This is a genomic window from Chryseobacterium tructae, from assembly GCF_030409875.1.
Taxonomy (GTDB): Bacteria; Bacteroidota; Bacteroidia; order Flavobacteriales; family Weeksellaceae; genus Chryseobacterium; species Chryseobacterium tructae.
The window spans coordinates 1,672,474-1,903,159 of sequence record NZ_JAUFQR010000001.1; the positions used below are offsets into that span (position 1 = coordinate 1,672,474).

General features: G+C 36.2%; 220 protein-coding genes, 20 pseudogenes and 1 riboswitch (2 of these 241 running past the window's edge). Of the genes and pseudogenes, 124 read left to right on the forward strand and 116 right to left on the reverse strand.

Going from position 1 to position 230,686, the window contains the following annotated elements; all coding sequences use genetic code 11:
- From QWZ06_RS08140 to QWZ06_RS08155, 4 genes are all read right to left on the reverse strand, one after another.
- Nucleotides 1-238, reverse strand: the 5' end (the start) of a protein-coding gene (locus tag QWZ06_RS08140; RefSeq protein WP_290297089.1) for a hypothetical protein. Its footprint begins 323 nt before the window's first position; the window shows 238 of its 561 coding nt (coding positions 1-238); its start codon is at nucleotides 236-238; its stop codon lies beyond the left edge, outside the window.
- Nucleotides 239-619: 381 nt separating this feature from the next.
- Nucleotides 620-1,315: a LytR/AlgR family response regulator transcription factor gene (locus tag QWZ06_RS08145; protein WP_290297090.1), complete on the reverse strand. Its 696-nt coding sequence runs from the start codon at nucleotides 1,313-1,315 to the stop codon at nucleotides 620-622.
- Complete coding sequence (locus QWZ06_RS08150; RefSeq protein ID WP_290297092.1) at nucleotides 1,308-2,369, reverse strand: sensor histidine kinase; 1,062 nt, start codon at nucleotides 2,367-2,369, stop codon at nucleotides 1,308-1,310. The genes QWZ06_RS08145 and QWZ06_RS08150 overlap by 8 nt, the downstream gene beginning before the upstream one ends.
- Entirely contained in the window at nucleotides 2,344-2,505 is a 162-nt protein-coding gene (locus QWZ06_RS08155) for a hypothetical protein (protein WP_290297094.1), read from the reverse strand. The genes QWZ06_RS08150 and QWZ06_RS08155 overlap by 26 nt, the downstream gene beginning before the upstream one ends.
- 49 nt (nucleotides 2,506-2,554) lie before the next feature.
- Between QWZ06_RS08155 and QWZ06_RS08160 the strand changes: the two genes are divergently transcribed.
- The gene (locus QWZ06_RS08160; protein WP_290297096.1) at nucleotides 2,555-3,673 is read left to right on the forward strand and encodes an acyltransferase family protein; all 1,119 of its coding nucleotides are present in this window, start codon (nucleotides 2,555-2,557) and stop codon (nucleotides 3,671-3,673) included.
- 359 nt (nucleotides 3,674-4,032) lie between these two features.
- Here QWZ06_RS08160 and QWZ06_RS08165 read toward each other — a convergent pair whose 3' ends face one another.
- From QWZ06_RS08165 to QWZ06_RS08185, 5 genes are all read right to left on the reverse strand, one after another.
- Nucleotides 4,033-5,070 (reverse strand): serine hydrolase domain-containing protein, encoded by a 1,038-nt coding sequence (locus QWZ06_RS08165; protein ID WP_290297098.1) that lies wholly within the window; start codon nucleotides 5,068-5,070, stop codon nucleotides 4,033-4,035.
- Nucleotides 5,071-5,074: 4 nt separating this feature from the next.
- Nucleotides 5,075-5,461 carry a serine hydrolase gene (locus QWZ06_RS08170; protein WP_290297100.1) on the reverse strand — a complete coding sequence of 129 codons (387 nt, stop codon included), beginning with the start codon at nucleotides 5,459-5,461 and terminating at the stop codon, nucleotides 5,075-5,077.
- Nucleotides 5,368-5,970: a serine hydrolase gene (locus tag QWZ06_RS08175; RefSeq protein ID WP_290297101.1), complete on the reverse strand. Its 603-nt coding sequence runs from the start codon at nucleotides 5,968-5,970 to the stop codon at nucleotides 5,368-5,370. The genes QWZ06_RS08170 and QWZ06_RS08175 overlap by 94 nt, the downstream gene beginning before the upstream one ends.
- Nucleotides 5,971-6,149: 179 nt before the next feature.
- Entirely contained in the window at nucleotides 6,150-7,124 is a 975-nt protein-coding gene (locus QWZ06_RS08180) for an aldo/keto reductase (RefSeq protein ID WP_290297103.1), read from the reverse strand.
- Nucleotides 7,125-7,199: 75 nt separating this feature from the next.
- Complete coding sequence (locus QWZ06_RS08185) at nucleotides 7,200-7,757, reverse strand: Crp/Fnr family transcriptional regulator (protein ID WP_290297104.1); 558 nt, start codon at nucleotides 7,755-7,757, stop codon at nucleotides 7,200-7,202.
- A 497-nt stretch (nucleotides 7,758-8,254) separates the two neighbouring features.
- Between QWZ06_RS08185 and QWZ06_RS08190 the strand changes: the two genes are divergently transcribed.
- The 7 genes from QWZ06_RS08190 (at nucleotide 8,255) to QWZ06_RS08220 (ending at nucleotide 16,667) form a co-directional block, all read left to right on the forward strand.
- Nucleotides 8,255-9,574 carry a hypothetical protein gene (locus QWZ06_RS08190; protein WP_290297106.1) on the forward strand — a complete coding sequence of 440 codons (1,320 nt, stop codon included), beginning with the start codon at nucleotides 8,255-8,257 and terminating at the stop codon, nucleotides 9,572-9,574.
- A gap of 792 nt (nucleotides 9,575-10,366) precedes the next feature.
- Entirely contained in the window at nucleotides 10,367-11,212 is an 846-nt protein-coding gene (locus QWZ06_RS08195) for an RteC domain-containing protein (RefSeq protein ID WP_290297108.1), read from the forward strand.
- A 250-nt stretch (nucleotides 11,213-11,462) separates the two neighbouring features.
- Nucleotides 11,463-11,819 (forward strand): helix-turn-helix domain-containing protein, encoded by a 357-nt coding sequence (locus QWZ06_RS08200; protein WP_290297111.1) that lies wholly within the window; start codon nucleotides 11,463-11,465, stop codon nucleotides 11,817-11,819.
- A 13-nt stretch (nucleotides 11,820-11,832) separates the two neighbouring features.
- The gene (locus tag QWZ06_RS08205; RefSeq protein ID WP_290297113.1) at nucleotides 11,833-12,123 is read left to right on the forward strand and encodes a helix-turn-helix domain-containing protein; all 291 of its coding nucleotides are present in this window, start codon (nucleotides 11,833-11,835) and stop codon (nucleotides 12,121-12,123) included.
- Between the two features lie 99 nt (nucleotides 12,124-12,222).
- A complete protein-coding gene (locus QWZ06_RS08210) occupies nucleotides 12,223-13,698 on the forward strand; it encodes a DUF3945 domain-containing protein (RefSeq protein WP_290297115.1) in 1,476 nt (491 codons plus the stop codon).
- 6 nt (nucleotides 13,699-13,704) lie between these two features.
- Nucleotides 13,705-15,789, forward strand: coding sequence for a type IA DNA topoisomerase (locus QWZ06_RS08215; protein WP_290297117.1), 2,085 nt, complete (start codon nucleotides 13,705-13,707; stop codon nucleotides 15,787-15,789).
- A complete protein-coding gene (locus tag QWZ06_RS08220) occupies nucleotides 15,789-16,667 on the forward strand; it encodes an ORF6N domain-containing protein (protein ID WP_290297119.1) in 879 nt (292 codons plus the stop codon). Before QWZ06_RS08215 ends, QWZ06_RS08220 begins: the two co-directional genes overlap by 1 nt.
- Before the next feature lie 30 nt (nucleotides 16,668-16,697).
- Here QWZ06_RS08220 and QWZ06_RS08225 read toward each other — a convergent pair whose 3' ends face one another.
- The 4 genes from QWZ06_RS08225 to QWZ06_RS08240 form a co-directional block, all read right to left on the reverse strand.
- On the reverse strand, nucleotides 16,698-16,874 hold the full coding sequence (locus tag QWZ06_RS08225) for a BF3379 family histone-like protein (protein WP_290297121.1): 177 nt from the start codon (nucleotides 16,872-16,874) through the stop codon (nucleotides 16,698-16,700).
- 62 nt (nucleotides 16,875-16,936) lie between these two features.
- A complete protein-coding gene (locus tag QWZ06_RS08230; protein WP_290297122.1) occupies nucleotides 16,937-17,503 on the reverse strand; it encodes a Swt1 family HEPN domain-containing protein in 567 nt (188 codons plus the stop codon).
- A gap of 17 nt (nucleotides 17,504-17,520) precedes the next feature.
- A complete protein-coding gene (locus QWZ06_RS08235) occupies nucleotides 17,521-17,694 on the reverse strand; it encodes a hypothetical protein (protein WP_290297123.1) in 174 nt (57 codons plus the stop codon).
- An 82-nt stretch (nucleotides 17,695-17,776) separates the two neighbouring features.
- Nucleotides 17,777-19,300 carry an AAA family ATPase gene (locus QWZ06_RS08240; protein WP_290297125.1) on the reverse strand — a complete coding sequence of 508 codons (1,524 nt, stop codon included), beginning with the start codon at nucleotides 19,298-19,300 and terminating at the stop codon, nucleotides 17,777-17,779.
- A 241-nt stretch (nucleotides 19,301-19,541) separates the two neighbouring features.
- Between QWZ06_RS08240 and QWZ06_RS08245 the strand changes: the two genes are divergently transcribed.
- On the forward strand, nucleotides 19,542-19,979 hold the full coding sequence (locus QWZ06_RS08245; protein WP_290297127.1) for a DUF1896 domain-containing protein: 438 nt from the start codon (nucleotides 19,542-19,544) through the stop codon (nucleotides 19,977-19,979).
- Nucleotides 19,966-25,367, forward strand: a pseudogene (locus QWZ06_RS08250) (helicase-like domain-containing protein). Before QWZ06_RS08245 ends, QWZ06_RS08250 begins: the two are co-directional and overlap by 14 nt.
- 7 nt (nucleotides 25,368-25,374) lie before the next feature.
- Here QWZ06_RS08250 and QWZ06_RS08255 read toward each other — a convergent pair.
- The 8 genes and pseudogenes from QWZ06_RS08255 to QWZ06_RS08295 form a co-directional block, all read right to left on the reverse strand.
- A complete protein-coding gene (locus tag QWZ06_RS08255) occupies nucleotides 25,375-26,214 on the reverse strand; it encodes an RteC domain-containing protein (protein ID WP_290297129.1) in 840 nt (279 codons plus the stop codon).
- Between the two features lie 72 nt (nucleotides 26,215-26,286).
- The gene (locus QWZ06_RS08260) at nucleotides 26,287-27,081 is read right to left on the reverse strand and encodes a patatin-like phospholipase family protein (RefSeq protein WP_290297131.1); all 795 of its coding nucleotides are present in this window, start codon (nucleotides 27,079-27,081) and stop codon (nucleotides 26,287-26,289) included.
- A gap of 92 nt (nucleotides 27,082-27,173) precedes the next feature.
- On the reverse strand, nucleotides 27,174-27,425 hold the full coding sequence (locus QWZ06_RS08265; RefSeq protein WP_290297133.1) for a hypothetical protein: 252 nt from the start codon (nucleotides 27,423-27,425) through the stop codon (nucleotides 27,174-27,176).
- 45 nt (nucleotides 27,426-27,470) lie between these two features.
- Nucleotides 27,471-28,118 carry a hypothetical protein gene (locus tag QWZ06_RS08270; protein WP_290297134.1) on the reverse strand — a complete coding sequence of 216 codons (648 nt, stop codon included), beginning with the start codon at nucleotides 28,116-28,118 and terminating at the stop codon, nucleotides 27,471-27,473.
- A 73-nt stretch (nucleotides 28,119-28,191) separates the two neighbouring features.
- On the reverse strand, nucleotides 28,192-28,437 hold the full coding sequence (locus tag QWZ06_RS08275) for a transporter suffix domain-containing protein (protein WP_290297135.1): 246 nt from the start codon (nucleotides 28,435-28,437) through the stop codon (nucleotides 28,192-28,194).
- An 11-nt stretch (nucleotides 28,438-28,448) separates the two neighbouring features.
- Complete coding sequence (locus QWZ06_RS08280) at nucleotides 28,449-29,759, reverse strand: TolC family protein (protein ID WP_290297136.1); 1,311 nt, start codon at nucleotides 29,757-29,759, stop codon at nucleotides 28,449-28,451.
- A pseudogene (locus QWZ06_RS27760) lies at nucleotides 29,759-32,838 on the reverse strand (efflux RND transporter permease subunit). The gene QWZ06_RS08280 and the pseudogene QWZ06_RS27760 overlap by 1 nt, the downstream one beginning before the upstream one ends.
- An 18-nt stretch (nucleotides 32,839-32,856) precedes the next feature.
- The gene (locus QWZ06_RS08295; RefSeq protein WP_290297139.1) at nucleotides 32,857-33,882 is read right to left on the reverse strand and encodes an efflux RND transporter periplasmic adaptor subunit; all 1,026 of its coding nucleotides are present in this window, start codon (nucleotides 33,880-33,882) and stop codon (nucleotides 32,857-32,859) included.
- 157 nt (nucleotides 33,883-34,039) lie between these two features.
- Here QWZ06_RS08295 and QWZ06_RS08300 point away from each other — a divergent pair, with 157 nt between their 5' ends.
- On the forward strand, nucleotides 34,040-34,327 hold the full coding sequence (locus tag QWZ06_RS08300; RefSeq protein ID WP_290297140.1) for a cupin domain-containing protein: 288 nt from the start codon (nucleotides 34,040-34,042) through the stop codon (nucleotides 34,325-34,327).
- Nucleotides 34,328-34,335: 8 nt separating this feature from the next.
- The gene (locus QWZ06_RS08305; protein ID WP_290297141.1) at nucleotides 34,336-34,911 is read left to right on the forward strand and encodes a helix-turn-helix domain-containing protein; all 576 of its coding nucleotides are present in this window, start codon (nucleotides 34,336-34,338) and stop codon (nucleotides 34,909-34,911) included.
- Nucleotides 34,912-34,928: 17 nt separating this feature from the next.
- On the opposite strand, the gene mobC is transcribed toward QWZ06_RS08305, so the two are convergent.
- Nucleotides 34,929-36,929 carry a conjugal transfer protein MobC gene (mobC, locus tag QWZ06_RS08310; protein WP_290297142.1) on the reverse strand — a complete coding sequence of 667 codons (2,001 nt, stop codon included), beginning with the start codon at nucleotides 36,927-36,929 and terminating at the stop codon, nucleotides 34,929-34,931.
- Between the two features lie 90 nt (nucleotides 36,930-37,019).
- Between mobC and QWZ06_RS08315 the strand changes: the two genes are divergently transcribed.
- The 3 genes from QWZ06_RS08315 to QWZ06_RS08325 all read left to right on the forward strand — a co-directional run bounded on the left by QWZ06_RS08315 (nucleotide 37,020) and on the right by QWZ06_RS08325 (nucleotide 38,738).
- Nucleotides 37,020-37,664, forward strand: coding sequence for a Crp/Fnr family transcriptional regulator (locus tag QWZ06_RS08315; RefSeq protein WP_353959945.1), 645 nt, complete (start codon nucleotides 37,020-37,022; stop codon nucleotides 37,662-37,664).
- Between the two features lie 64 nt (nucleotides 37,665-37,728).
- Nucleotides 37,729-38,568, forward strand: a complete 840-nt coding sequence (locus QWZ06_RS08320; protein ID WP_290297145.1) for an NAD-dependent epimerase/dehydratase family protein — start codon at nucleotides 37,729-37,731, stop codon at nucleotides 38,566-38,568.
- A gap of 14 nt (nucleotides 38,569-38,582) precedes the next feature.
- Nucleotides 38,583-38,738, forward strand: a complete 156-nt coding sequence (locus tag QWZ06_RS08325) for a hypothetical protein (RefSeq protein WP_290297147.1) — start codon at nucleotides 38,583-38,585, stop codon at nucleotides 38,736-38,738.
- A 68-nt stretch (nucleotides 38,739-38,806) separates the two neighbouring features.
- Here the strand turns inward: QWZ06_RS08325 and mobB are convergent, their stop codons facing one another.
- Together mobB and mobA are read right to left on the reverse strand one after the other, a co-directional pair.
- A complete protein-coding gene (gene mobB / locus QWZ06_RS08330) occupies nucleotides 38,807-40,090 on the reverse strand; it encodes a conjugal transfer protein MobB (RefSeq protein ID WP_290297148.1) in 1,284 nt (427 codons plus the stop codon).
- An 8-nt stretch (nucleotides 40,091-40,098) separates the two neighbouring features.
- Nucleotides 40,099-40,530: a conjugal transfer protein MobA gene (gene mobA, locus QWZ06_RS08335; protein ID WP_290297150.1), complete on the reverse strand. Its 432-nt coding sequence runs from the start codon at nucleotides 40,528-40,530 to the stop codon at nucleotides 40,099-40,101.
- Nucleotides 40,531-41,230: 700 nt separating this feature from the next.
- Between mobA and QWZ06_RS08340 the strand changes: the two genes are divergently transcribed.
- From QWZ06_RS08340 to QWZ06_RS08460, 24 genes and pseudogenes are all read left to right on the forward strand, one after another.
- On the forward strand, nucleotides 41,231-41,998 hold the full coding sequence (locus tag QWZ06_RS08340; RefSeq protein ID WP_290297152.1) for a ParA family protein: 768 nt from the start codon (nucleotides 41,231-41,233) through the stop codon (nucleotides 41,996-41,998).
- Nucleotides 41,999-42,010: 12 nt separating this feature from the next.
- Nucleotides 42,011-42,412: a DUF3408 domain-containing protein gene (locus QWZ06_RS08345; protein ID WP_290297154.1), complete on the forward strand. Its 402-nt coding sequence runs from the start codon at nucleotides 42,011-42,013 to the stop codon at nucleotides 42,410-42,412.
- A complete protein-coding gene (locus tag QWZ06_RS08350; protein WP_290297156.1) occupies nucleotides 42,409-42,720 on the forward strand; it encodes a DUF3408 domain-containing protein in 312 nt (103 codons plus the stop codon). Before QWZ06_RS08345 ends, QWZ06_RS08350 begins: the two co-directional genes overlap by 4 nt.
- Nucleotides 42,721-42,732: 12 nt before the next feature.
- Complete coding sequence (locus QWZ06_RS08355; protein WP_290297157.1) at nucleotides 42,733-43,368, forward strand: conjugal transfer protein TraD; 636 nt, start codon at nucleotides 42,733-42,735, stop codon at nucleotides 43,366-43,368.
- Between the two features lie 156 nt (nucleotides 43,369-43,524).
- Nucleotides 43,525-44,223: a hypothetical protein gene (locus QWZ06_RS08360; RefSeq protein WP_290297158.1), complete on the forward strand. Its 699-nt coding sequence runs from the start codon at nucleotides 43,525-43,527 to the stop codon at nucleotides 44,221-44,223.
- A 12-nt stretch (nucleotides 44,224-44,235) separates the two neighbouring features.
- The gene (locus tag QWZ06_RS08365; protein ID WP_290297159.1) at nucleotides 44,236-45,750 is read left to right on the forward strand and encodes a hypothetical protein; all 1,515 of its coding nucleotides are present in this window, start codon (nucleotides 44,236-44,238) and stop codon (nucleotides 45,748-45,750) included.
- A gap of 329 nt (nucleotides 45,751-46,079) precedes the next feature.
- Complete coding sequence (locus tag QWZ06_RS08370) at nucleotides 46,080-46,283, forward strand: helix-turn-helix transcriptional regulator (protein WP_290297161.1); 204 nt, start codon at nucleotides 46,080-46,082, stop codon at nucleotides 46,281-46,283.
- Between the two features lie 74 nt (nucleotides 46,284-46,357).
- On the forward strand, nucleotides 46,358-48,055 hold the full coding sequence (locus tag QWZ06_RS08375) for a restriction endonuclease subunit S (protein ID WP_290297163.1): 1,698 nt from the start codon (nucleotides 46,358-46,360) through the stop codon (nucleotides 48,053-48,055).
- Nucleotides 48,042-49,556, forward strand: a complete 1,515-nt coding sequence (locus QWZ06_RS08380; protein ID WP_290297164.1) for an AAA family ATPase — start codon at nucleotides 48,042-48,044, stop codon at nucleotides 49,554-49,556. The genes QWZ06_RS08375 and QWZ06_RS08380 overlap by 14 nt, the downstream gene beginning before the upstream one ends.
- Nucleotides 49,553-50,365, forward strand: coding sequence for an HNH endonuclease family protein (locus tag QWZ06_RS08385; protein WP_290297166.1), 813 nt, complete (start codon nucleotides 49,553-49,555; stop codon nucleotides 50,363-50,365). Before QWZ06_RS08380 ends, QWZ06_RS08385 begins: the two co-directional genes overlap by 4 nt.
- Before the next feature lie 4 nt (nucleotides 50,366-50,369).
- On the forward strand, nucleotides 50,370-51,827 hold the full coding sequence (locus tag QWZ06_RS08390) for a type I restriction-modification system subunit M (RefSeq protein WP_290297167.1): 1,458 nt from the start codon (nucleotides 50,370-50,372) through the stop codon (nucleotides 51,825-51,827).
- Nucleotides 51,828-51,845: 18 nt separating this feature from the next.
- Nucleotides 51,846-55,919 (forward strand): leucine-rich repeat domain-containing protein, encoded by a 4,074-nt coding sequence (locus QWZ06_RS08395; RefSeq protein WP_290297169.1) that lies wholly within the window; start codon nucleotides 51,846-51,848, stop codon nucleotides 55,917-55,919.
- A gap of 270 nt (nucleotides 55,920-56,189) precedes the next feature.
- Nucleotides 56,190-56,495: a DUF4134 domain-containing protein gene (locus tag QWZ06_RS08400; RefSeq protein WP_026706465.1), complete on the forward strand. Its 306-nt coding sequence runs from the start codon at nucleotides 56,190-56,192 to the stop codon at nucleotides 56,493-56,495.
- Between the two features lie 11 nt (nucleotides 56,496-56,506).
- Nucleotides 56,507-56,837 (forward strand): annotated as a pseudogene (locus QWZ06_RS08405) (DUF4133 domain-containing protein).
- Nucleotides 56,834-59,336 (forward strand): annotated as a pseudogene (locus QWZ06_RS08410) (TraG family conjugative transposon ATPase). The pseudogenes QWZ06_RS08405 and QWZ06_RS08410 overlap by 4 nt, the downstream one beginning before the upstream one ends.
- 27 nt (nucleotides 59,337-59,363) lie before the next feature.
- A complete protein-coding gene (locus QWZ06_RS08415; RefSeq protein ID WP_290297175.1) occupies nucleotides 59,364-59,996 on the forward strand; it encodes a DUF4141 domain-containing protein in 633 nt (210 codons plus the stop codon).
- A gap of 2 nt (nucleotides 59,997-59,998) precedes the next feature.
- Nucleotides 59,999-60,993: pseudogene (gene traJ, locus QWZ06_RS08420) on the forward strand (conjugative transposon protein TraJ).
- 22 nt (nucleotides 60,994-61,015) lie between these two features.
- Nucleotides 61,016-61,639, forward strand: a complete 624-nt coding sequence (traK, locus tag QWZ06_RS08425) for a conjugative transposon protein TraK (RefSeq protein ID WP_290297176.1) — start codon at nucleotides 61,016-61,018, stop codon at nucleotides 61,637-61,639.
- A gap of 11 nt (nucleotides 61,640-61,650) precedes the next feature.
- Nucleotides 61,651-62,079 (forward strand): hypothetical protein, encoded by a 429-nt coding sequence (locus QWZ06_RS08430; protein ID WP_290297178.1) that lies wholly within the window; start codon nucleotides 61,651-61,653, stop codon nucleotides 62,077-62,079.
- 284 nt (nucleotides 62,080-62,363) lie between these two features.
- Nucleotides 62,364-63,688: pseudogene (gene traM, locus QWZ06_RS08435) on the forward strand (conjugative transposon protein TraM).
- Nucleotides 63,689-63,711: 23 nt separating this feature from the next.
- On the forward strand, nucleotides 63,712-64,611 hold the full coding sequence (traN, locus tag QWZ06_RS08440; RefSeq protein WP_290297180.1) for a conjugative transposon protein TraN: 900 nt from the start codon (nucleotides 63,712-63,714) through the stop codon (nucleotides 64,609-64,611).
- 20 nt (nucleotides 64,612-64,631) lie between these two features.
- A pseudogene (locus tag QWZ06_RS08445) lies at nucleotides 64,632-65,191 on the forward strand (conjugal transfer protein TraO).
- A gap of 11 nt (nucleotides 65,192-65,202) precedes the next feature.
- Nucleotides 65,203-65,652 (forward strand): DUF3872 domain-containing protein, encoded by a 450-nt coding sequence (locus QWZ06_RS08455; RefSeq protein WP_290297184.1) that lies wholly within the window; start codon nucleotides 65,203-65,205, stop codon nucleotides 65,650-65,652.
- A 118-nt stretch (nucleotides 65,653-65,770) separates the two neighbouring features.
- Nucleotides 65,771-66,058, forward strand: coding sequence for a molybdenum ABC transporter permease (locus QWZ06_RS08460; protein WP_290297185.1), 288 nt, complete (start codon nucleotides 65,771-65,773; stop codon nucleotides 66,056-66,058).
- A gap of 88 nt (nucleotides 66,059-66,146) precedes the next feature.
- On the opposite strand, the gene QWZ06_RS08465 is transcribed toward QWZ06_RS08460, so the two are convergent.
- Both QWZ06_RS08465 and QWZ06_RS08470 read right to left on the reverse strand, forming a co-directional pair.
- Complete coding sequence (locus QWZ06_RS08465) at nucleotides 66,147-66,680, reverse strand: dihydrofolate reductase family protein (RefSeq protein ID WP_290297187.1); 534 nt, start codon at nucleotides 66,678-66,680, stop codon at nucleotides 66,147-66,149.
- Nucleotides 66,681-66,752: 72 nt separating this feature from the next.
- On the reverse strand, nucleotides 66,753-67,487 hold the full coding sequence (locus tag QWZ06_RS08470) for a helix-turn-helix transcriptional regulator (protein ID WP_290297189.1): 735 nt from the start codon (nucleotides 67,485-67,487) through the stop codon (nucleotides 66,753-66,755).
- A 190-nt stretch (nucleotides 67,488-67,677) separates the two neighbouring features.
- Between QWZ06_RS08470 and QWZ06_RS08475 the strand changes: the two genes are divergently transcribed.
- Nucleotides 67,678-67,989 (forward strand): helix-turn-helix domain-containing protein, encoded by a 312-nt coding sequence (locus tag QWZ06_RS08475; protein ID WP_290297191.1) that lies wholly within the window; start codon nucleotides 67,678-67,680, stop codon nucleotides 67,987-67,989.
- On the forward strand, nucleotides 67,970-68,272 hold the full coding sequence (locus QWZ06_RS08480; protein ID WP_290297193.1) for a helix-turn-helix domain-containing protein: 303 nt from the start codon (nucleotides 67,970-67,972) through the stop codon (nucleotides 68,270-68,272). The genes QWZ06_RS08475 and QWZ06_RS08480 overlap by 20 nt, the downstream gene beginning before the upstream one ends.
- On the opposite strand, the gene QWZ06_RS08485 is transcribed toward QWZ06_RS08480, so the two are convergent.
- Entirely contained in the window at nucleotides 68,256-68,993 is a 738-nt protein-coding gene (locus QWZ06_RS08485; protein ID WP_290297195.1) for a YoaK family protein, read from the reverse strand. The two genes, QWZ06_RS08480 and QWZ06_RS08485, sit on opposite strands and share 17 nt — an antisense overlap.
- A 307-nt stretch (nucleotides 68,994-69,300) precedes the next feature.
- Here QWZ06_RS08485 and QWZ06_RS08490 point away from each other — a divergent pair, with 307 nt between their 5' ends.
- Together QWZ06_RS08490 and QWZ06_RS08495 are read left to right on the forward strand one after the other, a co-directional pair.
- On the forward strand, nucleotides 69,301-69,579 hold the full coding sequence (locus QWZ06_RS08490) for a hypothetical protein (RefSeq protein WP_290297197.1): 279 nt from the start codon (nucleotides 69,301-69,303) through the stop codon (nucleotides 69,577-69,579).
- Nucleotides 69,576-70,013 carry a response regulator gene (locus QWZ06_RS08495; protein WP_290297199.1) on the forward strand — a complete coding sequence of 146 codons (438 nt, stop codon included), beginning with the start codon at nucleotides 69,576-69,578 and terminating at the stop codon, nucleotides 70,011-70,013. The genes QWZ06_RS08490 and QWZ06_RS08495 overlap by 4 nt, the downstream gene beginning before the upstream one ends.
- Nucleotides 70,014-70,289: 276 nt before the next feature.
- Here QWZ06_RS08495 and QWZ06_RS08500 read toward each other — a convergent pair whose 3' ends face one another.
- The 12 genes and pseudogenes from QWZ06_RS08500 to QWZ06_RS08555 form a co-directional block, all read right to left on the reverse strand.
- On the reverse strand, nucleotides 70,290-71,096 hold the full coding sequence (locus QWZ06_RS08500) for a PRTRC system ThiF family protein (RefSeq protein ID WP_290297201.1): 807 nt from the start codon (nucleotides 71,094-71,096) through the stop codon (nucleotides 70,290-70,292).
- Entirely contained in the window at nucleotides 71,093-71,806 is a 714-nt protein-coding gene (locus QWZ06_RS08505; RefSeq protein ID WP_290297203.1) for a PRTRC system protein B, read from the reverse strand. Before QWZ06_RS08505 ends, QWZ06_RS08500 begins: the two co-directional genes overlap by 4 nt.
- A gap of 10 nt (nucleotides 71,807-71,816) precedes the next feature.
- Nucleotides 71,817-72,971 carry a hypothetical protein gene (locus QWZ06_RS08510; RefSeq protein WP_290297204.1) on the reverse strand — a complete coding sequence of 385 codons (1,155 nt, stop codon included), beginning with the start codon at nucleotides 72,969-72,971 and terminating at the stop codon, nucleotides 71,817-71,819.
- 17 nt (nucleotides 72,972-72,988) lie between these two features.
- A complete protein-coding gene (locus tag QWZ06_RS08515) occupies nucleotides 72,989-73,207 on the reverse strand; it encodes a PRTRC system protein C (protein ID WP_290297206.1) in 219 nt (72 codons plus the stop codon).
- Nucleotides 73,208-73,230: 23 nt separating this feature from the next.
- A complete protein-coding gene (locus QWZ06_RS08520; protein ID WP_290297207.1) occupies nucleotides 73,231-73,833 on the reverse strand; it encodes a PRTRC system protein E in 603 nt (200 codons plus the stop codon).
- Between the two features lie 12 nt (nucleotides 73,834-73,845).
- Entirely contained in the window at nucleotides 73,846-74,040 is a 195-nt protein-coding gene (locus tag QWZ06_RS08525) for a hypothetical protein (protein ID WP_290297210.1), read from the reverse strand.
- Nucleotides 74,041-74,050: 10 nt separating this feature from the next.
- Nucleotides 74,051-74,389 (reverse strand): molybdenum ABC transporter ATP-binding protein, encoded by a 339-nt coding sequence (locus QWZ06_RS08530; protein WP_290297212.1) that lies wholly within the window; start codon nucleotides 74,387-74,389, stop codon nucleotides 74,051-74,053.
- 11 nt (nucleotides 74,390-74,400) lie between these two features.
- Nucleotides 74,401-74,883 carry a DUF1281 family ferredoxin-like fold protein gene (locus tag QWZ06_RS08535; RefSeq protein ID WP_290297214.1) on the reverse strand — a complete coding sequence of 161 codons (483 nt, stop codon included), beginning with the start codon at nucleotides 74,881-74,883 and terminating at the stop codon, nucleotides 74,401-74,403.
- 24 nt (nucleotides 74,884-74,907) lie between these two features.
- A complete protein-coding gene (locus QWZ06_RS08540; RefSeq protein WP_290297217.1) occupies nucleotides 74,908-75,291 on the reverse strand; it encodes a hypothetical protein in 384 nt (127 codons plus the stop codon).
- A 52-nt stretch (nucleotides 75,292-75,343) separates the two neighbouring features.
- Nucleotides 75,344-76,416: pseudogene (locus tag QWZ06_RS08545) on the reverse strand (DUF932 domain-containing protein).
- Nucleotides 76,417-76,458: 42 nt separating this feature from the next.
- A pseudogene (locus QWZ06_RS08550) lies at nucleotides 76,459-76,850 on the reverse strand (single-stranded DNA-binding protein).
- 685 nt (nucleotides 76,851-77,535) lie between these two features.
- Nucleotides 77,536-78,761: pseudogene (locus tag QWZ06_RS08555) on the reverse strand (site-specific integrase); the annotation flags it as partial.
- Nucleotides 78,762-79,599: 838 nt separating this feature from the next.
- Between QWZ06_RS08555 and QWZ06_RS08560 the strand changes: the two are divergent.
- From QWZ06_RS08560 to QWZ06_RS08570, 3 genes are all read left to right on the forward strand, one after another.
- Nucleotides 79,600-80,031, forward strand: a complete 432-nt coding sequence (locus QWZ06_RS08560) for a transposase (protein WP_290297219.1) — start codon at nucleotides 79,600-79,602, stop codon at nucleotides 80,029-80,031.
- Nucleotides 80,032-80,085: 54 nt separating this feature from the next.
- Entirely contained in the window at nucleotides 80,086-80,364 is a 279-nt protein-coding gene (locus QWZ06_RS08565) for a helix-turn-helix domain-containing protein (RefSeq protein ID WP_290297221.1), read from the forward strand.
- Between the two features lie 432 nt (nucleotides 80,365-80,796).
- Nucleotides 80,797-81,345 carry a hypothetical protein gene (locus QWZ06_RS08570; RefSeq protein ID WP_290297223.1) on the forward strand — a complete coding sequence of 183 codons (549 nt, stop codon included), beginning with the start codon at nucleotides 80,797-80,799 and terminating at the stop codon, nucleotides 81,343-81,345.
- Between the two features lie 100 nt (nucleotides 81,346-81,445).
- On the opposite strand, the gene QWZ06_RS08575 is transcribed toward QWZ06_RS08570, so the two are convergent.
- The 6 genes from QWZ06_RS08575 to QWZ06_RS08600 all read right to left on the reverse strand — a co-directional run bounded on the left by QWZ06_RS08575 (nucleotide 81,446) and on the right by QWZ06_RS08600 (nucleotide 86,226).
- A complete protein-coding gene (locus QWZ06_RS08575; RefSeq protein ID WP_290297225.1) occupies nucleotides 81,446-82,144 on the reverse strand; it encodes a RagB/SusD family nutrient uptake outer membrane protein in 699 nt (232 codons plus the stop codon).
- Nucleotides 82,144-82,911 carry a RagB/SusD family nutrient uptake outer membrane protein gene (locus QWZ06_RS08580; protein ID WP_290297227.1) on the reverse strand — a complete coding sequence of 256 codons (768 nt, stop codon included), beginning with the start codon at nucleotides 82,909-82,911 and terminating at the stop codon, nucleotides 82,144-82,146. The genes QWZ06_RS08575 and QWZ06_RS08580 overlap by 1 nt, the downstream gene beginning before the upstream one ends.
- An 8-nt stretch (nucleotides 82,912-82,919) precedes the next feature.
- Nucleotides 82,920-83,201 carry a hypothetical protein gene (locus QWZ06_RS08585; RefSeq protein WP_290297230.1) on the reverse strand — a complete coding sequence of 94 codons (282 nt, stop codon included), beginning with the start codon at nucleotides 83,199-83,201 and terminating at the stop codon, nucleotides 82,920-82,922.
- Nucleotides 83,192-84,070: a TonB-dependent receptor domain-containing protein gene (locus QWZ06_RS08590; RefSeq protein WP_353960007.1), complete on the reverse strand. Its 879-nt coding sequence runs from the start codon at nucleotides 84,068-84,070 to the stop codon at nucleotides 83,192-83,194. The genes QWZ06_RS08585 and QWZ06_RS08590 overlap by 10 nt, the downstream gene beginning before the upstream one ends.
- Entirely contained in the window at nucleotides 84,019-85,869 is a 1,851-nt protein-coding gene (locus QWZ06_RS08595) for a SusC/RagA family TonB-linked outer membrane protein (protein ID WP_290297233.1), read from the reverse strand. Before QWZ06_RS08595 ends, QWZ06_RS08590 begins: the two co-directional genes overlap by 52 nt.
- A 201-nt stretch (nucleotides 85,870-86,070) precedes the next feature.
- Nucleotides 86,071-86,226 carry a hypothetical protein gene (locus QWZ06_RS08600; protein WP_290297235.1) on the reverse strand — a complete coding sequence of 52 codons (156 nt, stop codon included), beginning with the start codon at nucleotides 86,224-86,226 and terminating at the stop codon, nucleotides 86,071-86,073.
- A 476-nt stretch (nucleotides 86,227-86,702) separates the two neighbouring features.
- On the opposite strand from QWZ06_RS08600, the gene QWZ06_RS08605 reads away from it, so the two are divergent.
- On the forward strand, nucleotides 86,703-88,259 hold the full coding sequence (locus tag QWZ06_RS08605; RefSeq protein WP_290297237.1) for an amidohydrolase family protein: 1,557 nt from the start codon (nucleotides 86,703-86,705) through the stop codon (nucleotides 88,257-88,259).
- Between the two features lie 192 nt (nucleotides 88,260-88,451).
- Here the strand turns inward: QWZ06_RS08605 and QWZ06_RS08610 are convergent, their stop codons facing one another.
- Together QWZ06_RS08610 and QWZ06_RS08615 are read right to left on the reverse strand one after the other, a co-directional pair.
- Nucleotides 88,452-89,276, reverse strand: coding sequence for a serine hydrolase (locus QWZ06_RS08610; RefSeq protein WP_290297239.1), 825 nt, complete (start codon nucleotides 89,274-89,276; stop codon nucleotides 88,452-88,454).
- The gene (locus QWZ06_RS08615) at nucleotides 89,249-90,019 is read right to left on the reverse strand and encodes a serine hydrolase domain-containing protein (protein ID WP_290297240.1); all 771 of its coding nucleotides are present in this window, start codon (nucleotides 90,017-90,019) and stop codon (nucleotides 89,249-89,251) included. The genes QWZ06_RS08610 and QWZ06_RS08615 overlap by 28 nt, the downstream gene beginning before the upstream one ends.
- Before the next feature lie 231 nt (nucleotides 90,020-90,250).
- Here QWZ06_RS08615 and QWZ06_RS08620 point away from each other — a divergent pair, with 231 nt between their 5' ends.
- The 4 genes and pseudogenes from QWZ06_RS08620 to QWZ06_RS08635 all read left to right on the forward strand — a co-directional run bounded on the left by QWZ06_RS08620 (nucleotide 90,251) and on the right by QWZ06_RS08635 (nucleotide 93,774).
- Complete coding sequence (locus tag QWZ06_RS08620; RefSeq protein ID WP_290297241.1) at nucleotides 90,251-90,646, forward strand: YybH family protein; 396 nt, start codon at nucleotides 90,251-90,253, stop codon at nucleotides 90,644-90,646.
- Nucleotides 90,647-90,888: 242 nt separating this feature from the next.
- A pseudogene (locus tag QWZ06_RS08625) lies at nucleotides 90,889-91,822 on the forward strand (NAD-dependent epimerase/dehydratase family protein).
- An 84-nt stretch (nucleotides 91,823-91,906) separates the two neighbouring features.
- Nucleotides 91,907-92,818 (forward strand): helix-turn-helix domain-containing protein, encoded by a 912-nt coding sequence (locus QWZ06_RS08630; protein ID WP_290297244.1) that lies wholly within the window; start codon nucleotides 91,907-91,909, stop codon nucleotides 92,816-92,818.
- A gap of 260 nt (nucleotides 92,819-93,078) precedes the next feature.
- The gene (locus QWZ06_RS08635) at nucleotides 93,079-93,774 is read left to right on the forward strand and encodes a type 1 glutamine amidotransferase domain-containing protein (RefSeq protein WP_290297246.1); all 696 of its coding nucleotides are present in this window, start codon (nucleotides 93,079-93,081) and stop codon (nucleotides 93,772-93,774) included.
- A gap of 221 nt (nucleotides 93,775-93,995) precedes the next feature.
- Here the strand turns inward: QWZ06_RS08635 and QWZ06_RS08640 are convergent, their stop codons facing one another.
- The 11 genes and pseudogenes from QWZ06_RS08640 to QWZ06_RS08695 form a co-directional block, all read right to left on the reverse strand.
- The gene (locus QWZ06_RS08640; RefSeq protein ID WP_290297248.1) at nucleotides 93,996-94,643 is read right to left on the reverse strand and encodes an epoxyqueuosine reductase QueH; all 648 of its coding nucleotides are present in this window, start codon (nucleotides 94,641-94,643) and stop codon (nucleotides 93,996-93,998) included.
- Nucleotides 94,644-94,651: 8 nt separating this feature from the next.
- Nucleotides 94,652-95,434, reverse strand: coding sequence for an enoyl-CoA hydratase/isomerase family protein (locus QWZ06_RS08645; protein ID WP_290297250.1), 783 nt, complete (start codon nucleotides 95,432-95,434; stop codon nucleotides 94,652-94,654).
- Nucleotides 95,435-95,478: 44 nt separating this feature from the next.
- The gene (gene mmsB, locus QWZ06_RS08650; RefSeq protein ID WP_290297251.1) at nucleotides 95,479-96,453 is read right to left on the reverse strand and encodes a 3-hydroxyisobutyrate dehydrogenase; all 975 of its coding nucleotides are present in this window, start codon (nucleotides 96,451-96,453) and stop codon (nucleotides 95,479-95,481) included.
- Nucleotides 96,443-97,548: pseudogene (locus tag QWZ06_RS08655) on the reverse strand (enoyl-CoA hydratase/isomerase family protein). Before QWZ06_RS08655 ends, mmsB begins: the two are co-directional and overlap by 11 nt.
- A gap of 16 nt (nucleotides 97,549-97,564) precedes the next feature.
- The gene (locus tag QWZ06_RS08665; protein ID WP_290297255.1) at nucleotides 97,565-98,398 is read right to left on the reverse strand and encodes an acyl-CoA dehydrogenase family protein; all 834 of its coding nucleotides are present in this window, start codon (nucleotides 98,396-98,398) and stop codon (nucleotides 97,565-97,567) included.
- Complete coding sequence (locus QWZ06_RS08670; protein ID WP_290297256.1) at nucleotides 98,368-98,724, reverse strand: acyl-CoA dehydrogenase family protein; 357 nt, start codon at nucleotides 98,722-98,724, stop codon at nucleotides 98,368-98,370. The genes QWZ06_RS08665 and QWZ06_RS08670 overlap by 31 nt, the downstream gene beginning before the upstream one ends.
- A 90-nt stretch (nucleotides 98,725-98,814) precedes the next feature.
- Complete coding sequence (locus tag QWZ06_RS08675; protein WP_290297257.1) at nucleotides 98,815-100,311, reverse strand: CoA-acylating methylmalonate-semialdehyde dehydrogenase; 1,497 nt, start codon at nucleotides 100,309-100,311, stop codon at nucleotides 98,815-98,817.
- Nucleotides 100,312-100,386: 75 nt separating this feature from the next.
- Nucleotides 100,387-101,837: pseudogene (locus QWZ06_RS08680) on the reverse strand (bifunctional 2-methylcitrate dehydratase/aconitate hydratase).
- A 34-nt stretch (nucleotides 101,838-101,871) separates the two neighbouring features.
- Nucleotides 101,872-103,026: a bifunctional 2-methylcitrate synthase/citrate synthase gene (gene prpC / locus QWZ06_RS08685; RefSeq protein ID WP_290297259.1), complete on the reverse strand. Its 1,155-nt coding sequence runs from the start codon at nucleotides 103,024-103,026 to the stop codon at nucleotides 101,872-101,874.
- On the reverse strand, nucleotides 103,013-103,921 hold the full coding sequence (gene prpB / locus QWZ06_RS08690) for a methylisocitrate lyase (protein WP_290297260.1): 909 nt from the start codon (nucleotides 103,919-103,921) through the stop codon (nucleotides 103,013-103,015). Before prpB ends, prpC begins: the two co-directional genes overlap by 14 nt.
- A gap of 445 nt (nucleotides 103,922-104,366) precedes the next feature.
- Nucleotides 104,367-104,560, reverse strand: a riboswitch (cobalamin riboswitch).
- Nucleotides 104,561-104,889: 329 nt separating this feature from the next.
- Complete coding sequence (locus tag QWZ06_RS08695; RefSeq protein WP_290297261.1) at nucleotides 104,890-105,888, reverse strand: helix-turn-helix domain-containing protein; 999 nt, start codon at nucleotides 105,886-105,888, stop codon at nucleotides 104,890-104,892.
- A gap of 180 nt (nucleotides 105,889-106,068) precedes the next feature.
- On the opposite strand from QWZ06_RS08695, the gene QWZ06_RS08700 reads away from it, so the two are divergent.
- The 3 genes from QWZ06_RS08700 (at nucleotide 106,069) to QWZ06_RS08710 (ending at nucleotide 107,592) form a co-directional block, all read left to right on the forward strand.
- The gene (locus QWZ06_RS08700; RefSeq protein ID WP_290297262.1) at nucleotides 106,069-106,248 is read left to right on the forward strand and encodes a hypothetical protein; all 180 of its coding nucleotides are present in this window, start codon (nucleotides 106,069-106,071) and stop codon (nucleotides 106,246-106,248) included.
- A gap of 61 nt (nucleotides 106,249-106,309) precedes the next feature.
- Nucleotides 106,310-107,026, forward strand: coding sequence for a DUF6796 family protein (locus QWZ06_RS08705; RefSeq protein WP_290297263.1), 717 nt, complete (start codon nucleotides 106,310-106,312; stop codon nucleotides 107,024-107,026).
- Between the two features lie 296 nt (nucleotides 107,027-107,322).
- Nucleotides 107,323-107,592 (forward strand): hypothetical protein, encoded by a 270-nt coding sequence (locus QWZ06_RS08710; RefSeq protein WP_290297264.1) that lies wholly within the window; start codon nucleotides 107,323-107,325, stop codon nucleotides 107,590-107,592.
- Between the two features lie 131 nt (nucleotides 107,593-107,723).
- Here QWZ06_RS08710 and QWZ06_RS08715 read toward each other — a convergent pair whose 3' ends face one another.
- The 4 genes from QWZ06_RS08715 to QWZ06_RS08730 form a co-directional block, all read right to left on the reverse strand.
- Nucleotides 107,724-108,254 (reverse strand): RidA family protein, encoded by a 531-nt coding sequence (locus QWZ06_RS08715; RefSeq protein ID WP_290297265.1) that lies wholly within the window; start codon nucleotides 108,252-108,254, stop codon nucleotides 107,724-107,726.
- 115 nt (nucleotides 108,255-108,369) lie between these two features.
- Nucleotides 108,370-109,332 carry a zinc-binding dehydrogenase gene (locus QWZ06_RS08720; protein WP_290297266.1) on the reverse strand — a complete coding sequence of 321 codons (963 nt, stop codon included), beginning with the start codon at nucleotides 109,330-109,332 and terminating at the stop codon, nucleotides 108,370-108,372.
- Nucleotides 109,333-109,360: 28 nt separating this feature from the next.
- Nucleotides 109,361-110,104, reverse strand: a complete 744-nt coding sequence (locus tag QWZ06_RS08725) for an alpha/beta fold hydrolase (protein WP_290297267.1) — start codon at nucleotides 110,102-110,104, stop codon at nucleotides 109,361-109,363.
- Nucleotides 110,089-110,337 carry a hypothetical protein gene (locus QWZ06_RS08730; protein ID WP_290297268.1) on the reverse strand — a complete coding sequence of 83 codons (249 nt, stop codon included), beginning with the start codon at nucleotides 110,335-110,337 and terminating at the stop codon, nucleotides 110,089-110,091. The genes QWZ06_RS08725 and QWZ06_RS08730 overlap by 16 nt, the downstream gene beginning before the upstream one ends.
- Before the next feature lie 95 nt (nucleotides 110,338-110,432).
- Here QWZ06_RS08730 and QWZ06_RS08735 point away from each other — a divergent pair, with 95 nt between their 5' ends.
- From QWZ06_RS08735 to QWZ06_RS08760, 6 genes are all read left to right on the forward strand, one after another.
- Nucleotides 110,433-111,290, forward strand: a complete 858-nt coding sequence (locus QWZ06_RS08735) for a LysR family transcriptional regulator (RefSeq protein ID WP_290297269.1) — start codon at nucleotides 110,433-110,435, stop codon at nucleotides 111,288-111,290.
- Between the two features lie 31 nt (nucleotides 111,291-111,321).
- Complete coding sequence (locus tag QWZ06_RS08740; RefSeq protein ID WP_290297270.1) at nucleotides 111,322-111,543, forward strand: hypothetical protein; 222 nt, start codon at nucleotides 111,322-111,324, stop codon at nucleotides 111,541-111,543.
- Nucleotides 111,489-112,220 (forward strand): helix-turn-helix domain-containing protein, encoded by a 732-nt coding sequence (locus tag QWZ06_RS08745; protein ID WP_290297272.1) that lies wholly within the window; start codon nucleotides 111,489-111,491, stop codon nucleotides 112,218-112,220. Before QWZ06_RS08740 ends, QWZ06_RS08745 begins: the two co-directional genes overlap by 55 nt.
- Nucleotides 112,221-112,286: 66 nt before the next feature.
- Nucleotides 112,287-113,138 (forward strand): SDR family oxidoreductase, encoded by an 852-nt coding sequence (locus QWZ06_RS08750; protein WP_290297274.1) that lies wholly within the window; start codon nucleotides 112,287-112,289, stop codon nucleotides 113,136-113,138.
- A 103-nt stretch (nucleotides 113,139-113,241) separates the two neighbouring features.
- Complete coding sequence (locus tag QWZ06_RS08755; RefSeq protein WP_290297276.1) at nucleotides 113,242-114,102, forward strand: DUF4240 domain-containing protein; 861 nt, start codon at nucleotides 113,242-113,244, stop codon at nucleotides 114,100-114,102.
- Between the two features lie 229 nt (nucleotides 114,103-114,331).
- A complete protein-coding gene (locus tag QWZ06_RS08760) occupies nucleotides 114,332-115,288 on the forward strand; it encodes an MBL fold metallo-hydrolase (RefSeq protein WP_290297282.1) in 957 nt (318 codons plus the stop codon).
- Between the two features lie 118 nt (nucleotides 115,289-115,406).
- On the opposite strand, the gene QWZ06_RS08765 is transcribed toward QWZ06_RS08760, so the two are convergent.
- Nucleotides 115,407-115,751: a winged helix-turn-helix transcriptional regulator gene (locus QWZ06_RS08765; protein ID WP_290297284.1), complete on the reverse strand. Its 345-nt coding sequence runs from the start codon at nucleotides 115,749-115,751 to the stop codon at nucleotides 115,407-115,409.
- Between the two features lie 217 nt (nucleotides 115,752-115,968).
- On the reverse strand, nucleotides 115,969-116,526 hold the full coding sequence (locus QWZ06_RS08770) for a hypothetical protein (protein ID WP_290297285.1): 558 nt from the start codon (nucleotides 116,524-116,526) through the stop codon (nucleotides 115,969-115,971).
- A gap of 577 nt (nucleotides 116,527-117,103) precedes the next feature.
- Here QWZ06_RS08770 and QWZ06_RS08775 point away from each other — a divergent pair.
- The 19 genes and pseudogenes from QWZ06_RS08775 (at nucleotide 117,104) to QWZ06_RS08860 (ending at nucleotide 137,924) form a co-directional block, all read left to right on the forward strand.
- Nucleotides 117,104-118,279, forward strand: a complete 1,176-nt coding sequence (locus QWZ06_RS08775; RefSeq protein ID WP_290297286.1) for an autotransporter outer membrane beta-barrel domain-containing protein — start codon at nucleotides 117,104-117,106, stop codon at nucleotides 118,277-118,279.
- A 19-nt stretch (nucleotides 118,280-118,298) separates the two neighbouring features.
- Nucleotides 118,299-120,293: an RCC1 domain-containing protein gene (locus tag QWZ06_RS08780; RefSeq protein ID WP_290297288.1), complete on the forward strand. Its 1,995-nt coding sequence runs from the start codon at nucleotides 118,299-118,301 to the stop codon at nucleotides 120,291-120,293.
- A 71-nt stretch (nucleotides 120,294-120,364) separates the two neighbouring features.
- Nucleotides 120,365-120,805: an RCC1 domain-containing protein gene (locus tag QWZ06_RS08785; protein WP_290297290.1), complete on the forward strand. Its 441-nt coding sequence runs from the start codon at nucleotides 120,365-120,367 to the stop codon at nucleotides 120,803-120,805.
- A gap of 11 nt (nucleotides 120,806-120,816) precedes the next feature.
- On the forward strand, nucleotides 120,817-121,719 hold the full coding sequence (locus tag QWZ06_RS08790) for a T9SS type A sorting domain-containing protein (RefSeq protein ID WP_290297291.1): 903 nt from the start codon (nucleotides 120,817-120,819) through the stop codon (nucleotides 121,717-121,719).
- A gap of 469 nt (nucleotides 121,720-122,188) precedes the next feature.
- Nucleotides 122,189-123,211: an RCC1 domain-containing protein gene (locus tag QWZ06_RS08795; protein ID WP_290297293.1), complete on the forward strand. Its 1,023-nt coding sequence runs from the start codon at nucleotides 122,189-122,191 to the stop codon at nucleotides 123,209-123,211.
- On the forward strand, nucleotides 123,196-124,905 hold the full coding sequence (locus QWZ06_RS08800; RefSeq protein WP_290297294.1) for a T9SS type A sorting domain-containing protein: 1,710 nt from the start codon (nucleotides 123,196-123,198) through the stop codon (nucleotides 124,903-124,905). Before QWZ06_RS08795 ends, QWZ06_RS08800 begins: the two co-directional genes overlap by 16 nt.
- Nucleotides 124,906-125,443: 538 nt before the next feature.
- Nucleotides 125,444-126,625, forward strand: coding sequence for a hypothetical protein (locus QWZ06_RS08805; RefSeq protein WP_290297295.1), 1,182 nt, complete (start codon nucleotides 125,444-125,446; stop codon nucleotides 126,623-126,625).
- A 20-nt stretch (nucleotides 126,626-126,645) separates the two neighbouring features.
- Nucleotides 126,646-129,078: an RCC1 domain-containing protein gene (locus tag QWZ06_RS08810; protein WP_290297296.1), complete on the forward strand. Its 2,433-nt coding sequence runs from the start codon at nucleotides 126,646-126,648 to the stop codon at nucleotides 129,076-129,078.
- Nucleotides 129,027-129,785, forward strand: a pseudogene (locus tag QWZ06_RS28155) (fibronectin type III domain-containing protein); the annotation flags it as partial. The gene QWZ06_RS08810 and the pseudogene QWZ06_RS28155, both read left to right, overlap by 52 nt.
- Before the next feature lie 74 nt (nucleotides 129,786-129,859).
- Nucleotides 129,860-129,991, forward strand: a pseudogene (locus QWZ06_RS27775) (hypothetical protein); the annotation flags it as partial.
- A gap of 21 nt (nucleotides 129,992-130,012) precedes the next feature.
- Nucleotides 130,013-131,179 carry a T9SS type A sorting domain-containing protein gene (locus QWZ06_RS08820; protein WP_290297299.1) on the forward strand — a complete coding sequence of 389 codons (1,167 nt, stop codon included), beginning with the start codon at nucleotides 130,013-130,015 and terminating at the stop codon, nucleotides 131,177-131,179.
- Nucleotides 131,180-131,313: 134 nt separating this feature from the next.
- The gene (locus tag QWZ06_RS08825; protein ID WP_290297301.1) at nucleotides 131,314-131,724 is read left to right on the forward strand and encodes a 5-fold beta-flower protein; all 411 of its coding nucleotides are present in this window, start codon (nucleotides 131,314-131,316) and stop codon (nucleotides 131,722-131,724) included.
- A gap of 249 nt (nucleotides 131,725-131,973) precedes the next feature.
- On the forward strand, nucleotides 131,974-132,729 hold the full coding sequence (locus QWZ06_RS08830) for a LytR/AlgR family response regulator transcription factor (protein ID WP_290297302.1): 756 nt from the start codon (nucleotides 131,974-131,976) through the stop codon (nucleotides 132,727-132,729).
- A 5-nt stretch (nucleotides 132,730-132,734) separates the two neighbouring features.
- Nucleotides 132,735-133,544, forward strand: coding sequence for a sensor histidine kinase (locus tag QWZ06_RS08835; RefSeq protein WP_290297303.1), 810 nt, complete (start codon nucleotides 132,735-132,737; stop codon nucleotides 133,542-133,544).
- A gap of 367 nt (nucleotides 133,545-133,911) precedes the next feature.
- Complete coding sequence (locus QWZ06_RS08840) at nucleotides 133,912-134,526, forward strand: porin family protein (RefSeq protein WP_290297305.1); 615 nt, start codon at nucleotides 133,912-133,914, stop codon at nucleotides 134,524-134,526.
- Between the two features lie 123 nt (nucleotides 134,527-134,649).
- Complete coding sequence (locus QWZ06_RS08845; protein ID WP_290297307.1) at nucleotides 134,650-135,759, forward strand: alpha/beta hydrolase family protein; 1,110 nt, start codon at nucleotides 134,650-134,652, stop codon at nucleotides 135,757-135,759.
- Nucleotides 135,760-135,789: 30 nt separating this feature from the next.
- A pseudogene (locus tag QWZ06_RS08850) lies at nucleotides 135,790-136,766 on the forward strand (D-cysteine desulfhydrase family protein).
- 30 nt (nucleotides 136,767-136,796) lie between these two features.
- Nucleotides 136,797-137,267, forward strand: a complete 471-nt coding sequence (locus tag QWZ06_RS08855; protein WP_290297308.1) for a GNAT family N-acetyltransferase — start codon at nucleotides 136,797-136,799, stop codon at nucleotides 137,265-137,267.
- A 24-nt stretch (nucleotides 137,268-137,291) separates the two neighbouring features.
- Nucleotides 137,292-137,924, forward strand: coding sequence for a hypothetical protein (locus tag QWZ06_RS08860; RefSeq protein WP_290297309.1), 633 nt, complete (start codon nucleotides 137,292-137,294; stop codon nucleotides 137,922-137,924).
- Nucleotides 137,925-138,064: 140 nt separating this feature from the next.
- Here QWZ06_RS08860 and QWZ06_RS08865 read toward each other — a convergent pair whose 3' ends face one another.
- Both QWZ06_RS08865 and QWZ06_RS08870 read right to left on the reverse strand, forming a co-directional pair.
- Nucleotides 138,065-138,553 carry a GNAT family N-acetyltransferase gene (locus QWZ06_RS08865; RefSeq protein ID WP_290297311.1) on the reverse strand — a complete coding sequence of 163 codons (489 nt, stop codon included), beginning with the start codon at nucleotides 138,551-138,553 and terminating at the stop codon, nucleotides 138,065-138,067.
- A gap of 144 nt (nucleotides 138,554-138,697) precedes the next feature.
- The gene (locus QWZ06_RS08870; protein ID WP_290297313.1) at nucleotides 138,698-139,378 is read right to left on the reverse strand and encodes a hypothetical protein; all 681 of its coding nucleotides are present in this window, start codon (nucleotides 139,376-139,378) and stop codon (nucleotides 138,698-138,700) included.
- 223 nt (nucleotides 139,379-139,601) lie between these two features.
- Between QWZ06_RS08870 and QWZ06_RS08875 the strand changes: the two genes are divergently transcribed.
- The gene (locus QWZ06_RS08875; RefSeq protein ID WP_290297315.1) at nucleotides 139,602-140,054 is read left to right on the forward strand and encodes a hypothetical protein; all 453 of its coding nucleotides are present in this window, start codon (nucleotides 139,602-139,604) and stop codon (nucleotides 140,052-140,054) included.
- 333 nt (nucleotides 140,055-140,387) lie between these two features.
- On the opposite strand, the gene QWZ06_RS08880 is transcribed toward QWZ06_RS08875, so the two are convergent.
- The 13 genes from QWZ06_RS08880 to QWZ06_RS08940 form a co-directional block, all read right to left on the reverse strand.
- The gene (locus QWZ06_RS08880) at nucleotides 140,388-140,870 is read right to left on the reverse strand and encodes a hypothetical protein (RefSeq protein WP_290297316.1); all 483 of its coding nucleotides are present in this window, start codon (nucleotides 140,868-140,870) and stop codon (nucleotides 140,388-140,390) included.
- 508 nt (nucleotides 140,871-141,378) lie between these two features.
- Nucleotides 141,379-142,365: a hypothetical protein gene (locus QWZ06_RS08885; protein ID WP_290297318.1), complete on the reverse strand. Its 987-nt coding sequence runs from the start codon at nucleotides 142,363-142,365 to the stop codon at nucleotides 141,379-141,381.
- Entirely contained in the window at nucleotides 142,358-143,575 is a 1,218-nt protein-coding gene (locus QWZ06_RS08890; RefSeq protein ID WP_290297319.1) for a hypothetical protein, read from the reverse strand. The genes QWZ06_RS08885 and QWZ06_RS08890 overlap by 8 nt, the downstream gene beginning before the upstream one ends.
- A complete protein-coding gene (locus QWZ06_RS08895; protein WP_290297320.1) occupies nucleotides 143,557-143,949 on the reverse strand; it encodes a hypothetical protein in 393 nt (130 codons plus the stop codon). The genes QWZ06_RS08890 and QWZ06_RS08895 overlap by 19 nt, the downstream gene beginning before the upstream one ends.
- A gap of 10 nt (nucleotides 143,950-143,959) precedes the next feature.
- Complete coding sequence (locus tag QWZ06_RS08900) at nucleotides 143,960-144,088, reverse strand: hypothetical protein (protein ID WP_290297321.1); 129 nt, start codon at nucleotides 144,086-144,088, stop codon at nucleotides 143,960-143,962.
- Nucleotides 144,075-144,947 (reverse strand): hypothetical protein, encoded by an 873-nt coding sequence (locus tag QWZ06_RS08905; protein ID WP_290297323.1) that lies wholly within the window; start codon nucleotides 144,945-144,947, stop codon nucleotides 144,075-144,077. Before QWZ06_RS08905 ends, QWZ06_RS08900 begins: the two co-directional genes overlap by 14 nt.
- A 19-nt stretch (nucleotides 144,948-144,966) precedes the next feature.
- Nucleotides 144,967-145,581: a hypothetical protein gene (locus QWZ06_RS08910; protein ID WP_290297326.1), complete on the reverse strand. Its 615-nt coding sequence runs from the start codon at nucleotides 145,579-145,581 to the stop codon at nucleotides 144,967-144,969.
- The gene (locus QWZ06_RS08915; RefSeq protein WP_290297327.1) at nucleotides 145,566-147,068 is read right to left on the reverse strand and encodes a hypothetical protein; all 1,503 of its coding nucleotides are present in this window, start codon (nucleotides 147,066-147,068) and stop codon (nucleotides 145,566-145,568) included. The genes QWZ06_RS08910 and QWZ06_RS08915 overlap by 16 nt, the downstream gene beginning before the upstream one ends.
- A 20-nt stretch (nucleotides 147,069-147,088) precedes the next feature.
- A complete protein-coding gene (locus QWZ06_RS08920) occupies nucleotides 147,089-147,664 on the reverse strand; it encodes a hypothetical protein (protein ID WP_290297329.1) in 576 nt (191 codons plus the stop codon).
- A 90-nt stretch (nucleotides 147,665-147,754) separates the two neighbouring features.
- Nucleotides 147,755-149,323 (reverse strand): PAAR-like protein, encoded by a 1,569-nt coding sequence (locus tag QWZ06_RS08925; RefSeq protein WP_290297331.1) that lies wholly within the window; start codon nucleotides 149,321-149,323, stop codon nucleotides 147,755-147,757.
- Nucleotides 149,324-149,415: 92 nt separating this feature from the next.
- Entirely contained in the window at nucleotides 149,416-151,299 is a 1,884-nt protein-coding gene (locus QWZ06_RS08930; RefSeq protein WP_290297332.1) for a type VI secretion system Vgr family protein, read from the reverse strand.
- A gap of 319 nt (nucleotides 151,300-151,618) precedes the next feature.
- Nucleotides 151,619-151,957 carry a hypothetical protein gene (locus QWZ06_RS08935; RefSeq protein ID WP_290297334.1) on the reverse strand — a complete coding sequence of 113 codons (339 nt, stop codon included), beginning with the start codon at nucleotides 151,955-151,957 and terminating at the stop codon, nucleotides 151,619-151,621.
- A 25-nt stretch (nucleotides 151,958-151,982) separates the two neighbouring features.
- Nucleotides 151,983-152,129, reverse strand: a complete 147-nt coding sequence (locus QWZ06_RS08940) for a hypothetical protein (RefSeq protein ID WP_290297335.1) — start codon at nucleotides 152,127-152,129, stop codon at nucleotides 151,983-151,985.
- 238 nt (nucleotides 152,130-152,367) lie between these two features.
- Here QWZ06_RS08940 and QWZ06_RS08945 point away from each other — a divergent pair, with 238 nt between their 5' ends.
- On the forward strand, nucleotides 152,368-152,934 hold the full coding sequence (locus tag QWZ06_RS08945) for an REP-associated tyrosine transposase (protein WP_290297337.1): 567 nt from the start codon (nucleotides 152,368-152,370) through the stop codon (nucleotides 152,932-152,934).
- 574 nt (nucleotides 152,935-153,508) lie between these two features.
- Here the strand turns inward: QWZ06_RS08945 and QWZ06_RS08950 are convergent.
- The 12 genes from QWZ06_RS08950 to QWZ06_RS09005 all read right to left on the reverse strand — a co-directional run bounded on the left by QWZ06_RS08950 (nucleotide 153,509) and on the right by QWZ06_RS09005 (nucleotide 167,515).
- Nucleotides 153,509-153,979, reverse strand: a complete 471-nt coding sequence (locus tag QWZ06_RS08950; RefSeq protein ID WP_290297339.1) for a hypothetical protein — start codon at nucleotides 153,977-153,979, stop codon at nucleotides 153,509-153,511.
- A gap of 119 nt (nucleotides 153,980-154,098) precedes the next feature.
- On the reverse strand, nucleotides 154,099-155,163 hold the full coding sequence (locus tag QWZ06_RS08955) for a serine hydrolase domain-containing protein (RefSeq protein WP_290297341.1): 1,065 nt from the start codon (nucleotides 155,161-155,163) through the stop codon (nucleotides 154,099-154,101).
- A gap of 38 nt (nucleotides 155,164-155,201) precedes the next feature.
- Complete coding sequence (locus QWZ06_RS08960; protein WP_353960008.1) at nucleotides 155,202-156,167, reverse strand: alpha/beta hydrolase; 966 nt, start codon at nucleotides 156,165-156,167, stop codon at nucleotides 155,202-155,204.
- 284 nt (nucleotides 156,168-156,451) lie between these two features.
- Complete coding sequence (locus tag QWZ06_RS08965; protein ID WP_290297343.1) at nucleotides 156,452-158,848, reverse strand: TonB-dependent receptor plug domain-containing protein; 2,397 nt, start codon at nucleotides 158,846-158,848, stop codon at nucleotides 156,452-156,454.
- A 209-nt stretch (nucleotides 158,849-159,057) separates the two neighbouring features.
- Complete coding sequence (locus QWZ06_RS08970; RefSeq protein WP_290297345.1) at nucleotides 159,058-159,642, reverse strand: YdeI/OmpD-associated family protein; 585 nt, start codon at nucleotides 159,640-159,642, stop codon at nucleotides 159,058-159,060.
- Between the two features lie 125 nt (nucleotides 159,643-159,767).
- Nucleotides 159,768-160,292, reverse strand: coding sequence for an AAA family ATPase (locus tag QWZ06_RS08975; RefSeq protein WP_290297347.1), 525 nt, complete (start codon nucleotides 160,290-160,292; stop codon nucleotides 159,768-159,770).
- A gap of 155 nt (nucleotides 160,293-160,447) precedes the next feature.
- Nucleotides 160,448-161,236, reverse strand: coding sequence for a PhzF family phenazine biosynthesis protein (locus QWZ06_RS08980; RefSeq protein ID WP_290297349.1), 789 nt, complete (start codon nucleotides 161,234-161,236; stop codon nucleotides 160,448-160,450).
- A 57-nt stretch (nucleotides 161,237-161,293) separates the two neighbouring features.
- Nucleotides 161,294-161,620, reverse strand: coding sequence for a hypothetical protein (locus tag QWZ06_RS08985; RefSeq protein ID WP_290297351.1), 327 nt, complete (start codon nucleotides 161,618-161,620; stop codon nucleotides 161,294-161,296).
- Between the two features lie 493 nt (nucleotides 161,621-162,113).
- Nucleotides 162,114-162,824, reverse strand: coding sequence for a 6-phosphogluconolactonase (gene pgl, locus QWZ06_RS08990; protein WP_290297354.1), 711 nt, complete (start codon nucleotides 162,822-162,824; stop codon nucleotides 162,114-162,116).
- A gap of 18 nt (nucleotides 162,825-162,842) precedes the next feature.
- Nucleotides 162,843-164,324 carry a glucose-6-phosphate dehydrogenase gene (gene zwf, locus QWZ06_RS08995; protein ID WP_290297355.1) on the reverse strand — a complete coding sequence of 494 codons (1,482 nt, stop codon included), beginning with the start codon at nucleotides 164,322-164,324 and terminating at the stop codon, nucleotides 162,843-162,845.
- Nucleotides 164,325-164,333: 9 nt separating this feature from the next.
- Nucleotides 164,334-165,752, reverse strand: coding sequence for an NADP-dependent phosphogluconate dehydrogenase (gnd, locus tag QWZ06_RS09000; RefSeq protein ID WP_290297357.1), 1,419 nt, complete (start codon nucleotides 165,750-165,752; stop codon nucleotides 164,334-164,336).
- Nucleotides 165,753-166,117: 365 nt separating this feature from the next.
- Complete coding sequence (locus QWZ06_RS09005) at nucleotides 166,118-167,515, reverse strand: phage tail-like protein (RefSeq protein WP_290297359.1); 1,398 nt, start codon at nucleotides 167,513-167,515, stop codon at nucleotides 166,118-166,120.
- 517 nt (nucleotides 167,516-168,032) lie between these two features.
- Between QWZ06_RS09005 and QWZ06_RS09010 the strand changes: the two genes are divergently transcribed.
- Complete coding sequence (locus tag QWZ06_RS09010; protein WP_290297360.1) at nucleotides 168,033-168,479, forward strand: nuclear transport factor 2 family protein; 447 nt, start codon at nucleotides 168,033-168,035, stop codon at nucleotides 168,477-168,479.
- 164 nt (nucleotides 168,480-168,643) lie between these two features.
- Here QWZ06_RS09010 and QWZ06_RS09015 read toward each other — a convergent pair whose 3' ends face one another.
- Both QWZ06_RS09015 and QWZ06_RS09020 read right to left on the reverse strand, forming a co-directional pair.
- Nucleotides 168,644-168,976, reverse strand: a complete 333-nt coding sequence (locus QWZ06_RS09015) for a hypothetical protein (RefSeq protein WP_290297361.1) — start codon at nucleotides 168,974-168,976, stop codon at nucleotides 168,644-168,646.
- A gap of 466 nt (nucleotides 168,977-169,442) precedes the next feature.
- The gene (locus QWZ06_RS09020; RefSeq protein WP_290297363.1) at nucleotides 169,443-170,093 is read right to left on the reverse strand and encodes a hypothetical protein; all 651 of its coding nucleotides are present in this window, start codon (nucleotides 170,091-170,093) and stop codon (nucleotides 169,443-169,445) included.
- A gap of 245 nt (nucleotides 170,094-170,338) precedes the next feature.
- Here QWZ06_RS09020 and QWZ06_RS09025 point away from each other — a divergent pair, with 245 nt between their 5' ends.
- From QWZ06_RS09025 to QWZ06_RS09055, 7 genes are all read left to right on the forward strand, one after another.
- Nucleotides 170,339-170,920 (forward strand): Crp/Fnr family transcriptional regulator, encoded by a 582-nt coding sequence (locus QWZ06_RS09025; protein WP_290297365.1) that lies wholly within the window; start codon nucleotides 170,339-170,341, stop codon nucleotides 170,918-170,920.
- Nucleotides 170,921-170,995: 75 nt separating this feature from the next.
- The gene (locus QWZ06_RS09030) at nucleotides 170,996-171,532 is read left to right on the forward strand and encodes a YceI family protein (protein ID WP_290297366.1); all 537 of its coding nucleotides are present in this window, start codon (nucleotides 170,996-170,998) and stop codon (nucleotides 171,530-171,532) included.
- Between the two features lie 11 nt (nucleotides 171,533-171,543).
- The gene (locus QWZ06_RS09035; protein WP_290297369.1) at nucleotides 171,544-171,762 is read left to right on the forward strand and encodes a tautomerase family protein; all 219 of its coding nucleotides are present in this window, start codon (nucleotides 171,544-171,546) and stop codon (nucleotides 171,760-171,762) included.
- A 4-nt stretch (nucleotides 171,763-171,766) separates the two neighbouring features.
- The gene (locus QWZ06_RS09040) at nucleotides 171,767-172,489 is read left to right on the forward strand and encodes an SDR family NAD(P)-dependent oxidoreductase (RefSeq protein ID WP_290297371.1); all 723 of its coding nucleotides are present in this window, start codon (nucleotides 171,767-171,769) and stop codon (nucleotides 172,487-172,489) included.
- Nucleotides 172,490-172,572: 83 nt separating this feature from the next.
- Nucleotides 172,573-173,295, forward strand: a complete 723-nt coding sequence (locus tag QWZ06_RS09045; protein WP_290297373.1) for a nuclear transport factor 2 family protein — start codon at nucleotides 172,573-172,575, stop codon at nucleotides 173,293-173,295.
- Nucleotides 173,296-173,306: 11 nt separating this feature from the next.
- Nucleotides 173,307-174,386, forward strand: a complete 1,080-nt coding sequence (locus tag QWZ06_RS09050) for an NAD(P)H-dependent flavin oxidoreductase (RefSeq protein WP_290297375.1) — start codon at nucleotides 173,307-173,309, stop codon at nucleotides 174,384-174,386.
- A gap of 66 nt (nucleotides 174,387-174,452) precedes the next feature.
- Complete coding sequence (locus QWZ06_RS09055; RefSeq protein ID WP_290301319.1) at nucleotides 174,453-174,746, forward strand: nuclear transport factor 2 family protein; 294 nt, start codon at nucleotides 174,453-174,455, stop codon at nucleotides 174,744-174,746.
- 83 nt (nucleotides 174,747-174,829) lie between these two features.
- On the opposite strand, the gene QWZ06_RS09060 is transcribed toward QWZ06_RS09055, so the two are convergent.
- The 6 genes and pseudogenes from QWZ06_RS09060 to QWZ06_RS09095 form a co-directional block, all read right to left on the reverse strand.
- Complete coding sequence (locus tag QWZ06_RS09060) at nucleotides 174,830-175,270, reverse strand: hypothetical protein (protein WP_290297378.1); 441 nt, start codon at nucleotides 175,268-175,270, stop codon at nucleotides 174,830-174,832.
- A gap of 44 nt (nucleotides 175,271-175,314) precedes the next feature.
- Complete coding sequence (locus QWZ06_RS09065; protein ID WP_290297380.1) at nucleotides 175,315-175,479, reverse strand: hypothetical protein; 165 nt, start codon at nucleotides 175,477-175,479, stop codon at nucleotides 175,315-175,317.
- A gap of 72 nt (nucleotides 175,480-175,551) precedes the next feature.
- Entirely contained in the window at nucleotides 175,552-176,421 is an 870-nt protein-coding gene (locus QWZ06_RS09070) for an AraC family transcriptional regulator (RefSeq protein WP_290297382.1), read from the reverse strand.
- 224 nt (nucleotides 176,422-176,645) lie between these two features.
- Nucleotides 176,646-177,202 (reverse strand): annotated as a pseudogene (locus QWZ06_RS09080) (cysteine hydrolase family protein).
- Nucleotides 177,203-177,212: 10 nt separating this feature from the next.
- Nucleotides 177,213-178,498, reverse strand: a pseudogene (locus QWZ06_RS09090) (MFS transporter).
- A 58-nt stretch (nucleotides 178,499-178,556) separates the two neighbouring features.
- Nucleotides 178,557-179,171, reverse strand: a complete 615-nt coding sequence (locus QWZ06_RS09095) for a TetR/AcrR family transcriptional regulator (RefSeq protein ID WP_290297391.1) — start codon at nucleotides 179,169-179,171, stop codon at nucleotides 178,557-178,559.
- A 224-nt stretch (nucleotides 179,172-179,395) separates the two neighbouring features.
- On the opposite strand from QWZ06_RS09095, the gene QWZ06_RS09100 reads away from it, so the two are divergent.
- From QWZ06_RS09100 to QWZ06_RS09135, 8 genes are all read left to right on the forward strand, one after another.
- Nucleotides 179,396-179,785: a SpoIIAA family protein gene (locus tag QWZ06_RS09100; RefSeq protein WP_290297393.1), complete on the forward strand. Its 390-nt coding sequence runs from the start codon at nucleotides 179,396-179,398 to the stop codon at nucleotides 179,783-179,785.
- A 121-nt stretch (nucleotides 179,786-179,906) separates the two neighbouring features.
- Nucleotides 179,907-180,125, forward strand: coding sequence for a DUF4287 domain-containing protein (locus tag QWZ06_RS09105; RefSeq protein WP_290297395.1), 219 nt, complete (start codon nucleotides 179,907-179,909; stop codon nucleotides 180,123-180,125).
- A gap of 166 nt (nucleotides 180,126-180,291) precedes the next feature.
- Nucleotides 180,292-180,975 (forward strand): hypothetical protein, encoded by a 684-nt coding sequence (locus QWZ06_RS09110; RefSeq protein ID WP_290297396.1) that lies wholly within the window; start codon nucleotides 180,292-180,294, stop codon nucleotides 180,973-180,975.
- Between the two features lie 216 nt (nucleotides 180,976-181,191).
- Nucleotides 181,192-182,496, forward strand: coding sequence for a serine hydrolase domain-containing protein (locus QWZ06_RS09115; protein WP_290297398.1), 1,305 nt, complete (start codon nucleotides 181,192-181,194; stop codon nucleotides 182,494-182,496).
- Nucleotides 182,497-183,129: 633 nt separating this feature from the next.
- Complete coding sequence (locus QWZ06_RS09120; protein WP_290297399.1) at nucleotides 183,130-183,966, forward strand: helix-turn-helix domain-containing protein; 837 nt, start codon at nucleotides 183,130-183,132, stop codon at nucleotides 183,964-183,966.
- Nucleotides 183,967-184,117: 151 nt separating this feature from the next.
- Nucleotides 184,118-185,578: a serine hydrolase domain-containing protein gene (locus tag QWZ06_RS09125; RefSeq protein ID WP_290297401.1), complete on the forward strand. Its 1,461-nt coding sequence runs from the start codon at nucleotides 184,118-184,120 to the stop codon at nucleotides 185,576-185,578.
- Nucleotides 185,579-185,621: 43 nt separating this feature from the next.
- Nucleotides 185,622-186,320 (forward strand): Z-ring associated ZapG family protein, encoded by a 699-nt coding sequence (locus tag QWZ06_RS09130; RefSeq protein WP_290297403.1) that lies wholly within the window; start codon nucleotides 185,622-185,624, stop codon nucleotides 186,318-186,320.
- Between the two features lie 6 nt (nucleotides 186,321-186,326).
- Nucleotides 186,327-187,040, forward strand: coding sequence for a DUF1266 domain-containing protein (locus QWZ06_RS09135; RefSeq protein ID WP_290297405.1), 714 nt, complete (start codon nucleotides 186,327-186,329; stop codon nucleotides 187,038-187,040).
- Between the two features lie 161 nt (nucleotides 187,041-187,201).
- On the opposite strand, the gene QWZ06_RS09140 is transcribed toward QWZ06_RS09135, so the two are convergent.
- The gene (locus QWZ06_RS09140) at nucleotides 187,202-187,741 is read right to left on the reverse strand and encodes a DUF3575 domain-containing protein (RefSeq protein ID WP_290297407.1); all 540 of its coding nucleotides are present in this window, start codon (nucleotides 187,739-187,741) and stop codon (nucleotides 187,202-187,204) included.
- 89 nt (nucleotides 187,742-187,830) lie between these two features.
- Entirely contained in the window at nucleotides 187,831-188,673 is an 843-nt protein-coding gene (locus tag QWZ06_RS09145; RefSeq protein ID WP_290297409.1) for a helix-turn-helix domain-containing protein, read from the reverse strand.
- A 709-nt stretch (nucleotides 188,674-189,382) separates the two neighbouring features.
- On the opposite strand from QWZ06_RS09145, the gene QWZ06_RS09150 reads away from it, so the two are divergent.
- Nucleotides 189,383-190,384: an alpha/beta hydrolase gene (locus QWZ06_RS09150; protein ID WP_290297411.1), complete on the forward strand. Its 1,002-nt coding sequence runs from the start codon at nucleotides 189,383-189,385 to the stop codon at nucleotides 190,382-190,384.
- Between the two features lie 384 nt (nucleotides 190,385-190,768).
- On the opposite strand, the gene QWZ06_RS09155 is transcribed toward QWZ06_RS09150, so the two are convergent.
- Nucleotides 190,769-191,716, reverse strand: a complete 948-nt coding sequence (locus QWZ06_RS09155; RefSeq protein WP_290297413.1) for a beta-1,6-N-acetylglucosaminyltransferase — start codon at nucleotides 191,714-191,716, stop codon at nucleotides 190,769-190,771.
- 434 nt (nucleotides 191,717-192,150) lie between these two features.
- On the opposite strand from QWZ06_RS09155, the gene QWZ06_RS09160 reads away from it, so the two are divergent.
- From QWZ06_RS09160 to QWZ06_RS09195, 8 genes are all read left to right on the forward strand, one after another.
- The gene (locus QWZ06_RS09160; RefSeq protein ID WP_290301320.1) at nucleotides 192,151-193,269 is read left to right on the forward strand and encodes a DEAD/DEAH box helicase; all 1,119 of its coding nucleotides are present in this window, start codon (nucleotides 192,151-192,153) and stop codon (nucleotides 193,267-193,269) included.
- 49 nt (nucleotides 193,270-193,318) lie between these two features.
- The gene (locus QWZ06_RS09165) at nucleotides 193,319-193,513 is read left to right on the forward strand and encodes a cold-shock protein (protein ID WP_290297415.1); all 195 of its coding nucleotides are present in this window, start codon (nucleotides 193,319-193,321) and stop codon (nucleotides 193,511-193,513) included.
- 241 nt (nucleotides 193,514-193,754) lie between these two features.
- On the forward strand, nucleotides 193,755-194,213 hold the full coding sequence (locus tag QWZ06_RS09170; RefSeq protein WP_290297416.1) for a MaoC family dehydratase: 459 nt from the start codon (nucleotides 193,755-193,757) through the stop codon (nucleotides 194,211-194,213).
- 232 nt (nucleotides 194,214-194,445) lie between these two features.
- Nucleotides 194,446-195,360, forward strand: coding sequence for a hypothetical protein (locus QWZ06_RS09175; RefSeq protein ID WP_290297417.1), 915 nt, complete (start codon nucleotides 194,446-194,448; stop codon nucleotides 195,358-195,360).
- 315 nt (nucleotides 195,361-195,675) lie between these two features.
- On the forward strand, nucleotides 195,676-196,158 hold the full coding sequence (locus QWZ06_RS09180) for a nuclear transport factor 2 family protein (protein WP_290297419.1): 483 nt from the start codon (nucleotides 195,676-195,678) through the stop codon (nucleotides 196,156-196,158).
- A gap of 245 nt (nucleotides 196,159-196,403) precedes the next feature.
- Nucleotides 196,404-196,766: a hypothetical protein gene (locus QWZ06_RS09185; RefSeq protein ID WP_290297421.1), complete on the forward strand. Its 363-nt coding sequence runs from the start codon at nucleotides 196,404-196,406 to the stop codon at nucleotides 196,764-196,766.
- Nucleotides 196,767-197,153: 387 nt separating this feature from the next.
- The gene (locus QWZ06_RS09190) at nucleotides 197,154-198,158 is read left to right on the forward strand and encodes a serine hydrolase domain-containing protein (RefSeq protein WP_290297422.1); all 1,005 of its coding nucleotides are present in this window, start codon (nucleotides 197,154-197,156) and stop codon (nucleotides 198,156-198,158) included.
- Nucleotides 198,159-198,444: 286 nt separating this feature from the next.
- Complete coding sequence (locus QWZ06_RS09195) at nucleotides 198,445-199,362, forward strand: patatin-like phospholipase family protein (RefSeq protein WP_290297424.1); 918 nt, start codon at nucleotides 198,445-198,447, stop codon at nucleotides 199,360-199,362.
- A 68-nt stretch (nucleotides 199,363-199,430) separates the two neighbouring features.
- Here the strand turns inward: QWZ06_RS09195 and QWZ06_RS09200 are convergent, their stop codons facing one another.
- The 6 genes from QWZ06_RS09200 to QWZ06_RS09225 form a co-directional block, all read right to left on the reverse strand.
- Complete coding sequence (locus QWZ06_RS09200) at nucleotides 199,431-199,793, reverse strand: hypothetical protein (protein ID WP_290297426.1); 363 nt, start codon at nucleotides 199,791-199,793, stop codon at nucleotides 199,431-199,433.
- A 132-nt stretch (nucleotides 199,794-199,925) separates the two neighbouring features.
- Nucleotides 199,926-200,921, reverse strand: coding sequence for a lysozyme inhibitor LprI family protein (locus QWZ06_RS09205; protein ID WP_290297428.1), 996 nt, complete (start codon nucleotides 200,919-200,921; stop codon nucleotides 199,926-199,928).
- A 144-nt stretch (nucleotides 200,922-201,065) separates the two neighbouring features.
- Entirely contained in the window at nucleotides 201,066-201,677 is a 612-nt protein-coding gene (locus tag QWZ06_RS09210; protein ID WP_290297430.1) for a hypothetical protein, read from the reverse strand.
- Between the two features lie 37 nt (nucleotides 201,678-201,714).
- Nucleotides 201,715-202,515, reverse strand: a complete 801-nt coding sequence (locus QWZ06_RS09215; protein ID WP_290297432.1) for an FRG domain-containing protein — start codon at nucleotides 202,513-202,515, stop codon at nucleotides 201,715-201,717.
- Nucleotides 202,516-202,565: 50 nt separating this feature from the next.
- Complete coding sequence (locus QWZ06_RS09220) at nucleotides 202,566-203,051, reverse strand: GNAT family N-acetyltransferase (protein WP_290297434.1); 486 nt, start codon at nucleotides 203,049-203,051, stop codon at nucleotides 202,566-202,568.
- 305 nt (nucleotides 203,052-203,356) lie between these two features.
- Nucleotides 203,357-203,590 (reverse strand): helix-turn-helix domain-containing protein, encoded by a 234-nt coding sequence (locus QWZ06_RS09225; RefSeq protein WP_290297436.1) that lies wholly within the window; start codon nucleotides 203,588-203,590, stop codon nucleotides 203,357-203,359.
- Between the two features lie 91 nt (nucleotides 203,591-203,681).
- Here QWZ06_RS09225 and QWZ06_RS09230 point away from each other — a divergent pair, with 91 nt between their 5' ends.
- Entirely contained in the window at nucleotides 203,682-204,221 is a 540-nt protein-coding gene (locus QWZ06_RS09230; protein ID WP_290297437.1) for a hypothetical protein, read from the forward strand.
- 482 nt (nucleotides 204,222-204,703) lie between these two features.
- Here QWZ06_RS09230 and QWZ06_RS09235 read toward each other — a convergent pair whose 3' ends face one another.
- Nucleotides 204,704-205,795 (reverse strand): phage tail-like protein, encoded by a 1,092-nt coding sequence (locus QWZ06_RS09235; RefSeq protein ID WP_290297439.1) that lies wholly within the window; start codon nucleotides 205,793-205,795, stop codon nucleotides 204,704-204,706.
- A complete protein-coding gene (locus QWZ06_RS09240) occupies nucleotides 205,792-205,920 on the reverse strand; it encodes a hypothetical protein (RefSeq protein WP_290297440.1) in 129 nt (42 codons plus the stop codon). The genes QWZ06_RS09235 and QWZ06_RS09240 overlap by 4 nt, the downstream gene beginning before the upstream one ends.
- A 684-nt stretch (nucleotides 205,921-206,604) precedes the next feature.
- On the opposite strand from QWZ06_RS09240, the pseudogene QWZ06_RS09245 reads away from it, so the two are divergent.
- Both QWZ06_RS09245 and QWZ06_RS09250 read left to right on the forward strand, forming a co-directional pair.
- Nucleotides 206,605-207,116: pseudogene (locus tag QWZ06_RS09245) on the forward strand (GNAT family N-acetyltransferase); the annotation flags it as partial.
- A 114-nt stretch (nucleotides 207,117-207,230) separates the two neighbouring features.
- A pseudogene (locus QWZ06_RS09250) lies at nucleotides 207,231-207,575 on the forward strand (GNAT family N-acetyltransferase); the annotation flags it as partial.
- Here QWZ06_RS09250 and QWZ06_RS09255 read toward each other — a convergent pair.
- The 3 genes from QWZ06_RS09255 to QWZ06_RS09265 form a co-directional block, all read right to left on the reverse strand.
- Nucleotides 207,567-208,424 carry a LysR family transcriptional regulator gene (locus QWZ06_RS09255; RefSeq protein WP_290297441.1) on the reverse strand — a complete coding sequence of 286 codons (858 nt, stop codon included), beginning with the start codon at nucleotides 208,422-208,424 and terminating at the stop codon, nucleotides 207,567-207,569. The pseudogene QWZ06_RS09250 and the gene QWZ06_RS09255 sit on opposite strands and share 9 nt — an antisense overlap.
- A 169-nt stretch (nucleotides 208,425-208,593) precedes the next feature.
- Nucleotides 208,594-209,340, reverse strand: a complete 747-nt coding sequence (locus QWZ06_RS09260) for a copper chaperone (protein WP_290297445.1) — start codon at nucleotides 209,338-209,340, stop codon at nucleotides 208,594-208,596.
- A 2-nt stretch (nucleotides 209,341-209,342) separates the two neighbouring features.
- A complete protein-coding gene (locus QWZ06_RS09265) occupies nucleotides 209,343-210,881 on the reverse strand; it encodes a tyrosinase family protein (RefSeq protein WP_290297447.1) in 1,539 nt (512 codons plus the stop codon).
- A 338-nt stretch (nucleotides 210,882-211,219) separates the two neighbouring features.
- Between QWZ06_RS09265 and QWZ06_RS09270 the strand changes: the two genes are divergently transcribed.
- The 5 genes from QWZ06_RS09270 (at nucleotide 211,220) to QWZ06_RS09290 (ending at nucleotide 217,192) form a co-directional block, all read left to right on the forward strand.
- On the forward strand, nucleotides 211,220-211,894 hold the full coding sequence (locus tag QWZ06_RS09270) for a hypothetical protein (RefSeq protein WP_290297448.1): 675 nt from the start codon (nucleotides 211,220-211,222) through the stop codon (nucleotides 211,892-211,894).
- Nucleotides 211,895-212,342: 448 nt separating this feature from the next.
- Nucleotides 212,343-213,878, forward strand: coding sequence for a PIG-L family deacetylase (locus QWZ06_RS09275; RefSeq protein ID WP_290297449.1), 1,536 nt, complete (start codon nucleotides 212,343-212,345; stop codon nucleotides 213,876-213,878).
- Nucleotides 213,875-214,846: a hypothetical protein gene (locus QWZ06_RS09280; RefSeq protein ID WP_290297451.1), complete on the forward strand. Its 972-nt coding sequence runs from the start codon at nucleotides 213,875-213,877 to the stop codon at nucleotides 214,844-214,846. The genes QWZ06_RS09275 and QWZ06_RS09280 overlap by 4 nt, the downstream gene beginning before the upstream one ends.
- A gap of 100 nt (nucleotides 214,847-214,946) precedes the next feature.
- Entirely contained in the window at nucleotides 214,947-216,638 is a 1,692-nt protein-coding gene (locus QWZ06_RS09285; protein ID WP_290297452.1) for a sodium:solute symporter family protein, read from the forward strand.
- Nucleotides 216,639-216,673: 35 nt separating this feature from the next.
- Nucleotides 216,674-217,192 (forward strand): DUF2911 domain-containing protein, encoded by a 519-nt coding sequence (locus QWZ06_RS09290; RefSeq protein WP_290297453.1) that lies wholly within the window; start codon nucleotides 216,674-216,676, stop codon nucleotides 217,190-217,192.
- 353 nt (nucleotides 217,193-217,545) lie between these two features.
- Here the strand turns inward: QWZ06_RS09290 and QWZ06_RS09295 are convergent, their stop codons facing one another.
- Nucleotides 217,546-218,844 (reverse strand): alpha/beta hydrolase family protein, encoded by a 1,299-nt coding sequence (locus tag QWZ06_RS09295; protein ID WP_290297454.1) that lies wholly within the window; start codon nucleotides 218,842-218,844, stop codon nucleotides 217,546-217,548.
- A 320-nt stretch (nucleotides 218,845-219,164) separates the two neighbouring features.
- Here QWZ06_RS09295 and QWZ06_RS09300 point away from each other — a divergent pair, with 320 nt between their 5' ends.
- From QWZ06_RS09300 to QWZ06_RS09345, 10 genes are all read left to right on the forward strand, one after another.
- Nucleotides 219,165-219,581, forward strand: coding sequence for a hypothetical protein (locus tag QWZ06_RS09300; RefSeq protein WP_290297456.1), 417 nt, complete (start codon nucleotides 219,165-219,167; stop codon nucleotides 219,579-219,581).
- 14 nt (nucleotides 219,582-219,595) lie between these two features.
- Nucleotides 219,596-220,678, forward strand: a complete 1,083-nt coding sequence (locus QWZ06_RS09305; protein WP_290297458.1) for a tetratricopeptide repeat protein — start codon at nucleotides 219,596-219,598, stop codon at nucleotides 220,676-220,678.
- Between the two features lie 333 nt (nucleotides 220,679-221,011).
- Nucleotides 221,012-221,542, forward strand: a complete 531-nt coding sequence (locus tag QWZ06_RS09310) for a phage tail-like protein (protein ID WP_290297460.1) — start codon at nucleotides 221,012-221,014, stop codon at nucleotides 221,540-221,542.
- Complete coding sequence (locus QWZ06_RS09315; RefSeq protein ID WP_290297462.1) at nucleotides 221,542-222,141, forward strand: phage tail-like protein; 600 nt, start codon at nucleotides 221,542-221,544, stop codon at nucleotides 222,139-222,141. Before QWZ06_RS09310 ends, QWZ06_RS09315 begins: the two co-directional genes overlap by 1 nt.
- 570 nt (nucleotides 222,142-222,711) lie before the next feature.
- Complete coding sequence (locus QWZ06_RS09320) at nucleotides 222,712-223,446, forward strand: hypothetical protein (protein WP_290297463.1); 735 nt, start codon at nucleotides 222,712-222,714, stop codon at nucleotides 223,444-223,446.
- 631 nt (nucleotides 223,447-224,077) lie between these two features.
- Nucleotides 224,078-224,497 carry a transposase gene (locus tag QWZ06_RS09325; protein ID WP_290297464.1) on the forward strand — a complete coding sequence of 140 codons (420 nt, stop codon included), beginning with the start codon at nucleotides 224,078-224,080 and terminating at the stop codon, nucleotides 224,495-224,497.
- 21 nt (nucleotides 224,498-224,518) lie between these two features.
- Nucleotides 224,519-224,872, forward strand: a complete 354-nt coding sequence (locus QWZ06_RS09330) for a helix-turn-helix domain-containing protein (protein WP_290297465.1) — start codon at nucleotides 224,519-224,521, stop codon at nucleotides 224,870-224,872.
- An 866-nt stretch (nucleotides 224,873-225,738) separates the two neighbouring features.
- On the forward strand, nucleotides 225,739-226,698 hold the full coding sequence (locus tag QWZ06_RS09335) for a tetratricopeptide repeat protein (protein WP_290297466.1): 960 nt from the start codon (nucleotides 225,739-225,741) through the stop codon (nucleotides 226,696-226,698).
- A 227-nt stretch (nucleotides 226,699-226,925) separates the two neighbouring features.
- Complete coding sequence (locus QWZ06_RS09340) at nucleotides 226,926-227,738, forward strand: hypothetical protein (RefSeq protein ID WP_290297467.1); 813 nt, start codon at nucleotides 226,926-226,928, stop codon at nucleotides 227,736-227,738.
- A gap of 119 nt (nucleotides 227,739-227,857) precedes the next feature.
- On the forward strand, nucleotides 227,858-228,772 hold the full coding sequence (locus QWZ06_RS09345; protein ID WP_290297469.1) for a hypothetical protein: 915 nt from the start codon (nucleotides 227,858-227,860) through the stop codon (nucleotides 228,770-228,772).
- Between the two features lie 411 nt (nucleotides 228,773-229,183).
- On the opposite strand, the gene QWZ06_RS09350 is transcribed toward QWZ06_RS09345, so the two are convergent.
- Entirely contained in the window at nucleotides 229,184-230,146 is a 963-nt protein-coding gene (locus tag QWZ06_RS09350; RefSeq protein WP_290297471.1) for an alpha/beta fold hydrolase, read from the reverse strand.
- Between the two features lie 132 nt (nucleotides 230,147-230,278).
- Nucleotides 230,279-230,686: the 3' portion of a LytR/AlgR family response regulator transcription factor gene (locus QWZ06_RS09355; protein WP_290297473.1), read on the reverse strand. Its footprint extends 300 nt past the window's final position; the window shows 408 of its 708 coding nt (coding positions 301-708); the start codon falls outside the window, past its right edge — the gene reads right to left on this strand; the stop codon is at nucleotides 230,279-230,281.

The following is a 230,686-nucleotide window of genomic DNA, read 5'->3' on the forward strand; positions in this document are numbered from 1 at the left end:
TGAGTTTATAAAGCCCTGAAACGTCTCCGTTCAGATTTTGAAATGAAAAAGCTCGGATTGTATTCAGGTTGCTGGTGTTCAGATCCTGATAATTGACTGTATACTTGTCTTCTTTTTTATATAAACCAACAGAGTTGTCTTTACCGATTTCCACCAAACTTTCATTTTTCAACACTTTAATCTGAGAGAAAACCGAAATACCGAACATACATGTAATAAGTAGAATTATTTTTCTCATGGAATGAATTTTAATGTTTTATAAATTGGTGCACATAAATTTACAAATAAAACGGCTAAAAAGCAATTTTATTCCTTCTGACAAAAGTAATACTTTTTTTTAACATCTATAAGAAATGGCTAGATAGGGAAAGGTTTTTATTGGTGCTTTTAATTGATTTAAAATCAGTTGTTTAATTCGTTTTTATTGAAAATATTTCTACTTCCATTGATTATATATTCAACGCATAGGAATGATGTAATATATTGAAAAACAGATGCAAAATAACTAATATGAAAAAATGACCTTCAAAAAAAGTAAATAAATGTTAAAATGATAATTTGGAAGATGGAAATTGAGAATAATACATAATAAATCCATTCATAAGGTGTTAATAAACAGTTATAATAGTTTATTTTTTGAGAACAGAGATATGAAATTTTCAAATTCTTGCCTGTAACTTCTTCCCACGGGAATCTGATGAGTTCCTAAATGAATCTCATGATTGTTGAAAGCTGTTACAAAGGATGTATTGATGATAAAGGATCTGTGGATTCTTATAAAACCTTTTGAGGTAAGAAGCAGTTCCAGGTCTGTGATCTTACTTTTTGAAATGAAGTCTTTGTTGTCAGATAAAGTTATTTTGATGTCATTTCCTTGGCTTTCCATGTAAATGATGTCTGAAAGAGGTAGTTTTCGATGCATTCCCTCGATTTTAAGAATGATAAAATCATCTTTTGAATCTGTGACATTCCTTAATATCCGTTCTACAGATTTGAAAAAGCGGTCAAAGGTGATGGGTTTCAGAAGATAATCTACAGCTTCAAGTTCAAATCCTTCAACGGCAAACTCTCTGTAAGCGGTCGTGAAAATAGTCTTAGGTTTTTGAGAAAGTGATTTCAAAAAATCGATTCCACTGAAATGAGGCATCTGAATATCAAGAAACATCAGGTCTATGGGCTGATTTTGAAGGAGTTTGTAGGCTTCAAGAGCATTTTCTGCCTTCCCGATCAATTTTAAATGATCGATTTTGGAAATATGATTTTCCAGCAATGCTGCAGCTAAAGGTTCGTCATCTACAATGATACAGTTAATCATATTGTGAAGGAGTCGTTATTTCAACATTAAAAATATTGTTTTTCCGGGAAATAAGGAAGGTGAAATTTCCTTGATAATGATGCTCCAGCTGTTGTCTGATATTCTGAAGCCCAATTCCTGTTTCATGATGAACGACAGGAGTGATGAAGGTATTTTCAATTTTGAAAACAGAGCTTTTTTCATTGGATTCTAGTTCTATCTTTATTTCTGTTGGGCCAGAATTTTTCCCCGCACCATGTTTAAAGGCATTTTCCACTAAGGTAAGATAGAGGAGTGGTGGAATGAAATTGGAAGATTTTAATGCGGTTTTCTTGGTTATTTTTAATCTTTCATCAGAATAACGAAGGCTTTCTAAGGCAATATAATTATCAATAATACTAAGTTCATCTGCCACAGAAACCCATTTTTTTTGCCCTTTGTACAGAATATAGTCCAGAATATCTGAAAGCTGACTGATGGATTGGGAGGTTTTATCGGAATTACTAATGGAAAGAGAATAGATATTATTCAGAGTATTGAACAAGAAATGGGGATTAAGCTGTGCTTTAAGGGATTTCAGTTCCAGTTCGGTTTTTTCCTTTTGCAGTCTTATGCTATTTTCTTTTTCATTTTTATAGCGCATAAAAAACATCATTGAGATAAAGATAAAAGCTCCGCTGATCATTGGGAATGTATAATGGAACAAAAGATACTGGATGTCTGTGAAAATGCTGATCAGGCTATCTTTTGTTTCATGGGTGAAAAAAGGTTCTGCAATGTGAACAATAAAGATCCTGTTGACTACCGAAATACAATACAAGCTTAGAATAAGATAGATTGAAAACTCAACATACTTTTTTCGGTCAAAAAAATATCGAATCAGGAAATAGTAGATAAAATTAGCGCCCAAAATCTGAAAAATCCAGTGGCAGAAATTATAAATCACAGACTGATTAAACATCTCACCACTATAGTCTCCATAAGTTTTGACGGTTCCAAACAAAAATAAAGCGATCCAGAAAAACAGCTGGAAGTATAGATTTTGTCGATTATAAGTGAAAGGTTTGATTGTCATTATTATCAAAAATATAAAAACTTAGGATAAAGCTGGCAGAATTGATGTGAAATCCGATACAATGAGGGTAGATAACGTCATTGAAATTGTAAACAACATGTTTTGTCATTGGGATCTGAATTTCTGTTTTCTGCATTACTTGTTTAAATGAAGTCTTGTTTTTATCAAAATTTGTATAAAAAAATATGACAACAGAGCGTTCGGAAAGGCTTTATGGATTAGATCATTTGAGATCATTAGCTATTATACTGGTTTTATTGTTCCACTACCGGGCATTTCAACATCCGGAGTGGATTGAAATAATGGGGAAATTTGGCTGGACAGGAGTTGATCTTTTCTTTGTGCTAAGCGGTTTTTTGATTTCAGGCCAATTGTTTAAGGAAATGCAAACTAAAAGAACAATACGTTTGAAGACATTTTATATCAAACGTTTCTTTCGGATCATTCCTGCCTATTTCTTTACACTTTTTCTGTATTTTACAGTACCTTTTTTCAGAGAACGGGAAGCTTTACCACCGTTATGGAAATTCATAACCTTTACGCAAAATTATGGTTTAAATGTGATTGATCAGGGTACATTTTCTCACGCATGGTCATTGTGTATTGAAGAACAATTTTACCTTATTCTCCCTTTGTTTCTTTTGTTGATACTGCCTTCTAAATTATTTAAATATTTACCCGGTCTGATGGTACTATTCATTGTGTTTTCAATCACCATGAGGCTGATAATATGGAATACATCTATTGTCGGAATGGAAACTAATTCTCTGGAATTCTGGCGTACATGGTATATGACAATATATTACCCCACTCATACAAGATTGGATGGCCTTGTAATGGGTGTTTTAATCAGCTATTGTATGCAATATTCTTCTGGTTTTAAAAGAAAGGTTCATCAGAATGGGAACGGCCTTTTTCTGGTAGGCATAGTGTTATTGGGCATTACTTTTTGGATTTGTAATGAACAGGCTTCGGAAATGGCTTCTGTATGGGGATTTACATTGGTAGCAATAAGTTATGGCTGTATTCTGATGTCTGCAATTTCTACATCTTCATTCCTTTCAAAATGGAAATCTTATATTACGGCTGAACTGGCGGCTTTATCTTATGCCGTTTATCTTTCTCACAAGGGAGTAATCCACATGATTCAGACCCTTTTTGAACAATTTAATCTTGAAACTTCAGATATGGGATGCCTGATTGTCTGTTTAATGGGATGCCTTATAAGTGCTTTGCTGTACAGGTTTTTTATTGAAAAGCCTTTTGCTAATATGAAAGACAGGCTTTTAAAAACAAGAGAATAGAGTAGCTTTTACTTTATGGGTTGGCTGAGATCTTCTTTGGCTGGAGCAAGTTGGTCTCTTCCCCTTTCAAATCCTTGTATAAACAAATAGAAAATCGAAGAAAAAACAATAATAATGACAACTACAGACCATAAGATTTTCTGAAGTGTAGATATTTTTAATCTAAATACACATAGGATAACCAGAGCTATTGCTATAAAAACAAGTAAGAATATTCCCATTTGTTTAAATATATATTGAAAAGATACAAAAAAGCATGCGAAAATATTTTGTAAGAGGAATAAATTGATCAACCAATAATAAGAGACAGCTTCTTTTGGGGCTGCCTCTTAGTATTGATGAGTGTTATTTCTAAAAAATTACTTGGACGTAATACTTTTCAATACTACATTTTTAATAGCTGCTTCCTGAAAGCTCCAATGCTCACTGTTTTTAGGCATTTGGTTCTCAAGAATGATTAAACTTGTATCTGTGGATGGGAAATATGTATTAAGACAGGTAAATCCATCTCCAAGTCCTGTGACAGCATAATAATCAAGCCCGGATTCCTTGATGAATCTGATATTATATCCAAATCCCATACTTTCTTTCCCAAAAACATTGTGTTGAGAAGAAGTAGAGGGTGTGAGGATAAGCTTTTGAAATTGAGGTGAAAGGAGTTTTCCCTTAAATAGAGCCTGATCCCATTTTGCAAGATCTTCTACTGTAGAAACCACTCCGGCTGCGGGGGTAATCTTATCATTTAAAAATGAATGATCTACTTTTTCAAACTGATTATTCTCGCTTCTATAACCCGGAACGAGCGCTTGATTATTGTTGTTATTGTAAACGAATGTTCTCTCCATTTTCAACCTTTTAAATAGAGAATTGGCAAGCTCTGTAAAGCTCTTACCTGTTGTATTCTGGAGAATTTCTCCTAAAAGCGTGTAAGAAAGATTTCCATATTTAAACTGTGATCCTGCTTTAAAAGCGACCGGTTTTTCAATATCTGTAATACCATGAGTATGATTTAAAAGATGATGGATCGTTACAGTATCTGCCCAGGACTGAGTAAGTGAAGGAAGGTATTTTTTAATAGGAGTCTGAAGGTCAAGTTTTCCCTGTTCCGCAGTTTGTAATATGAGAACAGCAGTGATTTGTTTGGAATTGGACATGATTTCAAATTGGTCATCGGTTTTTAAAGCGATCTTTTTTTCAAAATCTTTATATCCATTGGCCTTTAGAAATGTTGCTTTTCCATGTTGAGAAACCAAAACTACTCCGTTGAAGTTCAATGGGGTAGATGCTGTTATGATACTATCAATTTTTCTTCCATAAGAAGGCATTTTTTGTGCATTTACAGAAACAGACAGTAATGTAGAAATAGCAAGCGGCAAGAATAATTTTGTTTTGATCACGGATTTATTTTTTGTAGTAATCATATGCTGCCTTGGCAATGTCTGCAATAATCGCTTCTGAATTTTCAAAAGTTTCGTAGGTATCATGTACAAAAACAGCAATATATACTCTCTTTTTACCGGAGAGTTCAATAATTCCATAATCATTAATGGCTCCGGTCATTCCCTCTTTATTAGTGAATGAGGTTCCGGTACGATGAGCTACTTTAACATCTTTAGGCAGCTTACCTTTAAGTCTTTTGAGTCCGGCCACATTATTCAACATGGCTGTATAGAGCCATTGTGTATGTTCTTTGTTCAGTATTTTTCCGGTATAGAACTGCTCCAGTAATCTGATGGCTTCATTAGGAGTAATGGTATTGATAAATTGTGAGTCCCAGTCCTTATGCATCCCTTCTTCATCGTTCTTAATGACAACATCTTTACTATTAATGAAATTTGCAGATATTCAGGGCCTCCAATCAGTCTGATCAAAATGTCTGTCAGATTATTATCACTATATACAACCATCCAATGAATGCATTCTTCCAGGCTGAGTTCCCTATTTCCTTCCGGATATTTTTCTTTAAACGGACTGTGGGTATCCTCCAGAAGTTCTTCTTTTTTAATGTAAATTTTTTGTTGCAAAGAAAGTTCTCCCCTTTCTACTTTGTGAAGAATAGCCAAAGCCACAGGGAATTTAAAGGTGCTTAACATAGGAAGTGGCTTATTGCCGTTGATTTGGGTTACTTCATTTTTGGGAGTTCCCACTGTTAAGATTGATACTCCTACATCAGCCTTTTTATGAGCAAGAATGGCTTCAATTGCCTTTTTTAATTCTGGATTGGTATTGTTTTGTGAAAAAAGCGGAAGGCTTAAGAATAGAATGAATAGGGTAAGAATGATTTTCTCTGACTTCATTTTGTGATGATTATTTGAACAGGTTTTTGGTTTCCAAATATATGTATTTCCGCTATCTCTTTTTCAATTTGAGTTCAATATTTTTCATTCGTCAGAAAAATGCCATCTGAGGTAAATCAAATGGCATTTTAAATATATTCTCTGTTTTTCAGATGCGTTTTTTGAGTCGAGTGGCTTTATTACAATGTACTCAGTTTACCCAGATCTTCATCTCTGCGGTTACCATATATCTGAATTGTAGAAAGTTCATTTTCAATGCTGCTAAATTCTTCATGAGTAAGAACAATATCTGCTGCACCAAGATTCTCTTTAAGCCGATCTTTATTTTTAGATCCTGGAATAGGAACAATAAAGTCGTATTTATGGAGCATCCAGGCTAATGAAATTTGAGCAGGAGTAGCATTTTTGTTGAAAGCGAATTCCTGTAATAGACTCAATAAAGGTTGGTTGGCTAGGATATTTTCTTTTTTGTAACGGGTAATGACACGCCTTGCATCAAATCCTGTAAATGGAGTGTCTGCATTTATTTTTCCTGATAAAAAACCTCCTGCCAAGGGTGAAAACGGAACAAATCCGATGTTTAACTCCTGACATAAAGGAATAACTTCTTTTTCAAACATTCTTTCCATGATAGAATACTCACTTTGTATGGCTGTGAGAGGAGTAACAGCATGGGCTCGCTTTATCTCATCAGGAGTAGCCTGAGATTGTCCCCAGCCAAGAATTTTTCCCTCCTGGATAAAATCACCCATAATTCCGGCAATATCTTCAACCGGAATATCTTTGTTTACCCTGTGCTGATAATACAGGTCAAGATGATCTGTATTTAAATTTCTTAATGAATTTTCTAGTCGGGTTTGGATGTCACGCTTTAATTCTTTTGCTCCTGTTGTCCAGGCTTCTCTGATCAGAAATTTACTTGCTATTACGGTGTCATGACGGACTTCCCTTAATGCTTTACCAATCAGTTCTTCATTGGCTCCGGCAGCATATATTTCTGCCGTATCAAAGAATGTACAGCCTAGATCGAAGGCCTGTTGAATCAATTGAATAGATTCTTCTCTTGTAGGAGGAGCTCCGTATCCCATGCTTAGCCCCATACAACCATATCCCATGGCAGAAACTTGCATATTTCCTAATTTTCTTGATTTCATTTTCTTTTGTTTTGAATTGATAAGACAAAATTCTTCAAAAGAAAACTTGAACTGTTTACCATTTGGTAAAAAGCGTTAATGGATATTTCGTCGTATTCTGCTCAGGGACTGTTGAGTAATTCCAAGATAGGATGCAATATAGGATAATGGGATGCGGTTAACCAGTGTTGGGTATTTCTCCATAAACTCAAGATAGCGGGTCGTGGCATCCTGAGATACAAGCGGAGAAACCCGTTCTAGTTTTTGTACCAATGCTTTATTGTGTATTTTTTGAATAATCTCATTCCAGTTTATAATCGTATTGGAAATTTCTTCCCAATCTTTTACTGAAAATGTAAGAAGTTTACAATCTGTTGCAGCCTGGATGTATTCTGTAGAAGGTACATTTCTCAAGTTCATTAGTAAATGATTCTCCTCCAAAAAGATCTTGGTGATTTCATCTCCTTTATTGTTGTAATAACAGACTCTGAAAATACCATCAATGAGGAATCCTACTTCCCGAAGTACTTTACCTGCTTCAGCAAAATAATCATCTTTGTGAAGTTCAGCTATTTTTCCTTTGCCTGAAATAAAGTCAATCTGTTGTTGGTTCAGGTTTCCAAAACGGAGGATATATTCTATGAATTCATTCATGATGAAAAGGTATAAAAAAGTTTTTCTTTGCGGTTTACCATTTGGTAATTTTTATATTTAGATAGATTGTGATCTGATATTTTTTAACTTAATGGATGGCTTTTATCGGATGTCAAAAAAGAATGTTTTTTGTTAATTAAAGATACCTTTTGTTGAGGGATGAGCAGTAAAAACGGGTACTACATTATTTGTTACTAAATTTATTTCTTTTATTGTTCTAAATAAAATCAATGTGTTAATGTATTGATTATTAATTGTTTTGTTGTTTTGTATTTTAGGTGAGGGATATTTGTAGGATGTATTTTTTCTGTAGGATGTGTCTGTTTTGTTATTTTCGTTAAACTTTCTCAGAAAGATGTAGTATTGATTCATTTTACGATTTAATTTTTATTTGTAATTAATTTATGACAGACCTTAGATTCCCGAAGAGTGGATATTTTATAGTAAGTATATTCTGCTTCTTTTTTTTAAATAGTTGTACGGGAGGTAATCTGTCTATGACCAATTTTGATTATCCATTGCTTCATAAAAATGAAGTGTTGCGTCTTGCCGGTAATTATGGGGAATGTATGTTGCTGAATGAAGAATACCTTCAAAAGGCCCAACAAGAAGGCTATAGTGATGGAGAAGCTCTTTGTTACATTAATATGTCTAATATATCTGTAAGTATTGGGAACTATAAGAAAGGCCTTGTATTTTTGAAGAAAGCAGAGGTCATCCTTCAAAATTCAAAAAATGAAGCTCTGAAAGCTAAGCTTTATCAGGAGTACGGCCAATTGAGTAAAGTAACCGGATTGTATAAGAATGCCTTGGGGTTTAATTCAAAAGCATTGTATTATACCAGTAAATGTCCATTAGAGGATAAGAGAAAGTATTTTTTAAACAGAGTATTTTCAAACAGGGGTGATTTTTTATATGAAACAGGAAGCAAAGATTCTGCACTGATCTATTTTCACAAAGCAAGAAACGTGATCAATACTCCTCTGATAAATTGTTTAATTGCCAAACATCATTTGCTGCATACTGCACTTATTGATTCTTCTAAATTATATGTTGACAGATCACTAGAGCTTGTAAAAATGGATACCATCCATTTAAATGCACAAACAGGAATGGTATATAGGGTCGCTGGAGACTACTATAAAACACAAGGTAACTATGCTGAAGCGCAAGTTTTTTATCAAAAGGCGCTTGATGTCTTTTTAGAGACCAAACGCGCATATAATATTCCATTTATTTATCAGTCTATAGCAGAGACCTACAAAGGAATGGAAAATAAGGAGAAGGAAACTGAATATGAAAATAAGTATCTGGATGCAAAAACAAAACTCTCTAGAGATCAGAATGAAACGGTGAATCTTTTGATAGATAAAGTGCTGACAGAAAAAGAAAATGATGTTGAGGTCTTTAAGCTCAAATTGTTTGCGAGTTCAGCAGTCTTGATATTGATCATTGTAATTGGGTTTGTTTTGAAATATAGAACAATGAAAAATAAAAAAAGCCAGCTACGAGAAGAGACTACTATTCTGAAAAGTAAGACTGAGCTCTTAGCCAGCGAAACAGAAGTTCTTGCCAGTAAAGTGAATGAAAGTTTTAGTGACCTTGTTCAGTTGGCGAAAAGAAATGATTCTGCTTTTCTTACCCGTTTTCAGGAAGTGTATCCGGATTTCATAGAAAAACTATTGGATATTAATGAAGACTTATCAAGCGCTGATCTTCATTTGTGTGCGATGATTAAACTTAATTTCAGTTCAAAAGAGATTGCCACATATATGTCTATCCTTCATAAGTCTGCCCAGCAAAGAAATACAGGTTGAGAAAAAAACTTAATGTTCCCAGCGACCAGGATCTTTATGTTTTCTTTCAAGGATTAGACTCTTAATATATTATAAGTAATAAGTAATAAAGCCGTCTTAAATTTTGAAAGATGATTATTGTTATCGCTATCCTTTTAAGGATAGCTTTTATTTTTTATAAAATGCTGTGGTTCTAATATAAAGATGTGAAAAAGTGCTTAAAAGGTTACCGTCTTTTCTTTAAAACTGGCAGAGAGTGGGGGGCATTAGATATCACAAAGCGATGAGGCAAGTTTGGTATGAAACGGAAGGTGCTGGGATAAAAAGAAACCTTTCCGTCTATTTTTTGTTCACTTCACATTCAAGATATATCAACATTTGACCGTTCATTTTTATTCTGATTGATGATGAAGTATTGTGTTTAGTAGATTATTTTCTATGTTTTTGCAAGAATTTATGTGCTTTTTTGTGTTATGATATAAGATATTTGTTGAAATTTTCACTTATGGATGAATATTAATTAAATCTCTGTGGGTGTTTTTATTTTTTTTTATAAAAAGATTAGTTAAGTTGAAAGCAGCTTATAAAGAGTAGCTTATAAAAAAGGAAATCGTTTTCGGTAACGATTTAGTAATGGTGCTAATTGCATACATTCTCATTCATTTTCCTTGTAACAACATTACAAATGTAGAAAAATCTTTCCCAAGTTGGGAAGAACTTGGGAAAGATTCTCATTTTTAATAACAAAGTTTGTGATTTAAATCAGGAAAACCAGATTTTAAAATCTGGTGCTTCCAGTAAAAAATACGGACTATGAAATACTCTTTACAAAATATCATTTTAGAGATACACAAGAAAGAAGATAAGGTTTCATCACAAAACAAAAGTCTGATTGATGAGGCACATGAAATGATGTTATATCTCCAAGACTTATTGCTTTCAGTCAAAAAGTTAATTGCTGAAGAGAAATTTAAAAATGACGTAGAGGAGATTACTTTCTTTCGCAATACAAAACCGCAGATACTCGGGAAATTGATTTACTATAATAAGGTTTATCGTACCGAAACGGCCTGTCCAGTTAGTAATGGTAAAATGTATAACAGCTACTTTTCTAAACAGTTGACTAATCTGAAGCGGGAGTATATTGAGCATATATGTAATTCCGATTTCTATAGGTATTACCGCTCGGGAAGAACAGATCGTGATAACTCATATTTTAAACGAGGCAATATAAACTATCACGATGGATTAAACAGCATTGTATTCGAAATGGATCCATCTTTTTCAACATTTTTCGACTATAAAGTTTCTAGAATTATTGCGAATGAATTACTCTATTCGTACCTGCTTACAAAAATCAATCCCGATGAAAACCCTGATCTGATTTTGCAAAACTCGGAAAGTTACAAAGATATATTCTGGACGGACAGTAAAAATTCTCTTGTTGAGCTAATTTATGCCCTCCATGCTTCAGGGGCTATTTCACACGGCAAGATTGGTATCCGAAAAATAAGCCTAATGTTCCAAATACTTTTCCGGATCCCATTAAATGATCTACATCATGCTTTCCATCGAATGAAAACAAGGGCAGGTTCCCGAACGGCATTTTTAGACCAACTCAAAATATCCCTCGAAGAATATATGGATAAAGACCTTTAGCTGTTTCAATACAGTAATTTAAAAGCAGTACTCAAAACGTACTGCTTTTTCTTTGCCCATATATGCCAATTGGCAAATGTTGATAAAACTCCCTCTCAACATATCTACAATACATTTAAATCCTTATGAAACAAGGGTTTTTCCTGTTTGCAAAAAAAATTCAAAAAACTGCCAAACCAATTGGCAAGGCTTGGCAGACAAACACTGCCACCTTTCACAATTTTGCATAGTGAACTTTAAATGCTGTGCAATGAAAATTATAACCATTGAAGAAGAAGCGTGGCAACAGCTAAACAGCCGTATCAATGCCATTGCCGACTACCTGAAAAGACAGGAAGATGAAAGCTATGATGACCTGTGGCTCAATAACCACGAGGTATGCCAATATCTGCACATCAGCGAGAAAACATTGTGGCGTATGCGTACCAAAGGCGAAGTAGCTTATTCAAAAATCTACGGTCAGTATTTCTACACCATTGGAGCAATTAAGAATATGCTTAATACTAATGCCATACAGAGCAGTGATGAGTTTGTACAGGAGCTAATGGCAAAAGGCAAAAGCTATATCGAAAAAGGTAGAAAGCTAAAGACCACTAAAAACCCTTAAAAGTATTTTTCCTATGAATATTGACAGAATGGAATTTTTGGCGTGGATGGAACGCCTGATGGGTCGCCTCGATATGTTGGGTGATAACATAGATGGTTTACAAAAGAAACGTAATAGTATCGACGGCGAAGAATTGTTGGATAATCAGGATTTGTTGCAAATGCTAAAAATCAGTAACCGTTCCCTGCAACGGTATCGCTCCATCGGTAAACTGCCCTATTATACTATTAGCGGTAAACTGTATTACAAGCTGTCCGATGTGCATCAGTTCATAAGGGAAAGTTTCAACCCTCCTACAAAATGAACGCCAATAAGTGACAAACACTGCCTTTGAATGCCACTTCGGGCAATGCGGTGAATGCTTCCTTTACATTGGGCGGTGAACTTTTAAAATTTTGAGACTATGAGTGAAGAAACCACAAACAAACAGGAAATGCCAGAACAATTATCGGACATATTATTGGTGCTGGACAAAGAAAAAATGAAAATCCAAGCCGTAAAGAGTATTGATGAGAATGGGAAAATGGAAACCGTTGAACCCACGAAGAAAAACCAAAATCAGTTTATGCGTGTAGACAAGAGTGGCGATTTCTTTTCCAACTTCTTCTCCAATTTTTTTAGCCAGTTAAAGAACCCTACTAATTTTTCATTTTTCAAAGTGCCTGCACCTATCGCCGTTGAGAAAGCACAGGAAATGCAGAAGCAGGTAGATAAACCAACTCCCGAAGGCGAAAAAGTAATGAAAGAACACGAGGTAAAAACGGGACCTCAACAGGATATAAAACAAGAAAATCAAAAAAATATGGAAACAGCACAGACAACGCCGGATGTAAGCGAATACCGCTACAAACCGGAGCAGATTGATTGGGACACAATGACCAATCTCGGATTAAGCAAGGAATACCTTGAAAAGAGAAACCTGCTTGACCCTTTACTGAAAGGTTATAAAACTAATGAACTCTTACCAATTGGTGTTAACCTGGGCGGTACTATTCTCCGTACAGATGCCCGCCTGTCATTGCAGCAAGCCGAAGACGGAAAAGTTGTGGTGGGAATACACGGCATCAGAAAAGAGCCTAATCTACATTTTGAATTTTTTGGACACAAATTCACGGATGAAGACAAGAAAAACCTGCTCGAAACACGTAATATGGGGCGTGTAGTTGATTTGAAAAACACCAAAACAGGCGAACTAATGCCATCCATTATCAGTATAGACAGGCTGACAAACGATGTAATTGCACTGCGAACGGATTTTATAAAAATTCCCGATGAAATTAAGGGAGTGAAATTGGACGATGCCCAAAAGCAAACATTAATAGAGGGTAAACCGCTAAAGTTAGAGGGAATGATTTCCACGAAAGGAACTGAATTTTCAGCAATGGTACAGTTCAATGCAGACAAGCGTTATGTTGAGTTTCTGTTTGACCGCAATAATTCCAACAGGCATACCCAAAGCAACGGTAAAATCCAAAACAATGGACAAAGTAACCAGCAAAGCCAGCCACAGGAAGCTCCAAAAACATTCAGAGGCAAGGAACTGACCGATGAGCAGCACAAGGATTTCAAAGCTGGGCAGACGGTTTACATTGACGGATTGAGGGATAAAAAAGGGCAACCGTATCAAGGTTATATCACTTTCAACAAGGAAACAGGAAAAACCGACTTTGCCTTTCCAAGCCAGGTTAAGGCACAGGCAAAACCTGCCGAAACAAATAAAACGCAAGTTGCCGTCAATTCGGAGGGAAAGACCAACGAAGCGACCAAAAATATCAACGAGGCTTTGAAGTCCGGACAGCAAACACCTAAAAACAAACAACAGCAGGAACAACAAGAAAAGCCTAAAGCACCTGCAAAGTCCAAACGCAGAAAAATGTAGTAAAATATGAAAACAATAATTGCAGAAAAACCAAGCGTAGCAAGGGAAATAGCCGGACTTGTGGGAGCATCTGATAAAAAGGAAGGCTACCTGACAGGTAACGGCTATTTTGTTACGTGGGCATTCGGTCATTTAATAGGATTGGGAATGCCCGAAGATTACGGTATTACGGGATTTGACAAAGCATCATTGCCGATACTCCCCAACCCGTTTTTACTGACCGTCCGGAAAGTAAAAAAAGACAAAGGCTATACCGCTGATGCAGGTGCGTTGAAGCAACTGAAAATAATAGACCAGCTTTTCAACCGTAGCGATAGCATTATTGTAGCTACCGATGCAGGACGTGAGGGCGAACTCATCTTTCGCTATATATATGAACACCTCAAATGCAAGAAACCATTTGAACGGCTTTGGATAAGCTCGCTTACCGAAAAAGCCATCAAGCAAGGCTTTGACAACCTAAAAGACGGGGCAGCATTTGACGGGTTGTATCGGGCAGCACAAGGCAGAAGCCGTGCCGATTGGTTGGTGGGCATCAATGCTACACAGGCATTAAGCATTGCCGCAAGTAACGGGGTTTACTCGCTCGGCAGGGTGCAAACGCCCACACTGGCTTTGATATGCAGGCGTTATCTCGAAAACAAAAACTTCTCGGTAAAGAAATATTGGCAGATACAGTTGTTGCATCACAAAGCAGGTATTGATTTTAAAAGCCTTTCCAAAACCAAATGGGAAGACCAAAAACTCGCCGATGATACATTGAAAGCCATTCAGCGAAGCGATACGGCTACAATTACATCAGTAGAAACCAAGAACGTTACAGAACAACCGCCTTTGTTGTTTGACCTTACCGGATTGCAAAAGGAAGCCAACAAAAAGTTGAATTTGTCTGCCGAAGAAACCCTAAACATTGCCCAAAGCCTTTACGAAAAGAAGTTTATAACTTACCCACGCACAGGGAGTAAATACATTCCCGAAGATGTATGGGCAGAAATTCCCAATCTCGTGAGAGCATTGCAGGATAGAGAAACCTGTAAGCAAGCCGTAGCCAAAGTAAAATGGGGTCGTTTCAACAAACGTATCGTGAACGACCTGCGTGTTACCGACCATCACGGTTTGCTGATTACGGATAAAATACCGTCTGCCCTTAACGCTAAGGAAAATGCGGTTTATGATATGATTGCCTTTCGGTTGCTCGAAGCTATTTCACAAGCCTGTATCAAGGAGATAACCGATATTGCTATACAGGCATTGCATTACGATTTTATGGCAAAAGGCTGTAAGATTATGGAAGCAGGCTGGCGTTCCATTAAAGGGAGTTTCTCGGATGATGATACCGAACCTATACAGGATTTGCTCGAACTGAAAAAGGGTGATGAACTCAAAATTAAGGAAGCCACCGTTTTGGAAAAGCAAACCAAACCGCCTGTGCTTTATACCGAAGCAGGGCTTTTGTCGGCTATGGAAAGTGCCGGAAAGGAAATCGAAAACGAAGAGGAACGTAAAGCCCTGCAAAATATTGGTATTGGTACGCCTGCAACAAGGGCGGCGATTATCGAAACCTTGTTTACCCGAAATTATATCCAAAGGGATAAGAAATCCTTAATCCCGACTGAAAAAGGATTGCAGGTATATGAACTCGTAAAAGACCGCAAAATTGCAGATGTGGCAATGACCGCTGAATGGGAATTGGCATTACAGAAAATAGAAAACAATGAAGCCGATGCCGGAGCATTTCAAAAGGAAATGGAAATCTATGCTTCATCTATTACCAATGAACTATTGCAAACTTCCATTGCCAACGGCAACCTGCCCAAACTTAACTGCCCGAAATGTAAAAGCCAGCAACTCATTATCCGTGATAAGATAGTGAAGTGCCCTGATGAAGTTTGTAGTTGGGTACAGTTTCGCAATGTGTGTGGCGTACAAATTGGGATAGCCGATATTGAAAGCCTTGTCAATAAAAGAAAAACTTCGCTCATCAAAGGAATGAAAAGCAAGGCAGGAAAGAAGTTCGATGCCTATATCGTATTGAATGAGCAAGCCGATAGTTCCTTTGAATTTGAGCAAAGCAAAAATTACAAGAAGTAATGGAAAATAAACCTAACATTAGTACAACGGAAATCAGAAATCTGATTTATTCCATACGTGGCAAGCAAGTAATGCTGGATAGCGACCTCGCTTCCTTATATCAAGTGGAAACAAAGAACCTCAACAAAGCTGTAAAAAGAAATATTGAAAGGTTTCCGGCTTCTTTTTGCTTTCAACTTAATGAAGAGGAAGCCAGCAACTTGAGGTTCCAATTTGGAACCTCAAGTTTGAACTACGGTGGAAGACGTTATCTGCCCTACGTTTTTACCGAACAAGGAGTCGCAATGGCTTCAGCCATACTCCGTTCAGATATTGCCGTCAAAATAAGTGTTGAAATTATGGAAGCTTTTGTAGAAATGCGGCGTATGCTTATCAGCAATGCTTCTTTGTTTCACAGGTTGGATAAAATAGAGCTGAAGCAACTGGAAGCCGACCAAAAATTTGAAGAATTATTTAAGGCATTGGAAAGCGATAAGCTCCACAGCGAAAAAGGTATTTTCTATAACGGGCAGGTTTTTGATGCCTATACGTTTGTTTCCGATATTATCCGAAGTGCCGGAAGCTCCATTATCCTGCTTGATAATTATGTGGACGATACGGTACTTACTTTATTGGGCAAACGCAATACAAATGTAACTGCCACCATCTATACCAAATCTATAAGCAATCAATTACGGCTGGATTTGCAACGGTATAACAGCCAATATCCTCCCATTGAGGTTGAGGTTTTCTCCGATGCCCACGACCGATTTTTGATTATTGACGATACGGAGCTTTACCACATCGGGGCATCACTCAAAGACCTGGGCAAAAAATGGTTTGCCTTTTCGAGAATGGATATTGAAGTCGGCAGTATGCTTCAGATACTTAATAAATAGCAAACCCTCCAAATTTGGAGGGTTTTATCATTATGCTTTACAAGCTTCTAAAGATGATTTTCTAAATTCTTTCAACAGTTTTTCTAACTCTAAAGAAGTTTTACGAGCTCTTGTTCCTGCGGCTTTGTTTCCTTTTTCTGCCTGTAATTCTGCATCTGCTTTTAATGTTTCAAAGCTAGCATTGATTTTTTCGATTAGTTCGTTCATTATGATAATGGATTAAAATTTCTGATCAAAAGTATAAAATAAGTTTTAATGCTTTTATTAAGTTATACCTGTAATTGTGCTGTTATACTTTTATAGTAAACCTTCAGAGCATCACGTTCATCTTTCCCAACATAGCTATTATGTGCTACTAAACAGCGAATTTTATATAGTTCATCAATCATTACATTTAACCAATGTTCATTTTTCTTCGGGAAATATTTGCCAAATATCGCCCAGTTCCCTACTATAATTTTGCCCAACTCTATAAAATCACAATAAAATAGATCATTGCCTCCACGCAATGGCAGATACTTGCTTTCCTGTTCACTTTTCTTTAGCTTGTCTATCGTTTCCTGCACTTTTTTAGGGATAGTAACGGCTTCCGTTTTCATAATCTCCTCAATAAATATTCTCAGCGAATTTTCTATGCAGTAGAGATACAGGTACACCTCCGACATTTCCTTTCCCCTTTGCTGGATATCCTCGGGCAACAAATTCAAATGTCCGAAGTTGACACTCTGCTGTATTTCTTCAATAGAGTCCAATAAAGTATCTTCATCTGCAATTAATGCATAGAAGATTTCATTGATGTATTTCCGGCGTTCGGCATATCCACCTTTAGCCTGCATTTCCCTTCTGAATTCTTTCAGCGATGCACAAATTTAAATTCTTTGGATTGATTTTTTTTAAACTTTGCAGTCTGGTTCAGTTCATTCTTCAATCCCCTATATTCTTTCTCCTGTTCTTCGCTAATGGTCACATCTGTCGATGCACCGGAAACCAAAATCTTTAATCTTTCGACTTTTTCTATATAATTCATTTCTTAAAAATAGTACATTTTAATATTAACTTATCGTCAACTTCCACCGAGCATTTCAAATAGAGTTATTCGTTTGATACTATCAGAATATTGGTCCAAACAGCTGATGGAGTTGCGGATGGTTTGCAGGGCAATAGTTCTGAGCATAATACTCTGCAAGTTTTATTTTGATATAATTTTCATCTCTGTTTGTGTAGTTTGCTATGCGCTCAATGTAATAATCTATCCTTATTTTCGCTGCTTTTCGTGGATTTGCAGGGTATTGACGTCCACGGTTTTGCTCATCAATAATGATTTGAGCAATATCAAAGACTTCATTAAAAATATCCCTTAATGGTTGGGCATGGTTGTGTGGCTGGTCGTTCAATAATGTAACAAGCCCCAATTCGGGCGTGATAGGCAAAAATTTTATCCTTGCCTGATTGGCGACATAAAGATTAAGTAGTTCCTGCTGGCTTCCACTCCTGTTTGCATCGGCCTGTATAGCCTGTATATCTGGCAATGCGTCAGCATCTAGAAAGGCATATACGCCTGTATTCTGTGGTATCAGGTAATTTGAACATGAAATGGTAAACCGTAGTGTTTGCGGCCATCCTCCAACGGGAAGTATCTTGATAATTGGTCTGCGGTGCTGCACCAATGTGCCAAAATAGTAATTCAGAAGTTGTTCAATGATATATTTGGCATAGTCATCCTCTACGAAAAGAACCAAATCCGGTTGTACCTCTTCCTGTATGGCCATATTTTGAAGTGCCAGAGCTGGATAACAGTCGTACTCTACATTTACGTGCCCATTTGTGGGGTTGCGTTCCAGATAAATAAGCTTTGATGCCTTCTTGATAAGACTGCTGGAATGTGTAGATAATATAACCGTAAGATTTTTTTGAACGGCCATTTTTTGAAGAAATGTAAGAAAGCTGACCTGTACCTTTGGATGTAAAGCAAGCTCTATCTCATCAATCAATATCAGGGAGTCGTCCGCAATGTTTTCCAACTGGAATAAAGCATTTAATATCAAAAGTTCTCCAAGGCTGAAATTCTTTTCGGTGTAATATTGATTTTGGTGCCCTACACTTTTGGCAGGCAAAAGAAAACCGTAATTTGCCCGGCCATTTCCTCTTCCTTTACCATCCAGTTTCTTTCTTCTTAGCTCAGTGTATTTAGTGGTGTGAAAGATTTCATTCATTGATGCTTTGTAGAATGTCGGAGCGGCCTGAATGCCCCTGGTATTCAATTCTTCATTCTGCACATAAAAGCGTTCTACATTGGACGATACCAGAAAAGCATTGGTGTAGCCCATAGTATTTAACAAGGAGGCTTTTCGTTTTGGAGTAGGAGCCCATCTTGTATTTCTGTAAGTATATTCCACAAAGGAACCATTGTTCTCATACCTTATTTTGGAATTTCTAAAGCTATCAAATTGATTATTGCTGCTCGATTTGAAATGTCTTTGAAATGCATAAGAGTCGGTTAGTCTCTGTAAACAAGCTAATAACGTCGTTTTACCGGATCCATTCACTCCAGTAAGAACATGAATGCCACTTCTCGGGATATTAAATTCCAATCTGGTTATACTTTTTAGGTTTTCAATAATAATTTTTCCCATTCAATGTGTGATAAGTATTTTATGGTTAGTAGTCAATATTTTTTCGCAGTTTCATCTTATACTCAAATAGCAAACAAAAGGATATCATGATTTTTTTCAAAAATACAAATTAAATCCTTTGATAATAGTTTGTTTTACGCCAAGTATCGCCTCTCAAAGCCAAATCCTACCACTTCTATAAAGGCTCTTTGCTACCACTCTAATTTTAGGTTTTACACAAAATTCTAAACAAAATTATAGTATGGTTACACAGCAAAAAGACCTGTCGTATTTCAGATTACGACTACAAGAATTATTAAACACGAGCTTTCCCGAAAAAGCCACCGACCAAAAGTTTATAGACCAGCGTTCTTCGTGGGCTTCAAATGCCTATGAGGGTGCTTTTCGTTCGGGAAACACCATTGAGCAATGCAACGAAATAGCCAATTACATTCTGTTTGAACATCTGTACTTCTCGAAATTCGATACAGTTTTTCAAGTAGTCTGCAATGAGTTTGACACCATAATGGCAGATGAGGAACTGCGACCGTTTGCCCTTAAAATGTTCCCCGTTTGTGAGGCTATTTTCTCCAGTTATGAACTAACTGATGATTTCGCTTATAACACAGCGTATGACCTGCTCTATACCGAACTGACCGGAACCATCGCAATATGGATCGAGGAAAATGGACTTCAGTAAAAAGCAACATCTCCAACAGAACATTGATGCCCTGCGAATTGCTTTTAAACTTGAAAAGGAGAACCGACAAGCCACCGTAGGCGAAAGACTGCTAATGATGCAATACAGCGGATTTGGCGGTCTTAAATTCGTTCTGAACCCCATAGAGAACGAAATAGACATCAATAATTGGAGAAAAACGGAACACGACCTTTTCCTGCCCACTCAGGAACTCCACCAGCTTCTTAAAGAAAATTCTGGGAACGATAAGCAATACCGCAGGTATGTAGACAGTATGAAAAGCTCCGTACTTACTGCTTTTTACACACCGCCACAGGTCATAGATGCGATTTCCGCAACCTTGCGTGAAAGCGGTCTTACCATTAAAAATTTCCTCGAACCCTCCGCAGGTATCGGCTCATTTGTACAATCCTTTTCTGAAAATCAGCAACCCAATGTTACCGCCTATGAAAAGGATCTACTGACAGGCAAAATACTAAAACAACTCTATCCCGAAAGCAAAGTACGTGTAAGCGGTTTTGAGGAAATACCCGAAAAAGAACAAAATAGCTATGATGTAATTGCAAGTAACATTCCTTTTGGAGATACCTCCATATTTGACCTATCTTATTCCCGAAGCAAGGACAGTGCAAAAGTTCAGGCAGCCAGAAGCATTCATAATTACTTTTTTTTGAAAGGAACTGATATGCTTCGCGATGGTGGCTTGCTAGCCTACATCACTTCACAAGGAATTCTGAACAGCCAAAAAAATGAGCCCATACGCAGGGCACTGATGCAGGAAAACGATTTGGTCTCAGTTGTTCGGCTCCCTAATAATCTATTTACGGAATACGCTGGTACAGAAGTCGGCAGCGATCTGATTATCCTGCAAAAGAACAAGGCAAAGCAAGGCTTAACTGAAAGAGAAGAATTATTTTGCCAAAGCAAACCAACCGAATACAACACACCTGGCAATGCTTTATTAAAGGAAAGTACGAGGATTGTACATACCGACAGTAAATTAGATACCGACCCTTACGGGCAGCCTGCCTTAATTTATACACATAAAGACGGTGTTGCCGGAATAGCCAAAGACCTTAAAGGAATGCTTTCTGATGATTTTGGAATGTATCTGAATTTGGGGCAGTATCGTGGCGAACGTAATGATGAGCCAGTGATACGAATTCCGGTTGCGCCAAAGGTTACAACTCCGGTTGACGAAACTGTAAATATACGACGGGAATTAAAGCCCTTATCCATTTCAGTAACAAATGGAAACAGTCCGCAGGAATTGAAGCAGCTAAGTATTTTCGACCTGTTTACAGATATTGCTGAACCTTTGGCGGTTGTTTCTTCACCCAAAAGAACGACGAAAAAGCAAAGCACTAACAAAAGAAGAGGTGCAATTGGTCGCCAGACCGACCTGTTTACAGCAATGCAACAGCCTTATTTGCCTCCTGTTACCAATAAGGCAAGTAATAAAGATACGGCATCCAACGGACAAAAACAGGAAATCATCGGTGATCTGTTTTCAAACATCAAGGGGAATGAGCTGACTGATAGGCCAGCAATTCCCGCCACCATTCCTGAACCTGCTCCGTATGGTGGCGAACCGAAATCGTTCCACCGCAACGATTGCCTTGTGGCGGATAAGGATTGGGTTGGCCACCTGCAAGATGTAGATACATCAGGCGGTACGCCAGTTTTCCACCCTTTGCAATTACCACCTCTGCAAAAAGCAAGAGCCGAAGCGTATATTGCTGTACGTGATATTTATCAACAGCTTTACACCAAAGAAGCTGAACTTCATATAGAACATAAGGAAGAAAGGCAAACACTGAACCGCCTATATGACGACTTTGTAAAAAGGTATGGCAACCTCAACAGTGCCGATAATATCAAGCTCATTAAAACAGACAGTGCAGGCAAAGAAGTCCCTTATTTGGAGCGTGTAATTGGTGGCGTGGTACACAAAGCCGATATATTCAGCCATCCTGTAACTTTCTCTACCGTAACGATAGCAACAGACAATCCCGAAGAAGCATTGGCCGCATCGCTGAACAAATATGGCGGTGTGGATTTGGGCTATATGTCCGAAATAAGCAGTATGCCCGATGATGCTTTGAAAGAAGCTTTACACGGTCGTATTTACTATAATCCGGTGCAAAAGGAATACGAAATAGCAGAACGCTGGGTTGCAGGTAACGTTGTAGAGAAAGCCCAAGATGTAAGAACCTACATTGAGAACAATCCCGATGATAACCAGGCCAAAGCAAGCCTTACCGTTTGGAGGAAGCAAGACCAAGACGCATCGAATTTGAGGAACTGGATTTTAATCTTGGTGAACGCTGGATACCAACTGGCATTTACGCCCGGTTCGCTTCGCATATTTTTGATACTGAGGTACGTATCCATTATTCTGAAAGTTCCGACGACTTTTCAGTCACCTGTAATCAGGGAAATCAAAATATATGGGAAAAATATGCGGTAAAGTCCGAGAGCCGGACATTTGACGGTATTGCCCTGCTCAAACACGCATTGGTAAATACCACACCTGACATCACAAAAAAAGTAATGATTGGCGATCAGGAAGTGAAGGTACGGGATATGGAAGCCATACAGATGGCGAATACGAAGATTGATGAAATGCGTACCGGATTTAGCGAATGGCTTCACGCTCAAAACGATGAATTTAAAAGAAGGCTTACCGACCAATACAACGACACCTTTAACTGTTTTGTAAGACCAAATTACGATGGGTCACATCAGGACTTTCCGGGACTGGACCGTAAGGCATTAGGTATACAAGATTTGTACTCCAGCCAAAAGGACACTGTTTGGATGATAAAATTGAATAACGGTGCCATCTGCGACCACGAAGTAGGTGCGGGAAAAACATTGGTAATGTGTACCGCAGCGCATGAAATGAAGCGTTTGGGATTAGCGCACAAACCGATGATCATCGGGCTGAAAAGCAATGTACATGAAATTGCTGAAGCCTACCGCACCGCCTATCCACATGCAAAAATTTTGTTTCCGGGCAAAGAAGATTTTACGCCCCAAAAACGGCTAAGAATTTTTGGGGATATAAAAAATAACGATTGGGATTGCGTGATACTTACACATGACCAATTTGGGATGATACCACAGTCGCCCGAAATACAAAAAGAAATCTTAGAAATAGAACTGGACAGCGTAGAGCGTAACCTCGATGCCCTGCAATCGCAAGGCAAGGAAGTTACCAGAGGTATGCTTGCCGGAGTAATCAAGCGGAAAGAAAACCTTGAAGTAAAGCTCAAAACCCTTGAGCACGATATTAAAAACCGCAAAGATGATGTGGTGGACTTTAAAAAGATGGGCATTGACCATCTTTTTGTAGATGAGAGCCACCAATTTAAAAATCTGATGTTCAATACAAGGCATACTCGGGTTGCCGGATTGGGCAATGTGGACGGAAGCTTGAAGGCAATGAACCTGCTCTTTGGCATCCGTACCATTCAGGACCGCACTGGTGCGGATATGGGCGCAACCTTTCTTTCGGGCACGACGATCAGCAACTCATTAACGGAATTGTATCTCCTGTTCAAATACCTGCGGCCAAAAGCAATGGAAAAACAGGGTATCCATTCTTTCGATGCCTGGGCAGCTATCTATGCAAGAAAAACGACCGATTATGAATTTTCAGTGGCTAATAATATCGTCGCAAAAGAGCGCTTCCGATACTTTATCAAAGTGCCGGAACTTGCTCAATTCTATTCAGAAATTACAGATTACAGAACGGCAAAAGATATAGGCATTGACCGCCCAAATAAAAATGAAGTATTGTATAACATACCGCCTACACCAGATCAGGCTGTATTTATCCAAAAGCTGATGGAGTTTGCCAAAACCGGGAATGCAGAACTTTTGGGAAGAGCTCCCTTATCTCAAAGCGAAGAAAAGGCAAAGATGCTTATTGCTACGGATTATGCCCGCAAGATGTCGCTTGATATGCGAATGGTAAGCGGCAGATATGAAGACCATCCTGATAACAAGGCTTCACATTGTGCGACAAATATTGCTAAATATTACAACCAATATAATGCGCAGAAAGGAACGCAGTTTGTTTTCTCTGATCTGGGAACCTACAAGCCGGGCGAATGGAATGTCTACTCAGAAATCAAGCGCAAGCTTGTGGAAGACCACGGCATACCTGCGCACGAAGTCCGCTTTATTCAGGAAGCTAAAACCGATAAGCAGCGTAAGGAACTTATTCAAGGGATGAACGAGGGCAAGGTCCGCGTGCTGTTCGGCTCAACAAGTATGCTGGGTACAGGCGTAAATGCTCAAAAAAGAGCCGTTGCCGTTCATCATTTAGATACGCCGTGGAGACCGAGCGACCTTGCTCAAAGGGATGGCAGAGCCGTTCGTAAGGGCAATGAGATTGCAAAATTCTTTGCTAATAATAAAGTAGATGTCATCATCTATGCGGTAGAAAAATCATTGGATAGCTATAAATTCAACCTGCTGTACAATAAGCAGCTATTTATTGACCAGTTGAAAACCAACAATCTTGGCAAACGTACTATTGATGAAGGCAGTATGGACGAAAAATCGGGAATGAACTTTTCAGAATATGTAGCCATCCTGTCGGGAAATACAGAGCTATTGGATAAGGCCAAACTGGAAAAGCAGATTGCGGGGCTGGAAAGTGAAAAACAAGCTTTTAACCGCTCCAAGTTCAGCGCAAAGTACAAACTGCAAGACTTTACAGAATTACTGGATAGTGCCCAATCAAGGTTAGGCCGGATCAACCTTGATTGGGAAAATTTACAAGGTCGCTTACAAAAGCATTCTGATGGTACAATTGCAAACCCCGTCCAATTGAGCGGTCTACCACTGAATGCCGATGTTAAACAAATTGGTAAAAAGCTGAACCAACTTGCCGATAAAGCCCGTACCGGAGGCCAATATGAGGAAATTGGCAGCATTTATGGATTTAATCTATTGGTAAAAACCGAAGTGACTGAAAAAGAAGGAGTAGATATTCGGGTAAACCGTTTTCTGGTACAGGGCGAAGGAAATATCAAATACAACTATAACAATGGACTAATGGCGAAAGATCCGGAAACCGCATCGATGAATTTTTTAAAGGCTTTGGAAAAACTCCCTGGTTATGTGAAACAAGAACAGGAGAAAATTTCTGAACTGAAGAAAGACCTGCCTATTCTTCAAGAAGTGGTCAATGGTACCTGGACTAAGGAAAGCCGGTTAGGTGAACTCAAAACAGAACTGGCAGCCGTAGAAAGAAAGATACAATTATCTATCGCTCCCCAGTTGAAGACACAAGCAGATAATCAAAATGAAATTAAACCTCCAGAATTAAATGCTTCAATAACAAAGAACAGAACTATTAAAAATACATTTTAACCAAATATCATATATTTTCTGATCTATCATCTTGTTCATCCATTTTTTTGCTTAAACCATCTCGAAGAGAGTCTAAAAACTTAGTTTTATTGATTTTTCTGTTTCGTAACTCTAGATAAGTGTGATAAAAATCTCCAAGATCTATATTTAACATCCTTGAAAATGCTCTTGATATCTGTTTAATATCAGCATGCCCGTGATCTAATACTCCTTGCGCTTGCAAAGCATAAATAAGCTCAACCAGCGCTGCCTTACTTCCTGTCCAATTCAGAGATTGTTGTGGATTTTTTGTAGTTAATATGTTCGAAAGTCTAAAAATCCTATCTTCAATATATAGTTGAATAAGATCATTTGCTAAAATTTTTGCAACTTTATAGTCATGGCTAGTACTAAAGCTATGGTCTGTCTCAAAATAGTAAGTATCTAAGCTAAGTTTTATGTCATATTTCCCTCTCAAAAAATATTTATCATCTAGATAAGTGCTATTTGTTTTATAATATCTGTAAAATTCAAGATTATTATCAAAATATCGCTTTAATTTGGTAATCTCATTTTTTAAGTATTTTCTCGTTGCTTTTTCTCCGCCACAAGGTATTTTAGCTTCGATTTTATAAATACCATTGTAATAAATCAACTTGGCAACAAACTGCGGTTTTATCTTCTTAAAAAAACAGATTTCTTCATTCGTATCCTTAAAACCTCGGTCGATGATAAACTCTTTTACCTCATTCAGTTTTTTTTTGGCAATTTCGATTGCATCTTCCGCGAATAACATTGTTTTATCGCATGATAAATCATTTAGGTGATCATTTAGCTGCTGTAATTTGTCATAACAGTATTTTTTCATCTATTATATTGTTGCCCTTTATGAGTTATGAAATTAGATTTAACTTCTGCCAAGAGGTAATGGTTCACTAAATCATGGCATTGATCTGTTATTATGCTCCATTAAAGAAAGTAAATCATTTTGAAATTTTTTGGCATGTTCATATCCTATTTGATATATTTCATCCATATGTTTTGTGTCAAAAGTAGAAAACTTTCGAAGTTCTCCAGGCTGTATAAAAACGTCACAGTAATTTGCTCCGTCTTTATCTATTTTTGAAGTTATTATTCGGATAATCCTATCTACAATTTCACCATATCCCAATGGCCCCTTAGTAAGCTCAATAGAATTCACATTCACACCGACACTCTTTCCACACGTTGCATTTATATGCTCACTAGGAAAATTATTGAGTATCCCCCCGTCGCATAATATTGTGTCATTGTGATAATTGACTGGAATAAAAACCATCGGAAAACAACATGAAGATTTAATTGCAAAACTTAGTGAACCTTGATTGAATACTAAAGACCGGGCATTACTAAGATCAGTAACGGAAACATATAATGGTACTTTGAGTTGCTCAAAGCTGTCATGAGGGATATACTTCGTGATAATCCTTTCAAATATATCTGGACTGAATAGCCCTCCACTACCTCGGAACAAATCTGAGTAGTTGAAAAAGTTTTCTGTTTTTGCAAATTTGAAAATCTCAACAGGAGTGTAGCCTTCAGCAATAAATGCACCGATAAGTGCACCTGCACTTGCACCTGAAATAGCATCAAATGAGATTCCTAACTCTTCCATATATTGGAGAACACCGAGGTGAGCTATCCCTCTAAACCCACCTCCCGAAAGCGTAATCCCAATTTTATTATTTACTATCATTATTCAATTGCCTTTCCTACTTTAGATTATAATTATTCGACATTATTGAGTCGCTAGCTCATAATTTGTCTGAAAAATATTAACTTGATGAGTTACATTATAAATATCTTATACTCCCTACTAGGTCTGGATGGAACTAACATTGTCTTAATCCACGAGGGATCTAATGCCTTGCCTTCATAATCTAGAAAAGAGTTCGTAATTATTCTCGCCAAATCTTCTGGATTGCCGCCAATTAATGGCTTACCCTCGAAATATAGTTCGTTATGTAGCTGAAAAAAAATATCTACAATCTGCTCTACCGAACAGTTAATTTTTATTTTTTGTGAATTTACTTCATCCATAATCTTTTATTTTTTTTGTTAATCAGAACTTATACTAGCGTTCTATCATCTTTTTTGATTGCTCAAATTCGTACGAAACCCTAAAGCGATATTGGTACCTCCAAGCTTACTTCCAAATACATGAGATCGCCTTAGAGCGTTGAAATGTTGTAATTCGATATAAGCGACAAACCTTTTATTAACACGATATGATGCAAAACCACCCAATCGATAAGTTTCATAAGCTTTTGTTTTCGACTGCGTATTAATACTGGCAATACTTCCTTGAACCTCTGTAAAGGGGCTTGTAAGCCACAAAACACCAAACCCCGCAAAACCTCCAATTTCAAATCTATCTCTAATACCTTTATTCAATCCGATATCTGTGAACGCCCCGATTAAAGATCGATTACCTTTGTTTACAATGGAAAATCCATCGACCGACCTAGTATTTGTAAAACTGTAGAGTGATATCTCATATACTGCTCTGAAGAATATATTCTTGTTGTACCGATATTGGAAGCCAGTCATCGTTCTTATACCAATGTTACTATGCTTCATAAAATCTGAACGTGGGATACTTATACCAAATGAAGTAGTAATCTCTATTTTATCTCTATAGCTGTTACTTATGGTGTCTTGAGAAAATACATGGTTGCTAAAAAAGAACAAAAAAACAATTGATATCAAACACCTATTATTAGATGGGATCATTTTCCCAATAATTTAAATTATCATGTACATTCATGTAGTATATAGCCATTTATATTGTTAAATATTTTTATCTCTATGGGTTATTAGTTTTCTTACTGAATAGGCTTTTGAACCACTGCTTTATTTTACCCCAATATTCTTTTCCTAGGAGGGCTATAGCTGAGAGGAAAAATACCTCGCCAACAATAACGACCGTAGTTGTCACAATTGCCTTATTGGGAATGTCAGTAAACGGCAGTATAGGTGCGCCAATCCAGCATATGATCGTGATGGCAAAAAATATAAAACCAAGTGTCTTTTTAAAATTGCTTTTTTCCATTGTTATATAATTTATCTTCCTGTTTCTCTTAGATAGATGTATCTGGCAACCAGAAATCCTGTATAGGCTTCTGTATGTTTATCTCTGCTCTGTTGTAATAGCGACTGGGCATCAATAAGATCGCTTAAGATGCTCAGACCATTTTGGTATTGATCTTTGTTTATCCGCACATTTTCCTCGGCTGTCTCTATGGCCTGTTTAGCCAATAATATCTTGTTGTAATTTTCATTTAATTTGTTCCAATAACTCTGGAACATGACAAGAAGCTTTTGATCAGTATCTGTTTTCTCGTATTCTGCCCTGTCTATCTGAGTTTGCTTTTTACGGAGATTGTAAGAACCTCCCCACCAGTCTGAAATGGGAAGTGATAAAGTTGCGTGAACCATAGTAGACGGATTTGTATTTTTGAAAATATCATTGTACTGGTAATAGCCAGCCCCAACACCAAAGTATGGAAGCAATTTACCACGTTCTATTTTCTTTTCCAGTTGTTTCGCTTCAATGTTTTTACTTAGGAGCTTATGCATATTCGTATTTGTTACGGCCTGGTTATGATCCACAAGGAGAGTAACGGGATTGGAAATATACTCTTGATCCTTTGTTTCAATTTCGAATTGACCGCCATCTACGTTCATTAATTGTGCAAGCTGAATTTTTAATAAGCTGATGCTGTTTTCTAGCTCCACACCACTTGTCTTTATCTCATTTTGTTTTAACTGTACCTGTAGTAGATCATTCCTATTTGTTACACCTGCATCTACAGCAACTTTCACGTCGCTAAATAGATTATCGGCTAGATTTTTCATTACGTCAATAGTTTTGCGTTTCTCATATAGGGATACTAATGTCCAATAGTATTGCTCTACACTTACCAGTATATTTTTTTTAGCTTCCTGAGTCTGATATTTACTGACATCTTCGCCTAACTCAGCTAATTTATTTCCATAATAAATTTGTCCTCCTGTAAAAACGGGTTGTTCCAAAGATATACCTAGCATATATCCATTTCTCTTGTCCCTTACATTAGGCATCCCAGGAAAACTTGAACCAAGCATGTTTATCATTTCTGCAGATTCTTTACCAATCATCCCTTCCTTTAGATGATATCCAAATCCAAATGCATTAACTTTTGGAAAATAGCTGGTAAAGGCTTCTTTTTTAGTTAACGATGCTTCCTCCATTGATAAGCGGTCAGCTTTTAGAGCATTGTTATTCTTTAACGTGAGTTCCTTGCATTGCTCTAGCGTGTAGTTTGTCTGTGCTGATGCACCACTTGTAACCAAAAGGAAAAGAGCAAAAAATATATAGTGAACAGATTTCATTATTTTACGATGTTAGTATCCTGTTTTCTGTATACGAGCCAATAAGAGACAGGCAGGATTGTTAATATAAAGACCATAGAGAACAGTGCTCCAAAACAGATGATAGCTGCCATTGGCCCCCAAAGTGGGCTTCCAACAACCAACATTGTAATTACGCCAACCGATGCTGCCACTGAAGTAAGAACGATTGGTCTCATTCTTCTTCTTCCAGCTTCCAATGCAGCTTCTTTTACGCTCATCTTTTCAGTTTTTCTAAGCTTATCAGCGTAGTCAAAAAGGATAATTCCATTTCTCATTACAATACCAATAAGACATACAAATCCTAGGACAGAGGTCATTCCGAATTCAAATCCGGTTACCCATATTCCGAATGCTGCACCGAAAAAGCAAAGAATTGTAGATGCCAGCGTCAGGTTCGCCAGACTGATCTTCTTGTAGTGGAAAACAAGTACAAAATAGATGATGAATACGGCTATTAGAAGAGCAAGAAGCGTTTGTGGTATCGACTCTTCATTTGATTCTGAAACACCGCCATATTTAACGTCAATATTTTTATACTCCTTATTCTTGAGAAGAGAATCAACCTTATTACTTACACTAGGAAATATATCATTTGGATTTACATTTCTTTTCAGATCTGCAAGTACAGAGATGGTATAAATGCCATTGCGGGTATTTATTTGTCCATCTCTCCATGCAGGTGAAACTTCGGACACTTGATTTAGCGGAACGGATACCCCGGCCATGTTTGGTACGTAAATATTACCCACACGATTAAGTTCCCGTAAACTGTCTATTTCGCCTCTTAGGGTGACATTCATCTTGTAGTCATTCTCCCAAACATTTGTTATATCAATTCCTTTATTAATAACGCCAAGTTCTTGAGCGACAGAATTGTTGGAGATTCCTTGACGGTTGGCAAGCTGTTGGTCTATATTTATCTGTACCGACGACGATGGGTTTTCTACATCGTTATGCACCCAAAGGAATTCATCCATTTTAGATAAATCACGGATTAGCTCCTTAGACATCGACTTTAATGTGGCTGCATCAGCACCTGTCAATCGTACATCTATAGGATAGCGTACCACTTCATTATCGAGCTGCTTGAAGAATACATAAGCTCTTGGAAAATGAAAGGCATATTTGTCCGCATATTCATTCAGTAGTTCTTCAGTAGCTTTATTTGATTTGGTGTTTACAATAAATTGAGCATAATTTTTAGAAGGCATATTTGGTGAATAACCTGAATGGAAACGTGGCGAGCTTGCTCCTATAAAAGAAGTAATCGATAAAACGCGATCATCCTTTTTTAGGATTTTTTCCAGACTGTCAGCCACTTTTTCGGTTTGAACCAATGAATTTCCGTGTGGAAGATAAATTTCGACTGCAAACAGATCCCGTTCTGCAATTGGCATCATTCTCATCTTCGCATTGCCCAGCATCAACATAGCCAACACCACAGAAGTTATTAATATGGACATCGTTAGCACCGGACGTTTAAAGAATACGGGAAGTATCTTATCATAGCCCAACTGGATCCTGTCAAGAAAACTTTTCTTAGTGTCTTTCTTATCTTTATGCAGACCCTTTTTTATCAGTATATACTGCATAAAGGGAATAATAAACAACGCTACGGCAAGAGAAACAAAGAGTGTAATTGTCAACGTCCACGGGTAGGAGAACATAAAATCTCTATTCGGCCCCTTCAGCGTGATAAGAAAAGGAAAAAATGTAACACTAATGATAAGCGTTGCTGAAACAAGCGATTTAAAGTACTCTCCTGCACCTGCAATAGATGCATGCCAACGGGACATTCCTTCGTCGAGATGCTCTATATAACTGTCGACAATAACGATACAGTCATCTACAATCAAACCTAGTACAACAATAAGTGCGGCAAACGTAACAACGTTTAATTCAAACCTGCTGCATACATAATCCCCAATGAAATAAAAATCGTGATGGGAATAGAGGTAGCTGCCACTGCAGCAACACGTACCGGCATAAAAAATACAGTAACAAGTACAACCGAAATTATGGCGATGAGCATCTCTACCAGAAACTCGTCCACAGATTTTTGTACAACCTTTGATTGATCGACAATGGTACTGATCTTAACATCGGCAGGAAGTTTGGCTCCCTCCTCTAAAAGAATTGAGTTTAATTCGTTGCCGAAACGAGTAATATCGTTTCCGGTCTGCATCTCCACAGACATCAATAGGCACTTTTTCCCGTTATTCTTAATAAAATCGTCAGGTGCAGGATATTCTCTGACAACATTGGCTATATCCTTTAAGCGAAGAATGTCCGTCTGTCCATCGCCCCTTATAATCTGGTTAGCAATGTTCTGCTCGGTCTGATTTGCGGTGTTAAGATAGATTGGAATGGACATATCTCCATTATCTATATCGCCTGCATATCCTTTCAGTCCCTGTGTATAGAGTACTTCTCCGATTTGCTGAGCTTGGATGCCATTCTTTGCCATTTTTTCCTTATCCAGATAGATGGCAATCCTTTCTTTTTGCTGGCCTGATTTTGTCAATTTTGAAACTTCGGGTACCTGTCTTAGTCTGGATTCTATTTGTTCCATATAGCCTTCAAGCTGTCGATAGGTCTTACTTTCAGACTCGACTGAAAACAGTAAAGCTGAAGTTTCGCCAAAATCTGAATCTACTATCAATGCCAATACCTCAGGAGGCAGTTCCTGTTTTAGTTCGTTTAATCCATGTCTTATTTTTGCCCAGACTTCATCCTTGTTTTTTACATTATCATTCAGCGTAATATAAACGTAAACAATGCCGTCTTTGGATTGTGAATAGGTAGCCTTTCTTTTTACTTCTTTATATTTGAAAAGATGTTCTTCCAAAGGCTTGGTAAGCTGTTTTGCAACCTGTTCTGAATTTGCTCCAGGGTATATTCCTGCAATAATTCCCTGATTAATAGTTACGGTTGGATATTCTTGTTTGGGCATATAGAGCAGCCCGCCAATTCCTGCGATTAGAAGTAGTGCTGTTACCAAAAACACGACTTTATGGTAACGCATAGCCCATGCTACCGCTTTAATATTATTTGCCATTTCTTTTAGTTCAAATTTTTATTTAACGATAACTTTAGATCCTTCAAAGATTTTCTGAAAACCTTCGGTAACAATTCGGTCTCCTTCTCCAAGCCCCTCTAGTACGACAACTCCATCAGAAGTCAGCTCGCCTATTTTTACTGATTGTTTTAATACAGTATTGTCTTTATTAACCTTCCAGACATATCGTTCATTCCTTGCTGAAATTTGAATTACAGAAATTGGAAGTGAGTAGCCTGTTACGTTATCGGACTTAAATGTTATGTTACAGTCCATTCCTGGAAGCAATTCGTCTTTTCCATTTAAAATATCCACTTTAACCGTGTAGGCTCTGGAATATGGATTGGCAACAACTCCCTTTTCAACAATTTTTCCAGTATAACTCTTATCTGAAGTCTTTACATAGACATTTGCATCATCCCCGATTTTCAACTCTTTTATATCATTCTCTGGAATGGAAACTTTAACCCGTATTTTATCTACTTTAAGTACGGTGAAAACTGGCATTCCGGCAGCTACATTCGCACCTAAATCAATAACTTTGGTTCCGATTACGCCACTGTAAGGAGCATAGAGGTTACAGTCTTCTACATCTTTTAGAGCAAGCGACTCCGCAGCTTCTGCTTGTTCGAGAAGCGATTGAGCCTCAATAATCTTGATCTCAGGTAAGCTCTTATTATCATAAATAATCTTAAGTCTCTGATAAGCATCCTTAGCTTGCTTTTTCTGGGATTTTGCAACCTCATAGGCCTTTTGATACCGGGCTCTGTCTAAAGTTGCAATGAGTTGACCTGCGTGGACCTTGCTTCCTTCCGAAACAAGTATTTGCTTCACATTTCCAGCAACCTGAAAACTAAGTTGGGTTAGTGCAGATTCTTCGACTGAACCGATATATTTTCTTTGTCCGTCAATATCATTTAAGGCAATCAATACTGCCTTTACTGGAATCTGCTGTTCAGTTTGGGTTTCCTTTTCTTTGTTCTTACAGCCTGTAACGAAAAGAAGGATAAGAGAGGCGATTACTAAGTAGTTTCTAATTTTCATACCGATTAATTCAATATTTTAACATTGCAAAGTTGCGATGTATGGTATACATTAAAAAGGTCATACATTCCTAATATATAGTCACATGGTACGATTTTTGGAATAATGGACGGTTAAATTGATTTTTTTTGGTTTATTTGTCTTAAAAGATGATGTGATGATAAAAAATAAAACAATTTACACACTAGAAGTATCGCATTTGAATTCGGCGGATGACAACCTGAAGAATGATTTCGCAATATCAGATACAAGTGAGGATATTATTGGTATCACCCTCGAACATCCAGTAAAGATTAATTCCTTACTTGTTGGTATATGTACAAAAGGGAGAGGTTCTATAAGCGTGAACTTGAAAGCAATACCTCTGTCTGAAAGAGATGTAATAGCACTCTCACCGGGAACTATTGTCCAATACGACCCAGAAGAAATAAGTAGTGATTTTTGATGAAATATATGTTAATCTCACTTGAGTTTGTATCTGCGTTCGATGCTTCATACCTTTATCCTGATGCACGGCAGAATTCCTATTTCAGAGCAGATATTGAAGAGTATAAAATATTGATGAAACTCTATGATAATTTGTTTGAAAAATATAATCATGGGGACAGTTTGTTTAGAAGGCAGATTATACAACATACCCTATTGTCCGGGATGTATGAGTTTGCCCTGATCGAAAAGAACCATACCTCACTAGATACCGAAAACCTGACAAAAAAAGAAAGGTTGGTCTGGGAGTTCTATCAGCTTTTGTTTAAACACTACAGATATGAAAAAGATACTTTGTTTTATGCAGAAAAGTTGCTGTTATCAACCAAGTACCTATCTACCATCATAAAACAGCAGACTGGAAATACGGTCAACGAGTGGGTGTTTGAGTACATCATTGCGGAAGCAAAGGCTCTTATCAAGTCCTCAAAAATAACTATTAAAGAATTGGCAGAGTATTTTAACTATGCTGATGCAACTTCTTTTGGGAAATTCTTTAAAAAGCAGGTCGGTATGACGCCTAATGAATACCGACATTCTTAATAGGAAAAGAAATTTATCTACAAATCTGTAATTAAATGCTGTAAATCAGGATCATTTTTAATACGTTCAATTTCATTTTCAACTATATTAACTATGTCTAACTTTATTTGACGGTAATTTTTCTCAATCTGCTGTTTCATTCTATCTTCACCAGCTTCATTTACAAAGGATAATATTTCCGGTATATTTTTGTAGGCTTTGGTTTCGGCAGCTACCTTTGCATTATCTACTACAATTTCAGCGTGGAATATCTTTTGTTCGATACGCTCATCAAAGTTATCGGAAACAGAACCTACAAACATACCTTGTGTGAGTGTTGAGATTTTAGAAGCTGGTATAAGACTATCTAATTGTGTCGATATTGAAGTTGAGGTGTCATTCCTGTTGATTGATAAACTTTGACGTTTCTGCAATACTTTCCCGAAGCGTTCTGAAAGGCTTTTTGCTGTTTCGCCAACTACCTGACCACTGAAAATGTTACCAACGGTATTTTGTATAACCTTTGCTTCCTTATCTCCATAATCTCTTATCAATTGCGAATAATCCTGAAAGCCCAGACAAACCGCAACTTTATTACTTCTCGCAGTTGCGATAAGATTATCCAATCCTCTAAAATAAATAGTAGGAAGTTCATCAATGATAACTGAACTTTTTAATTGCCCCTTTTTGTTGATAAGCTTCACAATTCTTGAATTGTACAAGCCTAATGCTGCGGAATAAATATTTTGACGATCGGGATTATTGCCAACGCATAAAATCTTCGGTTCTTTTGGGTTATTTATATCGAGCGAAAAATCATCTCCTGTCATTACCCAATATAATTGTGGGCTAATCATTCTCGATAAGGGAATTTTAGCTGAAGCAATTTGACCCTGTAATTGGTCTTGTGCACCACTTTGCCAGGCATCCATAAATGGTGATAGATAGTTTTCTAAATCGGGATAGGAAGTTAAAATTGTGAATACGTCCGAATACTTTTTATTCAGCAATTCAATAGCGTGAGGAAAAGTGCAATACTTCCCGTTTTCGTATATTTTTAGATACCATATTATAGCTGCCAATAGGATAATTGGGCTTTCCACGAAGAAATCGCCCTGTTTCTGTATCCACGACCTATTAAGGTTAAGCATTATGGTATAAGCCGCTTCGTAAGCATCGCTGATGTCGGTCATAAAATCAGGGTTAAGAGGATTGCAACGGTGGCTCTTGCGTGGGTCGTCGAAGTTTATTACATAAAATTTAGGTTGAATTTTATATTTGTCCCGATGCTTCAGTAAATGATTATAGGCAATGGTAGAAAGGTCGTCAAACTTAAAATCGTAGATGTACATACTAAATCCTTTCTCAATTTGCTGCTTGATGTAATTGTTTACAACGGCATAGGATTTACCGGAACCGGGAGTTCCTAAAACTATCGTTGCCCGAAAAGGATTAACAATATTAACCCAACCGTCATTCCATTTATTCTTGTAATAAAACTTGGTAGGTAGATTGACAGAGTACTCGTTCTCCATCAATTTGGTTTCCTGTTGGAAACTTTCGTTTTCATTATTGAAAACATCATCCATCAAGTTGGTGCGTAATAAACGGCTGATCCATACACCCGCCATCATCAGAGCAATATATCCCAAAGCAAGCGTGAGGATATAAAAGAATGTACCAATGAGGGGTGTTAGCTTCAATAAGAATGTGTTCAGAAAGAACAGTACAAATCCAATTCCCAAAGCCACATAAATTTTAGTCCAGGTTATTTTTTCATTCTTCACGCCTTTGGTTCCCAGACAGCTTAATGCCAACAATACTATTGCAAATACTTTGGTGTAAAGTGTATGTGAAAACAGACCGGCAGTTCGTTGAAAATTGCTCAATATCTTATTGATGACTTCTAACGTCCAGCCACGTTCTATAAAGAAACTGTAGCAGAACCAATAGAGGTGCATCAATACTATAATGATACTTACTGCTCGCATAAAAGCCATAATCTTGGCTAAGCCTCTTAAATCGTCTTCTCCCTGCATTATTTTAAGTTTTAATGTTCGTGCGTGAATTTATGGGCTGTATAGCGTGGCTATAAGAATGTGGTAGTGTTTGGCTGTGAGAGGCGGTGTTTGGCTAAGTTCAATGAAAATATAAGTAATCCTTTTGTTGCAGAACAACTCGTTTTTTATCTTTGCAAGATGCACAATCAGCTTATTCAACTTATCACACAAAATGCAACTCTTTCAGATTTAGAAAGAGATTTATGCATTGGATATTTTGAACCAGTAATGTTTCCTAAAAACCGTATTCTTGAAGAAGAAGGAAAAATACCGGCATACCTATATTTTGTGGTTTCGGGCTTTGTACGTCTGTTCCATTACAATGAAAATGGTGATGAAGTGACAACGCATATTAATTGTCCGCCGGGCTTCATTACTTCCTATGATAACTTTGTTAATCAGAAAAAATCTGATGAAAACCTAGAATGCATTACAGAATGTGAACTTCTTCGGATTAAAAAAGCTGATCTTGATTTGCTTGTACAACAAAGCTCTGCATTTAAAGATTTTAGCATTTTGGTATTTCAGCGATCGTTGTCATACAATGAAAAACGTTCCAAGGAACTTGCAACGCTGACAGCAGAAAAACGTTATTTAAAACTAATGGAAGAATATCCAGAAGTGCTTCATAATGTCCCGATGCAGTACATCGCCTCTTTTCTCGGGATGAACCCAAAAAGTCTGAGCCGTATCCGCAAACAGATTATTAAGTAACATTTGTGAAGTGGTTTTGAATGAGCAAGGCTGAACTTTGCCCTATCATTTAAAATCAAAAGATATGACAAATAAGGAATTAGTATTGGTATCGGGAGCCAATGGACATTTGGGAAATAATCTTGTAAGGTTACTAATTAAAAAAGGATTTCAGGTTCGGGCATCTGTTCGCAATATTAACAGCAAAGAATGTTTCAAGGGATTGGATTGCGAAGTTGTACAAGCAGATATCACAGACAAAGCTTCATTTGTAAGAGCTTTGCAGGGAGTGGATACGTTTTATGCTGTAGGTGCCGCTTTCAAGTTGTGGGCGAAAGATCCCAAAAAAGAAATCTATGATGTGAATATACAGGGTACCAGATTTACAATTGAAGCCGCAGCTGATGCTGGTGTTAAGAAGATTGTTTATGTGAGTTCTATTGCCGCTTTAGATTATACTAATCTGCCTACGAAAGAAAGTAATGGATACAACCCTGACCGAAGAGATATGTACTACAATTCTAAAAATGATGGTGAAAAGCTTGCTTTTCAACGGGCTAAAGAATTGGGGATTGCACTGGTATCCGTGATGCCCGGAGCTATGATTGGTAGTGAAGCTTTTCTTCCTTTGAATGTTTCGTATGGTGTTTTAAGATTGATACTGAACAAGCAAATTCCGATGGACACAAAAATTACGTTGAATTGGGTGGATGTGAAAGATGTGGCAGAAGGCTGTTATCTGGCAGCACAAAAAGGTCGCTCGGGAGAACGTTATATTCTTGCCAACGAAAAGTGTATGACTATTACAGATACAACAAAGCTGGCCCAAGAACTCTACCCCGAACTAAAACTGAAAGTACCTGGTTCTGTTCCTAAATTCGTACTATATGCAATTGCAGGCCTGATGGAATTTCGGCAAAGTTAAGCGGGAAGCCACCTGTGCTAACCACCAAGGAAATTGCTATGTTCTCTGGTTTGCAACAGGATTTTGATATTTCTAAATCAAGAAATGAATTGGGATTTAATCCAAAAGATGGCAAAGAAGCAGTAAAAGAAGCAATGGATTATTTGATAAAAAATAAGTTTTTACTTTAAATGCATATTGATAGCAAATGATTTAATGAGGTATCCTAATCGCTAAATATCTGATTAGGATATCTTTATTAATGACCTCTTTTCCGTTTACGTTTCTTCTTCATTTTGTTGGTAAAATCCTGTTCCTCATAATCCTCGCCCTGTGCTTCGGGTAGCAAGCCGCCCAATGCTTCAATTAAACCGTCTTCGTGTTTGTGTGTAGTTAAGAAGTCGAACAAATGGTGTGGTTGCTCCGCAGGAAGATCCGCATCATCTGAGGTGGATATTTTTGGCTTTTGTATGGCAGGTTCTTTTATATCCGGTTTGATGTTATTGTTCCAATAATCATTAAAGGTATTCGCAGAAAGTTCCTTGCTTAAACGTGAACCCTTCCAGACTGATTTAGAATTGTGATCTATAAAAGTTATTCCGTAAATACGCCCAGCTTCATTTCTACGCACCACCACGTTAATGCCCTGTTCGCCTAACTGCTTTTTAAAAGCCTGCTCATCACTTGTTGATTTCAGGGCAATGGTAACTGCGGATTGTAAAGTTTTTTGGGTTGGATTGGCTTTCAAAGCCTCTTTGCTTTTTGAAAAATGCAGTTCCAAAGTTGGTAGCCCTGCGTTCTTTCCGAATAAGGAAGCCTTGAAAGGATGTCCGGCTCTTTCTCCCTTTTCGTTTAAAGGAATATACAGTAATCCCTGCTTCATCTTTCCCTGCAATTCGCCCTCCACTTTTTCGGTGGTAACATTGAACAGGGAAAGCAAAGCATTGTATTCTCCCAAAGTTTGGTATTGATAATAGTTCGGCAGGTGTCGTACTACCGAAGCGATTTGGCTTTTCACATCTCCAGCCCGATAATCCACTGGAAGGAATACCTTATCATTTTGTTTATGTTCCTTGTCCGTGGCTGGTATCAATCCGTGTTTCCTTTCAAGTTCACGGCATACATTCATAGACCGCATTTTTTCGAACTTGTCAGAAATTTTTTTGCCCTCTTCGTCCACGCAAACCGATACGATGTGGATATGACTACGGTCAATATCGGTATGTTTGAATACCACAAAAGGCTGTTCGCCGTAACCCATTTCCCTCATATATTCTTCCGCCATTTCCCTAAACTTGTCATCACTTACCTTGTCTTTCGGGTCGGGATTGAGCGAAATATGCAACGTATGCTTTTCTGTATTGCGGTTGGCTATCAGGTATGGAGCAAAAGATTGAGCTAATTGAGCAACGGAATAATGACCATTAGCGGTTTCAATCATTTTATTGGCAAACAAAATCTGTCCGTTTTCATTCTCCACTTTGAGCTGATTGTACGCCAATGCACCGTATAAATTTCCGCTTCTGCCAATTTTCGCTATCATTTCTAAGGCTATTTTTTCAGATACTTTGCTTCAAATTCCTCACTTATCTGAATGATTTTTTGGCATAACACCGCCATTTCAGCCGTCTGTTTTTCCAATTTGTAGAGAAATGCTGCTGCCTTTTTCTCGGAAAAATGACGGTACAACAGCTTCACAATCTGATTGTAATTCACGCCTACGGAACGGAACTGGCTGTGAAAAGAAGTCAGCCGCATATAAAAATCAACCGTTCCTTTGTCAATTTTGACCGATTTCATTTCCTTATTGAACAGCAGGGAAATGATAAACTTTGCTTTATTGGGCATTCCCGATGCTTCAAAAAGCGATAAAAGTTTGGCATTTTCTTCGTCTGTAAGACGGAAAACGTGGCGGTGGATGCTTGGGTCGGTTTTAGGTCTCCGTCCGCCCTTATTCTGTTTTTTGTTACTGTTGTCGTTCATCACTAATCCATTTTTAATCCACACAAAACTTCGACTTCGGAGAGTGTTTTTTAGCCCCCTGCTAAGGGCAAGTTGTTTTGAGGCACTAACTCGGTTTCGAGTGCCTCAAAACACAACTTGCCGTGTTCTGATGAACACAATAATCCGCCCTGCGGGACGGATTGATTTTAACAGGGAAAAACGGATCGATGCCGTTCCCGTTACCCTCCGATTTGTGAAAAGACTTTTGCATAAATCCGTTAATAAAAATCATTTTACAAAGTAAAGCCCTGTTCACAAAAGTGTTGCTATATACTAACCGGACAAACACTGCCTTTGAACGCCAAACACTGCCACACATCAAGAAGCGGATAAATCAATCGCTTTATTTGCCGTATAATTTTAGTGCAGGCAGTAAAAAATGTATTTCAACAAGGAAGAAAATCGGGTCTGCAAAAAGGTAGTTTGGAATAAAAGCATAAGGTTTTAAAAGCATAAAACTATAAAAGTGTAAAAGCATAAAAGCGGTAAGGCAATTTACCTCTTGCAAGGTTTACCACTTGCCTAAGAATATACCTGATAAGGCAAAAACGAAAGCAAATAACTGTGCAGGAAAACACCCAAAAGGGAAAGCAGGAATATGGGATTGAGGTAATGTTCAGGTAAACAAATATGCAATCCCGCAAAACAAATAAAATGTGTAACAATAAATTTTTAAATAATGGAAACAACAAAGAGAACTTTAAAAATCAGCTTCTCCACCCAAAAGGGCGGTGTGGGAAAATCGACAATGACCACCTTGCTGGCAAGTGTGCTTCATTACCGTTTAGGGTTTAATGTGCTGGTAATGGATTGCGACTTTCCGCAACATAGCCTGACCAATATGCGTGAACGGGATAAGAGAACCATAATGCAGAACGACTACCACAAAAAAGCTGCAATGAAACAGTTCCAAGCCATCAACAAAAAGGCTTACCCTATTATCAAATGCAAGGCTGAAACGGCTCTGGACAAAGCATCGGAATATACAAACCAATCGGCGGTTGTGCCGGATGTGGTTTTCTTCGACCTGCCGGGAACAGCCAATACCAAAGGTGTTCTGACTACTTTAAAAAAAATGGATTTTATCTTTTCGCCCATTACTGCCGACCGTTTGGTAGTGGAGAGTACATTGGGCTTTACCAAAGCTTTTCTCGGGCTTCCCCAAACGGATGATGGCAATGCGGAACAAGAGATTTGGCTGTTCTGGAACCAAGTGGATGGTAGGGAAAAAACAGGTTTGTATGATGCCTATCAAAGTGTAATCAAAGAACTCAACCTGCCCATAATGGAAACAAGGATAATGGACAGCAAGCGTTTTCGTAAGGAAACAGACGATACGGGCAATTATGTATTCCGTTCAAGTTTACTACCTGCCGAACCACAGCTAATGAAAGCAACCAAAATGGATTTGTTTGTTGAGGAATTTTTAAAAATCGTTCATCTGTAAAAAACGCAAATTATGGCATCTGATAACAAAAACAACGATTTTAAAAAGCCAGATGTTGATGAGGATTACCTTATGAACATTATAAGCGGCGATGAGCTTGCTACTCCGTCAGCCAATAAGCAGCAGGATATTCCAAAGGAAACCAAGCCAAGAGAAAAAGCCCGCAACAGTTCATCAAATAAAGTGGATTATGAGGAAACATTTCTGGTCAATCGGTTTCCGTCAGGGCGTAATGGCAAGGTAGTTTACATACGTCCTGAATACCACGAAAGATTGCTTCGCATTGTGCAACTGACAAGGGAAGAGCGAACAACGCTCTATTCTTATATTGACAATATCCTTGAACAACATTTTAAAGATTACGGGGACGATATTACCCATTATTTCAATGAACATTTTAAACCTATTTTATGATGAAAAAAGCAAAGAAAAATAAGAATGCAGTTGCCCAAAGCAACCATTCTGAAAGTGTAAACGAAAAAGTTCAGGTAACTTATGAAAACGCATTTCTGCAAATGAATAAAACACAGAAACGAGGCAATAAAAGCATATACCTAAGCCCTGAACATCACGAGCGTTTAACCCGTATTGTACAGATTATAGGCGATGATAAAATGCCCTTGTTTGCCTATCTCAATAATGTCCTTGACCATCATTTCAGGGTATTTGAGAATATGATTACAAAGGAGTTTAACGAAAAAAACAAATCTCCATTTGAATAATTATCTGATGTTATGGAAATAGTAATTGTGATATGCCTGCTGATAGTTATTGCCCTGCTTTTGCAGGACAAGATTGTCATTAAAAGAAAGTCGGAACAAAAGCCGATGCAGAAAAAAGTTAATCCAAATCTGCCCGATATTATGGGTCAGCCCAAGCCTGTAAGAAGCCTTTCAGTGCCAAACACTGCCAATGAAAGCCAAATAGAGGAACGGGAGATAAATCCCGATAATTTAGACATAGAATACGACGAAAATGAAAACGTCGGTGTTCAAATTCCGCAGGAAGAGCTGGACGAAGTTTTTAGCAATATGCCTGATTTTGAAGAAGAGGAAGAAGAATGGAACAGGTACGGAATATCTGGTAGCGATGACAGTCTTGCCCAAGGGGTTACCTACGACGAACTAAGCTCCATAGAGGCTTTGCTCCAAAAAGAAAATTTGGAACAGGCTCAAAAGGAAACCGCGGTGGCGATAGTTCAAAGATTACAGGGTACTGAATTATTCAGCCTATTAGAAAATTCCATTGAGGGTGCATCCCGAAGAATAGCCGAGCTTTTGGATAGCACGCTTGCTACAGAAACGGATGCTGGTTCTTCCACTTTGCGGAAAAATGATTTGAATGACTTTGACATTGGGGAGTTTGTCTGAAGGGCAACTCCCCTTTATTGTTTAATGATTAATATAGAATATTATGGAAAGGAAATTACCCACAATACTTATTGAAGGAACAGAGTTCATCATTGATGTAAACAGATTAGAATTTCGGGAGAAAGCTGATGAAAGAAACATTTGTCACTTCATTTGATGAAAGATATTGAGGGAGGGTATCAATTTAGCTATGGACTGCAAAGCAAGAATACACCCAACATCTGGACGGATGAAAAGAGTATTACAGTAAAAATACCCGAACTGGTGGAGCTTGATCCTCTTGGAATGTCAACTAAGTACAAAATTCCTTTAGAACAGTTGAGAGGCAAGACAGACTTTGAGATTATGGTTAACCAGTACGCCTTTGATAGGCGTATGGAGAAAGGTCAACTTCCTACCATAGATATAGCCGGTGAAATTTTCCAAGTGGAGTTGGATAAAGATAAACTTATTCCCAAAGCTGATCCGTTTGCACATGGCATCGATATACCATCATTTGGAAATCCAGACCACATTATTGGAGATTACACCTTTGCTTATGATCCTATAAAAAGGGAAATCGTAGAGCTGGACTATCTGAAAATTTTGGAATTGCCGAAGGATTTAATAGCAATCAATCTGCCTTATGCTTTTCGGCTTGATCCGATCGGATGGAATATAAACCTTAACAGAGACCCTAAATGGGGATTGAAGACAATAGATTTTAAAATGGAACATCAATCACCGAAAATACCTTGGGAAAAGACAGACCTGCCTGAAATCATAAAGGAAAACCTCGAAGAGTTAAGAAAAAAACAAGCAGAACAAAAGAAGAATATCCCTCAACAGCCTACAAAAAAAGGAAGAAGGATGTAAATGTGATGAACAATGGGAAGAGAACTGCCGGAAATTGAAATCAAGGGAACTGCATTTATTGTCGATGTTCTCAAAGAAGAGTTAAGGGAAAAAGCCAACCCTGAAAATGCGATGCGAATAAAGCTCATGCACTACGCAGGTGAAAGAGGCTACTCGTTTCATTATGATCTGAATAAAAAGAATTTCCCTGACATTGACCGGATAATTGAATTTGGTTTACCTCAAGGTACGCCCGAGATCAGGATACCGGAACTAAAGAGCATGGATGCAGTGGGCATGGCTAAAAAATATAACGTTAGTCTAGAAGCGGTGAAAGCAAAGGGAGACTTTGAACTGTCGATAAAGCCGGGAAGTTTACACGATCTGCGTCTGAATAAAGGCATATTGCCGACACTTGATATTGCAGGTCATACATTCTATGTTGATCTACAGATGAACAAACTACGGCCAAAGGACGACTTTAAATCCAAAGGCATCAACTTCACGGAAATAAAAGACTATTATGACCGTGATAGACGGGCATTTGTCATTCCATATAATCCTACTACCCGCGAATTTCAACAAGACGATGTTTCAGCACTGACTGAACTGCCCAAAGATATTATTATTGTGCAGTTCCCCGGTCAGTATGATTTGGATATAGTGGGATGGGATAAAAAGCATGGAAACAGCCTTACCACCCAATACCTGAAGCAAATGCACTTTGAAGCCAGAACCCTGCCCTGGGCGGAAACCAATCTGATAGAACATATAAAGCGCAATGTTTCGGAACAGCTATTGCCAAAAGACGAATATGTCGTTAATGAGCCAAAGGATCATCTTTATAGAATAGCCACTGATACAGAAAGGAAACTTCCAATATATAAGATAGACGGCGTAGAATTTATTGTGGATGTCAATCAGTTGGAATTGCGTGGAAAAGACAACCCGAAAAATGTGATTTCTATAAGGGATATGGAAGAACTGCCAACAGAAGGCTATAAATTTTGGTTCAGCCCAAAGAGCAAAGGTCTGACAAAATACTCTGAATGGGAAGCAAAATATATTGAAATACCCGATTTTGTGAAACTTGATCCGATAGGCATGGCAAAGAAACACAACATTTCCGAAGATCGGATAGTGCAAATGGACGATTTCATATTAATGGTCAATCAAGATGCGTTTGATAAAATTGCCAATAGAAGGATTTTACCAACCATAGATATCGCAGGGCATACCTTTTACATCGACTTGTTAAACGATAGGTTACAACCTAAAGACGATGTTTGGTCACGGGGCATCATTTTTTCAGAACTCAATTATTATCATTCGCACAAAGACAACACCTTTACCATTCCTTACAACCAAAGAACACATACCTTTCAGGAAGTGAGCCTCAATGTAAAGGAAATTCCCGAAGACCTTATTGTAATACAAATTCCCGGCAAGCGTACTCTTGATCCCATTGGACAGAATAAGGCAGGGAACTTAAATAATTCGGACTTTCTAAAAAAGAGGGAGTGCATCTGCAACATGAAGCCAAAGTAATACCTTGGCATCAGACCCGATTTGCGGAAACCATCAAGCGTAATTATACGCAGCAGATAAAACCAGAGCAAAAACCTATCATTAGTCAACCACAGGAAAAAGAAACAATAAGTAAAAGAAAAGGTCGTAGAATGTAACTATGAAAGAAACGACTTCGACCTAGCGAAAACGTAATTTGGGGAATTTGATATCGGGGGAGTTTGCGTGAGCAAGCTCCCTTCTTGTTTCGCTAAGAGTTTCTTGAAATACTCTCAAAATTTATCTGACCTACTTTGTTTGTATTGTTTATAATATTAAATTCGCACTGTATGCTCATTAAATAGCACTATATGAAAATCAACAGACTAAAGGTTATATTGGTCGAACAATCTAAGACTAGTAAATGGCTAGCCAAAGAGCTGGGTAAAAGTGAAAGCACTGTGTCAAGATGGTGCACTAATGAAATACAACCGTCTGTTGAAACATTAGCTCAAATTGCACAGCTTTTAAAAGTGGATATTAAAGAGTTTTTAAACTCAACAGAGCTAAGTTAACTATTACCTCAAATTGATGTCTGGGGTAAAATGTATCAAATTTATAAAGACAAATCTTTTGGAAAGATTTAAAAATGAAAGAACAACAAGAAAAATATAATTTACCTGAAGGTTGGGCATGGACTACTATAGGAGAAATAGCATTACTATCTAGTGGAGGTACGCCAGATAGAGGGAATCACAGCTATTATAATGGTGATATTCCTTGGGTAAAATCTGGCGAATTGAATCATGGTACAATAATTAAAACTGAAGAGACAATAACCCAAGAAGCGATTGAAAATTCTAGTGCTAAAATAGTTCCTTCAGGAACATTACTAATCGCTTTATATGGATCAACAGTAGGAAAATTAGCATTCTTAGGAATAGATGCTACAACAAATCAAGCTGTTGCTGCTCTAAAAACAACAAGTAGCTTTGAAAGTAAATATCTATATTATTATTTGTTACATAATAGAGAGAGGCTTTTACAGAAAAGAGTTGGTGGAGCACAGCCTAATATTAGCCAAAAGATACTACAAGTATTTCCTATTCCTATATCTACTTTAAAAGAACAACGAGTAATAATTCAACAAATAGAATCATTATTTAGTAAGCTTGATGATGCTGAAAAGGGATTAAAAAAAGCAATTGACAGCTTGAAAATTTATAGACAGGCAGTCTTGAAAAATGCCATTGAAGGTGTATTGACTAAGAATTGGAGGCAGGATTTATCTATGGATGCTCATCAGGAATTGACAAATATAAAGAGAAAGAGAAAAGAGAAATATGATGCGGAGATAGAAAACAAAAAAAGGAAAAAGATCAAAATTGATTTTGAATTTGATTATAAAAGAGATGATGAAATTTATAGTTGGGCAATATCTAGTTTAGATAATTTAGTTAATATGAATGCCAGAATTGGTTGGCGAGGATTGACAAAGAAGGAGTATACTAATGAAGGAGCTCTTTTTCTTTCCGTCCACTCTTTAAATTATGGGAAAAATGTTGTTTTTAAAGATGCGAATTTTGTTTCAATCGAGCGATATGAAGAAAGTTCAGAGATACAATTGAAAATAAATGATATTTTACTATGCAAAGATGGGGCTGGTATTGGTAAAGTAGGAATTATTAAAAAGCTGCCTGGTAAAGCCACTGTAAACTCTTCATTATTAGTCATAGATTCAAGAGAGGTCTTCAATCCAGATTTTTTATATTATTTCTTTCTCGGTCCTAATATGCAACGTTTGGTGAATGAAAAAATATCTGGAAGTGCTATTCCGCATCTATTTCAAAAAGACATAAAGAAATTCAAATTAAAGGTTCCTCCTATATTAGAACAAGATAAGATTGTCGAAATATTAGAATCGAGATTTACTTTAGTTGATAATTTAGAAAAATCCGCACAAAATGTTTTGAAGGAAATTATTGCGCTTAGACATTCAATTCTAAAAAAGGCATTTGAGGGTAGACTTGTTAACTATATTTCAAATGGATCCATAGAAGATTTGTTGAAAGATATACAAGAAGAAAAAAGATTATATCTTGAAAAGCAAAAAGAAATAAATCTTAACAAACCAAAAGAAAAGAAAAAAATGGAAGAGAAAAAATCCATACTTGAAATTTTGAAAGAATCTAATACACCAATATCTGCTCAAGAGTTGTGGGAAAAATCAACGAGCGATGGAGATATTGAACGATTCTACAGTGAAATAAAAGAAATTTACTATCAAATTGATGAGTTGAAATCAGAGACAGAATCACTTTTAACTTTAAAAGATGAAAATAAATAACGTACAAATAAAAGGTAGATTCAAGAATCTGGAAGATTTTTATTTTGATTTTGGTGAAAATTCCATGGAGACAGTATTGCTTGGATTAAATGCTACTGGTAAGTCTAATTTTATGGAGGCGTTGGTTATCATCTTTAGAGATTTAGATCTGGAAAGAGTTCCAATGTTACATAAGCAAAGTCAACCTTTTGAATATAAGATTAAATATACCTGTCGTGACAAAGTTATAGAAGTTGATTATTCAGTAAAAACAGGATATACTTTCTGTATAGATGGTGAAAAATTGAAATCAAAAACACAGTTTTTCAAAAACAAAAATGAATATTTACCGAGCCATGTTTTTGTTTACTACTCGGGTTTAAGTGAGCGTTTAAAATCTTTGTACGCAGATCACAAGATTCAGCAATTCAAGAAAATGATGGATCCAAAATCTAAATATGAGGACTTTAAAGAAATGCCTCGTATTTTCTTAGTTGAGCCAATTCATGCCAGTTTTGCTTTAATCGCTTTTTATTTATTTGACGAGAAAGAGAAAGAAACTATTGATTTTTTAAAAAGAGAACTTAATATAGTAGATTTTGGTTCAGCGCTTTTTATGCTAAAGCAACCTAATTGGTCTAAATCTCGTAAAGATCCGGATCATTTTTGGAATACAGCAGGCTTAGTTCGAAGGTTCATTGAAGATTTGTGGAATTTTTCTATTGTACCAATGTTTTACAAGGAAACTGTGAGAGGAGCTTTAAATAAAAGAGAAACACTAAACAGGCTCTTTCTTTTCTTGAAAGATAAAGAAGCTATCAGAGCATTTGTCGAGATGAAATATGAAAATAAGATAACCCTATTTAATGCTTTATGCAGTCTTCATTATTCTGAATTAGTAGAGGATCAGGATGTCAGGATAAAAGTTTTAAAAGAACACGTTGAAGACGAATTGGCTATGGGTGAACTTAGTGAAGGTGAAAAGCAATTAATTACAGTTCTTGGCCTACTTAAATTCACAAAAGATGATGAAGCACTTATTCTTCTCGATGAGCCGGATACTCATTTGAATCCGTTATGGAAATGGAAATACCTGGAGTTTTTAGAAAATGTAGTTAGTAAATCTGCTAAGACACAAATCGTTTTTTGTACGCATGATCCATTAGTTATAGGTGGATTAGATAAAGAACAAATACGTGTCTTTAAAAAAAATGAGAACTTAGAAACGATTGTAGTAGAGCCAGATATAAGCCCTAGGGGCTTAGGAGTTGCTGGTATTTTAACAAGTCCACTATTTGGAATGCCAACGACCCTTGACAGAGCAACAAATGAATTGTTAGAAGAGAGAAATTTATTACTGTATAAACAAAGTAAGGGTAATTTCACTGATGCTGATCAAAAAAGGCTTAAAGAACTTTTTGAAGTTTTGAGTAATGAGGGATTTAACTACACATTTAAAGATCCTGATTTTTCTGAATTTATTGCAAAAAAAATGGATAATCAAAATGCGAAAGACTCATGATTTACATTGACAATACTAAGCTTGAAAAACCTAATCAGAAATGGTTGAATAAAGTGGGCATATTACTAGAAAAGCTTAAAGAAGCGGAAAATAACGATGATAGAAATAAAATAATCGATCAAAATCACCGTATATGGAAGCTCTTAAAAGATAGCTTAAAGGTATTGTCATGCGGAAAGTGTTGGTATTCGGAAACCAAAAATCCGTATTCCCATTTGCATATAGATCATTTTAGACCAAAAAAAAGAACAGAAGATATATTTGATAAACTTACCCCTCTCAAAGATGGGTATTGGTGGCTGACTTTTGAAATTACTAATTATCGACTATGTGGAAGTGTCGGAAATGTAAAAAAGGGAGACCATTTTGCAGTAAAGTATAATAGAGTTGTTCAACCTGGGCCAATTTCTGATGAGGTATATTACTTCCTTGATCCTACAGTGAAAGAGGATGTCAAGCTTTTAAATTTTGATAACAACGGAAGCATAAAACCTTCGGCTCCTGAAAATTTAGAAAAATGGAATCATGACAGGGCTAAGTATACGATTGAGTACTTAGATTTAAATTACCCAGATTTGCAAGAAGCTAGAAAACTAAAGTGGCAAGACACAACAATTATTATAAAGGAAGTAAATCGATTAAACTCCGTATATAATAATGAGCCGACTAATCAAAATAAATCCAAAAAAGAGTTTGAAATTAACAAACTAAGAACGATGCTTTCTCTTGAACAGGAATTAACCTCTACAGTTCGCTCTTGTTTAAGAGCATCTGGAGAAGATTGGGCATATAAATTACTTGAAGAATAAAAAAATGGCATCAACAAACATATTAGTAGCAAAAATCTGGTCATTCTGTGATACTCTTCGCGATGACGGATTAGGTTATGGCGATTACTTGGAACAACTTACTTATTTGCTTTTTCTCAAAATGGCAGATGAAAATAAAAATCAGTATCAAATTCCTGATGGATGTGATTGGCAAGAGTTGAAATCTTCTAGTCAAATAATAGAAACTTACGAATTAATATTAAAAAAGCTCTCTAATTCGGGCGGCATGCTTAGCAAAATATTTGCGGGAGCATTAAACAAAATACACGATTCTGTTAAGCTTAAAAAATTAATTAACCTAATTGATGAAGAAGATTGGACTTCACAGGAAATAGATGTTAAGGGTGAGATTTATGAATCCTTATTACAAAAAAATGCTGAAAATAGCGGAGCGGGTCAATATTTTACGCCTAGGGCGGTAATTACTGCAATGGTTGAATGTATGCAACCCAAACCAAAGGAAAAAGTTGCAGATCCTTCTTGTGGTACAGGTGGTTTCTTTTTGGGTGTACTTAATCATTTAAGAAATATTAAACTTAGTAAGTCGGAACAAGAGTTTTTGAAATTCCATACATTCAAAGGATGGGAAATTGAAAAAGCTACGGCTCGACTATGTTTAATGAACCTCTTCTTGCACGGAGTTGGGGATTTGAAAGAAACTCCTGAAATAGAGGTTAAGGACAGCCTGAAAAGAGCGGACGGAGAGGTGTTAGAATCTGAAAAAATTGACATAGTACTTGCTAATCCTCCTTTTGGGATAAGTAGTAGTGATATACCAACAACAGATAACAAGCAAGCAGAAAAAGACGGCTATTTTCTGAGGAAGGACTTTTGGGTAACTACAAGTAATAAACAATTAGCATTTTTACAGCATATTGTAACTATGTTAAATGAGAATGGTCGTGCAGCCGTTGTTCTTCCAGACAATGTACTCTTTGAAGGAGGTGCTGGTGAAACAATTCGGAAAAAACTTCTTGAAAACACAAATTTACATACAATACTAAGACTACCTACAGGAATTTTTTATGCTCAAGGAGTAAAATCAAATGTGCTTTTCTTTCAAAAAGAATCTAGATCGGATTTACCAGCAACTAAAGACGTTTGGATTTATGATTATCGAACAAACATCAGACATACTCCCAAAAAGAATCCATTAAAGCACGAACATTTAGAAGATTTCATAAGGTGTTTTAATGCAATTAACATTTCAAAAAGAAAAGAGACATGGGGTCAAGAGAATGAAAATGGTCGTTGGCGTAAATATTCTTATGATGAAATAATAGAAAAAGATAAAACGAATTTGGATATATTTTGGCTAAAAGATGATAATCTTATTGACTTGGATAATCTCCCTGATCCAGAAGTATTGATTGATGATATTATTGAAAATATTGAAAGTGCCTTAGCCAATTTTAGAACGATTAAGGATTCGTTGAACTAGACATACAAAACCTTTTGCATGAATGATTTTTTAAATGATAATATTTTTAATGTCGATTGTGATTTATTATTAATCCCAATTTCAACAGCTGGCACCATTTCTAATTCTTTTAGAAGTGGTTTAGAGGAATTAGATATTGCAGAAGATCTTTGGGAAAATAAGAAATATGAACTTGGTGATGTCAAAATATTACCTAAAAAATCGAAGAGAAAATTCATAGCTTTTGTTTGTACTGTCGATGGACATGATAGTGCTTACTATGCAATCAGATTAATAGGGAAAAGACTTGCAGAAAAAGTAGTAGAGTTAAAATATATTAGAGAAATAGCCTCTCCAATACTAGGTACAGGAGCAGGCAAGCTTCAGCCGGATTTAAGTCTAAATATTATGCGTTCTGCGTTCTATGAAAACAAAAATGTGGAGGGCATCAGGCTAACGTTTTGTACTCCAGATGAAGAAATACATTATTCTGTAAAAAATCATACTCTAGATATAGATACTAGTAGTGGACAACTCGTTATTGAAGCCGAAATTCCAAATATTCGGATAAACGAATTTATTGAAAGAATCCAATATGATACAGAATTTTATTATGAATTAGCTGAAAGAAAATTTAATGAATATATTGAACATAAATTACCCAAAGATTTTTATGAGAAATTAGCGAATCAATTTAAATCTTCAGGAATTACCTTTAAAGAATTCATCAATTCTGATTTATCTAATGAGCAACATGAATTTACAATACTTTGTGGAGAACTAATCGCTTACATTGATTTTAATGCATATCATAAAAATATCTGGAATAGAAATCCAGATAAACGTGTATTAGCTAAATCCGCAGTCCGTCAGAATGATTGGTTTTTAAATTTGATTAAATTCAAATTGACCGATAAACATAATTCTTTGAGTCCAAGTATTAGAAATGCATTTGCATACTTGAAATCTCCAAGTTTTAATCTCACCATGCTTTCTGAAAATCATAGAAAGAAAGCTTTTGACAATATTTTCCCAGATAGAAATTACAATGGTGAATTTGAAGAAACAGTATTAAGTTTTTTTAGGAGACTAGGAATAAAATCTCAAAATCCTCAAAATTTTGGAGCCCTGTGTAGTCGAATTCTTTACCTCCCTTTTATCAAGCCAATTTGGAATGAAACCGTAACAAAAGATCACACCCTTGAAGACAATTTAGGATATACAGATTTATCATTGGCAAGTTTCCGAATTGAGGAATGTTTAAGAACAAATTCAAAAATATTGGATTTAGGAAATTGTGGACTAGGTGATTTGGAGGTTATACCAGAACTTTTTGAATGCACTCATATAGAGGTGTTAATCTTAAGTAATGAATGGGCTGAATATAAAAATGGTAAATGGAGAAAACTTACTAGTAAAAACAAAGGAAATAAAAACAGCATTAAATCTTTGCCAGAATTAATGAATGAATTGTCCGAACTAAAAGTCTTGGTTTGTGGAGGCGATTGGAATGAGTACAATAATCAGAAATGGAACAGATGGGGTATTACTTCTCTTACTTCTATTTCTAAACTAAGTAAACTAGAATACTTAAATCTAAGTAATAATGAGTTATCTAATATAATAGGTTTAAAGAAATTAACCTCTCTAAAAGTTGCTCACCTAAATAATAATAAAATTTCGAAGGTAGAGCTTTTAAATGAGTTGAATAATCTTAAAGAGCTATATCTTAGCAATAATAAGATCAAAACGGTTGACTTTATCAGCAAGTTAGAAAGTATTGAAACAATAGACTTGCATAACAATTTTATTAGGGATATTAGACCAATCACAAGAATAATTGACCGTATTGGGATAAGCAATGATAAGTGGGAGTTAAATACATTAAACATAGCAAAAAATCCGTTAGAATTACCACCAATGGAAATTGTAAATCTTGGTAAAGATGAGGTTTTGGGAGTACTCGACGATATAGAAAAAAGAGGACGTTATATTAATAAAGACATTAAGGTCATCCTAGTAGGAAACAGTGAGGTTGGTAAATCAACGTTGGTAAAATATCTGGATAAAGAAAATGGCCTTGAAGATGACCATCTTCCTACTCTTTGGATGGAAGAGAAAATTATAAATAGTAAGTATTCAGTTAATACCATCGGAGAAGAGTGCTTATTACATATTTTTGATTTTGGAGGCCACGATTATTACCATGATACTCATCATTTATTCTACAGCACAAATACAATTTATCTTCTTCTATGGGATAAAGAAACTAATAATTTGAATTCAAGAAAAATCACTCAGAGAACAAGAGAAAATTTAGAAATTGCAATTGAAACTCAAGATTATCCAATAAGATATTGGCTAGATTCCGTAAAGTTTTACACAAAAGATGTTGAAGCAGATAATTTTGAATTTGTAATAAAAAGAGAAGTTACTTATGATAGTCCACTTCTTTTGATACAGAATAAGGTTGATGACGCTTCCAATATTATATTTCAGAACAGTAAGGCTCTCAAAAGTGATTATTCTTTTATTTATGACATGATTAATATCTCTATTAAACCTAAAAGAAATTTAGATCATTTTGATAGTTTGTTTTTAGAAATGCTCAATAAAATGAATATTATTGGTGCCGTTCTCCCTAAATTCTATGAGGCAATAAAAAATAATATAAATTCTTATAAAGGGAAGCCAGTACTAACCTTTTTAGAATTTATGAGTTATTGTAATGGAATAATCCAAGACCCTATTGACAATTCCCAAGCTAAAAGATTAGTTAAATATTTAGAACAGGTAGGACTTGTATTATGTAAAAGTAAAGACACTGATGAAAAGATATATATAGATAAGAAATGGGTAATTGAGAACATGCATAAAGTTCTTGAAAAACTGATGGAAAAAAAAGGAGAATTTAAACGAGATTATGTAGTAAGAATTCTTGGAACAGATGATGATAAGGTTGATGACTTATTATTAATGATGGAGGAATTCAAAATTATTTTCAAAAATCCTTATTCAGATGTTTACATCGCTCCACTTTATTTGCCTAAAATTCCAGATGGAAAAATAAAGTTATTTCTTAATGAAAATCAGATTACATATAGAAGATTTGAGTTCAAAGGATTCATTCAAAAAAATGTTATTTTAAGCATATTTCAGAAATTTGGAACTCTTTTTTCTTCGGATAAAAATAAAGATATATTCTATTATTGGAAAGATGGTTTGATTATAAAGAACCCTAATACAGAAGAAATTATAATGATAAGGTTTCATCTTGGTAATGAAAATGGGAATGCCTGTATTGATATTTATGATTTATCTCAAAAAGAGAAACCAATATTCAGAGATGATGTGCTCAAATTCATTAGAGATGTTAATCAAGGTTATGAACTCGAAGAAATGGTTACCTTGGATGGTATTGATTACATATCAAAAGAATTACTTGAAGATAATGCCAAAATAGGTAAACATGTCTTTTCAGAAAAGAAATTATCTGAACCTGTGAAATCAGAACAACAAAAGCTTTTTAAACTAAAAGATTACATGGATTTTATAGACAACCCCGTTAAAAAGAAAAAAGTAGTAATATCGTATTCAAAGAAAGATCTTGCACAAATTCATATTTTGAAAAGGTATTTGAGACCTTTGGTAGATGCTGAACTAATTGAAGAGCCATGGTACTGTACCAGTTTAAATCCTGGTGATGATTGGGATGGAAAAATCAAATATAAATTTCAAGAAGCAGACATTATATTTTTCATGGTAAGTGAATATTTTTATAGCACCAAATATATTATTGATCACGAAATAAAAACTGCAATAGATCGGTATGATAATAAGGAAAATATAAAAATTGTACCCGTGATTTTGGAATTTTATGATTGGGGTAGAAAGGAACCATACAATCTTCAGCGTTTCTCTGCTCTACCTTATCAAGCTAAACCACTTAGTGATTTTAGTAATCCCAAAATGGCTTGGAATACTATTACAGCATCGGTAAGAATGATGATTGAAAAAGATTTAGATCCTGGGAAAATTGAAATAATAAGTCGTGATCTTGAAGAAATTTACGAAAGACAAGTTAAAGGAAAATTAGATAATAATTCATTATAATTCTTCGCATCTTCTTACCTATTTTATCACATTATTTAGGTCATAATTTTTTTAAGAACTATTTAATATTTAAAAAAAGGAAGGAAAAATAAGCATAAAAAGGGCTGTTTCTAATAGGGAGACAGCCCTTTCTTGTTTTAAATACCGCCACTCACCGCCAAACAATTCCTTTGACTACCACTTTGTTAGACTGCCTCATTTTCTGAAACACCTTTGTCACGAAAGCCCACAAGGTGTGGGTTAAGGATAACTAATTAATGTGTTTCAATTATGGAAAAACAGAGAAAAAAAGTTTTGCTGGCAGCAGTGGCAATGCTGTCAGGAATTGGTGCATTCGCACAGGGAAACGGCACAGCCGGTATCAACGAGGCTACCCAAATGGTAACAAGTTATTTCGATCCCGCAACGCAATTAATCTACGCCATCGGTGCGGTGGTTGGGCTCATCGGAGGCGTTAAGGTGTATAATAAGTTCAGCAGTGGTGACCCTGATACATCGAAAACTGCGGCGAGCTGGTTTGGTGCGTGTATATTCCTTATCGTGGCAGCTACTATTCTGCGTTCATTCTTCCTTTAGTCCTTTGTCTTATGAACAGTTACAACATAAACAAAGGTATCGGAAGGACGGTTGAGTTTAAAGGGCTGAAAGCACAATACCTGTTCATCTTCGCCGGTGGACTTCTCGGTACACTTATCCTTGTGATGATACTGTATATGGCAGGCGTAAACTCCTACATATGCCTTCTCCTCGGAGTAGGTGGTGCTTCCTTAATCGTGTGGCAGACCTTTACTGAACAGAAAGTATGGCGAACACGGACTGATGAAAATCGGAGCAAACAAAAGACATCCCCGCTACATCATCTGTCGCAAGCCTGTACACCGCTATTTAAAGTTCACGCCTAAAGCCAAAACCGTATGAGAAATGCATCTAAAACAACAACGCTGGAAAACAAATTTCCTTTGCTGGCAGTAGAGAACAACTGCATCCTATCCAAAGATGCGGACATTACAGCCTGCTTTGCTGTGCGTTTGCCGGAACTCTTCACGGTAGCTTCCGCGGAATACGAAGCCATGCATTCCGCCTGGCACAAAGCGATCAAAACCTTGCCCGATTTTACGGTTATCCACAAACAGGATTGGTACATCAAAGAAAACTACGCTCCCGATCTGGCTAAGGAAGACCAGAGTTTTTTGGCAAAATCCTATCAGCGCCATTTCAACGAACGTCCTTTTCTTAACCACTACTGCTACCTATTCCTTACCAAGACCACAAAGGAAAGAATGCGGATGCAAAGCAACTTCAGTTCGCTTTGCAAAGGTTCACTGATACCAAAGGAAATCAGGAACAAGGAAACGATACACCGATTTATGGAAGCGGTAGCACAGTTTGAACGTATCGTGAACGATAGCGGTTTCATAACCCTGCAACGCCTTACCGAAGACGAAATTATCGGAACGGATGATAAACAGGGATTACTGGAGCAATACCTTACGTTGTCAAGAGAAACAGGAACACCAATGCAGGATATCGCACTCGGAACTGAAGAAGTTCGTATTGGCAACAAAAGATTATCACTGCATACTTTGTCCGATACGGAAGACCTGCCTGGAACAGTATCAGCAGATACCCGATTTGAAAAACTATCCACCGACCGGAGTGACTGCCGTTTATCATTCGCCGCTCCCGTAGGCTTGCTATTGAGCTGTAACCATATCTACAACCAATACCTGTTTTTAGACAACAGCGAAGACAACCTGCAAAAGTTTGAGAAGTCTGCAAGGAATATGCACTCTTTGGCTCGGTACTCCAGAGCTAATCAAATCAACAAAGAGTGGATAGAAAAGTACTTGAACGAAGCCCACAGCTTCGGGCTGTCCTCCATTCGTGCGCACTTCAATATAATGGCGTGGTCGGAAGACCCGGCAGAACTGAAACAGTTGAAAAATGACTGTGGAAGTGCCTTGGCACTAATGGAATGCAAGCCAAGACACAACACTACGGACGTAGCCACATTGTATTGGGCAGGAATGCCGGGCAATGCAGGCGATTTTCCGAGTGAGGAAAGTTTCTATACGTTTATTGAGCCTGCATTGTGCTTTTTTACGGAAGAAACCAACTACCACAATTCGCCATCGCCATTCGGTATAAAGATGGCTGACCGACTGACCGGAAAACCAATCCATCTGGATATTTCGGATCTGCCGATGAAACGTGGGATTATCACGAACCGAAACAAGTTTATACTTGGTCCTTCAGGTTCGGGAAAATCGTTCTTCACCAACCATATGGTAAGGCAGTATTACGAACAGGGTGCTCACGTCCTGCTCGTAGATACAGGTAATTCCTATCAGGGCTTATGCGAACTCATCAAAGGAAAGACCAAAGGTGAAGACGGTGTTTACTTCACTTATACCGAAGACAATCCTATTGCCTTTAATCCATTCTACACCGATGATGGCGTGTTCGATATTGAAAGCGTGAAAGTGTAAAGACCTTGATACTGACACTTTGGAAACGTGATGACGAACCGCCAACCCGTTCTGAAGAAGTCGCTTTATCCAATGCTGTTTCCGGCTACATAGAGCGTATCAAAAACGAGGGTATTTTTCCTTCTTTCAATGGCTTCTATGAGTATGTGCAAGGAGATTACCGCAAGGTACTAGAGGAAAAACAGGTCAGGGAAAAAGACTTTGACATCGCCAATTTCCTCAACGTACTGGAGCCCTATTATAAGGGTGGCGAATATGATTACCTACTTAATTCTGATAAGCAGTTAGACCTTTTATCCAAACGCTTCATTGTATTTGAAATTGATGCGATCAAGGATCACAAAATTCTCTTTCCCATAGTGACCATCATTATTATGGAGGTGTTTATCAACAAGATGCGAAGGCTTAAAGGTATCCGAAAACTCATTTTGATTGAGGAAGCATGGAAGGCAATTGCGAAGGAAGGGATGGCAGAATACATAAAATATTTGTTTAAAACCGTCAGGAAATTCTTCGGAGAAGCCATTGTCGTAACGCAGGAGGTGGACGACATCATCCAATCGCCAATCGTCAAGGAAAGTATCATCAACAATTCCGACTGTAAAATCCTATTAGACCAGCGCAAGTACATGAACAAATTCGATGATATACAGGCGATGTTGGGGCTGACCGACAAGGAAAAAGGACAGGTGCTTTCTATCAATATGAACAACGACCCATCAAGGCTTTACAAAGAAGTATGGATCGGTTTGGGGGGAACCGAGTCTGCCGTATATGCCACAGAAGTGAGTTAGAGGAATATCTCGCCTATACCACCGAAGAAACGGAAAAAATGGAAGTCATGCAACTCGCCGGAGAATTGGACGGCAATGTAGAGCTCGCCATTAAGCACATCGCTATGCAGCGACGTGATAAATCAAATCAATAGTCATTAACAATTTAAAATTTCAGAACAATGAAAAAAGTAATGTATCTGGTGTGTACGGCATTAATGCTTGCCGTAGCACCTTCAGCAAAAGCTCAATTTGTAGTAACCGACCCTGCAAATCTGGCATCGGGTATTCTCAACAGTGCTAATGAAATCATACAGACTTCTTCCACAGTAAGTAATGTAGTGAAGAATTTCAAGGAAGTGGAAAAGGTCTATAAGCAGGGAAAGGAATATTACGATAAGCTTCAGGCCATAAACAATCTGGTAAAAGATGCCCGTAAGGTGCAGCAAACTGTACTCTTGGTAGGTAATGTTTCCGAAATGTATGTGCAGAATTTCGGCAAGATGATGAACGATCCCAATTTCTCACCACAGGAACTGACTGCTATCGGCAATGGCTATTCTGCACTGCTTAATGAAAGTACGGAACTGCTGAAAGAACTCAAACAGATCATCAGCTCATCAAGCCTTTCGCTTAATGACAAAGAGCGTATGGATGTTATTGACCGTGTATATAAGGAAGTTAAGGAATACCACAGCCTTGTACGCTATTACACCAACAAGAACATATCGGTAAGCTACCTGAGAGCGAAAAAGAAAAACGATGCCAAGAGAGTGCTCGACCTATACGGAACTTCTAACCAAAAATACTGGTAAAAATGGAATGGAATAACCTTCACGAAGTCCTGCGTTCACTATACGATGATATGATGCCGCTTGCAGGCGATATGGCGGCCGTGGCTAAAGGTCTTGCAGGATTAGGCGCACTGTTCTTTGTGGCATTAAAGGTTTGGCAGGCGCTCAGCCGTGCCGAACCAATTGATGTGTTTCCGCTCTTGCGTCCGTTTGCTTTGGGGCTTTGCATTATGTTCTTCCCAACTATTGTGCTGGGAACCATCAATGCAGTACTGAGCCCCGTGGTAACGGGAACCCATGCCATACTCGAAGATCAGGTACTTGACCTCAATAAATTGCAACAGCAGAAAGACCAGTTGGAATATGAAGCAATGGTCAGAAATCCTGAACCGCCTACATGGTATCGGATGAAGAGTTTGATAAAAAACTGGATGAATTAGGTTGGTCACCTTCCGATATAGGGACAATGGCAGGAATGTATATGGACAGGACAGGCTATCAGATAGAAAAAGCCATAAAGGAATGGTTCCGCAATCTGCTGGAAATACTTTTTCAGGCAGCGGCACTCGTCATTGATACGATACGGACCTTTTTTCTGATAGTGCTTTCCATACTAGGTCCAATAGCTTTTGCCATATCCGTATGGGATGGTTTTCAGTCCACGCTCACGCAATGGATCACGAGATACGTAAGCGTTTACCTCTGGCTGCCTGTTTCCGATCTTTTCAGTTCCATGCTGGCAAGAATACAGTCGCTGATACTCGAACGGGATATCGCCATGCTTGCCGATCCGACCTATATACCTGATACAAGCAATACCATGTACATCATATTTATGATTATCGGTATCGTAGGATACTTCACAATCCCAACCGTAACAGGCTGGATCATCCAGGCAGGCGGTGCAGGAAACTTTACACGTAACGTAAACCAGACGGCAATGAAATCCGGAAATATTGCCGGAGCTGGAGCTGGTTCGGCAGCAGGAAACATCGGCGGGAAATTAATGGGGAAATAAAAACAATTAAACATTTAAGAAAATGGAATTTAAAACATTAAGAAATATCGAAAACAGTTTTCGCCAAATCAGGCTGTACGCCCTTGTATTTGCCGTACTCTGTATAAGTGTTGTAGGATATGCCGTATGGCAGTCCTACCACTTTGCGGAGCAGCAACGCCAAAAGGTTTATGTACTGGATAATGGAAAATCATTGATGCTGGCACTCTCGCAGGATGCAAGTATCAACCGCCCGGTAGAGGCACGAGAACACATCAGGCGTTTTCACGAACTCTTCTTTACACTTGCTCCCGATAAGAACGCCATTGAAAGCAATATGAAAAGGGCCTTCAATCTTGCAGATAAAAGTGCCTTTGATTATTACAAAGACCTTTCGGAAAAAGGATACTACAACCGTATCATATCAGGCAATGTACAGCAGCGTATTGAGGTGGATAGCGTTGTCTGCAATTTCGACACCTATCCGTATGCGGTACGCACCTATGCGAAACAATTCATTATCCGTTCCAGCAACGTAACCAGGCGTAACCTGATTACTTCCTGCTATCTCGTAAACTCCGTTCGTTCAGACAATAATCCCCAGGGTTTCAATATTGAAAAGTTTGCAGTTCTGGAGAATAAGGACATTGAAGTTATTGAACGCTAAAAAACAATCTTATGGAAGCATTATCAGATTTAAATACGTTCGTAAAAATCCTTACCGACAAAGGGTATAACGGCTTTTTTCATACGCAGGGTGCGTATGCCGGAAAATTGAAAGACAGCATTAGTGAATACCTTGAAAACTGCCAAAAAGGTATAGACAGCTTGCCTAAACAGGACTTGCTACTGACAGGCTACCTGCAATGGTCGGGCGAAGATAAGCCAAGTGTAGAATGCTGTATGTGGGTAAAATACCTGAACGGAAAATTTTCTCTCAACAGAATGGAGATTGAAAGGAAAGACCAATTCGGGCAACTGCTGAAAAAATCAGAACTGACAAACCTGTCTGTAATATCTGCTCCAAAAGCGGTGGAGGCAGTCGCTTTGGTAAACGAGCAGCAGACGCAAAAGGCTGATAAAAGCACTAAGCGTTTCAAGCTTTAAAACAACAATTATGAAAAAACTAAGAGCAAACATGGACAGGCACTTTGACAAGCTAGATGAAAGCTGGCGAGCACTGCCCGTTGGCAAACAGCATAAATACACATTGTACTTTTTCGTCGCTTACCTAATTCTTACCACAGGGGTAATATTTAAAGTGTGGTATGATGCAGGAAAGTCAGATAACAATATGGTCATTAAGCATATTGAAAACCCTGTCCTCAAAAATAAAGAACGTCCTACAGTCTTGCAGGACACATTATCAACAATTTTTAAAAATAGGATTTATGAAAGAAAGTGAAAACAAAAAGACGGTTGTTCGGGTAACGGAAGGAAATCCGACAGCAACCACTGACGTACTGCAAGACAGTACGCAGAATAAGATGGATAAGTTGAAAAAGCCATTGATATTTGGCTTGATGGGAATTGTTTTTCTTGGATGCATGTACCTCATCTTTAAACCATCGGAAGACAAGAAAGAACTTGAAAACATTGGACTGAACGATGCGGTTCCGCAAGCTACAGGAGCAGGAATGCAGGCAGACAAGCAAAAGGCTTATGAGCAAGATATGCTGGAACAGAAGGATGTTGAAAAGCGAAATTCGTTGACCACGCTCTCTGATTATTGGAATACCGATGAAAGAGAAGAACTAACAGATGAAACGATTGATAAGCAAGAAAGCTACGCTGGAAAAAAGACCAGTGGATATGGTAATCCGACAGTCAACAGCTACCGTAACGCACAATCTACATTAGGTTCTTTTTACCAGGATGACGATCGTGAAACGATAGAACTCCGCAGACAGCTGGACGATTTAAAGAGCAACTGGCAGAAAAGGATGTACCTAAAACAGCTACCGTAGATGACCAATTGGCATTGATGGAAAAGTCCTATCAGATGGCAGCGAAGTATCTTCCGACAGGTACAAATTCAGCAGAAGCCTTGCCTGCCAAGGATGCAGCTCCGGCTCCAAAAGTATCTACACAAAAAGAACATTTTGTATCATTCACTTCAGCAAGAAAAAATACCGTATCTGCCTTGTATCGTGAGCCTACAGATAGTGCCTTTTTAGCCGACTGGAGTCAGGCCAAAAACCGAGGCTTCTACACGGCAGGTTCTACCCAGCAGGTCACACAACCTAAAAACAGTATCAAAGCCTGCGTACACGATGCACAAACGGTAATTGGCGAGACAGGAGTTAGATTACGTTTGCTCGAAACTGCCCAAACGCCCAGCCGTACTATTCCAAAAGGGACTATTGTAACGGCAAATGCCAAATTTCAGGCAGGACGTTTACAGCTAAAAGTAACCTCTGTCGAATTGGATGGCAATATCATTCCGGTTGAGATTACCATTTACGATCTGGACGGTCAGCAGGGTCTGTATGTTCCGTACTCTCCCGAAATGAATGCCCTTACCGAAATGGCCGGCAATATGAGCCAACAATCTGGAACAAGCCTAATGCTTACTCAAAATGCCGGACAACAGGTTGCAGCTGATCTAAGCCGTGGCGTGGTACAGGGTATTTCGGGCTATTTCGCCAAAAAGGTTCGCACACCAAAAGTTACGCTAAAGGCAGGACATCAGGTGTTTCTCGTATCAAAAAAATAATGTTGAACTCAAAAAATAAAATAATGAAACATCTTTTTAAAATCTTTGGAGCATTTGCCCTGACCATCGGCTTAGCCGTAACCTCTTTTGCACAGGACAGTGCAAAATCAAAAACTCCACTTGCTTTGGGCAAGATAGCCCCGTACAAAATGGAAGTTACCTATGATAAAACTTCACATCTGATTTTCCCGACTGCCATCCGTTATGTGGATCTGGGCAGTGAATACCTGATTGCCGGAAAAGCGGATGACGCGGAAAACGTATTGCGTGTAAAAGCATCGGTAAGGGAATTTGAGCAGGAAACGAACTTTTCGGTGATTACCAATGACGGACGTTTTTACAGCTTTAATGTCTATTACAGTTCTTGCCCGGAAGCACTGAGCTATGACCTTTTGACGATGCAAAAAGCAGTAGATAAAGCCAACAGTAACGATGTGCTTTTTGAAGAATTGGGCGACAATTCTCCGTCATTGGCTGGCTTGCTTTTAGAAACCATTTACAAAAACGATAAACGTATTGTAAAACATATCGGAGCTAAGAGTTTTGGTATCCAGTTTATACTGAAAGGTATTTACATCCATAATGGCAAATACTACTTCCATACCGAATTGAGAAATCGTACCAATGTACCGTTTCAGATTGATTTTATCAATTTCAAAGTTGTGGATAAAAAAGTAGCTAAACGCACTGTAGTACAGGAAAGACCAATGATACCGCTACGTGCTTATAAGCCATTGGACGAAATTAGTGGAAAATCAATGGAGCAAAATGTATTCCTGTTAGATCAGTTTACCATTGCCGATGATAAGGTGCTTTTGATTGAAATTTTTGAGAAGAACGGTGGTAGGCATCAAACGCTACAGATAGAAAATTCCGATTTAATCAAAGCTCGTTTGATTAATGATATGCACCTGAAATTTTAACAATCCTTTAAAGCAATTATATGAAAAAGTATATCTATACCGTGATGCTCCTCCTGATGACCATCACGGTTACACAGGCACAAAGAATGCTGCCCAAACAGAAAGGATTGGAAGCAAGTGCAGGCGTATTGTCCGATGATAAAATCGGTAACGATTATTACCTCAATATCGGGATGACCGTCAACGGTAAGAACGGGAATTACCAAATTTGGGCGTTGGAATATACGCACCAATACCACGACTATAAAACCCTCCGCATACCGCAGGAAATCTACACCGCCGAGGGTGGTTATAGTTTGTTCTTGCTTGGCGATAGCCGGAAGAATATCACATTGAATGCAGGAATAATGGGCGTAGTCGGTTACGAAAGCATCAATCGTGGCGAAGCGATGTTGTATGACGGTGCGAAATAGTAAGCGAGGACAACTTCATTTACGGAGCTGGCGGACGGCTAACCTTTGAAACTTACCTCTCAGACCGATTTGTGTTAGTCCTGCAAGGGCGTACAAAGGTTTTATGGGGTACGGATCTGGAACAGTTCCGACCGTCCGCAGGTGTAGGATTAAGGTTTAACTTTTAAAACGAAAAACAATGAGAGCAATTTTTAATAAATTCAGAGTGGGACTACTGCCTACATATATACTATTGGCAATCCTCACAGCTTCGGTTTCGCTGGTATCTTGTAGCAAAGATGATGACCTCGAAATACAGAACAATTTTCCTTTCGAGGTAAATGTAATGCCTATACCCAAAGATGTTGCCAATGGGCAGACCGTTGAGATACGCATTACCATACAGCGAAAGGGTAATTACATGGATACAGAATATTTCCTGCGATATTTCCAGTTTGACGGGCAAGGTACTTTAAGATATTATGATGAACCACCATACCTGCCTAACGATTTATATTCGTTGCCATCGGAACAATTCAGGTTGTATTATACTTCAACTTCTGCCGTATCACAGTCCTTTGAGGTTTGGATTTCGGACAGCTTCGGAAATGAAAAGCAGTTAAGCTTTCAGTTCAATAGTAGCGATTAGGTCACTATGTGTTTGTAAAGTAACGGCTTATCGAAAGGTAAGCCGTTTTTTTATTCATACAAATAAAATGTTTAATTTTATAGAAGTGAGAATGACCGTTAATTTAAAAGTGTAGCTTATGGATACTCCTACTTTGGTAATAGGCATTGTCGCCCTTATATTGGGCATTGGGCTTATCTACTGGATAAGTCGTAGGAAATTTTACAGACGAAGCCCTATGGGAACAGAAGGTTTTTCGAGCTTTGAAGCATCGGTATTTTTACGTTTTATAGAACGTATTGGCAAATGGATTGCATACGCCCTGATTATTTTCGGACTGTTAGGTATATGGGCTTCTTCTAAAGGAGACAAGAACAAAGAGAAGATTAAAAAAATGCAACAGATAAAACAATCATCACGAAAATAATATTCCATCCAGCAATAATATTTGAATGAAAATCGGATAGCCCGGGAGGTTATCCGATTTTTGGTTAACTAAAAAAGTAAACTGAAATCTACTTTTTCCGCTTATAGTGTAGTTGCGTCAATCCAGTTTCGAATGTTTTTGTTGTTACTAATTCAATAGCTTGTTCCGGTCTTCCGTCTTTAAAAAGTTTTGTTCCATTACCTAATAAAATTGGAATAATCGAAATTACAAACTCGTCTATTAAGTCATGTTTCAATAGCTCATTGATTACTTCAGCACCGCCGTCACAATAAATATTCTTTCCATTTTCCGATTTTAACCGTTTGATTAATTCCGTGATGTCTCCTGTATAAAAAGTAGTCCTGCCTAATTTCGGTCTTTCAGTTCTTGTGATGACATAAATATCCCGCTGACCGTTGTCATAATGAGATGCTCCGATTTCGTTAACTACATAGTCATAGGTTTTTCGACCAATAATTATCGTGTCTATTGTGGACGTAAATTCAGCATAGCCATAATCTTCACCCTCTTTTTCTACAAGTTTCAAAAAGCTTAGGTCGTCATTTGGTTGTGCAATGTAACCGTCTAAACTCATTGCAATGAAAAGTGATATTTTTCGCATGTGATTTCAGTTTAAATGTTTTGACAAAATTACTTTTCGAAAACCAGTTGCACTTTGTAAAAATGCGACAAATTATAATAGCGATGGTGAAAGTCCGGTATTTCGCTTGATTTCATTACTAAGATGCGAATGGTCATAATAGCCGCATTCAAATGCTATATCTAACAAGCTCCGTGTTTGATTTGAGTTTTTGATTAATCTTAAAGCATTTTGAAAACGAATAATATTTGAATATTCTTTTGGTGATAATCCAATGAATTTTTTAAAATTTCGTTCCAACTGTCTTACGGTTATGAAATTCCTTTTTGATAGTTCGTAAATGCTGATTTGACCGTTTGTTAAATATATATCATTGATAACTGATTGTAGCTGATTGTTTTTACTCTTTATTCTTTTCGAAAAGAATTGGTCAAAATAATCGAATGGGTTGTCAAATATCTTGTCAACATTAAATGAATTAGGTTTTTCAAATTCAATAGTGTCGTTGGTTAGCTCATTTTGTGAAGCAAAGCTATAGAAATTATCAAAAGTTCCAGGTTTCAGGCACACACCTAACAAATGTGTATCGCTGTCAATAAAGCTATCTTTAAAAGAGTTCATTGCACCAACTACATAAGTCTTCCCGAAGTCCATAGAAACAGAACCGTTATCTGTCAAACAAGTATTTCCTGCATTCATTACTATACCAGCACAACCATCTGGAAAAACCCGTTCCCATTGCCTTTCAGTCTCGTTCCCTTTCAGTTCCCAATAGAAATGAATAAGGGGATCTAACTCTTTGCAAGGATTAATTTTCTTGTACTTCATCGGTTTTTGTGGTATCGCTCGCTAGAATGACCGTCAGTAGAATTTATCTTTTCAAATTTACAAAATAAAAGTCTCTGAAAACTTATAGCATAACGACAAATACTGCCTTTCAAAGCCAACGGGTGCAACCTTTGCCAACCCTGCAAAAAGCCTTTATAAATTCAACTTCCACATAAAAATTGAGCAAACAATGGAAGTTATCGCAGTACAAAAATCCGCATTGGACGGAATGAAGAATGATATAAGGGAGCTTTTGGAACTGACCGAAAATGCTACCCAAAAATACACCCCGATTTTTAAAGAGGAAAAGTGGCTTGATAATCAGGAGGTGTGCTTGATGATGAATATTACCAAACGGACTTTGCAGACCTATAAGGACAAAGGCTTACTCCCGTATTCAAAACTGAACCGCAAGAATTATTATAAACTCTCGGATGTACAGGCTTTGCTCGAAGCCGGACAGCCTTACAATACAAATCACAATGGATTTATTGACGAATGAAGCCGAAGAAATCATAGCCCATCAGGAAATGATAACACGGTTGAGATACCGTATTGAAGAAATACTGAAGAACTACCGTCCTGTAATGAACGGAGAAATCTACTTGTCGGGTGAAGATGTTTGTAGGTTGTTACATATCAGCAAGAGGACTTTACAGCAATACCGTGATGATAATATCCTGCCATTCGTACAGATTGGAGGCAAGATAATTTATAAGCAGTCAGACATTCTATCTGTACTGGAGCAAAATTATACTGGAAATAAGCTTAGTGCTGACTTCTGAATTTCCTTCTCAAATAATAATATCGAAATAATAAGCGGTCATACCACAGGGTGAACAACAATAAGGTAACAGGAAATAATAGTGTTTTTGATCCAAAATACGGGTAAGTAAACCCGCCTATGATACCACCGAGAAAGAAACAGGAAATGATCGCTAACTTCAAAAAAATGCTTTTTCTTAATCGTAACCGTTCCAGCTTTTCTCTATAGAAAAACAATTGGGATAATTCTATTCCCAAGTCTGTAAAAAGTCCTGTAAGATGTGTGGTTCGTACCACCGACTGAGATACACGGGTTACCAGTGCATTTTGCAAACCCATAGAAAAAAGTAAAGCGGAGGACAAAAGGATAGCAATTGAGTGATGTTCTTTCGGTAACAGAAAGGCAGAGAAACCAACACCAAGTAATAGTGCTATTTCAATAATTATAGGTATCACATAAGAAGTCTGCGGTTTGTATTTTGAGACCCATTCCATAATCAGGCTTGACATAAAAGCTCCGAACAGAAAGAAAATAATATAGAAAAGATAAATAAAAGCCATACTGTAATTCTTCAATACCAGTTCTTCGGAAAAGAATGCAAAATGTCCTGTTACATTAGTGGTTAACATATTTAATTCTAATACCCCTACGATATTCACTACGCCTGCTACACCAGATAGAATTGAGGCTAATTTGAGATTGTGGGAATAAGTACGTCCTTTCCCTTTATGTCTAAACATATAAATTTCTTTATCACAAATTTACAAAACTACCTTTCTTAACGTACCTAATAATTGAATATAACAAACAACATTCGTACATTTGTTGTCGAAAATATAGAAAATCTTAAAGTGTTTTTGCTTTAAGTCCCACATTGAAAACTGGTAATTTTTAGACAACGGGACGATAAGGAAGAACGCTCATGCCAAAGGCGTGGGCGCTCGCTTATTCGTTGTCGGGTATACCAGTACCTCAATGTGCGGTAAGTGTAGTTGCCTGCGCTTCTTTTTTGTGCAAGGCTTCCACAACCTAAAAAACATTAAGGCTATGGATAACGAGCATATTTTATACCCTGATTTTGACCATCCTGCGTCACAGCTATCAGCATTCTCCTTCTGTATAGATATTTTTATTATCTCCCTCAAAAATGGTGAAATCGTACGTTTTAAACCTGATGATATAGCTCATTTCAAGAAATGGCTTTCCAGATTTAAGATTAGGGATATTGCGTTTGACGATGGCATGCCTCATAATGATAGAACCACTGATTTATCTAAATCCAATCTCGGATTTTTTAACCTATTTAAACGAAATAATAGAAAATGAAAAAAGAACAAATAATTAGGGTCGCCATTATTGACGACCACGATATGCTTAGAAATGGTATCTGCCAATTTCTGGATAGCTTTGGTTTTGCTATGATGTTTGAAGTAGAAAATGGCGTATTAGCTTTAGAAAAAATAGAAAGAAGCCACCTTATTCCTGATGTTTGCATTGTGGATGTTAATATGCCTGTGATGAACGGATTTGAATTGACTGAAATATTAAGTAAAAAATATCCAGCTATCAAAATTATTGCATTCAGTGTGAACGATGAAGAAAAAGATGTTTTGAAAATGCTTGAATGCGGAGCTGACGGCTATGTGTTAAAAGGTGCAGACCCAGACGAACTTAAAAAAGCTATTGAGGTGGTTTATAACGGCGAAAGATATTTTAGTGTGGGAGTGTCGAAAATTGCAAAGGAATATTTTAGTAACTAATAATCTTGCAACCTTAATAGCCTAAAATATCTATTATAATTAAGCGACGTTCTTTTGCTTCTTTTCTTTGGTCGCAGATGTGGAAAGAAAAGAAGTTCGCTATAATAACAAAAGGGATAACGAATATCCCTGAAACCTGAACGCAACCTATTTGAGAAAAATAGGGAAATGGAAGAATGAAATGGAAGATTTTTAGCAAAGTGGCTGCACCTTTTTTGGATGCAAAAATGCGTTTCCGACCGTAGTAAGGAATTGCATTTTTGCCGCCCGATTTTGCTATCTGGCGACTGAAATGGGCTGTGAGCGGAAATCTTTCAGATTTAGGAAAAAACCCCTGTTTTCGGTCAATCCGTTGCGGAACAATCCCCACAATAAGGAGCAACCCATTTGAGCCAATGCGGAATTGATAAACAAATCCTGCTTCTCCAATGCTTCTGCCAGTGAGCAACTTGGCGTATCATCTTCCTGCTCGGACTGTTTCAGCAGGTCGCCAAATTCTTCCGTTACCATTGGCAGATTGGCGATTGTTTCAAATCGGTCTGAACTCGGTTGCGGAACATCGCCTATGGTAGATAACAATACCTGCCCTGTATGCTGACTGTTGCCATAATCTAACCAGTATTTGGGTTTGTTGTGATGATATTTTCCGTTATTCATTTCATTAAGTATTTCGGCAATACCAAACCTCGCCTGTACGCTATCCACACAGGTTATAAAGATAGTAGCCTGTACGTTTTCAAGTTTACCGATAGTGTCTTTTTCAAACTTCTGTGTTTCGGCTTTCCAGTTCGTACCCGAAAAACGGTTGGCTCGGTTGATGAGTGCAACGGATTTATATAATCCGACCTCACATTCTGCAAAACGCTGTCTGCCCAAATTTGCTTCTGTAATAACATCATCGTCCCAAAGGCGAACGGACAATCCTGCGTGTCCCAATGCAATGAAACTGTGGTTCATTTCCATTAGGGCGGTCAAAACCTTTGAACCTGTGCCACCTGCACCGATAAGGTTTACCGATATGGGATTGGTAGGATTTATCAAACTATTGTCCGTAAAATGGACTTTTATTTTTTCTGTGTTCATCGCAATATATTTTTTAAGGTTAGCTTACTTTTGGTCAAAACTTCCATTGGAAAGGCTTCGCCTGTGGCGATAAGGTTTTCCCAAAGGCTTACGCAATTTCCTTTTATCGGGTTAAAATCGTGCATGAGGTGGCTGAAATAGCTATTGAAGAAAAAACCTTCCCATTCGCTTATGAATTCTTCCAACGATGCCGTTTTTTTAATCCTCACATCTACCGTTCCCATACATACATTTCCATCCTCGTACACGTTAAAAAAGGGAGCATTGTATAAAGTTGTTTTTTCGGTCGGTCTGCGGTCGCCTGTCAGAGCAAATACCGCCAAACCGTTGCGGTTCGCTATCCACAACATAGGCGGTACATTTGCCCTGCCTTTTGGGATACCCAAACTTTCTGTAAAATGCAATTCCCTCTGCATGGCTTTTGTAAACCAAACCACCTTATTGCCACTCGGGTCAAAATGTAAAATATGGCTTCCAATAATTCCCTGCGGTTTCAATAAAGGGTCTTTTTCCTCTTTTGCGGTCTTCAATGCCTTTGCAAGTCGGTTTGCTTCCTGTACGGTCAAAGGGTGTGCATTTATAGGCGTACCGTTTTTGTCCATATCAAAATGCTCTACATACGTATCGTTGCCCTTTCCTGTGGTTTGATAAAAAACCAATGCCGATTTAGGATAGTAAAGCGTTCCGAAATCCTGTGTTATGTCGTTCATAGCTTCTGTTTTAAAAATTGTTTAATATGTAGGTCAGTTCGTCAATCATCGGTAACAGGCGGTTCTCAAATTCCAATGTATTTGCGGTGATGTCGCTTCCGTCAAATCGTTTGATAATCATGGGTTCTTCCATCTGTCCGTATTCCTGCAATTCGTTGTTTACCGATTCGACAAGATTATCCATCAGCCATCCTTTGCCATCGGCACAGAAAGAAATATATTTTTCCATTGATATGATATTTTCCATGTCTTCTTCGTTTGCTTCGCCATTTGGTTTGGCGTTGCGTAATATGCTTTCACTTGGGTACTGCTGATAAATGGCGTAGGCTTCCTGTGCTACTTTCAAGCAATCCTTATCTATGGTATCTTTGGCTTTAAAACGGTCTAAACGCTCTTTAAAATGCTTTAGATTGGCATTGTGATATATCTTCTTTTCCATGCAGTCGCCAATCCATTCGGCTTGTGCAAATTCACCGAGATTGTTTTCTGTATCCTCTCCGTAATCGTCCTCTGTTACCCAATCCTTTTGCATTTCGTACATCCAATATAGGTAACTGCTTTCCTGCCTGTAATACGGAATATCGGCAAGGTGGTACAGGTAACTGCAAACCGATAGAAGCAATTGGGCGGTATGTTTTCGCTTGGGGTCTTTCAGCCAACGATACAGCGGTAATACTGGAATATAGTAAAGCGTTGAACCTGTACTGTATCGTTCTTCGGTTGTGAAAAAGGTTTTCTTGCTATCCTGTACCAGTCTGATTTCTTCCCAATCCTTCACTTTCTGCTTTAGCTGTTCTTCCGCATCTTTTAAAGCCAGTGCAATATTGTAGGGATAACCCAAAGATTGCGTGGGTTTGGGAGTGATACCGTAATGCTCTGCGAGTTGGGAAAGGGAGGTATAAAAATCCCGTTCCATTTTGGCATTGTCCCTGCAAGCCTGTACGGTTTCCGTTTCTTCCAATCTTTGCAGAAAGGAAGTCTTTAGAAAACCATTGGCAACATAGCTTTCGGTACGGACTGCTGTTTGTCCTTTTTGATTTCGTTTGCGTCCTTGGGTCTTTGCATCCAGTTTGCGAACTCGTTTAACTGGCGGTGCAATTGCCGTTGCTTGGTTTCTTGGGGCATTTTGAATGTTCCCGATATGGTATGTCGTTGCATAAGTCATTGTTTTACTGTTTTGGTTTAACCTTTTGTTCCCATAGCACTCTCAAAACGGTACTGTACCGTATCGTCCTTGATTTGTGGTGCTGATACTTTTGCGGTGGTCAATATGGGGTATGTATTGGAATAGAAATTCAATACCGCCTGTACGCTCCATTTTGGTTCGGGGTCGGTCAGCTTGATTTCCTGCCCCTTGTCGTTCACTATAAAAACTCTCTGTAGTTGCGTTGCTAATAACATATTCTTTGATTTTTAGGTTAACACTATTCTTCTTCGTCCGTGTCGTCTATCGGATAATCGTCTGTAACTTCTTCCGCTTGCGGTGCTTCGGGTGTTGCTTCTTCCGTTGCACCGAAAAGGCTCGGTGTAGCGAATTTGTCAGATAGGGAAGTTTTACGTTTGCGTATGGCTTCTGCATATTCGGGAAAATCGGCAAGGTTCGGCACTTTCATCCACGCTTCACGGAATTTGCCGGCTACCTCCAGTTCATCAGCCTTTGCCATTGCTTCTTTGTACTTCTTGTCTTTGGCTTCCTTTTCTTTCTTTTCCTTATCGGATTTTTCCTTTTCCATTGCCGATTGTTTTTTGACTTCCTCCATTTGCTTTAGGAATTTTTCCATATCTACCATTACGCCCGAAATGGTTTGGATAGGCGTAGTTATCTGCTCAAAAAAGCCGTCGTCAAACTCCTGCGGTGTGGCATTAAATGTTAATGGGGGAATTAGGTTTTTGGCATTATCTCCGCATTGCTCGTTGTTGAGTAATACCGTTACAATTAGGTTGCTTTCTATCCCTTTGGAAATGTTCAGTTGCAATACTCCTGTAAAGTCCAACTGCTGTATCTGATTAAAAAAATTGGTATTCATCGTTCTAAAATTTTAATGTGTTGTTACTTGTTCTTTGATTGCTGTCAGTTTCTCATACATATCCGTCCAATAGGCTATTTGCTTTTTGTCGAAGTCGGAAAGACTTTTGTCCCTGTGCCTGTATTCCTTGTAATCTGCCGTTATTTTAATGGCTTCGTCAAGGTCTGTTACTTCAATTAGGCAACCGTTTAAATCTGTGATGTACATTTCTATCCTATTAATTTGTGATTTCTGCGATTTGGTCAATCCTGCCGTAAACAATGGTTCTAAGGCTTGTTTTGTCGGGGGCATTGTATTCGTGCCAACTGTCGTACTGCTTTACCAAATAGGTTTTCAGCACATCTTCAAACCCAAACCGATAACCCTGCAATGGAACGGCTCTTTTGAAAAAGGCATTTCGGTTTACGGCTTCCGCAAGCCAATTTTTCTCGGCTCGGTTCATCTTTTCGCCCTTGTTCAATTTCTCCCTTAGCAGGTATACTTTAGCGTATTGCAGGGATTGCAGTTCGGGTACATCGTGGCGTACAAACTTTGTGGCTATTGTTTCCGTTTTCATTGTACTTGGGTTTAATGTTGATGATTTTCAATTTTCCGTTCCAATAGAGTTTCCAGTATGTCGCAATCACTTTCGTGTTGTTCGCCCTCAAAATGGTAGGTATCGGTTTCTTCTTCAAACTGAAACTTTTCAAAGTCCTCGTATTCCAAATAAATATCCGTGAGTAGCTTGTCAGAATAGTTTGCACTGCCATATACAAGGTTGCCCATTTCCTCATAGTCCTGTGAGAAACTCACGTTATAGTGTTCTGCTATCTTTTTCAGCACTTCGGTATTGGGCGACCATTTTGTTTCGTACTGAAAAATCCCTGTATCTCCCTCGTTCCAATAGATGTTGAAGAAATAACCGCCATTGCTATCCTCTACGAAGTCGGGCAGTTGACCGCATTCTTCTTTTTCCTGTTTTTTAGCCATTGCCTTGAATAGCTGTTGTATCTGTTCGATTGCTTCGGGTTCTCCCTCGAAAACAACCGCATTGCTACACCAATTTGCCATAATCAAATGTTTTAATATTAATAGTTATGCGTGTGATTTATCAGCGGTATAAATACCATTTACATAGTAACCGTGCGACTTTTCCCAAAGGCGTATTAAACCGTCCGTGTCGATATAGAAATACGCTGTACGATTGCAGTAAATAATAAATATGCTATCGTCCTTATGCTTCTTTTCAAGGCTCTTTGTCTTCGCCAGACTTTTCGCTTCCTCGATTGTTTTTGCTTTCATATCCTGCCGTCTTGTATCGTTAAAAATTTCTACTATGTCCACAATGGCACATTCGGGACAACCCTCTGCGGTTGTTATCTGCTGTATCGCTCCCTGCTTTCCGCTTAGTGATACTACTCTGAGCGTTGTTGTGCCTGTATCGTGTTTCAGCGTTGCCTTATATATCCCTATTGTCATTGCTTTGGTTTATAGTAGGCTACCACCGATTAAGGCGGTAGCCTGTGGTTATTTAATTAAGGTTTAGGATTTCCGCACCGTCCAAAGCAAATGCGGTACACAATTCAAATGCTTTCTGTGATTTGATTTGAGCCGTTCCACCCAATACAATGCTCTGTAATTTGGCTTCATCATTCTTGTAATTTCTTACGTTCTGATAGTAACCTGTCACGGCATTGTACGCTCCGAACAATGTGCCTTTGGTGGTGTCCATTTGTTGGGTATCGCTTATCATCGCATAGCTAAACGCATCATCAACGGTGTTTTTGAACACGGTGGAGATTTCATCCTCTGCACCTTTTTTGATAAGGTCAAGCGTTTCTTTGTTCGGGCAAAGTGCCAACTGTATTAGCTTTCTTACCTCTCGGTCTGATACCTTTACTTTTGCCCACTCGTTGAAAATGCCCTCTAACTGATTGCTCAATGTGTTAGCCAATCCCAAAATCTTGTGGGCATTCTCGATACGCTGTTTCGCTCCCGAAGTATGTTTTATACGGACTACATTGGTCATGCTGCGTAGTGAGGCATTCAGCGTGTTTTGGCATACAATCCTAATGGGCGTAAATGCGGCTGTGATACTTCCGCTACCATCGTGCGAAGTGGTCAGGAAAATGTACTTTTCGGTCACGTCATCGCCATTGCCTACACGGATATAGTCGGGCAGTTTGGCTGTGATAAAAATGCGTTCTCCGTTGCCCAATGCTCCTGCGGTTTCGTACAGAATACCCTCGCCACCGCCTACGATAGCATCAAAGAAATTAAAGGCTTCTCTATTTTGAACGATATGGTAATCTTTACCGACTACGCCCAATACTGCATTGTTATCGGTGCGTATGTTGGCGAAATAGTTGGGTACTTCCAATTCGCTACTGCCTATCTCAATACCGCTCGAAGTTTCGATAATGCCCGATCCTTTGGTAAACAGTGGGGATTTAACTACCTCGTAATCTAACCCTGCGTGTTGGATAGCTTCCTCACTTGTCGGGTATTGCTCCACGATTTGCCCCAACCGTGCCACGCTTTTTGTTGTACGCTAAAAAATGAATAACGTCCTGTTCTCTCGTTGAAATTGATATTATGTGCCATAATGCTAAATTTTGATGTTAAAAAATTGAATGAATAGTTGTTTTAGAATGGGAGGTCGTCCTCTGTTTCCTGTGCTGTAGCTTTGTTGTTTTCGGCTTGTGCAGTAGCTTGTACTGTTTCCGTTTTTCTGCTACCTCCGTGCAGTTTGATGTTAGAGGTATGGAAATTTAATCCTGCTCTCGGTTCTCCGTCATTCCCAGTCCAAGCTCTCGTGCTTACCCTGCCAGATAGTTCTACCAAAGTCCCTTTTTGAGTAGCCTTGCTACGTTTGGCGTTATCCAATAGGAGCAGTCGAAATAGGTTGTCTGCTCAATGCGTTCGCCCTGCTTGTTACGGTAGCTGTCGTTTGTCGCTACTGAAAAGTTTACTACCTGTTTTTCCTGTGACGTTGTGCGTACTTCCGCATCTCTTGTCAATCTACCTGTGATGTTCATAATTTTCGATTTTACGTTGTTAAATTCCTGTTTGATTTTTTTGATTTGATTTATTCGGCAATGAGAGGAGGTGCTTGTTTTCGTTTCACTTTTTCCATTTCCAATGCTGATAATTTTCAATTCTGACATTTTTTTTATTCGTGTAAAGAGCCGGAGTATGCTTTGTATCGTTTCACGAGCATAAAAGGTTAGTGTTTAGCAGCAGCAAGGTTTTGCCAAAAAAATACTACCCTTGGGTGGAGATTATTTTGCAAACCCGGAGGGCATGACCTTGCTGTTGCGTTAAGAACACGATCATACCTTTGCTCTTGAAATGGGACAAAAACAGCATACCGGTTCTTGGATAAAAACTATGTGGAAGGTGGTGAAAATGGCATTGGGGAAATGGCCCGATGTGGTCAGAAAGCATGCAGCCATCGAGGCTGAATTTTAAAAGCACTTTTAAGTGCCCTGTTTTCCCTCAGGGTGGCCGCCGTTGGCCACGTAATGGAGATTGCTAAATGCTAAAAAGATGTTTGTAGTATGTTTTTTGGGCTCTCAGGTATGGGCATAAAAAAAGCAGGATCGTTAAATCCTGCTTTGATGTAAACACTAAAAATTATAAGGTGACAAGTTCAAATTCCTTTTCATCGGTAACAACTCCACCTGTAATAATATTTTCTTGCTGCATATTTACAAAAGCACTTTCTAGAGCCGCAAACTTTGGCGATACCAAGTCCATATCCTTACTTATTTTTTGACTGGTTATTTTCGCATATATCTGGGTGGTCGAAATATTCTTGTGTCCCATCATTTTACTAAGGCTTTCAAGGGGTACACCTTCCGTCAGGAACATTGTGGCGAAAGTATGCCTTGCCGTGTGAAAGGTCACCTTATTTTCAGTAATAATCTCCGCTTCGCCAATCAGTTTTTTAACGTGGTTGTTACAGGTTGCATTTGCTGGAACGGGAAATATAAATTCATTACGTGTGGTTCCCTGATATTTTTCTATCAGCAGTTTTGGAATTTCCATTAACCTGACGTTGGAAGCAACATCCGATTTCTTTCTCCTGCTTATGATCCATTGGTGACCGTCAAAGAATGACTGGATATTGCCTGATCTCAGCTTTTTAATATCAATGTATGAAAGCCCTGTGAAGCAACTGAAAATAAACAGGTCTTTTACAAGTTCGAACTTTGGGTCTGAAGTTTTTAGAAACATCAACTTTTCAACTCCCTCTTTGAGAAGATAGCTACGATCTGTTTCTTCCATGCTTATTTCATAATCCTCAAAAGGATTTTGACGTATCAGTCCTTTTTTGATGGCAAGGTCGGCAAGGGCAATAACCGGCATGGTATAAACCCAAACAGTATTGTGGGTGCAATCCTGGTCGATGCGTAGGAAGAAGTCAAACTCTCTGATAAATCTGCTGTTAATTCCCTAAAGGCCATATCATCCCTATGATAACGTTCCCTGATAAATATGCTAAGGTGGCTGTAAACAGTCTTGTACTTGTTATAGGTGTTCTGCGAACGTTTGCCTTTGCTAACCATTTTTTCAAAATCTGTATTCTGTTCCCTAAACACTTTAAGGATGGCATCGTCCATAACACCTACGCCGAGAAACGAAAGCTTAACTTTCTGTGAAGTTGCAAAACCTTCGTCTTTCAACATATCATCATAAATCTTATTGATACGTACTCGGATTTTATCCAATTTCTGGTTGGTGCTTAATGCCTGGTTGCTCTTGCCCAATACACGCCCATGTTTCAAATCCCAGCTATTGGGATCAATTTCCAGTTTGGCACCAAATGTTTTAGGGGTTCCGTCAATGGTAATCCTACCCATAATAGGGACATTACCGTTTTTCTTTGGTTCGTTTTTCTTCAAGTAAAATAATAGCTTGAAGGTAGATCTTTTCACTGTTTCCATAACTCAATTGTTTAATGTTTAAAATTAACTATCAATGAGTTACAAGGAAATATGAAAAATAATGCAAATTGCTGAATTATAACTATTTACACCAATCATTGCCAAGCTAAACAGGTAATGATTTAGTAACCTAACCATGTCATTTTAAGCCCAAAACCTACCGTACACCGACCTCCAACTTTAGACTACAATTTTAAAAACCGCTGTATAGTAACGGTTTTAACCGCTTTGCCTATTTTTGCTTTTTATTAATCTTTTTTTAATAAAATATTTTATTGATAATCAGCGTGTTATTGTATTGAAGGACATTTGTAGAACTATGTTTTTTGGCAACTTGATCTCATTTGTTTCAAATTTATACTAGAAACAAGAACGATTAAATGTAAGAGTCATAATGTGAATTTTGTTGTTGTTTTTTCATTTATAAATAATATATACCAATAAAACAATATTAATATTAAATTATGAAAACAAATTTGTTAACACTAATGCTGGCGTTATTTTCTTATGGCTTGTATTCCCAGGTTGGAATTCATACTTATATCCTTCAATCTCCTTATAGGCACTGGAGATAAGAAAGGTATTTCTGAGAAAAATGTTCTATAACACTAGTAAAAAGCCTAGTTGTTGGTTGGGATTCATTTGTATTATTGAGTGCTCTTGTAGTAATTCATTAAAATAAGTCAATCACAGTTTAATAGATTCTAAAAACACACCACTATATTATCAGAGCTCTGCCGCGTATTCTTCCCTCGTACCGGAGTAACAGGGCTCTTTATTAGAATAACATAAACATAAGTAATAGTATTTGCTTTACTTATAAAACTAAATAATACATATGCTATATAAAAAAATCCATATAGGAGAACTTATCAAAAGTAAAGTAGAGGAAATGGAAATTACAGTAAGGCATCTTGCAGAAGTGTTCAGGATTCCTGAAAATGCTGTTTTAGAAATGTTTACAAAACAAGAGCTTCCTACCGGAGATCTTCTGAAATGGTCTAAACTTCTGAGGTATGATTTTTTTAGAATATACTCTCAGCATTTGATTCTTTATACTCCTCAATATCCTAATCCGATTAAGAATAAAGAGAAATCCCAATCTATGCAGTTCAGAAAAAACATTTATTCTGATGAACTCATTGAATTTATATTAGAACTTATAAAAACAGGAAAAAAAACAAAACGGGAGGTTGTAAGTGATTACAGAATTCCTAAAACAACACTTTATAAATGGATTACAAAACATCAGATTGTGTCTGATTTTTAAGTAAATATTAATATAATGAGAGACGCTATAAGACCCGATTATAAGAAGCTTTATATGGATATACTAGAATTGAAATATCCTGAAAAGAAAGAAATATGTGCCGAAGTTCTGAATAAAGAAGAACTGGAAACCCTGGATGTCATTATGCTTAATACCATGATTTTTGGAGATCATAAAAGCAATCAGAATCAAAGGCATAAGTCTTATGATAAAAATTCAATTCTTGAAATTTTGAATTATCAGAAAAAAAATCCCTGTAGCAATAAAGATCTTTCACTTTTGTTTAAGATCAGTAGGAATACTATAACTAAATGGAAAAGAATCTATGTATAATTTCAGAATCTTTTTATTTTAAATTCAATTATAACCTTGATCTCAGAACTTTGATTCTGAGATTTTTTATTGATTAAAATATCAGTATTCCTACTTTCGTACATAATTTTTAGAAATATTACCCGTTTAAAAGGTCGTAGGCTTTATGATCGGAAGCATAAAATCCATTAAACAAATGTTTGTATTTTTAATATCAATGTTAGAGTATGTGATATGTTCAATACTTCTAGGACTAAACTAAGGAGATTAGAAAAATAAATAAAGAAGAAAAGATTAACTCTATTGATCATCAAATTGTATGAATAGCATCATTGATATAAATGGTGCTATTTTTTTAGTCTAAATTATAAGTGCTGTATTGAATGCATATTTTTATAAATTGGCTAAAATCCGAATGCAATCATTGTATAACCAGATTAACAGCCATTTTTTATGAGACATAGAGTATTGCCGTTTGCTTTTGGACTGAACTCTTTCTATTTGTCTTTTTTATATTTTCGGATGTTCTGGATTTCAGATGAAATAAAAACTGAAGTCCTTCTGACTTATAAATATATGCTGTATTCAGTGTTTATTGTTTTTCCTTTGTTTATTATCTCAACACTTATTCTTACTAAAGAGTTTAAAGCCGGATTGTTTCTAAAACTTTTTATTTGGCTGTTAGTAGCAGCGATGCCTGTTTTTTATTTTTGGTTCTTTGATTTAGTGAAAGAAGAAGAACTGCTTTACGGATACCTGATTACCTTGGTTCAGTGCCTGGTTCAGTCTAAAACAGTGAAAGATGATGAGATGATATCCCGGGTTGCCGGAGTTTTTTCTGCAAAGTTGATCCTGTGGTTTTTCATTTTACTGGTATCAATATTTTTTCATACATTCTATTCTGATCTCCCTGCAAATATGTTAGCAGGTGGAATCTATTATCTCTGTGTCGGAATTCTTGATACTCTCGTTGTTAGATATAAATTTCTTACTGAAAAATAACAATCGAAAAAAGATAGAAACATCATTATAAAAAAAGACACCATTTATTGAGAATGGTGTCTTGCTTGAAATATATTAAAATTGTTTTGTAAGGTTTTATCTATTCATTCTGTTTGATTTGGGGGTTATTATTAATCTCTTTATTTGGGATTTGGAACTTGAATTTATCCGGTGTCAGGTTAAATCTTCCAAATGTGTGGTTGGTTCCTGTATATATTCTTTCTAAAGGGGTATTTAATCGTTTCATATCAAACCACGCATAGCCTTCACCCCAAAGTTCAATTCTTTTTTGCAGGATGATTTCATTAATCAGATTGGCTCCTGTTTGGGTAGACAATGGGTAAGCTTTATCTCTTTTGGACGCGATTTCAAATAATACCTGTTTTGCTTCCGCTTCTCTTCCTTGTCTTGCCAGAGCTTCCGCTTCTATGTAATATAAGGAAGAAGCTCTGATGTAGATATAATCACCTTCAAACAAACTAGGGTCTTTAAACTTCCAGCTTACATAAGCAGGATAATTTTTGGTTTTTCCATTGAAGGTATATTTGGCTGGCTGACTTCCGTTAAAAACTTTTTTACGGTAATCTGTATTGGGAATTGCATCATACAGACGTTTGTCAATAAGCTTATAAATCTGAGCTGCTCCGGCATATCCCTCATTGGTATTATCAAACATTGAGAAGAAAGAAGCATAATAGTTTCCTGTACTCATGGTAGAAATCGTATTATGGAATCCCCAGATCACTTCAGGGTTACTGATATTGGAAAATCCGGTGGTTGTATAATCATCTTCATTCATTAGAGCAATCCCTTGCTTGCTGTCTGCAGCATATTTTCCAGCTTTTGCATAGTCTCCTGTTTGCAGGAATATTTCTGCGGCAATGGCTTTAGCTGTTCTTTGATCGATCTGAGCTCTTGATGGGCGTGCAAACTTTCCAAAAGAACAATAGATTCTTCAATATCCTGACCAATTTGTGAGTATACTTCTGCAACTGTAGATCTTGGAAGTCCCTGGCTGGGATTATTGGTGGTAAGAACCAAAGGAAGTCCCGGATCAGACTGATGTCCCTTATAATCATTAGCATAAAAACGGATCAGATAAAAATAAGAATAGGCTCTTAGAGCAAGTAATTGTCCCTTAATAGCTTTGTTTTTAGGACTTTCATCACCTTTTAAATCATTAAGTAATTTATTGATGATAAATATTCTTGCATAGAAGGTAGTCCATACAATTTCCGAAGCAATATTACTGGCATTGGTAGCTTCATAATTATAAAACATTCCCAAATGCTGATTTTTTGCTTGTATCAAATCATTGGACATTAAATCTGCACCTGCCTTTATTCCCATAATCCCGAAATCAGAGTGAGAACTAATGTTTCCTCCTGCGCCATTACTGCGAAGATCAAGATAAATTCCGCCCAGGATTTTTTCAGGCTTTGACTGGTCTTCATTCAGTTGCTCACCGGAGATATCTCCCTCCGGCAATGTATTAAGATCATTAGCACACCCGGTTGTAATAAGGCCTACGGCTAATGCTGATATAAAGTATTTTATTGTTTTCATAAATTCTTTTAAAATGTTAGTTTAAAACCAAGAGAAACACTGGATAATAAAGAATATTTGTAAGCATCCGATACCCCTGTTAATGAAGCTCTGGGATCATATCCTTTTCTCTTAGACCATAGATAGAGGTTATTTCCAGTCGCATAAATTTTTAATGCCGATAATCCGATTTGCTTTACAAAATCATCAGATAGCTGGTAGGATAATGTTACGTCCTGAAGGCTGATATAATCAGACTTAATCAGGTAAAGTGTAGAATTTCCGTTCTGGTTGCTGGAGTTCAGATCCACACGTGGAAGAGCCGCTGTCGGGTTTTCCGGAGTCCATGTTTTATCAAGATCAGTTGTATAGTTAGAACCATATGTGTCAGAATGGAACAGAGATCTGTAGATATCATCATATCCATATCCGCCAAACTGGTATGCAAATTAACCGACAGGTTCACTCTTTTATAAGTGATGTCTGTTCCAAACCCGCCATATACCTTTGGAATTGCTGATTTTCCGGTATTGTAATTGGTTGCCTCCTTATTGTCATTGGTAATGGTTTTTTCTATTTTTTGAGTAGCAGGATTAAATGTGTTTTTATACCATAATGCATCTCCATTCTCCGGATTTACTCCAGCAAATTCTTTTAAATAATAAGTATATCGGTCGCCGCCTTCAGCAAGAACAAACAATCCTGAAACCAATCCTGTAGCCCTTTGTTGCTCAGGTAATTTCGTAATCTTGTTTTTGTAATGAGTAGCGTTGGCATAGAAATTCCACTGAAGATCCTGTGTTTTGATGATATCTACGTTGATGTTAGCCTGAACCCCTTTGTTGTACATATCTCCAATATTTCCGTACTTTACGTATGGACCTGAATTGGATATCGCTAATGGAAGAGTATAGATCATATCTGATACCTTTCTTTCAAAGTAATCAGCATTTACATTCACTCTGTTATTGAATAGAGAAATTTCAAAACCGGCATTCAGGTTTTTGGACGTTTCCCATTTTAGATCTCTGTTTCCTTGTTTCTTTAAAGTAAGTACAGGTTTGCCATCTCCAAAATCATTGATTCCATAGATGTCCTGGTAAGCGTAGTAATCTCTGGTTGTACTGTTCAGTAAGATATTGTCATTACCTTGTTGTCCATAAGAAACTTTAGCTTCAATGCATTAATGACCTTGTTATCTTTAAGGAAATCTTCTTTGGCAACATTCCATGCTGCTCCCAGGCCATAGAAAGTACCCCATCTGCTTTCAGGAGCAAACACGGAAGAACCATCTCTACGTACATTGGCATTAAAGAAATACTTGCTGTCATAGTTGTATAATAATCTCGAAAAATATCCTTCTACAGCATATTCATATCCGTTTCCAGATAAATCTGTAATTTTTACAGCATTATCAAAAGACCATGATTCGGGAAGTAAGAGCTGTTGTTTAGTTCCGGAAAATCCTTCATTTTTTGTTTTATTCAATTCATGACCAACAAGGAGATTGAAGTTATGTTTATCGAATTTCTTTTGATAAGTAAGCAACTGCTGATGATTCAGGGTATAGTTAAATATCGATTCATGAGAAATGGTTCCACCCACAGATGAAGAAGTTCCGCCCAATGTATTTCCGAACTGAAGGTTTCTTAAGTTTTCAAGATAAGCTCCAAAGTTGTATGTGAAATCTAATCCTTTGATGATCTCATAATTTAAACCCAGATTGGCATTGGTGATATTACTGACTCTTTGAGATTTATCCTGTTGAAGATTTCCCACCGGGTTTTCAAAAACAGCATAAGATCGGGTAGCACCGTTTGGCCCTTGCCCGTCTCCATAATCATAGAGGGCATTTCCATGGTTATCATAAAGTCTTTGATAATTGTCATCTCTAAGAAAAACCGGATAGAAAGGAGCTATATTTCTGGCAAACTGAAACGGATTGGAAAAACCTCCTGTTTCTCCAAAATTCTGCTTGCTATACGTGTAGGAGAGGGCAGTAGCTAACTTTAATTTTTGAGTTATGGAATAATCTACGTTTGATCTGATCCCGAATCTTTCAAAACCAGAACCGATAAGATATCCTTTATCATCCAGGTAGTTCAAAGATGTATAAGATTTTACCTGCTCGCCACTGGCATTGATTCCTACTGTAGCTTCCCTTCTTAGAGCAGGCTTGAAAAGTAATTTTTTCCAATTATCCTGATAAAGGAGTTTTGCATTAGGATTAAAAGACCCATCCGGAGCGATCAGCTGGCTAAAAGGGACGTTATAAACATTGTAGCCCAGTCCGTTCAATGCAGAAAGCCCTACAGCATGTGGCGTAGTAGTAGGAACAGCACCCGGTTGCTTCTGTCTCGCAATTTCTCCGATTCTCCCTCTGTTATAATAGGCTGTATAGTAGTCCTGTGGTGAGGTATACACCGAATAATCCTCAATAGACCTGAAGTTTACTCCGGTTTTTACATCAATATCAACACTCAGTTTCTTATTTTTACCTCTTTTGGTATTTACAATAATAACCCCATTGGCTCCTCTTGAACCATATAAAGCATTAGACGAAGCATCTTCCAGAAAGGAAATACTCTCAATATCTGCTGAAGAAATACTGTTCAGGTCACCACTGTAAGGAATTCCGTCCAAGACGATTAAAGGATCACTGGATGCATTGATAGAACCAATTCCCCTCATTCTTATCGTAGGTTGAGAACCTGGTTGTCCGGAAGAGATCACCTGTACCCCAGCCACTTTACCGCCAATTCCCTGAAGAACATTTCCATTTTGAAGATTACCAAGGTCTTTAGCCTTTAAAGACTGTACAGATCCGGTGATCTCTTCTTTTTTCTGCTTTCCGAAGGCTACCACCACCACTTCTTTGATGGAAGTCTCCTGCGAAAGACTATCTTTTTTCTGTGCAAAGCCATATTCTGCGAATAACAGCACGGCCAATACACCAAGTTTGCATTGTTTTTTTCTCATTATATTAATCTTAGGTTTAAAAAATTGAATATGTGTATTACTCTTTGTCTTCCTGTTTTAGGAAAAATAAGTCCCCAGCCTCCCTTTTGTAAGGAGGTGTTAGAAAGAAAATGTTAAAATAGAGGAGGTGTACCCGGATTAAATAGGCCTTGAGCTTATCGGGCTTTAATTCCTACAATAATGTGCATATTTCTTTGGGAGTTATGGCATCATCATTTTACACATCATAGATCCAAAACACATATTCTTAGAAGTACTATTGTGCTGTGAAAGGCCATTTCCTGTACAACCCTGATGTTGTTCAGAAACTATAGCCATGATAGTGTATAGGTAAGAATTAAAGTCATTCTTATTCATGAGAATAGAGTTTATATTTTTTTACTGGGTCAAAATTATTTAATAATTCATAAAACTTTGTTAAAAAAGGATATGAGAAAAATCATATTAGTCTACTAATTTAGTGGGGTATTTGAAATTACGAATAAAATCTTTAATTTTTAAGCTTCTAATTGGTTGATAATTAAATTGTTATTTGTTTTAAGTGGTAGGTTGTAAAATTTTAAAAAAAATCATTTTTTGCAGATGAATAAAAATTAACGTAATAAGTCTATTGTTTTTGTAGACTTTTTGTGTATTTTAGATCTAATTTCATCTATGGGAGCTTTATCCCGTTATCTACTCATACTCCTCACGCTGAGCTAAGGCTTACGCATGTTGCGGGGTAACCGTTACTACCGGGGCTAGGGAAGGAAGATGAAAAATGTGTCGTTAAAAGTTTTATCATTTGTTTTTTTCAGATTGAAACTCTTTTACCAAAAAATTAATTTATATTTTTGACTACTGTATTGGCAAAGTATTTTTGTCAGATACAGGTTACTATTATTATGAGAAAATACCTTACCTATATTTTAATGTTGGGATTTCCTCTGTTGGGAGCCCAAACTAAAGTAGCTGAAAAGTCTACTTATCAGGATAAATGGACATTGCTGGATAAAGAAAATGCAGCCATGGCCTTTGATGCAGATGTGAAATTATCCGAAGCCGAGATCAATTTAGATAAAAAAATATTTCAGATCAGGAAGCAGTTTATTCTTGAAACTGAAAAACAGCATATTCCTCTATATAATCGTTCTTTTAATGAAATAAAACCATTGATAGAATCCAGCAAGTTGTTCAAAGTCATTCAAACAATGCCTAAAGGAGGGCTTCTGCATACGCATAGTGGTGGTTTAGCCAATGCTGGATGGTTGATTACAACGGTTAGAAAATATAAAGAATGCTATGTGTATGACCAAAAAGACAATGATAAATTTATTTTCGGTCAGCTAGGATTCTTTGAAAACGGAAAAGTTCCGAAAGGATTTGTTAATCTAGATCAAAAATTGAACTCAGATCCTGGTTTTGAAAAAGAATTGCATGATCTTCTTCTTTTAAAGAGGGATAATCTTTGTTCTTATACAGATTATTGGATTGAGTTTGAGAAACGTTTCCAACGCGTCAACTTGTTATTACCTTACCGTCCTTTCTTTAAAGAATATTATCTAAAAGGTTTCCAGGATTTAGCTAAAGATAATGTACAGCATGTTGAAATAAGATATGTTTTTGATGAATTGTATGATTTTGAACATGGAAAATATCCATTGGAAAAATCCATTACAGATTTGCAGGATATTGTAAAGCAGATGAAACAGTCAACCCCGCAGTTTAGTCTGAAGCTGATTTATTCAAGCTTTAAATTTTTAGACTCTGATAGCATTGAAAAACAACTTGAAATTGCGTTTAAATTGAAAAAGCAATTTCCGGATTTAATTTCCGGATTTGACCTTGTTGCTGATGAAGCTGCCGGAAACAGCATTAATTCTTTCCAGAAAAACTGGATGAAAATCAATGAAATCACTAAAAAATCGGGAGTAGAAATGCCTTTGTTCCTGCATGCGGGGGAAAGTACTTCTATTTTCAATAAAAATATATTGGATATTACTTTATTGAATAACCAGAGAATTGGACATGGTCTTAATCTGATTTACTTTCCAAAATCAATGGAGCTGATTAAGAAACAGAATAAATTGGTGGAAGTAAGTCCGATCAGTAACCAGATTCTGGGATATGTGAGCGATATGAGAAATCATCCGGCAAGAGTGATGTTGAGCAACGGAATACAGTGTTCCATTAATAGTGATGATCCTGCTGTATATGGTTATGAAGGATTAAGTTATGACTTTTGGATGGCCTATGTATCTTGGGAATTGGATCTAAAAGCCTTGAAAAAACTGGTCTTTAATTCAATCAATTATTCCTCCTTAAATGCGAATGAGAAAAAACAATCTCTGGAATCTCTGAATAGACAGTGGAATGATTTTGTTCAAAAGGCAAACAGAGAATTAAATTAATATTATGTAATGCAACTGAGCGCGTTAAGCATTTTTAGAGTGAAATGATTGTTGTGTTCATCATGTTATTTCCCGTTTTTAAGATAGAATTATATAAAAATTAAAGGTGAGCTTAGAAACTCACCTTATTTTATACGATAACGTTTTGGGATTTGCTTTTTTAAAATACAGGTTTCCTTTACTTAGTTATAGTTATTTTTTTAGCCTTTGCAAATCTAAATCCTGAAAGTCGAAACTGAAGTCTATATTCGGGGATATTCCCTTCATTTTTATGCTTTGTGCTTTTCCGTTTTCATCTAAATTAAACATAGCAAAGGCATCACAGTTCATATCCTTATAATTCCATTTAATTGCAAAAGTATTTGCTTTATAAAAACTCATGGGGCCGTTTAGTTTTGGTGAACGGTAAGATTTAAACCATAATTGATCTCCTTTTAAGAAGACTTCAATTTTTCCAAACCATTTATCCTCATACAGTCCAATTAAATCCTCATTTTTTATTGTTGTATTTTTTGCTTTGCTTACTGTTTCCCAAACCTTTTTAGTGACATCATCTCCAGATTTTTTTTGAGATTGAAGGTATGCAGCATATTTATCTACCCACCCGTAATTGTTGAGCCCTAAATAACTGTCAATAATGGTTTGACTTACCGCAGAAAAAAGACCAGAGCCCCCATTTTCTGTATTGGTGAGAATAACAATACCCAAATTTAAATCAGGAATCATGGTAACAATAGAAAGCATTCCAGGTAGCCCGCCGGTGTGAGAAACGTTGAGATTGCCTTTCATATCAGATAAATTCCAGCCTAAACCATACCCATTAAAATGTTGGTTATACCTCGGGTTAGGGTTGATTTGGTCAACAGTATGGATGGTCCACATCTCATTTTGCCTTTCCTTTGTGAAAAGCTGTTGGCTTAAACCGGAACCATATTTACCCTTGTTTAGCTGAACAAGCATCCATTTGGACATGTCATCAACATTAGAGATTATCCCTCCGGCAGCCCCATTAACCATTGCTCCATATAAAGATATTTTTGGATGGTTCCCGATTCTGTGGAATGGGGGGAAGCCATTAAATTGATATCTTTTACCTGACTGATAGAACTGAAAGAATTTTGCATTTGCAATGGTTCCATAATACGCTTTTGAATAAAGGTTTCCCAATTCATTCCACTTACTCTGGCAATAACTTCACCCGCCACCAAATACAGTTGATTATCATAATTAAACTGGGTTCGGAAACCTGAAACAGGGGTGAAATACTGGAAAGACTTTATCACATCTTTAATAGAAAAGTCTGTACCGTCAGGAAACATCATTAAGTCCCCGGCACCTAAACCAAGTCCACTACGGTGACACAATAGATCTTCTATAGTGAAATTTTCTGTCACATAATCATTGTACATTTTAAATTCAGGGATATATTTTTTGACATTATCATCCCAGGAAAGCTTTCCCTCATCTACTAAAATAGATAATGCAGCAGTTGTAAAAGCCTTGCTGTTGGATGCAATTTCAAAGTTCGTATGCTCATCAATAGGTGATTTTGTATCTATTGATTTTATACCGTAACCTTTTTTGTGAATTATCTTTCCATCCTTTACAATGGCTACAGCTGCTCCTGCAACATGGAACTTTTCCATTGCATTATCAACGAGTACATCTACTTCTTTGGAGGTTATTTGAGCGGATAAATTGCTACTTGTAAATAGGGTAGTAATGGTAATGATGACTAGAGACAATTTTATTTTTGTCATAATTGATTATTTTATATCATGGTTTTGTTACCTACTAATCCTCTCGATTTGAGGTAAGTAGATATTAGTAGGGTCAAATCTATTGATTAATGTCCTGATAGCAAAATATAAAACTAACTTTATATTATACATGAAAGCCAAATGAGGGAAAAAGATATAAAAGTGAATAAATAAGTACACCTTTTTCAAATATTAAATATATTTTTGAAGAAAACGTATAATCTATTGAAAATGGAAAATTTTAACAGGAAAGCCCAAGCCGGAGCAGTTGCTTATTTTCGTCACTGTATAAAAAATGGGGATGTTGAAGGTGCTCTGAGTTGTTTTGACCCTGAAGGTGTTTACATTGATCGTGACGGGAAAGAATTAAGAGGACTTGAACAAATACAAGTGGCTATGGAGAATATATGCGGGCTAAAACTGAATATACAGGGAGAAACGCCTCATATTACAGAGATTAATGAGCTTGCCCTGTGGATTGACCGTTGGGAAATGAGCGGGAATACTCCTGATGGGCAAGCCATAAAAATGACAGGTCATACTTCCTGTGTTATGAAAAGAAATGAAGCCGGTAATTGGTTATGGATCATTGACAATCCGTTTGGCTCTGCAGTTTTGAGTCATTAGTTCTGCAATTTTTAAGATAATAACTCCGGCAGGCATCGTAGATGCCTGCCGGAGTTATAGTTATCCTCAATTTTTCTTAATTGTTTTTTAACATTCTATTCCTGTATTTACATATAGTAATTTCCAAAACAGAGATTCTGTTACAACATTCCTTGATTCGGATACACAAATCCCTGATCCTTTTCTGAACTTTGTCCTACCAAAAATAACAGAGTATAATATTAATCAGAAATTAAAGCAATATGCAAACAATATTAGGTGCCAATGGACAGATTGGTGAAGAGCTGGCAAGAGAATTAAAGAAACTTTACTTCAGATATTCGAATTGTCAGCAGAGATGCAAAAAAAGTAAATGATACCGATGAGGTATTTTCCGCAGATTTATCTATTCGTGAAAAAGCCATTGAAGCAGTAAAAGGAAGTGAGATTGCTTACTTTACACTAGGTCTTCCGATAAGTTCGGATCTTTGGGAAAAACAATTTCCATTAATTCTTCAAAATGTCATTGATGCCTGCAAGATTAACGGAACAAAGCTGGTATTTTTTGATAATACCTATATGTATCCACAAGATGGTCGCGTTTTGAATGAAAATACAGTATTTGATCCCGTGGGAAGAAAAGGACGAGTAAGACGGAAAATGGCCGAAATGGTATTGAGAGAAATAGAATCCGGTGAGCTGGAGGCCGTAATCTGCCGAGCTCCTGAATTTTATGGCCCTGGAAAAACACAGAGTATTACCAATACACTGGTTTTTAATAATATCAAAGAAGGAAAAAAACTAAAAGTTCCACTAAGTACAACTAAAAAAAGAAGCCTCATCTGGACACCGGACGCGAGCCGCGCTACAGCTTTAATTGGAAATACACCAGATGCATTTGGACAAACCTGGCATTTACCAGTGGATAAAAGCCATCCAACCTATAACGAATTTATCGGAATGGCTTCCGGAATTTATGGTAAAGATCTGAAATATTCGGCTGTACCTAAGTTTATATTTAGGATCGGTGCTTTATTTAATAAACAAGTAAAGGAATTATTGGAGCTGCTTCCAAGATATGAGCATGATAATATCTTTGATGATTCAAAGTTTAGAGCACGATTTCCTGAATTTCAGGTGACTACTTATAAACAAGGGATCAGCCAGATTAAAAGTGAACAGCTTTCCGCAAAATAATAAAATTGTAACTTAGTATGAGTTATCTTTTTTAACCCCATAGATTTCTATGTTGTTTAAAAAATATAAATTAGAAAATCAGTAATGAAAACACCCATAAAGATTTCATCAATCAATGCAATGCATCAGGTTCTGGGATTGAAAAAGCCATCAAACCCATTGATCAGTGTATTCAGTTTTAATGATGTGAAATTAAAATCAGAGACGATCCTCAGTGCAGTAATAACAGATTTTTATGCTGTAGCCCTTAAGAAAGACTGTGCAGGGGGCAAGTTTAAATATGGCCAGCAGTATTATGATTTTGATGAAGGGATTATGTATTTTACCGCTCCACAACAGGTCTTACAATTTGAAGATGTTCTTCTGAATGAAGTGGAAGGTTTTGTATTGGTTGTACATCCTGATTTTCTTCAAAGCTATCCTCTGGCATCCAAAATTAAAGACTATGGCTTTTTCTCCTATACCGCTAATGAAGCCCTGTTTCTTGCTGAGAAAGAAGAAAAATCGATTATGGATATTATAGAGAATATAGGCCAGGAGATAGAAGCCAATATGGATTCTTTTACACAGGATCTACTGGTGTCAAACCTGGATCTGTTATTGAAATATTGCGACCGTTTTTACAATCGTCAGTTTTTAACCCGTAAAAAAGTGAATAACGATTTGCTTTCAAAGCTGGAAACATTGTTGGATGAGTGTTTTAAAAATGATCAATTGATTGAAAATGGTATTCCTACCGTTCACTTTGTTGCAGAACAACTGAATCTGAGTGCCAATTATCTCAGTGATATGCTTCGGGTGCAAACCGGACAGACTACCCAACAGCATATTCAGAATCGGTTGATTGAAAAAGCTAAAGAACTTCTTTCCACAACAGAAACGTCAGTTTCAGAAATCGCTTATCAATTGGGATTTGAACATCCGCAGTCTTTCCATCGATTGTTTAAAAACCGAACTTCTTTTTCACCATTAGAATTCAGAGCCTCTTTTAACTAAATTATTTGAACCACAAAAGAATATAAACACTTAAGTTTTTGAAAATCTTTGATTTTCCTCTTATGTGAACTTTTTATACAGGAGCATTTTAAGCTAACTTAAGTGAACTAAAGTGTTTTAAATAAAATCTTTTGTGACTTTTTTGGTTAGAAAATCTTCTAAAGTAATTATTGAAAATTCAGATTACGTTACATTTTCCAGAATTAAGTTACAATAAACACCGTGTTTCTACCGAATGTTGCAATACTAAAATCAAAGAGATGAGTACATTAAAGATCTTGATCATTGTCACCAATGTCAGCATGTATGCCAGTGGCAAATTGGAAACAGGTTTATGGCTCAGTGAGCTGACGCACATCTATCATGCTGCAAAAGAAAAAGCATATGAAATGACGATTGCCAGTCCTAAAGGCGGAAATATTCCGGTAGATCCTGAAAGCCTGAAATATTTTACTCTTGACAAAGTTTCTACAGCCTATTGGAATGATCTTTCTTTTCGGAAATTATTGAGGAACAGTCGCAGTTTAGCAGAGATTTCTGATTTACAATATGACCTGGTGTATTTAGCAGGCGGTCATGGAACAATGTACGATTTTCCGGACGATGCTATGATGCAATTTATTATTAAAAAGCAATATGAAAGTGGTAGAATAGTGGCAGCCATCTGTCATGGAGTGGGAGGATTATTGAATGTAAGACTTTCTAACGGCGAATACCTCATCAAAGGGAAATCTATGACCGGTTTCGACTGGTTTGAAGAAACTCTTGCCGGAAGAAAAAAAGAAGTGCCATTCAACCTCGAAGCTGCCATCAAAGAAAGAGGTGCTCATCTAAAAAAAGCATTGATACCCATGACTTCTCATGTAATTGTTGACGGAAATTTGATTACAGGACAAAATCCATTCAGCTCAAAAGAAATGGCTCGGGTTGTGATGAGTGCCATACAAAATAGCTAGTTCCTCCTTTAGAAAAATAAAGAGTACTCTTTTGCACTGAAATAACTTCATAATTATAGATTCTCTCCAAGTAGATGTATAACCGCTTTATCCGAGACTTTAATTTGAAATGAATCGACTATAGGGTGTTTATAAAATATGCCCATATTCAATAATACGGGCATAATGTTTATTGAAAACTTATGATAATAAGATGAAATTTTCTTTACATGAATATATATTTAATCTTGGCCATAATATTTTTCGCCCAATTTTATTTTCTCTCTTCCTGTTTCCGTTCGCCATTTATTGGTATCTCTTAAAGAATAGGCACATCCGCAATATTCCTGCATATAAAACTGTTCTTCCTTACTGATGTCAAGCATACGTTTTGATCCGCCTTTCTTCCTCCAGTTGTAAGTCCAGTAAGTAATTCCTTCATAATGATTGGCTGCACGAATACCACAATCGTTGATCTGTTCCATATTTTTCCAACGGGAGATTCCCAATGAGCTGGAAATGATATCAAATCCGTTTTCATAGGCGTACAATGCAGTCCGTTCAAAGCGCATATCAAAACACATGGTACATCGGATTCCTCTTTCGGGTTCCCATTCCATACCTTTTGCTCTGGCGAACCAATCGTCAACATCATAATCAGCATCAATGAAAGGAATATTGTGCTTTTCTGCAAAACGTATATTTTCTTCTTTTCTCAAATCATATTCTTTCTTAGGATGAATATTAGGATTATGGAAAAAAATAGTAAAATCTATACCCGACGCAATGATTGCTTCCATTACTTCTCCTGAGCACGGAGCACAACAAGAATGCAGTAACAGTTTTTTACCTCCTTCCGGCAATACTAATTTCTCTCTTTCAAAATTCATTTTCATTTTTATTTTCCTGTAAAATCAGGATTTCTTTTTTCTATAAATGCACTTATGCCTTCATTATGGTCTTGAGTATTAAATAATTCTCCAAATAAAACAGCTTCCTGTTTCAGTCCGTCTGCAATATGCAGTTCAAAACCTGTATTTAATGATTGTTTTGCTTTAGCCACGGCTACTGGTCCTCTTAAGGCGATGGTTTCTGCTAGTTTTTGAGCTTCATTCAATAGTTCTTCGGGAGCAATGACCCGATTGACAAAGCCAAAGTCTTTACAAGCTGCTGATGAATAAAATTCGCCTGAGAAAACCATTTCTCTTGCCTTGTACAAGCCGATTGCTCTTGGAAGACGTTGTGTTCCGCCAAAGCAAGGCAATAGTCCTAAGGTAACTTCAGGTAATCCGAATTTAGCTTTCTCGCTGGCCAGAATAATGTCGCAGGAAAGTGCCAGTTCACAACCACCGCCTAATGCAAAACCATTCACTGCTGCAATGACAGCCATCGGTAATTCTTCAATAGCATTAAAAGCCGTTTGTGCCATGATGGAAAACGCTTCAGCTTCTTGAGGAGTCATTCCCTGCATAGCCTTGATATCAGCACCTGCAACAAAAGCCTTTTCTCCTGAGCCTGTGATGATCAATACACGAATATCTTGGGTGGTTTTTATCTGATCGGCAAATATTTTCAGTTCTTTTAGAACAACTTCATTCAAGGCATTTAAGGCCTGTGGACGGTTAATAATCAGTGTTCCAACATGTTCATGTTGTTCATATAATAGGGTTTCAAAATTCATTGTATGTGGTTTTAGTGTATAGGATGATTTTTTGGGAAGTGGAATTAGTTTCCGTTTTCTACATTTAATTTCCCATTTAAAAATTGGATAATGCTGGAAAAATCGATGGCTCCATTTCCGGATTCGCTCCACATTCTATATAGGTTTAAAGCCGCATTTCCCAGTGGAGTAGAGGTTTTGGTTTCCAATCCTGCTTCCGCTGCCAGTCCCAGATCTTTTGTCATGAGATCTACAGCAAAGCCTCCTGAATATTCTCTTGATGCAGGAGCATTTTCCATGACACCGGGATATGGATTATAGACTTCCAAAGACCAGTTTTTACCGGAACTTTTCTGCATAATTTCACTTAATGTTTTAGGATCTAATCCATGTCGGATTCCTAAATTAATAGCTTCAGAAGTTCCAATCATATGAATGGCCAGCAACATATTATTACAGATTTTTGCCACCTGGCCGGCTCCGGAATCTCCTGCATGGAATATATTTTGCCCCATACATTTTAAAATAGGTCTTGCTTTTTCGTAGTCTTCGGTTTTACCACCTACAATAAAAGTTAAGGTTCCTGCTTTTGCACCGGCTGTACCACCGGAAACAGGAGCATCTATCATTTTACAGCCTTTAGACGCCGCAAGTTGGGCAACCGAACGGGCTGTTACAGCATCAATGGTGCTGCTGTCGATCAATAATGTATTAGGCTTTAGACTGTTGACGAATTCTTCAGAGTACAATTCGGAAACATGTTTCCCGGAAGGAAGCATAGTAATGACTACATCTGCATTTTTAATAGCTTCCAAAGCTGAAGCTGAAGTTTGTCCGCCTGCAGAAGTCAGCATATCTAAAGCGGTATGTGAAAGGTCAAATCCTATTACGGAATGACCGTTTTTTACTAAGTTTGCGGCCATAGGTCCGCCCATATTTCCTAATCCTATGAATGCTATATTGGACATAATTATTTCTTTGAGGGTTAAAAAATGATTTAATTTGAATTGAAAAAATAATGGAGAAGATTTAAGATCCAATCATCACTTCTTTATTCACTTTCCATTCTCCGATGATCCATTCAAAATAGGAATTTACCCATTCCTGAGAGACCTCATCTAAGGTTGCAGGATGCCATTTTGGAGACTGATCTTTATCGACTAATAATGCACGTACTCCTTCTGCAAAATCAGGATGGATACAGCATTGACAAGATAGATTCAGTTCAGATTGAAAAACTTCTTCCAGGCTTAAATCCTTACCTTGTTTTAGCTGTCTGAAAATAACGTGAGCTGAACTGGGAGAGCCTGCCTCAAAACTTTTAATTCCGGCATTGATCCATTCGTCTTTTTCGGGATAATTGATTAATATTTTCCTGAATTGTTCCAATGTTTCAGTCTCTTCAAACTGTTCTACAAAATCCTGATGCAAGGCCGCCTGTGATTCCGGAACAGGAGTGTCTTTGGAAATATTCTTTAAAATATCAGAAACGATTTTATGAGGATTTTCATTCCAGTTGGCAAGCTCTAATGCGTTAAGAATGGTTTCTTTTGAGGTGGATGGTACATAATAGTCTGCCAGACCCAAAAATTGGCAATCGACTCCATCTAGTCTGGCTCCTGTTAATCCTAAATACAAACCATAAGCGGATGGCATTTTATTTAAAAACCAGGTTCCACCCACATCCGGATAGAGCCCAATTGTAATTTCCGGCATTGCCAGTTTACTTCTTTCCGTTACAATACGATGTGAAGCACCTACCATAATTCCGATTCCGCCTCCCATCACAATACCGTGTCCCAAACGATGATTGGTTTAGAGTAGGTATGGATGGCGTAGTCTACTTCATATTCTTTTGAAAAGAAATCAAAACAATCCTGTGGTATTTTGGAATCATCAATAGTTCTCTGGGCAATGATGGCATCATGTAGTTGCCTTACATCACCTCCTGCGCAGAGTGCTTTTTCACCTGCCCCTTGAATAAACAGACAGGCTATTTCATCGGAATTTTTCCAGTCTTCCAAAATGGTTTTCAATTCTTCAATCATGAGTAATGACAAAGAATTGAGTGTTTTTTCAGAATTAAGAGTGATGATTCCGACTTTATTTTTTATTTCTGTAAGTAGTAAGCTCATTTTTCTATTATTTAAATTAACGGATTTGTAAAGTGGCTCCTTCTTCGAGTATCTTTCTTGAAATAACGAGCTTCATAATTTCATTAGTACCTTCTACTACCTGGTGCACTCGGGCATCACGCATTAAACGTTCTACAGGGAAATCCTGTGTACAGCCATAACCGCCCAATATCTGAAGGGCTTCATTACAGATGTTAAAGCACATATCAGTAGCCAGTCGCTTAGCCATAGCACAGTAAGTGGTTGCATTGGGATCTTTAGAATCCAGCTTAAATGCTGCCAAATGAACCATTTGACGGGCAGCCACCAATTCTGTAGCCATATCTGCAATTTTAAACTGCAAAGATTGAAACTGTGCCAATGATTTCCCAAACTGTTGCCTTTCGTGCATATACTTTTGTGCCTGGTTGATGGCTCCCTGGGCTGCTCCTACAGAGCAGGTTCCGATATTGATGCGGCCACCATCCAGACCTTTCAGAGCAATTTTAAATCCTTCCCCTAAGGTACCTAAAAGATATTGTTCATCCACTTCTACATGATCCAGAAATACAAAACGGGTAGGCTGGGTATTCCAACCTAGTTTTTTCTCTTTCTCTCCAAAGCTGATTCCTGGGCTACCAGCGGGCACTACGAAAGCACTGATTCCTTTGGCTCCGGAATTTTCTGTACGTGCCATTACAATGAGAACATCACTTTCACCAGCTCCCGAAATGAAAGCTTTTGTCCCATTAATGATATATTTGTTTTCCTTTTTGATAGCGGTAGTTTTCAACCCTGCGGCATCTGATCCTGATCCGGGTTCGGTAAGACAATAAGAACCTAGTAATACTCCAGAAGCCAGTTTGAACATAATTCTTTTCTGATTTCATCACTCCCAAATTCATCAATCATCCATGAAACCATATTGTGAATAGTTATATAAGCCGTTGTGGAAGGACAGGCAGCGGCTAATTCTTCGAATATAATGGCAGCATCAAGCCGTGAGAGTCCCAAACCTCCTGCGTTTTCACTTGTATAGACCCCACAAAATCCCAATTCGCCTGCTTTGGCTATGGCTTCTCTTGGAAATATCTTTTGGGCATCCCATTCTGATGCATAGGGTGAGAGTTCTTTTTCAGCAAACTTTCTTGCAGCATCCTGAAATGCCAGTTGTTCATCACTTAGGTTAAATTCCATAGTATTTTAAATTGAAAGTTGAGCATTAAGAATGGAAAGCTTTCCCCTTTAATATGGGTTTATATTTACTTTTTCAGCTTTCCATTTCAATTATTTTAAACTGATCGTCATATTGAGACTTCCTCCCGGAACATCTTCTTCAAACCAACGTGCGGTAATGGTTTTGGTTTCCGTATAAAACTTTACCCCCTGTTTTCCGTAAGAATGAAGATCTCCAAAGAAAGATTTTCTCCATCCTGTAAATGAGAAAAATGGTAATGGAACAGGAATCGGAAGATTTATTCCAATTTGTCCTACTTCAATTTCATGCTGAAATTTCCGTGCAGCAGCTCCTGAATTGGTAAAGATCGAAGTTCCGTTTCCATAAGGATTGTTATTGATGATCTGAATAGCCTCATCCAGTGTGTCCGCTTTTAATAAGAGTAAGGCGGGGCCAAAGATTTCCTCTTTGTAAATATCCATTTCCACAGATACATTATTGAACAGAGTAGGGCCTACAAAATATCCGTTTTCATATCCTTCTACGGTACAGTTGCTTCCATCTAATAATACTTCAGCACCCTGGTCATAAGCACTCTTGATAAGTCTTAGTACCTTTTCTTTAGATTGTTTATTGATTAAAGGACCAAATGCAGCAGACTCATCAGACCATACTCCAGGTTTGATGGTGCTTAAAGCTGTTTTGATCTCTTCTATCCAGTTTTGAGCTTCGCCCACTAAAACGGCAACACTGATGGCCATACAACGCTGACCGGCAGCACCACATGATGCCCCCACCAAATTATTGATCACTTGTCCTTTGTTGGCATCTGGCATAACCACCATATGGTTTTTTGCTCCGCCAAAAGCTTGAACTCTTTTCAGATTATCTGTTCCTGTACGATAAACATGCTCAGCAACAGGTACGGAACCTACAAATGAAATAGCTTTGATCTCAGGATGATTCAGGATATGATTCACCTGATCTTTGGAACCATGTACAATGTTCAAAACTCCCTTTGGAAAGCCGGCTTCTAAGAATAGTTCTGCCATTTTCATAGAAGTCATCGGGGTTTGCTCAGAAGGTTTTAAAATAAAGGTATTTCCGCAGGCAATCGCCATTGGAAACATCCATAAAGGAATCATCGCGGGGAAGTTGAAGGGAGTAATTCCCGCACAAACTCCAAGAGGCTGAATATAGCTGTAAGTATCCACTCCACGGGCTACATTTTCTACGGTTTCTCCCATCATCAGAGTAGGAATATTGCAGGCATGTTCTACGACTTCAATGCCGCGCCATACATCTCCCATAGCATCTGCAAAGGTTTTTCCGTTTTCTTTGGAAAGGATTTCCGCAATTTCTTTTTGGTGTTTTTTTAAGAGGTGCTGATACTTTAAAAATAGTCTTGCTCTTTCAGGGGTCGCAACCTCTTTCCATATTTTGAATGCTTCTGTGGCTGCTTCAATGGCCTGATCGATTTCTGATACTAATGTTAAAGGTACCTCAGCAAGAATCTCTTGGGAAGCAGGGTTTTCTACAGGAAGATGTTTTTGAGTTTTACTCTCAATAAACACTCCATTGATTAATATTTTTACTTTTTGTGACATCGTTTTATAAGTTGAAAAGTTGAAAAGGAAAGTTGAAAGTAAGTGGTGTTGCTTACTTTCAACTTTCAATAGAGTTTATATTACCAGTAAATCAAGGAATTCATTGACATTAAGGTTAATCAATGTTTCATATTCCAATGAGTTTTCAAGGACTGTTTTTTGTTGTTTTTCAGGAAATATACGGGCTAAGTTGACTTTGTATTTCTTGATAAGTTCAGGAATTCCCTCCTCTCTTCTTCGCTTGTGCCCGATAGGGTATTCTACCACGATTTCATCTAAAATAGTTCCGTCATTCAGTTCTATAGTCATTGCATTGGCAATAGAACGTTTTTCCGGGTCATGATAATCTGTTGTAAACTGAACATCTTCAACACATTCAATTTTGTCACGCAGAACATCAATTCTCGGGTCAGATGCAATATTATTTTCGTAGTCAGCAGCGGTTAATCTTCCGTAGATCAATGGTACAGCTACCATATATTGAATACAATGGTCTCGGTCTGCCGGATTGTTGAGAGGACCTTTTTTATCGATGATACGAATCGCTGCTTCGTGAGTACGGATCGTAACCTTTTTGATATCATCGGTTGTTTTTCCAATCCCCTTCAAAGTTGTATGTAAAGTCATTGCAGCTTCTACAGCAGTTTGAGAATGGAACTCAGCCGGGAATGAAATTTTGAATAATACATTTTCCATAACGTAAGAACCATACTCTCTCTGAAATTTGAATTCATTTCCTTTGAAAGAAACGTCATAGAATCCCCATGTTTTTGCTGTTAAAGCAGATGGATAGCCCATTTCTCCTGTCTTTGCTATTAAGGCTAAACGTACTGCTCTTGAGGTTGCATCTCCGGCAGCCCAAGATTTACGGGAACCTGTATTGGGAGCATGACGGTATGTTCTTAAAGATTGTCCGTCTACAAAAGCTAATGAGACAGCATTGATGATCTCATCACGAGTTAAGCCTATCAATTTCCAACAACAGCTGTAGAAGCCAGTTTTACCAATAATACATGATCAAGACCTACTTTATTGAAAGAGTTTTCCAATGCCATTACGCCCTGAATCTCGTGAGCCATGATCATAGCTTCCAATACCTGTTTCATTTTTAAAGGCGCTTTTCCTTCTGCAATATTAGTTCTTGATAACCAGTCTGCTGTTGCTAAAATTCCACCCAGGTTATCTGAAGGATGTCCCCATTCAGCAGCCAGCCATGTATCATTAAAGTCTAGCCAACGGATAATAGCTCCGATATTGAAAGCAGCCTGAACAGGATCTAATTGAAATTGTGTTCCCGGAACCTTCGCGCCATGAGGAACAATTGTTCCTTTCACGATAGGGCCTAAAAGTTTTGTACAAGCTGGATAAGTTAAAGCTTCCAGACCACATCCGATCGTATCCAGAAGACAGTAATGTGCGGTCTTCCATGCTAAATCGTTTTTAATTTCATAGTTCAATACATAATCGGCAATATCTGTTAATACCTGATCTGGTTGTGGTCTTTCATTTGAAATGTGTGATGACATCTTTGTTTTATAGTTTTATTATTAGGTAATCTGTTTATTTTCTGTCTTGTAGAGAAATGTATTCTTTATTCTCCGGGCCTGTATAATTGGCACTTGGACGGATGATTTTTCCATCCTGTCTCTGTTCAACAATGTGGGCACTCCATCCTGTCACTCTGGAAATAACGAATAGCGGTGTAAACATGAGAGTGGGTACTCCCATTAAGTGATAGGATACGGCAGAAAACCAATCCAGGTTTGGAAACATTTTCTTTTCTTCCCACATGACGGTTTCTAATCTTTCTGCAATATTATAAAGCAACATATCTCCCGCTTCCTCAGAAAGTTCTTTTGCTACTTTTTTAATGACTACGTTTCTAGGATCTGAGATCGTGTAAACCGGATGTCCAAATCCGATGATGACCTCTTTGTTGGCAATACGCTGGCGGATATCAGCTTCCGCTTCGTCCGGTGAATTGTAACGGCTTTGGATTTCGAATGCCACTTCATTGGCACCCCCATGTTTTGGGCCTCTCAAAGCTCCGATTGCTCCTGTGATGCATGAATAAAAATCTGAAGCAGTTCCTGCAATAACACGAGCTGTGAATGTAGAGGCGTTAAATTCATGTTCAGCATAAAGATTAAGAGATATTTCCATTGCTTTTACCCAGGAATCGGGCGCTTTTTTACCATGTAAAAGATGAAGGAAATGTCCACCAATAGTATCATCGTCTGTCTCTACATTGATTTCTTTACCGTTATGTGTATAGTGATACCAGTATAAAAGTCCGGAACTGAATGAAGCTAATAATTTATCTGCAATATCTCTTGCTCCGGCAACATTGTGATCGTCTTTTTCCGGCTGAATGCTTCCGATAGCAGATACCATAGATCTCATTACATCCATGGGATGAGCAGCTGCAGGAATACTCTTTAAAATATTTCTTACAGAATGGGGTAGCCCTCTTAAAGACTTTAATTTAGCTTTATAATTTTTCAACTGGGCTCCGGTAGGCAGCTGACCATAGATCAAGAGATAAGCTACTTCTTCAAACTCTGCTTTCTCTGCCAGATCCAGGATATCATATCCTCTGTAATGAAGATCATTTCCACTTTTTCCTACGCTACAAAGCGCGGTATTACCTGCTGCTACTCCTGAAAGGGCTACGCTTTTCTTAGGCTTGAATGTTGGTTCGCTATTCGTTGACATTACTATTTTGTTTAAAAAGGTTATCTAATTTTTGTTCATAATTATGGTATCCAATGCTTTGGTAGAGCTCTTCTCTGGTTTGCATCGTGTCTAATACATGGGCCTGTGTTCCGTCTTTGCGAATGTGCTCATAAACATTGAGAGCCGCTTTATTAGCAGCACGGAAAGCTGAAAGAGGGTAGAGGATCAGTCCTACTCCTGCGGTTTTTAATTCATCAACAGTATACATGCTGATCATTCCAAATTCAGTGATATTAGCCAAGACGGGGATTCCTGTGGCATCTACAAATTTTTGATAGAAGCTTAAATCGGGAACGGCTTCTGCGAAAATAAAATCGGCACCAGCTTCTTTGTAGGCGGCAGCTCTTTCTAAGGTTTTTTCCAGTCCTTCATTGGCAAAAGCATCGGTTCTGGCTCCGATAACAAAGCTTTCATCGGTACGGGCATCAGCGGCAGCTTTCAATCGGTCTACCATTTCTTCTTTGCTTACGATTTCTTTTCCAGGACGGTGTCCACAACGTTTTGCTCCTACCTGATCTTCGATATGCAGAGCTGCTGCTCCCGCTTTGATTAATGACTTTACAGTTCTTGCAACATTAAAGGCTGATGGACCAAATCCTGTATCTACATCTACCAATAAAGGTAAATCGCAAACATTGGTAATGCGCTGAATGTCTATTAATACATCTTCCAGCGTGGTGATTCCCAAATCCGGAATTCCTAAAGATCCGGCAGCAACACCACCTCCAGAAAGATAAATGGCATTAAAGCCGGCTTGTTTCGCCAGTAATGCATGATTGGCATTGATGGCTCCAACAATCTGAAGAGGACTTTCTTTTTGCATAGCCTCCCGGAATTGGGCACCGGGAGACTTCCAGTTTTCATGTGTAGTCATTTTAATATTTATTGTTTAGTTGAATTTTGTTCGGTAAGAAAGAAGAGCTTTTATGCTGGGGTGAGGATGTAAAAAGAGAATGGTTAAAGGAAATCAGATGGGTTGTTGGTGAGCACAAAGACAGATATTTTTGAGAAATTCTGCATAATGAGATCTGTGATGTCATAGATCTGCTGCTCGTGGATACATAATTGTGATTGGTTTGGTACATCTTTTAACTTTTTACATAGATTAAACCCTATAAAAAGTTCTTGGTAAACTTCACGATGTTTTGTGAGAAAGAAAAATTACGGAAAGGGGACACGGATGAGTTACAGACCTGCAGAATAAACATATACTGTTCTGCTAGTATCTATCTCAAAAATTAAATAAGTTGATAAGCAATTTTATCACACAATTATCCATACCGTATCATACCTGACTATAAGCTTCAGATCGCGAAAGCATCGTCACTACGAAATAGGCAGGTCTCCTGACTTGTAACAGTTTTTATCATCCTTCCCATATACCGGAGCATACAGTGGATATTGATTTGATAAAAACCTTTTAGTGTTACTTACAGTTGCGCGACAGTTCGTGATTTACACACGATTCCCTTTTAATTCACAGCTAAGTGTAACCAATTTCGGTTGATAAAGAAGGTGTTAAGAACTCCTTGGTGGTAAATATAGCCATTTTATGAGAACGACAAAATATTTTATGTAAACAATAATTAATTTTAGGTAATGGGTTGATTGTGTTTTGTTTGTGAAACTTTGTTTTTTAATGATATGATAAAAATCAGTGTTTTCAAAGGTTTTTTTTATTACCAAATCGTTAACAAATACGGTTGAATATTAAATGAAATAAAATAAAGGATGTGTTTTATGGTAACTTTTTGTATCTGAAAATAGACCCATTAAGCCTAAAAAATTATAGATTTTGAAAAGGTCATTATCAGTAAATATGAACTGAAATCATTGAAGAATTTAATGAGTCAGTCCATTGGTATTTCTAAGCTTACTTGGGATTAAATTGTATTTTCTCTTAAATGCAGCCGAGAAATGTCTTGGGTTTTTATATCCAATAATATCAGAGATCTCGTTAATATTCAGGTTTCCTTCAAGAAGCATTTTTTTCGCTTCTTCCATTTTCAGATCGTTCCAGAAGTTGAAAACGGTAGTTCCGAATAGTTCTTTAAATCCTTTTTTCAGTGTAAATTCGTTTGTTCCTACCTGATGGGCAAGGTCTATTAATGAACAGTTTGTACTGAGATTATTGATAATAAAGTCCCTCACTGCATATATTTTTTCTTCATCTTTTTTAAGTAATGATGAGTTGGAAGAGTCACTTTTGAAAAGCTGTTCCAGTTGTAAAAGAAGCAATTCAGCAACTTTAGCTTCCAGATAAATTCTTTTAAAAGTCCCTTTTCGGTCACAATGGATGATGTCGTTTAGAATCTGATACATTTCCAGGCTGATGCGGTTATGATCCGGATTGATGAGACATGAGTGCTGTTTTTCAATCGCATTTCTGAAGGTATTGAATAAACCGGAGTCTTCGGGAAGGAATTTTTTAAAAAAGTTAGGAGCCAAATTGATTTCCAGGATCTGCATTTCCTGACCGTCAAATTCCATCTGACCGGACATCTGATTTGCATAAATAATGTTGTGCTGGTAGCTGTCAAAACACACTTTACTATTGAAGTTTTCCGAAAGGGCGGAACTTTTTCCTTTTAACGAAAAATGCATTTCAACACTATCGAAATCGGCCTCAAAATACAACAGTATCTTATTTTCTAAAGAAACATTTCCAAAACCGATATGCACATTCTCGAAACAGATCTCATGATAAAAGCCACTTCCATAAGGTGGTTTCAGGTAGGTGATGCACTCTCTGAGATCACCATCATTTACAAAATAAGCATTGGGATATTTTCTTTCAACCAATGTTCCTCCAATTTTATCATCGTAAATCCTTAATGCCATTATTGTTTATTTTAATTAAAATTCTCCTTTTAACGGACTTTTTACTCCTTTTTGCAGACCTGCCCGCCTTGCTTTTCCTATTACTTTTGCACAAATATAATTAATTATTTAGAATCATTCTTAATAATATTCTGTGTTTTACGAAACACAAAAGATTTAAAACCAACGAAAAGGAAGCCTATGAAGAACTTTGAAACCGAACAAAAAGAGTTTGAAAATGTTCAAAAAAGAACAAATCATATTGCATTGTATCCGTTTTTGCTTGCAGGAGAAAAAGCTCATGAAAGTCAAACAGAAAGTAATGCTAAAAGGAAGACGAAAGAAACAGGAAGAGCTATCTTATTATTTCTATTAAAATAGGGAATAGAAGCTGATAATGAATAGAAATGAAGAAATAAAACGTAATAAATAATTATAAAATATGAACTATTCAAGTAAAATAAACTGGTCTTTTGCGGCCGCAATCATGGTATCTGTATGCTGGATCATTGGGGATATTTTTGTTGCCGGATTTGATCCGAATCCTGCCGATTATCCATTGTTTTCAAAGACTTATGCCGATCAGGTAAATGTAGAATTTGCTACTTTGATGCTGGAGGGAACTACTCCAAGGCTGATGTTTGGGGCGTTGATCGGAGCGCTTACCGGGCCATTACTGCTTCCGGCAACATGGCTGGTGTTCCAGTTTTTTAAAGATACCAAAACATGGTATTCAGTTGGTGTTTACTGGATTTTATTAACAGGTGCTGTTTTATCTCCATTAGGCCATGCCGGATTCTTTTATGTTGGAGAAATCTATAAAGCGATCTATCATACAGATCCGGTTGCTCATCCTTACCTTTTGGAAACGGGGCGGGAATTTATGAAGATGCTTAATATCGCATGGGGAGCTGCTATTGGAGTATTGGCGATCGGATGGATATCATTTGCCGTATGTATCCTTTTGAATAAAACATTGCTTCCAAGATGGATGGCCTTATTGACACCATTTGTGTTGACCTTATTTATTATTCCAATTAAGGGTCTTTTACCGCTTCCTTACTCAGGATGGGTTGGGGGAGCAATATTCAATATTGCTTATCTTACATTCTTCGGTTCATTACTGATCTTTTTCAGAAAGAAACTAAACAGAGCTTAAAAAATAAAACTAATAGCGATCTCTATATATTGCATTTTGAATTGGGCACTTAAAAAGTGCTCAATTTTTGTTGGGTATTAATTGTGTTGCAAATCTATATTTCTGTTTTCTGTTGAATTCATCTTTGAAATCATTTCCCTACATGGAAAAATATCCGAGATAGTATAGACCGATATCATGAGTCATATAGGTAATATTCCCGAAAGATGCAGTTGGGAAAACAGAATGTATTATATTTGATATTCATTATTCATGAAGAATAGAAGTACCAACTTCTTCATCCACAAAATATACATATGTCTACATCAAAATTAAGCCTGATTGCTACACTTATTCATATTCTTTTACTCGTAATACTCATGAAGTGTGATGAGGTATTGTTTACTCATGATTGGGAAAATGTGGTCATGATCCTGATTGTCGGGGTTGTCATTTTAGCCTTGGTATTCGCTATTGCATCAAGGAAAACACGATTGGGAGCTGTATTGATGATCGCTAATGGAATTTATGCATTGATCTGTTTTTTTATGCTGTATTTCGCTTTGAATTACACTTTTAAAGTATAAAACATATAATCGCTTATAGATCAATCCCTGCTCTCAAAACTAAAGAGGGCAGGGATTGCCATTTTCTCAATGAAAAAATTGATTACATGGTTTAAAATTCAAATAACTTATAGGCTTGGTGAGACTGTTGTTTACATAGGCATAAAAGCAATAGCATCCACTTCTACCATCATCCCATCCAACGCTAATTTGGGAACAGGAATTAAAGTACTGGCAGGAAACTTATTGTTTTTCCATACTTTATGCATTTCTTCCGTCCATATTTTGAGTTTCTCCTGATCGTGATCAACAATCAATACTGTAATTTTAAGGACATCATCAGGCTTCAAGTGATATTCTTTAAGCACTGTTTCCAGGTTTTTCAAAGCGAACTGAACTTGTTGTCTAAAATCTTCAGAAAGATGATGATGTAGGTCTTCACCACCGCTTTGTCCTGATATAAATACATATTTTCCGTTTCCTATACCGCTTGTTGCATGTGAAAAAGCAAAAGGAGTAGGGTCAAATAGTGTTTCCGGATTTTTAGACTCGATATTTGTCATATTTTTTTGTTGGTTGGTTTTATCATTGTTAGTTTGTAAACAACTTGAAAATAACAATATAAGAATAAATGAAGCCAGAAGAAGCTTTCCTTTATATACGATGTTTTTAGAATGAATCATGATTGGTAAGGTTTAAATGATGAAGCAAAAGTAAACTGAATCATTTTTCAAAACGTTTACATATGTTGAGAGAATCCAATATTATAATTCATAACTGTCCATACTTTTATCATGCCTACAATGACAATACAATTTTACCAAACAAAGGCCGGGTTCGCTTTGTGTCTTCTATTCTTTGATGGGCACTCTGAATGTCTTCAAGAGGAAATACACTGTCTATAACCGGTTTTACGTGACCGCTTTCAATTAATTGTGTAATATGGTGAACCTCATCTCTGCTTTGTCTGGTAAAAACGAAGTGATAAGTGGCATTTTTTTCCCAAGCATGGATAAGATTTTGAGGTTGGGAAATATCAACCAATGTTACAATCCTGCCATAATCAGCTAAAGCAAGCGGACTGTCTGATAATGTACTGCCTCCAACGGTATCAATAATTACATCAACACCTTTACCATTTGTATGAGTTTGTATCTCTTCAATATAGTTTTTTTGATGGTGATCAATAACAACGTCCGCTCCGAGACTGTGAAGTTCTGCATGTAAAGTACTTTGTCCAGTTGTGTAGACAAAAGCTCCAAGTGATTTAGCAACCTGTATGGCCAGTGTTCCGACTCCTCCGGCACCCCCAAGAATAAGAATGGTATCTCCCTTTTTTAATTGTGCTCTTACAACCAGCATTTCCCAGACTGTTCCCCCAATCAGAGGAATGGAAGCTGCTTCTTCATAACTAATATTCTCAGGCATTCTTGACAATGAGGACTCATCGGTAACATGATATTCTGCATAGCTTCCGGTACTGCCAAAACGTGGTGAATAATAAACCTTATCACCGGGTTTCCAGTTTTTAACAGCATCGCCCACTGCTATAATATCACCGGCAATATCATGGCCAGTTATGATAGGTAGATCAAATAAAGGAGCATAATCCCCTCGTCTTATCTGATAATCCAATGGATTGATTGATGTGGCTTTTACTTTTATCAATACCTGAGAAGGATTGGTGATAGGTGGAGTAGGAACTTCTGCAAATTGAAGGACTTCCGATCCACCGTAATTTTTGATGACAATAGCTTTCATAATAAGATATTTGTTTATTTAATAGTTGTTATTGAGGAAGTATGCTCATAAATTCAAGAATCTCATTGCCGATTTCCGTAACATGGGTTTCCAGCGCAAAATGTCCGGTATTGTAAAACTTAAGTCGAGCGTTCGGAAGATCTTTTTTATAAGCTTCGGCACCTTCCGGCAGAAAGTAAGGGTCCTTATTTCCCCAGACTAATAAAAGCTTTGGCTGATGCTTTCTGAAATATTCATGGAATTGGGGATATAAAGCCACATTGGTTCTGTAATCTTTCACCAAATCAAGCTGTATTTCTATATTGCCCGGTCTATCCAGGAATTTTTGATCTAATGTATACGTTTCAGGAGCGATTAAAGAAGTATCTGATACTCCATGATGGTATTGAAAATAGGTCGCTTCTTTAGAAACAAAATCTTTTAGGGAAAGGCGGTTGGCTTCTGATGGATCTTTCCAATATTTCTGAATAGGATTCCATTCTTTACTGAGTCCTTCTTCATAAGCATTTCCGTTTTGAGAAATAATACCTGTTATTTTTTCCGGATTGTTCATAGCCAGGCGTAAGCCTACCGGAGCACCATAGTCAAAGATATAGACGGCAAAACGTTTCATTTTCAATGTATCAACGAATGTCTGTATTGTAGTAGCAAGATTGTCAAAGGTATAATTGAACTGCTGGTGATCAGGAGCATCAGAATACCCAAATCCGGGTAAATCCGGTGCAATGACATGGTATTTTGTACTCAATATAGGGATTAGGTTTCTGAACATGTGTGAGGAAGTTGGGTAGCCATGCAGGAGAAGAATCGTTGGGGCATCAGCAGAACCTGCTTCTCTGTAAAATAGATTACGTCATTGACTTTGATGTTGCGATAATGTATTAACTGGTTTTCCATAATGTGATGATTTAGATTGAAATTATGATGGGATTGTGCCATCGTTAACGTATTAGTGAATAGACCAATTGAAAGGCCTGTAATGAGTTGTCTGAATGTTATTTCCATTGAATTCTTTTTGAGATTCCAAAATTAATACGGATATTTGATTATTAAAAACGATTAATTTTAATAATTGAAATCACTTTTAATGATTGATAAAGATGAATATAAACGATTTGAAAATATTTGAAGCGGTTGCAGAAACAGGCAGTTTTACAAAAGCGGCTTCCCGAATGTTTACGGTTCAGTCTAATGTAACAGCAAGAATAAAAAACCTTGAGGAAGAGTTTGATACCAAGTTGTTTTCACGTACTTCCAGAAAAGTAGAACTTACTTCGGAGGGAATGATACTGATGCAGTATTGTAAACAGATTCAGCACTTGGTGGAAGAAGCTAAATATAATATCCGAAGTGGAGAAAATGTAAGAGGATGTCTGAAAATTGGTTGTATTGAAACAACAATGGTCTTAAAAGCAACGGAGATCCTCAAAACTTTTGAAGAAAAATATCCTGAAATTGAGCTGGAATTTAAATCCGATACAAGAGATTCACTGATCGCAGGAGTATTAGATTATAGTTTGGATGCTGCATTTGTTTCTGCCCCTATTATTGCCAACGGACTGGAGAAAATTAATATTAAAGAAGAGCAGCTTGTTATTCTAACGTCTTCCAAAGGCCCTCAGTTGCAGACATTGCTTGAAAAATCACCTTTAAAAATTGTGGTATTTGATGATGGCTGTATTTTTAGAGAAAGATTTGAGTCCTGGTTGAGCCATAAAGGGGTTATGAATTACAAAAGTACCGTTCTGAATTCTTTTGAAGGGATCATCAATTTTGTAGAAGCAGGCTTGGGGATCAGTATATTGCCGGAAGAAATTGTTTCTAAATACTATGGGAGCCGAGAAATCAAAACTTATGGTTTAAATAAGCAATTGGGAACCATGAATACGGTTCTTATTTTTAGAAAAGAAGGACCACAATCAAGAGCTTTACAGTGTTTTATTGATATGCATTCGTAACTATAGTATCCTTTACATTAAAAATTGAAGTATGGCAAAAGCGATCGAAACACTTGAACAATTCTACCGAAACAAATATGGAATGTTATCTGAAGATTTCTCTCAAAATGAAGGACAATTTAATGTCTTTAAGATTGAAGACAGAATTTATTCAGGGATGACTTCACCTACCTTTATCCGAAGAGATTTCATAAGATCATGTGGTTTCAGGGGGATAATGTGTTTCATTATGGAGATCGGAGTATTCCTATAGCTGGAAATACATTGCTTTTCTTTCATCCGTATATACCTTATACTTACGAACCTTTAACTTCAGATTCCAAAGGTTATTTTTGTGTCTTTAAAGATGAATTTCTAAAAGATAATTTTCGTTCCAATCTATTTGAACTTCCACTATTTACAGCAGATGCATACCCTGTTTTTGCTTTAAAAGAGGAGGAAGCAACGGAGGTTAAGGCAATATTTGAAAAGATATCCAAAGAAATGAATTCAGATTTTCGTTATAAATATGATCTTATTAAAAATTATATCAGTGAATTAATTTACTTTGGATTGAAGTTACAGCCTATAAATTGTTCCTCCGAATCTTCCAATGCTGCTGCCAGAATTACTTCAGTATTCATGGAACTCTTAGAGCGGCAGTTTCCCATTGAGTCTACTGCACAACGTTTTGAGCTGCGCGCTCCCAAGGCTTTTGCTGATCGGTTGTCTATTCATGTTAATTATCTTAATAGAGCCATAAAAAAGCAAACAGGGCGAACGACTTCTGAGCATATTTTTGAACGGCTGATTTCAGAAGCCAAAATCCTTTTAAAATATACAGATTGGAACATTTCAGAGATTAGTCATGTCCTGGGGTTTGAAGATCAGGCTCATTTCAATAACTTTTTTAAGAAACAAACCAACACTAGTCCAACCCGGTTAAGATAGGTTTGAATTTGACAAGTATTGGTTTCTATATGACAAAATTCTGACGGTTAACTGAGATAATTTTGTATGAAAATAGAACTTATGAATCATACAAAAACCTGGTATATAACCGGAGCATCCAAAGGAATGGGACTTTCATTGGTGAAAAAATTACTGGAAAAAGGGCATAAAGTAGCCGCTACTTCAAGAACAATAGCCGCATTTGAAAAACTAAATGGCAGGGATGAAAATTTACTCCTTTTAGAAGTCGATTTAAAAGATGAAGAATCTATTGGAAGATCAATGGAAAGGACAATAGAAAAATTTGGCAAACTGGATGTGGTCGTCAACAATGCAGGTTACGGATTAGGAGGTGCAATTGAAGAGCTCAGTGCTGAAGAGATTGAAAACAACTTTCAGATCAATTTTTTTGCCGTAGTACGAGTTATTCAAAAAGCATTACCTTATTTAAGAAATCAGCGCTCAGGACATATTATTAATATTTCATCGATTGCAGGATTTGCTCCCGGGTTAGGATGGAGTATATATTCTGCAGCCAAGTTTGCTGTAACAGGTTTATCTGAAGCATTAGCTAATGATTTGAAACCGTTAGGAATTAACGTAACAGCAGTGCTTCCCGGATGGTTCCGTACTCATTTTGCCAAACAGGATTCCATTACTTTCAGCCAAAATCAGATGGAAGCGTATCAGTTTTTACGAACTGCCCATCAAAAGATGAATGAAATAGACGGGAAACAATTAGGAAATCCGGATCGGCTGGCAGATGTATTTACAGAATTAACCGATGCCGAGAATCCTCCTGCTTTGTTATTCTTGGGAAGTGATGCTTACCAAAGAGCTGAAAATAAAATGACTCAGATGGCGGATCAGCTCAAACAATGGGAATATCTATCTTTTTCAACAGACTTTAAAGATTAATTGTATCCTAAAGAGAGTGAAAATAAAACTAAGAAAGGAGCCAATTCCTTATTTTTTCGTAGTTTAATCCCTTAATATAAATCAATCACATTGTATATACTGTATGAAAAGGAATTTAATCAATCAGAATGGAGTCTCTGATAAGTTTTGGAATATTGAATATTGGGAAAACACACAAAAAATAGTGTTTGGAAAGACGGGAACAAAAGGACGTGAAACCATTAAAGAATTTACAAATGAAGAAGAGTGTATCAGTGAGTCTGAAAAGCTGATTGCACAAAAAATCAAAAAAGGATACACAGAAATTCTTGAAAATGATAAAATCCCACAGAAAATAGAACTTTCTGAAGCTGAAAAAGCAGATATTTATTTTTGGGAGGCCATCGAAAAATCCAATAAATATAAAAATGCCCATTGGAGTGAGTATGATGTGGATGAACATCTTGAAAATTTGACGACTTATCTTTCCAAATTCGGAAAAGAAAGGCTGATCCTTTTTGAAAGAACTCTTCAGGAAAAACTGAGTGAGCTGTATACTGCTGAAATTGCAGAACTTTCCATAATCCTTGAATCTGATTTCAAAGCTGAAAATGGAAATTATATTTTTGACGGATATCTCTCTGATGACGGATTTATTTATTTCCGTTGCTGGCTATTGTTGAAAGGCAGAGAGTTCTTTGAAGATATTAAAAAAGATATACAGGCATTTGTCAGTGGGAAATATAGCTTTAATATTGGCGATTGCTGGGCAGAAGGATTGTTGTATGTATCTGATGAGGCCTATTCTGAAAATCATGATAACGAAGACGAATCAGAAATAAGAGATACCGTTGATGAGCTTTATCCGGAGAACCATTATGACAGTATGGATCGTAAAATGAATCGTGAACCTAAAAATGGTGTTGAGCTTCAGAAAATGTATCCGAAATTGGTAAAAGAAATAGGCGAATTGAGAAGTACATAAATCAGTTTTGATAACCAATATAATTTAAACAACAAAAAGGCAGACATCTTAGATATCTGCCCTTTTTATAGAATAGCCACGGCAATTAGATGATAATCACGAAGAAAACAGATGATAAGAACGTTCAATATTGATAAATAGTGGTTACCTTTTTGTAATCCCTATTTTCATTTTAGTCTCTATTAGTAACTATTATGGTTTATTTTTGTAACCAAATAATATTTCAATAATGAATGCTAAAATTAAACGCACAATACTTCTGTTAATCTGTCTGTTATTCAGTAATCTTGGTTTTTCGCAAATTAAAGATGCTTATAAAATCAAAATAGGAAGTTCTGAAGTCTATTCTTTGCTAGATGGCACCATTGAAGTGGATGCTGAAAAGTTGTTCAACAATCATACACCAGGTAAACCTAGTCAGTTGTTGGCCGCTCAATTTATCCATAATCCGGTAGAGATTAGTATTAATGTTTTTCTTATAAAAGAAGACCACAAACTTATTTTGGTAGATGCAGGTTCTGGTGAATTATTGGGATCAACAGGTGGACACCTCATAGAAAGCCTTTCTTCAATAGGGATACAACCGGAAGCTATAACGGATATTTTACTGACTCACATTCATGCAGACCATTCCGGTGGGCTTATAATAGCGGGTAAAAAAAGCTTCAATAATGCTACCATTCATGTGAACAAAAAAGAACTGGATTTTTGGCTGAATGAAGCCAATGCTAAAAAAGCTTCAGAAGAACATATGGGCGCCAATCCTAAAACATTTGATAATGCAAAAAATATGTTGCTTCCTTACCTTAATGATCATCAGGTAAAAACATTTGAAGGAGAAAATACTGAAGTATTGCCTCATATTTATAGTTACGCCATCGGGGGACATACTCCCGGACATACCATTTATGTTTTAAAGGATACTGGTGAAGAAATTTTCTTTTGGGGAGATGTTGTACATGTAGCTGCTATTCAATTGTCTGCTCCTGATGTGTTGGATCATTTCGATGTAGATCATCATTCCTCCGAGGTGGCGAGAAAATCTTTTTTAAAACACGCTGCCGAAAAAAACTTACTGATTGCAGGTGCCCATATTTCTTTTCCGGGGTTGGGAAGATTAAAAAAAGAAGGCAAAAAATATAACTGGTATTCTGTACCCTATAGTATTTCAGGGAGGCATCAATAATGAATAAGGGTAAGAATATTATGGACTGAGTCTGTTTTTCATAATATATGGACAAGAAAGCAGATGAAAGCTCCTGAATATTCATCAATCCTGTAAATATTTTGCCTTTACTGTCGTTTTATGAGTGTTCATTATGCTGTTCCAGTTCCTGGTGTTTCTGGTTCCACAATGTGAGCTGATTAAGGATGGCCAAAAGTTCTATTCCCTTTTCGCTTAAAGAATATTCTACCCGTGGTGGCATTTCATTGAATTCTTCACGAATGACAATTTTGTCTTCAACGAGTTCTTTGAGCTGCTCTGTTAATACTTTTTTAGAGATAATTCCCATCAGGGCAAAGATCTGTCCGAACCTTTTTTTCTTTAAACCAATGGTGTAAATAATGATAGGCTTCCACTTGGTTCCAATGGTGGCCATTGTTCGGGTCATAGGGCAGTTATGGCATATGAAAATTTCGTTTTTCATGAAGTCTTTTATAATCTTAATCCGGATGAGAGTTCTGTCATACAAATTTAAACATTAATGAAGTTAACCATACTATTTTAATGACAGAGATATCGTTTTACTGAGATAAAAAGGAGCCTCCCAGAATAGGAAGGAGGTGAATTAAGCAATGAATAAATATTGAATTAAAAGATCAATGGGAGAACATAATGCGAAAAGCAGCAGTTTAAGAATTCATCTATATTAATCTTTCAAAGACCTCATTTCTGATATCACAGACATAGCTTCCTTTGGCATTTCCTTTCGTGTCATCTACCCTTTGTTGATAATAATGAATGGGGCATTGTAACAGGTAGTTTTGAAATCTTTTAAAATCAGTTTTCCATACACCGTGTAAAGGTTGTGCTATTATTTCAGTAGCTCCCATTCTAAATGTAATGGCAATCCAGTTTATCCAATAATAAATAATAAGGTCAGGATATTTGGTTTCATACCTTAATTTGTCTTTTTCATTAAATACAACAGCGTAGGTTGGATCTGTTTTGTATTTATTCTTGGCTTTGAAAAAAGGAGTAGACTGAAATTTAAGATCTCCAAGTTGCCCGGTTTTAGTATTAATAAGATCTGGTGCATAGGGATTTATTTTTTTCTCAGGGTTTATAGCTAGACTCAAGGAATCGCCATATAACCTGACAAATGCCTCTTCAATTTTTTCTCCATCTTTACACCAATGAGATTTGTCTTGAAGATTATGATGTTGTATTTTATGACCTTTAATGTCAAATAGTTCGTACATGATTAGTGTTTTTACAAAGATAGCCGTTTATTTTTATTGTAGTTTTTCGAGGTATCATTTGAAGAACGTAAGCTAATATGAATATTGGATAATCTTAAAAGACAAAACGTTTTAGAGAAAGTTAGTTTTTTTCATTACCTATTTCATGATTCATAATAAAAATATACTTTTGCAGGTAATAACATGCAATCATTATGGTGATCGTATTGTTCTCAAAAAAACTAAAAACTAAAATTGAAAACTAATTAAACCATGCAAGTAAATAAAATTACAGGGTATTTCTTTATACCCATTTATCATAACTCATTGTTTCCAACAATTTAAAACAACATTACCACCTCAGTATTTTCTAAAAGCCGCTGGCTTATTGATGTTTGGGGAAATTTTTATGTTGTATCAGTTATGATGTTATGCTATCTAATTAACAAAATACTTTCAAAATCAATGCGTATCCATTGATTAAAACTCTTATTCCGTAATCTTTGTGTTTTGCAAAAAAATGAATAGAAAGCGATAGGAGAACGATGTGAAAATCAAAAAAATATCATTTAATATATTAAACCAATTTTATACGATTATGACAAAAAAACTACTAATCATTGTCTTCGCAGGCTTATCGAGTACTATGGCTTTTGCAGCCGATTTGTATGTGAGAAACGGAGGAACAGGTGGAGCTTATTCTACCGTAAGTGCAGCTATAACTGCTGCTTCAGATGGTGATAGAATTATCATTCAACCTAAAATAAACGGATCAGCCTACGTAGAAAACATTACCATCAATAAATCGTTAACTTTTGTTTCCGAAACGAATTATAACAAATATTTTATTCAGGGAACGATTACGATCAATCCGGCTGCAGGAAGAGTAGTAACCATCAGTAATTTAAGCTCTGGCGACTATTCCATTTACAGCGTAGTGGCAAGTGGGCCTACTACCGGTGGAAGAACTACGATAAACCTTTACAATTGTTATTTAAATAAGGTAATTACCAATCAGGCCAATACGACTACCAATATTTCCGGTTCTAGTGTGTTGGGGGAAATTAGTTTTTCTCATGGCAGGGTTACAGCGAATAAAGCACAGTCTATTTATGCTAATTCTACAGCAACAGATACCAGTCTTGCAACCTCCGATATTGAAGTGTATGGCAATGCTGCAAGTTTTGGGGTATCACATTCACAATCAAATTATAATTTTAAGTTTTACAATAATTTTTGTCGTGGGGTTTTTGTGTATGCTATTAAAACAGGCAGTAACAACGAGATTATTAATAATACGATCTATGACCCTTATGGCGGTGATATCGCACCATTTTCCATCAACTTAAATAATGGAAACACTGGAAATATTTCTATTATGAATAATGCTGCTTCTTTTGTAGTAGGAGCAACCAATGTGTGTATTAGCAATAACAATAACGCAACAGTAACAGCGAGCTACAATGTATTTACAAATCCATTTGTGACACAGGGAGCGATGACTCAAAGCAATAATTCAGGAGGAGTTAATATGAATTTCAGTGAGACAGCATTCACTGTAACAGGGATGAATGTAAATGCAGGAAACCCTGATGTAAGCTATACCGATTTAGATTTAACAAGAAATGACGCAGGTCACTACGGTGGTTCAAACAGTTGGGCTAATTATTGGCCGGCAGACAATGGAGGTAGACCTCAGGTAAATTATATGTTAACTCCAAGAACAATCAGCAGTGGTACATTAAACATCAGCGGGTCTGGTTTTTCTAAATAATGACTAACGATATAACAATATGAAGAATTATATCTATAGTATCATTGCTCTGCTTATGGCAATGCTGTGCCCGGCACAGTTGTATGTAAGCCAAGCTGAATATTTCTGGGATAATGATCCGGGAGCTGGAAACGGTACTGCTGTTTTGGCTTCCGATGGGAGTTTCAACAGTGCTTTTGAACAATTGACTAAAACAGGAATTGCCACACCCGGTAATGGTTTACATAAACTCTCTATCCGTATTAAAGATAATACCGGAGCTTGGGGGCCTGTTTTTACGAATGTTATTAATGTTCAGCAAAATCAGACATCCACCATACTAGCCCTTTCTCAGGCTGAATATTTTTGGGATACCGATCCGGGAACCGGAAACGGAACTCCGGTATTGGCTGCTGATGGAAGTTTTGACAGTGCTTTCGAGCAACTAACCAAAACAGGAATTGCTACACCAGGTAATGGGTTACACAAATTATCTGTTCGTATCAAGGATAATGCGGGAGTTTGGGGGCCTGTTTTTACGAATGTTATTAATGTTCAGCAAAATCAGACATCCACCATACTAGCCCTTTCTCAGGCTGAATACTTCTGGGATACCGATCCGGGGACAGGAAATGGTACTCCGGTATTGGCGGCTGATGGGAACTTTGACAGTTCTTTTGAGCAACTGACTAAAACAGGAATTGCCTTGCCTGCTAATGGCTTGCATGTATTCAATATTCGTATTAAAGACAATACGGGTGTTTGGGGGCCTGTTTTTAAAAATGTGATTAATGTTGAAACTCCGGCTTCCTCAGGTTGTTGGGAAAGTCTTAGTGCAGGGCGTCAGCATTCGCTTGGAATAAAAGCAGATGGAACATTATGGGCATGGGGTAATAATCAGGTTGGACAACTTGGAGATGGTGCTACTCTTAACAGAAATGTTGCAGTTCAAATCGGAACCGCAACGAACTGGAAAAGTGTTAGTGCTGGCGAGCAGTATACAGTAGCTCTTAAGACAGATGGAACGCTATGGGCATGGGGCAGTAATTTTGATGGCCAGCTTGGAAATGGAACTAAAACTGACAGATATGCTCCAGTTCAGGTAGGAACTGCAAATAATTGGAAAAGTATTAGTGCTGGAAGCTTCCATATTTTAGCTCTTAAAACAGATGGAACACTTTGGGCTTGGGGAAGAAATCAGTATGGACAATTAGGTGACGGTACAAATACTGGAAAATTAGTGCCTACACAAATTGGAACAGCAACAAACTGGCGAAGTGCTGACGCAGGTGCACTGCATTCTCTCGCTATAAAAACGGATGGAACAATTTGGAGTTGGGGCTATAATGGAAGTGGGCAATTAGGCTATGGAAACAGTGCATATACGTATATTCCAACGCAAATCGGAACTACAAATGATTGGAAAACTATAAGTGCCGGAAGTTTCTACTCTACTGCACTTAAAACAAATGGAACGCTATGGACTTGGGGTAGTAATCTTTCTGGAGAGTTAGGAGATGGAACGACTGCTAATAAAAATACTCCAAAACAAATAGGGACGGAAACCAATTGGTTAAATATAAATGCTGGCTCCAGTACTACTTTTGCAACCAAAACAGATGGAACACTTTGGATATGGGGTAGCCCTTTCCATACACAGACTGGTGGTATAGATAATACATTACCTAGACAAGTGAATTCCTCGTCGGATAATATGCAGATGGCTGTGGGCGAATCTCATATTCTTGTAAAAGCGCTTGATGGTTCTTTAAAAGTCTATGGTTCTAATATATATGGTCAATTAGGTAATGGCACGGATGGTCTGAATAATGGTACGGGTACGTTTATTTCCATTGAGTGCCCTTCAAATTGTGCTCCTCAAACACAACTTTTAGCAAACAATATCACCGCTACAACCGCTACTCTTAACTGGACAACATCAACACCAGCTTCTAATGGGTATATGTATCTTACAGCACAAGCCCACTTGTTGGCGGTATTGATGGGAAAACTTATTCTAACAAAGTTGACTTAACGAATTTACTGTCAAATACCACTTATTACTGGTGGGTAGCAACCGATTGTAAAACCAGTCAGGGGAGTTGGATGCCGGGAGGATCTTTTAAAACACTTCCAACAACTGAAACAGGATGTTGGCAAAGTGTAAGTGGAGGATATAGTCATTCAGTAGGAATTAAAAAAGATGGAACATTATGGGCCTGGGGACGTAATGAATACGGGCAACTTGGGATTGGATATGTTGACTCTCAAAGCACCCCAAAACAAATTGGAACTGCAAATAGTTGGAAAAAAGCAAGTGCAGGGCATTATCATAGTGCTGCCATTAAAGCAGATGGAACATTGTGGACATGGGGTGGAAATAATTATGGTCAATTAGGCAGTGGAGTAGGATTTATGCAAGTTACCCCAATGCAAATAGGAGCAGCAACAGACTGGGTAGATGTTGCTTCTGGAGATTCTTACGTTATAGCTTTAAATCAAATGGAACACTTTGGGCATGGGGACGTAATGATTATGGTCAATTAGGAGATGGTACCATGATAGATAAAAATGTACCAATCCAAATTGGATCTGCAAATAATTGGAAAATGGTTGCCCCTGGTATCGAGCATACTCTTGCTATAAAAACAGATGGAACACTATGGGCCTGGGGTAATAATTATTATGGGCAGTTAGGAGATGGAAGTACAACAAAAAGAATGTCTCCTATTCAGGTAGGAACCGCTTCGAACTGGAAAAGTATTGGTGTGGGCAATGCGCATTCACAAGGAATAAAAACAAATGGCACACTATGGACTTGGGGCTTCTCAGGAGCACTAGGAGATGGTACTAATACTGATAGAGTTACTCCAGCTCAAATCGGAACAGCAACAAATTGGCAGAGTGTTGGCGGCGGCTGGTATAATTGTACAGGGCTCAAAACAGATGGTACACTATGGGCCTGGGGACTTAATTTCTATGGAGAGCTGGGAGATGGAACTCAAATCTCTAATAGTACTCCCGTACAAATAGGAACCGCTGCTGATAAACAAAGTATTGCAGTAGGTACTAAACGTATTTTTGCTATCGATACCAATGGATTCTTATCGGGTTGTGGTGACAATTCTTACGGTGGGATAGGAGATGGTACTTATTTTTTCAGGAAAATTTTTGTACCTGTTGCTTGTCCTACAAGCAGTCTAGCCGTTGCAGAAGTTGCAACAAAAGCAGATCAGCTGAAAGTGTATCCGAATCCGGTACAGGATATTTTAACGGTTTCACTTGATCAAAAGATTCTTTTGGTAACGGTTTACAATGCTGCAGGTCAGTTGATCCTTACCAAAGCAATCAATGATACAAAAGGAAAAATTGATTTCACTGCTTTATCATCAGGAGTGTATCTGGTGAAAGTAACTGCAGCGAATGATTTTGCTAAAACAGTAAAAGTGATCAAACGATAAAGATTACATTTTAATATACTATCTAAGATTTATCTTTGACATTTTCAATAGAGCGCCACTTAGCAATAAGTGGCGCTATTTTTAAATATATTACTGAGTATAAATTATGCTTTACTGGCTATTTGATGATCCGTAATAAAAATATACTTTTGCACCCAACAACATACAATCATCATAATGGAATGTTGTTTGAGCTTAAAATTTAAAAACAAAACCTGAAAATTAATTAAATCATAAAAATGGATGAACTACATTATATTGATCTTTATTCATCCACTACAACTCATTGTTTCAACAATGTAAAGACACGAATAAGTATTCAGAATTCTTTTAAAGCCAGAAATTATATCAAACTCATTTGATTCTGAAAGAATGCTCAGAATAACTTATTTTATGGAGGTCAGAAACCATTTAAACGAAGCGGAACCGAAAAGCTAGATGAGTAGGAAAATAAGAAGAAAATTAAAATATGAGGAAAATACTTTTATTATTTGTATTCATTAGTTTACATTCTTTTGCTCAATGTTGGCAAAGTCTTAGCGCAGGAAGTGATCATTCGGTAGGACTCAAATCAGACGGAACATTATGGGCTTGGGGTGGTAATTCTAATGGACAGCTTGGAGATGGAACCATCATTTCAACAAATGTACCTACCCGAATAGGAACAGGCAATAATTGGAAGGAAATTGAGGCAGGAAGTAGATATACAATAGCCCTAAAAACAGATGGTACACTATGGGTTTGGGGATATAATTACAACGGGCAATTGGGGGATGGAACTCTAACTGATAAATGGATCCCAACTCAAGTAGGAACAGCAACGAATTGGAAGAGTATTAGTACCGGTAGCCTTCACACTTTAGCACTCAAAACAGATGGATCGCTTTGGGGCTGGGGAACCAATGTGTATGGAGAAATAGGAGATGGTACAACCATTAATAAGAATGTACCTACTCAAATAGGAACAGAAACAGACTGGCAAAGTATTGCAACAGGGGGACTGCATAGTCTTGCCCTCAAAACAAATGGAACGCTTTGGGCTTGGGGATATAATGCGAAGGGGCAATTAGGGGAAGGATCTACAGGAACAAAACTTAGCCCAATCCAAGTCGGAATAGGGACTAATTGGAAAATTATCAAGGCTGGAAACTCTCATTCTTTAGGAATTAAAACAGATGGAACGCTTTGGGCTTGGGGCGAGAATAGCCAATCACAATTAGGGGATGGTACTGCCGTTAATAGAATTACGCCAAAACAGATCGGAACAGAAACGAATTGGCTTAATGTAGCTACTAGAGGATTATTTACATTGGCGAATAAAACAGACGGTACTCTTTGGTCATGGGGTGACAATACCTCGGGGCAGCTGGGTAACGGGACAAGTGGAACAACCAATGTTGCATTACCTGTACAAGTAGGATCCTCTTCAGACAATATGTCTATTTCTACCGGATTTAATCATGTTCTTATTAAACCATGGATGGCTTATTAAAAGTTGGTGGACGAAATGATGTTGGGCAGTTAGGGGATGGTACACATGATCAAAAAAATACACTTACCGCAGTTGTTTGTCCTTCAAGTTGTCCTCCTCCGATGCAGCTTTCAGCAAACAATATTACTTCGGGAACAGCTACTCTTAATTGGGCAAGTCCAACACCAGTACCCGCCGGGGGATATCTATATTTCTATAGTACTTATCCGTTTGTGGGTGGGTTGTCTGGAACAACTCTTTCCGCATCAGCTAATTTGACAAACTTATTATCTAACACCCCTTATTATTGGTGGGTAGCTGCTCATTGTGGCTCCAGCCAGGGGAATTGGATATCAGGAGGCTCCTTCACCACACTCCCTCCAACTACAATAGGCTGTTGGGAAAGTGTAAGCACAGGGATGTATCACTCAGTAGGACTCAAAACAGACGGCTCATTATGGGCTTGGGGATATAATTATGATGGCCAATTGGGAGATGGAACTACAATTTCAAAAAATATCCCGATACGAATAGGAACCGATAATAATTGGCTGAAAATAGCAGCCGGTTCTTTACATTCACTGGGACTCAAAACAGATGGAACACTCTGGAGCTGGGGATATAATTCAAATGGAGAACTAGGTGATGGAACGACAACCAATAAAATGACTCCAGCCCAAATCGGGACAGATACAGACTGGGTAAGTATTGCTGCTGGGGATTTTTACACAGTTGCTTTAAAATCAAATGGAACGCTTTGGGCGTGGGGGCTTAATGCTCATGGGCAATTAGGAGACGGAACAAATATTGGCAAAACTGTACCTGTACAAATCGGAACAGCAAATAATTGGAAAACGATCACACCCGCTTCAAGACATACTCTTGCTATTAAAACAGATGGAACGCTTTGGACATGGGGTTATAATGTATATGGGCAACTAGGTGATGGAAGTACAAGTAATAAAAATACACCTACGCAAATAGGAACGGGTACGAATTGGGAAAATGTTGCGGGAGGATTTCATCATTCGATAGGTCTCAAAACAGATGGAACGCTTTGGGCCTGGGGTGATAATTCCAGTGGACAACTGGGTGACGGAACTCAAACGGGTAAATTGATTCCAACACAGATTGGGACAGCAACAGATTGGAAGAGTATCAGTGCAGATAAATTTAGCTCTTCTGGAGGAATAAAAACGAATGGCACTTTTTGGGGCTGGGGAAATAATCGTAATGGCCAATTAGGAGATGGTACAAATGACGACAGATTTGTTCCTACTCAAATTGGAACAGCTACCGATACCAAAAGTATTTCCATAAATATGTATAATAGATTTGTGATCAACAACAATGGATTTTTATCAAGTTGTGGTAGTAATGACAGAGGACAACTAGGAGATGGTACTAATATTCCAAAAATAATTTTTACACCCGTTTCTTGTCCTGTAAGTACTTTAGCGGTTGCCGAAGTCTCAACAAAGCTGGATCAGCTGAAAGTGTATCCAAATCCGGTACAGGATATTTTAACGGTTTCACTTGACCAAAAGATTTTTATGGTAACGGTTTATAATACTGTTGGACAGGTGATCCTTACAAAAGCTATTAATGATACTAAAGGAACAATTGATCTCTCTGTTTTAACAGCCGGAGTATATCTGGTGAAAGTAAGTGCAGCGAATGATTTTGCTAAAACAGTAAAAGTGATCAAACGATAAACAGTAAAAATTTATTTGAATACTAAGATTTCTTTACATTTTGAAATCTTTCAATAGAGCGCCACTTAGCAGTAAGTGGCGCTCTTATTTAATGTATACTTGACTCTATTTGAAAAGAGATAATCATATTAATTCTTCATCAACTATTTGATGATCCATAATAAAAATATATTTTTGCAGTCAATAACATATAATCATTACATTGATTTGTTATTTTCTATGAAAAACTAAAAACAAAACCTGAAAACTAATTAAACCATGAAAATGAGTAAAACTACACTGTGTTTATTTCTGCCGATACATCCCAAGTTATTGTTTTCGGTAATTTAAATAACATACATCCTCAAGATTTCTTTAGAGTTTAATCGTATTTTATCAATAGGACTAATTGGAATTTTTTAAATCAAATGAAAAAATATCCGAATAGAACTGTATTTCACTATTGATTTGATACATGAAAAATATTTATAACCTGTGCTCGAGGATGTCAACCCCAACGTATTTAATTTAATATTATACCAATCAATTTTACACTATTATGACAAAAAAACTACTAATCATGGCCTTTACAGGCTTATCAAGTACTATGGCTTTTGCAGCTGATCTTTATGTTCGAAACGGCGGAACTGGTGGAGCATTTTCTACTATAAGTGCAGCTATTACTGCAGCTTCTGATGGAGATCGTATTATTATTCAACCTAAAGTAAATGGAGATCCGTATGTAGAAAACTTGATCATCAACAAGTCATTGACCTTGGTTTCCGAAACCAATTATAGCAAATATATTGTTCAGGGGAATGTTACAATCAATCCGGCAGCGGGAAGAATAGTGACTATAAGTAATTTGAGTACCTGGTTTTCCGGCAGCTATAGCGTAGAGGCAAACGGGGCAACCACTGGAGGAAGAACGACTATTAATCTTTTGAACTGTAATCTCGGTTATGTTCTGACCAATACTGCCAATACTACTACCAACATTTCCGGATGTATAGCTACCGGATCTATTATTTTCTCTCACGGAAGGGCTACTGCTAATAAAGCTCAGTATATGAGTGTCCATTCTCTTGTGCCAGATACTTCCATGGCTACATCTAATGTGGAAGTATATGGTAATATAGTTAGTGATGTATTGTCATACACACAAACGAGTTACAATTTTAGATTCTATAATAATTTTTGTGCCCATGTAGCTATTCAAGCTATTAAAACGGATAGTTTCAACGAAATTATTAATAATACCGTTTATAATCCAACCCCTAGTGATGTTGCTCCATTTTACATAAGTTCAAATAATAATGGAAATGCAGGAACTGTTCTTATTATGAACAATGCCGCTTCTTTTGCAGTAGGCCAAACCAATGCCTGTATTCAAAATCAAAGCAATAATGCGAATGTAATAGCTACTTACAATGTATTTACCAATGCGTTTGTTACCCAGGGTAATGTCACCCAAAACAACAATTCAGGTACCGTGAATATGAATTTCAACAATACAACTTATACATTGACGGGGATGAATGAAAATGCAGGAGATCCTGATGTAAAATACACCGATTTAGACTTAACCCGAAACGATGCCGGGCACTATGGTGGTTCTAACAGCTGGGCAAATTACTGGCCAGCCAATGTAGGCAATAGACCTCAGGTAAACTATCTGGTAACTCCAAGAACAATCAGCAGTGGTACGTTAAGCATCAGCGGATCTGGTTTTTCTAAATAATTTATAATCATACATATACAATGAATAAATATATCTATAGTATAATCGCTTTGTTTATGGCAACATGGTGCTGGGCACAGTTGTACGTAAGCCAGGCAGAATATTTCTGGGATAATGATCCGGGAGCCGGAAACGGTACCGCTGTTTTGGCTTCCGATGGGAGTTTCAACAGTGCTTTTGAACAGCTTACGAAAACAGGGGTTGCCACACCAGGCAATGGCTTACACAAGCTTTCTGTTCGTATCAAAGATAACACAGGAACTTGGGGGCCTGTTTTTACAAATGTTATTAATGTTCAGCAAAACACACCATCCAATATCATCTATATTTCTCAGGCAGAGTATTTCTGGGATACCGATCCGGGAGCCGGAAACGGTACAGCAGTATTAGCAGCAGATGGAAATTTCGACAGTACGTATGAGCAGCTTACTAAAACCGGAATTGCTTTACCATCTACTGGTTTACATGTTTTTAATATTCGTATTAAAGACAATACCGGAGATTGGGGGCCTGCTTTTAAAAATGTTATTAATGTAGAGACTCCAATACCTACAGGCTGCTGGCAAAGTTTGAGTGCAGGAGGTGAACATTCTGTAGGAATAAAAAGCGATGGAACACTATGGGCTTGGGGTAGTAATCAGTATGGACAATTGGGAGATGGAACTTCAATTTCAACAAATGTTCCCGTTCAAATAGGAACTGCCAATAATTGGCTGAAAGTAGCTGCTGGAGGTTCTTATACCTTAGCGATCAAAGCAGATGGAACTTTATGGGCATGGGGTAAAAATGAGTATAGCCAATTAGGGGATGGAACTAAAATGAATAGATTTACTCCAACTCAAATAGGGACAGGAACAAACTGGCAAAGTATTAGTGCTGGAGTGTATTCTTCAATTGCGATCAAAACAGATGGCACCCTGTGGGGCTGGGGACAGAATTATTACGGGCAATTGGGAGATGGCACCATCTCAAATAAAACTGTACCTACACAAATAGGAACAGCAACGAATTGGCAAAGCGTACAAACAGGTTTATCACATACTCTTGCCATTAAAACAAATGGCACGCTTTGGGGATGGGGATATAATACTACTGGCCAGCTGGGTGATGGAACTACAATTGGCAAATATATACCCACACAAATTGGTGCAGATACGAATTGGCAAAGTATAGATGTTGGGAGTATGCACTCTGTAGCACTTAAAACAGACGGTACCCTTTGGGCATGGGGTTATAATGATTCTGGACAGGTAGGTGATGGCACCAATGTTTATAAAGATACTCCTACACAAATCGGAACCGCGTCCAACTGGCAAAATATATCTGCTGGAGGTAATTTTACTTTTGCAAATAAAACAGATGGTACTCTTTGGAGTTGGGGATCAGCTGCATATGGAGTCTTAGGACAAAGTTCAGGATCTAAATCACCTGCACAAGTAGGTTCTTTATCAGCAAGTAAATTGATTGCTGCAGGAACTTTCCATATTCTTGAGACAAATACAAGTGGTGCTTTGAGAGTTTGTGGGCGAAATGCTTCGGGAGAATTAGGAGACGGAACAATTGCTCATAAAAGTACCTTTACTTCTATTGAGTGTCCTTCAAACTGTGCTCCTCCAACACAATTTTCAACAACCAACATTACTTCTTCAGCGGCTACTATTAACTGGGTAGGATCAACGCCAGCTCCCAATGGAGGGTATTTGTATTTTTATAGTACGAATCCAATTGTTGGCGGTATAGATGGATCCACTACTTCTTCTTCGACGGCCAATTTATCTAATTTATTACCTAATACCACTTATTATTGGTGGGTGGCATCTCATTGCGGATCCAATAAAGGGAGTTGGGTATCCGGAGGATCCTTTACCACACTTCCTGCAACCTCTACAGGATGCTGGAAAACAGTGATAGCAGGAGATATTCATTCAGTAGGGATCAAGACAGATGGAACATTATGGACTTGGGGAGGTAACAATTCTGGACAACTAGGAGATGGAACCAGAACCGATAGAGCTACTCCAAACCAAATTGGTGCAGACAAAGACTGGGCAATTATTGGTAGTGGAGAAAACACAACATTCGCCATAAAATCAAACGGAACTCTTTGGGCTTGGGGAACAAATTCAGAGGGGCAATTTGGTGATGGTACTAAAATTAGTAAAATTGTTCCAACACAGGTAGGAACAGCAACAGACTGGGTGAGTGTTACAGGTGGTTTTGTTCATACAGTAGCTTTAAAGTCTAACGGTACCCTTTGGGCTTGGGGGAATAATAGTGATGGCCAGCTGGGAGATGGAACTACCGTTCCAAAAATAATACCAACACAAGTTGGAACAGACAATAACTGGCAGAGTGTTGTCACTGGGCAGTATCATAATATTGCAATCAAACAGATGGAACATTGTGGACTTGGGGACTTAATGATAAAAGCCAGCTGGGAGATGGAACTATAACAAATAGAAATACTCCGGTACAAATAGGTACTGCAACCGATTGGAAAAGTGCTGGCGGAGGATGGCGTCATACTGTTGCATTAAAAACAAATGGAACATTATGGGCATGGGGACTGAATGATAGTGGACAATTGGGAGATGGAACTACTACCAGTAGAAACACTCCAATCCAAATAGGAACGGCTACTGATTGGAGAACTGTTACTGCAGACAGATCCGAATCCTCAGCGGGAATTAAAACAAATGGTACCTTCTGGGCATGGGGTGGTAATTATTATGGACAATTAGGAGATGGAACTAAAGTTGATAAATGGAGCCCAACTCAAATAGGAACAGCTACTGACAGAAAGATCATTTCAGCAAAGAGACTTAATCGACTTATTTTAAGTAATGATGGGCTTTTATCAGCCTGTGGCGCCAATTTCTTTGGCCAGCTAGGAGATGGTACATTGATTGACAGAAAGATTTTTATACCTGTTGCTTGTCCTCCATCTTGTAACCCTCCAGGCCAATTGCAGTCTTCTAATATCACATCTACAACAGCTACCCTTAGCTGGACGGATGCAGATCCTATTCCTAGTGGCGGCTATTCATACCTTTATAGTACCAACCCAGTTGTTGGGGGAATAGGGGGAAATACATCTAATACGACAGCCAATCTGACCAATTTAATGCCTAATACCACTTACTATTGGTGGGTGTCATCTAGTTGTGGATACAGCCAGACTAATTGGATACAGGGTGGTTCCTTTACTACACTTCCTACTAATGAAACAGGTTGTTGGGAAAATGTAGTTACCGGTGGTTATCATTCAGTAGGAATCAAACAGACGGAACGTTATGGGCATGGGGAAATAATAATTATGGCCAGCTCGGAGATGGAACTAATGTTAATAAAAATACTCCAACCCAAATTGGAATCTCAAAGGACTGGGTGAAAATATGGGCTGGAAACTATTATTCCGTAGCAATTAAAGCAGATGGAACGCTATGGACATGGGGAGATAACTACTATGGTCAATTAGGCGATGGAACGAATGCTAATAAAAACACTCCAACACAAGTAGGAACAGCTGCAGATTGGGTAAATATTGCTGCTGGAGATGATTATGTACTTGCCATAAGATCAAATGGTACCCTTTGGTCATGGGGCTATAACTATTATGGTCAATTAGGTGATGGCACCTTTATAAAGAAAGATACACCCATCCAAATCGGAACAGAAAATGATTGGCAAATTGTTGCTAGTGGTTCATCTCATTCCCTTGCTATTAAAACAAATGGAACATTATGGAGCTGGGGGAAAAATAATGAAGGAGAATTGGGAGACGGAACTAAAATCAATAAAAAGGTACCTATTCAAATAGGCACCGATACGAATTGGAAAAATATTGAGGGTGGTCTTAGCCATACGGTAGCTGTAAAAACAGATGGCACTTTTTGGGCTTGGGGTAATAATACCTTCGGACAATTAGGAGATGGTACTGCAATTTCGAAAATTACCCCAATACAAATTGGAACGGCAACAGATTGGAAGAGTATTAAAGCTAACCGTTACCATTCTTCAGTAGGAATCAAAACAAATGGAACACTCTGGGCTTGGGGTAATAACCAGAATGGGCAATTAGGTGATGGAACGAAAATGGATAGATGGGATCCAACCCAAATAGGAACAGCTACCAATAGAAAAAGCGTTTCAGCCAATATGAATAACAGGCTTGTAATAGATAATAATGGATTTTTATCAGGCTGTGGCTTTAATAACTATGGACAGCTAGGAGATGGTACAAATATTCAAAAACCGATTTTTGTACCTGTTGCCTGCCCTACAAGTAGTTTAGCTGTTGCAGAAATTTCAGAAAAAACAGAAGATAAGCTGAAAGTCTATCCAAATCCGGTACAGGATATCCTGACGATCTCATATGATCAGAAGATTCTTTCAGTAACCATTTACAATGCAGCAGGACAGCTAATTCTTACAAAAGCGATTAATGATACTAAAGGAACCATTGATGCTTCCGGATTTGTATCAGGAGTGTATTTAGTTAAGATAAATGCTGTGAATGAATTTGTTAAAACAGTAAAAGTGATCAAACGATAAACAAGATATCTTAATATATCAGCTAAGATTTATTAAGTTTGAAAACTTTTAAAATAGCGTCACTTATTTTTAAGTGGCGCTATTTTTTATAGAATATAATACCCGTATAAATTGTATATTTATTTTTTTAAATCATGAAGAAAATACTATTTATCGGCTTCTTAGTATTCAGTTTTTACGCTCTAAAAGCACAAACCATAGAATCTGGAAGCCACAGTACAACAGGCTATATCAAATCAGATGGAACCATTGAAAACAGCAGCCATTCCACAGTGGGATATATCAAGTCTGACGGAACAATTGAGAATAAAAGCCATTCAACAATCGGCTATATCAAAAGCGATGGAACCATAGAAAACAAGAATCATTCTACAGTAGGGTACGTTAAAAAAGACGGCACCATAGAAAACAGCAGTCATTCAACCATTGGATATATCAAAGATAATGGCACTGTAGAAAACAGTAGCCACAGTACTATTGGATATGCTAATGGTATCAAAAAAGAATGGGCAGCCGTAGTGTATTTCTTTTTTAAACTGAATTAATCATTACTACTTTCGAAGAAAAATCCTTAATTGATCGATTGCTTTTTTAATACCTGTTTTGTTATGATTAGTTTGAAATAAGATATTCAAAAGAGAGTAATTTTAGAAAACGGAAGATGAGATAATGTATCAGCTATGATTGACTTCATAGTGCTTATTCTACATTTCATCCCTTTCATTCTAAACTCGGTCTTTAATTTGATTTTATAATACCAACAATTCGTATTTTTACAATAAATGATGTAGAATATGAAATATCTGATCGTAGAAGATGAACATTTTGCGTACTTAGAACTACAACGTATGATGGGACGGCTCTGTCCAAATTATACGCTGGTTACCAGAACAGAATCTGTAACAGATACTGTTCATTTTCTCAAAAATAATCAGGTAGATCTTATTCTGATGGACATTCGTCTAGCCGATGGAAACTGCTTTGAAATCTTTGAACAGCTTGAAGTCTTAGTACCTATTATTTTTACTACCGCTTATGATGAGTATGCTATCAGGGCTTTCAAATTAAATAGCATCGATTATCTGTTGAAGCCTGTTGAAGAAGAAGATCTATTAACAGCTCTGAAAAAACTAGAACAGCAGAACAAGGAAAAAGAAAGAAAAATTGATTATAAAAAAATAGAAGAAGCATTGTTGGGGCATCACAAAAAAAATCGTTTTCTTATTCAGCTTGGTGATACCTATACTCATATAGACATTCATGATATTGCTTTTTTTTATAGTGAGGAAAAAGTCGTGTTTCTGCATACATTTTCCGACAGGAAGTTTGTGATTGATTATACCTTAAACCAACTTGAAGGCGAATTAGACAAAAAATCATTTTTCCGGGTTTCACGGAATTGTTTTGCCAATATTATGTCTATTAAAAAGGTTTCCAAATACTTCAACAGCCGATTAAAACTTACATTCCAGCCGGATTGTCCACATGAAATTTTAGTCAGCCGTGAGCGAGTGCCGGATTTTCTTAAATGGCTAGACGGACAGAACTGAATATCATGAAAAAAATAGATAAAAAACATAGTATTGCCTTTGTGCTTATCGTAACAACATTGCTTGTGTTTTTCTACTATGTTTTTCAGATACTAACCGGAAAAGAAAGAAATTTTTCAGATTTTTTTGTCATCAATTTACTCCCCTTCGTATGTATAGCATTTATTGATTTTCTTATTATTAATAGTATTTATAAATATTTAAAAACAAGAAATATATATCTGCATGTTGCCCTGGATCTGTTTATTTCCTCCTTATTTTCTGTATTCATAATTTTTCTGGTTAATCTTTTACTTTTAGGCGGATCCGCATTGAAGAGCAGTCCGGAAATTATTAAATCAGGAATTTTTATTATTCTTTGGAATAGCGTTGTTGTATTGCTCATTGAAATTTTCTTTTATAATCAACAACAAATTGATGCTGAAAACAAAATAGCCATCATGGAAAAAGAAAGGATACAATATCAATATGATACCCTGAAAGCACAGATCAATCCCCATTTTTTATTCAACAGCCTGAATGTTTTGTCTTCTTTAGCATACGAAGATGCAGAGAAAGCGAATCTGTTTGCTAAAAAAATGTCAGGGGTTTATCGTTATTTATTATTGACAAATGAAAGACCGCTGGTTACTCTTCAGGAAGAACTCACCTTTCTAGATTCATATATATTTTTGGAACAGATCCGATTTGGAGACAATTTGCGTGTGGAGGTTAGTAATAAAGCAGAACTGCATCGGAAAGTAATTCCTGTAAGTCTGCAATTGCTGGTGGAGAATGCTGTAAAGCATAACGTTACAACTTTGATAAACCTTTAACGGTTCATATTGAAATATCAGATGATGGAATTACCGTATCCAATAATCTTCAGCTGAGAAGTACCGCCGATCATGGTGGGGTAGGACTGAAAAACCTGCAAAAACAATATGCCTTGTACAACAGAACCATTGAAATCATACAAACGGATACAATGTTCATCGTAAAACTTATCTTTTTGGATTAAATCTGCTTTTAGCTATAAGCAAGTACCTGTGTGTACATTTTTTTTGTAAAATTTTGATTCATAGAATAACAAACTTCGTCACGTTGATACTGAAGTTCATCGGAAAAGACTTCATATAAGTATTTCCTATCTGCAACTTTGCCTCACAATAATTTCAGTTTATTCATCAAAATTTTTTCACAATGAAAAAGCAAGTGATTTTATCAATTTTTGCTACAGGAACACTTCTTATGGGCACCGTTTCAGTAAAAGCCCAGAAAAAAATGTCTTTAGGACTTAAAGGTGGTGTCAATTCTACCTTCTATAAGTATGATTCAGAGAGTCCGTATTCAAAAAGTTCGCCGGAATTGGGTGGCTCTGCCGGAGGGTTTATAAAGTATGATTTCGGCAGTTGGTTTGCGATTCAGTCTGATCTGATGTTACATTACCGGAATTCTGAAATGGAAAATAAGTTCACCGGAGAGAAATCCAAATTAGAATCCTATGATCTGGAACTGCCTGTGTATGGCATTTTTCAATATAAATTAGGAACAGGTAAATTCTTTTTCGGAATTGGACCTTACATGGGATATGGAATAAGTGCTAAAATGGGTGATAGAGATATGTATAGTAAGGATACAGAAGGCAAATCACCATTGAAACACCTTAATTATGGCGCTGCTGCCATGTGTGGTTATGATTTTGGACACTTTCAGATCAGTGCTTCCTATGTATCACAATACGGAATAGGATCCATGAGCAATATTTCAGCTTTAAAGCGTCAGGCTTTCGGATTAGAGATTGGATACAGTTTATAAGATACAGATTCCTTTATGTTTGTAGGAAATCAAGGCGTATACCTTGATTTCCTACGTTACATTAAGCTGCAAGACAGCCAGAAATTTCCATGTAATACTTTTTTAATAAAACCATTTAATACAATGAAGAAAATCATCCTATCGTTGATCGCAATCCTATTGTTTTCAACTTCAATTTTTGCACAGAATATTCAGCTAAAAAGACCCCAGGAACCTCTGGAACCCTATCCTTATTATTCAGAAGATATTACTTTTAAAAATAAACAGGCTGAAATACATCTGGCGGGAACTTTAACACTTCCCAGCAAGGAAGGCGTCTTTCCTGCAGTTATTTTGATCAGTGGAAGTGGTCCTCAGAATAGGAACGAAGAACTGGCAGGACATAAACCTTTTCTTGTATTGTCCGATTATCTTACCAAAAAAGGATTTGCCGTTTTGCGTTATGATGACAGGGGAACCGCTTTGTCTCAAGGAGATTTCAAAAACGCAACCTCTGTAGATTTAGCAACTGATGTAGAAAGCGCTGTTGCATATTTAAAAACAAGAAAAGAAATTGATCCCAAAAAAATCGGTTTGATAGGGCATAGTGAAGGTGGTTTACTAGCTCCGTTAGTGGCAGTAAAATCAAAAGATATTGCGTGTATTGTAATGCTTGGCGGTCCAGGGATTCCCGGAGACAAAATACTTTTAATCCAACAGCGGCTGATTGCAGAAGCCTCAGGAACTAGTGAAGAAGAAATAAAATGGACGGAGAGTATCAACAGAAGAATATTTGATATTGTTAAAAAGTCCTCTGATACTGAAACGTTAAAAAAAGATCTCAGAAGCAGTTTAGAAAAAAAGCTAAGTGAAAGCCCAAATCTGAAAAGCCCGAATCGTATATCTGATGACGCATTTATCAACGTACAGATTGATACTTATGCTACTCCCTGGATGCAGTATTTTATCAAATATAACCCTGCTTCTACACTAGAAAAAGTAAAAATTCCGGTTTTAGCCCTTAATGGTGAAACGGATCTGCAGATCACGTCAAAGGAGAATTTAAAAGCTATAAAGAAAGCATTAAGAAAGGCTAGAAACAAAAATGTAAGAATAAAAGAATTACCGGGACTCAACCATTTGTTCCAGGAATCTGATACAGGAGCTCCTCAGGAATATCAGCGTATTGAACAAACCTATTCACCTATTGTTTTGAAAGAAGTATCGGATTGGTTACATTTACAGATACAGTAGAGAATAAAATAAAACACCAAAAATAAAGATATGAACGAAAATAAGATAGACTTAGGCTTTTTTCCGACACCATTTCAAAAGCTGGAAAACTTGTCAAAGATATATCCTGACTATAATATTTACATAAAGAGAGATGATAATACCGGATTAGCTTCAGGTGGAAACAAAACCAGGAAGTTAGAGTTTTTAATACAACAGGCATTGGAAGAAGGTTGTGATACTGTGATCACAGCGGGAGCACAACAATCCAATCATTGCAGACAGACCGCAGCAGCGTGTGCTAAAATGGGTTGCAATGCCATCTTCTTTTAGGAGGAGAAAAGCCTGATACGTATGATGGAAACCTGCTGTTGTCTTCATTATTTGGAGCTACAATACATTTTACAAGAGAAAACAGAAAGGGCGAAGACAAAGAGCTTTTAAAAGAAAAGCTGGAAAGCAAGGGAAACAAATGTTTCATCATTCCATATGGTGGCTCAAACTCCACGGGAGCATTAGGATTTGTACATGCTGTGAAGGAACTGAAACAGCAACTTGCCGAAAAAGAACTGACCATAGATTATATCTTTTTTGCTTCAAGTTCTGGGGGGATGCAAGCTGGCCTCACTGCCGGGAAAGCACTCTATGATCTGAATGCAGAGCTGATTCCCATCAGTATAGATAAAGATGAAACGAATGGCGCCTCCTTAGAAGAAGTTGTTTTTGGAATTGTTAATGAATTAATACCAAAACTTAAAATCAATAAAAAAATCGAATCGTCAGAGATTATACTCAATAGAGATTATGATACTACAGGATATGGTATCCTGACGTCTAATGAAAGATACGCCATTGATGAACTGGCTAAAAATGAAGGAATTATTTTAGATCCCGTTTACACAGGAAGGGCATTCTACGGAATGCTGGATTTTTTGAAAAATAAAAAGCTACCCATCCATTCTAATATTTTATTCTGGCATACCGGAGGCTTGCCCGCTGTTTTTAAATTTGCTAAAGAGCTGACTTAAATGTAGAAGAAAAAAAAGAATATGATCAACATGGAAATAACGTTAAAAGAAATAACAGCTGACAACTTTTATGAGGTATGCCTGCTAACAACCAATGAAAATGGGATACCCACCATTGATGAAGAATTTATTTGTTGTAATACCATGTCTCTTGCCGAATCTAAATATTATCCGCTATGGAATCCCCAGGCTATATACAATGACCAGACCTTGATAGGTTTTATTCTATCCGGATCCTATTTAAAGGATAATGGAAATTTTTGGATTCTGAGATATATGATAGATCATCAATATCAGGGTAACGGCTTTGGAAAAAAAGGATTAACCACTTTTATTGAAGAGGTAAAAAGAAGTAACAATATAGAACGGATTTACCTTGGTCTTGATCCGGACAATATCCGTGCAATATCTCTTTATACCTCTATAGGCTTCGAATTTACAGGAGAACGGAAAGATGGTGAAGATGTATATATCCTGGAACTTATCAAAAGTGTCTCATGAAGTATAACCAAATGATTCATAACAATGAATAAAGAAATTCATGAACTCCTTTATTACTATCATGAAGAAGGAGAAGAAGGATATGATTTACATGAAGTACAGCTCCTTGAAAAAATAGATATTGATAGGGTTGAAAAATTAAAACAACTGCTTCATCATGAGGATCAATATATTGCTTATCAGGCTATGCTTATTGTATTGGCCTGGGCAATACCGGAAGGGTTTGAATTACTGGATCGGTTTATTACTGAAAAATGGGCGGAAAAAGAAAATTTTGAACCCCACAGACTCTACCATGAAGATAACGTTTATGATGTCATTACCCATGCATTATCTATTTCTACATTCAATGGGAAAAATGAACATGAATTATATCCTTATATCAAGCATTTTTTAGATTTATATGGCAAGAAGTTCTTTGAATCTAACCTAAAGGATTTTCTGTTGAAGAAAAATTGTAAACCACTTGTAAAGGAAATAGAAATGGGCATGCAAAATGCCTTAGAGCATACAAGATATTACCAGGCCAGTCAGCTATTTCCGGTGCTTGTTCATTATGATAAACAGATATTCAGTAAATACATTGATACTTTTAATTCTTTAATAAATCAAGATCAAAGGATTGCCTATAATATAGAAGAAGCAGGGAAAATTTGAGTTGATATCCTTGTCAAGGTTTTAAACCTTGACAAGGATTTTCAATTACTTGTTTGAAATAAAATCCCGCTGCTCTGCTGTACAAAATCCCCGACTTTGAGCTTAAGCAATAACTTTTTTACTTATTTGAAATAAAATCTCTAAGCATCAAGTCTGTAAATAAATTCCTCAATCTCTGTTTGTCTGGCATTAGCAAAACCTTTATCAGTACCAATTCTTACAAATCCACAATTTTCCAGAACCTTTTGTGAGCCAAGATTGTCAAAGGCAACACGTCCAAAAATAGGTCTGGAGGTTTCAAGAGTAAGAAAAGCTTTCAGTGCTTTTGTAGCAACACCCTTTCCCCAGAAATTTCTATCGATCCAATAGGTGATTTCTGTATCGCCTTCCATGATGAACTTGGCGATGCTTCCTGCAATAACAGCATCAACGATAATAGTCTGATTATTGATGGTTGGGTCATTCAGCAGCCTGGTATACTTGGCCAGATAAGCTTCTTTATTGGTGGATTCCTGTGAAGTAAATGCCGCAAGGTGCCTGCCTTCATCATCAAGCTGAAATTGAAAAAGGGTATCTAAATCAGCAATGGTTGTAGGTCTGAGCTCTATTTTATATTTATGATCTTCCATTTTGAATGATTGGTTATTTGATCTTCAAATATAAAACTTGTTTACACAGGACTTTATTATAAGCAAAATAAAAATTTCTTAAATCCTTAAGAATCTGTAATACAGGCTGTATGATGAAAAATCGGTAACCAGAATTTTTTCCCGCTAATAATATTCAAATGCTCTTTCCGTTTTTTGTTGTACCGCTCCTTGGTCATCTGTTAATTCTTCATAAACAGCATTTGATTTCGCATCCAGTTTTACATTTTTAGAAGTAAACCTAGATTTTTTGTGATTGGCAATATCTTCAAGAAGTGTTTCGTGTCTTACGCCATTAGTATAGGTGTAAAAAATGGTGTTATTAATTGGAGATTCATAAAAGGTTCCTGTTTCTCCCGTTTTTATAAGACGGTTATTTTTGTCAAAATAAAACAGCTTATTAAGCGACATCTTATGATCAACAGTATTTGAAATTCTTCGATACACAGAATCGGATACTTTTTCAAAATAGCCGTTACTTTCTACCTTCTTATTTTCAGGATTAATGGCTTCGAAATAGCGTTTAGTCTTATCTTTTGAATTATAGGTAATAATTCTATCCAGAAGTCTTTCATTAGGAGATTCGCTTTGGATTGTATTATAGTATTCTATTTTTGTCAGAAACCCTTCCTTATCAAAATAAGAAATACTTTTATTCTTATTCTGGGGTGAAAATGTGATGACCTCTGTAACCTTTTTGGGATATCCTGAATAGTTAGAAAACTGTAAATCATTAATAACCGATTTCTCCTGACAGCTTACAAACGTACATAATATTATAAACAGGTAGCTAAGTGTTGTTTTCATAGTATAAGATTACAGTGCTCTAAAGTTTTCACTATCATTCAAATATAAGCAACCTTGTTTAATATTAATAAATAGATTAAGATTTTGTTCTTTTCAGAATATTTTTCAAATGTTTTTTTAGGTTGTTTGACATAAGAACTCCGAAGTCGGGAGACTTCGTAGAGCAAGAAAGATCTATTCTTAGATGAGTATTAAAAAATACTTATCTTACAAAATAAAAAGCATGAGTTCAGTTTTTTTTGATTATAAGTTAGAACATAATGTCATATTTGAAGTTACAGCAATAAAAGATTATGATATATATAATTTGAAAAAAAACTTCATGGGAACTATCTACATTAATCATCCTGAGAGAAGAATAGTTCTTGAAACTGGGATTTTAGATTATATTCATCAGTTTGATTCTATGTTTTCCTATATTGATAAAGGAAATAATGAAACTTTTACAGTATCATGTGATTTTTACAGTAATAGCCTAGATTACTTTTATAATGAGGATACTAATGAATTGATAATTTCTGAGAGTAATATTGGATTATTTAAAATAAGCTGTAACTATAGTGACTTTAAACAGAGTTATAAAAAATTTAGGAAGACAACATTAGGCAAACTGATTCTTTTATTTCCTCAATTAAAAGAGAATACTACTTTCAAAAAGTATTTTATTAATTATTAAAAATAGATCAACAGAGCAAATTATCAAAACTTTTACAACAATGAAGGGTTTATTTTTACCTCTATTTTCGTGCGCAAAGTCTCCCGATTTTGAGCTTAAACAATAACTTTTTTACTTATTTAAAATAAAAACTCAGAAGTCAGGAGCAGGAGCCTTCGGAGAGCTTTGCTTTTTCGTAGAGAGAATCTGAGTTGATATCCTTGACAAGGATTTTCAATTACTTGTTTGAAATAAAATCTCCAAAGTCGTTTGACTTCGGAGAATGGACAAAATTGATATGAATATCTTTTAAAAAATTTGTTGGTACAGGCTTACAGATCTATAAATGATCTGTTATTTTTGTTTCAATAAGAAGTTATCCATGTAAACAGCCTGATGAACACCATTTAGCAAAACCTTCAGCCCTAGACGGGTATCTTTTTTTATAGCAATATTGAATGTTTTTTTATCTCCTGTTATTTTGGATGGTTTAGCGATTGAAACATATGATTTTGCGTCGGAAGTATTGCCTACTGAGAAAATTTCCAGGGTAGTTTCTCCTCCGTTATCTGAAATGTCAAGGGTAAGAGTATAGTTTCCTGCTTTAATTTCTGGAGTCACTAAATACATATTTTCTCCCGGGCTGTTCATAGAATAAAATATAATTTTTTTGTCACTTGCATACAGCATTGCCTTTCCACCCTGAGCAGTCCAGCACTTATCAATATCTTTCCAGGTATCAAAATTTTCTACAATAGTAGATACGGGTTTACATTGTGCTTTTGCAGTTAAGAGCCCTCCCATAGTTATTAGCCCAGCTAATACGATTCTTCTCATATGTTATTTTTATTTATTTTATGTAAAAATAAGAAAAAAAAGATTACGTTGGAAACATTCAGAACAATGGAATAGAAGCGAATTTTATAAATAAAAGGGGAAAGGAAGAGAAATATTGAAAGTGTTTTTTTGTTATAGGGCTATAGAGTCCTTGTTTTGAGGTTCTTGAATTCAGTGTGAAATCTGTAATAAACTCTCCATTCAATCCAATAGATGATACCCAATATTGCCTAGTTTTCACGTAAAGGTATTTTGGGGAGACATCCTTGTCAAGGTTTTATACCTTGACAAGGATCTGATGGGTGCATCACAAAGACGCTAATATTGTTTTCTAGTGGCCACAATTCACAAATAAAAGAGGCTCATGAATCTGTGGTATAAATTTTTTTAAATCTATGGTATGGTTGCTTCAATGATCTTTGTAGTCTAAAAACTTCCGTTTTTTAACAGGGCCTCAGAATCTGTCTTGAGCTTAAATGTAAGACAATGAGAACAAGTTTTCAATAGGTTATTGGAATTTCCGTTCATCTAAAAAACCGTCAAGATATGTTTCAGTATAGATGAGTTTTCCTTTTTTTCTTGTATTAATGATGGGTTCTCCTGTTTCCTTATTATACTTTTGTAATAATTTATAAAACTTCCATGTTCCGACAGGAACTCCATTTTTGTATTCCGCTTCCAGGTAAGTGTAGGGATCTGTAAATTCCGGGTATTTTTGTATATCTATAGAGTTGTTGGGTCTGAACTCGATCCATTTTCCTTCTCTACTATGATTTTTTACCATGCCCTGTTCTTCTTTATCTTTGTAGAGCCCATCGCGATCATAATATCGCGCAAATATTCCGGAGGGTAGAAGTTGGTATTTTTGTAAAGGTTTTAATGCAAAAGGACTTTCAGAAAATTCATAATCCTGTAGAGAAATGATATGATTCTTATCTATATTAAATAAAGTATAGTTGGCAAATCCCATTTCTCCTTCGTGATGAAGATAGATTCTCTTCATATCAAACGGTTTATTGTCCTTCGTTGAAATTAAATATATTTTTTCAATAAATGGTTCCGCGTAACGAACGGTATTATAGACCGCCATAAAATGCAATGAATACTTTCCGTTACATACAAAATGAGAGGAAACTTTAATCAGATCATATTTTTCATTGACATTCTTATCAAATGGCAGGAAAACATCATATTCTTCGGGAAAGATGATAAGATCTTTTTTGACGGATGTTTCAAATTGTAAATCATTGATTTCCTTTAGTTTATTTTCATTCTGTATAACAGGAAGAGCAGAGTCCGCAGACATTCGTTTTGAAATATCCGAATATCCAAAAGGGAGTGCTATACAATCAGTTGTTTTGGTATTAAATCCAATAGATCTTTTCCCCGGTGATTGTGGCTCATTATTGACTACCTTACTTTCCGTTTGAGCTTTAGTCTGGCAAGAAAAAAGGAGCAATAAAATCGTGAAACAAGCAATATTAATTTTAGGCATAGATATCTAATATTTGAGCGAAACCATGAATATGTAAGTGATTATTATGTCTAGGAGTAGCGGTATGAGTAGTATGAGGTAACCGTGTCGTAGCATTGTCTGCAGTACTGGCATTAGAGGTGTTGGAAAAATTCTCTGATCGACCTAATATAAATCCAAAATCAAAAAGAATATTTCGGAGAACAACCTCATTGTCATAATCAAAATTTCCAGCACTAAGGATGGTATTCACTCCATCTTGTTGAGTGGTTAATAAATTCAAATCTCCTGCTTCTCCATTCACGTGTTCTGCACTCGGATAACAGGATGCATCTGCATAAGAAAAGCCTTGAGATACAATATAATGAGTATGTCCTTCTTGTCTGAACTGTGCTAATGATCCTAAGAAACCTGCAAATAAATCAGGCTGAATACTTCTCCTTCTGGTATGCTGGAATCCATATCGAATGATAACTCCATTCTGATTATAATTGAAAGCTTCAAAAATCTGTGAACCTACTCCTGTATTTCCTATAATATCCATATTAATCAAATCTACACTTCCTGGCTGATTGGCATACCATTTATCGGTGGCTCCATCACCAAGAGTTCCGTTAGAATATACTAATAATTGATGAGCATCTATCTGTTCTCCGGCAGCTCTGTTAGCTGTATAATCTATTGTTTGCAAAAGAGTTCCTCTTTGGGCTACCGGTGGAATGGTATTCACTCTTCTTTTTCTCGTTATACTTTCTTTAGCTCTGGAGCAGATCCTGTGTTCAGTATCATGTTGGTCATAGTAGAAATAAATAACATCCGTAGAATGATGATTCAGAACCTTTTGAGTTCTTCTTCTTTTTTCCGGATTTGTACTGATCACCTGTAACGTATTGTAGGTGTTGCTGCCATGGTGAATGTTATATATATTTTTATTAACAACCCTAAATCTTGCACTGTCCTCATCTAAGAAAATACCTGCACCGTTGGCTTCCTGCGGTTCATTTTTATAAGCACAGGGATTATTATCAGTTCTTTCCACTGCTACTTCTAAATTGATCGTTCCCTCCGCCAGTCTTCTTGTCCATTCATCAAAAGTGGCTCTTCCATCCGGTCTAAGCTGTAGCTTAATAATCGCTTTATTGATATGATCAGCTTGTAAATTGGTGTAATGAGCGTGGCTGCCATCTTTATTATTCAACGCATCAAAGTTTCCTACCTGTACTGTGAACAATCTTTGTGCCTCATATCGGTTAGGAGATATGAACGCATTAATTGTAATGTATCTGTACTTTCAGTCATAGTATTGGCAGAAGGTCTTATCACTGCATCTATACTCAGGTCTGTCATATTGCTGGTCTCTATGATCAGATACACCGTTTTTCCTAATATAGAATCATATGGAATTTCCTGATTCTGATTGTCCCGCTGTACATGAGCAGAATCAATTTTTGTAAAACTGACTCTTGTCCCATTTTCTGTGGTTGCTTTTTTGGCAAAATAAACATCACTGATGCGTTGTATAGAGTTATCAGGAGTATCCGGAGCCAATGGCCCATTTAAGACTTGTGTTTGTCCAGAATCTGTTATGGTAATACGTGTCGCCATTTTAAAATTTTTATTTTTTTAATACGGGATTTTTTGATAATAAAAGCACACATTTATAATAGAACATTCCTTTACTGAATTTTTCATCCAGTTCACTTTGTTTTTCGTCAATGCATCCTGTTTCTTTATAATTCGTCATGGCTTATTTCTTTTATATGGTAGATGATTCTCTTTTGATAATTGTCACCCAGAGAAAATTCTATGGTAAGCTTATGTTCCAACACTTCTTTGGTGCTAAAATCCAATAAAATCTGCCCTTTATATTTGTCCAGTTTCGGGAAATCTGTTTCGCTATGATAAGCAATTTCCTTTCGCTGCATTTCTCCATAAAACATTTCCCAGTTTTTATTTGAAGGGATATTGCCGGTATACTGTAACAATAATAATTCATCATCATAACGGATGGCTTCTGTTTCCACACTTTCTTCAATGTCTATGATGGTACTATTCATAAAATTGCGGTAGCGTACACTATGTCTTACCTGGTCATCCTTCTCATCAAATCTTCCATAAAATGAATGGAGGATCAATCCGAAATGAATATTCTTCAAAAGATCTTTAGCCACCAGATCTTCACTTTGGTACAATGTTTTTAAAAACTGATAAAAATTGTCTGCCTGTTTGCCAACATAGGATCGGGAAAGCTTTTCTACTATTTTTTCCAATTTATTCTGAAGAACAGGTAGATTTTGTATGCTTTTTAATCTGCCATATTCGTCTGTTATGAGCTTTACATCATTATTGATCTCTGCAATCCTGTCTAAAAAATCCTTTTCCGATAACGACAGTTTTTTATCCCGATGAACTCTGTCGAAAATTTCAATATGATACTCAAATCTTTCTGTTTCTAAACGCTTCAGCGTAACATGAAAAACTTTGTTGAGCTCACTTCTATGCGTTTCTCCATGGGTAGTGGTATATTCATTATAGGTGTAGCGGTAAAATTTCTTTCCTTCCTGAAGGTTTAATTTAACATGTATAGGAAACACTGGTTCCATAATTTTTCACTCTTGCTTGCTATTGCCAATTGAACTTGGTATTCGTTTTTTTCTTTTCCAAACACTCCTGTACACTATATTTTGTGGGGCACAAAAAGCAATTCTTATCAGAATTTATAAAATAAGAATTCAGATTAATTTCCTGGCTTTGCAGCAATACATAACTGGTGTTTTTTTCACAGATTGAAGTGGCCGGATAATCCACATAATCATCTTTGGCTATTTTATGATGATTAACCGCAGAACTTACTTTGCTTACCCCGGTAATAACAACATCATTTTTAATTTTTTTAATCTTAAAAACATGCGCATCAGAAGTGATAAGACTATTGTATCTGATCAACAGGTCTTTGGAAGACTGATCTAGTATAAGCTCATAATCTTCCTGAAAAATGTTCTTGCTATCAATATTATTTAAAGAGACAGGTACTTTGAAGGTAAAATTCCTGCCATCTATTTGTACCGTTCTTAAAGCATAACAGCTGTCACACTTCATATCGCTTGCCTGGTTGATCAATCCTACCTTTTTCTTATTCTGTAAAACCGCAATATTATCATTACTTACTGAAATACTCTGGCAGCTGCTCAGAGAATAAAAAAGGAGGAAAAACAGGTATATTATTTGTTTACGCATTCTGTATCGTATTTAAAAAATTCTTTTGTCCATTTGGTGTAATCTTTTCTTTCCGCTATATTGGTTTGGCCTCCATTAATAGCCTGTGTTACCTTTTCAACATCTGAGTCCGCCAATCCATTATCCATTGCTGAAATAGTATCGGTTTTATGAATGGTGGAAAACCAGCCCGCCGAATTAAAAGCATGGAATAAGTTTTCGGAAATGTTTTTAGCATAAGTTTTTAATTCTTCATAAAAGGCTGCATCGAGTCCTTTTTCCTGAGCCTTTGGTCTGCTTGCTACACATTCACCAACGCTTTCAAAACCGGATCTGAACTTGATATATGTGTCATAATGTTTAGTACCATTCACATAATCATAATAGGCCAGATAATTATAATCATGAGTGATCTGTTTCATTCCTCTTCCCTGGAAAGGGACACCGCCTTTATAATTAGCAGGAACAGAGTCTCTGCTTTCATAGGTGTAAGTGAAACTAATGGTTTCCAGATACATTTGCCCCAGGAAATGAATTTTTCTTCTGCAGGTTTTAATGCTGAATTTTTTAAACATGGCATTCATTTCATCGGTAAAAAGCTTTATTTTATCCCTGTTTTCAGAGATCTTTCCGCTTGTAATACCGATAGCCGTTATTTTTTCTTTGCCACCATTAAAAAATGCATCCCTTTTCGACTTGTAATTCTGCTTATCTCTTAAATGGTAAATTAAATCAATCATTTCATCCACTGTAATGTCTCTGTTACAGTAGCAAGGAGTTCCTGCAATTTCAAACCTTTCGCCATCTTTATTTAAAAACTCATGGGTGTCATCAGGAAATATGATGGTATCCTGGGTGTCTTTTACTTCAGCTTTAAAATATAAAAAAGCATTTACATCCGTTCTTTTTACAAACTTTTCTACGAGTTTCTTTACATCCTGATCGCTTTTAGGACGTAATGTTATTTCTTTAGCATACTCAAGGGTTCCATTGATAGCAAATTCAATCGCGGTTTTTTCCGTATCGCCATCCAAAAATTTTACAGGATTATCATATACATTTTCCGGATTGGCTAATTTATTTTCATGGATCTCCACAGAGAGTTTTCCCGTGAATCCCTGACATTCTGCAACCACCCAGACTTTCTTTTTAATAACAGTTTTATCAAGTTTTTCAAAATTAAAAACAGGTTTGCCATCTTTCATTTCCTGTACTTCTTCTTCCCAGGTAATTTTTACCGATTCTTTGGCTTTTAATTTTACAGAATCTTCTTTATCAGCCTGAATATTCCTTCTTCCTTTTTGTTCATATTTCTTTTTGACATCGGATACCAGCCCGCCGCTTTTTACAGGATACGTTTCTTCTTTGGGCACCCAGATCATTTTAGGAATCCTCTTAGCAAAATATATTTTCACCACATGCACCTCATGATCTTCTTGACTTTGTTTATCATAAGCTATTTGACGAGGATTTGCTGTATAGCTGTCTTTTTCTTGTTCGTCACTCATATCATTACATTTTGAGCTGATTAGTAAAAATCCTTTGAGTTCTTATACTTTGTTTGCAGGTCTTTAATCACTTTCGATTTTAATGGAGAAGGAAGATCTTTTAAGGTTACATTCAGATCATCTTTGATTGTACAGGTATTGTCTTCTCCACAATAATATTTGATATGATACAGGTACTTTTTATGTTTATAAAATACAATGTAAGAGACCTGTGTATCATTATCCATGTTTCCGCAGTAGGTAAAAGGAATTAACACAGCCTGATGTTTATCTATAGTAAAATTGGAGATATTTCCTGTTTTTAAATTGATTAAGCCAGATTGTGCATACGGATAATTGTAAGTTATATTATCGGTGTAATGTTTATTTTGAACAGTAGCATTGATAAGGGTTACCGCACCGTCAAATCTGTTTTTTTCAGCATTACAAGGATTAATCACTTTTACCGTAAGGTTATTGGATACCGTTCCGTCTTTAAAATTTTTACTGACCATCAATGAATCCTGATAATATACTTTCAAGCTGTCATGCACAGGCTTTTGCCCGAACACAGGAATGAAGAAAAGTAATATTAAACTAGTAACTAAGCTTTTCATTTTTTGTATAATAAATAGGTAATTCATCATCTTCAGTCTTTTTAGTATATTCTGTAGGATACAGGGATGAGGTTCTGTCTGAATAAGATCCTACACAAACTTTGTTTCCCTGATTCCTCCGAGATAATATATGGTTTTACCATCGCTGCTCTTTCCAACAGCCATACTTACGTGATGTTTATTGGATAAAACACATATTGAACCCAGCAAAGGCTTATTCCCTGCGATCAGTTTTCCCCATACCGGATCATCGAATTCTTCTTTTTCCAACCCTTTTTTATCGGTTGGATTTTTCTTAAACCCTTGTCTGTATCTGGTTTTTTCTTCACCGTATGAATAAGCTCCCGGATCTAATTGAGCAGAATATCCGCTCTTGTTTAAGCACCAGCCCACAAATGAGGCACACCAGGAACTGTTACCGGTATCAGCACAGGCTTTGGGCTTATTTTGTCGGTTGATAGCGTGATATTCATCTACAATCTTCGAACAGTGGGTGGCTTCGGATACGCCAAGCTCTTGTTCTTCACGAGCTTTCACAATCCATGGCTGTTCAAAGTATTTGATTTTAAAATATTGACCACCTTCATTTAAGAAGGTATTTTTTAAGCTGCCATTTCCTTGTTGTCCAAGATATTCAACTTTGGGTTCATCAGAAGTTACTTCAATATAGACGGAAGCTTCTTTGTCAGGGCTTGCAGCAATGAGTTTGGCTAAATTAAATGACAAATCATCCGCACGCTGATTAAGCATCAGCTTAACCACTGCTTTGTTTTTAAATTGACTTGCATTTTCTATCGTGGAGTCATTGGCCAGATTATCAACTTCTACCTCAAATTCTGTTTTTGCTTTTATGCCGGCATATTTTGAAGCATCTGTCACTTTTTCTACCTCTTTTAAGTCAATTAAACCTACCTCGGTATTGACGTCTGATAAGACTTTATTCTTACCACTTTTCACCTTAACTTTTATCTTCTTTCCTGTGAGTCCTTCAGTCTCAACAACTAAAGCGACCTGGTAACTGAGGCCTCGTTCAGATATTTTTTCTGCAGTTACTTTAGTCGTATCCACTTTCTTTTTAACTGTAACTTTCTTGCCCAGCTTTTTATTGAATACTTCTTCTTCCTTTTCAACGGATGCTCCTTTCTCGGTTGTCCATTTTACGAAATAAGCATCAAGGATCTTAGGAGCATTACTATTCTGAATCTCACTTTTTATACTTTCGGCTTTCGGAATCGGTGATGGAGAAGCAGAATTAAATTCAGGGTCACAATTGATATAGGACTCTTTTACCAAAACGGTCTGTTCCTGTATATTAGTGGTTCCCGGGTTTTCCCATGGAGTTAATTTAATAACACTCATGCAGGGTGGGGGAGACATGTTTCTGGCCGGCCATTTGGGATGTCCGCAGTTTCCTTTAAACTGAAGATTAACCATATTGTTTCCATCACCTACTGTTGCAAATGGCTGATCCTGAAGGTTGATTTCGTTGGAGGTCACTTTCAGCTCTCCCGGCCCCTGAGCATAGGGGCACTTCAGCGTAGCTCCGTTCATTACCATTTCTCTTTTTTCGGTAGGAGAAGGTTCGCTGGATTTTTTCTGTTGTTCTGCTCTTTTTTCAGAAAGCTTTTGATCGTGCGTTGAAGTTTTCTGATCTTCCATGTGTTGCTATTTTGGATTGGATTCAATGGTTGAGGTGATTATCATCTTTGCGGGTGGCCAATGAAAAATTGACTTTCATCCCTCGGATAGATTTAACCCTTACTTACTTTAACGTCTTTTCCGCCCTGGAATACAGCCAATGAAGTTCCTCTCAGTTTCAAATCACCTTTTGAGGTCTGTATGTCGGCTTCTCCGGAAATGCTTTTAAATTTACTGCCTGTACTTTCTGTTTGATCCTGTTTTACAGTAACGATTTTATTTTCAGAGGTCTGAGTATATCTCTTTGTAATCGATTCGGTATGATCATTTCCTATATTCAGCGTGCTGTCCTGTCCAATTTTGGTGGTCATATTCCTTCCCACTGAAATGTGCATATCTTCTCCTGCCGTGAAAGTCATATTCTTCGGTGCGGTAACATTGATATTCCCCTGGCCATCCATAAAATAGGTATTTCCACTTGGGTCTTTAATGGTAACACTTCTATCAGCATCATTCATTAACACCTTAATACCGCTTCTGGTCTGTATAGACTTCAGATGATTGTCAAGGCCTCCGCCCAGACCTACCTGCCCATGAAACATCCCTCCCATAGCAAATGGAAAATCAGGGTTGTGGTATTCAAATCCTACCATGACCTGATCGCCAATTTCAGGAACGGCTACAAAACCTCTGTTTTGGGTGATTGCATCTGTTCCTCCTGCATCAGGGCTCATCATTCTGATAAAGTGGGTGGTATCATTTAGCTGCCAGTCGAACCTTACCTGTACTCTTCCCTGATTCAATGGGTCTACATTGGAAATCACGGTGGCTACTTGTGGTTCTGCTTTAGGCATTTCGAAATCAGGTTTTGGCATAAAACCCGTTCCTTCAGCAATAGCTTCAAAGCTTCCCTTATAATATCCTCTTGCATCCACTTCATGGCTTACTTCTGTAATCATTAATGTTGTAAAATGAGAAGTTTCATTGCTGTCGGTTTTTCTCATTGCCAAATCTGCCACACAGCCAATATAAAGGAACGGAACAGTGGTCTTTCCCGAAACGGTAAAAACCTCTACGGCCTTACTTCCTCTTGCACTTTTCTGGGAATCATCAACATCAAGGAATACGTTGGGGTTGATAGGAGTAGGGGTTAATGAACGGGTGGTAAATATAGTATCATTCAGTTCATAGGCTTTGGAAGAGAGTTCCCCCAAATGGTTGATTTTATCATCAGCACCCACCATTTTGGTATGCCTGCTGCTGTTATAGCCAAAATATTCAGGTTTGGTATGAACGGCTCTCAGTTCAACGTTCACATCAATGACATTGCTGCCATAGACCAATAGGATAGGTTTTTCAGAAGGCGGAAGCTTGCCAAAATGAAGGATTTCTCCATCATAGTAAAACTGCTCACCATAGGCTTCTGCAATCCTTGTCAGATAATTGTAATGCGTTTCGTTGTATTGAGCGCTGTAGCTGATATAACTTTTGTTCTGGGTATCTATCCTGAAATCAAATTTGCTTGTTCCTAAAGTTTCCTTGATAATCCGGTCTGCAATAATATTGGTATTCACAGACTGGCCACCACCAAAACTTTGAGTATGAGGAGCTGCATCCATCAGAATCGTAGGACTCATTCCTTTTAAGATAATATTTCCCAGACTCATTTTTTCCTGACTGAAGGCTACTTTGGTAATGATGCCCACAAATGTTCTTTCAGGGGTTTCATTTTCGTAATCTTTATATCTAAAAATAATGGTGATTCTTTTTCCTAAAAACTTTTGGGCCTGCTGAAGGTTGTGGTTTTGTACCTCCCCTAAAGAGTCATGAGCCAATACCAGTTCAAAATCATGGTGCTTTCTTGCACTCTGCTGCAAACGAAAGTGTTTATAGTGATTGATAGTCTTGCCCTCAACCACAATTTCCAGCTTTACCACACGGTTGATGCCCGAAATGTGGTTTTCTGAAACTTTCTCAGAATTTGAGGTGTTTTTCATAATATTTGGTGCGTTTTTTTAGCGGTCTTATGTCACCGAAGTTAGATAAAAAAAATATTACAAAATGTAAATTTTCGTTAAATCTGAAAAATTGTAGTAAAACTACGATTGTTTTATTTAAATGACTTTAAATTAAACGCTTGAAGCAAGTCTTGGGAATTAGGAAGCTCTAGTCTGGAAAGTAAGTTTTACAGTATTGTTTAAGGTTTGCTTGAAATAAAATCTCCGAAGTCGGGAGACTTCGGAGGGTGGGATCATTGTGTCAAATGAGCTATAATCAAATAATTAGTTTTGTCAAATAAAAAATTTGTTGTTATAACTATTTAATTTCAATTTTTTCAACTATATCATTTAGATTATAGATTAGATAATAGGTTAGCATTCCAATAATCATTGATTTAGAGTTTTTGTCCTTATTACGTTCAAAATTAAGAGAAACATAGTCGTCTCCAAATCTAAAATAGAAGGGCTCATTTTTAAATTGTTCCTTTATATGAGTAAACAATGGAAGTTCTACATTGTCTTTAAGATTTATTTTTCTTTCAAGTTTAGCCCAAGTGGTTGAATCTTCAACTAAGCTATCGAGAATTTTTTGCCTAAACTTTTTTATTTTATCATCTGTTGGATTCTCAATTTTAGGATAAATAAGCATTTTCATATTTCTAGCTTTTATTTTTGTTGTATTATTTTGAATCTCCTGGTTTATGTATATGAGGTTTTAATGCAGGATGCTTTGGCTTATTTGCAGGTGTTACTCTAGGTCTTTTGTCAGGAGTACCATCTTGTTTATTAGGTTTTGGCCCGGGTTTAATTGCTTTAATTGTTTCCATAAAAATGATTTATTAATTAGTAATCACAAAACTATAGAATTTATGTAGTAGTAAATTACGGCTTCCCGTAAACAGCAAAAATAAAAATCATCTTAAAATTTTGCATCAGTACTTTCATGGAATTTCTTACAGATTTCAAAGAAATATATTTTTCCCCTCGCTGCCGCACGATTGCATCGTGTGGTTTTATCTCAACCATTTTCTCACAAAGTTTTTTATATTTATGAAAACATAATTGATGAGTCGTAATTACAAATTTCACAATCCTGAAGGATTATATTTCATAAGTTTTGCTGTCGTAGGTTGGTTGGATGTTTTTATTAGAAATGAATACAAAGAAATTCTATTAGAAAGTTTAAGGTTTTGCCAACAGAGTAAAGGAATGGAAATACATGCATGGTGTATCATGTCAAGCCATGTACATTTAGTTTTCAGAAGTGTAAATGGACAAAAACCTGAAGCTCTGATTGGTGATTTGAAACGATTTACAAGCAAGGCAATTGTGGCAGCAATCAAAGAAAATCCTAAAGAAAGCAGAAAAGAATTCTTATTAGATTTCTTCCTTAAAGAAGGTGCAAAAACTTCGAATGTAAGTCAATATCAATTTTGGAGACATGATAATAACCCTATTGAGTTGTGGAGCAACAGAGTGATTCATCAGAAGATTAATTATGTACATCAAAACCCTGTGGAAGGGGGGTTAGTTTTTCGTGCGGAAGATTATAGATACAGTAGTGCTATAGATTATTCTGATGAAAAGGGTCTTTTAGATGATATTGTTGTTTTCAGAATGTTTGATTTGTAATATAGAAACCACACGATGCAATCGTGCAGTAGCAGGGTACATCAAAACCCTGTGGAGGCGGGTTTAGTTTTTCGTGCGGAAGATTATAGATATAGTAGTGCTATAGATTATTCTGATGAAAAAGGAATCTTAGATCATATTGTTGTTTTTAGAACATTTGATTTATAATATAAAACCACACGATACAATCGTGCGGTAGCAGGGGGTGTATATAAGAATCTACCGGAAAGAAATATCATCAATCCGTATATCCATTTGATTAAAATGCTGGATGCTGCACATCTTATTCTGGAAAGGAGAGGAGTGAAAGATCCTTTTTCTGAAACAGATATATAAATCTTGGGTAGGTAAAATGCTTTTGCTTTGTGTGAAGAAGATTTGTTTGGGATATCCTTGTCAAGGTTTTAAACCTTGACAAGGATATTGTTTATTTTTTACTAACATTTTCTAAAATATCGTAGCTGATTAATTTTTTTTAACCACATAGATACATAGGAATAGCTTTATACATTTAAGAAATCTATGTGCCTGTGTTGTTAAAATTTAGCGGTTGCAAGTTGAATCAGCTTTATAACTAGCGTACAAGATATAAGATCCCGGCAGCAATTCCGGCATAAATAGTAAACGTAAGAAGATTAGATAAAGGTTCTGAAAAACGTTTTTCTGCAATTTTTTCGCTATTGATCTGATTCTTATGGAATTTCAGCGTCTTTTTAGGGCTATTAACCGGATGTACGACCAAACTGTCGCTTTCCCATCGGTCAACAATGACTTTATAGCTTCTGCCATCAACATCAATTTTAACATTTTTACTAGGGGCAAGTTTCTCTTGAATATTGATTGGGGCAGGCGCTTCTTGTGAATTCAGGCTTTGAAGTTCAGATGTTGCACTCTTCATTTGCATGGAAGCATTATTAGCGGAAGCTGAGTTCTTTTTCAATTCTTGCCTATTGTCTGTGGTAGGAGCCGCTGGCTTTTTTACCTGATAAGTATAGCAGCTGGTAAGAGAAAATAATATAATGATGAGATAAAAATTCTTTTGCATTGCCTAAATTTAAGAATTAAACGGAATATTTAGCATTTTCTTTTGAAAAATACTGTTAAAAAGTTTTGTGATGTTTAGATCTCCGTGTATTGTTTGGCTTATTATTATTTTAATACCTATTACGGTTTATCTTTTATTTCCGGAAGTTTAATTTCTTTATTATAAAGCAGGTCAACGACATTTTGTATGAATTCTTCTTTTTTAATGCGTTCTCCATTAGTAACATAAGCGATGGAGAGATCAGCTTCTTTGTTGTAAATAAGAATGGCATGGGATCCTAATGTATCACCACCGTGACCATAAAATATAAGGTCATTAAAATCCCAGATCGCGATACCTCTTCCCCAATTTTCTTTTCCCGGTACAGGCAGCATCAATGCCAGAGATTCTTTTTTTAGGAGCTTATTATGGAATAAACTATTGATGAAAATATTCAGGTCATAAGGAGTCGCAGAAACATCGCCCACACCAATTACATTGAGTAAGTTGATCTCTTTTTTCAGAACCGTCCATGAATTATTTTCATATCGATAAGGTAGAAATACATTTTTTTGATCCGGTTTGAAGGAAGCTAGATTTTTTAGTCCCAGAGGTTGTACAATTTCTGAATAAAGTATTTGGTAAAATAGTTTTTGGTGCTTGTTTTCAAGAATTTTAGTCAGGAGATAATAAGCAGAGTTTGAATAGGCTACTTTCTCACCAGGCTCAAAGCTTTTCCCTTGTTTGATGATGAGATCCATAATTTCCCGATCATTGGTCTTTTCTGTTACCCAAACTTCTCCGTCTTTTACAACATAACTTCCCAATCCGCTGGTATGCTCTAATAAGTTTTTGATGGTTATGATATCTGAATTTGGAATTTCCGGATAAAACGCTGACAGTTTATCATTTAAATCTAATTTTTTAGCTTCAATTAATTTAAAGATTAAAACAGCGGTCATCATCTTGGTAACAGAACCTACCTGATATCTGGTGTTTTTATCATACGTTAATTCAGGAATATGTTTTTGACCGAAACTTTTAGCATAGACTTCTTTCCCTTTTTTAAATACCGACAAACGACCCACTCCCAAATTGTTGTTTTCAATGTAATTGAAATAATTATTTAATTTTTCAGAATGAATGGTTTGCGAAAAAAAGTAATTTGATATAAGAAGGGCTAAGAATGCAATTGAGGTTTTCATGATGAATAGGTTTATTAGTTGCTGATATGATTGGATTCTTAATTTGTATTTATACTTCTGAATATTTTATATTGAGTATCTACCACTGTCTGATTAAAGCCATGAGCTGCCTTGGGTAATAAAAAGTATTCCTTTTTAGGAGCTTTTATCGCATTGAAATATTTTGTAGACATTTCTTTGGGAGTCAGGATATCCTCATCACCCTGAATAAGATAAACAGGAATTTTAAAATGTAAGTTATCTTTCATCATATCAATGGATTCTGCCATGGCTTGTACTCCAAGTTTCTTGTCACCAACAAAATTAACAAATGAGTAATCATCTCCATTTTCTCTATCTCTATTATCCTTGTCATTATCATAGGCAGGATCTAGTGCAAACCAATTTTTTGGAGCAGGCGTAGAATTGGCTTTTTCATACTTTTTAATGACTCTGTAAAGCTGGCCTATATTTTTTGCACTGGAATAAGGAGGGTGTCCTATGGTATTCAATATCTTCAGAGCATCATTGTCATTGCTGTCTTCAGCCATTTTGTAAAGTTTTGAATATCGTTCTGTGCTGAAGTTCGGATTGACGATTTGGGAATGTCCTACATAAGCATAAAATAGTTGTGGAGCCTGGGATACGATCTTTACTCCAAGGGCGGATCCCCAGGAGGTACCAGAAAGAATTATTTTTTTCTTTCCAAGATGTTTCAAAAGATATTCAGAAAGGGCAACGCCGTCATCAGTCATTTGCTGTAAGGTAAGCGGGTGAGTTTGTAAATATTCCGGAGAGAGTTCTTCAGGTGGATTATTATGGCCATACGTTCTTCCTGATCCGCGCTGATCCCATTGAACAATAATAAAATCTCTTTCCAGGTCTTTGTATAAAACATCAATATAAGGCGTAATAGGACTTCCCGGACCGCCATGAATGAATAAAATAATAGGTTTGGATGGATTTCCGCTGATGGTAACCCATTGTTCGATTCCATTGATAGGAATATATTGTTCTTCATGAATGGGGCTTTAGCAGTTGTATAATGCGGGTTTTCCATTGCTTGTGCAGGAGCCAGAGATGAAAAAAGGACTGAAAGCAGAAGAACAGACAATTTAATTTTCTTAGTGATCATGGATAGTTGGATAGTTTAATTTGAACCGGCTTAAATCTAGGCATTAATTCAAAAATTATATGAATTTTATTTAAGTTTTTAATAAACAGACCGTAAAGCTTGTAATAAGTTTGAATTTAAATAATAAAATAGCCTTTCAAGAAAACTGAAAGGCTTTTTATATAGTGAAATATCCTATTTAAAAATTTGCTGATCATAAAGGATATTGTCGTCTTCGTCAAAACTGATGATCAAAACTTTATATTGTTTAGCACTGTCGTTATTGAAAAACTTAATTCTTGGCGGTACGTAATCGCTGTCAAATAAATTAGGGTTCCAATAAAGAGTTTCGCGGGTGTCATTTTCAACCTTCGCATTCTCATCGATCATTTCAACAAGGAATTCGGAAGGTTTATCATAGCCTTTTATAATGGATGAGTTGTTCGTTTGCTTGGTTTCTTTTTCCTTGGCTTTAGATTGCATATTCCCTTTCATCGTATAAATGGCTACTGCATCACCTATTAATCCTGCTCCTTTAAGGATTTTGACCATGGCAATATTGTTTACAGGAAGGGTGGCGATCATTGAAGCATCAGTAGGTACTTCATCTAGATATAGCTTAGCTTGTTGGCCTCGAATATAGGGAACATTAGCACCTGAATTATTTTTTTGGAATGTTAATCCGGCAGCTTTTCCCTGCAGCCAGTCTAAAATATTGGTGTATCCGGCAACAGATTGGTTTTCATTGACAAAGTCAAATATGGTGGAATTCACAGAACTGAACATTCCGCTGGAGAGTTGTTTGTCTAATTCTTCTTTTGGATCTTTCTTTTTTCCTACTAATTTTACCTGTTCAATTTCTACCTCAGCATTTTCTATTTTCTTAGTGTTTTTTTGAGCGTTAATAGCTCTTGAAATGTTTGGCGGAAGTGTTTTGTTTCCACTGTTTTTAACTAATTTATATTTTGTGCTTGGGAAATGACCTGTAAATTCTATGGGATTAACCAGTGGTTCTGCTGTCACAAATAAATTATCCGCATTTGCCTCTTTATTACTATCTGAATTAGCAAATACAGAAACTTCCAATGGATCATCGAAGCTAAGATTATTTAAGTAAACATACCCGTTTTGATCCGTTTTAAATGGATTAATAGAAGGAGCTTCTTTCCCTAATTTCAACATTAAAGTGACAGTAGAGTTGATCATCAGAGCATTGTTTTTAATAGGTTTTACCTTGTAAGAAAGAAATTTTTGAGAATTATTTTTAATGGTTGGCACCGATCCACTCAGGACGGAGTTCCAGTCGAATCTTTTCCAATTTTCAGAAATAAGGAGAGCATCCAAAGCTTCAGTATTGGCACTTTTGGAGAAATACTGTGCCGGGCTGTCTACTTTGGTAGTAAAATCTCCGGTTAACCAAAGCGCACTCAGCATATTTTCTTCTTCAGGCTTATTGCTTCCGTCGTCTTCATTAACTAAAACAGTATAATTTTTAAAATAAGACTCTGGGGAAAGATCAATACTATTGAAAGATCTTGGAGTCTGTTTTATACTCTGGCCTATAATTTCTGCTTTCTCAATCTTTAAATTATTAGGTTTTATAAAACAAAGTCTTTGGGCTACCAGGTTGTCCTGATCATCAAAAATAGTTAATTGTAAAACACCATTCGCACCATTGCTTATTTTTGTAGGAATGAGACTTGAGACTTCATTGTTTATCTGCTTAATATTGGCTTTGTAGGCAAGGTGATTGTTGATAGTTCCTACTACTTTATAGTTTTGAAGCTGTTGTTTTAAATTAACTGCTTTTAAAGTATATTTAACTCCTTCTTTAGAGCTGTTAACTTCTAAATGAAGGCCGCTGTCTGCAACTTGTGGAAGATCTGCTGTTTTAGTTTTTCCAGCGTTATCCTGAATAACAACCTGATATTTTTTTCCTAAACCGGGAGTTATGGTAAAGGCTGCCACATTTTTATCAAAAGATTTAAATGTAGTGATAGGAACCTTCGGGCTTTGGGTATCGATTACTTTTCCTGTCCAGTTTTCCGGCAAAGTAGCATCACTTGATAATCTTACTGCAAATTTTGTAGGAATACCATTAATGAAAGTTCCTCCTTCAGGAAAAGCTTTTGCAGACCAATCTGTACTTTTAGAAATCACTAATGATTCTGGAGAATTGGGATTGTAAACCGGAATGGTCTTTACCATCTGGAAATCCTCGTTAAAATTGGTCATGTAAGGAGTATAGGCTCTTACAAAATAGACTTGTTCAGGAAGATCCTCTTTGAGTTGAAAATCCCCACTGCCTTCGCCATTGGTGAGAAGTACGGTTTTCCAGTCTATTAATTTTTTATCAGCACTGTACAGTTCAACAAATAGAGTTGTAGATAGAGGAGAACGGTTGTAGCCATCAAATACAAAGCTTTTAAACCAGATTTTGTCTCCAGCGGCATATTGGGTTTTGTCGGTCAGTAAGTATACTTTTTCCTGATCGTAATTATTTTCAAGATTGGTAATTGCTTTTTCTAATTTCGTTTGTGCCAGTACAGGCTGTACCATGGAAAGTAGCAATACACCGAATATATTTTTCATAGAAGTCTTAACGCATTTTAATTCATTGCTAATTTAATCAATTAAGACTTCAGAAATTGATATTTATCTTCTTATTTTAAAAGAAAGATATCAGATGAGTGAGATTCCTCTGAATGTGATTTCTTAATTTAGCTTTGAAAGCTATGAGTTACAGAAATGCTTCAGTTGATGAAGTTTCGAATATTTCCGGTTATGTTAAAAATGGAAGACTATCGAAACTGCTCTGGTTTTTGTTTTTTTGCAGCATGTTTTACCAGTTCATTAATACGCTTTTGACGGGTTTCCGGTCGTTTAGCAAAAGTCACCCAGTACAGCATCATTTTTTTTACTGTTTTACTCATGCCTAAAAAATAATCTTTTGAACCGTCGTAGGCTGTAAAAGCATTTTCCAGATCATAAGGGATGAGAAGTTCTTCAACATTGTCCAGGCTTGTCCATGAACCATTTTGCTTTGCAATGTCAATACTTTCAAGTCCGGCGGGCTGCATTAAGCCTTCATCTATAAGTTTCTGAACTTTTTCTTTATTGATTTTAGACCAGTTACTTTTGATCTTACGTTTGCTGTACGACTGCATAAATGAGTTGGAATCGACGGTTTTTCTTGTGCTGTCAATCCAACCAAAACAAAGAGCTTCATCCACAAGCTCACTCCAGCTGACGGTAGGAAGGCCAGATTTTTTAGTATTGCAGATAAGCCATATACTTTGGCATGAACGATGGTTCTGCATCAGCCAGTCACGCCATTCTTGTCTTGTATGTATGATAATGCTCTTTTTTTCTAAATCTGTTGCCATTGTATTGCTATTTTGCTTTTATTTTTTGAAAATTTGATAATCTGTGTCATATGACAGACAGAATTTACATGAAATACCATGCATGATCCAATTTAATACAACAAAATTAGCAGTATCATTGACAGCTATATGTCAGTAGTGGATAAAATTCCATCAAGTACCTGATCTCTGCGATTAGATAATGTACCATTGACCTTAATTACTTTTATTCCAAAATCACTGATCCAATCATAGAGTAAATCATTGACCTGACTTCTGAGTTTTGGAAGCTCTATGTGGTGTAAAGGGATCACATCCGGTTCTTCAATAGAAACAAATATAAAAAGGTCAATTTCAGCAATGATTGCCTGCATTCTTTCAAAGAAAAATTGAATATTTCTGTGGGGATCAAGAACATGCAGATAAGCTAAGATGTCAATGGCGCATCTGTCAAATATCACATGGTCTTCACATTGCGAAATCAGTTTTGATGAATAATTGAATTGTTCAACGAAGTCTTCAGGATCAGGAGTTTCTGAAAATTCATAACCAGATAATTCCATTTGATAATAAGGTTCTGCCTCAAAGGTATAATCCGGAAGATATTCCAGAAGTTCTTCCGCCAAAGTGGTTTTGCCAACGTTGTGGGCACCGAATATTGCAATTCTCATATTTTATTTAATTTTATAATAAACTTTTTCTTTGTGATCTCATGAATGGAAATGTCGAGCCTTTCTTTAAAGATATAAAATGGTTTAGAAAAATAAAAGCACCAATTTCAATTAATTAGTGCTTTTTATGAGGACTTTATTTCTGATAAAATACATTATTCAATCCAAAGATGTCCCATAGAATAAGTTCTGGCTTTACCTGCCACAATCACTCTTTCGCCTTTGTTTTCGCAATAAAGCTGACCACCTCTTTCTGAGAGCTGGCGGGCGAAAAGTTGATCTTTCCCCAATCTTGATGACCAGAATGGAATAAGTGAACAGTGTGCCGAACCGGTTACAGGATCTTCAAGGATGGATGACTGCGGTGTAAAATACCTTGAAACAAAATCACTGTCTGTACCTGCAGCAGTTACAACAACACCTCCCGGATCCAAATTAATAAGATCCAAAATAGATCTTTCAACAATGATCTTTTTGATATCTTCCTCCGATTCGTATACCAAAACATAGTCTCTTGATTTGAAAACTTCTGTAGGTTGTATATTGAGAGACTTTACTATAGTATCCGGAAGAGTAGAGGGTTCAGGCATTCTTGACGGGAAATTCATATAATAAAATCCGTCTTTTACATCTACTATTAACTCACCACTTTTGGTTTCAAAAACGATTCTGCTGTTCGGATAATCTAAGATGGAAGCCAGGCAATGAGCTGTAGCAAGGGTCGCATGTCCGCATAGATCCATCTCTATTTCGGGAGTAAACCATCTTAAGTGAATGGTATCGCCGTTATCAATAAAGAAAGCGGTTTCTGCCACAGCATTTTCACGGGCTATCTTTAAAAGGACTTCATCAGGCAACCAATTTTTCAATGGAACAACGCACGCAGGATTTCCATGGAAAATCTCTTCTGTAAAAGCATCTATTTGATATAATTCTAATTTCATGATTGAGAAAATTTAAGTTGGTAATATGGGGTGATATTATGTGTTGGATATTGAACTTTATGATTGTTTTTGCTTTTTAAACACCGAAAAGCCATCTGATGATTCTTCTCTTTCGGTTGTTTTTAAAGACAATAGGGGATGTTTATTCAGTAATTTTAGGGTAGGCGATTCAAATTTCCAGTTCGGACTTTTATCCAGAAAATAAAAAATACGACCATCATTGGTTTTAATTTCGAAAAAATCATCCGAAAATTTATTCAGAGTATTTCTTACAGGCATATAGGTGATTTCTTCTATTTGCTCAGCAGGATAATGATTTTGATTAATAATAAGGCCATCATCAGTGAGAAAAACATTCGCAGGAGGAAGGTTTTTTTCCAGCATCCGATATTCTGATAAACACACAAGTGGGAAAAAAATGAAACAGAGAATGGTAGGAAAAATTAAGGTAATGGGATCTTCTTCTTGTGTACTTAAAAAATAACATGCCGTTGTGACTATATGAACAAAAATGATAATCGTTCCATACCGGTAAAAGAAAAATTCAAAATAACTAGGGTTTAATTTTTTCACAAATAATAGTGTTTGGTTTTCATGGCCATACAGGCAGAAATTGTATTTAGTTTCATAAAAATACAAAAGTTTATCCTATTATTTATATTGATGTTTTTCAGTATTATAAATAGTTTAGGCTCTTTTGTATATTATTTTGAAGAATGGAGGTAAACATGTTTTGAAAATTTATAAATTGTTTCTCATGATCTGTTTATATACAAAATATCGCCACTTTAAATAAGTGACGATATTTTATTTTTTTGCTAATACTGTATTATCTTAATGAGTTTAATACATCCGTTGAATGAAAAAGCTTATACGATTAAGCCCCTGCCTCTTTGTCTGTGAAAATCTGAACGCTGTCTTTCTTTTCAATGAGTTGAAGCGGGTAGAGTTTCGGGTTGTATTCTCCGTTTAAAACTTCATTCAGAGCATGCTTTTTAGAAGAGCCGAATGTAACAATCAAAATATGGTCAGCTTTATTGATGATAGGTTCAGTTAAAGTAATCCTGAACATTTCCTGAGGCTTCAAATAATAAGCAGCCACCCATTTTTCTTTTTCATCGAGAATCGCTTCTCCCGGAAATAAGGAAGCTGTATGGCCGTCATCACCCATTCCCAGAAGGATAAAGTCGAAAACACCTTCTTCACCTAACACGTTTCTGATTTGCGTTTCATATTCTTTAGCGTATTCTTCAGGATCGATTCCGTCTTTATACATTGGGAAAATTTGATCTTTATTAACGGGAACTTTATTCAAAAGAGTTTCCAGGGTCATTTTAAAATTACTCTTTTCATCCTCAAGAGCAACCCATCTTTCATCTACCCAGAAAACATAAACTTTGTTCCAATCTATTTTATCGGAATATTCCGAAGTTGCTAATAAACTGAAAATAGCTTTTGGAGAAGAGCCACCGCTTACAGCCACCACAAACTTTCCGTTTTTTTGAATAGATTTTTTGGAAAGCTCAACGAACGTATCTGCTGCTTTTTTATATAAAGTATCGAGTGTATCAAATATTGTAATATCCATTTTTTTCTTAGTTAAATTTTAAACCCACTGATGCCCTTGTCTTTCAACCAAGGCGTTGCTGTCATCAGGACCCCAGCTTCCTGCATCGTAATTTGGGAAAGAAGAATCCTTGGTTGTTTCCCAGGTTTCCTGAATTGTTTTTACAACATCCCAGGCTTCTTCTACCTGATCAGAACGCATAAACAATGTAAGATCACCTACAAGTGCTTCTAACAAAAGTGTTTCATAGGCTTCAGGAGTATCAGTCTGACAGGCAAAATTATCAAAAATCATTTCTACGGGTTTCAATTCCAATGAAAGCCCCGGCTTTTTCGACATAAACTGTAATCGTATATCCATTTGTGGCTGAATATTAATAATCAGTCGGTTAGCTGATAAAAGGGATGAGCTTTCTGAAAATGTAGAATGGGGAAGTGGTTTAAACTGAATGGTAATATAAGAGTGCTTTTCTTTCATTTTCTTTCCGGTACGAACATAGAAAGGAACGTTTTCCCATCTTTCGTTATCGAGATAAAATTTAATGGCAGCAAATGTTTCAGTGTTGGAATCAGGTGCAATTCCTTCTTCCTGACGATAACCGTTTACTTTAATTCCGTTTACTTTTCCTCTTCCGTACTGGCCCCGAACGGCATAATGATCTACTTTATCCGGTGAAATTCTACGAATTGATTTTAAAACATCCACTTTACGATCTCTGATTTCACCGGACTCCAATGAAACAGGCGGTTCCATAGCCACCATACAAAGAATTTGTAAAAGGTGATTCTGAATCATATCGCGTAAAGCTCCCGTTTGCTCATAAAAGCTGGCTCTCGTTTCTACTCCTACTTCTTCTGCAACAGTAATCTGAACCGATTCTATATGTCTGTGATTCCATAAAGGTTCAAAAATTGAATTTCCGAATCTGAAGGCTAAAATATTCTGAACGGTTTCTTTTCCTAAATAATGGTCGATACGGTAAATCTGTTCTTCCTGAAAAGTCTGTGAAAGAAGATTATTCAGTTCTATAGCTGATTCTTTATTGTGACCAAAAGGTTTTTCTATAATAATTCGATCTTTTGCAGGATCAGAAGCGATGGAAGTGTTCTTAATATGATTTGAAATGACGGATACAAAGTTCGGAGCAATGGAAAGGTAAAATAACCTGTTTCCTCTTATTCCATAAACTTTGTCGAAATTCTCTAATTTCTGATACAGATTTTGATAGGAATCTTCTTCATCCAGCTGATGTTGAAAGTAGCTGATGTGAGCCTGAAAACCAGCCCAATCTTCCTTGGTTACTGTTTTTCTTGAAAAGCTCTCCAGGTTTTCTTTAATATAAGCTCTGAATTTTTCATCCGTATTTTCGGCTCTTCCCAACGCTAAAATATTAAAGCCTTTTGGCATTCTGCCATCAATATATAAATTATAAAATGCAGGAAAAAGCTTTCTTTTTGCCAAATCTCCCGTTGCACCAAAAATAACAATTGTGGTTGGATGCAAGATTGTATTGTCGCTCATTTTCCGAATTTATTTATTTACGTTTTGCCATGAAGTGTGAAAAACTCCTTCTCTGTCAATTCTTTGGTAAGTATGTGCTCCAAAGTAATCACGCTGAGCCTGAAGCAGATTGATCGGTAAAGATTCCGTTGTATACGCTTCAAAATAGCCTAAAGCTGCTTGTGTTCCTAAGTTCGGAATACCGTTTGAAGCCGCAAAAGAAGCTATTTTTCTTAACGAAGAAATTTTATCTTTTACAATTTCCGAAATCCCTTGATCCAATAGAATATTAGATAGATTTTGATCTTTAGAATAGGCTGAATAGAATTTTTCTAATAAAACCGAACGGATAATACATCCGCCTCTCCATATTTTAACAACATCTTTTAAAGGAATTTCAAACTGATATTCTTCAGAAGCTTTTACCAGTAATGCTAGCCCTTGAGCATAGCTGATTAAAGTGGCTAAATACAATGCATCGCCCACTTCTTTGATGAACGCTTCTGTATTTTCTGGTGTTGTTATTTCTCCTTTAGGATATAATTGAGAAGCTTTTATTCTCTCTTCTTTATATGCTGATAAAATTCTTGAGGTTACTGCGATATCAATCGTCGGAATAGAAACACCAATTTCCATTGCCTGCTCAGAAGTCCATTTTCCCGTTCCTTTTGCTCCGGCTTTATCCAGAATCTGATCAACAAGAAAACCATCTGTTAAATCATCTTTTTGCTGGAAAATATCTCTTGTGATTTCAATAAGGAAAGAATTCATTTCACCTTCATTCCATGTTTTGAAAACCTCATAAAGCTGATCATTGGTTAGCTGAGCTCCTTTTCTCAACAAATCGTAAGCTTCACTGATCAACTGCATGATGGCATACTCAATACCATTGTGAACCATCTTCACATAGTTTCCTGCAGCACCTTTGCCCATGTAAGCGGTGCAAGCTTCACCGTTAACTTTAGCTGAAATTAATTCCAGCATAGGTTTTAACAGATTGAAGGCTTCCAAATCTCCACCAGGCATAATACTTGGCCCTCTTCTTGCGCCTTGCTCACCTCCTGAAACACCCATTCCCATAAAATGCAGGCTTTTAGAAGCTAAATCAGCAATGCGTCTTTCAGTATCTTTGAAATAAGAATTCCCCGCATCTATTACGATATCTTTTGGGCTGAGAAGCGATGTAATGCTTTCCAGAACAGCATCTACAGGTTTTCCTGCAGGAACCATTAGAATAATTTTTCTCGGACTCTCCAAAACTGATACAAATTCCTCAAGAGAAGCTGTTCCTTTAACTGAAGTTCCCGGAGTTGCTCCATTATGAAGTTCTCTTACTTTTTCCTCGTCCAAATCGAATCCCGCTGTAGAAAAACCGTTATCGGCAATGTTATAAAGCAGATTTCTTCCCATTACTCCGAGACCAATGATCCCGTAATTGTACTTTTCCATTCCTATCTTATTTAAGATTTATTTTATTTTTACAAGTCAAATTTACGGAAATGCATAGCAGTAAAAAAAATATCCGAAATTTTCTTTCAATCATTACAGTAGTTATCATCAACTGAAAAGCTATAAAAATTGAAAATACATTTATATATAACCCATAATAGCTACTCGTTGATACTATAATATATGGCCTTATATCAGGAAAATATTGGATCCATTGAAGGCTATAATTCCTTTAATTAGATTAATTTGATAAAATCCTGTCTAGGAATAGTAAAAAAATCACCACTTATTTAAAGTGGCGATTTTTTTGTGTTCATAGAATTTTGCCTGATAAAGATAAATGGGAATTTTTATCTGTTATATTTTTATTCTAATCGAGCTACGTTAATGATGAAAGGAGCTGCGATATTCGTTGAATTTGGAGTTGATCCAAAAGAAAGTGCCTGAAATGATAGAATCTGGCCAGCATTCATCTTTAATAGAGTTGAGTTTGTACAGGTAACAAATGATGGAGCACCATTTTGTTCCGGGAGAGTAACTTTAGTACTTGTAAAAGACTGTTGGATTCCGTTTAAACTAATTTGGGCATATCCCATATATCCATCTCCATCGTCTTCGCTTGCATTTCTTTGAGGGTAGTTAATCATAAAATCAACTTTATATAGACCGGTTGCAGTGGCTGTAAAAGTATTTCCTGACATTTCGCTAAGGTTATCAAATGTCTTTGCAGAAATTGTTGCATTGGTGAATGTGTTATTTAAAGTTATTGTCACTATACCAGTTCCCCTTGCAGCGCTTACATTGGATGAATTCCGTAATTGAACAACACCTATATTGTTTACACTTAGACTTCCAACAGTACCTGAAGCTCCCTGAAGCCCTTCCAGTCTTACAGGGTTTGTAGCATTGATGTGTAGTTTATTGGTTGCAGAGGAGGTACCTATACCCACATTTCCTGTTATCGGATTGATTCTCATTCTTTCAATCGAACTCCCTCCAATGGAGTTTCCAATATAGAAGTCTTCTTCTGAGCCATTGATTAATGTTGATCCTGTACGAACTGATCCCAGTACCCAATTCGCTCCTCCTGAAGACGGGCCGCTATTGGTAAACCCAAGTAGTGAATAGTTTCCCGTAGCCAAAGCCGAAGTATTTCTTAAAGCCACAATTCCGTAGGGATTGGTTCCAGCAGTAGCATCCATCAAATTGTACCTGCTTGAGGACGGAATGGTAGAAACTACATGAAATCTTGTTTCAGGAGAAGCGGTTCCCAATCCGGTTCTATGATTGGCTGCATCTACGGAAAGAGTAGTTCCATCAATAGAGAAAGCATTGACAGAGGTTGCTGTAAATGCTAAAGTATTGGCATCTTGTGTTACCATTCTGTTTCCTGAAAGATTTCCATCTGAATTGTAAATGTTTGTTGAAATTGCAACCCATTGTAATCCTGTGAAATAATGATAACCAGTATTATGAATACTGCCTACTTGTGCAATACTTGGCATTATTCCGCTAGGGGTAATGATGTCTGTGATATAAACAATGGCACCTATCTGATCACTACCATAAGTTCCAGAATCTTTTTCTGCTAATTGCTGCTTAGAAACTCTTGGAGGCAGAAGACCATCTTTCATATGAGGGTTTGTACTTCCTGTAACATCCAATGTAGCGTGTGGAGTGTCGGTATTAATCCCTATCTGTGCAAATGTGGTAACAACTGTTGCACATAAAGCGATCAGGGAATAGATTTGCTTAATTTTCATGTTTCCGGTTATTTGAGTTTAGTTTTTGATATTGATATATGGTTTTAATAAATTATTGACATATTTCATTATATTGTGATAAAATAACTCGATAGACTATCAAGAATTGGATGCACAAACTTATTTCAATTTCCAGTTTTATGATTACGTATAAATACTGCATTTTATAAAAATATTTTTGAGAATTGAAGTATATATTATTGGTATTTTAAAGATTTTTTTTGATGGTAGATCGTAATAATAAATTTATTTAGAATGATGTTTTATTGCCAAATTAATAAATTTAAGTTGATGGCTATGTTCAAGGTATTGTATTGATAAAGTGTGAGCTTATACCTGGTTATAATGACTTTATTTCTTTAGTTTTCAATGCTTTTCAATTCCATTTTTTTGTTTAATTTGGTTTCATTGAAACCCTATTGGCTATATGCTGCACTCAACTGAACTTTCCTCTCAATTAAGTGCATATTTGGCCATTTGTATTTCAAAATAAGTAATAACACATTTAATGAATAGTATGAACGAATTAAAAATAAAAGCAATTATTCAAGACTTATCAAACGCTTTACAGACAAGGGAATACGATAGGTTTGTTAGCTATTTTACAGATCATGCAACTTTTGAAATACCAGTTACAGTTAATGGCGGAACTGTAATTGATGGAAAAGAAAATATAAAAAGGCACTTTGATAATGTACAGCAAAACCCACTAACCAAGTTGATAGAAATAGAAAGTGTTTATACCAAAATATACGATCACACAGATAACCCAACAGTCACTGTTGAGTATTTTACGAAGGGAAAATCACTAGCAACAAATGAACTTTTTGAAATACAATCTTCTATTGCACTCATCACATTTACTGAAGAGGGCATTGTACAGTATAAAGATTTTCCAAACACTTTGGGAATTGCTCAAAAAGCAGGGCTTCTCGCTCAATTGGCAGCTAATTGGGTAAAATGAAGTGACAGTTTTATTGATACAAAATAGGATATTTAGGCTGTAATCTGCGACAGCATTTTCGCAGGTTATTTTTAGGAGAATTTCATTGGATAATCAGTTTTTCAATGAAACAACACATAGAATGTTTCCATGAAAAATCTCTTCTGTAAATGCATTTGATACTTCTAACTTCCTGATTGTTTCTGCTTTTTAAATGCTGAAAAGCCTTCTGAAGATTGACTTTTTTCTTTTGTTTTTAAAGAGAATAGAGGATGTTTATTCAATAATTTAATGGTAGGTGATTCAAAGTTCCAGCCCATATTTTTCTCAAGAAAATAAAAAACACTTCCATCATGGGTTGTAATTTCAACAAAATACGCTGGAAGTTTGTTCAAAGCATGTCTTACAGGCATAAAGGCTACTTCTTCTATTTGCTCAGCAGGATAAGGAGTTTCATTAATGATGAGGCTATCATCGGATAGAAAAACATTGGCAAGAGAAAGATTTTTTTTCAGCATCCTGTACTCTGATGAGCATATAAACAATAAAAACAGAAAGGAAACAAGACTGGGAATAGCCAAAGCAACAGGATCTTCTTCCTCTTTGGTTAAAAATAAATCAATAGGATTACCAGATGAACACCAATAACAATAGTTCCATACCTGTAAAAGAAGAATTCGAAATAACTTGGATTTAATTTTTTCATGAATAAGAGGGTTGGGCTTTTCTTACCATGGCTTTGAAACGGCAGAAAATACATTTCATTTTATAAAAATACAAAAACTTATAGAAATATTTACGCGGAAGTTTTTCAGTATTTTAAATAGTTTGAACTCTTTTTTAGATAGTATTCTGAAAGAATTGTGGGAAAATAAAAAATAATCGTTGAAATGTTAAATGAAATTGGTGAATTTTATAATAACGTGGTAAAACGATGAATGGTTTTTAACCGGAATCATCAGTTCCAATCTTCCTTTTTTGTTCTCATAGTTCTTCCAGATGCACATATATCCCAATTCCAGATAATGTAAAGCTTGGATAATTGTCAAAATTCATATGGGGATAATATTTAATAATTTGTTCCTTGCCTTGCAGATGAAATTTTTCCATACTGTAGTTTTTTACTTTTTTGTGCAGTGGCTTGAGAAATGTATTCAGCTGTGGTGTAATGGCAGCCGATAATAAAAACTCGTTAAGTTTCGGATAGTTTATTGGCGTCTCACCAAATTTCTTTTGGTACGAAGTGGTTAAAGCCCGGTTTAGATCCGGATAATACAAAGGCTGTTCAAACACCAGACTATTGATTTTATACAGATCAAAGTCTTTTCTGATCTCGGGTATAGCATTGTTCAGGCTGTCCAGTAAGACCGAAAAATCGATTTGCTTTTCATGGTTTATAGTCCATAGAACCGTGCTGTCAGATTTTCTTTCATATAGGGTAAACTTTAAATCCGAAGTGTCTTTCGCTACCCAATAATAGGTATATTGCTTATTATAATTTTCTTTTGTATAGCCATCCAATTTGATAATTTCCTTTTTAAATGCCGGTTCGCTCGTTTTCTTTGTCTTTTCATGACAAGAAAAAAGAAAAGTAATGAGGATAAAAATTGCTATATAAGGTTTTGGATAGATCATACTACCAAATGTACTGTTTTAATTTAAATAATGATATTCTTTCGAATTCGGATATCTTGCTCAAAAATAGGTTATTGCAAAAATGTTATTATAAAAGAATTGTAATCTGATGAAGAACCGCAAATAATTGATTTCTGATCATATTTATTATCCATATAAATATTATAAAGCCGACCTACAAAATAATATTCTCGATATATATTGACTTTATTGTTTAAATTTAAAACATCAAAAAATGTATCAATATGCACGGAGTAGATATTTTGAAGGAGTATATTTCCAGAACAGTAGACCTGGCTGATGATGAATTTGAATATGTTCTGTCGCATTTCAAACCTCTTTCATTCAAAAAAGGGCAAGTTATTATCAGGGAAGGAGATGATGTAGAAGATGAATATTTTGTCATCACTGGGTGCCTGAAATCTTTTTATATCAATGATGAGGTAAAAATGTATATCCTCCAATTCTCCATGCCGACATGGTGGGCATCCGACTATGAAGCACTATATGGTAAGACAAAGGCCAAGATCAATATAGATTGTATTACCGATGCCGAAGTACTGAAGTTATCCAATACTGATAGGGAAAAGCTATGCAGTGAGATTCATCAGATGGAACACTTTTTTCGCTGGCGTACCAACAGAGGTTATGTTGCCTCTCAGAAGAGGCTATTATCATTTATGAATAATGATACCAAAACCCGCTATGAAGAACTCCTTAAAATGTATCCCCAGCTTTACAGTCTCGTTCCAAAACATCTTATTGCATCTTATCTTGGCGTTTCCAGGGAAACATTGAGCCGTCTTTACCAGTCAGACAAAAAGTGATGTAGATCACCTAACTTCCCCGTTCACTCATAGTTACTTTGTATTAGAAATTTAAAACAATTTAAATACAAAGCAATGAGAACACAAAAATTCAACATCGCAGTTGCACAGAGCAACATTGAATGGGTAGGTAGAAAAGTAACCGGAGCCCATAATGGAACCATTAATCTTAAGGAGGGAGAACTTATTGTATCGGATGGACAGCTTACAGCCGGAAAGTTCATTGTAGACACCACTTCTATTACAATTTTAGACATTACTGATCCTGATACCAATGCACAATTTGCAGGGCACTTGGCTTCAGATGATTTTTTCAGTATCGACCACTATCCTGAATCATATTTTGAGATTTCTAAAGTCAGCAGCAATCATGTTGAAGGCAACCTTACCATCAAAGGAATTACGAATCCTGTTGGGTTTTATATGACTGTAGCAGTTAATGATAACATCTTAGCCGCTTCAGGGAAGATTATTGTTGACCGTACCCAGTTTGGAATCAAATTCCGTTCAGGAAACTTCTTTCAGAACTTAGGGGATACCCTTATTTACAATGATTTTGAACTTAATGTATCATTAACCGCGAAATTGGTAACAGAACCGGTTTCAGCATAAAAACAGCTGATATGCCATACGTAAAAATTGAACTGACCCGCGAAGGAGTTACCCGCGAGCAGAAACAAAAACTGATGAAAGGAATTACAGATCTTATTACAGATGTATTAAACAAAGATCCTCATCTTACCCATATAGTGATACAGGAAATAGAACTGGATGATTGGGGATACGCTGGAGACCAGGTATCTGTCTTACGTGAAAAGGGAATAACAGCTACAAAAAAGTAAAACAATGAAAAAACATACCATAATCGTAACAGGAGCTTCTTCCGGAATTGGTGAAGCTGTTGCGCAATATTTTCTGGATAGAGGAGACAATGTTGTCATCAACTCATCAACATCGGAAAAATTAGAAAAAGTATATCAAAAGTTAGGAGCAGGAGAAAATCTTGCAATGGTTGTAGGCAATGTGAAGGATAAAAATACGGGAGAAATGTTGGTCTCTGTTGCTTTAGAAAGATTCGGAAGTGTAGATATATTGGTGAATAATGCAGGGATTTTTGACAATAAACCGTTTCTGGAGGTTGACGAGGATTATTTAGACCGTTTTTTGAATACAAATTTAAAAGGGACATTCTTTACAACACAAGCCGTTATTCCACAAATGCTAAAGCAACAGGGTGGAACAGTGATTAATGTAGGAACTCCACTGGTAAATTTGGGATTAGGAGGAGCTCCGGCTACTGCTCCTATTGCAAGTAAAGGAGCAATACATGCGCTTACCGTTCAATTAGCCGCAGAGTTTGGCAAACAGAATATACGTATTAATACAATAGCTCCTGGTGTTATCAGAACACCTATGCATGGTGATACCAGTGATAAAATGGCTGGCCTGCATTTGCTTAATCGAGTGGGTGAAGTTGAAGATATAGCAGAAATGGTATATACTGTGGCCAAGAGCAACTTTATCAGCGGTGCAATTATCAATGTAGATGGGTATGGGAGCAGGTTATAATCTCCATTAAAATGAAAACCATATTTATAACAGCTTTACTATCTTTCTTTTGGTGGGGTAGTAAAGCACAAAATCGAATCAAAATGGAAACACAAACAACTCAGCAAAAGAATATACAAGTAATATCCCATTTATTGGAAAATATTTATTTTAAAGGAATCTTTGAAGGCGATACAACTTTGTTAAGTACCATTTATAATCCTACGACATTGCTTTTTGGAGATGTAAAAGGACAACCTTATGCTAAAAACCTGAAAGACTATCTTGATGGTGTCAAAAACCGTCAGAGTCCAAAAGATTCAGGGAAACCATTCAAAGGGGAGATTCTTTCTGTAAAAGTAGTTAACTCAATAGCCTATGCTGAAGTGAAAGTAACAATGTACGATTTTATCTATCAGGAATTCTTATCTTTTCATAGCATTGATGGGAGATGGTTGCTGGTAAATAAGATGATCTCAGATATAGCAGATGAGACTGCTGAAAACTTAAAAAAGAAACAAAACCCTAAAACATCCCTTATTGCGACAATGACTATTCTGCCAGGTTTTGAAAACCAAGTAAAAAAGGCATTGAATACAATGGAAGTTGAAAGTAATAAAGAACTCGGATGCCAGCTGTTTGTGGTAACCCTTCAGAAAGATTCACCGCAGAAAGTAATTGTGTATGAGTCTTATGACGATGACGAAGCGTTTGAACAACATAAAAATAGAACCTATTCCAGGGATTTCTTTGAATTGGTAAAAGGTAAAATTGCAGATGACAAGATTGAAGTTGTATATCTTACAGAATTAGCTCCCGTTTTATAAAATATAAACCTATGTGGAACAGAACAAAAGTAAGTGGATTGTTGGGAATTGATTATCCCATTCTACAAGGGCCATTTGGTGGAAATTTGTCATCAGTAGACTTAACAGCAACGGTTTCAAATGCTGGGGGATTGGGAGGATATGGAGTCTATACAAATACTCCGCAGGAAATTGTTGGAATAAATAAACAGATAAAACTTTCTACCCATAAACCTTATAATTTGAACTTATGGGTTTCAGATCACGATATTCCTGATGAAGGAGTTTCTGATGAACTCTACAATCAGACTGTCAAATTATTTAAACCCTATTTTGAAGAACTTGAAATTGATCTGCCACCAAAACCAGCTCTGTTTCAATCGCGGTTTGAAAACCAAATGCAAGCGATACTTGATATTCGTCCTAAGGTATTTAGTTATATGTTTGGGACATTGCCGGAAGATATTTTAGAAGAGTGCAGAAAAAGGGGAATTATAACGATAGGAGTAGCAACTACTGTAGAAGAAGCGATAGCATTGGAAGCCTCAGGAACAGATATGATTGTAGCTTCCGGTTTTGAAGCAGGAGGACATCGTCCGTCATTTTTAGATACAGCGGAAGATTCGCTAGTAGGAACCTTTGTGCTGCTCCAGTTGATCCGGGAGAAAGTGAAAATACCAGTAATTGCTGCAGGCGGTATCGCAACAGGGAAAGGTATGGCTGCAGCTTTTGCTTTGGGAGCAGATGCCGTGCAAATTGGTACAGCGTTTTTCGCTTGTCAGGAATCAAATGCTTTGCCAATTCATCGAGAAATGCTGTTTTCAGAGAAAGCACAACATACAGTGTTGACGCGTGCCTATACAGGCAGATTAGGAAGAGGAATTGCCAATAGGATTACTAATGAACTCTCAGGGAGAGAAAAAGAGTTTCTCCCTTTTCCATTACAATCTCAGTTCATGTCCGCTTTGCGAAAGGCTGCCATAGAAAAAGAGAAATGGGATATGGTACTATTTTGGGGAGGGCAAATAGCCCCGAACTTAAAACATACAAAAGCAGGTGAGTTGATGACGACTCTAATAGAGGAAGCAGATGGGTTTTACGGGAAAATATAAGGTCTGTAAAATAGTTATCCCATATTTCTATTTCATTTACGGCTTCATTCAACCTGGATATTATCGATAAAACAACTTCGGGAATCTTTTTATAAAGATGCCATTATGTATGGATATTGGGATGAATATCTTGTAGAAGGGGGAATTGCTAATTTATACGACTCCGTAGCAAAACATGGAAAGGCGCCTAATATCAAAACACATATTGATATTCTCCATAAAACGGATCGTATCGCATTGGCTCGTATTGTATATGAAAAAAACGCTGCAGAAAAGGATGGTATGGATTATCATGCGCTGATTAAGGTAGAAGGAAAATGGAAGGTTATTTCCAAACTTTTCCAGACATGGATAGACTAATATAATAAATATCTGCACAATCCTGCCATTCTCTATAATGAAAGAATGACAGGATTGATTTTTATTTATTGTAAAGGACGTTCTTATTCGCTCCAGGGAGAATGCAGAATACAGTCACAAAAGTTCTTCCTCTTGAAGTTAGGAATCATAAAACTACAAACATCAGCTTTGATATTACCAAAGGTCGTGTCTGTTTTGTGTTCGAATCCGCCAAAAAATGTAGGAATGATTTTCTTTTTGAAGTCGTCTCTGGGAAATGCTTTTATGATTTCCTCTCTATGTTCGGTAGTCAAATGTTCATAACCTTCTCCCATAACATCCAGACCCACCCCTGAATACATCAGGGCAACTTCATTTTCCTTATGCTCTGCGATACCAATCGTTGTATGCAGTGCAATGGTGTCCCATACCAATTGGATTTTATCTTTTGGCAAGCCGTGACTTTTTAAGAAATCGCGGGCTGCATTGGCTCCATCTACTTCAAAACGAAGGTCAGGACTGCTGTAATGCGAAACAAGTCCCAAGTCGTGAAATACCGAAGCTACATACAGCAGCTCTGTATCATGAATCAGATTTTTCGCTGTGCATTCAATGATGAAAATAGGAAAACCCGTAGAGAATGATTATAAATGAATGCTGTACCATGTTCCAGCAAAAGCTCTGTGGCTTGTGTAGCAATTGTACTATCCGGCACGGTGATACCGGCTATTTCTTTAAAACGATTTACTGACATAATGAAAATATTTTTATACAAATTTATTCTCATTAAGAGGCTCAGGGAATACCAATAGAGACGTTTGATATGTCAAAATTTACCTAATACTCCGATATTAATAAACTGATTGCGGTAATCAGCAGGGGATATGCTTGTATTCTTTTTAAAGAAATGGCTGAACTGCTCCGGGGTACTGAAATGAAGTTCATAAGCAATCTCTTTTACAGGAGTGGAACTGAATTGCAAATAGCGCTTTGCTTCAGCAATGATCTGTCCATTAATAATTTCTTTTGCGGGAATACCACCACATCTTTTACAAAGTTCACTCAGTCTGCGGGAAGTTATATTTAATATTGCTGCATAATCAGTAACAGAGTGAGACTCACGAAACCTTGTACTGAGCAGCTCCATAAATTTTCGATACAACAAATAATCCTGACTGTCGAAAGTTGCTTCTTCTGTAATTTTTATATTGGCGAGCTTGATCATGATGATTTTTAGGTAAGCAGCTACTGCATCCAACTGATTGATGTATGGTGAAGATTGATATTCTTTGAGCAGTGTATTGAAAAGAAATGTAAGTTCACTCAGTTCCAGATTATTAAGCTGGAGGTGCTGGTTAACGGTTGTATTATTAAATAATACGGCTTTACAATTGCTGGCACTTCTCGGGGTCTGATCCCAGAAACAATCGCCGAAAGAAACCATATATCCTGTTATCATGGAGGTATTTTCAAATCTATAAATTTGTCCTTTGGACATCAGGAAAACTTCGTGGCTTCTTATCTCAAATGACCTGTTATCAATAATGAGTTTTCCCATACCATTTTCCACCAATATAATGCGATGGTAGTTGAGTCTATTGGAACCATGCATGTTGACAATACATTTTTCAACCCGCTCTACTGAAAAAGAGTTGGGAATGGCAGGTTCAGTAAAAATCTCTTTGGTTACTTTCATTTCCCGGATTTTTGCGTAGTAAAGATATAAAATGTTCAGATTGCTCTTTAAAAGTAAACGATGAGTACTTGTGCATGTAATTTTAATGAAATTTTATACGTTGGTAAATGTAAAAAAGGCCGGAATGGATGTCAGAATTTACTATTGATTATGTAAATACCAGTACCTTTAAAAAAAGAACAGGAGTATAGGTCTCCTATTTTTCAATCGCATTTTATTGGTATCTATAATATATTCCATTGTTCCAGAGAAATAACTTCTGCTTGTTTTGGAAATATTTTGTTGATAAGAATACGATGTACTTCCTCATCGCTGTCTGCACAGCAGTCCTCTATGACACTTAGCTTATAATCTTTATCAGCAGCTTCCCTTAAAGTGGAAAGAACGACTCCGCTGGTTGAAATTCCTGTCAGAATCAGATGGTCAATATCCAATCCTCTGAGTACCACTTCCAGATCGCTTCCGGTGAAAGCACTGAAACGTTTTTGGTAATAATAATATCCTGCTCATGAGGCTCTACGCCGGGATGAATCTTTGTCCATTCTTTCATGTCAACAGTGGCCATATGTTCTTTTATCGTTGAAAATACCTTATTGTTTTTACTTATTTCCGGCATTCCCTGTCTGAATCCAACAACAACATAGATAACCGGAATTTCTTTTACCCTTGCTGCTTTAATTGCCTGGGCGGTATCGGTAATTAATTTTGTTGAGTCAGACAATGAACCCAAAATTGAAGTTTGCATGTCCATAACCAATAGGGCTTTTTTTGTTTTTTCCATTTTTATTGTATTAAGTTTTATTGATGAATAACTCTTCTGAATCTTCTAAAAGTTGCTGATCCGGTGGAGATTCTTTTTTCTTTTTAATCAGAATATTCCGAAATGCGAATGCGATAACCACCCCCGCAATTCCTTCAAAAAGTAACGTTTTGGGAGCTCCTATTTTTTCAGAAATGATCCCGATAAGCAAACTTCCTAAAGGCAACATTCCAAATATGGCTGTTAAGAGTATACTGATCGCTCTGGAACGCATTTCAGGCACTGCTTCAGACTGTACAATAATGTTGCAGGTGGTAAATTGTGTAACGCCTCCAAAACCGGTGACTGCAGCAAAGAACATGGCAAGCATAAAGTGGGTTGTATAAGAGAAACAGATAAGCCCCACACTTAGAATAATGGTACTGCCGATCAATATTTTCCTCATGGATACATTTTCCTTTAAAGAAGCAAGAATAATCGTTCCCAGCACAGCTCCCGCTCCGATAAAACTGGATATATAACCGAACGTTTGGCATCTCCTTTAAATATCTCTTTTGCATAGACCGGAATAAGCGTGTCATATGGAAGGACAAATAATCCTGTAACGCTTAGCATGATGATCACCCATCCTATGGAAGGCTCACTTTTGATATATTTGAATCCTTCTACCAGTTCTTTAAAAACGCTTTTCTTTACTTTATCCTGAATGTGATAGAGTTTGGAAACATTCATCATGGAAATGGAAATCATAACAGCAGCAAAGCTAGCCGCATTCAGAAGAAAACAGACACCAGCCCCAAACTGTTGCAATATAATTCCGGAAAGGGCAGGCCCTAATAATTTGGCAAGACTTGCCATGGATGCACTCAAAGAAAGAGCGCTTTGCAGATCTGCGGGATCATGTACTACTTCATTAATCAAGGATTGCCTTGCCGGAACATCATAAGCATTGATGATGCCGAGTAATACACTCAATCCCAAGATTGGCCATACATCTTGGTGTCCTGTCATCACTAAAATAGCAAGTAAAACAGACTGTATTAATGATGCAATCTGTGTGATATGAATGATTTTCAATCTATTATGTCTATCGGCAGCCACACCGCCAAAAGCAGAGAATAAAAAAGAAGGAAACTGTTCTGCAAAAATGGTCAGTCCAAGCATAAATGCAGAATGGGTCATGCTATACACCACCCAAACAACAGCCGTACGCTGCATCCACGTACCAAACTGTGATACAGAGCGTCCGAAAAAATACAAGGTATAATTTCTGCTCTGGAAAGCTCTGAATGTACTGATCGTATTTAATTTTTTCATATTTAAAATAAACTTTTTGACAAATTTTGTAAAAATGTCAAAATTGAGATAAAAAATTTTATTCAAGCCATTTAACGGTCATTGAAGTCAATACGTCTACGGTTGTATTTAAGTCGTCAAAACTGTTTTTTAAAAGCATTTCACGTTTAATTCCTCTAATGCTGCTTTGCAAAATGAAAATAACAGTAGCCCGCTCTTCAAGTGTTAAAGGGCGAATTTCTTTTTTATCCATACTCTCTGTAATAGCCTTTTCAAGAAGAATTTTTTCTCCTTCCATCAGATGTTGATGAACCACTTCCATAACCTGGGTGTGTCTTGATTTTTCTTCAGCATTCATTCCAGCTTCTACAGCGGTAAAAAATGGTTGTTTACTCTCAGAAGTTTTAATTTTGGTGAGACAGAATGTTCTTATTTTTTCTTCCAATGTAGATTGTTCGTTCATAGCACTTCCTATTTCAGAAGCGACTTCTATTACCAAGGAGTTCAGTACAGCCTGAAATACTTCTTCACGGTTTTTGAAATAATAGTAAATAGAAGTTCTGCTTTTACCAATGGCTTTGGAAATATCATCCATGGTCACCTTTTTGAAACCATACTTCAGGTAAAGTTCAGAGGCAGCATGAAGGATCTGTTCTGAAAGTTGATCCTGTTCATTTTGTATGGATGAAAACATAAATAGAGGTAATTTCGGAGCAAAGATAAAATATATTTGACAAAAAAACAAATTTTGTCAAATTGTAGAATGTGTACCTGATCAGAATTTTTGTTAATCTTTTCGAAGCTAAAGCAAGTGGCTGATTATTTGATGATCAGATAAAATAATACAACACTTGAAATGTTTGTTTAATAATATATTACAAGGGGTACTAAAAAGTAAATACTTAAAAACAAATTGTTATGATAAACGAAATAAAAAAATGTAAGGATAATGCTATTGCCCTGGAGATAATGGGTGCATTTACAGAAGAAGATGCTTTGTTTATTGAACAGCATTTTGATGAAAAATTGAATAAAGGATATCAGCATGTCAATATACTTATAAAGGTCAAAGATATGTCAGTAATTAAAGACATGAAATTAAAAGGTTTTTTTGAAGGTGAACTATGGGGCATTAAACACTTTGGAAAGATAGGACGTTGTGCGGTGGTATCCCATTCCAATTTTATGAAGTCGGTAATCAGTATTGAAAATGAAGTTCTCCATTTATTCAACCCTGCTTTGGAAGAGAAATACTTTGATGAAACAGAATTAGAAGAAGCGTTACAATTTATCACTCCCAATGGATAAATCAGAAAGTAAATAACTTGAAGTGGCTCCTTTGTCTAGTTTTATAAATACAGAATATGCGAGCACATATTTTAAAAGTGTATATTTAAAAATAAAAAGTAACCAGAAAATATAACAAATTATGTCATTTCAAACCTATATTAAAAACATCGAAGAAAAAACGGGAAAATCGCGTTCTGATTTTGAAAATTTAGCTATTGAAAAAGGATTTACGGAAGATGGAAAAATAAAGAAGGGAGTAAAGGCAACGGAAATAATCAATTGGTTAAAGAATGATTTTGAATTAGGACATGGGCATGCTACAGCAATGTATGCTTATATCAATGGAAAGCGTGAGTAGATTGGCCAAGTATGTGACTGACCTTGTCACTGGTTATTAATTATTTGTATTGTATGACTCGTGGTTTTAGCTTTTTAGAGTAAGGGAAGTATTGCAATTGAATTTTTAATCAATATATAAAAAAGCACGATTGAGCTGACTCCACATAAATTTAAGGCTAAAAAGAATGACCATAAAAGTCTATACCCCTGAAAATTCCATACTAAAAAAATATATTGAATGCTTTTATATCCTCGAACAGACTGCTGAAGAATCTTCTGCGACTTATTTTACCTTTCCAAGCATTTATACAATTGTCACGATTAGTGAGAACACAGAAACTTTGATCATCAAAGATAAAATGACAATCAGATACTGTCAGTCCAATCCAATTGAAACCAATCTGGTAAGCAACTTTAATGAACCGGTATTGATTAAATATGAAGGGACAATCAATGAAATTACTACTTATTTCAAACCATTAGGGATAAATGCTTTTATACCGGGCAATTTAAAAGATTATTCAGAAGGAAGTTTTCCTGATTTTAGTCCCTATGAAGATTATAAAGAAACGATGGCAGCCATTCTTTCCTTAAAAGATCCGGATGAAAAAATCAAGGCAATAGAATTGTATTGGCTTTCAAAATTTCGCCCGTTTGAGAATGCTTTATTGGCGGAAATACTATCCGAAATGCTTCATACAGATAACTTCCATCAATCTATGACCCAATTGTCTTATACAACAGGCCGGTCAAGAACAACAATAAACAAGCATTTGATCAGCATATTTGTAAAACACCCTCTCAATTCAAAAAAATTATCAGATTTAGGGCAGCTATTCAAAGCCAGCTTAATGATCAAAATAGAGTAGGATTGTCTTATAATGTAGATTATTTTGACCAGTCACACATGATCCGGGATTTTAAAAAGTTAACAGGTTTTACACCAAAAGTTTTTTTTTCAAAAACAACAACACTTGAAAAAGGTCTTATAAAGTGGATGTTTATTTAGAAGGGTTTACAAAAATACAATGATGATGGTTGATTAAGTAGTAACATTGTAATCTAATAATATCATTATATAGTTTATGAAGCTCACTCTAGTCATCCTGTTATTCCCAATTCTTATGTTTGGGCAGAAAAATGTGCCCACTAATCTTGAGAAATATATGCAAGCTCAGGTTGAAGTAAATAATTTTAGTGGAGCTGTCCTTGTGTCGAAAGACGGCCATGTTTTATTAAAAAAAGCATATGGTTTGGCAGATTACGAGTGGAATATTAAAAATACCGTTGATACTAAATTTCAGTTAGCCTCAGTCACAAAACAATTTACTGCCACAGCTATACTTCTATTGATTGAAAAAGGGAAGCTGTCCCTTAATGATAAACTGAGTAAGTTCTTTCCAGATTACCCCAAGGCTGATAGCGTTACGATTCATATGCTTTTATCTCATACCTCAGGGCTGACTATGGGTTTTAAAGACATAGCTTTAAGCTCGGTGGACAAAGATTCTGCCTATGCCGCGATAAAAAAAATGCCTTATGAATTCTCTCCGGGAACTCAAAGCGGATACAGCAATATTGGCTATTATCTATTGGCTAAGATCATTGAAAAAGTATCAGGTGAAAAATATGCCGTTTTTTTAAAGAAGAATATATTTGAAAAAGCAGGGATGAATAATACAGGTATTAGTGATAATAAGTCTATCGTTGAAAAAAAAGCAAGAGCTTACTATCAGACAGAAAATGGTTTTATTCAGAATCCTTATATCAATTGGGAAATTAATGTAGGGCATGATGGGGTATATTCTACTGTTGAAGATCTGGCGTTATGGGATAAAACACTATATGGAACCGGTATTCTTTCTGCACAGATGAAAACCCTAATGTTTAAGCCTTATGGCACTGAAAATTGGGGATATGGCTTTATCATCAATCCATTTTACAATCACGGACATCAATTAATTGCTCATGACGGTGGATTTTTTGGTACCATGACTTCCTTTAACCGATTTACGGATGATAAACTTTTTGTGACCGTACTTTCCAATAACGAATCATTTTCCCATATCATAAGTTATGGACTTTCCGCCATTGCATTGGGAAAAGAGGTCGAGCTTCCTTACAAACATCATCGAGTTGAAATAACTCCGAGTTTATATGATCAATACATCGGTAAATATGATAAAATTACCATATTGAAAATTGACGGTAAACTTTATTTTAATAACGTGGAGATGGAGCTCATCCCAGAGTCTAAAACCAAATTTTTCAGGGCAGATAATAATGATAGAACAATTGAATTTATTCCGGATAGTAAGGGTATTTACAATTCTATAATTTTGACAAAAGGTGGGGTAAAAGAAGCTGTAGGAAGGAGTAAATCGCTATAGTGATCTTGATAGTTGATTGATTATCAATTCTGGTTACAGTAACAACGTGCTTTTTTGCATCAACTTTAAATTTGTAATAAATTGATTTTTCAATCTCAGCTTTCTTATTGCCGATTTTGAAAATGTTTTACATTTATGTTGTTGAAAATCATTGATTTGGGATTTGTTCGTCTACTGGGAGTCTATTTAAGATACTTTTGATGAAAAAAAATCAAACAAAGTCAATCTAATTTTTATATTTGCATCTGTTGGATTTTTAATTTTGATAGACTTTCAGGATTCCAATAAAAATTTAAAAACGAAATAACAATAAACAAATAAGAATAAAGGATGGATAATATTAATTTATTAATTATTGTAAATATAATCTCTTTATTCATTTCATTGTTTTTAGCATTTTTTCTGATTACTCTTAAAACAAAGTACAAAACAAGCAATTCTTTATTTGCTCTTTTTCTAATATTAAATGCAATAGATATTAGTGAGCCTTTGTTTAACATGATGATTGATGGTCCGTCTAATCTGGGAATGTTTAGGACTACCTTTGCTTTTCTGCAAATTCCTGTTTTTTATCTGTATGTAATATCAGTTTGTTACTCTGATTTTAAGTTAAAGCCAAAATATTGGCTGCATGTGCTTCCATTTTTAATGGTTAATTTGGTTTTACTGCCCCGTTTTTATGGTGTGGATGAAGCTTCTAAAATGAGTTTTATTCAGAATCGTCAAAATATGATAGAAGTCCGGTTTATTCATATTTTAATACATCTGCAGATGGTTCTATATATTATTTCTGTTTTTAGAGTACTAAGAAAAACAAAGAAACTATATCTTGAAAACTATGCCGGAAAAAACATCAGTTCCTATAATTGGTTATTCCAGTTTACCATTGTACTGACTATTTTATATGCGGTAGCTTTTTTGAAAAATATTTTAAAATTTTCTGACTATCAATATATTTCCGAATGGATCAAGATCGGCCTTTTATCGTCCTCTCTTTTTGTTTTTTGTTGGTATCTATTCAAAGCGCTAAATAACCCTGGTCTTTTTAGAAATATTGATTCAAAATTAAAGCTTGTTTCTGAGCTTGTTTCTGAAGAAAAAAATAGTAAGGAATCAGTAGAAGATGAAAGGGAGCCTAATGAAGACCTTTTGAAGCTAAAAAAATATATGGTTGAGAAAAGACCTTTTCTGAACTCTTCACTTACCATTCAGGATGTTTCCAATGATATTGAAATTCCTGTTCGGGATTTATCTCTTTTAATCAATCATCAATTAGGGCAGCATTTTTATGACTTCGTAAATGCCTATCGAATAGAAAGTGCTAAGGATATTTTAAAAGATACTTCAAAAAGCAAGGTAACGGTTTTAGAAATTCTATACGAAGTTGGCTTTAATTCAAAATCTTCTTTCAATACTGCTTTTAAAAAACACACAGGCAATACACCAACAGCTTACCGTAAGGGAATGTAAAACAGTGTTTTGTAATTATTCGAACTCTTTTTTATAAAGATTCCTACCCATTTTTTATACAAATTCGACCGACTACATTTACTCGGTCGCATAGCTTTGAGCTCTTCCACATCTTTGTATCGAAATAATTTTTAACATAAAAAACGATACAATGAAAAGCTCCTTTTATTTACTAATTCTTATAGCGCTATTTTCAAGCTGCCAAACAAGTAAAAAAGTTTTTTCGGAAAAAAGAGATTACAGCTTTCTTACTGATAGTTTAAACATTAAGCCACAATTAGAAAAGTATAAGCTTCCTGGATTTAGCCTTGTGGTTTTTGAAAATTATAAGATTGTTTATTCAAATCAGGTAGGAGTGAAGTCAATGGATTCTAAAGAAAAATTAGATGAAAACACGGCTTTTTCTACAGCATCTATTGCAAAACCAATCACTGCACTTCTTTGCCATATTCTTGAAGAAAAAGGCTTAATTAACCTGAATGATCCAATAGATAAATACCTAAAGCGATGGCATTTGCCAAAAAGTAAGTTTACTGAAAATAAGAATCCAACCTGGAAACAGTTTTTAAATCATACGGCCGGTACAAGTCAGGGTGGATTTGAAGACCATTACGAAGGAGAAGCAATTCCAACAATAACGCAAAGCCTTTTAGGGCAGATTCCAAGATACGATAAGGAAATTGAATTTTTGTTTACACCGGGAACCAGCTTTGAATATAGCGGTGGTGGCTATGTAATCATCCAAATGGCATTAGAAGATACTTTGAATAAATCTATTGCAGAATTGGCACAAGAATATATCTTTTCACCTCTTGGAATGAAAAATACCACAATGATTCAGCCTAATGAAAAAGGATTTCTAAAGAATGTGGCTTTTGTACATGATAAAGAAGGAAAAGTGATAAAAACAGGTCTACCCATCACGCCTCAGGTTGCACCATCTGGGTTATGGTCTACCCCTACAGATCTGGCTATACTTTCCATTGAGATCCAAAATGCGCTACGCAATAAAAACAATAAGGTGATTTCTCATCAGATCGCAAAAGAAGTAACAAAAGTGACTGCTTTGAAAAATGCGGTTGGAGGATGGAGTTATGGCTGGCAAAAATCTTTTGGATATAGTAATTATGATTGGTTCTCGTGTAATGGTTCCAATACTGGAGTTGGAGGCAATGTTTTGGCTTCTATGACAGATGGTAATGGGATGGTATATCTTGCCAATGGCGAAAAACCGAACCGTTTTCCTGTAATGAATTATACCAGAGCAAAGATTCTCACAGTGATGGATTGGAATAAAACAACTCATGAAGATATTCAGGAACTCCCATTAAGTCTTAAAAAACAACTCATTGGAACCTATGATGATTTTCTCTACGGACAGGGAATGGAAACGAAAATTCTGGAAAAGAATAACCGTCTGTATGTAGAGTCTCCAATTTTGGAACATTTTAAAGGGAAAAATGAGTATGAATTACTCTATCTGAAAAATGGAACCTTTAGAATTGTAGATTATCCGAACCTGTTAACATTTAATTTCAGTAATGGAAAGGTAAACTCTGTCATCTTAACAAGAGATTCTCTGAAAATAGAAGTTCAGATGATTAAAAAATAGATTCAACAAATATTAAAAAAACAAAAACTTAAACTCAAAAAATATGAACCCATTATTTTTAATTCCAGTAGTAGCAATCATTGCAGGTGTAGCTTTCATGATCATCATGAATAAAAAGCACAAAACTGCAAAATCAGAAATTGATTTAGATTCTGAACGAACTAAATATGACCCATACAAACAAGAGCTTCTCGCTCAGGATTTTTCAAAATTAACACAGTGGATGAATGGTAAACGCATTGATGCTTTTACTTCTGCCTCAGTTCCTCAGTCAACAACCGATAAAGTGCAGGAGCTTTTAACTGACGGGATAAAAAATGTAGCATTATCAACGATTGGTGTAAAACTTAGACGGATTGAAACAGATTGTTTCTGGGTGTTAAGTGGAAACGATCTTCATTTTTTCAGTACCAATACAGTGAACGAATTAGATGAACACATTGTATTTGATCATTTTAGAATTGAAAATGCAAGTCTTCGATATGGAGGAATCCTGAAATCGAAATTGGGTGCTTATTCGAAATTATCAGAAGAATATTTACCTCAAACCCATGTTATTACTTTTGATATTGACGGAAGTTCGCTGTCTCTTGAAATTCATGATAGACTGAATTACAGAGTTGATCCGGGAGATATGCTCAATCTAAAGAAGCAATTGGAAATGAGAGCAAAGTATCAGGTCGTTGGGGAAAGATTTGTAAAAATTTTACAGGATAAATTCTCTAATCTAAAAATGTCTTAATACAACATGGGATTTTTTTCAATTTTTTTTAATTCATTTAAAAGCATACGATTAAATGATAAAAATACAGTCAGCGGTTATTTATTAGATCATTTGCTCGTAGGTTCGATGTATGCTGAACAAAAATCGGCGTACCTGAATTCTTATGAAACAGGTTTGAATAAATCTGATATTACAACACTGGTTGAAACGTATTGGGGAATATCAGATCAAAATCAGGCTATAGTGATTCTTCAGAATTTACACGACAGAAATCAGGATGAAAACCTTGATATTGTGTATAAAGCATTTGAAAATCCGGAAAATTATGCTGATATTTTAAGATCAAATCTATCAAATGAAGCTGGTATTTTTGAATATTATGTAGACCTATTCAGAAAACTGAGAAGTGTTGTTCCTGAATTGATTGAGCAGAAGGTTATTACAGACTTTACTCAATTAAAAAAAACAAAAGATAGCGGTTGGAATTATGGAAGAAGTGTATTTTTAGCACGCTGTTGTTACGAATTGGGTTATATCTCAGAAAAAGAACTCATAGAGTATTTAGCAAAATCCCACAAGGAATTGAAAAAATATTGCAGCACCTGGAAAGAATATACAACGAGTTATATTTTCGGAAGGGCTATTTGGGGCGGAGGCAATAATAATGGAATGGTACAGATTGCCAATGACTTATTGGATAACCCCAAAAGCCCACTCAAAAACAAAACATATATCTGATTATAGAATCCTATGTTCAAAAATTTGATGAAACATAACTCTCCTTATCATCGGTAAATCTCTTTTTTCTTTAGATTAATTCAATTTTCGCAAAAAAAATCCCAACTTTCGTCGGGATTTTTTCATTCTATAGTTTTGTGACTTTTTAGACAGATGAGGTATTAAAATCGATAGCCAATACTCAAGCCTAGCTTTACAACCTGGTCATGATCTGTTTTGTTTGCATTGAAGACAAGTCTTCCGTAGCCTGCGTTGGCTTCAAAAACCAATCCTTTCTTTGTGACCAGTTTCCATCCCAATCCAGCGCCCAGTGCAAGATCATGCACATTCTTACCTTCAGTGAACGTACGATTATCTGCAGCATATATTTTCTTTCCATCAATGGAAGTGAACATTCCAAATCCTTCGACAAAAAAACCGGAAGCATATTTTTTTCCAAAATAATATCTGTAATAAGGGGAGATGTAGTAATTCATATCATCCTCTTTTGTATTGTCATAAATTTTAAATGCAGAAATTCCCAATGAAGAATTTTTGCTGAGATACCGTTCAAAACCTACTTCTACAGCACCGGATAACGGCGCGATTAAGTTTAATTTAATTTCATTATTTTTCTGATAAGGATTTACATCAGTTTCACTTTGAGCTTTAACAGAATAAAAAGCAAACAAAGTGATGAGTAAAAAAACCGTTTTTTTCATAAAAAAGTTATTTGAATTATTGAAATGCAAAACTCAATTAATTCAAATTAGAACAGGTTTCAAAAGCTTAAAAATGGAGAAAATGGTACTTATTTGAGGGTGTTTTTATATTCATTGGGTGTCTGGCCAGTCACTTTTTTAAAGGCGTTATAAAAAGTTGTTTTTGAAGTAAATCCGGATTCTAATCCTATGGTCAGCAAAGTATAGTTTTCATATTCCGGATCTGATATCATTTCCTTCACAGCTTCCACACGATATTGGTTGATATAATGGGCAAAGTTGTCGCCCGTTATTGTGTTTACAATTTGGGAAACATATCCAGGGCTTATTCCTAGTTTTTCAGCCACTTTTTCTCTGTTTAATGTACTGTCGGTATAAATATGCTGATCTCTGCAAAGAGCTTCCAGTTTTTGGAAATAAAGATTATCTGCCGTGATAGATTCTTTATATTCTTGTGGAGTGCTATTCTGTACAATTTGCAAATCCATATGCGAAATAACTGAATCTTGATTTAAAAGATTGTAGACAGCATCTTTGTTTTTGGCAAGCTTGTACTTGTAAATGCCTATATAGGCTGTCCAGTGCATGATAAATGTTGCCGCTAAAGCCAGCCCACTCATGGTAGAGGAAACGTCTATTCCTAAAAAGAAGCCAGCCATATACGTAATGAGCCAGGTAGATAATAATAAATAGAGAGTCGTTAATAAAGTAATTACCCATTTTTTCTCTTGTGGATCTTTTAAGTGTCTTATCATAAAATAAGAATAAAAAGGAGGAAACAGGATAATGATAAAAGCAAATAAAAGCTGAATCAGTCTAAGTATATTGATGATGAAAATACCAAAACCTTCGATTTTATAGATTCCTAAAATATCATTAAGATGGTATAAAATGGTAAAAGTAGAGGAGTAGGCAAACGGAATGTAATACAAATAGGTTCTTTGTTTGTTCTTTACAGTATCATCAATTCGGTTTATTATAAAAAGGAAGATGAAGACGGGTGGTAAAAATATCCACTCAATATAGTCCAGAAAACATAGCAAAGGATAGGATTTAAATGCGCCTTCAAGTTCAAAAACGTAATTCAATAAAACAAAGGAAAGTGCAAACAACAAGTAGGCTAAATATCTATTTGACTGACTATTGAAGAGGGAAGATTTTAAAATAACCAAGCCTAATATTAATCCCTGAAAAATCGCGATATTTAAAAGTGTAGTATAAATCAATTTTTTATAAGCTTGTTCTAAAGATTTTTTAAAGATAGCTCTTTCATGCAAATTGACACAACAAATTTATAGCACAGCTGATGATTTCTTTTTTTAAATTGAGAAATAAGTTCAATTAAGATTATTTATTAAAAAAGAAATGGAAATAAGAACTGTGGAAATTTAAAAAATAACCCCTTTTAAAATAAGCAGTACTGTTTTTGTTGTAGGTAGGACGTTATCCAAACTCTTTTTCCTGATATGGAAATCTTGTTAGCACTATGTTTTGAAAATAAGCGATTTAAAATTGGTGTAGTTGGGGTAAATCGTCTTGCTTTTTTGCCTTAAGACAATACCATATTTAAATCGTACATTAAAGTATATAGTCATCTGAAAATTCATTAATATTGTTTAAAATATTCAGAATGCACATTGCGTGTCTTTTTTTAAATTAACAGTAATTGTAAGATCTGATACTTATACCCAATCAAAAAAGATGAAAGCTCTAATAATATCTTTATGTATTACTTTTTTTTCAACAACATTAGTTTTTTCGCAAACTTCTGAGAGAAAATTTGTATCCGTTAACAATAAGCAAATTGCATATAAAACTTTTGGACTTGATGAAAGAAAAGCTAATGAACCCATAGTAATCTTTGAAAGCGGTCTCGGTTCAGGAGGTGGAGGCTATGGAAGTTTGCTTCCTTTCATACAAAAAAGTTTTGTAGGGATCGTTTATGACAGAAATGGAATTGGAGAGTCAGAAATCGATACCTCCATAAAGACAGATGAAGATGTTATCAAAAGACTTCATGATTTGTTAGTGGTTTTAAAAATAAATCCACCTTATCTATTAGTGGGACACTCTATAGGTGGCCCGTTTATCCGTCTGTATGCCTCAATGTATCCAAATGAAGTTTGTGGTCTGTTTTTTATAGATCCTACAGATTTTATGCTTACAAAAGATGAAGACAACAAAGTGAAAATAAATACATCAAGTTCTACAGGCTATAGGGAACTATTTATGATAAACCTTAAAAATATTATAAATGATCCCTCAATATCAGATGGTTTTCGAAATGAGGCAAAGAGAGAGTTAAATGAAAGTTCACCGGAATTCTTTAAAAAATATAAATCCTTACAACCTCTTAAAGATATCCCTGTAACCGTAATGATTTCATACAACAAGCATATTGAACATTATGAAACAGAGATGAATGAAAACCTGAAATTAGGGATCAATTTAATCCCGTGGTGGAAAGAATTAGATGAATTGAGAATAAACCATTATGCCGGAATGATAAAAAATAACAATAGTAGCCAGCTTATCTTGTTGCCGCGTTACAGTCATGGAATACACCAACAAGATCCCAAAATTGTAGCAGAAGCTTTGATTAGTACATACAAGAACTGTCTAACTTCCTTAAAAAACAAGTAGAAAGAGTTCAATAAACGTTTTGAATCAGATGTAATGCTCTCACTCATCAAAATGAGATAATTGTATTCTTTTAAGACTGTACTTTTTTTGAAATTATACTTTGCTGCTGCCAAGTCTTCCAACCTTGAGCTCGTAAATAAGATCATCTCCTTTAAACTTGATCCAAAGTAAGGAGATTTTGGAGAGCAGGGAAGCCTCGTAAAAGAAAACCTGAATTATTCCTAAACAGTTTAGTTACTGATAATGGTCATCACCGCTATAAGTAGTCAAGTTATTAAATTGTTTAAAGAAAGCATTATATAAAATGAAAAAGATGCTTTTCTAATAACAGCAGATGCAAAATAAACATCTATGGATTTGTTTATAGATTTTGCTAAACTTTTATCAATTATTTTGTCTCTTATCTCTCTGCAGTTCTTTTTCAATTTCATTAATTTCAGCTAAAGGGACAAGATAAGTATCACTTATATATTTTAGAATACTTTTACTTGTTTTATGATTCAATTTTCTAATAAAAAGATGATTGCTGGATTTTAAGATTTTAATGAAATTATCAGCATATAGCTCTTTATTAAAAATTGTTTTTTCGATAATTGCTCTTTTATCATCATTCACAATAATATCATTAAATGTTGTATTGAGAAGAACAGTCTGGAAAAATGATTCAGCTGGTAAAAGGGTATGAAGGTAATAGTCTTCAAAGTCCATTACCCTTTTATTATTGGTCAAAAAGAAACAGGTATCTCTTGTAAGAATCAGCCATTTCCCGCCAATATAAGGGATAACCCCTTTCATAAATTCTCTTTTATAAATTAATGAAGAGATTTTATGAGTCAGCTCTGTAAAATGATTTTGTATTCGTTGAAGGGTGTCAGGCCTGTAAAATTTCTGGTCATAATAAAAAAGATAATTTTTGCCATTATTAACTGTCAGAAAATTACGGATAATATTTTGTGATTTCAAGGGATAATCTTCACCGCTTAAATTGATGAAATAATCCCACTCATGGCTTGCATTCAACAGGTATTCCATTGCATTGAGTTCAGCCTGGATCATACTAAAGCCTCCAGCCACAATATTCATACTTTCCAAAATATATACATTAGGAAAATGTACCAGGTATAGTTGTATTTCTTCGGTGAGTTCTGCCGTAGCTTTTCTGTCAATATGGATAAGGTAGAATTGATCCCTTGTATAAATCTTCTGGAACATTGCTTTAAATACATCAGACCTATGATGTATCATAATAAAATAGGCAATTCTAACTTGCGGAGTTGCAGATTGTTCTAATGCCTGTAAATGAGGATGAGTTATGGGGAGTGACGTTTGCAAAGGATTCAATTTTAAAAATCATCCGCGTGGGCAAACAATTCAGTTATGGGTGTAAGCTACGAATATATTTTTGATAATCAATTGATTAAATTAATTATTGCTCAGCTATTTTGTTGTACATTTGCAGAACATTTATAAAACAGGTTTCTGCCTTTGCCATTCTGTAATAGTTTAAAATCACAATTTTTTCTTTCAGTCTCTGCTTTTTCAGCTACCCAATTATCAATCGGGGTTCAAATGTGAAAACGATATACAGGTCTTTTCATCCTAGAATGGTACGCTATTGCAACTCATGAATATTACATAATAATGTATCGGAAGTGAAGCAAGTAAAATAATGAATAGAAAAAATTTCTTTGTTCATCCTAATAATACACCCATTCAAATTCCAGAAAGTGAATTTGCTTACAAAATATCGGAACCCGAAAATTATGATGAGTTTCAAAAATTTAAATTTAATCAATCCGATTATCCGTGCTGTTACAGAAGCAGGGTATTCAAAGCCTACTGAAATACAGTGTAATGCGATACCTCATGTTCTTGCCGGAAAGGATATTATTGGATGTGCTCAGACAGGTACGGGAAAAACAGCAGCATTTGCAATGCCTATCCTGCAGCTTCTAAAAAAATATACTCCTGAACATAAAGAGATAAGAACATTAATACTTACTCCAACCCGCGAATTGGCGATACAGATTGAAGAGAACTTTGCTGTTTACAGCAAATATTTGCCTTTATCACAACTCTCTGTTTTTGGAGGAGTTCCGGTAGGTAATCAGCTGGCTGCTCTTAGAAAAAGAGTAGATATTCTGGTGGCTACACCGGGTAGATTGTTGGATTTGGTCAATCAAAGACATATTGATCTTTCTAAAATAGAAATATTTGTTTTGGATGAAGCAGACAGAATGCTTGATATGGGGTTTATCAATGATGTAAAAAAAGTTTTGAGACTCATTCCTCAGAAAAGACAGACATTGTTTTTTTCAGCTACAATGCCCGCAACGATAAGGAAATTTGCAGAAACCATTCTGAATAAACCTGTAGAGGTTACTGTTTCTCCGGTGTCTTCAACGGCACAAACGGTGAAGCAATCTGTTTATTTTGTTGAAAAAAGGGATAAAACAGGTTTACTGATTGATTTGTTGCAAGACGAAAACATGAGACGTTCATTAGTTTTTACCCGTACTAAACATGCAGCCAATAAGCTGGTTCAGCAATTGGAAGGGGTAGGGATTTTTGCCGCAGCAATTCATGGGAATAAATCTCAGACAGCACGACAGAATGCACTTGATGATTTTAAGAGCAGTAAGATTAAAGTATTGGTCGCTACAGATATTGCAGCCAGAGGAATTGATATTGATGATCTTCCGCATGTAGTAAACTATGAGCTTCCCAATATTCCGGAAACTTATGTTCACAGGATTGGAAGAACCGGAAGGGCAGGAACGGAAGGTACCGCCATTTCATTTTGCGATGCCGATGAGCGTTTAGATCTTAAGAATATTCAAAAACTGATTGGCTTCACAATGCCGGTCAGATCATTTTACAAATAAAATCTGTAGAGTTTACAGAAAATAATATATAATTTTAATACTCATTACAATGCAACAAGGCACAGTAAAATTTTTCAATGAAGCAAAAGGCTTCGGATTTATTTCTCCTTCAGACGGGAGTAAGGATATATTTGTACATTCATCAGGGTTAGCCACAAGAGAAATCCGTGAAAATGATAAAGTCGTTTTCGATGTACAGAAGAGTGATAAAGGTTTAAATGCTATTAATGTAAAACTGGCATAAGTTACCCTTTAATATCATCTGTTTGAAATAATATTATTTTCAATTTCAGTATCATATTTTTATATTTTTATCAATTCAAAGTCCAAGAACCTTTGGTTTCCGGACATATTGTTTGAAAGAACATGGATGCAAATTAGATTACTTTTTATTTTCATTATGTTCATTGGCCTCTCACACGTTATGTGAGAGGCTTTTTAGGAAAAGAATACGAGCCAGCTTACTATAAAAACAAGAGAATAGAATGATTATCATCAACAATTTTATTGAATATAAAGCTTTGGAAGGCCAACTGGTTGGGTTTTCTGACTGGCACACCATAGACCAAAAGCAAATCAACAAATTTGCTGAAGCTACTTTAGATGATCAGTGGATTCATATTAATAAGGAAAGGGCTGAAAAAGAAAGCCCCTTTCAATCTACCATTGCTCATGGCTATTTACTATTATCATTAATTCCTTATCTCTGGAAACAAATTGCCGATGTAAGAAACGTAAAAATGGAAATCAATTATGGGATTGAGAACCTCAAATTTGGTCAGGCTGTAACGGTAGACAGCGATGTAAAACTTCAAGCAACCATAAAATCGGTTACTGACCTCAGAGGAACCGTAAAAGTAGTGGTTGAAGCAAAGCTTTTGATAAAAAATCAGGGTAAACCTGCTTATACAGGAGATGTAATCTTTCTATATCATTTTTTGTAAGCAAAAAAACAATGGTTTTTGACAATGAGTTGTATGCTTATTGGTGGATATATAACAATTGAGAAGAAAATTTCTACCGAAAAAAACTTCGCCAACTTTAAACTGTTAAAATAAGAATAATACCTTTAAATTTGCTTCGAAGCCAGGAGATTCCGGAACGCAAGAGTGTCCTTTTTATGAATCAAATATTTTTTTGAGAACAGCGTTATAATCAATAATAAACTATTTAATTATGAAGATCAGATACTTTACCCTTCTACTGGGAATGTTTTGTGCTCCCCTTTTTGGACAGACTCCTGAAAAGATCACTTTTAAAGATACCCAGAACCATTATTTGAAATTGGTTCCGAAGGATAAAGCTGAAGGGATACTTGTTATTTTACCCGGAGGAGGTGAAAATGGCGAAAAAGTAATGAATCAGATTAATCTGGATGATCTGGCATTGGAAAAAAATCTCATCGTATTACTTCCAACCTGGGAAGATGGGGATTTTGGATTTCATACAGAGCAGAAGTTTTTAGACAGGATTGTAAAAGATACAGTGGAAAAGCATAAAATTTCCAAAGATAAAATATCAATTGGAGGACTTTCCGGCGGTGGAATGCTGGCGGTTACCTATGCTGAAAGAGCAATCAGGGATAAAAACACTTACTTTACACCCAATTCTGTATTTGCTCTTGATCTGCCCTTAGATTACGAGAATATGTACTACAGATTGCAGAGAGAGATCGAAAGAAACTACTCTGATATTGGAACTAATGAAGCTAAGTTCTTAACTGCCGAAATGGTTGCTGCCATCGGTACACCGGATAAAAACAGAGTCAATTATCTAAGAGAATCTATGTTTTCTTATCGTGAAAAAGATGGTGGCAATGCAAAATATCTTCTGAATATTCCTGTTCTGATTTATACAGAACCGGGGATTATATGGCAGATGGAAAACAGAGGAAGGGATATTTACGACCTTAATGTGGCAGATATTACAGCGATGATTAATCTATTGCGACTAAAAGGCCACAAAAACGCTGATCTTGTCATCACCAATGATCGTGGAATTCGTCCGGATGGTACAAGACATCCTCATTCCTGGAGCATCATGGATTCTAAAGAGTGTTTAAACTGGATATTAAAACATATGAAGGCATAAAGTTGTCACAGCTCCACTGCACAAAGTCTCCTGACTTTGAGCCATGCAATTAAACATATTTTGTAAAACACGCTCCAAAGTCAGGAGGCTTCGCAGAGCGGGGTGAAAGAAGTTATAAGAAGGAATAAATAGTTACAATAGTTTTGAGGTTTAATTGCCTACAATTAGCAGGTACGGTAATGATATACTTTTTTTGTTTCAACGTTAAATTTTGCAATAGTTTGAATGTCATAACAAAAATGATAATTTAGTCTTAGATAAATATCTTATAAGACTAATGCATTCAATCATTAAAAAATAACTAAACAAAATAATATGAACAAAATAATATTGATTCGATTCTTCTTATTGGCAATATGCTTTGTATCAGGGGCTAGATACCATTCACAATCCAAAACTTATGAACCCGTTTCAAAGGAACTTTATAATACGATTATAAAGAAAGATAGTCTTCTTTTCAGTGCAGCCAATGCAGGAGATATTAGTACGCTTAAAACTTTTTTTACTAAAGATCTTGAATTCTTTCACGATGTCGGAGGTTTAGCAGGATATGATGAGACCATTGATAATTTTGAAAGAGTAGCCAAAAATTATGGATACACCAGAAGGATTCTTGTTCCTAAGAGTGTTGAAGTATACCCAATAAAAGAGTATGGAGCAATACAAACAGGTCTTCATCAGTTTTGCCGTCTGGAAAATAAAAAATTAATTAATTGTGGAACTTTCAAATTTGTACATATTTGGAAACAAACTCCTGATGGCTGGAAAATTTCGAGAGTAATCAGTTATGGACATTAGTATACCCACTGCGTAAAGTCTCGACTTTGAGCCATGCAATTAAAAATATTTTGGGAAACATACTCCAAAGTCATGAGACTTCGGAGAGCGGACTTTAGGTATTGATAAGGCAAGACTTTCCGCAGAAGGCTTCGGCAGCAAAAACCTAATGACAGATAATATTTCTGAACAAGGGAAGGCGAAAAGGCGTAGAGTGGAGCTAGTGAAAAAATAATGATAAATACTATAATAATAAAGATAACATTATGAAAAGCATTCTTTTTTTAATTTTTCCTGCTATTATGTGTAATTGCCAAACAAATAATATTAAGATCAGTTCAAAGCCAATTAATATTACAAGAAAAATAATTTCTGTTAAACAAGATAAAACGGTAAGCGTCCTAATAGCTGATAATAAAGATGTCATAGAAATATTCAAACCGAATACCAATGATGTTTGTACTAAAATTGAATTAGGGAAAAAACATTCTTTTAAAGCAATATGTGTAAGTTGCTTAATACAGCAAGGTGTTGACTCTCCCAAAATATATATATTAAATGATTCGACCATAATAAAGTATAACAATTATTATACAGCAGAGGAGGCTCAAAATATTTGTATTAAATAATTTTTTACGAATATTGTCTATTGCATAAAGTTTCCAGACTTTCAGCAGAAGGCTTCGGTAGCAAAAATCGCCCGCTGGGCAAAGTCTCCTGACTTTGAGCCATGCAATTAAAAATATTTTGGGAAACATACTCCAAAGTCATGAGCGGCCAGACCCCAAACGAATATAAAAATACCAGGAAATAAGTGCCAATTTATGCACTTTTAAGCTTTTGAAACCTCTTCTCATTTTTGTTATATGAATTTTGCATGTAAATAATTCAAATTACATGTTATGAAAAAGTTCTTATTACTAGTTGTTGTTATTTTTATCACCTCGTGCAGCAATGACGATTCAAACTCCTCAGCCGATAGAAAAGCACAGGCACAGCAAAAACTTGATAAAGCTTTGTCCAACTTCCCGGGCTTAAGCCTTAGTGTAAAGACAGCTTCCGGGAATTATACCCTGGTTGCAGGAGACGCGGTAATTAATGAAAAGCCGATGGTTGCTTCTGCCCTTCACTATATGCAGAGTATTTCAAAAACCTTTACCGCAGTGGCTGTCCTAAAACTGAAAGAGGAGGGCAAAATTAATCTCGATGCCAGGGTAAACACCTATCTTCTTGATATTTGTAATCATCTGCCAAACGGAAATATCATTACAGTAAGGCAACTGCTTACGATGACATCAGGCCTTCCTGATTATTTAGATAACGATCAGTTTTTAAACGATGCTGTTACAGGGCCACTGCCTATGACGAGCGAACAGGTATTGAGCTATATATACAATCAACCTGCAAAATTTGCACCCGGTACTTCATTTGGGTATTGCAATATAAACTATCACTTGCTGGCTCTTATTATAGATAGGGTTACTCCAAACGGGCATCGAAAGTATATTACGGACAAAATAATTAACACCATTGGACTTTCCAGCACCTATTATATAGCGGGCTCGGCAAGCATTACGGCTCCTCAGGGGACGACGGCCAGCTATCTGGAAATAGATGGTGCTTTTATCGATATGAGCCACTTGCAGTTGGGTACAGTCCTTACGTTCATTGGTGATGACGGTATTGTGGCTTCTGTTCAGGATATCGCGGGATTTTATTACAAGCTGCTCCATGACAAAACGGTATTGTCACCCGCATCACTGGAAGAAATGAAGGTTGCGGTGAGTGATCAGGGTACTCCGATATATGGTTTAGGGCTGTATTTTTATAAAACCAATAGTGGCCTGCAAGCCATCGGCCACGAAGGTAGTGGGATCGGAGCCGGTGCCTATGCTTTTTATTTTCCTTCCAAAAATACCAGCGTCGTCCTGTGTACAAACGCGGGAACGCTTACCGATGCTATAAAAGAGAAACAATTACGAACATTGTATGAGGAAATTACAGGGATATTGCTTGAGTAAAAACTAATTTAAACCGCTGCATCTCGTTCCTTATTTACGAAGATATCTGATAATAACGAGCCATTAGCAAGCAGTAATGGAAAGAGGAGTGAAGAAATTGCCAATAGTCTCTCTGCTGCGCAACGTCTTCTGATTTTGAGCTGGGAGCGGAGGATTTAATTTCCATCCATGGAATAGTCAGGTGAATGTATGTTTGGTGTACTCAATCTTGTAGTTGGCTGAATGTATTATGAATAACATATTTGATTTATTATTACATTAGTACTACGTTAATTTTAAATCAATTATGAAAGCATTGGTCATTTCAGGAGGAGGGAGCAAAGGTGCTTTTGCTGGTGGGGTAGCTGAACATCTTATAGAACATCATAAAAACGACTATGAACTCTTTGTAGGAACTTCAACCGGAAGTCTTCTGATTCCTTTTCTGGCTCTTGGAGATATCCAAAGAATTAAAAAGTTGTATACCACCATCGAGCAGTCCGATATTTTTACGGTTTGTCTGTTTAAAATAACGAAGAAGAACGGTAAAGTAAAAGTAGGGATCAACCATCTTGGGATTATCAGGCAGTTTATAAAAAGACAAAAGACATTAGGAGACAGTACCAACCTCAGAAATCTTATCCGCAATAGTTTTACAAAGCAGGATTTTGAAAGAATAAAAGAACTGAAAAAAGAAATTGTAGTCACAGTAGCCAACCTTACAACGCAGCAAATAGAGTATAAGTCTTCTAATGAACACCGTTATGAGGATTTCTGCGACTGGATCTGGGCTTCATCCAATATGGTTCCTTTGATGAGCTTATGCCAGAAAAACCGAAATGAATATGCCGACGGAGGCTTTGGAAACCTTATCCCTTTACAGCATGCCCTGGAAAAAGGAGCATCATCCATAGATACCATTGTATTGCGGCTGGAAAAAACGTCATACAATAATCCACCTCTCCAGAATGTATTGGATGTTTTTGCCCGTACCACAGATTTTATGCTGAATCAGATTGCCAGTGACGATCTTATTATTTCACAGTTGGAAGCGGCAACCACCAACGTACACATCAATTTCTTTTTTATCAACAGGATACTCACCACCCATTCATTTATATTTGATAAAGAAGAGATGACGAAATGGTGGCAGGAAGGACTGGAGCTTTTCCAAACCACCGAATGCAAAAGTTTATTGTTAAAAGCGAAGCCTGTTGATCTATGAATTTTGAATCGTAAAGTCTTTGGATTTGACAGGTAAATAAGGTTGTTTTCTTTAAGCTTGCTTCAAAGTCAGGAGACTTCGGAGAGCGGGTTTGTCCAATCATCATTATTTGTGTTTTCAAATATACTTATTAATTTTTCAGCTAAAACAATGTTTGCTTCGTCTGAACTTACTCCTTCAACAAGATTTATTTCTCCTGTTGGCATATTTAATATATTCTCTTGAGCATAATTGATGTAAGCCCTGTAGGTATTGTTTTGAATATTTGCAACAATTCCAATTGCAATTCCATATTGATTCAAAAATATATTAAAGAAATCGTAGTAATCCAGTTGAGCTTCCATATATCTAGAATGGATGAATCTTTTTACATCATTACTACCGTCAAAAAAGTATTTTAACATTTTTGAATTAAAATTTGGATTTCCCATAATTATAAGTTTTTATTTTTAATACATTAAACTTACTACATTAATTCTAAATTTTAAAATTAGTGCCTGAAAATGAAAAATTATAAAAAGAATGTTAAGTGTTTTTTCTAGAAAAACAAACAAAATATAAAATTAATTGTAATTGTTTTTTCTTAAAAAAATTTCAAATTCACTCTTTATACTTTCAATTTTTTCCTCTGTAATTTGTTTCAACGCAGATGAGTGAATCAAATGGTACATAGAACCTCCTTTAAAAGAACTAGCGCGATATAGAGCCACAGATTCTCTATATTTTTTCCACTTCTGAATACTTGTTTTAAACAGTTCAATATTCATTGAGTGATCTTCATCAACATTTTCTTTATTATGAATAATAAATTCAATTAGAAGATTTAACTCTTCATCTTTTTGTTTAAAACTATTATCTGCTTCTTCATTCATTTCTATTTGGGTTTCAGGTGAATTTGGATATAAAATTTCCCAAACAAAATTGTTGACTAACTCTAAAAAATCTTTACAATTGTTGAAATTTTTAATAATTACATCTTTTTCTATATTTATATTTGTAGCAAATTCATGACAAAAAATATGTCTAAATTCATAAGTATCCTTTATACTTTTTACAATCTCTGGTATACGATTTCTTCTACTATCATTTAAAATATTTGAAATCTTATATACTGAAGTTTTATTAAAGTTTTTAAGTTCATCTAGAAAATCTTTACCAATAATAACCGATAAATTTGAATTTATATCCTCAAAATTGTTGAATGACAATATATGACCTACAAGCTCTCCTACAGTTATAGACTTTGTTTGTATAGCTGCAATTATTTCAAAATCTAATTTTATATTTTTTGATTGATTAAAATTCGAAACATTTTTATTATATGGTTCTCCGAAATCTACAAACTCTTTTACTATTGATTTGAAAAAAGCTTCAAAACAAGCAACCGTTGAAATTGGTATATATTTTAAAATCTCAATATTATAATCTCCGTTATAATTAATAAACTCACTTAATGCATACTCAATATGATTAAGTCTCGAGCTAAAATCATGTCTAGAATTAAATTCTGTTCTAGATTTTATTGCCTTTATTTCTTGTATAAAATCTCTTTTTGCCAATTTTCAATTTATGTTAAAGTTTTTTTTCATTGGGTTCTTAAAATGATCTACTCCATTATTTCCAAGTTTTTGTAATTCAAGTGTCCAATTTTTAAACGATTTGAACATTTCATCGGAGGTGTAGGATTAATGAAAACAACATATTTATTGTAATATAGTAAAGTTAAAATATTCTAGTCTACTATACATTTCCTTAATTTCACTGAAATTAATTTCTATTTTACCGCTAAAGCTAATTGTTATAATATTCGAATTTGTTTTTGTGAAAAGGTGTATTAGCATTTCCATGCCGTTATTTCCTTCGAATTTTTTAGCCCAATTTTCAAAGAAAGTAACATAATCAAAATAAATGAAATTTTCGTCAGAAGTTATAAAGCCTTTTAATCTTTCTTTAGCATCATCCAATTCGTTTATAAAAATTTCCAATTCTAAACTAAACGAAAACAAAATATAGTAAAGAATAATCTGCCCTAACCCATCAATGATGCACACTTTGTCTTCATGAAACATTACTAGAAAACTATCTAGATAATGTTGAGGAAACCCTATTTCTTCTTTATACTTACTTGAATAAATATCTCCGATTTTAATTGTTGATAGTTTTTCTAAAAACTCTCTTTTTTCATCTCGTAGAAAGAAATATTTTCCGTTATAACATTTATAGAGCCCGTCATAATGATAATCCGAATATTTTGAAAATCTTTCTGTTAAAGAAACATATAAAAATTGTAATTCATTATAAAAATTTTTATTCATTTTGCTTATTATTAAATATTTTGTATTGAATGACTTTCTATTTATTCCAATAAATTTTATTATTACTTTCAGAAGTTATTTTTCTAATCCTTTCTACCTCTGTTGTGTTATCTTCAGTTGAAGCAAAATAAATAAATTCTTTAAAACCTTCATCTAAATAGTTAGAAATTTCAGCTTTTACTGCTGGTGATATATATATTTTTGTCAAATAATGATTGATATAAGGAATTTCTTCGATCGGCTTATTAATATCTTCTGATGTTAAAATAATGAAACTTCCATCTTGTCTAAATCTTCTAATTTCTCCAGCGTAATTTTCGAAGTCATCAGGAAACTGAGAATGGTGTTTCACCATATAAGCTTTATCAAGATCAAATGGGTTTTGATTAAAAAACTTGTAGTCTTCTTCTCTTTGAAAATTAATTAATTGATCACCATAGTAAGGACATTCGTACAAGTATATCACGCCGTCATGATTAATATATGTCTTCGATTCATCGTCAATTGCAAAAAACATTGCACTGTTAAAATCTTGACTCCAATCAGTTAGCCTGGTATAAAATCCCAAATGTTGTGCTTGAAATAGATTATGCCATTCCTGCGCATATTTGGTATAGTCTTTATCAAAGTGTTCTAAAACGTTTATTTTAAGTGTTTCTTCATTATAATTTTCAAAAAAGATTTTTTCTTTTTCAAGAATATCAGCATCACTGAGGTCAGGATTTCTGGTAATGCTTGGTTTTATTGGCCAATCATTGATCTGCCCTCTAAAGAATGCTAAGTATGGAGAGAATCCGTCTTTTCTTATTTTTGTGCTGAAAGAGAGTAATTCTTCCAAAGTATTAGGTCGAAATGTTTTCATGATTAAATTATAAATATGATTTGGAGTTATTTTAATGGCTCAGTTTTTTTAAAGCCTAATTTATTATTAATATCTATAGTAGTAAAATTATTTTGCTGAGTTATTGCTTTAACGATTTTTATTTGTTCTTTTTCAAAAGCTTTTTGTATAATTCTAATCTTGATTTCTGTACCAATTTTACGATTTCTGTATTGAGGATGAACTCCAACTGTGTCTATATAAAACATATTTTTGTGTTCAAAGTCTGTATTTCCATATCCATAGCCAACGCATCTTTCACCCTCCAAAGCCAGACAAAAAAATAAATCTTCTGAACGAAACGAGTTTAATTCTAATAATGATTTTTCGGATAAGAGATTTATTTCTTCAGAAATTTCATTATTAATTATTTCTTGGATCTCTAAAAGATCTTCAGCTTCTGTTTTACTGAGAACCTCTCTAATAACAATATTATTATTTAATTGTGCATGATTATTAAAGTTTTCTCTATGTAAAAGGTATACTTCTCCCATTATTGATTATTTTTAAATTGTTCTTTACTTTTCTTAAAACCAATCTGTTGAAAGCTCCAAACATTCAATGCAGCAGAAATAATTATTATTAAATTCAATTTCATTTTTTGCATATCATGAAAATAAAATTGGTTGTAAATCAATTTATAGATTATTCAGATTCAAATGTATTAATCCTCTAAATAATGGCGTTATGGCTTCCCGTAAACAACAAAAATAAAAAGGACTTCCAAATTTTTAATCAGTACTTTCACTGTATTTCTAGAAAATTTTCATCACAAAAAAATCCCAACTTTCGTCAGGATTTATTCATTTATAAGTTTAAAGAAATCAGATAAACTAATTTTTCTTGCTTCACATATTTTAAAAAGTGTTTCAACAGGTATTCTGTAGGTTTCTTCACTTTTAATTTTTCTAATGGTACTTTCTTCTACACCATGACTTTTGGCAAAAGAATTTTGTGACTTGCCTTCTTGAAGCCAAGGTATCAACCATTTTTTTGTAATGTATGAACAAATTTTTTCGTTTATATCTGTCATATAACAAATGAAATAATTAAATAATAAAAAATTACGGTCGATCGACCGTAATTGAATTTCTTTTATTACATTTATAAAAAAATACAACCTCATGAAAAAAATAAAAACAGATTTTGACACCCGGTTTCGGGCGGATAAGAAGCATTCAGGATTCCAGCTGATAGAAAATTTCTTTCAGTTCAATGAGCTGGATGTTTCCAAAAAAAGGCTCAGCAATATTATGAATTATGCAATAAAAAAGAATAGTTGGATCAATGAAGATCCGGCGGTTATCTTTCAGTTTCATCAGTCGATGCGGTCGTTGATCCGGGCAGGGTACCTCATCATGCTGAAGGAAAGAAAATGGACTGTAGATACCCAGCCGGAAAAGATTTCCCCGTGGCTTCTGGGCCTGCTTTCGGAGAAGGAATACCGGAATCCGCTGCTGGTTTTCAAAAAAGCATTCAGAGCATACACCCTCAAAGAATTTGATTATTTTATGTCCGGAATCGTCTATTTCTCCATGGGTGTCTATGAAAATCTACCGGAAAGAAATATGGTGATGCCCTACATTCATACTGTTAAAATGCTGGATGCAGCACATCTTATCATTCAAAGAAGGCGAGAAAAGAAAATGGCTGACATTAATTGAGGATAGGAGGGTTGTGTATAAACTATTGATTCAGATGGTTAATGTATTGATGATATGTCTTTAAACGCAAAGTTTTAGCTACATTATGCGTATTTTCAGGGAGCAAAAGATAGGATCAACTTTGTTGATTCGTCGAAGCATGCGGATAAATATACCGTTTAATCAGCGACAAAGTCATATTCCTTTGCCTCCTTACAATAAGGCGGAATTACTCATATACTTTGCGTTTCTTTTTACTCAAGAAATAATTTCAATATGATCTCCAGCTGAACAAGTTTCTTGACTTTGAGCTCGTAAAGTCGTAAGATTATTTTCTTTAAACTGCTCCAAAGTGAGGAAACTTCGGAGAGCAGGGAGCAAGTGATGTGAGCATCCCTTATGTTTTCACATCCATAAATGTATTGTAAACTTTGCCGATAAATAAGAAATGCCCCTAAAAAGTGTCTAACTTTTTGGGGGCAGTCTATTTTAAGAGCATTATATTATTGTGCTCTTACTTGCTCTATCTTGATGTATATTTTAGAAAGGTTGGGCTGGGCACTGCCTGAAGTGGGTGCTCCTGCCATAATGGTTGCAGTATAAGCGGTTTTTGAAGAAGCATTACTGTCTATCCAGGTATATCTTCTATGCTCAGGCCCGCCACTGGCTCCATCTATAATCCCTACGTTCCCCCAGTAAGCGTTTCCTACTGCCCCTGTGCCTTGGGGATACCATGTAGCTGAAGCATCTGCCATACCGCCCCATACTCCTGAAGTAATATTGTTTGTTGTTACAGCTGCGCCAATATAACCACCATATTCGGTGTTATAATTCCAATATAGGTTAACGGTAGCTCCTGTATTATTATACAATTGTACATTAGGAATTGCAGCGGTTGTCCCACTTGTGGTATCAAATATTACCCTGATCGAATACTTACCATCTGGGGTAGTTAAAGGAAAGGTATAGGCTTGTTTCCCGTTGGAATCGGTTGTGAGGGTAGAATATCCCATCGCAGCAAGATCTGAAATGTCTGCACGGCTGGTATTTCCCACTGTAGCAGTACAGTTTTGTGCAGCTGTTAAGAAAGGAATTGCAGTGCTGTTCATAGGAAGAGTCATATTATTACCAGTGGTAGGAGTTCCAGTCACTGAGAATACCAATTCGCCATCACCAAACTCTAAAATTCCGGGTCTTAGCTGGAAGGTTAATCCGTTCACTGTAAAAGGTGCTCCTGAATTATAAGTGCCTCCGTTTCCTTGGGTATAGGTAACTCTCAGGTTTCCGTTGAAAGGAGTACCAGCAGTATAAGTAGAGGGATTTAAATAAGCTGTGGTACATTGTAACGCTGAAATCACCGGAGCGATGGTGTTTGTAGCCTGTGTAAGTCTTTGCCATACTGCGCCGTCAAAATAATAATAGCCCATAGCAGTAACATTAATACGTTGTCCTGTAGCATCGCCACCAGTTACATCCGTAATATAAATTAATGCTCCTTGCTGATCGCTGTTATAGGTTGCTGTATTGACGGTAAGCTCAGCTCTTGTAAGCCTCGGAGCCTGCAATCCGAATGTTTGGGAGTTATCCGTAATCACTCCTGAAGTATCTCTTTAGCAGATACATCCACAGTTGTTTTGGGTAAAGTTGTATTAAATCCTACTTGGGCAGATGAGAATCCAGTAATAAGAATAGCACTGAATAGTGTAAATTTTGTTTTCATGTTAAGGTGTTATTTGGGTAAGTCAAATATAACTTTTTTTTAATAAAAAAATAAAAAAAAGGCTTTATAATTGAATAAAATTAATTAATTCGTAATATTATATTGAAATATAGGGATTTTTAATGCGTTTATAATGTTTTTAATGCCAGTGTTTTATGTTTGGTTAGAGCTGTTTATGTCAAATTCTGTCAAATTCTATTTTCTCTATAATAAGATGATTTTTTTTAGATATACAGATATTTGTATTTATTCTAATGTCTTGAAGATTATAACATAATGTATTAAATTGTGCTAGGTCTAAAATATCCAGTTGAATTCCCTTGACAGAATTCTCAATCATAACATTCTTCGAGTGTTCTTTGATTGAAAATATAATGGGTTGATAATACATTTTATGACACAAAGGTTTCATTTTTGAAACTGTTGATGATAAGAGGGGAAAGCATTACAACTTCGTTGCCGATTAAGCGTGAGGCAAAAATGGCTGTTTCATCGAATCAACTTTGTTGATTCTGTTCTTTGCCTACTTACGATAAAGCAGAATAATTAATGAACTTTGCGTTCATTCTTTTAATGCAAAAAACAAATCAAATAATTAAAAAATAGCATTTTTCCGCATTATTCTACAGGCTAATTTTGCAGGAATAAATAGATGGGTTGAACTATGAATGGAAAGTATAAAATATGGAAATAATAATAACAAAAATTACAGAAAACGATATAACAGAATTACAGGAGATCAGTAAAAAAACATTCTTTGAAACCTTCTCCGAGGATAATACAGAAGAAAGCATGGCGCAATATCTTGAAACAAGTTTGCAACAGAAAAGCTTCATGCCGAACTTAACGATAGAAACTCCGAATTCTACTTTGCCAAGCTTGATCATAAAGTCATTGGATATTTAAAACTCAATACCGGCTCATCACAAACTGAAATGAAAGGAGATGATGCGCTTGAAATTGAAAGGATATATGTTTCTAAAGATTTTCACGGAAAAAAAGTGGGACAGGCTCTTTATGACAAAGCGATTGCTATTGCCAAAGAAAAAAATGCAGATTATGTTTGGCTGGGCGTTTGGGAAAACAATCGACGGGCGATTAGCTTTTACCGGAAAAATGGGTTTAAAGAATTTGATCAACATATTTTCATGCTCGGAAATGAAGAACAAACCGATATTATGATGAAACTGGATTTGAAAAACAACACCCCGAAAATTGAATTTTTTATAAAATCATTCGAAGAATTATCCACTATCGAACTCTACAACATATTAAAATTAAGAAGCGAAATATTTATTATAGAACAAAACTGTGTGTATCAGGACATTGATGATAAAGATTTAAAATGTCATCACCTGATGTGTTTTGTTGATGGAAATCTGGCGGGTTATACCAGAATTGTTCCACATGGTTTGACCTACGAAGATGCTTCCATTGGTCGCGTTGTGATCGGTACAGCATATAGAGGATTGGGACTTGGAAAACAACTGATGGAAAACTCGATCAAAGGCTGTCAGGATATTCTTAAGGAATCAAGAATTCGAATCAGCGCACAATTGTACCTGTTGAAATTTTACAATTCACTGGGTTTTAAAGAAGTAGGAGATCCTTACGATGAAGACGGAATTCCGCACATAGAAATGGTGTTAAACTAATTCCAGAATGTTTTTAAGAATTGGATTAGGGTCGTCTTTTCGCCATTGGATGTACAAATCGGTAACAAAGGGGAGTGGTATAAAATGGATTCCGGTATTTTGGTGAAGATGATAAGAATGCGGCAGAATCGAAATACCTAATCCGTTTTTAATTAATGAAATAATGGTAGATCCAAACTCACAGCGAATATAAGAATCAGGATTGATTGTATAAAAATCAAGAACTTCCTGAACCAATACATTGTAACTGCTGCCATCATCTCCTGTGGTTAAAAGAAATTTTTGCTCTTTTAATGTTTCTGCCGAAATATCAGATAAGGTTTTAAAATGATGATCTTCGGGAACTACTAAAGACAGATTTTCCTGGCATAATTTCTTTTCATTAATTCCTGAATACGTATTGATATCACGGGAAAAAGCAAGATCTATCTTATAATTTTTAAGATAATCCTCCTGAATCTCATTAGTAAGCTGAAACAATTCCAGATTCAGATTGGGAAAAGCAGCAGAAACCCTTTTTACAAAATCAGGTAAAACGGAAGAGGAAATAGAATCGGGATGTGCAATTCTTATCGTTCCATATTCGCCTAAATGAATTTGTCGGGCTAGCTGATGAAAAGACTCCATTTGACTAAGCTCTTCACCCCATTTCTCCTGTAAAAATTTTCCTGCAGGAGTAAGCTTCACATTTCGTTTGTCACGATAAAACAACTGAACACCCAGTTCACTCTCTAAAGACTGAATGTTCCGGCTCAATGCAGATTGTGTAATATTCATTTTCGCCGACGTATTCCAGAAATGAAGTTCCTTTGCTAATGCCAGAAAATATTTGAGCTGTTGTAAATCCATTGATGCAAATTAATCATTAATTAGGCAAATTTAATAAGTAAATTGAATTAAAAACCACCTGATTGAAAATTATACAAATACAAAAATGAGGCTGTCTCAAAAGTCAAATAATTTGACTTTTGAGACAGCCTCATTTGGATATAGTAATCTAATTTTTTTTAACAGCAGATCAACGTCTGATAGGATTTTCAGGGATTATGATTCTCAGTAATTTCAACCTCAAATCTATACGCCAACGGGGAGCTTGCGGATGTTCCATATGCTCACTCAGCATAATAAAAGTGACGATCAGCATCGCCAAATGATGTCCTTGTGGTAATAACATCGGGAGAAGCATTAATGCCCAGCCTGCGCCAACACACCAGAAACCGTGAGTAATCCCAAATGAAAAAGCATCCTGATAAGCTTTTGAACCCCACGCTGCCAAAACTGGATGATAATGTCCCCTGTTAAGGCACTTTTGCTTAACGGGAGAAAATTGCCAGATTAAGGTGATGATTCCAAAAATAACTGCCGGAATAAAAGATCCAGGCATCTGAATACTCACAAAAATGATGAAAATGTTTAATAAAAACCCGGTTACAGTCCACATCAAAACATATCCTGTTATAAAAAGAATGACCAATAAAAAGCTCATACTTTTAAAACTTTGATTAATGATGCTCTGAATAGGAATAATAAGCTTGGGAAGCATCATGGCCAATACTATCAATATCCATCCGGTCATCATTTCAGAGAAAGGATTTATTTTGAGGATCATTTTTAATGAAACGCTGCTTCCGTTACATAAATTCATCTGACAATGTGCTGCTGTAAGCAAATTGCCGGGATTGAAAAGCAGGATAAACCAACAGATAATGCTGAAACTCCATACACTGTAACTTATGAGGTTCCGATTAGCATTTGATCTTTTCATTGCTATTGTTTTTCTCTGTAAACACTTATTCTTCCTACTGTAATTTTCGTATCGGATAAGATTTCGTTATCAGGAGTAATGGCAACATCTAAAGATTTTAGATTCTCAAGATCATTTTCAAGATGCAGCTCATCAATGATATTGGTAATGTCTAAAGAAAAGCTAAGTCCGTTACCTCCTCCGTGAGAATCGTCCAGTGATGCATTGCGAAGTCCAAAAAGCGATATAAATCCTATATGTTGATTGTTTACAGAAACTTCAAGCGTATTGGCGTTGATATTTCCCTTCACATTCTCCAGAACCAAATAGATACGGTCAGGAATTTCATCTGCAGAAGCTCTTAAAAGGCTTGTAGAAACTTTCTTTAATCCTTTATCAGAAAAATTAACGGTAGTTTTGGTTACTGCATTCTTAATTTCAAAAGAACCTTGGTTGGCAGCGACTAATTCTGTTGGTTTCTCATTATTATCCATAGTAGATTCAGTTAGTTGAGCATCATCCAAAATCGGAATTCCTAGTTTTCTCAATCTTTCAGAAGTCGTATCGGCAGCGGCAGGTTCTACTTTTGTTTTAAGATCATCATAGCTGTAATCCAAAAGATCAAGATTGGTTACATCATTGGGAGTATACGTCCATTCTTTTCCATCAAGTAAAGGCATTACAAACTCACGTTCTCCAATTTCCTTCGGGTCTCCCAGCCATTTTTTCTCTGATGGATTCTTGTTTCCCCTGGCATTCCACGATGCCCACATTCTGTCAATATTACAGTGGTGAAGATAAAAGATAGGATCCAGTGCTGCAGCGTTAGGATCAGACATAAGACCTTCATTTCCTTTAACAACTCCTCCTACGTCATTATGAACAAAATTGTGAGGATTGGTTTCTAAACTTTCTTCAGGAAATATCGTTCCATAATGTGAAAAATCAGTTTCAGGCCCTCCGAAACAATTTTGATTACCAGTGTATACTGTCTTAAGTTCACAATTTTGTGTAACTCTTGGCTTGCCGTCCTTGAATAATTTGATGTAAATATTTCCGTCATTATCAGGGCCGTGTCTTTCTGTAACAAAAAGAGGATTAGGAGTATCGCGGTCTAAAAACGGCCTAGTAAATGCCGGAGGTATTTTATTTTCTTTCTCTCCACCAAAATAGTTCCAATACGGTAAAGCCCAGTCATCAGGCCCATTAAGTTCTATCACTATTGCTCTGATCTGAATTTCCAAAGCCATAAGATAGCCACGATGCCATGGGGCAAAATACCAGGTTTGGTGCTGACATTGATTCCAATACTTATCTTTTATATCTTTAGACGGAAAAGGGCTTGTAGGTACCTTTGGCGGAGCTTTAATAGTATTCCAGTCAATACCATCAGGATCCCCGGCAAAATTTTCACCGTGAATGGCAGCAAAAAACCACCAGCTCGTCGGATCATCCAATTTTCTGGATTGCATTTCAGCAACTGCTCTTGCATACCAGTATAAATCGGGATTATCAAACGTTCCTTCCTGATTCCACGCGTTTTTTCGTAAGAATTTTTTCATGTATTAATAGATTTATGATTATAGTTATGGGATTAAAGCCAAATGTTATTTTGTCTTCATTCTCACTGTAAAATTATTATTAAAAAAAATCTTGTCTATCAGTAGTTATACCTAATCTTGTATTGAAAGAAGGTTTTGTGATCAGAAAGAAGAACAGGTTATTGTCTTGCAGGCGCCGCTTTGTAAAGTTTAATTTGCTTTGAATTAACAATTTTATAAAATATGATCAGGCCTATCCAGCTATATAATGTCATAATTTTTTCTATATTTAGAAAAAAATGGCTTATGTCTGCATTTTGCGTTCTACAGCCTTTCTATGAACCCATATAAAAAGGACAATGCCAATAAATCAATTACCTCCGGATGGAGGTATGCTCTATAAAGAAACAGATATGGCTCATTTCTTTCCTGAGCCGTTAAATGCAATCACTGCTTTATTATTTTTAGCCATAGCTATTTTTTGGACCCTTAAAATGAAAGGCAATCTTAAAGAATATCCTTTTTTAACCTACTGCCTGGTGTTGTTATATATTGGTGCCATAGGGGGAACTGTTTATCATGCATTCAGACAATGGCCGGTGTTTATCATGATGGATTGGATGCCCATTATGATATTGTGCTTCTCTGCCGGATTTTATTTTTTAGCGCAGAGCCTCAAATGGTACTATGCTATTGTAATGGTTCTTGTATATCTGGTGCTCACGTTAGGGTTGAGAAATTGGATTTTGGTAGATAACCCTTCTCTCTTTATCAATGTAAACTACGCCATCATGGCTTCATTTGTACTTTTCTCAGTATTAAGTTATCTGATTTATACCCAATGGAAAGCTGGCAAATGGGTAGGCTTTGCTTTATTGTCGTTTGTTTTCGCTCTCACTTCCCGAGTCATTGATAAATGGGAATGGTTGGACTTCGGAACCCACTTTTTATGGCATACCTTTGGAGCGATAGCCACATTCTGTATGTTTAATTATATCTATCTTACACGGGATGTAATTAGAAAAAATAAGTAGCTTTTATTTTCTTTAAAAAAATGAATATATAAGTATCAATCCTCGAATTTCTTCTAAATTTGTCGAACCTCTGGATTTGTGATTGAAGGAGTTTTCCACAGCTCTGCAGATTTTATAGATAGTTGTAGATGATTTCTCTCGCAGATTTTGCAGATGGCGCTGATTTTATAAAGGGGCTAAACCTTATAGGTTTTAAAATTTATGCATATTAAAAACCTATAAGGTTTGATCCGATAATTCCCAAAAGATCTCAGAATTCTTATGGAGAATTATCTGCTCAATCTGCTGTATCTTAGAGGATGGTGTAAATTTTTATAAAAAATAAAAACTTTTGTATCTTTTGTGATTAATAAAAATTAAACAGTTTTTTTATGAAATTCACAGTTTAACTATTTTACTATTGAAAGAAAGATGATTTACTTATATTTGTCCTGCAAAGTAAAATTAAATGTTCAAAAAAGTAAGCACTGTATTTATCCTTGGATTTTATACGGTTTTTTGTTCGGCCCAGCAGGTCCGGCCTTCAAAATCATCTGAAATTTACCGGGAACTCAAAACCCTTAAACAGTTACCTAAAGTTTTATACCTTGCCGCTCATCCTGATGATGAAAATACAGGATTACTCTCCTGGTTAATTAACGATCAGAATGTAGAAACGGGCTATTTGTCTTTAACGAGAGGAGATGGTGGTCAGAATTTATTAGGTACAGAACAAGGTGCTGCATTGGGCTTAATAAGAACGCATGAGCTTTTAGAGGCAAGAAAGTTAGACGGTGCTCAACAGTTTTTTACCCGTGCGATTGATTTCGGATTCTCTAAAAATACGACCGATACCTTTAAACAATGGAATGCAGACAGCATTACGGCGGATGTAGTCTGGGTAATCCGTAAATTCCGTCCTGATGTTATCATTTGTCGTTTTCCTCCTACTGCTGCGGCAGGCCACGGGCAACATGCAGCTTCGGCTGTAGTTGCTGAAAAAGCTTTTAAGCTGGCAGGTGATAAAAATGCTTTTCCAGATCAGCTAAAATATGTCAATGTATGGCAACCCAAACGCGTATTATGGAATACTTTCCGCTTTGGTGGGGTCAATACAACAGCTGAAAATCAACTGAAAGTTACCGTTGGGCAATATGATGCACAATTGGGAATGGGCTATGGTGAGCTGGCAGGATTAAGCAGAAGTTTGCATAAAAGCCAGGGGGCAGGAACACAATCTGTAGCTGGTATCAGAACTGAATATTTTTCTCATGTTATTGGTGAACCGGCAAAAACAACACTTTTTGACGGAGTGGTGAAAACCTGGACTTCACAGGGGAATACTGACATTGATCAATCTTTAGATACAATTATTTCTGCTTTCAATTTCAATAATCCGGATCTTAGTTTGCCTGCTTTACTTGCTTTGCGAAAAAAGGTGATGGCGCTAAAAGATGGAGATCAAAAAAAGGATAAACTTAAATCTCTTGATAGTATTATATTAAGCTGTGCCGGATTTATGGGTGAGGTGGTTACCAATCAGGCTGAAGCTGTTGCCGGAGAGCATTATAATTTCAGGTTAAATTTGATTTCAAGAGCTGCAAGTCCTGTTGTTTTAGAAAATGTAAAATGGTTAGGTCAGTCAGAAAGCTTGAATAGAAAACTATCCAAAGATTCTTTAATTACCATTCAGCATGACATTCAGATTCCTGCTGATGCAGCACTCACAGAACCTTACTGGTTGGCAAAGCCAGCTACGAATGCGGCAACATTCTCTGTTCCTAATGATACTTTAGTCGGTTTGCCTGAGGCAGAATCACCATTGAATGTCTTGCTTGGTTTAAAAATCGGTTCTGAGAATTTTGAGGTTCAACTTCCTTTATCTTTCAAGAAATTAGATCCTGTGCGTGGGGATGTCGTAGAAGCTTTGCGTATTGTTCCTGCATTGGAACTGAAATTTACACAACCCTTGTATGTGGCCAAAGAAATGAAGATTTACATTTGAGTTTAAATGTTAAGGTTAATTCTAACAAACAGTTTAATAAAGGGGTTCTAAACCTGATGTATAATGGAGAGCGATTAGGCAGTGCTAATGTAAATTCACTCAATGGAAAAGATACCGCCATCGATTATGTTATTCCAAAAACTAAGCTTGCTGCCATACACTCATCTCGTTTACAATTGGATGCTAATTTTGTTGCAGATGGAGCCACTTATCATAAAAAACAAGTATTAATTCAGTATCCGCATTTGCCTTCCTTACAATATTTTACGCCTGCAACGGTAACCGTCATGAAAGGTGATATTCAGGCGAAGGTTAAAAAAGTGGGATATATAGAAGGAGCGGGTGATTTCATTCCAGAGTTCCTACGCATTGCAGGTATCCAGGTTGATGTTCTGAAAGACGAAGATTTTTATGGTACCATAGATCAATCCGGTGGAAATGGTAATCAAAATAAACTATCTCAATATGATGCCATCGTATTGGGTGTTCGTGCCAATAACACAGAGAAAAAACTGGGTCGCTGGATGCCTTTCTTATGGTCTTATGCAAAAGCAGGAGGTAATTTGGTGATGCAGTATAATACCAATCAGGATACCACCGTTGATCAATTGGGAATGTATAATTTCAGTATTGCCAATAAGAGGGTGACCGAAGAAAATGCAGCGGTTAAGTTTTTAAATCCAAATCATAAATTACTGAACTTTCCGAACAAAATTACTACGGATGATTTTAAAGGCTGGGTACAGGAGCGTGGTGCCTATTTCCCTGTTCAATGGGATGCGGCATATGAACCGCTTTTTGAAATGCACGATACGGATGAAGAGCCTCTGCAGGGATCAACTTTATATGCTAAATACGGAAAGGGTAATTTTATTTATACCCCGTTAGCATTTTTTAGACAGCTGCCAGCAGGAAATGTTGGGGCGGCACGTTTATTTTTAAACTTTTTATCTGCACAAAAAAACTGATGAACAAGCAACTTAAAAATTGGAATATCTGGTACATACTATTAGCTGTTGCATTAGTATTGCAGATCGTATTTTATTATTGGTTTACTAAATTTTGGGCATGAGTACTATAGATTGGACAGTTCTTATTTTTACACTTGTTGTAGTGGTGGTTTACGGCGTATTGATCGGTCGTGGGCAAAAAAGCAACGAATCCTACCTGAAAGCAGATAATAAAATGCCTTGGTATATTGTGCTTTTAGGGATTATGGCTACCCAGGCGAGTGCGATTACATTTCTTTCAGCACCAGGCCAGGCTTATACAGACGGCATGCGTTTCGTGCAGTATTACTTTGGTTTGCCTTTGGCGATGATTGTGATCTGTATCACTTTCATTCCGATATTTCAGCGCTTAAATGTTTACACTGCTTATGAATACTTAGAAAATCGTTTTGATAAAAAAACAAGAGTACTCACTTCATTGCTATTCCTTTTTTCCAGAGGTTTATCAACGGGAATCAGTATTTATGCTCCGAGTATCATTTTGTCAAGCGTTTTAAACTGGAATATTTACTTAACCAATGTTTTAACAGGGGGTATTTTGATGATTTACACTTATGTTGGTGGTGCAAAAGCGATCGCTCATACCCAAAAGTTACAGTTTCTCATTATTCTGGGAACCATGGCTTTTGCAGGGTATCTGCTTATTCAGAATATGCCGAATGGAATTGGTTTTAACGATGCACTTTACCTGGCAGGGAAATCCGGAAAGCTCAATGTCATCACCACAGAATTCGATTGGAAAGATAAATACAACATCTGGAGCGGGCTGATAGGTGGGTTTTTTCTGGCTCTTTCTTACTTCGGTACGGATCAGAGTCAGGTGGGGAGGTATATTACTGCGAAGGACAATACCAATGCAAAAATGGGCTTACTGCTGAACGGATTGGTTAAAATTCCAATGCAGTTTGCTATTCTTTTGATTGGTGCTTTGCTTTTTGCTTTCTTTTCGCTAAAACCGGCTCCCATTTATTTTAATGAAAGATCTTATCAATATTTAAAGGAAACAAAACCTGAACAGGCTGCAGTTTTTGAAAAAGAACATCAGGATTTACAATTCAGATTTAATGCTGAATCGAAAGAAATTTTAAAATTAAAAGAGACTAATTCTCCTGAGCTTAATAAAACAATTCAAGATTTTAAAAACACACAAACCGAGGTGAAAGAGCTTCACGGAAGAGTAGAGGAAGCGATTAATAAATCCAACTATAATGCTGAGAAAACGGATACCAATTACATTTTCCTGTATTTCGTAAAAAATACATTGCCTGTAGGAATGATCGGATTACTGTTTGCCGTCATTTTTCTGGCCAGTTGGGGTTCTATTTCGGCAGCGCTCAATTCTCTTGCTGCCTGCTCATTAAAAGATGTTCATCTGATATTTAAAAAAGATATTCCTGATGATGCCACCGAATTGAGGTATAGCCGTCTGCACACTTTAGCCTGGGGGATTTTCTCAATTGGTGTAGCTATGTTTGCCACGCAGATGGGCTCCCTTATTGAAGCCGTTAATGTATTAGGCTCTCTTTTCTACGGTCCGATATTGGGGATTTTCCTTGTCGCCTTTTACTATAAAAAAATCACAGGCTCCAATGTATTTATTGCGGCGATATTATCAGAAATTACGGTTATTTCCGTTTATCAATTTGATATCGTTTCGTTCCTTTGGCTTAACGTAATTGGGGCAGCGGCAGTCATTATATTTTCTGCAATCGGGTTATTGTTTTATAAGCCGAAAGAAGTAAATTCGTAAACAAATAATAATAAAAACAAATAAATAAAAATAGTATGAAAACAATGATTAAATCTGCTACCTTACTTTTTGCTGCAATGACGATTTCAGTGAATGCTTTTGCTCAGGATACTAAAAAACCTGCCAGCCCTCCGGCTACTGCTACGGGAAAAATTAAAGATGCAACTATTACCATTGCTTATAGCAGTCCTTCTGTTAAAGGGCGTACGATTTGGGGTGGTTTAGAAGCTTATAATAAAGTTTGGCGTGCGGGTGCCAATGAAGCCACTACTTTTGAAACAGATAAAAATATTACTGTTCAGGGTAAGCCGCTTCCTGCAGGTAAATATAGCTTTTTCTTGATTCCTAAAGAAGGTGGAACCTGGACTGCGATTTTTAACAAAGAGCCAAAACAATGGGGTGCTTATAAATACGAAGAAGCTAAAGATGCTTTACGTGTTGATGTAAAAACAAAAGCTTTACCAGCAACACAGGAAACGTTGGTGTATAAAATAAACAATAATGGATTCACAATGGATTGGGATAAAATCTCAGTTCCTGTAGAGATCAAATAAATCTCAGTATAAGAAATTAAAATCCCGTATAATTCGGGATTTTTTTTGATATTGTTTCAAAGCTTACTGGTGCAGTAATTTCAGACTGTCTATTTAATACAGATTAAGTATTTTACGTTTAAAGCTTGATCAAGAGATGCTTATGATTTAAAAAAGAGATAACTATCAAATTAAGTAAAAGACGAGCGTATCTTCAAACATTTTTATAGATGATTTGATTCGTTTGATTCAGATTAATAGATAATTACGAACTTCTTTTATATCAAATAATTATTTATAATATTATTCTACTGTGATACACTAAAATGATTCGGAATTGCTGATCTGATAAAATAGTTTTCCTGTTGCATTTTTTATTTGTTTATAAATTCAAAAATTGAATTGACAAATTCTTCTGGCTGTTTCTGCCATTGCCAATATGTATAGAGCCCGTTTTTTTGTGCATCATTCACCTTACCTTGTGTAATCATGTCGTGTCCGCAATCTTTTAGGGTAATGATCTTGTGTTTCACACCTGCCTTTGTCAGGTAAGTTTCCATTTTCTTTTTGTTCTCGACAGGTGGCACCAATACATCTTTCTCCCCGAAAATACTTAATACAGGGCATTTTATTGTACTTAAAGCTTCTTTAGGATCATACTTATTTTTTCTCCACCATAAGACATCGTCCCCGGTTTTCGATTGAGGGATGTCTAGCTGATCTATCCATTTTTCATCTTTTATTTCAGAGGCATATTTCTTAAGGGCTTCCCAGTCTTTTGCAGCATTGCTCTGAATATATTTAAAAAAAAGTCCGGAATAATGAAGGGCGGAGTTAACGGATTCTTTTGAGTATCCTTCCTCGGTCAAGGTATACTGAACTCGGTTAATATCCTGTTCGTAAAGAGAAACTGCAGGCCCTACAATTAAAACTGCAAAGCCGCAGTCGGAGACTTTATTAGCAGCCAATGGTACGATCCATCCGCCCTGGCTTGCGCCTAGGAAGCCTATTTTGGCATAATTCAGATCATTTCGTGCTTTCAGATAATGAAAGGCAGAAGCAGCATCTTCTGCAAAGTCATTAAAATCAGCCAATGAAAAATTACCTGTTGATGTACCGGTGCCACGTTTATCATAAAGTAAAACACCTATTCCTTTGCTGGCCAATATATAAGCCAGGGAATGATACCATGGTGTATTCCTGTCTTCCCATCCGGAGCGATGTACCAAAATAACATAAGGAGCAGGCTTATCGGATTTTTTTGGTTTGTACAAAACGCCTGCAAGTGAGATGTCTGCATTCGAAAATTTAATTTCTTCTTCTGTAAAGCTTTTTTCTTTTGCCTCTGTTTTTTTCAGGTGGATTCTTATCTCAGGTTTTGTATTCTTGCTTACCCCACTTAGATCTCCTGTTTTAGGATCTAAAAAACAATAGAAATCACCATAGAATATCTTTATATTTAATGTGTCCTTATTCTGCGATATTTTTTCTGGAGTCACATCCATATAACCAATTTCCGGTATATCGTAAGTGGTTTTATCATTATTAAAATCAAATGAAATTAACTGAACAGCTCCGTTCCTTGTTAGGGAACCTTTATAATGACCTTGTGGTGTTTGACTGTGCCCAATTTGGGCTATTAAAAGTAAAAGAATTAAATATAAGGGTTTCATATTTGTATATCTTTAGGTGAGTATTACTAAAAGACAAAGATGATAATTAATTAGTTACACTACCTTTAAAAAATAGTGATAACCAACTTTTTCTACATAACCCTAAAATATAGGCAATACTATGCTGTATAAATTCAATGATATTCCTAAATCAATCTTTTTAGGGAAATTACTTTTTTTACATCATATTATACTTGGAAAAGTGGAGTCTATTATCAATTATTTTAATTTATTTATTATTAAATTCATTAATATATTAGAAAAAAAATATAATTTAACATTGCTATTATATTTGCATACTCTGAAAAAATATTACAAAAATGTTATATTATAAAAAATATTATTTTTTAATATTTTGGGTACTGAGTGAATTGCTATACTCTCAGCAAAACCAAAAAGAATTAGATGTTAATTTATTACTAAAACGATCTGATTCTTATATTTATGTAGATTTTGAAAAATCACTGAAATTATCAAAGACAGCTCTGGCTAAGGCAGAAAAATTAAATAATTCTCAGAAAAGATCAGAGTCGTATCTGTATGTTGCTAAGTCTTTGATTTTTTTCAGGAGGTTTGATGAGTGTTTTCCCTATCTGGAAAAAGGAATTCAGGAAAAAGCATCTCAGAAAGATATTATATTGAAAGCATCATTCCTAAGTCTTCAGGCAAGTTATTACAGCAGAATGTCATTGCCAAACAGGCCTATAGAAGGATTAATGAAGTGCTGCATCTGTTAAAATATAGGAATGATGTGGAATCCCAACTTATTAAATCCAATATGTATATGGGACTTTCAGACTATTATGCAGAATTGGGAAATTATGAAACTTCACATTTATATATTGATAAATCAATTACAATTTCTGAAAAAATTAGTCAGATTCATTATTTTTCATCTAAGCGAATCCATAGGATGAGAGCATTTATTTATTTTTATAAAAGCAGTTTTTTTCTTGAAGAAAATAAGCCTGTTTTGGCTTATCCTTTTATTCGAAAGGCATATAATCAGGCTGTTCTTGAAAAATATAAATATATGGTTCCGTTCCATGAAATCTATGGAGATTATTACTTTAAGACTCAAAACTATCAAAAAGCTATTGATTTTTATTTAAAATGTTTAGAAGAAAAGCGTAAGTTCAAGTGGCAGCATGCTTCCGGTTTAAATACTAAGATATCTAGGGCATATAAGATGCTGGGAGATCATGAAAAACAAATCTACTATCTTGAAAAAGCAGAAAAAAGGCACAGTTTCGATTTAAAAAATGACCACAAAATTGTGGAGGGAGAAATGGATAGAACTTTAATAAAGAAACAGGTAACAGAAAGCAAATTAGTGAAAAATAATATTTTGTTTGTTGTTTTTTTGTTTTTGCTTTTTACTGTATTGTTGGTAATTATTATAGCACACCATCAAAGCGTAAAAAAGAAAAATAGTGAGCTTATGGATGCACAAAAAATGATATTATACAAAAGAGAATCCGAAATAAAAGAAAGAGAGGAAACGATTGGAGAATTACAAAGGAAGGTTAATGATTCCTTCTCTGAGCTTATTAATCTGGCTAAAAATAACTCCCCTTATTTTTTTTGCCGTTTTCAGGAGGTATATCCTGATTTCTGTACAAAAATGCTGGAAATAAATCCTATGCTAAAATCTTCTGAACTTATTTTCTGTGCCTATATATATTTAAGATTTTCAACGAAAGAGATTGCTGAATATACATTTAAAGCAATTAAAACAATTGAAAATAATAGGTATAATCTAAGAAAAAGACTAAGGTTAGCTCCACAGGAAGATCTAATGATCTGGATCAGAAAGTATATAGATGCTAGGTAGCCAATGAGGCTGTTATTGGTTATAAATGAATCTGTCTCAGTAACGAGGTAGATTTTTTTTGTTAAAATGATATCAGCTACTGGTAGAAAAAGACAATTCGAATTATTTTTTGCCATATCTGAGTTTTGACTCTTTCAATATTTTGATAATGACCATTAATGTATCTATAGAGGGATTGATGGGGGCTTCCTTTTTTTTCCTTTTTATATAAATCTCGTTCATTTGTACTTATGGTTCTTGTATTATAAACATTATTTAGAAATACAGAACATATTTGTAAGAACCTCAAAAGATCTTAGTTTCCATTTTTAAATTTAATAATTATTTAAACAAATGAAAAAGACTTTATTAATAGGAATACTGCTTTCGGCTACTCACGCTCATTCTCAAGTAGGTATCAATAATACTGCACCTAAAGCCACACTAGATGTAACAAATAGAACCGCAGATGGCAGTAAACCCGAAGGAATTATTGCCCCACGTCTTTCAGGTAATCAGATTAAAGCGGCAGATGCTCAATATAGCAATGATCAGAAGGGTACACTTGTTTATGTCACAGCAGCTGTAAGTTCACCAACAGTAGGGAGTAAAACAGCCAATATTACTACAGAAGGGTACTATTATTTTGATGGTAATTTTTGGCAAAAATTGAGCATAGGTACTTTTCCTGTAGATGCTGATATGACTAATGATGCTTGGTTAAATGATCCCACCAGCAGTATGGTAAAACTAAGCACTAAAGCTGACGGTACTACAAGGACTGCAGGTACTGAGTTTGTAGCTAAAGATAATGGAAATGTGGGAATAGGTACAAATAATCCCTCTGGGGCATTAGATGTAAGCAGTATAACAGATGGTTTCTGATGCCACGAATGACAACTGCCCAGCGAAATGCAATATCTTCACCGGCAAAAGCAACCTTAGTCTTTGATACCACCTTAAATCAATATTATTATTTCTCAGGACTGCAATGGGATCCCTTAGTTCCTGTAACAGCCAGTTCAAAAATATTTCAGATTGTCCGTAAGAATACAAACCAGACCATACCAGCAGCTGATGTTGCTGGAGATATTACTTTTAACTCATCTTCAGGACAAGGCGATGGGGTAATTATAGATGGATCTACTATTAGTCTTCCGGCGGGGAAAACATTTCTTCTTACTGGATATTTAGCAATAGGAAAAAACTCCAATAGCACACAAAGCTGGGCAAGTTATGAAATTGTGGATTCAACATCGAATAATTCTTCAGTTTGCACAGTTGCTTCAAGGGGATATAGTGAACCTTCCACGGAAGTAAGTAATGATTCACAAGGAGGCCCTGCTTTATGTATGATTAATACCGGAACCTCAATAAAAAAAATAAAACTTCGTATAACTAATAAAAGAACAGACGCTAATATAGTTACAACATCAATAGAAGATCCTTATGCAGAAACAGCAGTATTAATACAAGAATTATAATTGGAGATCTCCTAAACCATATTCAATCATCTCTAATCATCTATATAAACAATAAAAAACAAAACCGGAAATAAAAAGAAAGAAAAGATAAGGAATAAAGATTTGTGAAGTATGCCATTGATTCTTACTCCGTGCTCTTTGATTGAGTAAATGAATCAGAAGGTTATCGATGGTACTCCATGAGATGATTGTTAGTTATAGTAATTAGGAACCTGAAAAAGGTTCTTTTTTTATAGCAAAATGTGTAATTGCTTAGTGAAAAAAGGTGTAATTTTTTTTAATTGTTTGTCTTAATATATTTAAATTTTATTCTATTAATTGGTTGGTAATGAGGTTTTTTTTTAATAGAGGGTCTGATGAGGGTTTGATTTTTTTCTTTTTTTGAATGCATTTTGTTCTTTTACAATCAGCAGTTTTTAATATTGATATTCATTATAGATGTGATTTTATTATAGTGATAAGAAATAGGATGATATATATTAAAATTACCATGTAATATATCTTGTCATTAAATAGAGAATCAAAAGAATAAATTAAATATAAATGTCTTAATAATTAAAAAATGTAAAAATGAGAGAAAAAATAAATTTTAGTATTTTTTTACTGATAAGTCTATCCATATTTGGACAGGTAGGTGTTAATACCGCAACTCCTCAAAAAACTTTGCACGTTAACGGGTCTTTGCAGCTTGTAAAAGAATTGAATGTAGGAGGAACTTCTTCTACAGCCGGTTCTGCAGGAGATGCTGGCCAGGTACTTAAATCTAATGGGCCGGATGCCGCGCCTACATGGCAAAACCTTGCAGGGGTTCCAAGCTCTACCGGAACTGTGATTGTAGTGAATGGTCAGTTTCTGGTGGCCCAAGAAATAATAGAGCAAATGTCTGCTGATTATACAGAAATCGGTACAGGTCCTGCAGTTTCAATAGGAAATTTAAATAATGAAATTGTAGATAATGAAAACCTTTATACGGGTTCAGGTACTACTAATTCATTTAAAATATCAGCTGACGGTGTTTATCAAATCACAATCAATGCACAATTATCAACAACTAATGGAACATATCCAACAATAGGGATCTGGGATAATACAAATACCAAATGGGTAGCAAGAGTTAACGATCAATTTGCAGCTCCAACCGGTGGTTTACAGACTTACACTCTGCTAACCTCTATTCCTATGTTAGCCGCTAATATATATTCATTCCGAATAGCAAATACATCCAGCGTAACTATAAGACACCTAAGCTCTGGTACTACGGGCTCAGGGCCAATTACTCAAATGTCTTTGAAAAGATTAAAATAAGTAAATAATTAGATTATTTATACTCAGACATTAAAAATATCGTAGTCAGAAAATCAATTTTGTGAAAACGGGCTTATTTGTTTTTTTACCCTCTTGTCTCAAATTTTTCAAATACAAGAAGTTTATTATAAGTCGTTTAGCTTTATATTATATTTATTTTACTTTCCTCTTTTATGATGATTATAAAACATTTAACTGGTTTGCAATTTCAATAATAATTGGAGCATTGCTTTCTTTTTAATACTTGTTGGCAATAGGCTATATATTTTAAATCTCCCGATCATAATATGGTATCCCAAGACTGTGCTTGTTTTAGTAACACCCCCTTAAAATGAGTTTTTATGGTATGGAAGATTATAGAAATATTTTATAAAAAACTAAAGGTTAACTCTTTTCTTTTTATTCTATGGTGGGTTTTAATATTTGTAAATATTTGTTAATCAGTTTATTATTTTAATGAGGGATGGATGAGGGCTTCTTATTTTTCTTTTTTTTGTCAAATTATGTTCATTTGCCAGTGTAATTAACACGATGGATGATCATAAAGAAATGGTAAAGAGTATGGCTGATTTTATTATAGTTCTTTAATAGAAGTTGTTATACATATAACCATTCTAAAAAATATAAAAACATGGAAGCTTTTAAAGATATTCATATCGGAATTATCATTAAACAAAGGGTTATAGAAAAAAAAATAGAAATTTCAAGAATCTGCAGTTTTATGAAATGTTCTGAAAATAATTTATTGCAGGTATATGACACAAAAAGTATAGATACTGAAGCCCTATTGAGATGGAGTAAACTTTTAGAATATGATTTTTTCAGAATCTATTCACAGCATCTTATACTGTATGCTCCACCATCTTCAGAAATCAAAAAAGAAATTAAAACAGAACTGCCACAGTTTCGTAAAAATATTTATACCAAAGAAGTCATTGATTTTATCCTGGAAAGAATTCAGACAAATAATATGACCAAAAAAGAAGTAATGGATCGTTACAAAATACCTAAAACGACTCTTTTTAGATGGGTTGAAAAATATAGTAAATAAAAGAACTTTAATAATAATGTATTGATTAATAAGAAATTTAAACAGGATATGGGGAAATATCAACGACCTGATTTCAGACAAATTTATCTGGATATTATTACTTCTAAGCATCCAGATAAATATGATCAGTGTAAAGACCTATTAGAAAAAAGAGAACTTTTTGTAATGGATATTCTGAAGATTAATATGTTTATTTTTTCTTCCTCTGAAAAAAATAGCCAGAAATACCGGGCCTATCAAAAATCTGACATTTTGCAAATACTAGACTTTCAAAAGAAAAATAAAATAAACAACACTCAATTGGCAGCGCACTTTAAGATGAGCAGAAATACCATCACGAGATGGAAAAAGATCTACTATAGTAATGAGTGTTGAGTAAATATTCTTTTAATGAATATAAATATAGAAACATTGCATTTGAATCATCTGTTCATTAAACACAAAGCTAAATTAAAATTATTTTAACAATAAAAACTTTGCTTTATGAAAAACATTATTTTCTTACTGAGTGTCATCAGGCCATATTTTTTTGAACAGGTTGGAATTTTGAATACTTTCTCTATGGTGACTTTAGGTGATACAGATAAAAAATGAACATGATATACTTTTGATGGGTTAGCTGGATTCAAACAACGTTTTTCAATTCAGCCTATTATAAATTCTTTGATTTGAAAACGTTAGTTAAATCTACCATCACTTCAATCATACATAGGTCTTACAATCTATTATTACCTTAAATCCATAGTACTATGTTAACATATCAAAAGTTTTGTTTTCTACTATTTTTGATATTGAGCCCGCTTCTGTATCCTTTTCAAAACCAGAGGGATTTAGATATTGATAAATTACTGGAATTATCAGATGCTACGATTTTCGTAGATTTTGAAAAATCCTTGAGTTCAGCAAAAATGGCTCTATCTATGGCTGAACAGTCAGATAATTCTCAGAAAAGAGCAGAGTCTTATTTTTATATAGCTAAGTCATTAATTTTTTTCAGAAAGTTTGATGAGTGTTTTCCTTATTTGGAAAAAGGTCTTCAGGAAAAAGCTTGTCAGAATGATATTATATTGAAAGCATCTTTCCTGGGTCTTCAGTCAACTTACTATAGCAGAATGTCTCTCTTCGAGCAGGCATACCAAAAAAACTTAGAAGTGTTGAAGTTGTTAAAATCCAGACATGATTTGGAATCCCAACTTATCAAATCCAATATGTACATAGGAATTGCTGACTATTATACAGAATTGAGTAATTATAAAATGGCACATCACTATGCTGATATCTCTATTGCCATTTCTGAAAAAATTGATCTCAAAGATTATCTTTCTGCTAAACATATTTACAGGTATAGGGCATTTATATATTTTTATAAAAGCTGGATTTTTCTTGAAGAAAATAAACCTGATTCCGCCTATTCTTTTATTCAAAAGGCTTATGATCAGGCTATTTTTGAAAAATATAAATTTCTGGCTCCGTTCTATGAAACCTATGGAGATTATTATTTTAAGGTTCATAATTTCAAAAAGGCAGTTAGTTTTTATTTAAAGTGTTTAGAAAATAAACATAAGTTCAGACAAAATGCAGCTAATGTAAATGCTAAAATATCTAAAACTTATAAGCTGTTAGGTGATCGGGAGAAAGAAATCTATTATCTTCAAAAAGCAGAAAGTATGCGTACACTAGATTCGAAGAGTGATAGTAAGATTGTTCAAGAAGAATTGAACCGGACTTTGGTAAAGAAACAGACTGAAGAGAATAAATTAATGAAAAACAATACCTTGTTTATTGTCTTTATAATTTTATTTTTTACTGTTTTTTTGGTAACCATTATCGTTCATGAGCGAAGGATAAAAAATAAAAAGAGTGAGATCATTAGTGCACAGAAAATAATAATACACAAAAAAGAATCAGAAATAAAAGAAAGAGAACAAAAAATTGGAGAGTTGCAAAAAAAAGTAACTGATGCCCTCCCTGAGCTTATTGATTTGGTTAAGAATAATTCCCCTTATTTTTTTGGACGTTTTCAAGAAGTATACCCTGAGTTCTGCTTAAAAATGTTAGAAATAAACCCGATGCTAAAATCTTCTGAACTCACTTTCTGTGCCTATATTTATTTAGGGATTTCTACCAAAGAAATTGCAAATATACCTTTAAATCAGGTAAAACAATTGAAAATAATAGATATAATATTAGGAAAAGGCTGAATCTTCAGTCACAAGAAGATCTTATGGTATGGATCAGAATGTATATAGATGGAGCGTAAAGAGATTCTTGCTCTTACTATATTGGGGTTTTTAGTTTTCTGATATTTAGTCATTTATATATCGGGTGGCTAATGAGGGATGGCTTTTTCCCTTTTCTTATTAAGGATTTCATTCATTTGTAATCGAAAATGATATTAGAATTTATAATCTTCTTTAACCACAATAAAATGAAAAGAATAGTATTTTTTTTTAAGGTATTGGTTTCTGTTCCATTACTTTCTCAGGTAGGCATTAATGAAATTAACCCTAGTGCTACATTAGACATTAAATCTAAAGGAAATACCAATGGAACCAAAGCATTGGAAATAAATAACTCTAATGGGCAGGAGATGGTAACTGTTTTAGATAATGGAAATGTTGGGATTAATGTTCCTTCTCCTAAAGCGAAATTGCATACGAATGGAAGTCTCAGATATGAAAATTTACCTGTAATTTCAGGTAACTTGTCTCCTTTGGCAATAAAAGGAGATGGAACAGTAGGAACCTACGTCCCTGCACCTACCAAATACCTTTATATGACAATAGCTTCAACGGTAGCTATACCAAATTTCCCGCTTGCAGATCAAAATCAATATACCAGTATTCCTCTTACATCTGCCCAGTCAGTTACGAATACAATTAATGCGGGATTTGGTACAGATAGTTCTGTGATGTTTAACATAAATGGTATTACAAGTTCTGGATCGAATGTCAATTGTATATCATTTCCTGAAGCAGGCGTCTATAAAATAAATTTAAATTATTATACTTCCTGTACAGGAGAGCCTACTGCACATTCAGGATTTAATTTTCTGGGAATAGGCACTGTCCTCTTTAAGGCAGATGCAGGGAGTACTGTTTATAATGGCTTGGCGGTTGTTCGCTATAATGCTTTGACTATTAGAACTAATGCTGGCGAAGTGGCACCAAACTCTTATAATTTTGCACTTCCTCATAATGTTTTTTTGATTTTGAGACGACTGCTGCAAATCAAAAAATAGCTTTTGCCGTAAACTATGGTGTAGGTGATAAATTCTCATCCAACTCGTGTTCATTTGTAGATCCTCCAGGACTTCCCAATAAAGTTACTTTGAATGTTCCAAACTGTAATGCTTAAGCTATGAAAGAAAAAATCATCAGACTTACCATTTTAATATGCCTGAAAGTTTCTGGGCAGATAGGAATTAATACATCAACTCCCTCAGCAATGGTAGATGTAGTTTCTAAGAGTAATACATCAACTACTAAAGCTATGATTCTTAAAAATTCTGATAATCTGGAATTGTTAAAGGTTCTCGATAATGGAAATGTAGGAATCAATACAGGGACGTCTTCCCCTTCAACTATTCTTGACGTCAATACAGATGTAAAACATGAAAATTTACCTGTTTTAACATCCCCTTATCAAACTTTGGCTCTAGATGCTAATGGAGGAATAAAGATTATCCCTACCAAAACTCAATATTTCTATTTTAAACGCAGTGGTTCAAAATTTGGAAGTTTTTCATTGTATGATCCCAATATATATAGTAATATTCCCTTTTCTGCGGGTAGTAATGTACTTGGTAATACTATTGGGATTAGTTTTGGAAATGACTCGTCCGGGAGTATTAATGGACAATCTGTGAATAATATTGACTATTTGATTATTCCCGAACCCGGAGTTTATGTTTTTGAAATGTATCAGACTGCGACCTGTAATGGTAGCCCAAGCACCTTAGCGAATATAGGACAGATTATGGTAAATACGATTTTTGGGACTGCTGCTAGTGGCACTTCCGTTTATTCAGTGAATAACACTTTCAGAAATTACTTAACTGCAAGAAGGAATATTCATGGAAAAGTATCTGTGGAGCCGTATACTCATGCTAATCCTCAAATGTTAAGTGTCGTTTATCAAAGTACTAAACCGAATGAAAAAGTTGCTCTTTTTATTAATTATGCAGGAGGGGATGCCTTTAATACAAAATCATGTTTTATGAGAATGCCTATTAATAGTGATAATTTTGGTTATTTAATAATGACCAAGCTTTAAATGATTCAATCAGGAAACTGTCATAACGTGGGCTACTCATTTTGATAAGGTTCTAAAGACACAATATTTTTTTATTTTGAAAACTCCTGTCAATTTTCTTCAATTTGTCATAGTATGACAGGAGTTTATCAAAGAATATGAATTTCTTTATTCATCGAAATTTAGAAATTATCCTGTATCAGATTATGTGTCAATTTTTTGTAAATGATGACATGAAATACATAGATTTGAAAAAGATGTCAACTCTGAAGTACGTACCTTTAATTGTTAGTACGTTCAATATCTTATTCTTGAATTGAAAAACAACAATAATATATAGAAAGATGAAAGAAAATATTTCCCTTACAGCTGAGATAATATTTTTGTCTCTAACCTGTTTGGCTTTGAGGATAGTATGCTTCTACTTCCTTGTTAAACATTCTGCTGTTCTAACCATTTTAAAATTGCCTGGGTCGTTTCTTCCGGCTTTTCCTGTTGAATCCAATGGCCACAATCCAGACTCACAACATCCAGATTAGGAACAATATTTTTTAGATTTTCAGATTTTGGAATGGTGTCCTGTTCTCCATATATCATAAGAGTCGGCTGATGAATGATTGGGGCTACATCTGCCATCAGGTGCCAGTTTCTATCAAGGTTCCTATACCAATTTATACTTCCTGTAAATCCTGATGTTTCGAAAGCAGAAACAAATACAGCCAGTTCGTTGTCTTCCATTAAGGGTTCTCCCTGTGGATTTTCTGTTCTTGCAAGATTGATCATTAGCATTCCCGGTTCTGGAGGTGCTGGCGGTATATTTTTACGGAATATGTTATGGAAGAACTGAGAGGTGTTTTCATTCATTATAGCATCTGCTACTCCCGGTTGTCGATTGAAGTGAACAAAATAGAAGTCTCCTCCAAATATTGCTTCCATAAACTCAATCCATGGTTGTTCTCCACGCTCTTGATAAGGCAAAGCCAGATTTATTATTTTATTTACCCGCTCAGGATGCAATAGTGCCAGATTCCAAACGACATTTGCTCCCCAATCGTGGCCAACAAAAGTGGCATTTTCATATCCAAAGTGATCGAGTAGTGCGACCAGGTCACCTGTCAGATGTACAATATCATATTCAGTTACTTCAGCCGGATGGGATGAGTTGCCATAACCTCTCTGGTTTGGGATGATGACATGATAACCCGCTGCAACAAGTGCTGGTACCTGATGACGCCAGGAAAAAGCATGTTCCGGAAAGCCGTGGCAGAGTACGATAGGTTTTCCCGCATTTTGTTTACCTGCTTCAAAAACTTCCAGTTCTACACCATTGACTGAAATAAGAGTGGGGTTGGGAAAATTAGTTAAGTTAGACACTAAGTTCATTTCGTTTGTCATTTTATTTTAATTAATGATGCAAACTTACACCCGTATAGTGACAGCAGCGTGTCAGGAGTCAAAAATAAATGAGGATAATTATACATAGTTACCTAAATGAGATCTGTTATCTTCTTTCAGTATGTTGAATAATTATCTAATCCCCAAAACCTGATACAACTCCTCTTTCTTATTCAGGGCAATAGAAATGTTTTTTCCATTGGTTAATTCAACCATATTTCCATTAAGACTTCTGATGGCTTCCAGATTAACAATGAATGATCTCTGAACCCGGAAAAATTTGGGTAAAGCCAGAACTTCATCCATGGATTTCAACGTGGCAAGAGTGGTGTAAGATTCATTATTAATAACGATTTTCAGATAATCTCCTTGCGCTTCAACATAAAGGATTTCATCTAAAAGAATCTTCGTGAGTTTCCCGTCTGATTTGATGAAAATCCGGTCAGAATTAACCTGATGAACCGTTGAATTTTGTTTCAGATTGAGATAATCTTTTGCTTTATTTACAGCTTTTATAAAACGATCAAATCGAACAGGTTT

What these genes read in the sequence shown, in the direction of transcription:
- QWZ06_RS08860 (WP_290297309.1), top strand. Translation starts at nt 137,292, where the DNA reads ATGAATAAAGAAATTCATGAACTCCTTTATTACTATCATGAAGAAGGA.
- mobA (WP_290297150.1), bottom strand. Translation starts at nt 40,530, where the DNA reads ATGAACGACAACAGTAACAAAAAACAGAATAAGGGCGGACGGAGACCT.
- QWZ06_RS08175 (WP_290297101.1), bottom strand. Translation starts at nt 5,970, where the DNA reads ATGAAGTCAGAGAAAATCATTCTTACCCTATTCATTCTATTCTTAAGC.
- QWZ06_RS08540 (WP_290297217.1), bottom strand. Translation starts at nt 75,291, where the DNA reads ATGACAATAGGGATATATAAGGCAACGCTGAAACACGATACAGGCACA.
- QWZ06_RS08740 (WP_290297270.1), top strand. Translation starts at nt 111,322, where the DNA reads ATGGCAAAAGCGATCGAAACACTTGAACAATTCTACCGAAACAAATAT.
- QWZ06_RS08735 (WP_290297269.1), top strand. Translation starts at nt 110,433, where the DNA reads ATGAATATAAACGATTTGAAAATATTTGAAGCGGTTGCAGAAACAGGC.
- QWZ06_RS09050 (WP_290297375.1), top strand. Translation starts at nt 173,307, where the DNA reads ATGTGGAACAGAACAAAAGTAAGTGGATTGTTGGGAATTGATTATCCC.
- QWZ06_RS09030 (WP_290297366.1), top strand. Translation starts at nt 170,996, where the DNA reads ATGAGAACACAAAAATTCAACATCGCAGTTGCACAGAGCAACATTGAA.
- QWZ06_RS08400 (WP_026706465.1), top strand. Translation starts at nt 56,190, where the DNA reads ATGGAAAAACAGAGAAAAAAAGTTTTGCTGGCAGCAGTGGCAATGCTG.
- QWZ06_RS09095 (WP_290297391.1), bottom strand. Translation starts at nt 179,171, where the DNA reads ATGTTTTCATCCATACAAAATGAACAGGATCAACTTTCAGAACAGATC.
- QWZ06_RS08920 (WP_290297329.1), bottom strand. Translation starts at nt 147,664, where the DNA reads ATGAAAAGCTTAGTTACTAGTTTAATATTACTTTTCTTCATTCCTGTG.
- QWZ06_RS08975 (WP_290297347.1), bottom strand. Translation starts at nt 160,292, where the DNA reads ATGAGAATTGCAATATTCGGTGCCCACAACGTTGGCAAAACCACTTTG.
- QWZ06_RS08150 (WP_290297092.1), bottom strand. Translation starts at nt 2,369, where the DNA reads ATGACAATCAAACCTTTCACTTATAATCGACAAAATCTATACTTCCAG.
- QWZ06_RS09275 (WP_290297449.1), top strand. Translation starts at nt 212,343, where the DNA reads ATGTTCAAAAAAGTAAGCACTGTATTTATCCTTGGATTTTATACGGTT.
- QWZ06_RS08560 (WP_290297219.1), top strand. Translation starts at nt 79,600, where the DNA reads ATGCTATATAAAAAAATCCATATAGGAGAACTTATCAAAAGTAAAGTA.
- QWZ06_RS09340 (WP_290297467.1), top strand. Translation starts at nt 226,926, where the DNA reads ATGAAAAGAATAGTATTTTTTTTTAAGGTATTGGTTTCTGTTCCATTA.
- QWZ06_RS08880 (WP_290297316.1), bottom strand. Translation starts at nt 140,870, where the DNA reads ATGAGAAGAATCGTATTAGCTGGGCTAATAACTATGGGAGGGCTCTTA.
- QWZ06_RS08630 (WP_290297244.1), top strand. Translation starts at nt 91,907, where the DNA reads ATGAAAACACCCATAAAGATTTCATCAATCAATGCAATGCATCAGGTT.
- mobC (WP_290297142.1), bottom strand. Translation starts at nt 36,929, where the DNA reads ATGCAGGGAGAAGACGATTTAAGAGGCTTAGCCAAGATTATGGCTTTT.
- QWZ06_RS08370 (WP_290297161.1), top strand. Translation starts at nt 46,080, where the DNA reads ATGAAAATCAACAGACTAAAGGTTATATTGGTCGAACAATCTAAGACT.
- QWZ06_RS08800 (WP_290297294.1), top strand. Translation starts at nt 123,196, where the DNA reads ATGGATGGCTTATTAAAAGTTGGTGGACGAAATGATGTTGGGCAGTTA.
- QWZ06_RS08320 (WP_290297145.1), top strand. Translation starts at nt 37,729, where the DNA reads ATGACAAATAAGGAATTAGTATTGGTATCGGGAGCCAATGGACATTTG.
- QWZ06_RS08610 (WP_290297239.1), bottom strand. Translation starts at nt 89,276, where the DNA reads ATGGTTAATGGGGCTGCCGGAGGGATAATCTCTAATGTTGATGACATG.
- QWZ06_RS08220 (WP_290297119.1), top strand. Translation starts at nt 15,789, where the DNA reads ATGGAAAATAAACCTAACATTAGTACAACGGAAATCAGAAATCTGATT.
- QWZ06_RS08380 (WP_290297164.1), top strand. Translation starts at nt 48,042, where the DNA reads ATGAAAATAAATAACGTACAAATAAAAGGTAGATTCAAGAATCTGGAA.
- mobB (WP_290297148.1), bottom strand. Translation starts at nt 40,090, where the DNA reads ATGATAGCGAAAATTGGCAGAAGCGGAAATTTATACGGTGCATTGGCG.
- QWZ06_RS08295 (WP_290297139.1), bottom strand. Translation starts at nt 33,882, where the DNA reads ATGAAAATTAGAAACTACTTAGTAATCGCCTCTCTTATCCTTCTTTTC.
- QWZ06_RS09350 (WP_290297471.1), bottom strand. Translation starts at nt 230,146, where the DNA reads ATGACAAACGAAATGAACTTAGTGTCTAACTTAACTAATTTTCCCAAC.
- QWZ06_RS09300 (WP_290297456.1), top strand. Translation starts at nt 219,165, where the DNA reads ATGTTATATTATAAAAAATATTATTTTTTAATATTTTGGGTACTGAGT.
- QWZ06_RS08495 (WP_290297199.1), top strand. Translation starts at nt 69,576, where the DNA reads ATGAAAAAAGAACAAATAATTAGGGTCGCCATTATTGACGACCACGAT.
- QWZ06_RS08965 (WP_290297343.1), bottom strand. Translation starts at nt 158,848, where the DNA reads ATGAAAAATATATTCGGTGTATTGCTACTTTCCATGGTACAGCCTGTA.
- QWZ06_RS09105 (WP_290297395.1), top strand. Translation starts at nt 179,907, where the DNA reads ATGTCATTTCAAACCTATATTAAAAACATCGAAGAAAAAACGGGAAAA.
- QWZ06_RS08700 (WP_290297262.1), top strand. Translation starts at nt 106,069, where the DNA reads ATGAAGAACTTTGAAACCGAACAAAAAGAGTTTGAAAATGTTCAAAAA.
- QWZ06_RS09290 (WP_290297453.1), top strand. Translation starts at nt 216,674, where the DNA reads ATGAAAACAATGATTAAATCTGCTACCTTACTTTTTGCTGCAATGACG.
- QWZ06_RS08265 (WP_290297133.1), bottom strand. Translation starts at nt 27,425, where the DNA reads ATGGATGAAGTAAATTCACAAAAAATAAAAATTAACTGTTCGGTAGAG.
- QWZ06_RS08455 (WP_290297184.1), top strand. Translation starts at nt 65,203, where the DNA reads ATGAGAGCAATTTTTAATAAATTCAGAGTGGGACTACTGCCTACATAT.
- QWZ06_RS08670 (WP_290297256.1), bottom strand. Translation starts at nt 98,724, where the DNA reads ATGGAATTTAACCTAAGTGATGAACAACTGGCATTTCAGGATGCTGCA.
- traN (WP_290297180.1), top strand. Translation starts at nt 63,712, where the DNA reads ATGAAACATCTTTTTAAAATCTTTGGAGCATTTGCCCTGACCATCGGC.
- QWZ06_RS09210 (WP_290297430.1), bottom strand. Translation starts at nt 201,677, where the DNA reads ATGAATAAAAATTTTTATAATGAATTACAATTTTTATATGTTTCTTTA.
- QWZ06_RS09295 (WP_290297454.1), bottom strand. Translation starts at nt 218,844, where the DNA reads ATGAAACCCTTATATTTAATTCTTTTACTTTTAATAGCCCAAATTGGG.
- QWZ06_RS09230 (WP_290297437.1), top strand. Translation starts at nt 203,682, where the DNA reads ATGAAAAAAATAAAAACAGATTTTGACACCCGGTTTCGGGCGGATAAG.
- QWZ06_RS08825 (WP_290297301.1), top strand. Translation starts at nt 131,314, where the DNA reads ATGAAGAAAATACTATTTATCGGCTTCTTAGTATTCAGTTTTTACGCT.
- QWZ06_RS08755 (WP_290297276.1), top strand. Translation starts at nt 113,242, where the DNA reads ATGAAAAGGAATTTAATCAATCAGAATGGAGTCTCTGATAAGTTTTGG.
- QWZ06_RS08195 (WP_290297108.1), top strand. Translation starts at nt 10,367, where the DNA reads ATGAAATACTCTTTACAAAATATCATTTTAGAGATACACAAGAAAGAA.
- QWZ06_RS09015 (WP_290297361.1), bottom strand. Translation starts at nt 168,976, where the DNA reads ATGCTGAAAAAAAATCTTTCTCTTGCCAATGTTTTTCTATCCGATGAT.
- QWZ06_RS08780 (WP_290297288.1), top strand. Translation starts at nt 118,299, where the DNA reads ATGAAGAATTATATCTATAGTATCATTGCTCTGCTTATGGCAATGCTG.
- QWZ06_RS08415 (WP_290297175.1), top strand. Translation starts at nt 59,364, where the DNA reads ATGAAAAAAGTAATGTATCTGGTGTGTACGGCATTAATGCTTGCCGTA.
- QWZ06_RS08595 (WP_290297233.1), bottom strand. Translation starts at nt 85,869, where the DNA reads ATGAGAAAAAAACAATGCAAACTTGGTGTATTGGCCGTGCTGTTATTC.
- QWZ06_RS08810 (WP_290297296.1), top strand. Translation starts at nt 126,646, where the DNA reads ATGAATAAATATATCTATAGTATAATCGCTTTGTTTATGGCAACATGG.
- QWZ06_RS08365 (WP_290297159.1), top strand. Translation starts at nt 44,236, where the DNA reads ATGGGAAGAGAACTGCCGGAAATTGAAATCAAGGGAACTGCATTTATT.
- QWZ06_RS08840 (WP_290297305.1), top strand. Translation starts at nt 133,912, where the DNA reads ATGAAAAAGCAAGTGATTTTATCAATTTTTGCTACAGGAACACTTCTT.
- QWZ06_RS08615 (WP_290297240.1), bottom strand. Translation starts at nt 90,019, where the DNA reads ATGACAAAAATAAAATTGTCTCTAGTCATCATTACCATTACTACCCTA.
- QWZ06_RS08760 (WP_290297282.1), top strand. Translation starts at nt 114,332, where the DNA reads ATGAATGCTAAAATTAAACGCACAATACTTCTGTTAATCTGTCTGTTA.
- QWZ06_RS08885 (WP_290297318.1), bottom strand. Translation starts at nt 142,365, where the DNA reads ATGCCTAAAATTAATATTGCTTGTTTCACGATTTTATTGCTCCTTTTT.
- QWZ06_RS09325 (WP_290297464.1), top strand. Translation starts at nt 224,078, where the DNA reads ATGGAAGCTTTTAAAGATATTCATATCGGAATTATCATTAAACAAAGG.
- QWZ06_RS08520 (WP_290297207.1), bottom strand. Translation starts at nt 73,833, where the DNA reads ATGAATACCAATTTTTTTAATCAGATACAGCAGTTGGACTTTACAGGA.
- QWZ06_RS09025 (WP_290297365.1), top strand. Translation starts at nt 170,339, where the DNA reads ATGCACGGAGTAGATATTTTGAAGGAGTATATTTCCAGAACAGTAGAC.
- QWZ06_RS08930 (WP_290297332.1), bottom strand. Translation starts at nt 151,299, where the DNA reads ATGAAAAACACCTCAAATTCTGAGAAAGTTTCAGAAAACCACATTTCG.
- QWZ06_RS09220 (WP_290297434.1), bottom strand. Translation starts at nt 203,051, where the DNA reads ATGGGAGAAGTATACCTTTTACATAGAGAAAACTTTAATAATCATGCA.
- QWZ06_RS08895 (WP_290297320.1), bottom strand. Translation starts at nt 143,949, where the DNA reads ATGGCGACACGTATTACCATAACAGATTCTGGACAAACACAAGTCTTA.
- QWZ06_RS08525 (WP_290297210.1), bottom strand. Translation starts at nt 74,040, where the DNA reads ATGTACATCACAGATTTAAACGGTTGCCTAATTGAAGTAACAGACCTT.
- QWZ06_RS09110 (WP_290297396.1), top strand. Translation starts at nt 180,292, where the DNA reads ATGACCATAAAAGTCTATACCCCTGAAAATTCCATACTAAAAAAATAT.
- QWZ06_RS08745 (WP_290297272.1), top strand. Translation starts at nt 111,489, where the DNA reads ATGTGGTTTCAGGGGGATAATGTGTTTCATTATGGAGATCGGAGTATT.
- QWZ06_RS08865 (WP_290297311.1), bottom strand. Translation starts at nt 138,553, where the DNA reads ATGGAAGATCATAAATATAAAATAGAGCTCAGACCTACAACCATTGCT.
- QWZ06_RS08790 (WP_290297291.1), top strand. Translation starts at nt 120,817, where the DNA reads ATGATAGATAAAAATGTACCAATCCAAATTGGATCTGCAAATAATTGG.
- QWZ06_RS09195 (WP_290297424.1), top strand. Translation starts at nt 198,445, where the DNA reads ATGAAAGCATTGGTCATTTCAGGAGGAGGGAGCAAAGGTGCTTTTGCT.
- QWZ06_RS09160 (WP_290301320.1), top strand. Translation starts at nt 192,151, where the DNA reads ATGAGTTTCAAAAATTTAAATTTAATCAATCCGATTATCCGTGCTGTT.
- QWZ06_RS08765 (WP_290297284.1), bottom strand. Translation starts at nt 115,751, where the DNA reads ATGAAAAACGAAATTTTCATATGCCATAACTGCCCTATGACCCGAACA.
- QWZ06_RS08925 (WP_290297331.1), bottom strand. Translation starts at nt 149,323, where the DNA reads ATGGAAGATCAGAAAACTTCAACGCACGATCAAAAGCTTTCTGAAAAA.
- QWZ06_RS08640 (WP_290297248.1), bottom strand. Translation starts at nt 94,643, where the DNA reads ATGAATTTTGAAAGAGAGAAATTAGTATTGCCGGAAGGAGGTAAAAAA.
- QWZ06_RS08170 (WP_290297100.1), bottom strand. Translation starts at nt 5,461, where the DNA reads ATGCATAAGGACTGGGACTCACAATTTATCAATACCATTACTCCTAAT.
- QWZ06_RS08190 (WP_290297106.1), top strand. Translation starts at nt 8,255, where the DNA reads ATGACCAATTTTGATTATCCATTGCTTCATAAAAATGAAGTGTTGCGT.
- QWZ06_RS08225 (WP_290297121.1), bottom strand. Translation starts at nt 16,874, where the DNA reads ATGAACGAACTAATCGAAAAAATCAATGCTAGCTTTGAAACATTAAAA.
- QWZ06_RS09165 (WP_290297415.1), top strand. Translation starts at nt 193,319, where the DNA reads ATGCAACAAGGCACAGTAAAATTTTTCAATGAAGCAAAAGGCTTCGGA.
- QWZ06_RS08500 (WP_290297201.1), bottom strand. Translation starts at nt 71,096, where the DNA reads ATGAACACAGAAAAAATAAAAGTCCATTTTACGGACAATAGTTTGATA.
- QWZ06_RS08570 (WP_290297223.1), top strand. Translation starts at nt 80,797, where the DNA reads ATGAGACATAGAGTATTGCCGTTTGCTTTTGGACTGAACTCTTTCTAT.
- QWZ06_RS08805 (WP_290297295.1), top strand. Translation starts at nt 125,444, where the DNA reads ATGACAAAAAAACTACTAATCATGGCCTTTACAGGCTTATCAAGTACT.
- QWZ06_RS08515 (WP_290297206.1), bottom strand. Translation starts at nt 73,207, where the DNA reads ATGTTATTAGCAACGCAACTACAGAGAGTTTTTATAGTGAACGACAAG.
- QWZ06_RS09320 (WP_290297463.1), top strand. Translation starts at nt 222,712, where the DNA reads ATGAGAGAAAAAATAAATTTTAGTATTTTTTTACTGATAAGTCTATCC.
- QWZ06_RS09130 (WP_290297403.1), top strand. Translation starts at nt 185,622, where the DNA reads ATGAACCCATTATTTTTAATTCCAGTAGTAGCAATCATTGCAGGTGTA.
- QWZ06_RS08950 (WP_290297339.1), bottom strand. Translation starts at nt 153,979, where the DNA reads ATGCAAAAGAATTTTTATCTCATCATTATATTATTTTCTCTTACCAGC.
- QWZ06_RS08955 (WP_290297341.1), bottom strand. Translation starts at nt 155,163, where the DNA reads ATGAAAACCTCAATTGCATTCTTAGCCCTTCTTATATCAAATTACTTT.
- QWZ06_RS08830 (WP_290297302.1), top strand. Translation starts at nt 131,974, where the DNA reads ATGAAATATCTGATCGTAGAAGATGAACATTTTGCGTACTTAGAACTA.
- QWZ06_RS09240 (WP_290297440.1), bottom strand. Translation starts at nt 205,920, where the DNA reads ATGAAAACAAAATTTACACTATTCAGTGCTATTCTTATTACTGGATTC.
- QWZ06_RS09345 (WP_290297469.1), top strand. Translation starts at nt 227,858, where the DNA reads ATGAAAGAAAAAATCATCAGACTTACCATTTTAATATGCCTGAAAGTT.
- QWZ06_RS08355 (WP_290297157.1), top strand. Translation starts at nt 42,733, where the DNA reads ATGGAAATAGTAATTGTGATATGCCTGCTGATAGTTATTGCCCTGCTT.
- QWZ06_RS08845 (WP_290297307.1), top strand. Translation starts at nt 134,650, where the DNA reads ATGAAGAAAATCATCCTATCGTTGATCGCAATCCTATTGTTTTCAACT.
- QWZ06_RS08980 (WP_290297349.1), bottom strand. Translation starts at nt 161,236, where the DNA reads ATGAAATTAGAATTATATCAAATAGATGCTTTTACAGAAGAGATTTTC.
- QWZ06_RS09070 (WP_290297382.1), bottom strand. Translation starts at nt 176,421, where the DNA reads ATGAAAGTAACCAAAGAGATTTTTACTGAACCTGCCATTCCCAACTCT.
- QWZ06_RS08275 (WP_290297135.1), bottom strand. Translation starts at nt 28,437, where the DNA reads ATGGAAAAAAGCAATTTTAAAAAGACACTTGGTTTTATATTTTTTGCC.
- QWZ06_RS08200 (WP_290297111.1), top strand. Translation starts at nt 11,463, where the DNA reads ATGAAAATTATAACCATTGAAGAAGAAGCGTGGCAACAGCTAAACAGC.
- zwf (WP_290297355.1), bottom strand. Translation starts at nt 164,324, where the DNA reads ATGAGCGACAATACAATCTTGCATCCAACCACAATTGTTATTTTTGGT.
- QWZ06_RS08460 (WP_290297185.1), top strand. Translation starts at nt 65,771, where the DNA reads ATGGATACTCCTACTTTGGTAATAGGCATTGTCGCCCTTATATTGGGC.
- QWZ06_RS08245 (WP_290297127.1), top strand. Translation starts at nt 19,542, where the DNA reads ATGGTTACACAGCAAAAAGACCTGTCGTATTTCAGATTACGACTACAA.
- QWZ06_RS09180 (WP_290297419.1), top strand. Translation starts at nt 195,676, where the DNA reads ATGAACAAAATAATATTGATTCGATTCTTCTTATTGGCAATATGCTTT.
- QWZ06_RS08710 (WP_290297264.1), top strand. Translation starts at nt 107,323, where the DNA reads ATGTCTACATCAAAATTAAGCCTGATTGCTACACTTATTCATATTCTT.
- QWZ06_RS08510 (WP_290297204.1), bottom strand. Translation starts at nt 72,971, where the DNA reads ATGACTTATGCAACGACATACCATATCGGGAACATTCAAAATGCCCCA.
- QWZ06_RS08240 (WP_290297125.1), bottom strand. Translation starts at nt 19,300, where the DNA reads ATGGGAAAAATTATTATTGAAAACCTAAAAAGTATAACCAGATTGGAA.
- QWZ06_RS08505 (WP_290297203.1), bottom strand. Translation starts at nt 71,806, where the DNA reads ATGAACGACATAACACAGGATTTCGGAACGCTTTACTATCCTAAATCG.
- QWZ06_RS09260 (WP_290297445.1), bottom strand. Translation starts at nt 209,340, where the DNA reads ATGAAAAGATCAAATGCTAATCGGAACCTCATAAGTTACAGTGTATGG.
- QWZ06_RS08255 (WP_290297129.1), bottom strand. Translation starts at nt 26,214, where the DNA reads ATGAAAAAATACTGTTATGACAAATTACAGCAGCTAAATGATCACCTA.
- QWZ06_RS09020 (WP_290297363.1), bottom strand. Translation starts at nt 170,093, where the DNA reads ATGATCTATCCAAAACCTTATATAGCAATTTTTATCCTCATTACTTTT.
- QWZ06_RS08490 (WP_290297197.1), top strand. Translation starts at nt 69,301, where the DNA reads ATGGATAACGAGCATATTTTATACCCTGATTTTGACCATCCTGCGTCA.
- QWZ06_RS08395 (WP_290297169.1), top strand. Translation starts at nt 51,846, where the DNA reads ATGAATGATTTTTTAAATGATAATATTTTTAATGTCGATTGTGATTTA.
- QWZ06_RS09010 (WP_290297360.1), top strand. Translation starts at nt 168,033, where the DNA reads ATGAACGAATTAAAAATAAAAGCAATTATTCAAGACTTATCAAACGCT.
- QWZ06_RS08945 (WP_290297337.1), top strand. Translation starts at nt 152,368, where the DNA reads ATGAGTCGTAATTACAAATTTCACAATCCTGAAGGATTATATTTCATA.
- QWZ06_RS09185 (WP_290297421.1), top strand. Translation starts at nt 196,404, where the DNA reads ATGAAAAGCATTCTTTTTTTAATTTTTCCTGCTATTATGTGTAATTGC.
- QWZ06_RS08695 (WP_290297261.1), bottom strand. Translation starts at nt 105,888, where the DNA reads ATGGCATTAAGGATTTACGATGATAAAATTGGAGGAACATTGGTTGAA.
- QWZ06_RS08730 (WP_290297268.1), bottom strand. Translation starts at nt 110,337, where the DNA reads ATGGAAATAACATTCAGACAACTCATTACAGGCCTTTCAATTGGTCTA.
- QWZ06_RS08535 (WP_290297214.1), bottom strand. Translation starts at nt 74,883, where the DNA reads ATGGCAAATTGGTGTAGCAATGCGGTTGTTTTCGAGGGAGAACCCGAA.
- QWZ06_RS08340 (WP_290297152.1), top strand. Translation starts at nt 41,231, where the DNA reads ATGGAAACAACAAAGAGAACTTTAAAAATCAGCTTCTCCACCCAAAAG.
- QWZ06_RS09140 (WP_290297407.1), bottom strand. Translation starts at nt 187,741, where the DNA reads ATGAAAAAAACGGTTTTTTTACTCATCACTTTGTTTGCTTTTTATTCT.
- QWZ06_RS08600 (WP_290297235.1), bottom strand. Translation starts at nt 86,226, where the DNA reads ATGAATAAGAATGACTTTAATTCTTACCTATACACTATCATGGCTATA.
- QWZ06_RS09170 (WP_290297416.1), top strand. Translation starts at nt 193,755, where the DNA reads ATGATTATCATCAACAATTTTATTGAATATAAAGCTTTGGAAGGCCAA.
- pgl (WP_290297354.1), bottom strand. Translation starts at nt 162,824, where the DNA reads ATGGATATTACAATATTTGATACACTCGATACTTTATATAAAAAAGCA.
- QWZ06_RS09255 (WP_290297441.1), bottom strand. Translation starts at nt 208,424, where the DNA reads ATGGATTTACAACAGCTCAAATATTTTCTGGCATTAGCAAAGGAACTT.
- QWZ06_RS08775 (WP_290297286.1), top strand. Translation starts at nt 117,104, where the DNA reads ATGACAAAAAAACTACTAATCATTGTCTTCGCAGGCTTATCGAGTACT.
- QWZ06_RS09045 (WP_290297373.1), top strand. Translation starts at nt 172,573, where the DNA reads ATGGAAACACAAACAACTCAGCAAAAGAATATACAAGTAATATCCCAT.
- QWZ06_RS08750 (WP_290297274.1), top strand. Translation starts at nt 112,287, where the DNA reads ATGAAAATAGAACTTATGAATCATACAAAAACCTGGTATATAACCGGA.
- QWZ06_RS08900 (WP_290297321.1), bottom strand. Translation starts at nt 144,088, where the DNA reads ATGACGAATTATAAAGAAACAGGATGCATTGACGAAAAACAAAGTGAA.
- QWZ06_RS08970 (WP_290297345.1), bottom strand. Translation starts at nt 159,642, where the DNA reads ATGGCAACAGATTTAGAAAAAAAGAGCATTATCATACATACAAGACAA.
- QWZ06_RS09175 (WP_290297417.1), top strand. Translation starts at nt 194,446, where the DNA reads ATGAAGATCAGATACTTTACCCTTCTACTGGGAATGTTTTGTGCTCCC.
- QWZ06_RS08185 (WP_290297104.1), bottom strand. Translation starts at nt 7,757, where the DNA reads ATGAATGAATTCATAGAATATATCCTCCGTTTTGGAAACCTGAACCAA.
- QWZ06_RS08855 (WP_290297308.1), top strand. Translation starts at nt 136,797, where the DNA reads ATGGAAATAACGTTAAAAGAAATAACAGCTGACAACTTTTATGAGGTA.
- QWZ06_RS08305 (WP_290297141.1), top strand. Translation starts at nt 34,336, where the DNA reads ATGTTAATCTCACTTGAGTTTGTATCTGCGTTCGATGCTTCATACCTT.
- QWZ06_RS08940 (WP_290297335.1), bottom strand. Translation starts at nt 152,129, where the DNA reads ATGGAAACAATTAAAGCAATTAAACCCGGGCCAAAACCTAATAAACAA.
- QWZ06_RS08575 (WP_290297225.1), bottom strand. Translation starts at nt 82,144, where the DNA reads ATGAATGAAGATGATTATACAACCACCGGATTTTCCAATATCAGTAAC.
- QWZ06_RS08835 (WP_290297303.1), top strand. Translation starts at nt 132,735, where the DNA reads ATGAAAAAAATAGATAAAAAACATAGTATTGCCTTTGTGCTTATCGTA.
- QWZ06_RS08870 (WP_290297313.1), bottom strand. Translation starts at nt 139,378, where the DNA reads ATGAAAACAACACTTAGCTACCTGTTTATAATATTATGTACGTTTGTA.
- QWZ06_RS09065 (WP_290297380.1), bottom strand. Translation starts at nt 175,479, where the DNA reads ATGTCAGTAAATCGTTTTAAAGAAATAGCCGGTATCACCGTGCCGGAT.
- QWZ06_RS08795 (WP_290297293.1), top strand. Translation starts at nt 122,189, where the DNA reads ATGAGGAAAATACTTTTATTATTTGTATTCATTAGTTTACATTCTTTT.
- QWZ06_RS08465 (WP_290297187.1), bottom strand. Translation starts at nt 66,680, where the DNA reads ATGCGAAAAATATCACTTTTCATTGCAATGAGTTTAGACGGTTACATT.
- QWZ06_RS08350 (WP_290297156.1), top strand. Translation starts at nt 42,409, where the DNA reads ATGATGAAAAAAGCAAAGAAAAATAAGAATGCAGTTGCCCAAAGCAAC.
- QWZ06_RS08665 (WP_290297255.1), bottom strand. Translation starts at nt 98,398, where the DNA reads ATGTTCAAACTGGCTTCTGGAGTATTACTAGGTTCTTATTGTCTTACC.
- prpB (WP_290297260.1), bottom strand. Translation starts at nt 103,921, where the DNA reads ATGACTACACATGAAAACTGGAAGTCTCCCGGTGCCCAATTCCGGGAG.
- QWZ06_RS08935 (WP_290297334.1), bottom strand. Translation starts at nt 151,957, where the DNA reads ATGAAAATGCTTATTTATCCTAAAATTGAGAATCCAACAGATGATAAA.
- QWZ06_RS08645 (WP_290297250.1), bottom strand. Translation starts at nt 95,434, where the DNA reads ATGAATTTTGAAACCCTATTATATGAACAACATGAACATGTTGGAACA.
- prpC (WP_290297259.1), bottom strand. Translation starts at nt 103,026, where the DNA reads ATGTCAACGAATAGCGAACCAACATTCAAGCCTAAGAAAAGCGTAGCC.
- QWZ06_RS08270 (WP_290297134.1), bottom strand. Translation starts at nt 28,118, where the DNA reads ATGATCCCATCTAATAATAGGTGTTTGATATCAATTGTTTTTTTGTTC.
- QWZ06_RS08345 (WP_290297154.1), top strand. Translation starts at nt 42,011, where the DNA reads ATGGCATCTGATAACAAAAACAACGATTTTAAAAAGCCAGATGTTGAT.
- QWZ06_RS09005 (WP_290297359.1), bottom strand. Translation starts at nt 167,515, where the DNA reads ATGAAAATTAAGCAAATCTATTCCCTGATCGCTTTATGTGCAACAGTT.
- QWZ06_RS09265 (WP_290297447.1), bottom strand. Translation starts at nt 210,881, where the DNA reads ATGAAAAAATTCTTACGAAAAAACGCGTGGAATCAGGAAGGAACGTTT.
- QWZ06_RS09315 (WP_290297462.1), top strand. Translation starts at nt 221,542, where the DNA reads ATGCCACGAATGACAACTGCCCAGCGAAATGCAATATCTTCACCGGCA.
- QWZ06_RS08905 (WP_290297323.1), bottom strand. Translation starts at nt 144,947, where the DNA reads ATGGAACCAGTGTTTCCTATACATGTTAAATTAAACCTTCAGGAAGGA.
- QWZ06_RS08145 (WP_290297090.1), bottom strand. Translation starts at nt 1,315, where the DNA reads ATGATTAACTGTATCATTGTAGATGACGAACCTTTAGCTGCAGCATTG.
- QWZ06_RS09200 (WP_290297426.1), bottom strand. Translation starts at nt 199,793, where the DNA reads ATGGGAAATCCAAATTTTAATTCAAAAATGTTAAAATACTTTTTTGAC.
- QWZ06_RS08210 (WP_290297115.1), top strand. Translation starts at nt 12,223, where the DNA reads ATGAGTGAAGAAACCACAAACAAACAGGAAATGCCAGAACAATTATCG.
- QWZ06_RS08260 (WP_290297131.1), bottom strand. Translation starts at nt 27,081, where the DNA reads ATGATAGTAAATAATAAAATTGGGATTACGCTTTCGGGAGGTGGGTTT.
- traK (WP_290297176.1), top strand. Translation starts at nt 61,016, where the DNA reads ATGGAATTTAAAACATTAAGAAATATCGAAAACAGTTTTCGCCAAATC.
- QWZ06_RS08635 (WP_290297246.1), top strand. Translation starts at nt 93,079, where the DNA reads ATGAGTACATTAAAGATCTTGATCATTGTCACCAATGTCAGCATGTAT.
- QWZ06_RS08155 (WP_290297094.1), bottom strand. Translation starts at nt 2,505, where the DNA reads ATGCAGAAAACAGAAATTCAGATCCCAATGACAAAACATGTTGTTTAC.
- QWZ06_RS08715 (WP_290297265.1), bottom strand. Translation starts at nt 108,254, where the DNA reads ATGATTCATTCTAAAAACATCGTATATAAAGGAAAGCTTCTTCTGGCT.
- QWZ06_RS09225 (WP_290297436.1), bottom strand. Translation starts at nt 203,590, where the DNA reads ATGACAGATATAAACGAAAAAATTTGTTCATACATTACAAAAAAATGG.
- QWZ06_RS08160 (WP_290297096.1), top strand. Translation starts at nt 2,555, where the DNA reads ATGACAACAGAGCGTTCGGAAAGGCTTTATGGATTAGATCATTTGAGA.
- QWZ06_RS08530 (WP_290297212.1), bottom strand. Translation starts at nt 74,389, where the DNA reads ATGAAAACGGAAACAATAGCCACAAAGTTTGTACGCCACGATGTACCC.
- QWZ06_RS08785 (WP_290297290.1), top strand. Translation starts at nt 120,365, where the DNA reads ATGCCGGGAGGATCTTTTAAAACACTTCCAACAACTGAAACAGGATGT.
- QWZ06_RS08215 (WP_290297117.1), top strand. Translation starts at nt 13,705, where the DNA reads ATGAAAACAATAATTGCAGAAAAACCAAGCGTAGCAAGGGAAATAGCC.
- QWZ06_RS08910 (WP_290297326.1), bottom strand. Translation starts at nt 145,581, where the DNA reads ATGCGTAAACAAATAATATACCTGTTTTTCCTCCTTTTTTATTCTCTG.
- QWZ06_RS08230 (WP_290297122.1), bottom strand. Translation starts at nt 17,503, where the DNA reads ATGCAGGCTAAAGGTGGATATGCCGAACGCCGGAAATACATCAATGAA.
- QWZ06_RS08720 (WP_290297266.1), bottom strand. Translation starts at nt 109,332, where the DNA reads ATGAAAGCTATTGTCATCAAAAATTACGGTGGATCGGAAGTCCTTCAA.
- QWZ06_RS09115 (WP_290297398.1), top strand. Translation starts at nt 181,192, where the DNA reads ATGAAGCTCACTCTAGTCATCCTGTTATTCCCAATTCTTATGTTTGGG.
- QWZ06_RS08430 (WP_290297178.1), top strand. Translation starts at nt 61,651, where the DNA reads ATGGAAGCATTATCAGATTTAAATACGTTCGTAAAAATCCTTACCGAC.
- QWZ06_RS08985 (WP_290297351.1), bottom strand. Translation starts at nt 161,620, where the DNA reads ATGCTGGAAAAAAACCTTCCTCCTGCGAATGTTTTTCTCACTGATGAT.
- QWZ06_RS08385 (WP_290297166.1), top strand. Translation starts at nt 49,553, where the DNA reads ATGATTTACATTGACAATACTAAGCTTGAAAAACCTAATCAGAAATGG.
- QWZ06_RS08565 (WP_290297221.1), top strand. Translation starts at nt 80,086, where the DNA reads ATGGATATACTAGAATTGAAATATCCTGAAAAGAAAGAAATATGTGCC.
- QWZ06_RS08390 (WP_290297167.1), top strand. Translation starts at nt 50,370, where the DNA reads ATGGCATCAACAAACATATTAGTAGCAAAAATCTGGTCATTCTGTGAT.
- gnd (WP_290297357.1), bottom strand. Translation starts at nt 165,752, where the DNA reads ATGGAAAAGTACAATTACGGGATCATTGGTCTCGGAGTAATGGGAAGA.
- QWZ06_RS08180 (WP_290297103.1), bottom strand. Translation starts at nt 7,124, where the DNA reads ATGAAATCAAGAAAATTAGGAAATATGCAAGTTTCTGCCATGGGATAT.
- QWZ06_RS09285 (WP_290297452.1), top strand. Translation starts at nt 214,947, where the DNA reads ATGAGTACTATAGATTGGACAGTTCTTATTTTTACACTTGTTGTAGTG.
- QWZ06_RS08580 (WP_290297227.1), bottom strand. Translation starts at nt 82,911, where the DNA reads ATGAAAACAATAAAATACTTTATATCAGCATTAGCCGTAGGCCTTATT.
- QWZ06_RS08620 (WP_290297241.1), top strand. Translation starts at nt 90,251, where the DNA reads ATGGAAAATTTTAACAGGAAAGCCCAAGCCGGAGCAGTTGCTTATTTT.
- QWZ06_RS09125 (WP_290297401.1), top strand. Translation starts at nt 184,118, where the DNA reads ATGAAAAGCTCCTTTTATTTACTAATTCTTATAGCGCTATTTTCAAGC.
- QWZ06_RS08485 (WP_290297195.1), bottom strand. Translation starts at nt 68,993, where the DNA reads ATGTTTAGACATAAAGGGAAAGGACGTACTTATTCCCACAATCTCAAA.
- QWZ06_RS08875 (WP_290297315.1), top strand. Translation starts at nt 139,602, where the DNA reads ATGAGTTCAGTTTTTTTTGATTATAAGTTAGAACATAATGTCATATTT.
- QWZ06_RS08360 (WP_290297158.1), top strand. Translation starts at nt 43,525, where the DNA reads ATGAAAGATATTGAGGGAGGGTATCAATTTAGCTATGGACTGCAAAGC.
- QWZ06_RS08770 (WP_290297285.1), bottom strand. Translation starts at nt 116,526, where the DNA reads ATGTACGAACTATTTGACATTAAAGGTCATAAAATACAACATCATAAT.
- QWZ06_RS09135 (WP_290297405.1), top strand. Translation starts at nt 186,327, where the DNA reads ATGGGATTTTTTTCAATTTTTTTTAATTCATTTAAAAGCATACGATTA.
- QWZ06_RS08725 (WP_290297267.1), bottom strand. Translation starts at nt 110,104, where the DNA reads ATGTTCAGAAACCTAATCCCTATATTGAGTACAAAATACCATGTCATT.
- QWZ06_RS09040 (WP_290297371.1), top strand. Translation starts at nt 171,767, where the DNA reads ATGAAAAAACATACCATAATCGTAACAGGAGCTTCTTCCGGAATTGGT.
- QWZ06_RS09310 (WP_290297460.1), top strand. Translation starts at nt 221,012, where the DNA reads ATGAAAAAGACTTTATTAATAGGAATACTGCTTTCGGCTACTCACGCT.
- QWZ06_RS09100 (WP_290297393.1), top strand. Translation starts at nt 179,396, where the DNA reads ATGATAAACGAAATAAAAAAATGTAAGGATAATGCTATTGCCCTGGAG.
- QWZ06_RS08300 (WP_290297140.1), top strand. Translation starts at nt 34,040, where the DNA reads ATGATAAAAAATAAAACAATTTACACACTAGAAGTATCGCATTTGAAT.
- QWZ06_RS08915 (WP_290297327.1), bottom strand. Translation starts at nt 147,068, where the DNA reads ATGAGTGACGAACAAGAAAAAGACAGCTATACAGCAAATCCTCGTCAA.
- QWZ06_RS08675 (WP_290297257.1), bottom strand. Translation starts at nt 100,311, where the DNA reads ATGTCACAAAAAGTAAAAATATTAATCAATGGAGTGTTTATTGAGAGT.
- QWZ06_RS08480 (WP_290297193.1), top strand. Translation starts at nt 67,970, where the DNA reads ATGGATTTATTGACGAATGAAGCCGAAGAAATCATAGCCCATCAGGAA.
- QWZ06_RS09035 (WP_290297369.1), top strand. Translation starts at nt 171,544, where the DNA reads ATGCCATACGTAAAAATTGAACTGACCCGCGAAGGAGTTACCCGCGAG.
- QWZ06_RS08375 (WP_290297163.1), top strand. Translation starts at nt 46,358, where the DNA reads ATGAAAGAACAACAAGAAAAATATAATTTACCTGAAGGTTGGGCATGG.
- QWZ06_RS08280 (WP_290297136.1), bottom strand. Translation starts at nt 29,759, where the DNA reads ATGAAATCTGTTCACTATATATTTTTTGCTCTTTTCCTTTTGGTTACA.
- QWZ06_RS08705 (WP_290297263.1), top strand. Translation starts at nt 106,310, where the DNA reads ATGAACTATTCAAGTAAAATAAACTGGTCTTTTGCGGCCGCAATCATG.
- QWZ06_RS08470 (WP_290297189.1), bottom strand. Translation starts at nt 67,487, where the DNA reads ATGAAGTACAAGAAAATTAATCCTTGCAAAGAGTTAGATCCCCTTATT.
- QWZ06_RS09270 (WP_290297448.1), top strand. Translation starts at nt 211,220, where the DNA reads ATGCCAATAAATCAATTACCTCCGGATGGAGGTATGCTCTATAAAGAA.
- QWZ06_RS08235 (WP_290297123.1), bottom strand. Translation starts at nt 17,694, where the DNA reads ATGAATTATATAGAAAAAGTCGAAAGATTAAAGATTTTGGTTTCCGGT.
- QWZ06_RS08475 (WP_290297191.1), top strand. Translation starts at nt 67,678, where the DNA reads ATGGAAGTTATCGCAGTACAAAAATCCGCATTGGACGGAATGAAGAAT.
- QWZ06_RS08205 (WP_290297113.1), top strand. Translation starts at nt 11,833, where the DNA reads ATGAATATTGACAGAATGGAATTTTTGGCGTGGATGGAACGCCTGATG.